Origin of the sequence: Vibrio sp. 10N.222.49.C9, from assembly GCF_041474985.1 — a bacterium.
GTDB classification, from domain to species: Bacteria; Pseudomonadota; Gammaproteobacteria; order Enterobacterales; family Vibrionaceae; genus Vibrio; species Vibrio crassostreae_C.
Genome location: NZ_JBFRVD010000022.1, coordinates 1 through 230,686, shown reverse-complemented (window position 1 = coordinate 230,686; position 230,686 = coordinate 1). Strand labels below are relative to the sequence as shown.

The 230,686-nt window shown below is 45.4% G+C and carries 193 protein-coding genes and 6 pseudogenes (1 of these 199 cut by a window edge); 117 read left to right on the top strand and 82 right to left on the bottom strand.

Translation table 11 applies throughout. From position 1 onward, the window contains the following. Positions 1-148 carry the end of a M28 family metallopeptidase gene (locus tag AB4585_RS10325; protein ID WP_372155123.1) on the top strand. The gene continues 1,409 nt to the left of window position 1, outside the view, so 148 of the gene's 1,557 nt are visible here — the last part of the coding sequence; its start codon lies beyond the left edge, outside the window; it ends in the stop codon at positions 146-148. A gap of 143 nt (positions 149-291) precedes the next feature. Here AB4585_RS10325 and lhgO read toward each other — a convergent pair whose 3' ends face one another. The 4 genes from lhgO to AB4585_RS10305 all read right to left on the bottom strand — a co-directional run bounded on the left by lhgO (position 292) and on the right by AB4585_RS10305 (position 6,566). Next, positions 292-1,506, bottom strand: coding sequence for an L-2-hydroxyglutarate oxidase (lhgO, locus tag AB4585_RS10320; RefSeq protein ID WP_065584461.1), 1,215 nt, complete (start codon positions 1,504-1,506; stop codon positions 292-294). Between the two features lie 26 nt (positions 1,507-1,532). Then, positions 1,533-3,710 carry a TRAP transporter permease gene (locus tag AB4585_RS10315; RefSeq protein ID WP_017061065.1) on the bottom strand — a complete coding sequence of 726 codons (2,178 nt, stop codon included), beginning with the start codon at positions 3,708-3,710 and terminating at the stop codon, positions 1,533-1,535. 184 nt (positions 3,711-3,894) lie between these two features. Beyond that, a complete protein-coding gene (locus AB4585_RS10310; RefSeq protein WP_017061064.1) occupies positions 3,895-4,908 on the bottom strand; it encodes a TAXI family TRAP transporter solute-binding subunit in 1,014 nt (337 codons plus the stop codon). A gap of 317 nt (positions 4,909-5,225) precedes the next feature. Next, on the bottom strand, positions 5,226-6,566 hold the full coding sequence (locus tag AB4585_RS10305; RefSeq protein ID WP_372155121.1) for a sigma-54-dependent transcriptional regulator: 1,341 nt from the start codon (positions 6,564-6,566) through the stop codon (positions 5,226-5,228). Positions 6,567-6,796: 230 nt separating this feature from the next. Between AB4585_RS10305 and AB4585_RS10300 the strand changes: the two genes are divergently transcribed. Continuing rightward, entirely contained in the window at positions 6,797-8,860 is a 2,064-nt protein-coding gene (locus tag AB4585_RS10300; protein ID WP_372169746.1) for an ATP-binding protein, read from the top strand. Between the two features lie 119 nt (positions 8,861-8,979). Here the strand turns inward: AB4585_RS10300 and AB4585_RS10295 are convergent, their stop codons facing one another. From AB4585_RS10295 to AB4585_RS10270, 6 genes are all read right to left on the bottom strand, one after another. Then, on the bottom strand, positions 8,980-11,430 hold the full coding sequence (locus AB4585_RS10295) for a family 20 glycosylhydrolase (protein ID WP_137001596.1): 2,451 nt from the start codon (positions 11,428-11,430) through the stop codon (positions 8,980-8,982). 127 nt (positions 11,431-11,557) lie between these two features. Beyond that, positions 11,558-12,193 (bottom strand): bifunctional 4-hydroxy-2-oxoglutarate aldolase/2-dehydro-3-deoxy-phosphogluconate aldolase, encoded by a 636-nt coding sequence (locus AB4585_RS10290; RefSeq protein WP_372169744.1) that lies wholly within the window; start codon positions 12,191-12,193, stop codon positions 11,558-11,560. A 14-nt stretch (positions 12,194-12,207) separates the two neighbouring features. Continuing rightward, positions 12,208-13,155, bottom strand: a complete 948-nt coding sequence (locus AB4585_RS10285) for a sugar kinase (protein ID WP_372138443.1) — start codon at positions 13,153-13,155, stop codon at positions 12,208-12,210. A gap of 90 nt (positions 13,156-13,245) precedes the next feature. After that, positions 13,246-14,760 (bottom strand): sodium:solute symporter family protein, encoded by a 1,515-nt coding sequence (locus tag AB4585_RS10280; RefSeq protein WP_372169742.1) that lies wholly within the window; start codon positions 14,758-14,760, stop codon positions 13,246-13,248. A gap of 206 nt (positions 14,761-14,966) precedes the next feature. Then, complete coding sequence (locus AB4585_RS10275; protein ID WP_017065166.1) at positions 14,967-15,359, bottom strand: RidA family protein; 393 nt, start codon at positions 15,357-15,359, stop codon at positions 14,967-14,969. Between the two features lie 103 nt (positions 15,360-15,462). Next, on the bottom strand, positions 15,463-16,896 hold the full coding sequence (locus AB4585_RS10270) for an amidohydrolase family protein (RefSeq protein ID WP_108122896.1): 1,434 nt from the start codon (positions 16,894-16,896) through the stop codon (positions 15,463-15,465). Between the two features lie 176 nt (positions 16,897-17,072). Between AB4585_RS10270 and AB4585_RS10265 the strand changes: the two genes are divergently transcribed. Next, a complete protein-coding gene (locus AB4585_RS10265) occupies positions 17,073-18,347 on the top strand; it encodes an amino acid deaminase (RefSeq protein WP_372154620.1) in 1,275 nt (424 codons plus the stop codon). Between the two features lie 192 nt (positions 18,348-18,539). Beyond that, on the top strand, positions 18,540-19,403 hold the full coding sequence (locus tag AB4585_RS10260) for a MurR/RpiR family transcriptional regulator (RefSeq protein ID WP_017070153.1): 864 nt from the start codon (positions 18,540-18,542) through the stop codon (positions 19,401-19,403). Here the strand turns inward: AB4585_RS10260 and AB4585_RS10255 are convergent. Next, positions 19,400-19,937 (bottom strand): annotated as a pseudogene (locus AB4585_RS10255) (hydrolase). The gene AB4585_RS10260 and the pseudogene AB4585_RS10255 sit on opposite strands and share 4 nt — an antisense overlap. A gap of 191 nt (positions 19,938-20,128) precedes the next feature. Between AB4585_RS10255 and AB4585_RS10250 the strand changes: the two are divergent. From AB4585_RS10250 to AB4585_RS10230, 5 genes are all read left to right on the top strand, one after another. Further along, positions 20,129-20,698 carry a porin family protein gene (locus tag AB4585_RS10250; RefSeq protein WP_372154619.1) on the top strand — a complete coding sequence of 190 codons (570 nt, stop codon included), beginning with the start codon at positions 20,129-20,131 and terminating at the stop codon, positions 20,696-20,698. Positions 20,699-20,931: 233 nt separating this feature from the next. Beyond that, positions 20,932-22,554 (top strand): phosphoethanolamine transferase, encoded by a 1,623-nt coding sequence (locus AB4585_RS10245; RefSeq protein WP_372154618.1) that lies wholly within the window; start codon positions 20,932-20,934, stop codon positions 22,552-22,554. A gap of 231 nt (positions 22,555-22,785) precedes the next feature. Continuing rightward, complete coding sequence (locus AB4585_RS10240; protein WP_372154617.1) at positions 22,786-23,631, top strand: GNAT family N-acetyltransferase; 846 nt, start codon at positions 22,786-22,788, stop codon at positions 23,629-23,631. A 121-nt stretch (positions 23,632-23,752) separates the two neighbouring features. Continuing rightward, positions 23,753-24,592, top strand: coding sequence for a helix-turn-helix domain-containing protein (locus AB4585_RS10235; protein ID WP_372154616.1), 840 nt, complete (start codon positions 23,753-23,755; stop codon positions 24,590-24,592). A gap of 134 nt (positions 24,593-24,726) precedes the next feature. Further along, positions 24,727-25,359, top strand: coding sequence for a triacylglycerol lipase (locus tag AB4585_RS10230; protein ID WP_017061192.1), 633 nt, complete (start codon positions 24,727-24,729; stop codon positions 25,357-25,359). Between the two features lie 133 nt (positions 25,360-25,492). On the opposite strand, the gene AB4585_RS10225 is transcribed toward AB4585_RS10230, so the two are convergent. Beyond that, complete coding sequence (locus AB4585_RS10225; protein WP_004732521.1) at positions 25,493-26,467, bottom strand: arginine deiminase-related protein; 975 nt, start codon at positions 26,465-26,467, stop codon at positions 25,493-25,495. Positions 26,468-27,112: 645 nt separating this feature from the next. On the opposite strand from AB4585_RS10225, the gene AB4585_RS10220 reads away from it, so the two are divergent. Further along, on the top strand, positions 27,113-28,963 hold the full coding sequence (locus tag AB4585_RS10220) for an ABC transporter ATP-binding protein (protein WP_372154615.1): 1,851 nt from the start codon (positions 27,113-27,115) through the stop codon (positions 28,961-28,963). Between the two features lie 286 nt (positions 28,964-29,249). Then, positions 29,250-29,954: a hypothetical protein gene (locus AB4585_RS10215; protein ID WP_017065155.1), complete on the top strand. Its 705-nt coding sequence runs from the start codon at positions 29,250-29,252 to the stop codon at positions 29,952-29,954. Between the two features lie 108 nt (positions 29,955-30,062). Here AB4585_RS10215 and AB4585_RS10210 read toward each other — a convergent pair whose 3' ends face one another. Then, on the bottom strand, positions 30,063-30,551 hold the full coding sequence (locus AB4585_RS10210) for an Lrp/AsnC family transcriptional regulator (RefSeq protein WP_004732526.1): 489 nt from the start codon (positions 30,549-30,551) through the stop codon (positions 30,063-30,065). A 278-nt stretch (positions 30,552-30,829) separates the two neighbouring features. Here AB4585_RS10210 and AB4585_RS10205 point away from each other — a divergent pair, with 278 nt between their 5' ends. Continuing rightward, positions 30,830-31,000 (top strand): hypothetical protein, encoded by a 171-nt coding sequence (locus AB4585_RS10205; RefSeq protein ID WP_017071239.1) that lies wholly within the window; start codon positions 30,830-30,832, stop codon positions 30,998-31,000. Between the two features lie 709 nt (positions 31,001-31,709). After that, positions 31,710-32,231: a MerR family transcriptional regulator gene (locus AB4585_RS10200; RefSeq protein ID WP_372169739.1), complete on the top strand. Its 522-nt coding sequence runs from the start codon at positions 31,710-31,712 to the stop codon at positions 32,229-32,231. A gap of 88 nt (positions 32,232-32,319) precedes the next feature. Here AB4585_RS10200 and putP read toward each other — a convergent pair whose 3' ends face one another. The 4 genes from putP to AB4585_RS10180 all read right to left on the bottom strand — a co-directional run bounded on the left by putP (position 32,320) and on the right by AB4585_RS10180 (position 38,856). Further along, positions 32,320-33,846, bottom strand: coding sequence for a sodium/proline symporter PutP (gene putP / locus AB4585_RS10195; RefSeq protein WP_170930181.1), 1,527 nt, complete (start codon positions 33,844-33,846; stop codon positions 32,320-32,322). 150 nt (positions 33,847-33,996) lie between these two features. Then, positions 33,997-34,701 carry a 1-pyrroline-5-carboxylate dehydrogenase gene (locus AB4585_RS10190; protein ID WP_372169737.1) on the bottom strand — a complete coding sequence of 235 codons (705 nt, stop codon included), beginning with the start codon at positions 34,699-34,701 and terminating at the stop codon, positions 33,997-33,999. Between the two features lie 11 nt (positions 34,702-34,712). Further along, the gene (gene putA, locus AB4585_RS10185; RefSeq protein WP_372169736.1) at positions 34,713-37,850 is read right to left on the bottom strand and encodes a bifunctional proline dehydrogenase/L-glutamate gamma-semialdehyde dehydrogenase PutA; all 3,138 of its coding nucleotides are present in this window, start codon (positions 37,848-37,850) and stop codon (positions 34,713-34,715) included. 181 nt (positions 37,851-38,031) lie between these two features. Then, the gene (locus AB4585_RS10180; RefSeq protein ID WP_372169734.1) at positions 38,032-38,856 is read right to left on the bottom strand and encodes an AraC family transcriptional regulator; all 825 of its coding nucleotides are present in this window, start codon (positions 38,854-38,856) and stop codon (positions 38,032-38,034) included. 483 nt (positions 38,857-39,339) lie between these two features. On the opposite strand from AB4585_RS10180, the gene AB4585_RS10175 reads away from it, so the two are divergent. From AB4585_RS10175 to AB4585_RS10165, 3 genes are all read left to right on the top strand, one after another. Next, positions 39,340-40,443, top strand: a complete 1,104-nt coding sequence (locus AB4585_RS10175) for a PEGA domain-containing protein (protein ID WP_017065149.1) — start codon at positions 39,340-39,342, stop codon at positions 40,441-40,443. Between the two features lie 244 nt (positions 40,444-40,687). Beyond that, the gene (locus tag AB4585_RS10170; RefSeq protein WP_372169732.1) at positions 40,688-42,517 is read left to right on the top strand and encodes an SUMF1/EgtB/PvdO family nonheme iron enzyme; all 1,830 of its coding nucleotides are present in this window, start codon (positions 40,688-40,690) and stop codon (positions 42,515-42,517) included. Positions 42,518-42,882: 365 nt separating this feature from the next. After that, on the top strand, positions 42,883-43,665 hold the full coding sequence (locus tag AB4585_RS10165) for a helix-turn-helix transcriptional regulator (RefSeq protein WP_032546410.1): 783 nt from the start codon (positions 42,883-42,885) through the stop codon (positions 43,663-43,665). Positions 43,666-43,767: 102 nt separating this feature from the next. Here AB4585_RS10165 and pdxH read toward each other — a convergent pair whose 3' ends face one another. Further along, positions 43,768-44,403 (bottom strand): pyridoxamine 5'-phosphate oxidase, encoded by a 636-nt coding sequence (pdxH, locus tag AB4585_RS10160; RefSeq protein ID WP_017061203.1) that lies wholly within the window; start codon positions 44,401-44,403, stop codon positions 43,768-43,770. Between the two features lie 167 nt (positions 44,404-44,570). Here pdxH and AB4585_RS10155 point away from each other — a divergent pair, with 167 nt between their 5' ends. The 6 genes from AB4585_RS10155 (at position 44,571) to AB4585_RS10130 (ending at position 54,145) form a co-directional block, all read left to right on the top strand. Continuing rightward, entirely contained in the window at positions 44,571-46,493 is a 1,923-nt protein-coding gene (locus AB4585_RS10155; RefSeq protein WP_136974554.1) for an ATP-binding protein, read from the top strand. An 84-nt stretch (positions 46,494-46,577) separates the two neighbouring features. Beyond that, positions 46,578-47,864, top strand: coding sequence for a sigma-54-dependent transcriptional regulator (locus AB4585_RS10150; RefSeq protein WP_372154624.1), 1,287 nt, complete (start codon positions 46,578-46,580; stop codon positions 47,862-47,864). A 112-nt stretch (positions 47,865-47,976) separates the two neighbouring features. Continuing rightward, positions 47,977-49,368, top strand: coding sequence for an HlyD family type I secretion periplasmic adaptor subunit (locus tag AB4585_RS10145; protein ID WP_017061206.1), 1,392 nt, complete (start codon positions 47,977-47,979; stop codon positions 49,366-49,368). A gap of 59 nt (positions 49,369-49,427) precedes the next feature. Further along, the gene (locus AB4585_RS10140; protein WP_019823329.1) at positions 49,428-50,096 is read left to right on the top strand and encodes a transglutaminase-like cysteine peptidase; all 669 of its coding nucleotides are present in this window, start codon (positions 49,428-49,430) and stop codon (positions 50,094-50,096) included. A 5-nt stretch (positions 50,097-50,101) separates the two neighbouring features. Further along, positions 50,102-52,012, top strand: a complete 1,911-nt coding sequence (locus tag AB4585_RS10135) for a LapD/MoxY N-terminal periplasmic domain-containing protein (RefSeq protein ID WP_372154611.1) — start codon at positions 50,102-50,104, stop codon at positions 52,010-52,012. An 18-nt stretch (positions 52,013-52,030) separates the two neighbouring features. After that, positions 52,031-54,145, top strand: a complete 2,115-nt coding sequence (locus AB4585_RS10130; protein WP_017065144.1) for a type I secretion system permease/ATPase — start codon at positions 52,031-52,033, stop codon at positions 54,143-54,145. Positions 54,146-54,269: 124 nt separating this feature from the next. Here the strand turns inward: AB4585_RS10130 and AB4585_RS10125 are convergent, their stop codons facing one another. The 4 genes from AB4585_RS10125 to AB4585_RS10110 form a co-directional block, all read right to left on the bottom strand. Beyond that, on the bottom strand, positions 54,270-55,940 hold the full coding sequence (locus AB4585_RS10125) for a FapA family protein (RefSeq protein WP_372055654.1): 1,671 nt from the start codon (positions 55,938-55,940) through the stop codon (positions 54,270-54,272). A 418-nt stretch (positions 55,941-56,358) separates the two neighbouring features. Beyond that, positions 56,359-58,452: a GNAT family N-acetyltransferase gene (locus tag AB4585_RS10120; protein ID WP_372154610.1), complete on the bottom strand. Its 2,094-nt coding sequence runs from the start codon at positions 58,450-58,452 to the stop codon at positions 56,359-56,361. A 93-nt stretch (positions 58,453-58,545) separates the two neighbouring features. Beyond that, positions 58,546-59,520 carry a ParB/RepB/Spo0J family partition protein gene (locus AB4585_RS10115; RefSeq protein WP_017065141.1) on the bottom strand — a complete coding sequence of 325 codons (975 nt, stop codon included), beginning with the start codon at positions 59,518-59,520 and terminating at the stop codon, positions 58,546-58,548. Between the two features lie 5 nt (positions 59,521-59,525). Next, a complete protein-coding gene (locus tag AB4585_RS10110; RefSeq protein WP_017061213.1) occupies positions 59,526-60,743 on the bottom strand; it encodes a ParA family protein in 1,218 nt (405 codons plus the stop codon). Positions 60,744-62,004: 1,261 nt separating this feature from the next. Between AB4585_RS10110 and AB4585_RS10105 the strand changes: the two genes are divergently transcribed. After that, positions 62,005-63,984, top strand: a complete 1,980-nt coding sequence (locus AB4585_RS10105; RefSeq protein WP_017071247.1) for a replication initiator protein RctB domain-containing protein — start codon at positions 62,005-62,007, stop codon at positions 63,982-63,984. Between the two features lie 380 nt (positions 63,985-64,364). On the opposite strand, the gene AB4585_RS10100 is transcribed toward AB4585_RS10105, so the two are convergent. Together AB4585_RS10100 and AB4585_RS10095 are read right to left on the bottom strand one after the other, a co-directional pair. Continuing rightward, entirely contained in the window at positions 64,365-64,883 is a 519-nt protein-coding gene (locus tag AB4585_RS10100) for a transcriptional regulator (protein ID WP_372154609.1), read from the bottom strand. Further along, positions 64,880-65,734: pseudogene (locus AB4585_RS10095) on the bottom strand (ABC transporter ATP-binding protein); the annotation flags it as partial. The pseudogene AB4585_RS10095 and the gene AB4585_RS10100, both read right to left, overlap by 4 nt. Before the next feature lie 218 nt (positions 65,735-65,952). Between AB4585_RS10095 and AB4585_RS10090 the strand changes: the two are divergent. Continuing rightward, the gene (locus AB4585_RS10090; RefSeq protein ID WP_017061218.1) at positions 65,953-66,147 is read left to right on the top strand and encodes a hypothetical protein; all 195 of its coding nucleotides are present in this window, start codon (positions 65,953-65,955) and stop codon (positions 66,145-66,147) included. Between the two features lie 189 nt (positions 66,148-66,336). Beyond that, positions 66,337-66,897: an NADAR family protein gene (locus tag AB4585_RS10085; RefSeq protein ID WP_372154608.1), complete on the top strand. Its 561-nt coding sequence runs from the start codon at positions 66,337-66,339 to the stop codon at positions 66,895-66,897. A gap of 174 nt (positions 66,898-67,071) precedes the next feature. Here AB4585_RS10085 and AB4585_RS10080 read toward each other — a convergent pair whose 3' ends face one another. After that, positions 67,072-67,830 (bottom strand): ABC transporter substrate-binding protein, encoded by a 759-nt coding sequence (locus AB4585_RS10080; RefSeq protein ID WP_136974558.1) that lies wholly within the window; start codon positions 67,828-67,830, stop codon positions 67,072-67,074. An 88-nt stretch (positions 67,831-67,918) separates the two neighbouring features. Here AB4585_RS10080 and AB4585_RS10075 point away from each other — a divergent pair, with 88 nt between their 5' ends. Continuing rightward, positions 67,919-70,351: a response regulator gene (locus tag AB4585_RS10075; protein ID WP_372055648.1), complete on the top strand. Its 2,433-nt coding sequence runs from the start codon at positions 67,919-67,921 to the stop codon at positions 70,349-70,351. Between the two features lie 151 nt (positions 70,352-70,502). Here the strand turns inward: AB4585_RS10075 and AB4585_RS10070 are convergent, their stop codons facing one another. After that, entirely contained in the window at positions 70,503-71,255 is a 753-nt protein-coding gene (locus AB4585_RS10070; protein WP_017061222.1) for an SDR family NAD(P)-dependent oxidoreductase, read from the bottom strand. A gap of 12 nt (positions 71,256-71,267) precedes the next feature. Continuing rightward, entirely contained in the window at positions 71,268-71,963 is a 696-nt protein-coding gene (locus tag AB4585_RS10065; protein WP_372154623.1) for a sulfite exporter TauE/SafE family protein, read from the bottom strand. A gap of 362 nt (positions 71,964-72,325) precedes the next feature. Between AB4585_RS10065 and AB4585_RS10060 the strand changes: the two genes are divergently transcribed. Continuing rightward, on the top strand, positions 72,326-73,642 hold the full coding sequence (locus tag AB4585_RS10060) for an aspartate aminotransferase family protein (RefSeq protein WP_017066353.1): 1,317 nt from the start codon (positions 72,326-72,328) through the stop codon (positions 73,640-73,642). Positions 73,643-73,809: 167 nt separating this feature from the next. Here the strand turns inward: AB4585_RS10060 and AB4585_RS10055 are convergent, their stop codons facing one another. Beyond that, complete coding sequence (locus tag AB4585_RS10055) at positions 73,810-75,324, bottom strand: PLP-dependent aminotransferase family protein (RefSeq protein WP_017066354.1); 1,515 nt, start codon at positions 75,322-75,324, stop codon at positions 73,810-73,812. Positions 75,325-75,563: 239 nt separating this feature from the next. On the opposite strand from AB4585_RS10055, the gene AB4585_RS10050 reads away from it, so the two are divergent. From AB4585_RS10050 to AB4585_RS10035, 4 genes are all read left to right on the top strand, one after another. Next, the gene (locus AB4585_RS10050) at positions 75,564-76,430 is read left to right on the top strand and encodes a transporter substrate-binding domain-containing protein (protein ID WP_017061226.1); all 867 of its coding nucleotides are present in this window, start codon (positions 75,564-75,566) and stop codon (positions 76,428-76,430) included. Between the two features lie 131 nt (positions 76,431-76,561). Further along, positions 76,562-77,200, top strand: coding sequence for an amino acid ABC transporter permease (locus AB4585_RS10045; RefSeq protein WP_017061227.1), 639 nt, complete (start codon positions 76,562-76,564; stop codon positions 77,198-77,200). Positions 77,201-77,337: 137 nt separating this feature from the next. After that, the gene (locus AB4585_RS10040) at positions 77,338-78,003 is read left to right on the top strand and encodes an amino acid ABC transporter permease (protein ID WP_017061228.1); all 666 of its coding nucleotides are present in this window, start codon (positions 77,338-77,340) and stop codon (positions 78,001-78,003) included. After that, positions 77,996-78,850, top strand: coding sequence for an amino acid ABC transporter ATP-binding protein (locus AB4585_RS10035; protein ID WP_017065130.1), 855 nt, complete (start codon positions 77,996-77,998; stop codon positions 78,848-78,850). The genes AB4585_RS10040 and AB4585_RS10035 overlap by 8 nt, the downstream gene beginning before the upstream one ends. Positions 78,851-78,953: 103 nt before the next feature. Here AB4585_RS10035 and AB4585_RS10030 read toward each other — a convergent pair whose 3' ends face one another. Continuing rightward, positions 78,954-79,682, bottom strand: a complete 729-nt coding sequence (locus AB4585_RS10030) for a UTRA domain-containing protein (protein ID WP_102428102.1) — start codon at positions 79,680-79,682, stop codon at positions 78,954-78,956. Positions 79,683-79,893: 211 nt separating this feature from the next. Between AB4585_RS10030 and AB4585_RS10025 the strand changes: the two genes are divergently transcribed. The 6 genes from AB4585_RS10025 (at position 79,894) to AB4585_RS10000 (ending at position 85,334) form a co-directional block, all read left to right on the top strand. Continuing rightward, entirely contained in the window at positions 79,894-81,018 is a 1,125-nt protein-coding gene (locus tag AB4585_RS10025; RefSeq protein ID WP_136974561.1) for an ABC transporter substrate-binding protein, read from the top strand. Positions 81,019-81,079: 61 nt separating this feature from the next. Beyond that, entirely contained in the window at positions 81,080-81,979 is a 900-nt protein-coding gene (locus AB4585_RS10020; RefSeq protein WP_372169724.1) for an alkaline phosphatase family protein, read from the top strand. Then, the gene (locus AB4585_RS10015; protein WP_017067196.1) at positions 81,976-82,869 is read left to right on the top strand and encodes an ABC transporter permease subunit; all 894 of its coding nucleotides are present in this window, start codon (positions 81,976-81,978) and stop codon (positions 82,867-82,869) included. The genes AB4585_RS10020 and AB4585_RS10015 overlap by 4 nt, the downstream gene beginning before the upstream one ends. Next, positions 82,869-83,654: an ABC transporter permease gene (locus AB4585_RS10010; protein WP_372169722.1), complete on the top strand. Its 786-nt coding sequence runs from the start codon at positions 82,869-82,871 to the stop codon at positions 83,652-83,654. Before AB4585_RS10015 ends, AB4585_RS10010 begins: the two co-directional genes overlap by 1 nt. After that, the gene (locus AB4585_RS10005) at positions 83,654-84,673 is read left to right on the top strand and encodes an ABC transporter ATP-binding protein (RefSeq protein ID WP_372169720.1); all 1,020 of its coding nucleotides are present in this window, start codon (positions 83,654-83,656) and stop codon (positions 84,671-84,673) included. The genes AB4585_RS10010 and AB4585_RS10005 overlap by 1 nt, the downstream gene beginning before the upstream one ends. Position 84,674: 1 nt before the next feature. Beyond that, entirely contained in the window at positions 84,675-85,334 is a 660-nt protein-coding gene (locus AB4585_RS10000) for an HAD family phosphatase (protein ID WP_102248759.1), read from the top strand. 75 nt (positions 85,335-85,409) lie between these two features. Here AB4585_RS10000 and AB4585_RS09995 read toward each other — a convergent pair whose 3' ends face one another. The 3 genes from AB4585_RS09995 to AB4585_RS09985 form a co-directional block, all read right to left on the bottom strand. Continuing rightward, positions 85,410-86,075 carry a response regulator gene (locus AB4585_RS09995; RefSeq protein ID WP_017094156.1) on the bottom strand — a complete coding sequence of 222 codons (666 nt, stop codon included), beginning with the start codon at positions 86,073-86,075 and terminating at the stop codon, positions 85,410-85,412. Then, positions 86,072-87,442, bottom strand: coding sequence for an ATP-binding protein (locus AB4585_RS09990; RefSeq protein ID WP_017061238.1), 1,371 nt, complete (start codon positions 87,440-87,442; stop codon positions 86,072-86,074). Before AB4585_RS09990 ends, AB4585_RS09995 begins: the two co-directional genes overlap by 4 nt. A gap of 288 nt (positions 87,443-87,730) precedes the next feature. After that, positions 87,731-87,976: a hypothetical protein gene (locus AB4585_RS09985; RefSeq protein ID WP_017072318.1), complete on the bottom strand. Its 246-nt coding sequence runs from the start codon at positions 87,974-87,976 to the stop codon at positions 87,731-87,733. Positions 87,977-88,277: 301 nt separating this feature from the next. Here AB4585_RS09985 and AB4585_RS09980 point away from each other — a divergent pair, with 301 nt between their 5' ends. The 5 genes from AB4585_RS09980 to maiA all read left to right on the top strand — a co-directional run bounded on the left by AB4585_RS09980 (position 88,278) and on the right by maiA (position 94,779). Then, the gene (locus AB4585_RS09980) at positions 88,278-90,326 is read left to right on the top strand and encodes a DUF3466 family protein (protein WP_065584491.1); all 2,049 of its coding nucleotides are present in this window, start codon (positions 88,278-88,280) and stop codon (positions 90,324-90,326) included. A gap of 436 nt (positions 90,327-90,762) precedes the next feature. After that, entirely contained in the window at positions 90,763-91,836 is a 1,074-nt protein-coding gene (gene hppD / locus AB4585_RS09975) for a 4-hydroxyphenylpyruvate dioxygenase (protein ID WP_372169716.1), read from the top strand. Further along, the gene (locus AB4585_RS09970; RefSeq protein ID WP_372145892.1) at positions 91,829-93,004 is read left to right on the top strand and encodes a homogentisate 1,2-dioxygenase; all 1,176 of its coding nucleotides are present in this window, start codon (positions 91,829-91,831) and stop codon (positions 93,002-93,004) included. Before hppD ends, AB4585_RS09970 begins: the two co-directional genes overlap by 8 nt. Before the next feature lie 9 nt (positions 93,005-93,013). Beyond that, on the top strand, positions 93,014-94,051 hold the full coding sequence (locus tag AB4585_RS09965) for a fumarylacetoacetate hydrolase family protein (RefSeq protein WP_372136205.1): 1,038 nt from the start codon (positions 93,014-93,016) through the stop codon (positions 94,049-94,051). A gap of 38 nt (positions 94,052-94,089) precedes the next feature. Then, positions 94,090-94,779 (top strand): maleylacetoacetate isomerase, encoded by a 690-nt coding sequence (maiA, locus tag AB4585_RS09960; protein WP_372169712.1) that lies wholly within the window; start codon positions 94,090-94,092, stop codon positions 94,777-94,779. Between the two features lie 315 nt (positions 94,780-95,094). Here the strand turns inward: maiA and AB4585_RS09955 are convergent, their stop codons facing one another. Together AB4585_RS09955 and AB4585_RS09950 are read right to left on the bottom strand one after the other, a co-directional pair. Continuing rightward, on the bottom strand, positions 95,095-96,024 hold the full coding sequence (locus AB4585_RS09955; RefSeq protein WP_050620231.1) for a carbamate kinase: 930 nt from the start codon (positions 96,022-96,024) through the stop codon (positions 95,095-95,097). Between the two features lie 528 nt (positions 96,025-96,552). Then, the gene (locus tag AB4585_RS09950) at positions 96,553-98,592 is read right to left on the bottom strand and encodes an acetoacetate--CoA ligase (RefSeq protein WP_372169711.1); all 2,040 of its coding nucleotides are present in this window, start codon (positions 98,590-98,592) and stop codon (positions 96,553-96,555) included. Positions 98,593-98,791: 199 nt separating this feature from the next. Between AB4585_RS09950 and phhA the strand changes: the two genes are divergently transcribed. The 20 genes and pseudogenes from phhA to rlmJ all read left to right on the top strand — a co-directional run bounded on the left by phhA (position 98,792) and on the right by rlmJ (position 119,304). Next, on the top strand, positions 98,792-99,586 hold the full coding sequence (gene phhA, locus AB4585_RS09945; protein WP_017065113.1) for a phenylalanine 4-monooxygenase: 795 nt from the start codon (positions 98,792-98,794) through the stop codon (positions 99,584-99,586). Further along, positions 99,576-99,914: a 4a-hydroxytetrahydrobiopterin dehydratase gene (locus AB4585_RS09940; protein WP_017065112.1), complete on the top strand. Its 339-nt coding sequence runs from the start codon at positions 99,576-99,578 to the stop codon at positions 99,912-99,914. Before phhA ends, AB4585_RS09940 begins: the two co-directional genes overlap by 11 nt. 141 nt (positions 99,915-100,055) lie before the next feature. Then, positions 100,056-101,156 (top strand): Fic family protein, encoded by a 1,101-nt coding sequence (locus AB4585_RS09935; protein ID WP_372169709.1) that lies wholly within the window; start codon positions 100,056-100,058, stop codon positions 101,154-101,156. A gap of 179 nt (positions 101,157-101,335) precedes the next feature. Further along, entirely contained in the window at positions 101,336-101,686 is a 351-nt protein-coding gene (locus AB4585_RS09930; protein ID WP_229647570.1) for a hypothetical protein, read from the top strand. Between the two features lie 252 nt (positions 101,687-101,938). Then, a complete protein-coding gene (locus AB4585_RS09925; RefSeq protein WP_004732615.1) occupies positions 101,939-102,148 on the top strand; it encodes a DUF3283 family protein in 210 nt (69 codons plus the stop codon). 96 nt (positions 102,149-102,244) lie between these two features. Continuing rightward, positions 102,245-102,961, top strand: coding sequence for a YebC/PmpR family DNA-binding transcriptional regulator (locus tag AB4585_RS09920; RefSeq protein WP_010432326.1), 717 nt, complete (start codon positions 102,245-102,247; stop codon positions 102,959-102,961). A gap of 161 nt (positions 102,962-103,122) precedes the next feature. After that, positions 103,123-103,287: pseudogene (locus AB4585_RS09915) on the top strand (LysR family transcriptional regulator); the annotation flags it as partial. A 12-nt stretch (positions 103,288-103,299) separates the two neighbouring features. After that, positions 103,300-104,175 carry an NAD(P)-dependent oxidoreductase gene (locus AB4585_RS09910; RefSeq protein WP_372169706.1) on the top strand — a complete coding sequence of 292 codons (876 nt, stop codon included), beginning with the start codon at positions 103,300-103,302 and terminating at the stop codon, positions 104,173-104,175. Between the two features lie 460 nt (positions 104,176-104,635). Beyond that, a complete protein-coding gene (locus AB4585_RS09905) occupies positions 104,636-105,316 on the top strand; it encodes a hypothetical protein (protein ID WP_017065104.1) in 681 nt (226 codons plus the stop codon). 46 nt (positions 105,317-105,362) lie between these two features. Beyond that, on the top strand, positions 105,363-106,061 hold the full coding sequence (locus tag AB4585_RS09900; protein ID WP_017067011.1) for an ABC transporter ATP-binding protein: 699 nt from the start codon (positions 105,363-105,365) through the stop codon (positions 106,059-106,061). Next, positions 106,049-107,347 carry an ABC transporter permease gene (locus tag AB4585_RS09895; protein ID WP_136974002.1) on the top strand — a complete coding sequence of 433 codons (1,299 nt, stop codon included), beginning with the start codon at positions 106,049-106,051 and terminating at the stop codon, positions 107,345-107,347. The genes AB4585_RS09900 and AB4585_RS09895 overlap by 13 nt, the downstream gene beginning before the upstream one ends. Next, positions 107,340-108,116, top strand: a complete 777-nt coding sequence (locus tag AB4585_RS09890) for an outer membrane lipoprotein-sorting protein (protein ID WP_136974003.1) — start codon at positions 107,340-107,342, stop codon at positions 108,114-108,116. The genes AB4585_RS09895 and AB4585_RS09890 overlap by 8 nt, the downstream gene beginning before the upstream one ends. Positions 108,117-108,125: 9 nt before the next feature. Continuing rightward, positions 108,126-109,418, top strand: a complete 1,293-nt coding sequence (locus tag AB4585_RS09885; RefSeq protein WP_136974004.1) for a hypothetical protein — start codon at positions 108,126-108,128, stop codon at positions 109,416-109,418. Next, a complete protein-coding gene (locus AB4585_RS09880) occupies positions 109,418-110,452 on the top strand; it encodes a sensor histidine kinase (protein ID WP_017061259.1) in 1,035 nt (344 codons plus the stop codon). The genes AB4585_RS09885 and AB4585_RS09880 overlap by 1 nt, the downstream gene beginning before the upstream one ends. A gap of 72 nt (positions 110,453-110,524) precedes the next feature. After that, positions 110,525-111,373, top strand: a complete 849-nt coding sequence (locus tag AB4585_RS09875; protein ID WP_017066907.1) for a LytTR family DNA-binding domain-containing protein — start codon at positions 110,525-110,527, stop codon at positions 111,371-111,373. 239 nt (positions 111,374-111,612) lie between these two features. Next, positions 111,613-114,387 (top strand): M16 family metallopeptidase, encoded by a 2,775-nt coding sequence (locus tag AB4585_RS09870; RefSeq protein WP_372169702.1) that lies wholly within the window; start codon positions 111,613-111,615, stop codon positions 114,385-114,387. Between the two features lie 299 nt (positions 114,388-114,686). Next, on the top strand, positions 114,687-115,151 hold the full coding sequence (locus tag AB4585_RS09865; protein ID WP_017072340.1) for a hypothetical protein: 465 nt from the start codon (positions 114,687-114,689) through the stop codon (positions 115,149-115,151). 329 nt (positions 115,152-115,480) lie between these two features. After that, positions 115,481-117,280, top strand: a complete 1,800-nt coding sequence (secD, locus tag AB4585_RS09860) for a protein translocase subunit SecD (protein WP_372169699.1) — start codon at positions 115,481-115,483, stop codon at positions 117,278-117,280. 2 nt (positions 117,281-117,282) lie between these two features. Further along, a complete protein-coding gene (secF, locus tag AB4585_RS09855) occupies positions 117,283-118,236 on the top strand; it encodes a protein translocase subunit SecF (RefSeq protein WP_017061264.1) in 954 nt (317 codons plus the stop codon). A gap of 201 nt (positions 118,237-118,437) precedes the next feature. Continuing rightward, positions 118,438-119,304, top strand: a complete 867-nt coding sequence (gene rlmJ / locus AB4585_RS09850; protein WP_372154593.1) for a 23S rRNA (adenine(2030)-N(6))-methyltransferase RlmJ — start codon at positions 118,438-118,440, stop codon at positions 119,302-119,304. A gap of 297 nt (positions 119,305-119,601) precedes the next feature. On the opposite strand, the gene AB4585_RS09845 is transcribed toward rlmJ, so the two are convergent. From AB4585_RS09845 to AB4585_RS09835, 3 genes are all read right to left on the bottom strand, one after another. Next, entirely contained in the window at positions 119,602-120,690 is a 1,089-nt protein-coding gene (locus tag AB4585_RS09845) for an alkene reductase (protein WP_372154592.1), read from the bottom strand. A 59-nt stretch (positions 120,691-120,749) separates the two neighbouring features. Then, the gene (locus tag AB4585_RS09840) at positions 120,750-121,958 is read right to left on the bottom strand and encodes an MFS transporter (RefSeq protein ID WP_102428123.1); all 1,209 of its coding nucleotides are present in this window, start codon (positions 121,956-121,958) and stop codon (positions 120,750-120,752) included. 98 nt (positions 121,959-122,056) lie between these two features. Next, entirely contained in the window at positions 122,057-122,740 is a 684-nt protein-coding gene (locus tag AB4585_RS09835; protein ID WP_102332307.1) for an SDR family oxidoreductase, read from the bottom strand. 173 nt (positions 122,741-122,913) lie between these two features. On the opposite strand from AB4585_RS09835, the gene AB4585_RS09830 reads away from it, so the two are divergent. From AB4585_RS09830 to AB4585_RS09815, 4 genes are all read left to right on the top strand, one after another. Next, positions 122,914-123,843 carry a LysR family transcriptional regulator gene (locus AB4585_RS09830; RefSeq protein WP_372154591.1) on the top strand — a complete coding sequence of 310 codons (930 nt, stop codon included), beginning with the start codon at positions 122,914-122,916 and terminating at the stop codon, positions 123,841-123,843. A gap of 113 nt (positions 123,844-123,956) precedes the next feature. Next, positions 123,957-124,349 carry a GFA family protein gene (locus AB4585_RS09825; RefSeq protein WP_017057647.1) on the top strand — a complete coding sequence of 131 codons (393 nt, stop codon included), beginning with the start codon at positions 123,957-123,959 and terminating at the stop codon, positions 124,347-124,349. Between the two features lie 29 nt (positions 124,350-124,378). Then, complete coding sequence (locus tag AB4585_RS09820; RefSeq protein WP_065583947.1) at positions 124,379-124,846, top strand: OsmC family protein; 468 nt, start codon at positions 124,379-124,381, stop codon at positions 124,844-124,846. A 169-nt stretch (positions 124,847-125,015) separates the two neighbouring features. Continuing rightward, positions 125,016-125,360: a ribosome recycling factor family protein gene (locus AB4585_RS09815; RefSeq protein WP_017061272.1), complete on the top strand. Its 345-nt coding sequence runs from the start codon at positions 125,016-125,018 to the stop codon at positions 125,358-125,360. Positions 125,361-125,504: 144 nt separating this feature from the next. Here the strand turns inward: AB4585_RS09815 and AB4585_RS09810 are convergent, their stop codons facing one another. The 16 genes from AB4585_RS09810 to AB4585_RS09735 all read right to left on the bottom strand — a co-directional run bounded on the left by AB4585_RS09810 (position 125,505) and on the right by AB4585_RS09735 (position 138,149). Next, positions 125,505-125,744 carry an RNA-binding protein gene (locus AB4585_RS09810; RefSeq protein WP_017061273.1) on the bottom strand — a complete coding sequence of 80 codons (240 nt, stop codon included), beginning with the start codon at positions 125,742-125,744 and terminating at the stop codon, positions 125,505-125,507. 131 nt (positions 125,745-125,875) lie between these two features. Continuing rightward, the gene (locus AB4585_RS09805) at positions 125,876-126,544 is read right to left on the bottom strand and encodes an SDR family NAD(P)-dependent oxidoreductase (RefSeq protein ID WP_372154590.1); all 669 of its coding nucleotides are present in this window, start codon (positions 126,542-126,544) and stop codon (positions 125,876-125,878) included. 252 nt (positions 126,545-126,796) lie between these two features. Next, positions 126,797-127,060: a hypothetical protein gene (locus tag AB4585_RS09800; protein WP_017061275.1), complete on the bottom strand. Its 264-nt coding sequence runs from the start codon at positions 127,058-127,060 to the stop codon at positions 126,797-126,799. 246 nt (positions 127,061-127,306) lie between these two features. Next, positions 127,307-127,849 carry a DUF3833 domain-containing protein gene (locus tag AB4585_RS09795; protein WP_017061276.1) on the bottom strand — a complete coding sequence of 181 codons (543 nt, stop codon included), beginning with the start codon at positions 127,847-127,849 and terminating at the stop codon, positions 127,307-127,309. Beyond that, entirely contained in the window at positions 127,846-128,421 is a 576-nt protein-coding gene (locus AB4585_RS09790; RefSeq protein ID WP_017061277.1) for a chalcone isomerase family protein, read from the bottom strand. Before AB4585_RS09790 ends, AB4585_RS09795 begins: the two co-directional genes overlap by 4 nt. Before the next feature lie 3 nt (positions 128,422-128,424). Beyond that, positions 128,425-128,946, bottom strand: coding sequence for a DUF2878 domain-containing protein (locus AB4585_RS09785; RefSeq protein WP_372154588.1), 522 nt, complete (start codon positions 128,944-128,946; stop codon positions 128,425-128,427). After that, a complete protein-coding gene (locus AB4585_RS09780; protein WP_017061279.1) occupies positions 128,924-130,204 on the bottom strand; it encodes a cyclopropane-fatty-acyl-phospholipid synthase family protein in 1,281 nt (426 codons plus the stop codon). Before AB4585_RS09780 ends, AB4585_RS09785 begins: the two co-directional genes overlap by 23 nt. A 105-nt stretch (positions 130,205-130,309) precedes the next feature. Next, entirely contained in the window at positions 130,310-131,116 is an 807-nt protein-coding gene (locus AB4585_RS09775) for a DUF1365 domain-containing protein (protein WP_017061280.1), read from the bottom strand. Continuing rightward, positions 131,113-132,384 carry an NAD(P)/FAD-dependent oxidoreductase gene (locus tag AB4585_RS09770; RefSeq protein ID WP_136977929.1) on the bottom strand — a complete coding sequence of 424 codons (1,272 nt, stop codon included), beginning with the start codon at positions 132,382-132,384 and terminating at the stop codon, positions 131,113-131,115. Before AB4585_RS09770 ends, AB4585_RS09775 begins: the two co-directional genes overlap by 4 nt. A gap of 2 nt (positions 132,385-132,386) precedes the next feature. Next, positions 132,387-133,118: an SDR family NAD(P)-dependent oxidoreductase gene (locus AB4585_RS09765; protein ID WP_017061282.1), complete on the bottom strand. Its 732-nt coding sequence runs from the start codon at positions 133,116-133,118 to the stop codon at positions 132,387-132,389. Continuing rightward, positions 133,118-133,549, bottom strand: a complete 432-nt coding sequence (locus AB4585_RS09760; RefSeq protein WP_017061283.1) for a nuclear transport factor 2 family protein — start codon at positions 133,547-133,549, stop codon at positions 133,118-133,120. The genes AB4585_RS09765 and AB4585_RS09760 overlap by 1 nt, the downstream gene beginning before the upstream one ends. A 14-nt stretch (positions 133,550-133,563) precedes the next feature. Continuing rightward, on the bottom strand, positions 133,564-134,979 hold the full coding sequence (gene phrB, locus AB4585_RS09755) for a deoxyribodipyrimidine photo-lyase (protein ID WP_372154587.1): 1,416 nt from the start codon (positions 134,977-134,979) through the stop codon (positions 133,564-133,566). After that, the gene (locus AB4585_RS09750) at positions 134,976-135,923 is read right to left on the bottom strand and encodes a DUF523 and DUF1722 domain-containing protein (protein WP_017060965.1); all 948 of its coding nucleotides are present in this window, start codon (positions 135,921-135,923) and stop codon (positions 134,976-134,978) included. Before AB4585_RS09750 ends, phrB begins: the two co-directional genes overlap by 4 nt. Positions 135,924-136,097: 174 nt before the next feature. Continuing rightward, the gene (locus AB4585_RS09745; RefSeq protein ID WP_372169694.1) at positions 136,098-136,778 is read right to left on the bottom strand and encodes a ChrR family anti-sigma-E factor; all 681 of its coding nucleotides are present in this window, start codon (positions 136,776-136,778) and stop codon (positions 136,098-136,100) included. Further along, a complete protein-coding gene (locus AB4585_RS09740) occupies positions 136,771-137,418 on the bottom strand; it encodes a sigma-70 family RNA polymerase sigma factor (protein ID WP_017060967.1) in 648 nt (215 codons plus the stop codon). The genes AB4585_RS09745 and AB4585_RS09740 overlap by 8 nt, the downstream gene beginning before the upstream one ends. Positions 137,419-137,528: 110 nt before the next feature. Continuing rightward, positions 137,529-138,149 carry an LON peptidase substrate-binding domain-containing protein gene (locus AB4585_RS09735; protein WP_017065084.1) on the bottom strand — a complete coding sequence of 207 codons (621 nt, stop codon included), beginning with the start codon at positions 138,147-138,149 and terminating at the stop codon, positions 137,529-137,531. Positions 138,150-138,401: 252 nt separating this feature from the next. On the opposite strand from AB4585_RS09735, the gene AB4585_RS09730 reads away from it, so the two are divergent. Then, positions 138,402-138,788, top strand: a complete 387-nt coding sequence (locus tag AB4585_RS09730) for a tautomerase family protein (RefSeq protein WP_017072356.1) — start codon at positions 138,402-138,404, stop codon at positions 138,786-138,788. 155 nt (positions 138,789-138,943) lie between these two features. Here the strand turns inward: AB4585_RS09730 and AB4585_RS09725 are convergent, their stop codons facing one another. Next, on the bottom strand, positions 138,944-139,741 hold the full coding sequence (locus AB4585_RS09725; RefSeq protein WP_017060970.1) for a DUF4344 domain-containing metallopeptidase: 798 nt from the start codon (positions 139,739-139,741) through the stop codon (positions 138,944-138,946). 326 nt (positions 139,742-140,067) lie between these two features. Between AB4585_RS09725 and AB4585_RS09720 the strand changes: the two genes are divergently transcribed. Both AB4585_RS09720 and gltS read left to right on the top strand, forming a co-directional pair. Continuing rightward, complete coding sequence (locus AB4585_RS09720) at positions 140,068-140,424, top strand: YibL family ribosome-associated protein (protein ID WP_017060971.1); 357 nt, start codon at positions 140,068-140,070, stop codon at positions 140,422-140,424. Between the two features lie 315 nt (positions 140,425-140,739). Further along, entirely contained in the window at positions 140,740-141,966 is a 1,227-nt protein-coding gene (gene gltS, locus AB4585_RS09715; RefSeq protein ID WP_017060972.1) for a sodium/glutamate symporter, read from the top strand. Positions 141,967-142,389: 423 nt separating this feature from the next. On the opposite strand, the gene AB4585_RS09710 is transcribed toward gltS, so the two are convergent. Together AB4585_RS09710 and AB4585_RS09705 are read right to left on the bottom strand one after the other, a co-directional pair. Further along, positions 142,390-143,046 carry an NAD(P)H-dependent oxidoreductase gene (locus AB4585_RS09710; protein WP_102428129.1) on the bottom strand — a complete coding sequence of 219 codons (657 nt, stop codon included), beginning with the start codon at positions 143,044-143,046 and terminating at the stop codon, positions 142,390-142,392. 291 nt (positions 143,047-143,337) lie between these two features. Next, on the bottom strand, positions 143,338-144,204 hold the full coding sequence (locus AB4585_RS09705) for a hypothetical protein (RefSeq protein WP_017070219.1): 867 nt from the start codon (positions 144,202-144,204) through the stop codon (positions 143,338-143,340). 571 nt (positions 144,205-144,775) lie between these two features. Here AB4585_RS09705 and AB4585_RS09700 point away from each other — a divergent pair. The 3 genes from AB4585_RS09700 to AB4585_RS09690 all read left to right on the top strand — a co-directional run bounded on the left by AB4585_RS09700 (position 144,776) and on the right by AB4585_RS09690 (position 148,587). Continuing rightward, a complete protein-coding gene (locus AB4585_RS09700) occupies positions 144,776-146,668 on the top strand; it encodes a PTS mannitol transporter subunit IICBA (protein ID WP_136974018.1) in 1,893 nt (630 codons plus the stop codon). Positions 146,669-146,851: 183 nt separating this feature from the next. Next, complete coding sequence (locus tag AB4585_RS09695; protein ID WP_009846102.1) at positions 146,852-148,000, top strand: mannitol-1-phosphate 5-dehydrogenase; 1,149 nt, start codon at positions 146,852-146,854, stop codon at positions 147,998-148,000. Positions 148,001-148,050: 50 nt separating this feature from the next. Next, positions 148,051-148,587 (top strand): MltR family transcriptional regulator, encoded by a 537-nt coding sequence (locus tag AB4585_RS09690; RefSeq protein ID WP_198592367.1) that lies wholly within the window; start codon positions 148,051-148,053, stop codon positions 148,585-148,587. A gap of 227 nt (positions 148,588-148,814) precedes the next feature. On the opposite strand, the gene nagB is transcribed toward AB4585_RS09690, so the two are convergent. Beyond that, positions 148,815-149,615, bottom strand: coding sequence for a glucosamine-6-phosphate deaminase (gene nagB / locus AB4585_RS09685; protein ID WP_017057618.1), 801 nt, complete (start codon positions 149,613-149,615; stop codon positions 148,815-148,817). Positions 149,616-150,221: 606 nt separating this feature from the next. Then, on the bottom strand, positions 150,222-150,575 hold the full coding sequence (locus tag AB4585_RS09680; RefSeq protein ID WP_017061517.1) for a DUF413 domain-containing protein: 354 nt from the start codon (positions 150,573-150,575) through the stop codon (positions 150,222-150,224). A gap of 154 nt (positions 150,576-150,729) precedes the next feature. Here AB4585_RS09680 and AB4585_RS09675 point away from each other — a divergent pair, with 154 nt between their 5' ends. Further along, entirely contained in the window at positions 150,730-151,620 is an 891-nt protein-coding gene (locus AB4585_RS09675; RefSeq protein ID WP_017061518.1) for a LysR family transcriptional regulator, read from the top strand. Between the two features lie 183 nt (positions 151,621-151,803). On the opposite strand, the gene AB4585_RS09670 is transcribed toward AB4585_RS09675, so the two are convergent. Continuing rightward, positions 151,804-152,007 (bottom strand): hypothetical protein, encoded by a 204-nt coding sequence (locus tag AB4585_RS09670; RefSeq protein WP_017061519.1) that lies wholly within the window; start codon positions 152,005-152,007, stop codon positions 151,804-151,806. Between the two features lie 236 nt (positions 152,008-152,243). On the opposite strand from AB4585_RS09670, the gene AB4585_RS09665 reads away from it, so the two are divergent. From AB4585_RS09665 to AB4585_RS09655, 3 genes are all read left to right on the top strand, one after another. Next, positions 152,244-153,620 carry an AlkA N-terminal domain-containing protein gene (locus tag AB4585_RS09665; protein WP_017061520.1) on the top strand — a complete coding sequence of 459 codons (1,377 nt, stop codon included), beginning with the start codon at positions 152,244-152,246 and terminating at the stop codon, positions 153,618-153,620. 25 nt (positions 153,621-153,645) lie between these two features. Next, a complete protein-coding gene (locus AB4585_RS09660) occupies positions 153,646-154,128 on the top strand; it encodes a methylated-DNA--[protein]-cysteine S-methyltransferase (RefSeq protein WP_017061521.1) in 483 nt (160 codons plus the stop codon). Between the two features lie 171 nt (positions 154,129-154,299). Beyond that, on the top strand, positions 154,300-154,686 hold the full coding sequence (locus AB4585_RS09655) for a hypothetical protein (protein ID WP_372169691.1): 387 nt from the start codon (positions 154,300-154,302) through the stop codon (positions 154,684-154,686). A 14-nt stretch (positions 154,687-154,700) separates the two neighbouring features. Here the strand turns inward: AB4585_RS09655 and nhaD are convergent, their stop codons facing one another. Then, positions 154,701-156,140, bottom strand: a complete 1,440-nt coding sequence (nhaD, locus tag AB4585_RS09650) for a sodium:proton antiporter NhaD (RefSeq protein ID WP_372169689.1) — start codon at positions 156,138-156,140, stop codon at positions 154,701-154,703. Positions 156,141-156,394: 254 nt separating this feature from the next. Beyond that, positions 156,395-156,571, bottom strand: a complete 177-nt coding sequence (locus AB4585_RS09645) for a hypothetical protein (protein WP_017061524.1) — start codon at positions 156,569-156,571, stop codon at positions 156,395-156,397. Positions 156,572-157,096: 525 nt separating this feature from the next. On the opposite strand from AB4585_RS09645, the gene AB4585_RS09640 reads away from it, so the two are divergent. The 4 genes from AB4585_RS09640 (at position 157,097) to AB4585_RS09625 (ending at position 159,847) form a co-directional block, all read left to right on the top strand. Further along, on the top strand, positions 157,097-157,834 hold the full coding sequence (locus AB4585_RS09640; protein ID WP_017061525.1) for a nucleoside recognition domain-containing protein: 738 nt from the start codon (positions 157,097-157,099) through the stop codon (positions 157,832-157,834). After that, positions 157,834-158,301, top strand: a complete 468-nt coding sequence (locus AB4585_RS09635; protein ID WP_004737023.1) for a YjiG family protein — start codon at positions 157,834-157,836, stop codon at positions 158,299-158,301. The genes AB4585_RS09640 and AB4585_RS09635 overlap by 1 nt, the downstream gene beginning before the upstream one ends. 626 nt (positions 158,302-158,927) lie before the next feature. Continuing rightward, positions 158,928-159,314: an MAPEG family protein gene (locus tag AB4585_RS09630; protein ID WP_017061526.1), complete on the top strand. Its 387-nt coding sequence runs from the start codon at positions 158,928-158,930 to the stop codon at positions 159,312-159,314. Positions 159,315-159,322: 8 nt separating this feature from the next. Beyond that, positions 159,323-159,847, top strand: a complete 525-nt coding sequence (locus AB4585_RS09625; protein WP_017061527.1) for a hypothetical protein — start codon at positions 159,323-159,325, stop codon at positions 159,845-159,847. Between the two features lie 42 nt (positions 159,848-159,889). Here AB4585_RS09625 and AB4585_RS09620 read toward each other — a convergent pair whose 3' ends face one another. Further along, positions 159,890-160,525 (bottom strand): START domain-containing protein, encoded by a 636-nt coding sequence (locus AB4585_RS09620; RefSeq protein ID WP_017061528.1) that lies wholly within the window; start codon positions 160,523-160,525, stop codon positions 159,890-159,892. A gap of 49 nt (positions 160,526-160,574) precedes the next feature. On the opposite strand from AB4585_RS09620, the gene AB4585_RS09615 reads away from it, so the two are divergent. Continuing rightward, positions 160,575-160,697: a hypothetical protein gene (locus AB4585_RS09615; RefSeq protein ID WP_017061529.1), complete on the top strand. Its 123-nt coding sequence runs from the start codon at positions 160,575-160,577 to the stop codon at positions 160,695-160,697. Here AB4585_RS09615 and AB4585_RS09610 read toward each other — a convergent pair. Beyond that, positions 160,694-161,170: a YHS domain-containing (seleno)protein gene (locus AB4585_RS09610; RefSeq protein ID WP_017061530.1), complete on the bottom strand. Its 477-nt coding sequence runs from the start codon at positions 161,168-161,170 to the stop codon at positions 160,694-160,696. The genes AB4585_RS09615 and AB4585_RS09610 overlap by 4 nt on opposite strands. A gap of 110 nt (positions 161,171-161,280) precedes the next feature. Between AB4585_RS09610 and AB4585_RS09605 the strand changes: the two are divergent. Beyond that, positions 161,281-161,735 (top strand): annotated as a pseudogene (locus AB4585_RS09605) (helix-turn-helix domain-containing protein). A 232-nt stretch (positions 161,736-161,967) separates the two neighbouring features. After that, a complete protein-coding gene (locus AB4585_RS09600; RefSeq protein ID WP_108110853.1) occupies positions 161,968-162,846 on the top strand; it encodes a 6-carboxytetrahydropterin synthase in 879 nt (292 codons plus the stop codon). Between the two features lie 125 nt (positions 162,847-162,971). Here AB4585_RS09600 and AB4585_RS09595 read toward each other — a convergent pair whose 3' ends face one another. Continuing rightward, positions 162,972-164,012: an acyltransferase gene (locus tag AB4585_RS09595; protein WP_372169686.1), complete on the bottom strand. Its 1,041-nt coding sequence runs from the start codon at positions 164,010-164,012 to the stop codon at positions 162,972-162,974. 123 nt (positions 164,013-164,135) lie between these two features. Further along, positions 164,136-165,092 (bottom strand): AEC family transporter, encoded by a 957-nt coding sequence (locus AB4585_RS09590; RefSeq protein ID WP_048610304.1) that lies wholly within the window; start codon positions 165,090-165,092, stop codon positions 164,136-164,138. 176 nt (positions 165,093-165,268) lie between these two features. Between AB4585_RS09590 and AB4585_RS09585 the strand changes: the two genes are divergently transcribed. Both AB4585_RS09585 and AB4585_RS09580 read left to right on the top strand, forming a co-directional pair. Further along, positions 165,269-165,862 carry a TetR/AcrR family transcriptional regulator gene (locus tag AB4585_RS09585; RefSeq protein ID WP_017072389.1) on the top strand — a complete coding sequence of 198 codons (594 nt, stop codon included), beginning with the start codon at positions 165,269-165,271 and terminating at the stop codon, positions 165,860-165,862. A 176-nt stretch (positions 165,863-166,038) separates the two neighbouring features. Further along, complete coding sequence (locus tag AB4585_RS09580; protein ID WP_017065066.1) at positions 166,039-166,887, top strand: alpha/beta hydrolase; 849 nt, start codon at positions 166,039-166,041, stop codon at positions 166,885-166,887. Positions 166,888-167,194: 307 nt separating this feature from the next. Here AB4585_RS09580 and AB4585_RS09575 read toward each other — a convergent pair whose 3' ends face one another. Both AB4585_RS09575 and AB4585_RS09570 read right to left on the bottom strand, forming a co-directional pair. Continuing rightward, on the bottom strand, positions 167,195-169,735 hold the full coding sequence (locus tag AB4585_RS09575) for a glycosyl hydrolase family 18 protein (protein ID WP_372169684.1): 2,541 nt from the start codon (positions 169,733-169,735) through the stop codon (positions 167,195-167,197). 393 nt (positions 169,736-170,128) lie between these two features. After that, the gene (locus AB4585_RS09570) at positions 170,129-170,593 is read right to left on the bottom strand and encodes a DUF2850 domain-containing protein (protein WP_372169682.1); all 465 of its coding nucleotides are present in this window, start codon (positions 170,591-170,593) and stop codon (positions 170,129-170,131) included. Positions 170,594-170,900: 307 nt separating this feature from the next. On the opposite strand from AB4585_RS09570, the gene AB4585_RS09565 reads away from it, so the two are divergent. After that, entirely contained in the window at positions 170,901-171,182 is a 282-nt protein-coding gene (locus tag AB4585_RS09565) for a pyrimidine/purine nucleoside phosphorylase (RefSeq protein ID WP_017069675.1), read from the top strand. A 197-nt stretch (positions 171,183-171,379) separates the two neighbouring features. Here AB4585_RS09565 and AB4585_RS09560 read toward each other — a convergent pair whose 3' ends face one another. After that, positions 171,380-172,252 carry a pirin family protein gene (locus tag AB4585_RS09560; protein WP_372169680.1) on the bottom strand — a complete coding sequence of 291 codons (873 nt, stop codon included), beginning with the start codon at positions 172,250-172,252 and terminating at the stop codon, positions 171,380-171,382. Between the two features lie 157 nt (positions 172,253-172,409). Here AB4585_RS09560 and AB4585_RS09555 point away from each other — a divergent pair, with 157 nt between their 5' ends. Then, positions 172,410-172,694, top strand: a complete 285-nt coding sequence (locus AB4585_RS09555) for a hypothetical protein (RefSeq protein ID WP_017061541.1) — start codon at positions 172,410-172,412, stop codon at positions 172,692-172,694. Between the two features lie 25 nt (positions 172,695-172,719). Here AB4585_RS09555 and AB4585_RS09550 read toward each other — a convergent pair whose 3' ends face one another. Continuing rightward, the gene (locus tag AB4585_RS09550) at positions 172,720-173,910 is read right to left on the bottom strand and encodes a GGDEF domain-containing protein (RefSeq protein ID WP_372169761.1); all 1,191 of its coding nucleotides are present in this window, start codon (positions 173,908-173,910) and stop codon (positions 172,720-172,722) included. Positions 173,911-174,225: 315 nt separating this feature from the next. Here AB4585_RS09550 and AB4585_RS09545 point away from each other — a divergent pair, with 315 nt between their 5' ends. The 6 genes from AB4585_RS09545 (at position 174,226) to manA (ending at position 181,463) form a co-directional block, all read left to right on the top strand. Beyond that, entirely contained in the window at positions 174,226-174,564 is a 339-nt protein-coding gene (locus AB4585_RS09545) for a DUF1840 domain-containing protein (RefSeq protein ID WP_017061543.1), read from the top strand. 406 nt (positions 174,565-174,970) lie between these two features. Continuing rightward, complete coding sequence (uhpT, locus tag AB4585_RS09540) at positions 174,971-176,365, top strand: hexose-6-phosphate:phosphate antiporter (protein ID WP_017061544.1); 1,395 nt, start codon at positions 174,971-174,973, stop codon at positions 176,363-176,365. A gap of 147 nt (positions 176,366-176,512) precedes the next feature. Then, positions 176,513-177,121 (top strand): transcriptional regulator UhpA, encoded by a 609-nt coding sequence (gene uhpA / locus AB4585_RS09535; RefSeq protein ID WP_017061545.1) that lies wholly within the window; start codon positions 176,513-176,515, stop codon positions 177,119-177,121. Then, positions 177,121-178,617 carry a signal transduction histidine-protein kinase/phosphatase UhpB gene (gene uhpB, locus AB4585_RS09530; RefSeq protein WP_372129844.1) on the top strand — a complete coding sequence of 499 codons (1,497 nt, stop codon included), beginning with the start codon at positions 177,121-177,123 and terminating at the stop codon, positions 178,615-178,617. The genes uhpA and uhpB overlap by 1 nt, the downstream gene beginning before the upstream one ends. Positions 178,618-178,625: 8 nt before the next feature. Beyond that, a complete protein-coding gene (locus tag AB4585_RS09525) occupies positions 178,626-179,966 on the top strand; it encodes an MFS transporter (protein WP_065583566.1) in 1,341 nt (446 codons plus the stop codon). A 291-nt stretch (positions 179,967-180,257) separates the two neighbouring features. Beyond that, the gene (gene manA, locus AB4585_RS09520; RefSeq protein WP_372169677.1) at positions 180,258-181,463 is read left to right on the top strand and encodes a mannose-6-phosphate isomerase, class I; all 1,206 of its coding nucleotides are present in this window, start codon (positions 180,258-180,260) and stop codon (positions 181,461-181,463) included. Here manA and AB4585_RS09515 read toward each other — a convergent pair. The 4 genes from AB4585_RS09515 to AB4585_RS09500 form a co-directional block, all read right to left on the bottom strand. Beyond that, on the bottom strand, positions 181,460-181,984 hold the full coding sequence (locus AB4585_RS09515) for an N-acetyltransferase (RefSeq protein WP_065583568.1): 525 nt from the start codon (positions 181,982-181,984) through the stop codon (positions 181,460-181,462). The genes manA and AB4585_RS09515 overlap by 4 nt on opposite strands. Positions 181,985-182,080: 96 nt before the next feature. Then, complete coding sequence (locus AB4585_RS09510; protein ID WP_009846137.1) at positions 182,081-182,338, bottom strand: YdcH family protein; 258 nt, start codon at positions 182,336-182,338, stop codon at positions 182,081-182,083. A gap of 201 nt (positions 182,339-182,539) precedes the next feature. Beyond that, on the bottom strand, positions 182,540-183,529 hold the full coding sequence (locus AB4585_RS09505) for a rhodanese-related sulfurtransferase (RefSeq protein WP_017065056.1): 990 nt from the start codon (positions 183,527-183,529) through the stop codon (positions 182,540-182,542). 314 nt (positions 183,530-183,843) lie between these two features. Next, complete coding sequence (locus AB4585_RS09500) at positions 183,844-184,992, bottom strand: PLP-dependent aminotransferase family protein (protein WP_017065696.1); 1,149 nt, start codon at positions 184,990-184,992, stop codon at positions 183,844-183,846. A 115-nt stretch (positions 184,993-185,107) separates the two neighbouring features. Here AB4585_RS09500 and AB4585_RS09495 point away from each other — a divergent pair, with 115 nt between their 5' ends. The 7 genes from AB4585_RS09495 (at position 185,108) to AB4585_RS09465 (ending at position 193,061) form a co-directional block, all read left to right on the top strand. Further along, a complete protein-coding gene (locus AB4585_RS09495; RefSeq protein ID WP_017061552.1) occupies positions 185,108-185,977 on the top strand; it encodes a GyrI-like domain-containing protein in 870 nt (289 codons plus the stop codon). Positions 185,978-186,186: 209 nt separating this feature from the next. Beyond that, positions 186,187-187,524 (top strand): MATE family efflux transporter, encoded by a 1,338-nt coding sequence (locus tag AB4585_RS09490; protein WP_372169675.1) that lies wholly within the window; start codon positions 186,187-186,189, stop codon positions 187,522-187,524. 234 nt (positions 187,525-187,758) lie between these two features. Continuing rightward, the gene (locus tag AB4585_RS09485; protein ID WP_372169672.1) at positions 187,759-188,517 is read left to right on the top strand and encodes an ATP-binding cassette domain-containing protein; all 759 of its coding nucleotides are present in this window, start codon (positions 187,759-187,761) and stop codon (positions 188,515-188,517) included. Beyond that, on the top strand, positions 188,514-189,365 hold the full coding sequence (locus AB4585_RS09480) for an ABC transporter ATP-binding protein (protein WP_017065049.1): 852 nt from the start codon (positions 188,514-188,516) through the stop codon (positions 189,363-189,365). The genes AB4585_RS09485 and AB4585_RS09480 overlap by 4 nt, the downstream gene beginning before the upstream one ends. A gap of 48 nt (positions 189,366-189,413) precedes the next feature. After that, positions 189,414-190,925 carry an ABC transporter substrate-binding protein gene (locus AB4585_RS09475; protein ID WP_372169671.1) on the top strand — a complete coding sequence of 504 codons (1,512 nt, stop codon included), beginning with the start codon at positions 189,414-189,416 and terminating at the stop codon, positions 190,923-190,925. Positions 190,926-190,929: 4 nt separating this feature from the next. Further along, on the top strand, positions 190,930-192,666 hold the full coding sequence (locus tag AB4585_RS09470; protein ID WP_372169669.1) for an ABC transporter permease subunit: 1,737 nt from the start codon (positions 190,930-190,932) through the stop codon (positions 192,664-192,666). 152 nt (positions 192,667-192,818) lie between these two features. After that, positions 192,819-193,061 (top strand): hypothetical protein, encoded by a 243-nt coding sequence (locus tag AB4585_RS09465; protein WP_017061558.1) that lies wholly within the window; start codon positions 192,819-192,821, stop codon positions 193,059-193,061. Positions 193,062-193,182: 121 nt separating this feature from the next. Here AB4585_RS09465 and AB4585_RS09460 read toward each other — a convergent pair whose 3' ends face one another. The 3 genes from AB4585_RS09460 to AB4585_RS09450 all read right to left on the bottom strand — a co-directional run bounded on the left by AB4585_RS09460 (position 193,183) and on the right by AB4585_RS09450 (position 199,233). Next, complete coding sequence (locus tag AB4585_RS09460; protein WP_372169666.1) at positions 193,183-196,038, bottom strand: FAD-binding and (Fe-S)-binding domain-containing protein; 2,856 nt, start codon at positions 196,036-196,038, stop codon at positions 193,183-193,185. Positions 196,039-196,197: 159 nt separating this feature from the next. Then, positions 196,198-197,337 (bottom strand): FMN-dependent L-lactate dehydrogenase LldD, encoded by a 1,140-nt coding sequence (lldD, locus tag AB4585_RS09455; protein ID WP_017065044.1) that lies wholly within the window; start codon positions 197,335-197,337, stop codon positions 196,198-196,200. Between the two features lie 201 nt (positions 197,338-197,538). Next, a complete protein-coding gene (locus AB4585_RS09450; protein WP_372169664.1) occupies positions 197,539-199,233 on the bottom strand; it encodes an L-lactate permease in 1,695 nt (564 codons plus the stop codon). 235 nt (positions 199,234-199,468) lie between these two features. Between AB4585_RS09450 and AB4585_RS09445 the strand changes: the two genes are divergently transcribed. The 11 genes from AB4585_RS09445 (at position 199,469) to AB4585_RS09395 (ending at position 216,089) form a co-directional block, all read left to right on the top strand. Further along, the gene (locus AB4585_RS09445; RefSeq protein WP_017068571.1) at positions 199,469-200,386 is read left to right on the top strand and encodes a LysR family transcriptional regulator; all 918 of its coding nucleotides are present in this window, start codon (positions 199,469-199,471) and stop codon (positions 200,384-200,386) included. An 11-nt stretch (positions 200,387-200,397) separates the two neighbouring features. After that, positions 200,398-202,458 carry a prolyl oligopeptidase family protein gene (locus AB4585_RS09440; protein ID WP_372169662.1) on the top strand — a complete coding sequence of 687 codons (2,061 nt, stop codon included), beginning with the start codon at positions 200,398-200,400 and terminating at the stop codon, positions 202,456-202,458. Between the two features lie 373 nt (positions 202,459-202,831). Next, complete coding sequence (locus tag AB4585_RS09435) at positions 202,832-204,172, top strand: carbohydrate porin (RefSeq protein ID WP_102398451.1); 1,341 nt, start codon at positions 202,832-202,834, stop codon at positions 204,170-204,172. Positions 204,173-204,371: 199 nt separating this feature from the next. After that, positions 204,372-206,390, top strand: a complete 2,019-nt coding sequence (locus AB4585_RS09430) for a methyl-accepting chemotaxis protein (protein ID WP_372169659.1) — start codon at positions 204,372-204,374, stop codon at positions 206,388-206,390. Positions 206,391-206,836: 446 nt separating this feature from the next. After that, positions 206,837-207,844: a LacI family DNA-binding transcriptional regulator gene (locus AB4585_RS09425; RefSeq protein ID WP_009846150.1), complete on the top strand. Its 1,008-nt coding sequence runs from the start codon at positions 206,837-206,839 to the stop codon at positions 207,842-207,844. A gap of 18 nt (positions 207,845-207,862) precedes the next feature. Continuing rightward, complete coding sequence (locus AB4585_RS09420) at positions 207,863-209,110, top strand: ABC transporter substrate-binding protein (RefSeq protein ID WP_017061566.1); 1,248 nt, start codon at positions 207,863-207,865, stop codon at positions 209,108-209,110. Between the two features lie 67 nt (positions 209,111-209,177). Then, entirely contained in the window at positions 209,178-210,164 is a 987-nt protein-coding gene (locus AB4585_RS09415) for a carbohydrate ABC transporter permease (RefSeq protein ID WP_017070431.1), read from the top strand. Positions 210,165-210,210: 46 nt separating this feature from the next. Beyond that, a complete protein-coding gene (locus AB4585_RS09410) occupies positions 210,211-211,059 on the top strand; it encodes a carbohydrate ABC transporter permease (RefSeq protein ID WP_017061568.1) in 849 nt (282 codons plus the stop codon). A gap of 17 nt (positions 211,060-211,076) precedes the next feature. Then, positions 211,077-212,426 (top strand): GH1 family beta-glucosidase, encoded by a 1,350-nt coding sequence (locus tag AB4585_RS09405; protein WP_372169656.1) that lies wholly within the window; start codon positions 211,077-211,079, stop codon positions 212,424-212,426. Continuing rightward, positions 212,426-213,517 carry an ABC transporter ATP-binding protein gene (locus AB4585_RS09400; RefSeq protein ID WP_372052400.1) on the top strand — a complete coding sequence of 364 codons (1,092 nt, stop codon included), beginning with the start codon at positions 212,426-212,428 and terminating at the stop codon, positions 213,515-213,517. Before AB4585_RS09405 ends, AB4585_RS09400 begins: the two co-directional genes overlap by 1 nt. A 157-nt stretch (positions 213,518-213,674) precedes the next feature. Continuing rightward, positions 213,675-216,089 carry a GH36-type glycosyl hydrolase domain-containing protein gene (locus tag AB4585_RS09395; protein ID WP_372154567.1) on the top strand — a complete coding sequence of 805 codons (2,415 nt, stop codon included), beginning with the start codon at positions 213,675-213,677 and terminating at the stop codon, positions 216,087-216,089. Between the two features lie 128 nt (positions 216,090-216,217). On the opposite strand, the gene AB4585_RS09390 is transcribed toward AB4585_RS09395, so the two are convergent. After that, on the bottom strand, positions 216,218-217,165 hold the full coding sequence (locus AB4585_RS09390) for an aldose 1-epimerase (RefSeq protein WP_372154566.1): 948 nt from the start codon (positions 217,163-217,165) through the stop codon (positions 216,218-216,220). A gap of 64 nt (positions 217,166-217,229) precedes the next feature. On the opposite strand from AB4585_RS09390, the gene AB4585_RS09385 reads away from it, so the two are divergent. Further along, a complete protein-coding gene (locus AB4585_RS09385; RefSeq protein ID WP_372154565.1) occupies positions 217,230-220,328 on the top strand; it encodes a GH116 family glycosyl hydrolase in 3,099 nt (1,032 codons plus the stop codon). Between the two features lie 96 nt (positions 220,329-220,424). Then, entirely contained in the window at positions 220,425-221,438 is a 1,014-nt protein-coding gene (locus tag AB4585_RS09380) for a LacI family DNA-binding transcriptional regulator (protein ID WP_372126514.1), read from the top strand. A 196-nt stretch (positions 221,439-221,634) separates the two neighbouring features. Here AB4585_RS09380 and AB4585_RS09375 read toward each other — a convergent pair whose 3' ends face one another. Both AB4585_RS09375 and AB4585_RS09370 read right to left on the bottom strand, forming a co-directional pair. Further along, the gene (locus AB4585_RS09375) at positions 221,635-223,263 is read right to left on the bottom strand and encodes an ABC transporter ATP-binding protein (RefSeq protein WP_372169653.1); all 1,629 of its coding nucleotides are present in this window, start codon (positions 223,261-223,263) and stop codon (positions 221,635-221,637) included. A gap of 12 nt (positions 223,264-223,275) precedes the next feature. Beyond that, a complete protein-coding gene (locus AB4585_RS09370) occupies positions 223,276-223,770 on the bottom strand; it encodes a hypothetical protein (RefSeq protein WP_029235272.1) in 495 nt (164 codons plus the stop codon). A 240-nt stretch (positions 223,771-224,010) separates the two neighbouring features. Between AB4585_RS09370 and AB4585_RS09365 the strand changes: the two genes are divergently transcribed. Next, positions 224,011-226,371 carry a Lon protease family protein gene (locus tag AB4585_RS09365; protein WP_017061577.1) on the top strand — a complete coding sequence of 787 codons (2,361 nt, stop codon included), beginning with the start codon at positions 224,011-224,013 and terminating at the stop codon, positions 226,369-226,371. A gap of 167 nt (positions 226,372-226,538) precedes the next feature. Here AB4585_RS09365 and AB4585_RS09360 read toward each other — a convergent pair whose 3' ends face one another. After that, entirely contained in the window at positions 226,539-227,285 is a 747-nt protein-coding gene (locus tag AB4585_RS09360; protein ID WP_017065025.1) for a flagellar brake protein, read from the bottom strand. 274 nt (positions 227,286-227,559) lie between these two features. Between AB4585_RS09360 and AB4585_RS09355 the strand changes: the two genes are divergently transcribed. The 3 genes and pseudogenes from AB4585_RS09355 to AB4585_RS09345 form a co-directional block, all read left to right on the top strand. Beyond that, on the top strand, positions 227,560-227,844 hold the full coding sequence (locus AB4585_RS09355) for a GNAT family N-acetyltransferase (protein WP_004732803.1): 285 nt from the start codon (positions 227,560-227,562) through the stop codon (positions 227,842-227,844). A gap of 11 nt (positions 227,845-227,855) precedes the next feature. Beyond that, the gene (locus tag AB4585_RS09350) at positions 227,856-229,019 is read left to right on the top strand and encodes a phosphotransferase (RefSeq protein ID WP_372169651.1); all 1,164 of its coding nucleotides are present in this window, start codon (positions 227,856-227,858) and stop codon (positions 229,017-229,019) included. Further along, a pseudogene (locus tag AB4585_RS09345) lies at positions 229,009-229,689 on the top strand (MFS transporter); the annotation flags it as partial. The gene AB4585_RS09350 and the pseudogene AB4585_RS09345, both read left to right, overlap by 11 nt. Positions 229,690-230,077: 388 nt before the next feature. Here the strand turns inward: AB4585_RS09345 and AB4585_RS09340 are convergent. Beyond that, positions 230,078-230,431, bottom strand: coding sequence for a hypothetical protein (locus AB4585_RS09340; protein WP_372154562.1), 354 nt, complete (start codon positions 230,429-230,431; stop codon positions 230,078-230,080). Between the two features lie 10 nt (positions 230,432-230,441). Next, a pseudogene (locus AB4585_RS09335) lies at positions 230,442-230,686 on the bottom strand (radical SAM protein); the annotation flags it as partial.

Genomic DNA, 230,686 nt, shown 5'->3' with positions numbered 1-230,686 from the left:
AAGCTACGACTGTCGCCCATACCAGAACAGCAGCAACGAACAGTGTGTGTTAGATATGCCTGCGGGTGAGTTCAACATCATGGTGCGTGGCTATCGCAACTTCAGCGACGTATCTATCGTTGCTAATTTCGTTCCTGATTGGCTGTAGGGTTAGTTAATTGACTAACAGTTAAACCGAGTAGACACGGCTAAAACTAAAAATCCGCAAGCCCACGATCATAAATAGATTGGAGCTTGCGGATTTTTTATTGTCTTCGGAGAGCATCTCAACTTAATAACCTTTAGTTATCATCAAGCCGTCTTTTTCATTACCTTGCCACAGATGTACTCACCAATCGGCATTGCAGAGGTCGCAGCCGGTGATGGCGCGTTACATACATGTAAGCTTCTTGGGCTTTCGGCAAACAGGAAATCATGAACCAAGGTGCCATCTTTCAGCACCGCTTGAGCACGAATCCCAGCAGGATAAGGCTTAAAATCATCAACCGTAATACTCGGGCAGTATTTGTTCACTAGCTTTAGATATCCCGGTTTCCACCACGAGTTCTTAAACTCGACCAAACCCGTTTTCAAGTGATTCGCAGTCACTTTCCAAAAACCCACAAAGCTCAGCATCTGCCAAGTGTCCTTGAAGCTAAAGTTAAGCTTGCCATAACCTTCTCGCTTCCAGCCTTGAACTGCATTTGGCCCTACTGTTACGGAGCCATCAATCATGCGTGTTAAATGCACGCCCAAGAAAGGCAGTTCTGGGTCAGGGATCGGATAGATAAGATGATTCACCACTTGGTTGTGCTTAGCGTCTAACTGATAATACTCACCGCGATAAGGCACGATTTGGAAGTCGGTTTCGATGTCTAACATCTTGGTCATTCTATCGGCCATCAAGCCAGAACACGTGATCAAGAATCGACTGTTCAGTTGAAGAGTCTGACCATCTACTTTGCACGTTAACTGCACTTCATCTTCTTGCTCATCGGCCATGATCACTTCCGTACCAAGGCTAAGCTTACCACCCGCCTCAACAAACTCTTGAGCCATCACTTCGGTGACTTTTTTGTAGTCGACGATACTGGTGGTTTTGACATAAATCGCACCCAAACCCGTGATATTTGGCTCGGCAAGTTTGAGCTGAGCTTGATCCAACAAATCAACATCAATATCGTTATCGTGGCAACGCTGATAGAGCGCATTCATGCGCTCCACTTCTTGCTCATTGGTCGCGACCAACAACTTACCGCAGTTTTCGACGGGGATATCGTGTTGGCTACAAAAGGCGATGGTGCGCTCTACGCCGCGTTTACAAAAATCCGCCTTTAAACTGCCCGGAGCGTAGTAAACACCAGCATGAATCACCCCGCTATTATGGCCAGTTTGGTGCTGCGCGAAACCACGTTCCTTCTCGACTAAAAGGATACTTTTATCAGGGTGAGCTTGCTGTAATTGCCAAGCCGTCGACACGCCAACAATGCCGCCACCAACGATAATATAGTCGTATATTGAGTTCATAATATTCCTACATTCAATCCTTTTAATTATAGGGAAGACGCGACAGTGTTAGACCCGGTTTGAGGTAACTTTTTTTCCTCACTTTCTGATTCCATTTTCACTTGATTAGCATCGTATTTACGACCGCTGTAGATAAAGATGCCAACAAAAATGGCAACACATACCAAACGGATCACGACTGAAACATCAGGCCATACTAGAGCTATACCTACCGCAACCAACGCTACTCGAGTAATAATATTAACTTCGCTCTCTAGATAACCTTCAATCGCCGCGATAAACGCGTAAGTACCAATAACAGCAAAGCCACCCGTGACTAACACGGAGATCACATCCCAACTTACCAAGTTAGTGTAGGCAATCAACAATGGTACTAAATACAAGCCTTTGGCTATCTTCCATGCCATTAATCCCGTTCTCATCGGGGGTGTTTTAGCAATGGTTGCAGCCGCAAATGCAGTTAAACAAACAGGCGGAGTCACGTTGCTGTCTTGCGATAGCCAGAAAATGATCAAGTGGGCAGAAAGCAGTGCAAGGCTGATCGCTTCTAAGCCAAGGCTCTGTTCAAGCAGAGTTTCCACAAAATCAGCAGGGACTAACGCAATCATCTCTTTGGCTGTTTCAAGTGCCATTGGCGCGTTCAGCAAATCAAGCTTATCTGGCGCAGCCAACATGAAGATAGCTTTCGCCTGTTCCGGTAACTGTCCCGAAACCAACAGGTCGAGCAACTGACTTTCAGCAATCAGTTTATACAAAGCTGGTGCAGACAGAGTACCCAACACGATATAAGCCGCGGTTACTGGTAACCCCATGCCCAGAATCAAAGACGCCAGTGCAATTAAGGCGATCATCACCAACAAATCGCCGTTCGCCCAGCTATTGATCATCAACGAGAAGGTGTTACCAATACCAGTCGTGCTGATCACGTTGATCACCAGACCAATGCCCACTAGCAACACAGCCGTGGTCGCCATGTTTTTTGCGCCTTGAGAAAGCGCTTCGATGATCGCCTTTGGACCCATTTTGTGATTTTTAGAGAACCATGAAGCCACCACGACAGACAGAATCGAGATGCCCGCAGCGTAAGTCGGCGTAAAGCCCTTCACCAACAGAGTCACTAACACCGCTAATGGGATCAGGTTGTGCCAACCCGACAGCAATACTTTCAATAGAGGCTCACAGCCAGAAGTCACCTTTTGCACACCACTGCGTTTTGCTTCGATGCGCACGAAGAATGCCACAGACAAAAAGTAGATAAGCGCAGGAACGAAGGAAACCGCAATAATATCGACATAAGGAATTTGCGTGTAAGAGGCCATGATGAACGCGCCCGCACCCATCACAGGTGGCATCAGCTGCCCGCCAGTAGATGCAGCCGCTTCAACACCTGCCGCGAAGCGCGAAGGGAAACCTGCCTTTTGCATCAAGGGAATACTGATCACGCCCGTCGATACTGTGTTTGCTACGCTCGACCCGGAGACTGAGCCCATCAAGCCGGAGCCAATAACGGCAATGAAACCAGGGCCACCAATCACTTTGCCCGCCGCGGCACGGGATACATCAATAATGTAGTCGCCGACACCAGATCGAACTAAAAATGCGCCAAATAAGATGAACATGAACACGAAGGTCCAACTGATTCTTGAGATCGAACCAAACATCCCTTCTGATGAATAAAAGCTTCGATAAAGTAACGTCTCAAGGCTTAAACCCGGAAAATGAAAAATACCGCTGGTCCATTGTCCCCAAAGCACTACATAACTTAAACACACTAAGATAAGCACTGGAATGAACCAGCCCATAGTGCGTCTAATCAGCTCAATGACGATGGCAATCGCCAAGATAGAGAAAAACCAATCACTGGCGATAAATTTTACGCCTCGGTCATACAACGCATCTTCTGCAAAGGGGATGTAGATAAGACAAGCCAGAGCCGCCAAGGCAATTCCGATGTCGACAGCCAGCGCTATCTTGCTATTTTTCAGCGAGATATGAGCGGGATACCAGAGTGCACAAATGATCGCAAAGCCAGCGAAGTGGGTCGCCGAGATCCAAAGTTCAGGCAAGGTAGATAAGGTGTTAAACCAAATGTGTAACAACGAGAGGAGCACTCCCATTGTCGTTATTGCTTTACCCACCCACGGGAAATCCGTTCGGGTCGGCAGTTCAAATTTTTTCAGTTCCTGCTGCAGCGAATCGCTCATAGAAAACTCCTGCTCTCCGCAGCAAACACGAAGAGAAAATCCATAAAGTGAGGAGGTGCACGAACACATTCTTGAGCGAACGTGCACCAAGCAATTAAGTCACGAAGGGGTTAGTTGATGACAAACAGCTTGTTCGCGACAAATCATTAGCTCACGAACCAATAGTTACCTGACAAAAGATAAGCTAGTTAACGATCAACTCAGAAGGGATCTCGATGCCCATCTCTCGATAATAACGTGCAGCGCCTGGGTGAAGAGGAACAGGCAGACCTGCGATCCCTTTCTCAAGTGCCATTGCTTTGGTTGCTTTATGGATACCTTGTAGGAAAGGTAGGTTTTCATAGATAGCTTTGGTCAGTTGATACACATCGTCTTCAGAAATGTCTTCGCGAACTGCTAGGAAGTTAGGTTGGGCAATCGTAGTAATTGGTTTGTCGACACCTGGATAAGTGTTTGCTGGAATCTCGTACTTGGTCCAGATATTGTAATCGCCATTCGCTTGTTTGATCTGCGCATCGGTAAACGACAGGATTTGAATATCTTCACCCAAGGCAGCAAAGGCTTGTGTTACCGCACCAACAGGCACACCAGCAGGCGTATTCATGCCATCAATCGTGCCGTTTTGTAGTGCACTAGCACTGCCACCGTAACCCATAAAGGCGAGTTTAAATTGTTCTGGGTTAACCGATAGGCCCTGCATGATCTGGCGTCCTGAATTCTCAGTGCCTGAGTTCTTCTTACCGATAGAGAATTTCTTACCGTTTAGGTTCTCTAGATCGCTTACCGTACCTGTTTTTGCTAGATCTGAACGCACAATAAAGTGTTCTACATTTTGCCATAACATGGAAACTGAACGCAGTTGAGTTTGTCTGCCAGATTTCTCATATGGCCCCAAACCCTGCCAAGCCCAAGCACCATACAAACCTTGTAGAATTGCGAACTGAGCTTCGTTCTCGTTCAACAACTTTACGTTCTCACCCGAGCCCGCAGAGCTGATAGCCGCTAAAGAAAAATGCTGCTTAGGCGCAAGCTTAACTTTACTCAATGTCGCTAAGGCCACACCCACTGGATAATAGGTACCACCCGTTGAAGCCGTCGCTAAAATATAGCTGCGATCTTCTTCAGCTGACGCATTACTGATAAGGCCAAGAGAAGCCATTGCTAGCGCTAAAGTTTTAACCAGCTTGTTGTATTTCATTGTTACTCTCCATGTAGGGTTATTCACGTTATATTTTTGTTAACAACAATAGATAGCAAGCGTAATGCCAGTTTTTAACTATTTGTTTTAATTTACTTTTATTTTAAAACCTATTCAAAATAAGCCGTTTTTTGCTTATTCCCCTGTTATTAAGTAAGCCATTTTTGGCTTATCGGCTACCGGAATTAACACCTGTAGATCGGGAAGCAAGTCACACCATGTTGCAGTTGTGTGATCAATGTATGTAAATTGATAAATATGCAATAAGCCATTTATTGCTCATTAAAAATCAACAAGCACTGCGATGAAGCCGCTCTCTAAGGGTTAACATAGTCACTTCGATTTAACCCATAACGCACCATCTTTTGGTTCAATGTTCGACGAGGTAAATCCAAATCTTGCATCACGTCATTGATACGCCCTTTATAACGAACTAAGGCATCATGAATCACTTTCCTTTCAAAGCTCTGTACTTGAACCGCCAAAGGGATGCCCGCCGTTGTGGACTCTGTGACAGAATTGGGACGACACGCCAAAATATCCCCAACGGTCAAGCTTTCATCCAATGCAAAACGAATCGCAACATTACGCAGTTCACGCACATTGCCCGGCCACGCATACGAGAGCAGTGCATAGCGATCAGCCTCACTGGCTATACGTGTTTCGGAATTGGCTTCTTGGGTGAAGTGTTCAAACAAAAGTAAGGCATCTTCTTCACGCTCACTGAGTGGAGGCAAATGCAGCTGGGCAACATTCAAACGATAGAATAGATCTTGGCGAAAGTCGGGGTGATTCAGTAGATCGCTTTTCGAGGCAGAGACCACTCGTAGATCAACATGTTGTTGCTGATTCCCCCCCACGCGTTCGACGACATTATCTTGCAAGGTGCGCAGCACTTTTACCTGCATCGACAGCGGCATACTCTCTATTTCATCAAGGAACACTGTGCCTTTGTCGGCAAATTCCAGCTTACCAATGCGTCGTTTGGCCGCACCAGTAAACGCTCCGGCTTCGTGTCCAAACAGCTCGCTTTCAAAGAGATTTTCTGGGATTGCGCCACAGTTGAGCGGAACAAACGGATGGGTTTTACGTTGGCTGAATTCATGTAAGCAAGAGGCGACCAGCTCTTTACCACAACCCGTTTCACCATAGATGATCACGTTGGTGTCTATGGAAGCGACTTTCTGGATTTGCTCGCGCAGTTCACACATCACTTTACTGCGACCGATCAGCACCTGTTCAATGCCCTTAAGGTTATCCAGATAGTTCTGACGACTGTTTCTGTCTTGGCCACTTTGATGTTTATCTACCGCTTCCGATACCGTTTGAGACAGACGCTCTGGGTCGAATGGCTTCTCAATGAAGTCATAGGCACCTTGCTGTAAGGCTTTCACCGCCATATCGACATCACCATGCCCAGTAATCAAAATAACAGGCACATCTGGCACAAGACCTTTGAAACGCCCTAGCAGATCAACACCATCAATATCAGGTAAACGAACATCGGTGATAATGGTTTGAAAATCACCCTGCTCTACGGCGTTTAACGCATCTTGTCCTACTTCAAATGCGGTGACATCGAAGCCCGCCAGCTGCAACCATTGGCTGGTTGCTTGACGCACAATCGCGTCATCTTCAATTAAAGCAATACGCTGCATAGTTTGGTTCCGCCACTCTACATCTGATTAATATCGTCCACGGTATGTAAAAAAACCTCAGACGAAAAGGAGCTAGCTCCCACTTTGAATAACACTCCTTTAACAGTTTAATAATGTTTGTTAGCTTCGATTTGTCTCACTCTCCATTCGCTTAAAAAGCAAACATAAAACCTTGTCAAACCACTAGCTCAAAGAGGCAAGCCACTAATTTTAAAGGGATTTGATCAGAAATGATGAATAACAATCGATATTGGTTATTCCTGTGTACCTGTTTATTGATTGGTTTGGTGCAGGTCACCACCAAGAATGGCATCAGCCAGTGGAAGCTTGAACAAGCCCAACGCTATGCCGAACAGCGCTTCCTTGGCTACATTGCCGAAGCAAGGCGAACCCTTAAGCGTTTCTATTATCTGCCCTACCTAGTAACCAATGATGAAACCAGTGTGCGCTTCATTGATGGTGAAGCCCGCCTAGAAAAACGCATTAAGAAGCAGCTGATTCAATTGGATAAAGCCGCCAACACCAAGGGCTGGTATCTGCTTTCTGGCGAAGGGGACTTGTTGGTATCGAGTGTTGAAAGAAGCAAACTGAGCAATAAGAACGCCAGTACAATTGTTTCGAAGATCCACCAACAAGGTGGTGCGATTTCAGTGGTGACAAAAAACAAAGGCGTGACACCCGATTACTTCATAGCGGCACCCGTATATCGAGCCTCTGATGTGGTTGGCATTGTCGCGGTGCAAATCGATTTGTCATTGTTAACCGATCAATGGTTTGCCGATGGTGAGGCGATACTGTTTCAGAACCCTCGCGATCAGTTCTTTCTCTCCAGTGACAACAGGTTGAGTGCCGATTGGTTCAATGACACCTTCAATTCTCAGCCCACAGCGACAAAACGTGAGCTGTATGACCAAACCCATATTCGCGTGTGGCGATTGCAAGATAAAGATTACCTAATTCAGTCCATCAAGTTAGACGATCTGAATTGGCGTTTAACCTACCTAACGCCATTAACCAGCCTCAACCAGACCACGAACTGGATCAGCTGGAGTGTGGCGGTTGGCTGTCTTTTCATTCTGTTACTGTTGGTTATTCTTTACCAAAGACGCCAGAAAAAGCTCAGCAATCTGAGAATCCAAAAGCTTATCGAAGAGTCTGAGAAACGACTGTCTGGGATGATCAATAAAACCCATGTTGGGTTAATACTGATCGATAAACACGGACGCATTCACGATATCAACCTGATGGCGAAGAACTACTTTTCACTATCTGATTCAATGATCAATAACATCAAGGCGTGGCAGTTATTTGAGGCAGGTAATCCGAATTCAACCACCTTGCAACTGCTCAAAAACTTAGAGCAGCATCAAGAGCTGGCCGAGATAACTAGCGTCGAAACCATGGCAAGACGCAGCGATGGCAGCTACTTCCCTGTTTTATTCTCTATTAGCGCCTTTCCTTGGCATGCGACGACTTACTACCTGTGTACCGTAATCGATATCAGCAAACGTAAGAAAGCCGAAATTGCGGTGCAAAACGCCAATAAAACGCTACAACTGCGGGTCGAAGAGCGAACTCAAGATCTAAAAGATGCGCAGCAAGAACTTGTCGAATCTAGCAAACTGGCTGCACTAGGGCGGATGTCGAGTGCGATTACTCATGAACTCAATCAGCCGCTTACTGGCCTAAAAACGCTACTTTCAAGTAACCAGCTATTGATGGAAAGAGGCAAGACCAAGATGTTGAAAGCGAACATGGACTTAGTCATGAGCCTGATCGACAGAATGGCTAACATGACCAGCCAACTGAAGTCGTTCGCCTTCCAAAGACTTGAAAAGCCTTACCCAGTTTCACTGACAGACGCACTGCAAGAAACCCTGCGAATTCATCAAGCCGAACTGGAAAACGTCGATATTCGCGTGCGTGTCGCTTCCAATATTTCGATGGTAATGGGAGAAGAGGCGCGACTTCGTCAAGTGCTTGGTAACCTGCTTAGAAACGCTGTCGATGCCACGCAGAATCAGAAACCAGCAACCATTGTGATCAGCGCTCATACCGAGCAACAACGCGTGATCATCAAGGTTCAAGATAACGGTTGTGGTGTGTCTGAAGATCAACTCGAAACCATTTTCGAACCATTTCATACCAACAAAAAGATGGGCGAAGGCTTGGGGCTCGGGTTGGCTATTACAGCCAACAATGTACGGGATATGCAAGGCACCTTGATAGCAAAGAACAACCCAGACCAAGGCATGACATTCACATTAACGCTGAAGAATATAGATAGTGAGTAGTTACTAACAAAAAGCATTAAATCGCACCACATAAAGAAGACAGAACTAAAAAACCGCCCACAGAGGGCGGTTTTGATTCACTTATTAGCGTATGACTTATCAGTTAATCAGTTCGCGACTTACTCAGCTAGCTGCTTTAACAGTAACTCAGTCGGGCGAACAATCGCGATGATTGATTCATCATAGATTTTCGCCGAATCAGACAGTATCGCTTGGTAGGCATTCACGTCTGCTTCTCTTACTTTCTCGCCTGCTTGTGCTTTAGCAATCAAGGTTAACGCCAAGTCTGCCACTTCAACGGTTTTCTCTGCAACCACCACAGTCTCTACCGAAGATACGTTGCCAACGAAGACAGTTTTAGCCGCTAGTGCAGCCGATTTTGCTTGCTGATAATGCTCAGCAAGTTGCTCAAGCACTTGTTGATTGCCTGTCGCCATGTCATTGACCAAGTCTTGCATCTCATACACGGCGTAGCTTTCCACAGGCAGCGCATCAACGAAGCGGTTTAAGCGCTCGTATTGGCTGTATAAAGTGCCCTTAGGTTCCGTAGAATTCCACTTCTCCCAGTTGCGAGCGTAGTATTGAGCTGGCTCGGTGTATTTAGCTAGCACGCGCAGGTCGTGAATATCTTGGCCTTTTGCAATGCGCTTCAACAACATGTCAGCATCGGCGTGGTGACGTAACCCAACCGACACTTCCGACCATGTATCCATCGCTTTCATGCGCTTATACATGCTTCGTTCGTCGGTCAGTTCTGCATCCGACCAGAAACGCTCTGCAATTGCATAGCTACGTGGCCATAGGTAGTTTTCAACCGTGAGGCTGTCTTTGTTTTCTAGCCACATGGTGATCTCGCCGCCTAAAATCAGCTCTTTTTCTTTGTCGGTTAACTCTGCAGGGTAGCCACCATTTGGCTCAGGGATCACGCTGCCTTCAACATCACTGCTCGCAATCACTTCACCTGTGGTTGGCCAGCGCACGTTACCAATTAACTGATAGCTGCCTTCCGCAAACCCATTTGGATTTAGGTTCAGGTTGAACTCGGTGTACGACATGAAGTTATCGAAGTGGCCGACAAAGGTTTTGCCCGGCACGTAATCAAGGATGTAGATCTCTTCACGAGACTTGCCGTTGTAATCACTGAATGCGCGGAACGTGCCGTCTTTTGCTTCAATCATGGTCAGTGTTCCCTTACGTGGGCTGCCTTTAGAACGAGGTTTCTGCCATTGGTAAGTCACGAATTTTTCGCCACTGTGCAGCTTATCGTCAACCGTGATGCCGCTTGGCATTGGATCGTTGCGATAATGGTAACTAGTTGGCTGAGGTTGATCTAGGTAGTAACCCGTAGAAAGAATACCTGGGTAGCCCTCTTTCGCTGCACGACCGATACTATCGTGCCCTTGCCAGCTTTGAATCACGATAGAAGTTGGCAGATCTTTATGCCAGATCTCATCCCAACCCGTCATCTTCTTACCGCGCTCTTCGAGCATCTTCTCAACTTTTACATTGAGGTAAGACTGCAGGCCACGCTCACCATCGATATTATTCTCTTCAATGAACTGTTGGTGCTTTTCGCTGTTTTTCCACTGCGCATAGTTCGGCTCATCGCCACCGATGTGGAAATACTCGTCTGGGAACAGCTCGGTCACTTCATCAAATACGTCGCCCAGCATTTCATAGAGCTCTGGATTCAATGGGTCCATTAATGGTTCAAACACGCCCCAACCACGCTCTTGCTCATAGCTTTGACCTTCACCACCCGACATCAGGCGCGGGTAAGCATAAGCAACCGCAGAAGAGTGACCCGGAAGAGACACCTCTGGAATCACACGAATACCAAGATTACGCGCGTATTCCACTAAGTAACGGACTTGGTCTTTGGTGTAGTAGTTACCATCAGCGGTTTCAGACCACAAACGTGGCCATGATTCGGTTTGAATGCGAATACCTTGGTCGTCCCAGAAGTGCCAATGGAAAACGTTCATCTTCGCCGATGCCATCGCATCTAACTGACGAATCAGCACATCGAATTCGATAAAGTGACGAGAGGTATCGTAAGAGACTCCACGCCAACGAAAGCGGGGCTCATCGACAATCGTGACAGCAGGAATGTGGTAGCCAGTCGCTGTGGTTTCAACGAGCTGTAAAAGGGTTTCGATGCCGTGAATTGTGCCGTATGGGCTTGGAGAGCTCAGCGTGATTTGTTCGCCCTGAGTCGTAATTTTGTAGGACTCCACAGAATCAATGTTTTGTACTTCAGATTTTGGCGCCGCGTCGATATCAATGATCAGGTTCGCTTGGTCGGCGCTATCAACCTGCCAGTTTAGAATAGGTACACCAGTCTGGCGCTCAAGGCGGTCAATAAAGCGTTTCGCCGTGTATTCAACACGGTCAGAGTTAAAGCCTTTGATGTAAACCTTGAAGTTGCCATCAACCTTAACCTGCCCAGCTTTCAGCTCGACTGTTTGCGGGTACGGCATTAAATTTAGATCGGTACTTGGAGCCATTGCTAACGCCATTGGGGACACTACTGAACCTGAAATCAATAGGGATAATATAGTTTTTTTCATTATTAGTTTTCCTATATAACGGGCGTTCTGTTTTGTTTATCGGAGGCAATTCACAAAACAGAACCATCAACCACTGCTGTTGTTTATCTTTATTTAAAACACTTATCTTTATTCCAAACGCTTCTCGTTAGTTCACAAGAGCGACCGCTTCTCTAACTAACTCCGCGATCTCGTCCCACTGTTCATTCTCGATCATCTTCGGAGATACCATCCAAGTACCGCCACAGCACACCACGCGATCCACGGCTAGGTAGTCATTCACGTTGTGCTTGCCGATACCTCCCGTTGGCATTAAAGACACATCAACGTATGGCGCTAACAGAGATTTCACCATATTGATCCCACCAGACGCTTCTGCTGGGAAGAACTTCAAAAAGTTAAGACCTAGCTCCAACGCTTGCTCTACTTGGCTTGGGTTGTTTACGCCAGGAACGATTGGCATACCGATCTCTTGGCAACGTTTTACTGTGTTGGGATTCAAGCCCGGTGCTACGATGAATTCGCTGCCCGCCTCTTTCGCAAGGTCGATCTGCGCAGGTGTGAGTACTGTACCTGCACCGATACACATCTCTGGGTAGGCATCACGCATCGCACGAATCGAATCCGCTGCCGCTGCCGCTTCGGTACGGAACGTCACTTCTGCTACTGGCAGGCCGTTTTCTACCAACACTTTTGCTAGTGGAATCGCATGTTCCACCTTGTTGATTTGGATAACAGGGATAACTTTGAACTGCTTAAGTGTGTTGATCATTTCTTGAGACATAATAGTTCCGCTTTTTATTTTTTAATCAGTTGGCTCATAGCGCTCATAGGGATTATTGCGCCAGAGTATTGAATAACGATGGAAGCCAGTTGGTGGCCAAATTCGGCTGCGTCGGTGGCGCTCTCGCCAGTAAGACGCGCAGCTAAATAACCCGCAGCGAATGAATCGCCCGCAGCGCAGGTGTCGACCACGTTAGAAACACGAGTCGCGGATACATAACTCTCAACAACATCGCCTTGTTCAACTTGAACAATCTTGCATGGCTCACAGCCACGTTTGATGACGATCTCTTGGCAGCCTAAGCGAAGGCAGCGTTGTTGAACGCTCTCGCCATTGCCCCAAACCAGCAGGTCGTCGTCTTCGGTAATCAGTGCAATGTCGACCAATGGTAGTAACTTGGCGTACCAATGCTGAGCTTGTTCAGTCGTCCAAAGTTGCGGGCGATAGTTGTTATCAAAAATCAGCTTGCCGCCTTGATTTGAGAACACGCTAATAGCTTTGAATAAGCGCTCACGATAGGCGTCATCTAAAATCGCGATACTGATACCGCTGATGTAAACCGCATCGACTTGTTTCTCGGTCAGGGCGATTTCAAGCTTATTCAGATCACTAGCTTGAAAGTAAGATTTGACTGCCGCGTCGTTGCGCCAGTAATGAAAGTGTCGCTCGCCTGTCTCGTCGGTTTCAACCATGTAGAGTCCAGGAAGCTTGTTCGCAATGCGTTCGACGAAATTTGTTTGAATGCCTTCTAGTTGCCAGCTATCAATCATATTTTGAGACAGCTCATCACTGCCAAGCCCTGTCGCATAGTGCACAGAGAGGTTTTGATGTTGAGTTAAGCGAGAAAGGTAAAGTGCGGTATTAAGTGTGTCACCGCCAAACTTTTTGGTTAATGGAGAGCCGCTGATTTCGACCATACATTCGCCAAAGAAAGCAATATTGAACAGAGAAGATGCCGACATAGCCGATCCTAAAATAGAGAGATATATGTGGGAGAAGGCCCTGCCACTAAGCAGGGCCTGAATTAAGCAAACCAGTTGTGGAGACTAGGTTTAGCTTGTTTGATTTGCAGGACGTTGAGGTGCCGCTTCTTCTTCAAGTACGCCAGTCTCAGACATTTCCATCTCCATCTGAGCACGCTCGTCATCAAGAATCGCTTTTGCCATTTCAGGTGTTACTTGGTTAGCCGGAGTCACTAGGCTCACAACCACACCTGCCGTTAGAGCAAACAGACATGATGGGATAACTGGGTTGCCCCAGAAGGCTGTGTAGTCAGCGTTTAACATTACTACGAATGAAGCTACAGAAGCACCCGCTAGTGTTGCAAGCGCACCTTGCCAGTTGTAGCGTTTCCAGAATTTACCCAACATACCGCACACAAACATGCCCGACATAACCGTTGAAATCATCTTAGTGATGTAGCCAATGATGTCGTTTGACGTCAGTGCGAACAGTAGTGCGAAGCCAATCACCACAACCAAAGCTAGACGAGAGTAGTTCAACATTGATTCTTTGTTTGGTACGCGGCCTGTGAACATCACGTACACGTCACGCAGTAGGATAGATACACCGGCAATCGCATCTGAGCTTGCACTCGACATGGTTGCTGATAGACCTGCGATAAGAACAATCATGCCTACGCCAACAGGTAGTACCGTCGCTGCAATGTAAGGGAACGAGAAGTTCGGGTTATCCAGCGTTGGGTCAATAGCGTGTGCCGCCATACCTATGATTGCTGGAATAATAGAGAAGAAAAGGTACAACACACCAGAAGCCACGAAAGAGCGACGGATAGTTGAAACATCTTTACCAGAGTAGATACGCTGGCGGAATGAAGGTGTTGCAAGTACGCCCACACCGATAACCACAGCCAGAGAAACAGCAGGCAGAATGCCCAGTTTATCGATTGCTAAAAAGCTTGTAGCAGCAGGGTCCATCGCAGCGTAAAGGTTATCCATGCCACCAATGTGATCAACAGACATTACCGCCATTAGGATGAAGCCAGCAAAAAGGATGATTGCTTGAATCGTATCGGTCCATACAACTGCTGTGTAACCACCGATAACAACGTAGATAGTGAAAGCTGCAGCAATAATAATTTTCGCAAGGTTAAGGTCGATGTCTGCAATCCACGCTAGGTACATGCCGCCACCTAGAATGTGCGCACCTAACCAACCGATTGACGCGATAAAGATAAGTAGGCCAACCACGTTTTTTACGATTCGGTTAGCGCCAACGTAATAAGCCAGCTCTTCACTCATGGTCATGAAGTTCAGTTTACGAACCGGAGCAAACCAAAGTGCAAGCAATAGGATGCCCACAGCACCGCCTATTCCGTACAGAGCACCCGCCCAACCATTTGCGTAGCCAAAGCCAACCGCGCCCATACTTGAACCCGTGCCGACCATAGTCGCAACTGTTGTACCAAGTACTAAGAATAATGGCAGGCCACGGCCACCTAATAAGAAATCTTCGCCAGATTTTTGATTACGCGAGACAAACCAGCCTAACCAAATTAAAAAACATACGTACACGCCGAAGCCTGTAAGAAAAAGTGTGCTGTTCATTTGACACCTCTCAGTGAAATATTGAGTTCATTCTTGAACTTTATTTATGATTCATTCATTTTTATATTTCATATAATTACTTTATTGATTTTATCTATTTTAATTAAAGTAATTTTTATAAATGTAGGGTGAGAGTATTAAAGGATAATAACAGGGATGACTAACCCCTAATACTCTCTAAGTAGGTAATTGTGATTAGGTTATTACTAAACGCGATCCGCGCGGTAGCAAGTCACATCTACTTCAACCTTCACGTCTACAACTAGGTCGCAAACCATGCAGATACGAGCCGGTGGGTTAGCACCGAAGAACTCTTTGAATACCTTATTAAAAGATTGGAAGTAACGAGAATCCGTTAGCACAACCTTTACGTGCATTACGTCTTCTAGGCCGTAGCCCGCTTCAGTCATGATATCGACACAGTTTTGGATCGCTAGGCGAGACTGGTCAACAATGCCACCCTCTACCACTTCACCATCTGTCATCGGTGTCTGGCCAGAAACGTATAGGAAACCACCCGCTTCAGTTGCGCGTGCAAATGGTAAATGTTGTCCGCCTGTACCTGTACCGCCTTCAACACCGTAACGTTTAATAGTCATTTTTTAACTCCACTTCTTTATAGATAATATTGGTTCTGTTCCAATATATTTAAATTAATTCGTCGTTTTCTTATTACTGTATATTTAATAAAATAATTAAATTCTAATTACGGTAAATAAAAACGCCTGAACGATTATTTTTTACTTTTCCTTTTTGGTAAGTTAACTCACCATTTACAAATACACTTTCGATTCCCTCAGCAACTGAAATAGGGTTTTCAAATGTTGCTGTGTCTTTAATATTCTTTGGATCAAATAAAACTAAATCGGCAAATGCGTCTTGGCGAATCTCACCTCTTCCCGCGAGGTTGTAGCGCTTCGCAGACATTCCGGTCATTTTGTGAATCGCTTCTGGCAGCGCAAACAGTTTTTCATCTCGGCAGTAGTGGCCTAAGACTTTCGGGAAAGTGCCCCACAATCTTGGATGTGGATGCGGGTCATTGGGTAAACCATCAGAACCAACCATGGTCAGCTTGTATTTCAATACGCGCTTTACGTCGTTCTCATCCATGCAGTGGTAAACCGCACCGGCTGGTTGAAGCGCTTTTGCTGCGTCCATCAGTGGTAGGTTCATCTCATCAGCAATCTGCTTAAGCGTTTTGCCTGCATGTTCAGGCTTTGCTTTAGACCAAGTGATGAAGATGTCGAAATCGTCTGTCACCTGTTTCAGATCTAATGTCGAAGAGCTCGCTGAGTATGGATAGCAGTCGCAAGACACATCTTGGTGCTCTGAAACCTTGTCCATCAAATCAAGCACTTCAACAGTTCTGCCCCAGTTGCCTGCACCTGCACATTTAAGGTGAGAGATAACAACGGGTACTTTCGCGTATTGCCCGGTCTCAAACGCTTCTTCCATCGCGCTTAAGATCTCTTCGAATTCAGTACGCATATGCGTGGTATAGATACCGCCATGACTAGACAGCACTTTCGCTAACTGCATCACTTCATTGGCGTTGGCTTGTTTCGCGCTTGCGTAAGCCAAACCTGAACTCAAACCCAGTGCACCCTGCTCCATCGCTAAATCAAGGTTGGTTTGCATTACCGCGATTTCTTCTTCGCTTGCGGTGCGTTGCAGGTCGTCCATCACTTGGTTACGCAGTGTAGTGTGGCCAACTAATGCTGCTACGTTCACCGCTGGTTGCGCTTGCTCTACCGCTTGTGCATACGCCGCAAAAGTTGGGTATTTAAAATCAGCCTGCGCACCTAAAAGATTCATTGGGTCAGGTGGATCGCCAGCCAAAACCGTTGGCGATGCGCTGATGCCACAGTTGCCAACAATCACGGTTGTCACACCTTGGCTGATCTTAGGTAGGCAATCTGGGTAACGAATTACGTTGGTATCGTCATGTGTATGTACATCGATAAATCCAGGAGCCAATGCTAAGCCTGCTCCCTCAACCAACTGGCTACAATCTTCATGATCGACTTTGCCAATTTCGGCGATTTTTCCATCTCGGATTGCTACATCGGCACAAAACGATTGTTCGCCGGTGCCGTCAAACACCTCTACATTTTTAATTATCGTATCGAACAACATTTTTCACTCTCTCAATCCACTGTGTTGATGGAGCTATATTAGAAATCCAGCCGATTATTTTCAGTGACAAAACACACATAACATTCTAATTTGTGTGATAGTTTCTATCACAAAACACATTACAGATATATTTAAACATTAAATAACAACCACTTAAATCATGTTAGGAATCAGCAATGAAACATAACCCTGCACAAAAAGATGTTATAAAGTATCAAAAAGATAGTTTCATCTTGACTGAAAAAGGCCAAAAAGGGAGAGCAGTATCACAATCTGAGAACGGTGTTTATCGACTGGTTGATGAAGACATTTCGCTTCCGGTAGCAATTATCAAACAATCAGCGTTGACCAATAACCTGAATTGGATGCAATCATTCGCCGATCATCATCAGGTTAAATTGTCGCCACATGGCAAAACATCGATGACGCCTGATTTCTTCCGTCAACAGCTAGAAAATGGCGCTTGGGGTATTACAGTAGCAACGCCTGCACAGGCAGAAGTTGCCGCTATGGCGGGTGCAAAACGAATCATCATGGCCAACCAATTGGTGGGTAAAACCAACATGGCGATCGTTGAACAGTTGATCAGTGAGTTTGATATCGACTTTTACTGTTGTGTGGATTCTTCGGTAAACGTGCAGCAACTCAACCAATACTTCGCCAACAAAAAGCAGACGCTAAAAGTACTGATCGAATTTGGTGTGCCGGGCGGTCGTTGTGGTTGTCGTTCACCACAAGAAGTTCTAGAACTGGCTCAAACCATCCAAGACACACCTGCCCTTTCGCTCGCGGGTATTGAGGTGTATGAGGGTGTGATTCACGGTGACAACGCAGAACAAGACATTCGCACCTTCTTGAAACAGGCGCTGACTTCGGTCGAAAGCCTCGCATCAGATGGCCTAATTGCAGGGCAACCTATCATCACGGGTGCCGGCTCTGCTTGGTATGACGTGGTTGCAGAATGTTTAGCGAACCTAACCGATTACTTGGCGATCATCCGCCCGGGTTGTTATGCCATTCACGACACAGGCATCTACCTAGACGCTCAAAGCAAAGTGTTGCAGCGTGCCCAAGTAAACCAAGGTTACGCGTGTGAATTGGGTGGAGATCTGGAATCGGCACTTGAAGTGTGGGCATATGTTATCTCTCGCCCAGAGCCGACCAAGTTAGTGATTGGATTAGGTAAGCGTGATGTTGCCTTCGATGCCGGTTTACCAATTGCAGAGCGCGGCTATCGTAACGGCGAAGCTATCTCAGTAAAAGGGCTCACTGCTACCGCGGTAATGGATCAGCATACCTTTGTTGAAACAGACGGTTCTTCTGAGATTGAAGTCGGTGACATGATTGCTTTCTCAACCTCACACCCGTGCTTGACGTTCGATAAGTGGCGTTACATTGCTATCAGCGATGACGACTATCAGGTAACAAACTGGGTAGAGACCTGCTTCTAGCTCGATTTTTCAATAAGCTAGAATCAGCGAAACATTCAGATATACTTACGGGGCTAAGGCTGAGTTTTATATAGGTTAGTGCTAAATGGCTTAATGCCAAATAGCCTAGTTCTAAATAGCTTGGTTCTTACGAGCTAGGTTCTTAAAAACTAAGCCATAACGGTTAGCCCCATCAACAAAGGATCAAGATTCTTGAGTTTAGAAGTAGATATCATTTCACAGATAACGGAGCGTTTTCCCGCTCTTCGTGATGCAGAGAAAAAAGTCGCTAAGCTGATCATGGACGACATTGATTTTGCTGCCAATGCCAGCATCACAGAGCTTGCTGAAAGCGCTCAAGTGAGTGAAGCCACCATTACACGTTTTGCTAAAGCGATCGGTTGCAGCAACGTACGTGATATGAAGATTAAGTTGGCTCAGACGCTAACCGTTGGCCAGCGCTTTATCCTCGAACCGGTTGACCAAACGGGTTATCAAGGTATCTACGAATCGATCAAGCAAAGCCTAGACATCAACCGCACCTTGTTCAAAGAGCAAGACGTTGAAACCGCAGTCAGCTGGCTGCATAACGCCAGACAAATCATTGCTATCGGCATGGGTGGTGGTTCGACTATCGCCTCTCAAGAACTGCAACACCGACTGTTCCGATTGGGCTATCCCGTGGTGTCGTACAATGATGGCTTAATGTCACGCATGGTTGCTGCGACAGCAGATGTCAATGATGTCATGGTGATGATCTCCGCGACCGGTTTCACGCCTGTGATTACTGAAACCGCAGAGCTGGCTAAGCAGTACGGGCTTAAGATCATCGCAATTACCCCACAAGATACACCGCTGGCAAAGATTGCCGATATCTTGTTGCCCATCAAACATATGGAAACTGACTTCATCTACAAACCGTCGGCGTCTCGCTACGCCATGTTGGCGCTAGTGGATGTGCTTTCTATGGGGATCGCAGTCAATCATAAAAACCGTTCGCGCGACAAACTGCGTCGTTTGAAGGTTGCGCTAGATTCCTACCGAGGTGGGGGCGACAGACAGCCTCTCGGTGATTAACGAATCAAGGATAGAATGAGCTTAAATTCTGGTGCGCGGCAATCTTTCACTAGCTCGTATAAGCTCATTTCTAATCCCGTAATTTGGACACCAGCGTCCTGTAATCGGCTGATAGCCAACTTCTTATTCAATGCTGTCCGTGAACCAATACAGTCGCCAACTACCTGAACCCTGTACCCAAGCTCCAACAAACCCAATGCGGTTTGATAAACACAAATATGAGCCTCAATCCCACACCAACCAAGTCTCTACATCCTTGGTTTGAACCGCCTCAACAAACTTGGGCTCATCACACGCGTTAAACGTGAATTTAGGTATTGGTTTAGCATCACTCAAAAGGTCATTGAGTTCATCAACCGTCGCACCTAGCTTCTCTGGATTCTGCTCCAAACGAATAATTGGCAGACCCAAAACCTGTGCGCCCTTAATCAACTTTCCAAAGTTAGAAATAAGTGTCTCATTCTCATCAACAAGGCGTGCAAGCTTACCTTGCACGTCCACAACCACCAAACATGTATTTTGTTTCATTAGCATGTGTATTCCTTGTTTTTGGCAGCCTAACTCACTACGCAACCGGATGAGCATTTTTTCTACTATGTAACGATTCAACTTACAAAGCCATACAGTAATAGGTACAAGACTACGGAATAATACTCACCAACGGTCGAAAGGTCGCAAAACAAAAATAATTGATACTGCATGACATTAAAGAGTGAGTAAGAACAATGAACAAATTCGCGAAATCAGCATTAGCACTGGGTTTAATCGGCGCGGTTTCTCTTCCTGCATTAGCAGCAGGCACTGACGGTGGTGCGTACATCGGTGGCGGTCTTGGTGTGTACCAAGATTCTGATACAGACGGTCAAGGCAACCTAGACTCAGACGGCATGGGTTACAACCTATACGGCGGCTACCAGTTCAACCGTATCGTAGGTGTTGAGCTTGGCTACAACGACTACGCAGACTACAAAAAAGGTACAGAAAAAATGTCTCCAACTTCTATTTCGTTATCAGCAAACCTAGGTTATACGTTCGACAACACGATTCGTCCATTCGTGCTTGCAGGTTTAAGCTCTGTTGACCTAAACGCAAATAACGCAGCTCTATATGATGACGATAGCGGTACCGGTTTCCACTTTGGTGTTGGTGTTGAATACACGCCAATCGAACATCTAACACTACGCCTAATCTCACAAGCAGACGCAGTGAGTGTTGAGAACGACTACGGCTTTAAGAAAGAAGACAAAACACTTGCCTTCAACAGCATTAGCTTCGGTGGTTCTTACAACTTCTAATGTGATTGAACCACATAGAATAAGCTGAACATACTAATTCACTTTGCTGTTCCACCTTGTCATGAAGGTCACTCAGTAAAGTGAATTTTTTGTTTCTACACGCACTATCGCGTCATTTCACTTTAGCCGGTTTATCGCTCACCATTACTTACTGAGCTTTATGCGTTGATATTAGAGCTTTCTTGGTAGCGAGACTAAAATAAAGGGATAAGAGACGCAGGAAAACAAGACCTATGAATCTACCAAGCTTTAACATGTCGATAAACAAGCTGCCTTTTGTGTTGGCCGTGTATTATCTGCTTGTCGTCAATCTACCTCTCTCCCAAGAACTGTTTAGTATTGTTCAGGCATCGAAGTCTGAAAGCGTTGCGTTTCTTATCTCCATTCCTATCTTCTTCCTTGCTGCCTTTAATTTCATCTTCCAAGTCTTCAACTGGCCTATTTTCTCTAAGCCGTTTTTCATCTTATTGCTGATCACCTCAACCTTAGTCAGCTACAGCATGTTCAATTACGGCATATTCGTCGACTACGGCATGATAGAGAATGTGTTTGAGACCAATAGCGGTGAAGCAGCCAGCTATATCAGTGGTCACTCGATCTTATGGCTACTGGCTATGGGTGGTATTCCATCTCTCATCCTGTTGTTTACCAAACTTGAAAAAGAGTCTTGGAAGGATTTCTTTGTCTGGAAATCGATTGGCTTGCTCTCTTCCTTGATCGTCATTGCGATTATTGCCGGGCTTTTCTACAAAGATTACGTATCGATTGGTCGCAATAACTCGCACATCAAAAAGATGATCATTCCGACCGAGTATGTAGCATCAACAGTCAAATACATCAATAACACCTACATCAAACAGCCCATCCCCTATCAAGAATTGGGATTAGATGCTCAACTCAAGCCACAAGCAAAAGCGGCAACCAAACCGACCTTATTGGTGTTTGTGCTTGGCGAAACCGCTCGCGTGTATAACTACCAATATTATGGCTATGAGAGAGAAACCAACGCTCATACCAAGCCTTATAACCCGATATTTTTCTCTGATGTTCAGTCGTGCGGTACAGCCACCGCAGTTTCAGTACCCTGCATGTTCTCTAACATGAATCGCAGCAACTATGATCGCGACAAAGCCTACAACCAAGATAACGTGGTCGACATTATGAACCGCGCGGGCATTCACTCTATTTGGAGAGAACATGATGGTGGGGATAAGGCGGTCGCACATCGAATCAAAGAGATGACTCTCATCGCCAAAGACAGCGACCCATTGTGTAATAACGACGTATGCTACGACACAGCGATGCTAGAGAACTTCGAACAAGATACGCAAGATCTCAAGCAAGATAGCATCATTTTCTATCACATTGCCGGATCTCACGGCCCAACGTACTTTGAGCGTTATCCAGAAGAACATAAGAAATTTACGCCTGACTGCGCTCGTGCAGATATCGAAAACTGTACCAAAGAGGAAGTGGTTAACACCTACGACAACACCATCTTGTACACAGATTTCTTTCTATCACAGGCTATTCAGAAGCTAGAGAAACTCACCGATAAGTACAATGTCGCGCTGATGTACATTTCCGATCACGGAGAATCATTGGGAGAAAATGGCATCTACTTACACGGCATGCCTTATTCATTGGCACCGAAAGAGCAAACCCATGTGCCTATGATCCTATGGATGTCTGATGGTTTCGCCGAGCAGAAAGGGATAAACCAGACCTGCTTAAGAAAGGCAGGCAAAGAACAGAGCTTCTCCCAAGATAACCTGTTCGACTCTTTACTCGGCCTAATGGATGTACAAACCAAAGAATATCGAGAGAACCAAGATATTTTTGCTGCGTGTCGGTAACTTCAAAGGCCGACTCGCAAATATTCCAACCAAAGGGGCTCATTTATGAGTCCCTTTTTTGTACAAGTCAAAACTGTCGTTTTTATTCAATACCTACCTCAAGCAGTCGCCTACAATTGCTGTCATTGAAACGTGGCTCAGCTAATCAATTATCTCATCGTCAATTGACGTACCTGAGAACAAGATGACGACCACGCACTCTACCGAATCGAAGCAATAGGAATTCAAACGATGTTAGACATCAAAAAAATCTCCGCACTTAGCGACTTAACCGAACTTAAAACCGCTTACTTTACCGAAGCAACAGCACCACTCGATGGCATGTGGCATTTTGGCTTTGTACCTATGTCTGACCATTACGGCTTTTACGAAGACGACACACTTGTCGGTTATTGCGTATTGAATAGCGAAGGCTACTTACTTCAGTTTTTCCTAGCACCAACAGCCAGCACTCATATTGAAGACTTGTTCACCTTAATCGTAGAGAACAACAGCTCTGTGATTGGTAAGGTGAAAGGCGCATTCGTGAGCACCGCTGAACCACAATATTTATCACTGTGTGTCGACAACACAGAGTCATTTAAAGTGAATGCGATGATGTACCGCCAAAACTCTCAAGCCAGATCCGATTGTGATTCAGACCGCATTGAAGAGATAGAGATGAGCCTCGCGACAGAAGAACAACTGGAGCAGTTCGTTGAGTTTGCTTCATCAGCGATTGGCGCGCCAAAAGAGTGGCTCACCGGTTACTACGGTAATTTGATTGCCCGCCAAGAGCTATGGGGCTGCTGGGAAAGCGACAGTATTCTTGCTACAGGAGAGTGTCGTAAATTCGATGAACACCAAACGCAGTTTGCTGACTTGGGTATGATTGTCGCACAAGAAGAACGCGGTAAAGGCTTAGCAACGCGTGTTATTCACTTTCTAAAGCAACACGCTAATAGCCAAGGGTTAGAAGCTATGTGCTCTACGGAAAGCAGTAATATTGGCGCACAAAAGGCCATCACACGCGCTGGGTTATCATCAAAGCATCGTATCTTGCAGTTTGATTTTAGCGAATTAAAGGAAACTGATTAGCCTTGATTCGGATTAACAAACATCAAGACTAAGTTCTAACAATTGATACTGATAAAAACTGTCACCTCCAACGATATCTACATATAGTTGGAGGTGACAATCATCTGAAATAGAAGGTCTAATGATCAATTGGTTACAGTCTCCAAAATCCCCTGTAGTTGCTCAGTTCATTGATTGCTACTGGCTGATTGAAAAGACGCCCGACGCTCAAACTCATCAATTTCCGATACTCAATCCCGATCCATCGGCACACCTGATCTTATCGCCAAGCAAGCAAGCGTATCACTACACGATTGAGCAACAAATCGATCAAGGCGTTGGTTGCCATCTACTGCTGCCACACCATAAAGCCATCGAATTGGATCACTCGAAGCCCTTTGTTCACTTGGGCATTAAATTCCATGTCGGTGCCTTGTATTCACTGGTTATCCCAGATTGCCCTCACCCTAGCTTGGACAGGGTTAGCCCAGTCAAGCTCGCAGGTTTGCTAAACAACCCAAACGCCGATGCAACGTCACTGATCAAGCTCGCCCAAACCGATGTTGAGGCCTGCTGTCAGCAGTTAGATGATTTGCTGCTTCCTTGGTTATCGACAGGTAAAACGGATAGGCACAGCGAACTGACACGTAAGGTGTTGGGTGTGCTTGGTTCGACACCGATTGCAGAGCTTGGCGACAAGCTGTTTTGCTCACAAAGAACATTGGAAAGAAGCTTCAACAAGGTAACAGGGCTGACATTAAAACAGTGCCAATCGATGAACAAACTCGAAGCAATGCTGGAATACTTGTATAAACGAAATTTGGATGACATCGATTGGATGGACGTCGCCTTTCAATTTGGATTTAGCGACCAACCGCACCTGATTCGTTACCTAAAGAAAACCATCGGTCTAACACCCAATACTTACGCTAAACAAGGCGGTTTAACCATAGATGTGTATGGTGGAGTGAGATCTGACTAACCCACCTTTTCTCTATGACGAACGCACTGTTTATAACGTACACCTCTGTCTTTTGTGCCCCATTCGTAGCAAGTTTTATTGAGTTTAGATTTGCGACTAAATATACTGGGGACATCATCAGACGGAGGACAAAAATGAATAATAAAAACAAACATATAGTTTTAATTCATGGTTTATATATGCCTGCGTTGATCATGCTATATCTGGATAGAAACTTCAAAAAACGCGGCTTTACAACGCACAAGTTTGCCTACAACTCGCTGCGTTTCCCTTCTGCAGCCAAACGCCTCAATCGCTTCGTAAATGCTCGCTTTAATGAGTACGATGAGGTCTATTTCTTTGGTCACTCACTCGGTGGCTTGCTGATTCGCCACTACTTTAAGTTCTACCAACCCGACTTTGCAGACACCTGCATTATTACCGCAGGTACACCGCACAATGGGGCAACCATAGCCAAAACGCTTTCGAATCATGGTCTTGGATTTATATTTGGTTCGAGCAAAATGATCTTAAGTGATGGCTTGGGTGACTACGATATTGATGTGCCGATTGGCGTGATTACAGGCACCTACGACGCCGGAGTTGGACGTATTGTACTGGGGAAAAACCCGGGCGATGGCACAGTCACACTCGAAGACGCCAACCTGAGAGGAGCAACGGATACTTACGCCCTCAAACTCAACCACACGGCGCTTGTCTACTCCAAAGAAGTCGTAACACTGTCGGCTCAGTTCATCGAACACAGAGCTTTTAAGGACGCTTCATAGCTTATTTCCATTAGCTTTTGCGCGTTGACTCCTGTATCGAGCTCTGTTCTCTTATATGTGAAAGACAAAAACAAAAATACCACTCTGCGATAAGAGTGGTATTCAAAGATTCATTACTGAAAGTGAGTGCTTGTTACAGACGATTTACTCGCGTTGGTAAAAACACCTCACCCAACATGCATCGCACCGAACCACCACCAATGTCTTCAATCGTTTTCACGTTAAATGGCAGCAACTTTCCGTGTGTCGAGAGCTGAGCTAATTGAGCTGGAGAAAATGCATCGTAAGCCGACTGAGACATCGCGATCACCTTATCGCCATTCACGGTTTCCAATTGCAGAATGTTGCCGCAGAATCGGTTCATCTGATCGATCGAGATCGAGATAACTTGCTTGTCTTTGGCAAGAGATTTCACCACAAAGCGGCGTTCAAACTCAGGAATCACTTCATCACAGATCACGCAGAAGTTATCACCAATCGCCATCATCACATTGGTGTGATAAATCGGCTGACCCGACGGTAATGCCGTTTGGAACGAAACCACGCGAGAATAACCAATACGCTTCGCATAATCTTCTAATACTTCACGGTCGCAACGCTGAGAAAGCGCCGCATAGATCGTCTTATTGATGTGATCGATAACCATCACACCGGTGCTCTCTAGATAAGAACCTTGAGCAACATACGACTCCATAGACTCACTGTGGTTAACAATGCGACCAGACGCTTCCAACACTTCAATAAGAGCAGTAGGCTTAACTTCATGCTGACGGTTTTCACAGGCCATAGGGAAAGTGAATAAACTTCCATCACTACAAGTACTGAACCAGTTGTTTGGGAACACTGCGTCAGGGGTTTCGACACCCAATTCTGGGTAATCAAACTCTACAACTTGCACACCTTCTTTACGCAACGAAGCCACCATAGCCTTAAATTCGGCCATCGTTTCTAGCTTCACCTCAGCTTCAGTCAGATTGACTCTGTGCTGAAACTCGTTATCACGTGCTGTTTCTTCGTTAAATCGAAACTCTTTTGGCGGAACCATAACAACGCAATTGGCGTTTTGAACATTAGTAATATGAAGTGATTTTTTGTGTAGGTTTAACATTTCAACCGTCCCTATCTTTTATTTACCTCAGAATTGTAAACAACTTGTTACGACAAGATTCACTGAAAATAATAATGATTTGAATATTTATCCCAAACAATCACTGCAGATCTTAGATTAATCGGTAATTTTTACTGCGAGATAACAGCACATCAGAAAGAACCAACTGTATGCATATTCATTAAGTCGCTTTATGGATAAATATTCCGATTTCATTTTCTCGCTCACCACGAGTTTTGGTTACAATTCAATCCATTTAACGCTAGGATTATCATCGTTGCATAACCATCAATTACGTTTGAAATAAGCTTAACTTTTCCTGTCTAATTCAATCTAAAATAAGCGTCATGAAAGACACTCTTTGGATCTTTCCTTCGCCACTTAAACAAAGTAATGAACTTTAAAACTAAGCATTAACGTTAAAACCAAGTGATTAAAGCTAAGTAATTAAAGCTAAGCGCTTAAACCAAGTACTTAGATAAGAGCTAGAACAACACCCATCGAATGACTCAATGCTTATAAGAACCCATGGGCGCTTATATAATTTCAAACTAAGACGGTAAAATTTCAAATCAAGACTATAAAAACAAAGCTGCACCAACGATGCAGTCGCTTATAGATGCACTAGTTTATAAAGGGAAATCTATGTACAAGAAATTTGAAGGCTTTACTGAAGCCTTTCCAAAGGGAGAGCCGATACAACCTCCTACTGGAATACTGGCATTTTGCCGCCATTACACTCGAGGTTTTGAAAAGCCGTTGATCTTGCTCGGATTGATGAGCATGACCATCGCGATCATCGAAGTTGCGCTGTTCGGTTACATGGGTCAACTGGTTGACTGGCTATCAACCAGCAACCCGGACACTTTCTTAGCAGACAACGAGTCGACACTGATGGGGCTCGGCGTTCTGCTGTTGGTCGTGATGCCAATCTTGATCAGTGTTTACTCGCTATTGCTTCACCAAACTTTGCTGGGCAACTACCCAATGTCGATTCGTTGGTTAGCACACCGCTACCTTTTGAAGCAAAGCCTGTCCTTCTATCAAGATGACTTCGCCGGACGTGTCGCGACCAAAGTGATGCAAACCTCGCTTGCAGTGCGCGAAACTGTGACCAAGATGGTCGATGTGTTTGTCTACGTGACGGTTTACTTCACGGCGATGCTGTTCATGCTTGCTGAATCAGATTGGCGCTTGATGGCTCCGATGCTGATTTGGCTATTCGTTTACATCGGTATTCAACTACACTTCGTGCCAAAGCTAAAAGACGTGTCTTCAGAGCAAGCGGATGCGCGATCGTTAATGACAGGTCGTATTGTCGATAGTTACACCAACATCGCGACGGTGAAATTGTTCTCACACAGTAAAAGAGAAACCGAATACGCCGAAGAAGGCATGGAAGGCTTCCTAGATACTGTGCACCGCCAAATGCGCTTGGTAACCGGCTTCAACATCTGCGTGGAATTCGCTAACTATCTATTGGTGTTCAGCATTGCGGGTATCTCTATCTACCTATGGCTAGATAGCGCAATCACCGTGGGTGCAATCGCGATTGCGGTCAGCTTGGCTCTGCGTATTAACGGCATGTCGAAATGGATCATGTGGGAAATTGGTGGTCTGTTTGAGAACCTTGGTACCGTGATTGACGGCATTAAAACTCTGTCTAAGCCTATTGCTATTGAAGACAAGAAAGACGCGAAGCCTCTGGAGGTTCCACAAGGCGGTATCAACTTCGACAATGTAAGCTTTAACTACGGTGAGAATAAGGGGGTGATCAACAACCTAAACCTCAACATCAAACCGGGTGAAAAAGTGGGCTTGGTTGGCCGTTCAGGTGCAGGTAAATCGACCCTAGTTAACTTACTTTTGCGTTTCCACGATGTAGAAAGTGGCCGCATCCTGATTGATGACCAAGAGATCTCGAGCGTTACTCAAGATTCTCTGCGTAGCAACATTGGTATGGTGACCCAAGATACTTCACTGCTGCACCGTTCGATCAAAGACAACATTCTTTACGGTCGACCAGAAGCATCAGACGAAGAGGTATACGCGGCGACTAAACAGGCACACGCGCATGAGTTTATCGAAACGCTAACCGACCCGTTTGGCAACGTTGGTTACGATGCTCAAGTGGGTGAACGTGGCGTTAAGCTTTCTGGTGGTCAGCGTCAACGTGTGGCTATCTCACGTGTTCTTCTAAAGAATGCTCCATTACTTGTTCTCGATGAAGCAACTTCTGCACTCGATTCTGAGGTAGAGGCAGCGATTCAAGAGAGCTTGATTGAGCTAATGGAAGGCAAAACGGTTATTGCGATTGCACACCGCCTGTCGACCATCGCAGCGATGGATCGCCTGATCGTGCTTGATGCCGGCAATATCGTAGAAGAAGGCACGCACCAAGAGCTGATTAACCAGAATGGTATTTATGCGCAGCTATGGAATCACCAAACCGGTGGCTTCATTGCCGATGACCTTGAGCAAGCTACAAACGCTTAATTTTTGTGCTATTTTAAAAGTGCGATGTGATTCACAGCAATTTGTTTATTAGCGGTAAATTACACATGGCAGAATGTTATGTCGTAATTATATAATGACATTAACACCAAAGACGCCTCGCTTGCGCGTTCTGGAATAAGGCTAGACTTCGGGGGGAGGCTAGCCTTTTTTATGCCTGCTATTTGGCACTCTTTGCTACCTGTCCAATAAACTTCATCGATCCTTTTGTTTTTTTCTTGGCGTTTTTTTCTTAAAATGCGCGCAATATTCTTTCTAGAGATCAACCATGAACAAAAGTGTCTTAACTAACGTTATCGCGTTAGCGCTGCTTGCTGGCGGCTATGCGACAGCAAACCAATACTTGCTTTATGCAGGCCTATTCGCCTTTTCTGGTGCCATCACCAACTGGCTTGCGATTCACATGTTGTTCGAGAAAGTACCCGGCCTATACGGTTCTGGAGTGATTCCAGCGCGCTTTGAAGAGTTCAAGGCAGCCATCAAGCAACTGATGATGGAGCAATTCTTTACAGAAAGTAACATCGACCGCTTCCTAAGCAGCGAGATGACAGGAAAGTCGCTCAATCTAGAGCCTGTGATTCAGAAGATCGACTTTAACCCTGCATTCGACTCACTGGTGCATGTTATCGAGAACTCTCAGTTTGGCGGTATGTTGGCAATGTTTGGTGGCACAGAAGCACTAGAGCCAATGAAAGCGCCGTTTGTTGAGAAGATGCAAGAATCTGTGATTGAAATCAGCAAGAGTGATTCTGTAAAAAATGCCATCAAAGACGAGCTAGAATCGCCTGCGATGATGGATGAAATCAAAGAAAACATTGAGGCGATCATCGATCAGCGCTTGAATGAACTAACACCTAAGCTGGTTAAAGAGATGGTTCAGACCATGATCAAGAAACACCTTGGTTGGTTGGTCGTTTGGGGCGGTGTATTCGGTGGTGTGATTGGCTTAATCTCTGCGGCCATTACGCTTTAAGGCGAACAAGTTTATCGGGTTGCTCTTTATCTGACGCTCAACAAAAAATGGAAGCTTATTGCTTCCATTTTTTATATCTAAATCACGTTGGTAAGCGAAATTAGGCCACTATTTTAGAGTTGCCAACAACTCAGGGTTCACGCCGAAGCCCTTTTTATGCTCTTCAATCACCACTTCACTACGTGTCTGAATCACACCAGGCAAGGTGCCCAGCTTGGTGGCCATAAACGCTTGGTACGCCTTCATGTCTTTCACTCGAACCTTGATCATGGTGTCAAAGTCACCCGACAGTGAGTAGCACTCTTCCACCTCAGGCATCATTTCCACGGCTTGGGCAAATTTGTCGAAGATCGAAAAGCTAGTCTGATCGAGACGGATATGGATAAAGACTTGAACATCGAGTCCCAGCTTTTCTGAACAAAGCTCAGCATGATAGCCCGTGATGTAGCCCTCTTTCTCCAATCGCTTGAGTCTATCAGAGCAAGGTGACGTCGTAAGGTTGACCTGTTTTGCCAGTTCAACAACAGGTAAACGCCCTTTCATATGCAGAATTCTTAGTATCTCTTTATCGATACGATCGAGCTGATGCTGAGACATAACATTCCTTAAACATTCTAAATTCCGCTCAGTATATTCCATACCAAGTGCAATCGAAGAAAACCTCGCTCACACATTTAAAAACTAAATGCACGGATGATATTCACGCCAGATATAAACACATACAAATAGATAAGAACCCTTATAAATCAAACTCTGGTTATTAACAAATTATTATAGAAATGACCCGATTAACAAATAAGTTGAGCCGGAAACGAAAGAAAGGATATAGGCCAAAGTGAATAATATAATTATCAAAGAGAAAGGATGACTCTATTATGAAAACGCAAGAACTCGCATATAAACCTTACGGTATTGGTTCATGGACACACGTAACGGTATCAAAAGATGTTGCTCAGGCACTAGCAAGTGAATACTCAAACTATGGATGGGAAGTGAAGATTGATGGCAATGCCATTGAAGCTGAGCTTGCACTCAAGGCTGCTTAGAAACACAAAAACCTCCTAGCACGGAGGTTTTTTGAATCAAGTTAGTAAGCACTTACTATGAGTTAGGCTAGGCCAACTTGGGGAACAGCACTTCCAGTTTCGCAACGACAATTGCACGTGCGGCAGAAGTGCTGAGTTTCCATATCGTAGTACAGGTTTCCACTAAATAGTTTTGACGTCCATTGCATCATACGGCCAGAAGCTGTCTCGGGCTCTGATTCACAACGTTTCATTATAGACTTATGTAGTGTTGTTTTTTTACATCCTTTGCAATAGAGATCAGGCATACCTTTGTCCTATAGGTCTTTAGTGGTTACTGACAATTGACACATCATGTCCAATTCGGTTCCACAATTCACCGAGCTAATGACAAAAGTGAGCGCCAAGTTCAAAAAATAGCCATTTTTCTGTTTTATTTTTTGACATCACACGCCATTGAGTAAGTTGATCTTTCCCTTCTCACGCAAGATCCTACCGCTTCGATTTACATTGTAAAAACCCAATAACCGCTCGTTCACGTCTGATTTCACTCCGATCTTAAGTACGACAAACGTCGTACCTCAGTAACAAAATACCGATATCGTAGGCTGCTCAAATTGCCGAATCAAAACCCATCACCTATACACCTTTATACGAGACGATTAGAATACTCGGCTATCAATTAAACATGCCTATTTAGTTCAAGCTCTCTCCACCAATAAGGTTGAACATGCTCACTGTCACTCAAATTGCCAAGGCCTACAACATCTCTCGTACCACCATTCTCTACTACGAGCGTGCCGGGCTGCTTTTACCTCACAGCCGCTCCGATAATGGATATCGTTGGTATGGAAAAAAAGAGCAAGCTCGGTTAGAGAGCATTATCTCTTACCGATCGTTTGGTTTGTCTATCCAGGAAATAAGCGCTCTGCTTGATCGCAAAGACGATGTGAAACAAGAGCAGACACTAGTGAATCAGTTCAACGCCTTGGAAAAGGAAATTCAGAACCTACGTCAACAGCAGAAAGCGATTGTGATGTTACTTGAACAACCTGAGTTGCTAGAGCAGAAGATGCTGACAAAAGAGCGCTGGGTACGGGTGATGAAGAATGCTGGGTTTGACGAAAAGGATATGAAGAACTGGCACAAGCAGTTTGAAAAGATGGAGCCTACCTCTCACCAAGAGTTTTTGGAATCTTTGAATATCGATGAGCAAGAAGTCGCGAGCATCAGAGAGTGGTCAAAAAAATAGAGCCACCGAAGTGACTCTATTGCTTTTATTTTTCAATTTCTTTTTAGCTAACGTTCTTTGCTAATTCACATCTGTTTTACAATGTAAATTAGTCTAGCTCAACGAGGTTCTTCTCGAACTCAGCGTGCTGCTTCTTAACTTCGTCTTCAGGCTCGCCCGTAATTAGACTCACGATAACGATAGAAAGAGTCGATAGGATGATTCCCGGTACAATTTCGTACACATCGAACCAACCGCCCGTGAACTGTTTCCAAAGTACAATCGTAACACCACCAACCACGATACCCGCTAGAGCGCCGTTACGGTTCATACGAGACCAGTACAGGCTCAATACGATAGCTGGGCCGAATGCAGCACCAAAACCAGCCCATGCGTAAGACACAAGGCCAAGTACTGAACTGTCTGGCGTCATCGCTAGTACAAGTGCAATCAAAGAGATTAGGATAACCGCGAAACGGCCTACACGAACAATTTCTTCTGACGTAGCGTCTTTCTTCAGAACTTGCTTATACAGATCTTCTGCCATTGCAGATGAAGATACAAGAAGTTGTGAATCCGCAGTACTCATGATTGCCGCTAGGATTGCCGCCAGTAGGATACCTGCGATTACTGGGTGGAACATCGCGTTCACAAGAAGCATGAAGATCTTCTCGCCATCGTCTAGCTTAGGTGCACCAGAGTTCGTTACGTAGATTAGACCAACAAGACCAACCAGCATTGCACCAATCATAGACAGTGCAGTCCATACCACCGCGATACGACGCGCGGTTGTTAAGTCTTTATTGCTACGCGTTGCTTTGAAACGAGCAAGGATGTGTGGCTGACCGAAGTAACCTAGACCCCATGCCGCTAGCGAGATGATCGCGATAGCAGAAAGAGGCTCACCTTTCGCATCATTCCATAGCGTGAGTAGCTCTGGGTTGATGTTATGAAGGTCAGTAGATAACTGGCCAAGGCCGCCGTTCATTGCTGCGATTGGTACAATCAATAGCGCAGCAGACATTAGTAGGCCTTGAACCAAGTCAGTCCAAGATACCGCTAGGAAACCACCAAACAGGGTGTACGAAACCACACATACGGTACCGATGATTACCGCAGTTGTGTAATCTAGGCCGAATACCGTTTCAAACAATTTACCACCTGCTACCAAGCCTGAGCTTGTGTAGAAAAGGAAGAATAAAAGGATAAAGAAAGCAGAAATTGTTTGGATCAGCTTAGAGTTATCGTTGAAGCGACGAGATAGGAACTCAGGCAGCGTCAGTGATTCAGTTGTAATACTGTAAGTACGTAGGCGTTTAGCACTGATTAACCAGTTTGCCCAAGTACCAACCAGTAGGCCACCAGCAAGCCAGAATGCTTCAAAGCCAGCAGCATAAGCGTAACCAGGCAGGCCAAGTAGCAACCAACCACTCATGTCTGATGCACCAGCAGAAAGTGCAGCAGGCCATGGGCCTAACGAACGACCACCTAGGAAGTAGTCAGTTGAGTTAGATGTACGTTTGTAAGCAATAACACCGATCGCTAGCATCATAATTAGATACGCAATGAACGTCGTCGTTATTGCAAAACTGTTTTCTATCATTTGATAGTCCTCATTTTGTAGAAAGCCTTCCATGCCTAATTCAATGCAAGACACTCACCGTAAAGGCAAGCGAGTGCATTGAGTTAGGTATTCAGGCTCCAAAGCACTAAGGGTTGAATCCAAAAATGGAGAAACCAAAAAATGGAAACAACCAAAGGAGCTTAGAGCCAATTTTACTGAAGGTTAGTGAGCTTCGCTTCCAAGTTCGAGCAAGGTCGCGTTACCGCCCACGGCTGTTATATTTATAGTTCGCGTACGCTCGGTAATGAAGCGCAGCGATAGGTGTGGATCATTAGCAACATTCATTGTCGCCAGATCCGTTTCAGCCACTAAACCGACGATTGCACCGTCACGCTTAGCAAGCTGTAAATTGATAGCTTGTGCCGTTTGTAAATTACCCACGTAACCTGCACTTCGTACATCGCAAGACAGCAGCTGTTGAGCAGCGTCATACGAGGAAACCTGTACTAAGTTAGTTGGTAGATTCGCTTGTTTTGCAGCATCAGCAATTAAGGTGTTGAACTGCACGTCATCACTGCACAATTGAACGCTGTTACCTGCCAATAGTGCTGCAGTAATCATCGCTGTTGCAGTTTGCAGTGCCGGCAGCTTCTCTTCGCAATCATCAACAATCACCAAAGCCACACCGCGGCCTGCGGCATACAGCTCATTGGTTTCGCCCGTTGGACCCGCCATTAGGTGATGCTCAGAAAGCAGCGCAGACGCTTGCTCTAGATGATAAGTCGCCACCGCTGCCAGAGGCGCAGATTGGCTTTCGATCTCTGATTTAAATGAAAGTACCTGAGCACTCTTATGATCAAAGTCGGTAAGATTCCATTGTTCCCACGCTAACAAAGCATCAGAAAAACCTGTCACTTGATGAACCATGATACTGCTCCTTATGCCTTGTCTTGTGATTGAGAAAAATGAACATCAGTAAAGCGGTATAGGTAGTGAGGACCACCCGCTTTAGGGCCTGTACCCGACAAGCCTTGACCACCGAATGGTTGAACCCCAACAACAGCGCCCACTTGGTCACGGTTGATGTAGCAGTTACCCACACGAATGTGTTTCTCGATCCAACGATAAGTTGTTTCGTTACGGCTGTGGATACCCATAGTTAGGCCAAAACCGGTTTGGTTGATTTGGTCTACTACTTGTGTCAACTCACTCGCTTTGAAGCGTACGATATGCAGCACAGGGCCAAACTGTTCTTCTTTCAAGCAGCTGATGTCATCGATTTCAAACGCACTTGGTGGAACAAAGTCACCATGTTCACAATCCGTACCTAGAGAAAGTTGAGCCACCTTCTTCTGGGTATTGGTCATGTTTTCTAAGTGTGCCAACAACTTCTGTTTCGCGTTTTGGTCGATAACAGGGCCCACATCCGTTTTATGAAGATGTGGAATACCAACGCTTAGCTCATCCATCGCACCGTGAATTAGTCCAATCACGCGATCTGCAATGTCTTCTTGAATGTAAAGCACACGTAGCGCAGAACAACGTTGACCTGCAGAAGCGAATGCCGAACGAATAACATCACGGACTACCTGTTCAGGCAGTGCGGTACTGTCGACGATCATCGCATTCTGACCACCGGTTTCCGCGATAAACGGAACAGGCTTAGCGTTACGACTCGCCAATGACACGTTGATACGTTGTGCTGTTGGTGTTGACCCCGTAAAGGCAACGCCCGCAATCGCATCATGACTGGTTAGCGCACTGCCGATCTCAGCGCCACGACCCGGTAGTAACTGAATCGTGCCAGCAGGGAAACCCGCTTCATTCATCAATTCCACTGCGCGAGCTGCAATTAAGCTTGTTTGTTCTGCAGGCTTAGCCACAACCGTGTTACCCGCAACTAAAGCTGCTGTAATTTGGCCAAGGAAAATCGCTAGAGGGAAGTTCCAAGGGCTAATACAAACGAACACGCCACGACCTTGTCGAGAAGCAATTCGTGTTTGGCCATCAAAACCTTTTAGTTCGAAACCTTGTAGGTTATCCGCTTGTTTTGCGTAGTAACGACAGAAGTCGACAGCTTCACGCACTTCGTCAACGCTGTCGTGAATCGTCTTACCCGCTTCTTGATGACAAATCGCCACCAGCTCAGCTAGGTTGTCTTCCATCAGGTCAGCTAACTTATCAAGCGCTGCCGCTTTGGTTTCAACCGATGTTGCGTTCCAATCAGCGAATGCTGCGTCTGCGCCAGTGATCGCTACGGAAACATGATCAAGGTTAGCAAAAGCCACCTGACCCACATTAATACGACGATCATAAGGTGCAGTCACTTGTTCAACGTTCTGATCAGCCTTGATCATGCTTTCGGCAAGAGATTCACCGTTGATCACAGGGCCCGCAGTCCATTGATTGTTTAAGAAGCCTTTTACTTGCTCTTCAAACTGATGCGCTTCGCTTTCGATATCAATGTTCACACCGTATGAATTTTTACGCTCAGGGAATACCGCTGGAGGCAGAGGAATCTTAGTGTTGTTTAATGTATCGAACGCCAGAAGCATATCGACTGGGTGTTGAGTCAGCTCTGCCACAGGGCAACGTGCATCAACTAGACGGTGTACAAACGAGCTGTTTGCGCCGTTTTCTAGCAAGCGACGTACTAGGTATGGCAGTAGATCTTTGTGGCTGCCAACCGGTGCGTAAATACGTACTGACTGTTGGTAAGCTTCCATCGCATGGTTGTAAAGCGAGTCACCCATGCCGTGTAAGCGTTGGAATTCAAAGTCTTTATGATCGGTCATTACTGCAATAGCAGAAACCGTATGAGCATTGTGGCTCGCAAACTGCGGGAAGATATTGCCACGAACGCTTGGGCTCAATAGGTAACGTGCACATGCAAGGTAAGCTACGTCTGTCGCTTCTTTACGTGTGTAAACTGGGTAATCAGTAAAGCCCGCTTGTTGTGACCATTTGATTTCGCTGTCCCAGTACGCGCCTTTCACTAGGCGAAGCGGGATCAAATCACCCTGCTCTTTTGCTAGGCGGTTTAGCCAAACTAGAACCGGTAACGCACGCTTTGAATACGCTTGAATAACCAGACCAAACTTGCCCCAGCCTTTCACTAGCTCGCTGCGATACAGTTTTTCGAATAACTTAAGCGAAAGCTCTAGGCGATCCGCTTCTTCTGCATCAATCGTGATCGCAACATCAAGCTCAATCGCACGGCGCAGTAACTGCTCTAGCGTGTCGCATAGCTCAGTCAGTACGCGGTCTTCGTTCGCCACTTCGTAACGAGGATGAAGTGCAGAAAGCTTGATAGACACAGATGGCGCTGGGCTAGATTTTGAAGAGACATAAGTGTCTCGACCTACGGCTTCAATCGCCATTAGGTAATCTTTAAAGTACTTATTTGCGTCAGCTGTGGTCAGTGCTGCTTCACCTAGCATGTCGTATGAGTAGGTAAAGCCTTTGTCGCGCATCGACTTACCGTTCTTTTGCGCTTCAGCAATGCTGCGGCCAAGAACAAATTGGTGACCCATCACTTTCATCGCTTGGTGCATCGCTTTACGAATTACCGGCTCAGAAAGCTTGTTCACTAAACGGTTAACCGCTTGTCCAGCACTCTGCTCGTTCGATGAAAGTCCAACCACCTTGCCTGTTAGCATTAAGCCCCAAGTTGAAGCGTTAACAAAAACCGAATCAGAATTCTTTAGGTGAGACTTCCAATCCGCAACGCTTAGCTTGTCGCGAATCAGTGCATCAGCCGTTGCTGAATCAGGAATACGCATCAAGGCTTCCGCCAGACACATCAGCAAGATGCCCTCTTGAGTATCTAAGCTGTATTCAAGCAACAAGGCGTCGATCATCTGAATAGATGTTTTATCCGCACGGATAGACTCAATCAACGACGTCGTTTTGTCTGTAATTTGCTGCTTTTCAGACTCAGAAGGGGTAGCTAGCGGCAGAAGTTGCTCTAGCCATTGGGTTTCATCCACCATATATAATGGTGAGATAAGCGTCCAAAGATCAGCAAGCGACTGCTCATTGAATTCTGGCTTTAACACATCAGTAGCTGTAAACATGCGTTTTCCTTAATCTCACACCCGAAAAGAGTTCGGGATCTCTACAATGGCTGCAGTGTATTTAGAGTATATAAGGATTACTTGTCAAAAACTCCGAGTTTTTTGCTAAAAACTCGCTTTATTAACAAAACAAACACAAGGTCACATATGAAACTTTAAAATAATATGCCGTTTTGTTTCACTATTTAACAGAAATTTTCTTTTTGTATTGGGATGGTGACATGCCTTGAAGGCGTGAAAAGGTGTGAGTAAAGGAAGATTGACCGGAGAAACCAGCCAGTTCAGCGACCTGACCAAGGCTTAGATTACCTTGTTCAATTAAACGACGAGAACGGTCGATGCGCTTGCCAAGAACGTACTGGTGAGGGGTAATGCCCATTTGCTCTTTGAATAACATATGGAACTGGCTTTCACCCAAGAACACACTACCCGCAAGCTGCGCGACGGAGATCTTGTTTGCGAGGTGTTGCTCGATATAACGATCCAGCGCTTCAAGATCAAAACGTGAATCCTTGATTGAGGTTTCAAACGCCGAGATGTGTCTTTGCATCAGTGCGATCACCGTATCATTACAGGCACGGCTTAATAGCAGGTCATCAGGGCTCGCCAGCATCTCTTGTACCAGCATATGAATAAGCTTTTGAATTTGCGCATCTAATTGGAAATAGACGTTCGAAGACTCGAGCTGATTAATCTTCTCTAGCATCAGCGGGTCGTCGTCACTCGGCACGGGCATGTTAAGCACCAAAATATCGGACTGACCGACCACACCACCGAAAGCATGATCAGAGCTCGCCGTCACCACACAACCTTGTCCTGGGCCAACAAGATTCCCCTTACCACTCACTTCAAATTCCGCCTGACCTTTTAAACCAATCACCACCTGAGAATAATGATGATCGTGGCAATCCATATGCGATGGCAAAGTGATGATCTCAGCAGGACGAGGGCCAGTAAGGCCTAGCGGAGAAAGGTCTAGGTTAGGAAAGGGTAAAGGTTTAGACATGACAGAAAAATACTCGGGTCAACATAGTAAGAATAATACTCTTAAATGCGCATAAGATGAATTTGTAAATGCTCATGAGAGTTATTTGCTCGCGAGAATGAAAAGATCATTATCGCGATCATCTTGATCATGCCTCCGGAAGGATGATCAAGAGTGTACAAACTACGGGCATTGTAAAACCAATCGTTCCGGCGAGTTTAGGGACTTCACAAGCAATCACACAAGCACGAAAAACCATGTGGTCAATAAATGCTTTTTCACGCCAACATAATGAATAAATTTTCTTATATAGCTCAAATAATTGGCTATAAGCCTGTAAAAAGTGTATCCGAAGTACCGAAACTTGGCTTTTGAGTAGATTGGATAGCAATAAAACGGTATAAAGACGGGTACTGTGTTAATTGCTAATAACTAGTGACTCACAACTAGGAAGTAGACACTTTATTAACGAGCCAATTTTCAATCTACAAGTTGCAGGGACCTATGACTAACTTTCGAATTTCAGCGCTTTTACTTGCGCTATCCCCACTTTGGGTATCTGCATCGGTATCCGCTGAAGAACTGAATCAAGTCGATCCCGTTTCAGCTATCGATGCAAAGCTAACAGAGAAAAACTCAGATATTGAGCGTATTTCAGCAACCAAAGTATCGGCGACTGAAAACCTAAAACAACTTCAAAACAAGAACAGCAAGTTGTTGCGCGAAGGTGAAGAACTTAAGGCAAAACGTAACAGAGCCAAGTCTGTACTCGACAAACAGTACAGTCGCTTGCTTGAAGATCCAGAAACAGATTTAGTCTCTTTCCAGAAAAGTTACCAAGACGCTTGGGCTGCGGTTAAAGAGAATCAATCGTCTCAGCTAGATAACGAACAAGCGATCAACGAGAGCGAAATTCACCTTTCTCAAATCAAGCAAAAGCAAGCTCGCCTGAATAATGAGCTGGCAAACTTGAGAGAGTCAAAAGTTGAAGCTCGCGTAAAACGTATCGCAACAGAACTGCGTGAAAGTGCGGTGCTTGAAACCAGCTATACCACCACATGTTCATCAACAATGACACTTGGTGAGTGTACTGCACAGGGTAAACACCTGACCAATCAAAAAGCCGTGCAAACGTTCAAGAGCCAATTACTTGAGCAGCTCACAGAAAGCACACTTGCGAAGCAAAACTTACAAGGTGTTCAGCTGAATATCCATGTTCAAGACAGCCAAGCGATCAAGAGCGGCTTCTCTGGTAACAACTCTTACTTCATGCAGATGCAAGCTCAACTTCAAGCAAAACCTGAAGCAGTTGCAGCATGTAACCTATTGAATGTTTCGACTCGCTACTGTTTAACAGGCAGTGACGCAGCAGTCGTTAAGAAGAGTGACAAACAGTGGGCTAACGTGACGGTACGTTCTGATCAGTACAACGACTCAGTAACCATCAACGGCATTAAGTATGGCAGCACCCCTCTTGAGGTTGCGCTACCAAGTGGTCGTCACCAAGTAACCATTTCAAAACAAGGTTACGAGTCTTACAACCGCACAGTTACCATCAACGGCAGCGACACGATTTGGGTTAAGCTTCTTCCTAGCAAAGAAAGCTAAACACCCTTTGTATATAGAGCCTGAGCCAATTCAAAACGCTTAGCTCGATATCAGATAGCCGTGCCTATTTCACAAAGCTGAATGAACACTCGCCATTTTGTTGATAGTTATAAACTGTATGATCGTTACAAATTTGTATGGTCGTTATAACCTTGTTTTATCGTTATAAACAGTAGCTGCAGACGAAATGGCGTTCTCGTTTAGAATATTCGATTAACCTAAATTACGATTGAAGTAGCCCATCATGCGCCAAGGTCTTCCTACTCTATTATTTGCACTTGCTCCATGCTTAATGACGCCAGCTGTTTTTGCTGAGGCAACACCACCAGCGATCGCGTCATCTGTCACCGACATTGAAAGCTCACTTTTTGAAAAGCATGCCGACTTAACGGCTGTTGAAAAGAAATTAGCCGACAAACAAAACGAAGTCGACAATCAGGCGCAGCAAACGGCACGTCTAGCTGAGTTATCAGCTCAAGCAGAGCAAACACTCGCAAAGGCAAAAGCCAGCCTAGAGCAAGATTACACGCGCATGATTGATGATCCCGATTTCGATATCTCGCTTGCTCAAAAACGCTTCCAAGACGCTTGGAAAACCGTAAAAGAAGGCAAACTTGCGATTTCAGACTCAGAGCAAAAGCAGCAAGGCTTGGTGATGGAGCTTGAGGCTATCCAAGCCGAGAAAGCCGCGGCAGAAGCTTCAATCGCAAACCTAAACCAAGACAAGCTAAGAGCAAGAGCAGAGCGACTAAGATACGAGATCACTCAGACGGAAGAGCAAACTGTTAGCTTTACCAACCGTTGCAGCAGCGATATGACACTGGCGCAGTGTTCAGACCAAACGGTGACTTTGGCACTTCAAAAAGCGGTAAAACAATTCCAACACAGCCTAATCGATAACGCGACTGAATCGAAAACAGTGAAAGAGCACCTTGCGTCTGCTTCGCTGAACATTCACGTTCTGCAACACAAAGTGAAATCCTCTGGCTTCTCTGAAGATAACCGTTACCGAGCGGTGATTGCGGCGAACCTAGAAACTCGTCCAGATAAGAACACACCTTGTCGCCTGCTTGGTATTCAGTCATCAAACTGTTTCACACAAAGCGAGCAACAAGCCAACGACCAGCAAAAAGAAGTTGCTTGGGTTAACTTGGTGGTGCGTTCAAATCAATACAACGACAATGTTTCTATCAACGGCGTGAACTATGGCAGTACACCGGTTGAAGTGATGTTACCGACGGGCCAACACATGGTCACGATCGAAAAAGAAGGCTACCTTTCTTTCCATCAAGAGCTGAAGATAGCCCGCGATCACAACCTACGAGCCGTATTGCAAGCGAAACAGAATTCATTAAATATCGGCACCAAGTTTGCCGATCCGATGGGTAACGACATTCAGAGCCCTGAAATGATTGTTGTCGGCTCGGGTCGCTACCTACTGGGTGAAAATAACGCACAACAAGTGACGATCAAACAGCCGTTTGCATTAGCCGCGACCCCGACACGTGTGCAAGATTTTAGAGCGTTCGTTAAGAGTACTGGCTATCAGACAGATGCTGAGCTAATGAACACCTGCGACACCTTCACCAATGCCGAGATTACTTCAGTCTCCGACAATGACTGGCAAAAACCGGGCTTCAAACAAGCTGACAACTCTCCGGTGGTTTGTGTAAGCCAAAACGATGCTCAAGCCTACACTCGCTGGTTATCTGAGAGCACTGGCTTCACGTATCGCCTTCCTACACCACAAGAGTGGGAGGCCGCAGCAAGAGCAGGCCAAGACACCAACTTCTGGTGGGGTAACGAATTCCGCACAGGTAAAGCGAATACAGGCTGGGCTGGTACACCTTGGTCAAACGTCAGTACGTCTCCTGTTAAATCATTCATGCCAACACCAACGGGCTTCTACGACATGGTCGGCAATGTATGGGAGTGGACAACCGTTCAAAAGGGCCTAGCCAAAGGTGGCGCGTGGAGCTTCTCTCCTGAAGAGGCCAAAGTATTTAACGAGCTATACGTTGCGCCTTCAACAGCAGCCAACTACCTCGGCTTTAGAGTGTTACGAGAGCTGTAAGCTCTCGATAGCTCGCCCATTACTTTAAAATATTTACTCTAGGTTCTCAATTATCACATTGAGCAGCATTTATAGGGGAATTCCCCCCTTATGCATAAGCACTCCTAGGAGTAGATTCGTCGATAGAGTAGTAAGTCACTCTGGGTATCAAATTGATGCCTCAGTTTAATTTACCTGACCCTCGTAAATTAGACTGAAAATCTTCTACATGTCGACAAGGCATATCTTGTCTTTAGCCAGCCCCTCTTCAGGCTGGCTTTTTTTTGCCTGATTATCACCCTTTATGCCCATCGATTCTCCGTGATTGACACAGTTAGTCAGCAGTCCGTTTAACTGTCAGTCCCCCCTTATTTTTCGTACTCTAATTGCCATTGCAGCGCTATAAGAAACTGATATTATTGCAACATCGCAACACACGAGATAAAACCTTGCCAGATCCACTCAACTCCATACATCGTTCTTTATTCGAACAACTTCCAGGCTGCTGGGGCTGCAAAGATACTGACTCGGTCTTCGTGTACGCCAACCTTGCTTACAACCAATTGATTGGCTTAAAACCCAATGAGACTTGTACTGGCTTGACCGACTTCGACATGCCCAGTCAAACCACTGAGTGCGCACAAGATTTCAGGGCTCAAGACAAACATGTAATGGATACACGCAGTACCCTTAAGATTCTCGATATTCACCCCTATCCAGACGGACGCTGGCACGCCCATATCTTTACCAAAACCCCTTGGCTTGATGATGACGACAACGTCCAAGGCACCATCTTCTATGGCCAAGAGCTTACCGATACCGCGATCTTAGAGGTCGGTCATTGGGTTTGTCAGGCCACAGGAACAAAAGGCGATCAGGCATCGCTTGCGGGGTCAGAGCCGCGCGTGTCTAAGCTGCAAAAGCGGCTGACTTCGAGAGAATCAGAGGTACTGTTCTTACTGCTTTTCGGCAAGAAACCACAGTACATCGCGTCGACGTTAAACATTTCAATCAAAACGGTCGAAGGTCATGTCGCTAGATTGAAACAGAAGTTTGATGCACGCAGTAAAAGCCAATTGATTGAGTATGCGTTGGATTCAGGATTGGGCTCAGTGATCCCAGAAACTCTGCTCAAAAAACAGATCTCCGTTGTTCTGCACAGTGACTGATTGACTGTTCAGCTGAAAATCCAGACAAAAAAATGCCGTTGATTTGATCAGTCTAATCAACGGCACTTTTGGATCTGTTAAGCAGCTAAGCGATCAAGCAGCCTAAGGCGCTAGACGATCAATATCCCAACTGTTGTCTTGGCGAGAGAACAAGAAACGGTCGTGCAAGCGGTGTTCACCACCCTGCCAGAACTCAATGCTATCAACACGAACTCGGAAGCCACCCCAGAAAGAAGGCACGGGAATCTCGCCTTTGGCAAACTTCTGTTTAAGCTCTAGATACTTACCTTCTAAAATCCCACGCGCTGAGATGCGGCTACTCTGCTTACTTGCAATCGCGGCCAATTGGCTCTCTTTTGGACGTGACGAGAAGTACTTCATATTTTCCATAGCGGTCAGCTTTTCAGCCGTGCCCGTAATATGAACTTGTCGTTCGAGTGGATGCCAAGGGAAGTGCAAACTGATTTTGCTGTTGTGCTCAAGCTGGTGCGCTTTGCGGCTACCTAAGTTGGTGTAAAAAACGAACCCGTCTTTATCAACATTCTTCAGCAGAACAATTCGTTGGAATGGCTGACCATTTTCATCAACCGTAGCAACTGTCATGGCAGTAGGGTCCGTCAACTTCGCTTCAATGGCTTGCTCTAGCCATAGATTGAATTGCTCAATCGGGTCTGCGGCCAAGTCTTTGCGTCTCAATCCACCCTTAGCGTATTCGCGACGAATATCTGTCAGTTCCATTTGGTTGCTCCTTTTAATTTTTTTGTGATTTTGCGCCGTAATCCTTTGAAACACAAGTCTAAGCCATGGTTTTGTCTCACAGAAGGTGCTCTGTGTTAACAAGATCTCGGTACTCTCTCCATCATATTGATAATCTTTATACAAACCGATGACAAGCTGAGATCCGAGTGACCAAAATACTGCCTAACCTAATGACGCCCTTTGTTTTATTCTCATTGTTATTGGGAGCTGCAGGGCTGACCGCAACCCACTTTATGGCAGTACAATTCCAAGAAAAAATCGTCACTCAGCAACTCGATGAAGCGGCGAATAAAGCCAATCTACAAATCGATTCTGAACTGGATAAATTCAAACAGATCCCGGATTTGCTCAGCCATGACCCGCGCTTGCTCTCTTATTTTGACTCATCACAACGAGCAAACAAGATTTCCGCTGCGCAGCTCAATCAATTGCTGTTTGAATGGTCGAATCAAAGCCAAGCCGACACCATCTATATTCATGACCCGAGCGGTACTGTGGTCGCTTCCAGTAATTACCAAAAGCCTCGCACTTTTGTGGGTGAGAACTTCTCGTTTCGTCCCTACTTTGCTTCTGCCATTCAAGGTAACAACACACAATATGTCGCGCTAGGCGCTCGTTCGAACGTACGCGGTTATTTTCTGTCTTCACCGCTGTATGTTGAGAATCACATTGTGGGGGTTATCACCGTAAAAGTGAGTTTAGAAAACCTCGAAAACATCCTGACCAGCGACGACTTTGAGATCGTAGTACTCGACTCGAACCAAGTGGTCTTTCTATCAAGCCAAGCTCCATGGCTTTATCATTCACTGTTGCCATTAACGCAGCAACAACAAACGGATATCGCACTTCAACGCCAATACGGTCAAAGCGAAATTTCGATCATCGAAGCCTTTCGTTCTTCAAGATCTCAGTCAGAAGCTAGCAACGCCAATCAATCTAGCAACCTTCAATCCAATGAAATCCGAAAAGAGCTCACCGCCAACCAGTTATTCAAGCTTGGTGCTTTTAATCTTTACCCCGCTACCATCAGCAACAACCAGTACCAAGTCGTCGCCCTAAAAGAGACCAGAGCTGAACTTATTAAAATCTTTCAAATCGATGTCATCTTCGTAGTGATTTACAGCTTGGTGATGCTCATCGCTTGGTCGTGGCGCCAGACTTATCTCGCGAAAGTGGCGTTGACCCGACTCAACCAAAACCTAGAACAAACCGTAGATAAACGTACCCACTACTTGAAGCAATCCAATCAACAGCTGCAACAAACCCTTTTTCAATACCAAGAGTCGCAATCCAAGTTGAAACAGACAGAGCAAGAGCTGACACAAACCGCGAAATTAGCGGTACTCGGTGAGCTGTCAGCCAGCATTAACCACGAAATCAACCAACCGCTTGCAGCACTGCGAACCTACAGTGAAAACAGCTTAAAGCTACTGGAAATGGAACGAACCGATTTAGTGAAAAGCAATCTTGAGAAAATGATTGGCCTCAACAACACCATTACCGACATCATCGCGCGACTCAAAGTCTTTACTCGCAAGGTCACCAAACAAGAACATCATGTGGCGAACCTGCATCAAGCGGTCAATAACGCCACTAGCATTCTCAGTGCGCTGATGATCAAGCAAGGCATTACGCTAAGGCTAAGCACGGTGCCAGATGACATCAATATTGCGATTCATCCAACCGAACTCGAACAAGTACTAGTGAACCTGATTCACAACGCGATTCAAGCGCTGCAACAACAAGTTCTTGAACAGAAAATCTTGCAGGAGCAACAAAACCTGGAAAGCGTTGACCAACAGGCTAGCCCACAGATAGGCATCGAATGGCAACTTCATCACAACTCTTGTCAGCTGATCATTTGGGATAACGGAATTGGCATGCCAGATGACAAACTAGAACAGCTGTTCGACCCGTTTTTCACCACAAAACCGGAAGGTTTAGGGCTAGGGCTTTCAATATCGAAACGGATTATTGAAGCGTATCACGGCACGATCAGCGCGAACCGGTTAGAGCCTTCAGGCATGGTATTCTCGCTAAACATCCCGTTATATAACGATAAGGGCTAACACGCCGTTGTTATCGCTGATTAGAAAACGAATCTCACATACTGCTAATCTCACCTACTGCTAAGGAATCGGCTTTTGCACTCTATGCCTAAACTCTATTTTGTCGACGATGAACCCGCCATTCGAGACTCGGTAGAACAAGCCATGCTCATTGAAGGTATCGATATCGTCGGCTTTCCCAATGCTATTGAGGCATTAAAGAAAATAGATACCACGCAAGCCGGAATTGTCATCACCGATATTCACATGCCGGTAATGGATGGCATTCAATTAACGCAAAAGTTGCTGAGCCAAAATCCTCATTTTCAGGTCATCGTACTTACCGGACATGGTGACGTGCAAACCGCGGTATCAGCGATGAAAGCCGGTGCTTACGATTTTCTGGAAAAGCCATTTGTGGTCGATGCCCTACTCACTGCCGTTAAAAAAGCCGCAGATAAGCTCGCACTGGTTGAAGAGAACAACCTATTGCGTAAAGAGTTGGCAATGCAAAATCAGGTTGGCCCGAAACTGATTGGTCAATCACCATCAATGCAGGCATTACGCCGAGAATTGATCACCCTAGATACCAAAACTAACCCACTTCTATTATTTGTTGGTGATTTAGGGACGGGGAAAAGAGTCACAGCACAATACACCCATGATTTACACAGTCATCAAACCGCGGAGCTTTGCCCTGTCGCTGCGTTTAATTTGCCACGCAGTGACGAAGCGACATTCCATCAGTTTATTTTGCAACTGTTCTTGAAGCATCAAGGTGGAACACTCTATATCCATGAGACAGAAGCACTAACTCAGGATCAATGGCTGTGGTTAGCGAACCTAAAACCCACTCTACTTCGTGAAAACTCATGCAAGACCAATGCAACTTGTATCATTATCGCAACTACAGTAGTTCCTACTACAATTACAGGTGAACTGCGCCGATTTAATTTACTACCCTTGGCGCAAAGAACGGAAGATATTGGCTCTTTGTTCAAACACTTTGCTCGTGGTGCAGCCAGTCGCTATCAACTGCCGCCACCCGTGATTACAGAAAAAGAGATCCAGAGACTCATTGCAACGCATTGGACGGAGAACATTCGTCAGCTTCGCCAACATGCTGAACTCAGAGTGCTGACTCAAATTAAGCAGCCGTCGCTCGACAACGATACTAATGAGCAAAATGAACTCGATATGAGCATTGAAGAGCAACAACAGTCGTTAAACCAACGCACCGATAGCTTTGAACAAATTATCTTGATTGAGGCACTACATCGCCATCAAGGTCGTTTAAAAGAAGTACAACAAGAGCTGCAGGTATCGCGAAAAACACTGTATGACAAACTAAGAAAGCACCAACTCGATAAAACAGATTTCAAGAACCGATAAGTCTTAAAAAATATATAAATTCAAAGATTTAAATGAGCAAAATCTTAACATTTATCAAAAGTAAGAATACACTCAATAGGCTTGCACTTTTATTTAGCGAACAAGGACTGTTATGAGTCAGAAAAATTTCAGCAAATTGAACGAGACCGAGCTTGAGTATGTCGATGATAAAACAGCGGCACTACTCCTCAATACGCCCACCAGTGCGCGAATTATGTTGTGGGTGATCGTTCTGTTTTTTATTGCTGCTATTGGGTGGTCTGCATGGGCAGAGATCGACAAAGTTACCGTTGGCCAAGGCAAAGTGATCCCCTCCTCTCAGATCCAAGTGGTACAAAACCTTGAAGGTGGCTTGGTTAAAGAAATCTTAGTTAAAGAAGGCCAACGCGTTCAAAAAGGTCAACAACTGCTGTTAATCGATGACACACGATTCCGTTCTGACTTCCGCGAACGTGAACAACAAGTCGCGAACTTGACCGCCAACGTGTTAATGCTTTCCGCTTCCCTGACCAGTGTTGTCATCAATGAAGAATTCTCTGAAAAAGAATGGAAGAAAAGTGTCACTCTCGATTATGGCAAGCTTGCGTTCCCACCTAAATTCTATGAACTTCAACCTCAACTGGTTAATCGTCAAAAAGCAGAATACCGTCAAGATCTCAATAATCTGAGAAACCAGCTTTCCGTTTTTGATCAACAAGTTGAACAGAAACAGCAAGACCTAGTTGAGATTAAAGCGCGTGTTCGAAACCTAAAACAGAGCTACCAGTTTGCTCGCCAAGAACTGGATATCACCAAACCTCTCGCCGATGAAGGGGTGGTACCACGAATTGAATTACTTAAACTGCAAAGACAAGTGAACGACACTCGCCGAGAAATGACTTCGAGCGAGCTAAAAATTCCTCTTTTACGCTCAGCAATCAAAGAATCCATGCTCAGCCGTATTGACGCCGCACTGAACTTCCGCTCCGAACAACAAGAAAAACTCAATCAAGCCCAAGACAAGCTCTCTGCAATGACCGAATCTGCCGTTGGCCTAGAAGACAGAGTAAACCGTACCGTGGTGGTTTCTCCTGTAACAGGCACAGTTAAAACATTGGGTATTAATACTGTCGGCGGGGTTATCCAACCGGGTATGGACATCGTTGAGATTGTACCAACAGAAGACTCTCTATTGGTTGAAGCGAAAATCGCCCCGCAAGATATCGCGTTCCTACGCCCAGAATTGACTGCCATCGTTAAATTCAGTGCTTATGACTTCACTAAGTACGGTGGTCTAGAAGGCGTGTTAGAGCACATCAGTGCCGATACCACTCAAGATGAAGAAGGCAATAGCTTCTATATCGTGCGCGTGCGCACCGAAAAACACAATTTTGGACAGAACGAAGAGTTGCCAATCATTCCGGGCATGACCGCCTCAGTCGATATCATCACAGGCAAAAGAACCGTGCTTGAGTACATGTTGAAGCCACTATTAAGTGCTCAAAACAATGCACTAAAAGAGTAAGGACGTTGGATGTTTGATAACGCCTTTCAGTACGCAGTAAATAGACAAGAGCAGAGGCTATGAAGTCTCGGATTTCGCTATTGCTGCTAGTTCTTACCTCTTTTACCTCTGTGGCGCTCAACAAGAGCGACCAAAGGTGGATAGATGCGGTGACCAAAACCTACGGCGATAGAGCCGGAAAGCGAGTGGCAACGTGGCGTTCAAACATGACGTCATACGACGGATTAAGTGAAAAAGAGAAGCTCAGGTCAGTGAACCAATTCTTCAACCAGATGTACTTTGTCGATGACAACATACTGTGGGGAAAAAACGACTATTGGGCAACACCACTGGAGTTTTTAGGCAGCAATGCTGGTGACTGTGAAGATTTCACTATCGCAAAATATTTCTCTTTGCTTGAACTGGGCGTCCCAGATAAGAAATTGCGATTAGTGTACGTAAAAGCACTGGAGTTAAACCAATTCCATATGGTGTTGGCGTACTACTCAACACCGAGTGCAGAGCCATTAATTTTGGACAACTTAAACCCTGAAATTAAACGCGGTTCCAAACGCCCAGATCTAAGACCAATTTACAGTTTTAACGGTAAAAACCTTTGGTTGATCAAGTCGGCAGCAGGCAGCGGCAAGTTGGCAGGGAAATCTTCAAGATTGAGCTTATGGAACGACTTACGTTCACGTGAGCGCTCTCTAAAATTAAACAAACCCATTATCAATTACGATGAGTAGGTACAATGACTTTATATAAACAGCTTGTGGTCGGGATGGTTGCAGTGTTCATACTGCTGATGACGTCAGTTTTTATGATCGAATTCAATACCACCCGTGGATACTTAGAGGAGCAGCAACGCTCTGAGGTAAGTAATACCATTAATACTGTTGGACTGGCTCTCGCCCCTTACCTAGAAGAAAAGGACAAGGTGGCAGTGGAGTCTGTTATCAACGCCCTGTTTGATGGCAGTTCTTACTCAGTCGTTCGATTGATCTTTCTCGATAGCGGTGAAGACATTCTCCGCTCATACCCTGTAAAGCCAACTGGCGTACCAGAGTGGTTTACCAACCTAAACCTGTTCGAGCCTGTTCATGACCGCCGCGTGATCACCAGTGGCTGGATGCAATTGGCCGAGGTCGAGATAGTAAGTCACCCAGGCCCTGCCTACGATCAACTTTGGCAAGCATTCATCCGCTTACTGAGCATATTTGGCACGATCTTCTTGCTCGGTTTGGTGTCTATCTCTTGGATCCTTAAGCGCGCTTTACGCCCGCTCTCGTTGATCATTACCAAGATGGATCAGATCGCCAAGAATCAGTTTGGCGAACCTCTGGCTCGTCCAAAGACAAAAGATCTCACCTTGGTTGTCGATGGTATCAACCACATGTCGACTCAAGTTGAACTGGCATTTAAAAACCAAGCGAAAGAAGCTCAGAAGTTACGTGAAAGAGCATATATCGACCCTGTATCTCAGCTAGGTAACCGTGCTTACTACATGTCTCAGTTAACTCAATGGTTAGAGGAGTCGAGCTTAGGTGGTTTAGCGGTACTTAAAGCGGAGTTTATCAGTGAAGAGTACGATGAAAAGGGCTATCAAGAAAGTGATGCCTTGGTTCATCAACTGGCTGAACAGCTGCAAGCTTCAATTTCATCTCCAGATATCACCATCGCTCGTATTTCTAGTGACGAGTTCGGTTTCATCATGCCAAACATTGATGAGAGCGAACTGAAACTTGTCGCGAGCAGCATCGTAAACTGTATCCAGAGCCTAGGTTCAGACCCAACAGGCACTGCGAATCCACATATTGCTCTTGGTGTGACCTACAGCAACAAGCGTAAAACCAGTACTGAAATCATGTCGCTGGTGGATAACGCACTCTCAAGTGCCAAGGCGAATCGAGAACTTGCTTACGGCTACGTAACCGCAGACGATCACGGCGCAGTGATGGGCAAACAACAATGGCGTATGTTGGTTGAAGAAGCGATCATCAACGACCTCATTACCTTCCGTTTGCAGGCTGCAAACAATGCCTTTGGTAAAACGTATCACCAAGAGGTGTTCTCTGCGATTGAAAAAGATGGCGTGCGTTACGGTGCTAACCAGTATCTATACGCGCTAGAACAGCTTGAAATGAGCCACATTCTCGACCAATACGTTATTGAGAAGATGGTTGAAAAGCTCAATGCAAAAGAAGTAACCAGCCCAGTCGCTATTAATCTCTCGCCAAGCAGTATATCTCAACCAAGCTTCATCCGTTGGATCGGTAAGACGCTTGAACACAATGCCTCAATCGCTCACCTGTTGCACTTTGAGATTCCAGAAAACTGCTTCATCAACGTTCCGCACTACACGGCACTTTTGTGTAACACCATTCGCAACGCTGAAGCGGTGTTTGGTGTCGATAACTACGGACGTAACTTCCAATCACTGGATTACATCAACGAATACCGTCCAAGCTATGTGAAGCTAGATTACCTGTTCACACATAACCTTGATGACGAAAAACAGAAGTTTACCTTAACGTCGATCTCTAGAACCGCTCACAACCTAGGCGTCACCACCATCGCGTCTCGAATAGAAACTCAGACTCAGCTAGATATTCTGTCTGATAACTACGTAGAAGTGTTCCAAGGCTTCATTGTTGATAAATAGTTGTAAGGGTTATATCACATGCAAGATCCACTATTGAACTCACTGATCTACGTTAGCCGGTATTACGGGTTAGCTAACTCGCCCGAAGCGTTGATCAATGGGCTACCACTATCAGACGGAAAGCTAACCCCTTTCCTATTCCCACGTTCTGCTGAGCGAGCAGGATTGGTGGCGAAAGAAAACCGTTCCGACTTAGAAAAGATTCCTCACCTGATTCTGCCTGCCGTTTTACTGCTTAAACAAGGTGAGGCGTGCGTTCTCAACAGTATCGATTTAGAGAAGCAAGAAGCGGAAATCATTACAGCGGAAAGCGGAATGGTGCCAATCATCATTCCTGTCGAAGAGCTGAAAGAACAATTCATCGGCCGCTACTTCTTGGTAAAGAAGCAGTTTCGCTATGATGAACGTTCACCAGAGGTTCTAAAAACACGTAAAGGGCATTGGTTTTGGAGCACGATTTGGGAATCTAAAAACATCTACCGAGATGTGTTGATCGCCTCCATTCTGATCAACATCTTCGCAATTGCCGCGCCGATGTTCACTCGCTTGGTGTACGACAAAGTAGTCCCTAACCTCGCCTTTGAAACCTTGTGGGTGCTAGCGAGTGGTATCTTCGTCGTATTCCTATTCGATTTGCTGCTCAAATTGATGCGCAGCTACTTCATTGACGTTGCCGGTAAGAAATCCGATATTCTCATTTCCTCCAAGCTGTTCAGTAAAGTACTGGGGATTCGTATGGAAGCGAAGCCTGCTTCCGTCGGTGCTTTCGCTAAAAACTTGCAAGAGTTCGAATCCATTCGTGAATTCTTTACCTCTGCAACCATTGGCTCGTTAATCGACTTACCGTTCGCACTGATGTTCTTAGCGCTAATTTGGCTAATGGCTGGAAACCTTGTATTCGTTCCCGTTGCTGGCGTGGTCATTTTGATCGTCTATGCATTGCTAATCCAAGGCCCACTGCGCCGCACCATTGAAGAAGGCTCTCGTCTTGCTTCGCAGAAGTACGCAAACTTGATTGAGAGTTTGGCAGGGTTAGAGACGGTTAAGCTGTTCAGCGCGCAAAGTCAATTCCAATTCCGTTGGGAAGAAGCTGTTGCTCACATGGCGAATTGGAATATCAAAAGCCGACGCATCACTGACAGCATCCAAAACACCGCCGGCTTTGTTCAGCAAAGTACTAACGTTGGTATGATCATCTTTGGCGTGTATCTAATTGCAGAAGGTGAACTTACGATGGGTGGCTTGATCGCAGCAACCATGTTGAGCGGCCGAGCGATTGGCCCGCTTGTTCAGCTGTCTTTGCTTTCGACTCGTTACAACCAAGCAAAGTCATCAATGACTCTGATTGAGCAAGTGATGTCGATGCCTGATGAACAAGAAGAAGGTAAACGCTACATTCACCGTCCGATTATTCAGGGCCATATCGCGCTAGATAAAGTGACGTTCCACTACCCAGATTCACCAGTGGCTTCAATTAGAGACTTAACCCTCAATATTAGTCCTGGTGAGAAAGTAGCAATCATTGGTCGTATTGGTTCAGGTAAAACCACACTAGAACGTCTGATTATGGGCCTGTACAAGCCCACAGAAGGCCATGTACGTATTGATGAAACGGATATGGAGCAACTGCATCATGTCGACGTACGACGCAATATAGGTTGTGTTCCGCAAGACAGTAACCTGTTCTACGGTTCAGTAAGAGACAACATTACTTTAGGTCGTCCTTTGGTGGATGACCGTGACGTGATGGATGCAGCAAACCGTGCAGGGGTAACCGCGTTTACTCAACAAGATCCTGCAGGTTTGGAACGCCAAGTGGGTGAAGGTGGTGCCTTGCTGTCTGGTGGTCAACGTCAGTCAATTGCCATTGCTAGAGCCTTCCTTGGCCGTCCGCCAGTGTTGTTGATGGATGAGCCGACCAGTGCTATGGATAACCGTTCAGAGATGCACATCAAACACCAACTTAACCAATTGCTACCAAGCGAGACGTTAATTCTGATTACACACAAAACGTCGATGTTGGACATTGTCGATCGAGTGATCGTAATGGAGAAAGGCTGCATCATTGCAGATGGTCCTAAAGCACAGGTTCTTTCAGACCTTAAACAAGGCCGAGTGAGAGCGGTTAGCTAAAACGCGCAATCCACCTAAATAAATCATTATCAGTAGAAAGCAAAAGGGGAGCATCAACTCCCCTTTTTCTATTTGTCAGTATCGACACCTAGACAATACGTCACTTTGTGTTCAGCACAAAAGTCTACAAAGCAATATCCTCTTGCTCCATCTTAAACGAACATTGGATCTCGTATTGGTTGAATGAGAAAACACTTCCGCCGTGGGTCCGCTTGGTTGTGACTGTCTCATCACCAAATTGAATCGTCACTCGGGTATACACTTTTTCGTGTACCTCTACCGTGCATTCAGCAAGATTGGTTTCAAACTCTGCTTCGAGTGTATCTAACTGCGACTTTGTGTTTTCAATTGCGAGGTTGTTCTTCTCACGTTGCTGCTCTATTTCTAGGGCTTGCTCTTCGCTTCTCTCTGCTTTCGGGCGCTTCTTAAATTCTAACTCTTGGCGAATCACACCCATGGTTTGCTCTTGAGTGTATTTATAAGTTTCCTTCAGCTCAGCTATCTTTTGGCGGTAACCATCGTAGCGCGCAAAACCATGTACCTTAGTTGCGGTGTCTCCCTCAACACCTAAGAAGACACATTCTACTTTTCCGCCAACTTTGGCTTCACCACCGCTTAGCGTGCCGTGTTTTTTCAAGCTGTCCATCACGATAAGGTTGTTACCACAGCGAATGTCGTTACTCATACTGTGCACACCAAGTCGAAGGTCATTGGCCGTTTGTAGCTCGGCATTCTGTGCGTAGCTTGCTGTGATAGAGCCTTTACTGAATACCTTACAACTTTTTGGCTCACCCTCTTTGGTCGTGTGGCCGATAATGCCTTTCGCGACTTTGATATCCCCCTGAGCTTGCACTTCGGCCGATTCGATAAAGCCACCAACCGTAACACTTCCGGTCGCCTTGACGATCATCCCCGGCTCGATGTTGCCAGAGACAAAGACATTACCTTTAAATTTAACGTGCCCAGTTGAGACATCGACGTTGCTGACACATAAGGCGTCATCCACTTCGATGGTTCGGTCTTTAATGATGGGCAATCCAGGGTGTGAGGCGAGTAGTAAATTGGGATCTTCAGGGGAGATGTAAGTGCCCTTTCCAGGCTTGATTAAACTGTCTTGTCCAGGAAGCGGTGGGATAATTCGGCCTTGAACGGTAAAGCCAGCGATGCCTTTGGTAGCGGGGGTTCGTTTCATTAAGTGATCATTTTGACCAACGGTAATGGTTTGTCCCAAGTCTCGCATATCAATCTTGCCTTCGTCTTTACTGCGAGGCTTCAATACTTGACGAGTAATATCTTCAACCAAAGCGGCAAACTTAGCGTCTTTACCTTTTACTGGTTGTGTCCCTTTAGCGGCTGGCTGAGTAAACTTTTCGCCGGGCTTAAGTTTGCTACTCATCATCAGAACTTTTCTGAGCGCTAACTTATTTATTCCTTTTGTTATTTGAGCTTGAGATAAACAATGAATGATGTCGCTGCCACGCAGTGGGTGTCCATTGTAGGGACCAGTGACCACGAGGCTCGCCAACATCTCATCATCAGACAGTTCGACCGCAACAGTGGCATTTCGAACTTCGGCAATCAAGATTCCTTCATAAGCTTCACCCTTACCTTCTTTAGCAAGAGTAACGAAACGCAACACCTCTTCTTCGAAAAGAAAATAGTTTGATGCATTCAAAGCTTCCAAGGTTGGTGGCAGCGTCTTGTTATCAAAGCTTGCGTCAACCACAGTCCCGGTTGGCAGACATGCCATTACTTGTTGCTTGTCTTCCGACAATGTAACGATGTTATCCCACATTCGAATTGAGTATCCCTAATGACTCAGTTGTTATTCAGTCTATATAATTCATTCTGCGCTGAGTATCACATTATTAGAATAATCAGCGTCACATCACTTACTTTCGATTCTGCAAACATGACTCATAAATAAGACTTACACATTTTATGATCTGCTTCGCCTTTACAAATACATAGGAAAATTTTTCAGAATATTTCGTGCGATTGAATGTTGATTCGATGTAGGGCTAGATAGTAAAGGCGAATAGCTTTAGAAGATTAAAGGCTGTACTGGAGAGATAAAACAGAAATGATGTAACAGATAATCAGGGTAAAAACGGGTTTCAATATGGAGCTTCAGTTTACAGTGTAAATCCAATATTCTAATTTACACTGTAAATCTAATTTGTTGCGGTCAGTATATTTAAATGATGGCTAGCCTATTTACACTGTAAATTTGCTAACAGAGCATCGACATCTTTACGAAACTGAATCTCTGCTTGTTTACGACCAACAAGATTAAACTGTTCAACAAAAGTCCCCCACTCTTTCTGCTGAACAACCTTTGCGATGAGTAAGTCAGAAATACCTATGTTTCGATCGTTACTGAGTAGAATCAAGTTCAGTACGCTGAAGCTGATCGCATCATAACTGTTGCCACCGTTCACGTAATTTCTAACTAACTGAGTTTCAAACTCACTAACGGTGTGAACACTCTTTGGCAGCAGTGCTCGCACCATATCGGTTTCAAGTGAAACCAAAGAACCTGAAACAAGAAAACAGTAGCTACGCTCGAAGTGATTTTGAACTTGGTTTATCCAGCCTTGAGAGTTTGAGTTAAGCGCCTTAACCATCAGAACCGAGTGACAGCCACTGGCCTGATCTCGCTGGTGGCCGATGTGCACAGCTTCAAATTCACTACCACGCCAAAAAGAAATCAATTCGCTGGTCGCGCCAAAGCTTGTCGCCAGATAATCTGCTTGGCTGGTTTGCTGTGATAACTGAGCCAACATCCAACGGCCAATACCCAAACCTTGATGACGTGCTGAAACAGCAATGCGCATAACTCGAAGGCACCGACTGGTCGCCGCCTGAGTACAGCCAAATTGGTTTGCCAGTAATACAGGGGCAAGGTGACCTTGAGGCCTGCGTTTTCCAAGTTGAATTTGAGTAATCAACTCGCTGTCCAAACCACCCTCTTCCGTCACCAACATACAACCTAAACATTCACCTTGCTGCCAAGCGGCGTATAAACGGATTGCTGGATTGTTGAGAAACTGCATTAAGTCATTAGGCGAGGTCTGATAGTGCGCATCCACAAGAAGAGAAAAACATTGTTGTAGCTGCTCAGGATTAGCCAAGCATTCTGCTTTTGATAACTCGACTAAGTTTAATTTTTTGATTGCGTCAGCAGAAAAGCCATCGAGTTCATCAACCGCCGATTCAGTGACTGATGCGTCATTACCAAGTAGAAAGCAATCAAACAACCAATCCTCTAGCGGATCTTTGTTATTCCAACGAATCGGTTGTTCGAGCTTAAAGCCTTTCCACCCCGGACGATGCTCAGAAAGCCAAGACTCAAACTTAATACCGAACCCTCGTCCACTGCCTTCGTAACCGTGTACCGTGGTCGAAAAAACCATACGGTGATAGATGTCGACCATGGATTTAAGCATCGGAATTGGAATTGTAGCCGCTTCGTCAACAAATAGAAGGTCACAATCGGGCTTGGATTTAAGTAATTCATCTGGCGCGACGAATCTCAAACTTCCCCCTTGATGGCGAATGTGAGTAGCGTTGACCACTTCGCAAGATTCTAACCCTTGGCCAGCATGAGAAAATACCGGCTCTACCGCTTTCACTGAAGGTGCAGTAACAATAATATTAAAACCGTGACGCTCAACTAACAGCTGCGCTGCGGCAATACCCAATGTCGAGCTTTTACCACGCCCTCTATCCGCAGTGAGAATCAAAGGACGTTTACGATGTCCAGACACCACTTTTTTGACTAATTCAACAGCCGTGTTTTGCTGTTCAAATTTATCCAATCCGTTTTGGGCGCTTTGCATCTGAGGAAGAGCGTGAGTTGCTTGAACTACATCGCCGGCTTCATTGTGTTGTGAAACAGAAATCAGTTTATCGAAATGACGTTTTAACCAACGTTGGCCAAAGCTTTCACTATCTTCAGAGGCATTAACTTTTGGCGGCAACACCAACAACAACCCACCACCAACTAACGAACCCAACGCGGCACTAAAACCATTCGCATCGAACTGCTCTCTAAAATCACAAACAAGAACTTGGCACTCACGACCAAGCAGTTGTTGGCCTTTTTTTACTGGAGCATGAATCACACCTTCAAATGGCGTACCGCCAATCTGGAAGATGCTCGGACTGTGTGAGTCTTGAAGGAAAGTAAAAACAGCTGAGTTTTGCCAATCAAATTCGCCATCAAAGACCACGCCGTAACGGTGATCGTTATGTTGAGCAATATTAGAAAGTGTATGCAGAAAAGTGTTGGTTGGGTTTGTCATAGTTAGCGTCCAGATTCATCTAAACACAGTTTATCACAGCCAAATAAAAAGCCGCATTAAGCGGCTTTAGAGGAGTAATGAAAAGTCGTCGACTTAGTCGAGCTTCGATTGAACGAAGGCGAGGATTTCTTCCATTGTTGCATCATCAACTTTCTTAAGGTTCAACGCCAAGTTTGAACCCTTGCGGCTGTATGATGCGCGGCCCTTAATAAGCTCAACTTTTGGAGAAGCTTTCTTCGCTGGCGCTGGCGCCAATTCAAGAATCCAACCTTCCAAAGTTTCTGTCACGTCTTTGGTTAGACGAGTTACGCCTTGAGCTTCGCTACGCTGCCATACAAAACCTTCAGAAGCATCACACTTAGTCAGCAGTGTTTGCTGCTGTTCACTCGTCAATCCACCAAACTGCTTGTGTAGTTTAACAATGGTTGGACGACCAAGGTCGCTCACATTTGGGTAAGCTTGTAGCAATTCAAGTGGTAAAGCGGCTGCTTTCAATGCACCACTCACCAAAGCTTCACTGCACTGGAACATTTTCGCCAGTGCTTTCTGGTCTTCAGCTTCGCCTTTATCTAGCTTCGCTTGCATCTCTTTGCCCTTCTCATAAAGAGAAAGCGGTTTATGAGCGTTAGCTACGTCTGATAGGAATTTAGCGTGTTCGCCGTTAATGTTTTCAGCAACATAGATTAGGAACTCTTTGTCAGCCAAAATACATGACATACGACGACGGCTACCATCAAGAACTTCAATCTTACCGTCTTTGTTCTTACGACCAACTGCTGGGTATTGCTGACCACGTTCTTTCAATGTTGTAAGAACATCAGAAAGCGCATGCTCGTTTAAGAAAGATTGCTCACGAGCGTTCTCTTCAAAAACAACCGTTCGAGTAGCCACTTCAGCCGCAGGAATTCGAACCAATTCAAATGAAACCAAATCTTCGCCAGCAACAGAAAGCTCAATCACTTGAGCCTGCTCTTTTGCCGCTGTTTGCGCTTCTTGTGGTGTTGCTACGCGACGTTTGTTTGCTTTACCAAATAGCTTTGCATTTAAGTCAGATGTTTTAATTGCCATTGTTGTTATCCCTGATTAAGTGAAGGCCAGTTGCTATGTAATACGCGCTCTAATTCTAGAGCACTTTTTTGTACTGCGTCTTGAGCAACAGCTAGAGTTTTCTTACCGCCCTCAAAGTCGCTCACCGTTAGATCGAAAACCGTGCTGTAAGTGTCGGCACAGGTTTCAAAAGCACGGCTTCTTGGAATGGTTGCCATCATTACTTGGTCATTCAACAGGTAGTTCATTTCAGTCAGAACTGACACCTGTTTCTTGTTGTCGTCTTCAAACATGGTTGGCATTAGACGAACAAATTCGAGCCCTTTCCAGTCATCCGGGAACATTTCGTAAACCGTTGGTAAGTGCTGGAAGAAGTTAACCGTTGAAGCCCAATCCAAACGCTTAGCTGCACATGGAATCAGAAGTGCGTTCGACGCGTACATTGCATTCCATACTAGAGGGTCAACGTGCGGGCCGGTATCAATCATAATCACATCGAAGTCATCGGCGATTTTGTCGATAAGCTTCTCTTTTAACAGACGAACAATATCAAGTGACTGATCTTGTGAAAGGCTTTGCCACGCTTCAGCGTTAAACATCGCATCTTCTGGGAAAGCAGAAATTGTCTTCAGGTTTGGATACTGAGTTGGCAATAGTACGTTCTTACGAAGAAACTCTAGATCGACATCTTGGCCTTCAGGCACGTTGTCCAACATGATATCGACGGCAGAATAGATGCTGTCGTGCTCTGCCCCACTAATTTGTGGATTTAGGAACAGACGCAAAGAGCCCTGTGGGTCCAAGTCAATCAGACAGATACGGTAGCGCTTATCCAAATTCAGAGACAAACAAGCGGCTAAGTGAACTGCTGTCATTGATTTACCCGTACCACCCTTCTGGTTTTGTACGTTGATAATCCATGGCTTATTGTCAGCGTGCTGCTTACGTTCATGGAACTTCGGCACTTCTGCCGCGTCCATCAACATGTGAGCTTCTGTCAATGAAATCGAGTAATGATTAGCGTTGTTCTTTGTGAACTGATGGCCATCAGCTTCAAGTTTAGTGATCGCTTCATCGAGCTTACGACGCGTTAAACCAGAACGAGTCTCCATCATAGCTTTAGACATTGGAGGGAAATGTTCATCACTTCGCTCTTCCAAAATAATCTCAATTCGGTCAGCCTGAACTTGTTGAGTTTGTTCGGCTAGCTGATAAAGCTTATCAATCGTTTGTTCTCTTTTCATTGCCAGTTTCCGTAATGATTAACTAAGTACAAAATTGTACAGCGATTAACAACAAACACAACAAAAACATGAACATACATTTATGAGTAAAATCACATAAAATAGACCGCGTTTTTACAATTTGATGAAACATCGCCTTAGACAAACACAAAAATGACTGTTTCTATCATGTATAACCATGCTATTTCTAGTCTACATTTTAAATGTTACAGCATCACTTATTTACAATGTAAATGGAATTTCAACGAAAAACCTTCGGAACGATTGAAATACAACCGTAGATTACGGTTGGTGTGATTTGCATTCGAATTTATAGATTTTCAATCCAATAAAAATTAAAAAACACTCAATGACCAAAAAATTCAAAACAGAAGAGAAGATGGGGTGTCAAAAAACAACAGAGGATTGGAACCTAACCGGAAGAATGATCATGGAGCACATCCAGTGTAAGATAATTGATAACGCCAAATTATGAAGCATGATCAAGGCGTAAACTGAGCAATATTGATCCGAACAACTGCACATTGAAAATGATCAACCTCCGGAAAAATGATCAAGTAAACATAGTTCCGGAAGCATGTAATTTATGAACTAAGTTACGGACAAATGCTTTTGGAATGGGGATTCAACGCCTATAAGGGCTCAATGATTGAAAATTCAATCGACACAGACCAAGAATACACAAACATGACAATTTCATGATCATGCTTCCTAGTTAAGACCCACCCGCTCTAAATACATCAAAGCAATCCATTTCCGCCGGATACAGACTAAATTTTGCACTCAATAGGGTAGGAACGATAAAAAAGTATGCTCTCTTGATCATTGTTCCGATAGATTGGCCACCACAAGTGTCCACTTAGACAAGTCAAAAGCGACTTAGAAACCGATGTTGAATTCCGATCTGTGGATAAGCTGTATAAGTATAATGATCATGCTTTCGAACCGATAATGATCATGCTTACAATGACTTAATGATCATCGTTCTGATGTTCTGTGATCATGCTTTCTTAAGTTTAATGATCATAGTTTCGGAACCTTTATGATCATGCTTTCCAAGGCGATTTATTTTAATGCTTTAAATTCAGCCACTTATAAGCAAAGTTACGTCCAGATCATTAGATCACTTAATCATTTAAGATCATATTAATCAAAAAGATCAGTTATTTAAAAGCCAATAAATTCTCTTTATTTATGATCATTCTTTCTTTATCATTCAGGAACTATAGTGAAATTACGGTTAGTGTGATACGGATCAAAAATGAAACCAGAAGAGAAATTGTTAATTAAGGCACGAAGCCACAAAGATGGTCATTTATTTGAGGTATCTGAAACAGCCGTTGAATGGATAGAACAATATCAACACTTCAAAGGTGTCACCAAAAGCATAGTTGAGCTTCTTAACCTAATTTCACTTCGTGGGTTTAGCAGTAAAGACGGGTACGTTTCCACCACTGAGATTATTGAATCAACCGATGGTCAAGTCACTCGCGCAGCCTTACAGCAAAGGCTGAGAGCTGCAGTTAATATCGGATTGTTCAAACAAATCCCCGTTCGCTTTGAAGAAGGCCTTGCTGGTAAAACCATGTTGCATCGCTTTGTGAACCCAAACCAATTGATATCGGTGCTGGGTGCCACCAGCTTAGTGACAGAAAGCGTGAAGCAAAATGAAAAGCAAAAGCGCTCTAAAGCCCTAGCTCAAACCAAAGTAAACAAGCGCTTACTGAATGAACATGGGTTGAATACCCCACCAACGATGAAAGATGAAGCGGATCAATTCATTGTTTCGCCAACCAATTGGGCGGGGATTATTGATCAAGCGTTAGCGCCACCTAGAACTCGTAAGAGCTACCAGAAATCCATGGTTTCGATCTCTGGCACTCGAGCTGTGATCGAGACACGATCTTCTAAAAATATCATGACCGTTGACGATCTGATGACGTTATTCGCGTTATTCACTCTCACCGTTCAATATCATGATCATCACCAAGATGATTACCATCTAGACGCGAAACACACGCCAAACAAAACACCACTCTACATCACTGATATTTTGTCTTTACGTGGCAAGAAAGACAGCGGCCCTGCACGTGATTCTATCCGCGACAGTATTGATCGTATCGAATTCACGGATTTCCAACTGCACGAGCTTACAGGCCGTTGGCTTAGTGAGAACATGCCAGAAGGCTTTAAGAGTGATCGTTTCCGATTCTTAGCTAGAACCATTACCGCATCGGAAGAAGCGCCTACAGAAGGCTCTGACGGCGAAATTCGCATTAAACCGAACCTATACATCCTGGTTTGGGAGCCTTCGTTCTACGAAGAGCTGCTGACGCGTGACTATTTCTTCCTATTTCCGCCAGAAATCCTGAAGCAACATACCTTGGTCTTCCAAATGTATTCGTACTTTAGAAGCCGCATGGCACGTCGCCATTCAGATAGCATGTTGCTCAGTGAGCTCAACCAGAAATTGGCGCGTAACATCGATTGGCGTCGTTTCTCGATGGATCTGATCCGCGAGCTCAGAAAATTGGGTGAAGTCGGGGATCAAGAAGATACCTTCCTGGTTAATCTATGGGGTTATCACTTGACGATCACCGCGTTGATCGAAAAAGGGAAAACGACCGATTATCAGGTAGATATCAAATGTAATGTGGAAGAAGTATTACGTTACTCAAGAGCGCGTACCACTAACGCAGGTAAGCGTAATATGGCACCAACGCTGCCGAACCCACTTCGTAACGAAATGGTGTCTAAGCAGAAACTGGAAGAGCTGTCTGAGATTATCGATGGTGAGTTTGAACCCATTCAGCGTAAAGCACCGTCGCCAAGAGGCAAATTGGGACGTCGAGTTAAGCAGCGTAAACACTCTGTTGAGATCAACGCTGACGAGATCATGATTACTCTCTCTAAATATACCTCTGCAGAGGCTCTAGAACGCAGCATAACGGCTTTATCTGCTATGACAGGGCACTCACATGCCTCAATCAAAGAAGAGTGCTCAGAGCTCATTGAGAAGCTTGATTGGTTGAGAGTAGGGGAGGACGTTATCCCATACGAAACACTGAGTCGCTTGATTGAGCTATATAACGACCGAGATAGCACCAGCAATCGACATCTGTCCATTGAACGTTTGATCTCTGGTTTAGCGGTGCGTCGTAAAGTGTGTAAACAAGTTCATGAAGGTCATTTAGACGAAAATGTGTTCCTTGCGCTCGATGAAATGGCGATTGGCCACTAGTCATTATCCTATCGCGATAAGCCTGTTTTACCGCCGCTGAATGGATAGTTTTGAACACATTAGGTGCTGATTAAAATCGCACCTAACGCTGACAAAGTGATGACAAAGTAGCGCATCTAGTTGATTATTATTTATCCCGAATAGACAACCTTTGTCCTTTCTTATGATTAATAGATTGGCTCATATTTTGTTACATCATACTGAATAGATTTTTGCGAGTTCCCAAGGGACTCGCTTTTTTTTGCCTAAAATTCAGTCAATCATTAAAATTCAATAGCTTACAGAGTTAAACGCCGAAGCATGATCAAGGCTCGATCATGCTTTCTACGGATCTAGCTCTGGTGAGATTCTGATTTGATGCTTGATCGAGAAGGGCTTGATCAGTGGAGATGGCGTTGAATAATTCCTTGATCATCGTTTCGGGGATGGGTTGCCATAAAGCGTACATGCGACTCGATCAATTTTTCAGACTCTGCTTTCCAACGTGGTTCTTGCTGTTGGTTCGTAAACTCCAAAGCCAATACACACAAGTGTTGTAGCCGCTGTGTACACCACTCTTGCAATCCTGCTTCTGATTTTGGGTCACATGACACCGCTTGCATCTTACTGTAGGCAAACATTAGGTATTGGTAGGCTTTATCTTGATGGCTTGAGCTGTTGGCCTCCTGCGAAGCCAAGTCCGGATTCGATGAATCCGCGAGGTGGCGATAGAAAGTAAAGATTCTCAGGCATCCGTCTAGCCAACATGCGATGCCTTTGCTCTGCTCATCCGTGATCAATGGCCCCCAGAGCGCATCTGGAGGCGTTAAGATCAAAGGTTCTAACCGGTCCACTTGATCATGCTTTCGGTCTTTGTACCAATCTCCGATCCGCTCTAACCAAGTGTCTAGTTCATTCATGCAACGTTATCCCACTGTTTTACAAAGTGATTATCAGAAACTTGTTTGATTTCATGCTGTATTTCACTGCTCTGCTCTCGAATACGATCAGCGTCTATTGAATAGTTTGGCTCATTTTTGACGAGTTCGCCAAATGGCAGATCGGGATCTGGTACCGCAGAGATCAACAACTTAGTGTACGGGTGTTGTGGATTGGTCAAGATCGACTGGGTTGATCCCCACTCGACGATCTGCCCTTTGTACATCACCGCCGTCTCTTCAGCGATGTAATGTGCCGTGGCAAGGTCGTGGGTTATGTACAAAAAGCCTATGCCTAACTCTTTCTTCATTTTTTGCATCAAGTTCAACACGCCAAGTCGAATCGAAACGTCCAACATCGAGGTGGGTTCGTCAGCAAGAATAACCTCAGCGCCAACGGCCAGTGCTCTGGCTAGGTTAACCCTCTGTCTTTGGCCCCCACTGAGCTCGTGCGGGTATTTGGCTAGCGTTTCGATGGGTAACTCCACCAGCGCTAATAACTCTTTGAGGCGCTCTGTGAGAGCCTGTTTAGTGGCTACCTGTTTATGGATCTTAAGTGGGCGCGTTAAATGGTGATCAATAGTGTGAGTGGGATTGAGTGAACCAAAGGGGTCTTGAAAAACCATTTGCACACGGCTGCGATAATCCAAGATATCTTTACGGCTTTTCAGAGTAGAGATGTCTCTGCCTTTGAACAGTATCTCTCCCTCTGTCGCAGGGTAAACCTTGGTCATCAATCGTGCGCAGGTGCTTTTCCCGCAGCCAGATTCTCCGGCTAAGCCGAAAATCTCGCCTTAGCCTATGTGAAAGCTAACGGATTTGATTGCATTGAAAGAGGGGAAAATGAGAGTTGGATCAAACCACATTTCTTATGGGGAATCTTTTAAATATAATTGCAGAAAATGGCTTTGGCAAAGTTTAAATGAGGCATTTATTAATTAGCTTTGTGAAGCGTCGGAATCATCACACTTCAGTACAGAATTTCTTAACAAGCGAAAAAGCATTTGCTACAGATTACCTGTCCATTACATGGTGCTTTTCGGAGGAAAACATGTCCATTAATTCTATCAACCATGATGAAATGACAAATATTGCAAACAAGTGGGATGCTGAAGAAGAAGTATCTTTCAAACCAGAAAAGAAAATGAAGTCTGCTGAAGCTCGTCGTCGTATCGAGACTCTAAGAGAAATTAGAGAAAGCGGTTTGAGTCTGGAAGAAGCGAGGGAGCTAGGTCTTATTCACTAATAATCCCCATTGCATTTAGAAGGGTGGCACAACGCCACCCTTTGATTTATAAGTGTTTTTTCATGTTTCCTATCCAGATTTAATCAACTCCTTGATTCTTTGGCTCACTGTTCCGTTTATCCTATCCCTTGTGATATTACGCTTTTCAGATGAAAAACACGCACATGGCATACTCTTGAACTAAGTTGTTTGACAGTCATATTCAACGCCACTAATTTTAAAGTTAAAGCAAAAATATGCGATGTCGTTGGTAAGGAGAAGGGTATGTCTAATTCTGTGGCTCAAGCTAAAGAAGTGCTGTTTTACGAACCCGAAGATCCGAACGGATACCTGTCAAATTTTGCCGCTTGTCCTATCAAGGTAGGTGATCAAGTTTGGGCAACCAGCGAACATTATTATCAAGCGATGAAGTTTGCCTCCGAAGCGCTACGTAATACCATTTTGGAAGCCAGTACACCTGCTGAAGCGTTCTCTTTAAGTCGTGACTACGAAGACCAAGTTCGCGAAGATTGGTATGACATTCGTGTTGAAGTGATGCAGTTCATCGTCACCGAGAAGTTCAGACAGAATCCACAGTTTGCGCTGTTTCTTACCAATACCGGAGATTCGGTGATCAAAGAACATTCGCACAAAGACCACTTCTGGGGCGATGGCGGCGATGGAACCGGCGAGAACCATTTGGGTAAGATTCTGATGGCAGTGCGTCACCAGCTTCGCACTCAGCAACTGCATTTAATTGCTTCGCACTGATTCGTCGATTCAGATAGCGGCATGCTTATCATTACTCCTTAGACGCATTTAAAAGGCCGCCCTGCTATCTAGTATGAAGCAGGGCGGCCTTTTCGGTTTTAGAGAGTCAGGCATCAACGAGAGTTAACGTACGTGACTAAGCTATGCGTTGATAAGTTCTACGTTACGCTGGTGCTATAAGTAACTCTGTACGATGTCGTCAAGCTGTCCATCGTCTTTCATTTGGTCTAGGCGTTGGTTGATGAAGCTTTGCAGCTTAGGATCCATCTCAGGGTCAAACGCCAAATGGATAGGGTAGTTATTGATGACAGAACCAAACTCATGCATCTGGTAATCATCAATACTCAGTTTTTGCTCGTTTAGGTTGTATTTGATTCGTGATTCCATTTCCACAAACACGGTGTCGCCAGGTGCTCGGTTCAGGACACGAAACGCAGCAGTGTAATCTTTTACTCGAATCTCGTTGAGCTTGCCCTGTTGGATATAAGGTTCCAAGTTCGGATACTCAAATCCTTTCAGCAATACCACGGCTTTCCCATCGAGATCATCGATTGTATTGAACTCAAATGGCTTTTTACCGCTGCTGAGTAATACGTGTTTTACATTGTAAATCGGGTCTTCAGATAGGTTCGCAGATTGAATATTCCCCCAACTAGGGCTGCCATAGGTAACCCAGTTTGGATTCTCTCTCGCATCGAGCTTGTCGATCATTCGATTAAAAGGGTAGGTGTGGTAGTTGATCTCATATTGGCTGTCATCAAACACGGCTTCCACAATATCTGAAACAATTCCTCTGTGAGATGACCCGTCAGTTTCGATTTGAAAAGGTTGCGCTTGGCTCGCAATAATGTAGTAGTGAAGAGGTTCGCTTGCAGAAGCATAACTGCTTGAAAACAAACTGACTATGGATGCAACGATAAGATGTTTTTTCATAACCTTCCCTAGTTATTTGATGAATGACTACTATTATACTAGTTGAGTAATTGTAGTTTGCTAGGATAACAATAATGGTAATTTGTGTATGGTGACAAAAGGAAAACGCTACGTTGGACTCTCCCGACAGTTGATCGGGATGATAATAGCGATCAGTACCTTATTCACAGTTATAGTGACAGGTCTCGGGTTGTATGTAGAGTACCAAAGTCGAGTTTCTTTTATCAGCTCTCAGATCGAGCAGGTCAAGGCTGGCTACCTTTCTGGTTTAACGGCAAGTTTGTGGGTTGAAGATCGAGAGCAATTGTTTGTGCAAGCCGAAGGCATCTCTCGCCTCCCTTCGGTCAGTTACCTTCTTATCGAAAGTCCCGATGAAAAAATTCTAGAGTTAGGTCAAAAGACCGAAGGCCAATCTTATTCTCAGTCTTGGGAAATGGTGCACCAGATGGGCGGCACAGACTTCCCGTTGGCGACGCTCACGGTGCAATCAGACTTGAGCATGATCCTAGATGACTTTGAAGAACGAGTGTTATTGTTGCTCGCCTTCGAAGCCGTTAAAATCTTCTTGTTGTCTCTCGTATGTTTAACCATCGTCTATCGTCTTGTCGTAAAACGTTTGATGACTATGTCTTCCCAAATCAACCAACAACAGGTCGAAGACAACAAACCGCGCTTTATAACGCCAACTCACTCTACTTACAAAGATGAGATATCGACTCTAGAGAGTAGCTATAACCGATCGGTAGAACGTATTCGTCAACAATATCAAGAGCTGGAAAAAGCTAAAGATGTTGCTGAGGTGGCCAACCGTAATAAAAGTGAATTCCTTGCCAATATGAGTCACGAAATCCGTACACCAATGAATGGGATTATCGGGTTGTCGTCTTTGCTCTCTGAAATGGATATGCCGAAAGAGCAAAAAGAGTACATCAACATGCTCAACACCTCTTCGCTTACGTTGCTCGACTTAATCAACGACATTCTCGATTACTCGAAGATCGAAGCGGGGCGACTAGAGCTTCAGCAAGAGCCGATGAAAATGATGGGCATTGCGGCCGACGTTGAATCAACCTTTCGAGTGAAAGCCGAACAGAAAGGGCTTCGATTCCAATTAGCGATCGACCCTAAGATCCCAACCATGGTGATTGGCGACGGTACTCAACTAAGACAAGTCCTAAATAACTTAGTAGGCAACGCGATTAAATTTACCGAGCATGGCCACGTCACGCTCTCGCTTCGTTTGGAAGAGGTGGTTGAGCCTGAGCAAAAACTCAGAGTGAGGTTCGAGGTTGTCGACAGCGGTATCGGTATTGCAGAAGACAAACAGAAATCGGTGTTCGATAAGTTTCAACAAGCCGACGGCAGTACCACACGTATTTATGGAGGCACAGGGCTTGGTCTAACAATATGCGAGAAGATAGTGACATTGATGGGCAGCAAGCTTGAACTCACCAGTGTTGAAGGTAAAGGCAGTACCTTCTATTTTACGGCTGACTTTGACCCGTGTTTAGAAGCCGATGAAAGCAATATCGATTTCAATAAGGTTTCGGTTCTGCTTGTGGATGATAGCCAGCTGAACATGCGTATAACGTCTACACAGCTTCAATCCTTTGGCGTTAAGTCTGAGTGCTGTGAAACGGCAAACCAAGCGTTAGAGTTGGTTTCAGAGTCTGTGGCTAAGTCATCACCTTATGATCTCGTTCTGATAGACAAAGTAATGCCGTCCGTTGATGGCTTTCAACTGGCGAGAAGCTTAGTTGAACGCTTTGGTAGCGAGTGTCCCAAGTTAGTGATGATCTCTGCTGACCCTAGAAAGCAAGATGAAGCTCGTGCTAAACAAGTCGGTTTTGTTGCCTACATTGCGCGTCCTTACCAAGATAATCAGCTTAAATGGACCATCAGTGAGGTACTCGCGAGAGCGGCTGATACTTCAGTCTTTACCTATCCGAACAGAGGAGAGGTTGCGTTTAAAGACAATGAACCTGTGCCGTTAAGTAAACCTGCAGCGGTTGTTAAAGATGCTCCCATTGTCTCTGTAAACGCCACACCAGCCGATAAACAAGCTCCAATTCAAGCAGAGTCAAAACCTGTCGCAGTTGCCGGAGAATTTAGTGGTACAGTTTTAGTTGTTGAAGACTCGCGAGTAAACCAACAAGTCGCCAAGATGATGCTCAAGAAGCTTGGCTTTGAGGTTGATATTGCCGACAACGGTGAAATTGGTGTCGAGAAATTCAAAGCCAACGAATACGAGATGATTTTTATGGATTGTCAGATGCCGGTTCTCGATGGCTTCGAAGCGACCAAGCAGATCCGAGCGCTCGAAGAAGGGGCTGCAAAGCATATTCCAATCATTGCGCTGACGGCCAACGTCGTGCAGCGAGACAAGCATTTGTGCTTCGATGTAGGCATGGATGAGTTTTTACCTAAACCGGTTAACCAAGGCAAACTGAGAGAGATCGTAGCGAGTTTCTTGTCGAAAGAGACGGAATCAAACAAAGAACATGAGCAGCAAATTGTTTAGTTGAGTATCTCTAATCTTACTTTCATTAAAAGAGTAATGAGGCGAATTAGACATAGTCTTTTATGCCGTTGGTTATATTTGAAGTATCGTGTGAAAGAAATGATAAAGGTGGCCTGAAAAGACCACCTTTTTTGTATGTGTCGGTTTGAACTTAATCTCTATCGATTGCGAACGCAGACCATGCTTGACGTGTCGGCATCACTTCGACTCGGTTAATGTTGATGTGATCTGGCAAGGTTGCGATATAAAACATCTGCTCGGCAATATCCTCTGCTGACAACGGTGTAGTGCCTTGGTAAAGGTTGTCTGAAGCCGTCTGGTTACCTTTAGTTCTTACAAGAGTAAATTCCGTTTCTGCAATACCAGGGGAGAGGTCAGTCACTCGTACCCCTGTGCCTTGTAAGTCACAACGTAGGTTGTAACTGAACTGCTTTACGAACGCTTTGCTGGCACCATACACATGGCTTCCTGGGTAAGGCCACTGTCCGGCGATTGACCCAACATTGATGATTGAGCTTCCTGCGCCTTTTTTAATTAACGTAGGCAACAGCGCATGAGTAACATTAACCAAGCCTGTGACATTGGTATCGATCATAGTGTGCCAGTCTTTCAAGTCCACATCAGGCGCGCCTTCTGGTGCCAAAGCTAACCCAGCATTATTGACCAATGCGGTAATCGATGAAAATTCAGCGGGTAATGAATCAATGGCTTGTTTTACGGCGTCTGCGTCTCGAACGTCGAGTTGAATTACATGCACAGGCACCGTTAATTCTTCCTTTAGGTCGAGTAGCCTTTCGATTCGACGACCAGACAGCACTAACGACCAGTTATCTTCTGCGAAACGTTTTGCTGCCGCTTTGCCGAAACCAGAGGTTGCCCCTGTAATGAACGCTATCTTATCCATAAATACATCCTTCTAATTTGAAATTAACATAAGTAGTGCCATGCCGATCAAAATCGGCGCGGTCGTTGTTTTTGCAGACAAGTTCGGTGCTGATAGATACAGTTTTTGCCCCAGTACATTGCCAATCAAAGCTGCCGGTAATAGCCATAAACCTGTGATGAACGATTCTTGGTTAAATGCGCCAATCCATATGAAGCCGATCAGTGAAATCGCTGAACTCAGCAGAAAAAACACAATCGCGGTGGCTCTCTGTTCACTGGTTTTAATGGTCAGGTTCATCAAATACGTCACTAATGGCGGACCTCCTGAAGAAGCGGTGGTCATGCTAAACCCCGAAATGGCTCCCGCCCAAAACGCGTGTCGTTGGTGCAACCAAGTGAGGCGTAAGTCCAAAATAATCAGCGTGCTAGCGACCAAAGACATCATCGCGATAAAGGCCTTCAAGCCTGATTCCGATATCGTGCTAATGAAATACAGCGAGAAAGGCACCGCAACCAACATGCCAATACACAGCGGCGCAATAAGCCGGATATTGATGGTGGTTTTACTTCGCTTGAGCAGAGGAAAGGCACTTAAAAAGTCCAACAAGATAGCGATGGTTACCGCTTGCAATGGTGGAACAATAAAGCTGAGGGAAAGCGCTACGATAATCGCAAACCCAAATCCTGAATAGCCTCGAACTACTCCTGCAAACAGAATCAATGTCATCGCTAATCCTAATTCCACTCTTGCTCACCTCTTTGCTTTTGATATTGCTGCTGCGTTAATTAGCGTTCGATGAGACCTGTCTCGTCTGCCTTTCAATCTATTCACACCTAAGAGTTTTGAATAGAGCCAGATCGACGATTGGATTGGGTCAGGCTGTTTGTTGGATCGGGGATGAGACTTGGGCTGATGTACTGGCCCAATGTTTTGTTGAAACTGACACTATGACCTCCGCCCTGTTTGGGATGAAGATTATTCCATCCGATAGCGCAGCCTTTTCAATGTCGTGTTTTGTGTCTTTCATTCTCGAAGACGAGCCAAGCACGAGCGGCTGTGAATCTAGTGTTGTTAATGGAGACGATGAAATGGAAGTATCAACAGAACAGCTTGTGAACCAAGATATTATCGACCTCGACAAGAGCGTATTTCATTCTTGGTCGATTCAAGAAGCAGCGGAGCCTATCGCCATTGCGGGTGGGCAAGGATGCAAAATGTGGGACTACGAAGGTAAAGAATACCTTGATTTTAGTAGCCAACTGGTTAACACCAACATTGGTCATCAGCATCCACAAGTTATCAAAGCGATTAAAGATCAGGCTGATTCATTAGTGACCGTTGCCCCTGCGACCGCCAACCTCACTCGTGGTTTGGCGGCTAAGCGTATCTTGTCGAAAGCGCCAAGCTCGTTTAAGAAGGTGTTCTTTACCAATGCAGGGGCAGATGCCAACGAAAATGCGATTCGCATGGCGCGACAATTCACAGGGCGCGACAAGGTGCTATCTGCTTACCGTTCTTACCATGGCAATACAGGTACTGCTATTGCTGCGACGGGGGATTTTCGTCGAATTCCAAACGAGTATAGCCGTGGGCACGTTCACTTCTTCAATCCATTTCTCTATCGAAGCGAATTCAACGCGGCGACTGAGGCAGAAGAGAGTGAGCGTGCCCTGCAGCATTTAGAGCGAGTGATTGAATGCGAAGGACCAACGGCGATTGCGGCGATTATCCTAGAGACGATTCCGGGAACGGCTGGTTTTCTCATTCCGCCCAAAGATTACCTTATCGGCGTGCGTGAGCTGGCAACCAAACATGGCATTCAGTTGATATTCGATGAAGTCATGGTCGGCTTTGGTCGCACGGGTAAGTGGTTTGCGTTTGAGCACTTTAATGTCGTGCCAGATCTGATTACTTTCGCGAAAGGGGTGAACTCGGGTTATGTGCCGGCTGGTGGCGTGGTGGTCAGCGAACCGATCGTTGAGCACTTTAAGTCAAACTTCTTTATGGGCGGCTTAACGTACTCTGGTCACCCTTTGGCGATGGCTTCTATCGTTGCAACGCTCGATGTGATGGAGCAAGAGGGCATTGTCACACATGCTGATAACGTCGGTAACAGCGTTCTAGGGCCGCTCCTACTGAGCCTTCAAGAGTTGCACCCTATGATTGGTGATGTGCGCGGTAAAGGGATGTTCTGGGCGGTTGAGCTGGTGGAAGATCGTGAAAGTAAAACACCTTTAAGCAATGAAAAAATGGGGCAATTGAAAGCGCAATTGACCAAGCGAGGCCTGTTGACCTTCATTGTGAATAACCGCATTCACGTTGCGCCACCTTTGGTTATTCAGCCAAGCGATATAAAGAAAGGCGTTAAGATCATTGATGAAGTGTTGTTTGAACTCGCTTCTTAAGTCTCCAATAAGATAGCCAGCACAGCAACCAAGGCACTTTGACAAAGAATTCCCCGTTCTTTTCAACGTGCCAAACCTAACCTTCAGAAACGACAAAAGAGCATCGATTGATGCTCTTTTGTCGTTCTTTCACTAAATCAGTCTGGTCAAACTGCTCTTAAGTGATGCTAGATCTTCATCACCTCTGACAGCTCTTTGATACCGGGTGCGATCAGATCTTTGTCGATGGCGTGAAAGCCCAATCGAAAATAGGAATTGGGGTCATATTCTGACAATGCTTCACAGCCCGATTCCGTTTCGGTATTCGTCATAAAGTGTGAATAGCCTGTCTCAATCAATATGCCCTTTTGGGCGGCTCGTGAAGCTAAACGCTGGCTATTGATGTGGCTGGGCGTTTGTAGCCACAGAGAGTTGGCCTGCTCGCTTTGAGCCAGTCGCTTGCAGTCAGGTAAGTACTTCAAGACAGCATCGTTGATCAGCTTCCAGCGCTGGCGAGTGTTTTCTCTAAAGCGCCTCACAAAGCTGTCGTAGTAGCCTTGTTCAATAAAGTGCGCTACTTCCATCTGAACACGGCTTGGCGCATGTCGGTACATCAAGCGACGCAGTATTCTAAGGTCGTAGATTAACTCTTCAGGTGCCACGATGTAGCCTAACCTCAAGCCGGGTGCCAGTAGCTTAGAGAAGCTGCTGACGTAGATGACTCTCCCTTCCTTGTCATTGGCTTTTAGCGCGGGTTTAGGATTCCACTCCACGTTGCACTCGGCGTCATAGTCATCTTCGATAATTACCGCGTCATTGGCTTTGGCCATTTCAAGTAACTGAGTTCGACGCTCATCACTCATGGTGACGCCGGTTGGAGCTTGATGGCTAGGCGTGACATAGAAGTGATCACACAGTGAAGAGTGCTCATTGAATCTCAATCCTTGTTCATCCACTTGATGCGGGTGTAACTGCGCGCCAGAGAGATTGAAGATGTGATTCGCTTCTTTGTAGCCGGGGTTCTCGACTCCGACTCGACTCTGATGGTTCATGAGCAAAGTCGAAATCAAATACAGCGCATTCTGCGAACCTAAGGTTATGAGGATCTCATCACTTTGGGCATGAATACCGCGCTGTGGGAGCACCCTTGTGCGTATCTGTTCGACCAGCATGTCGACGTCTTTATCGACCTTGTCGCAAAGCCAGCGGTGATCATGTGGGTCTGAGGTGACCTTTCTTGTCGCTTCTCGCCATTGAGCTAATGGGAAGTCATTGATAGAGGGTTGGCCAAAAATAAATGGGTATTGGTAACAACTCCAATGCGAGGGTTTGACGATGCGTGGGTATTGGCCCAATTGCAGCTTAACGCGTTTGCTCCAATCCGGTGCATTGTCGCTGTCGGCTGATTCAAAATGATCCAAACTCGCGTCGATAGTATCACTCGGGTTTTCATACTTTTCTGAAAGGTAATAACCACTGCGAGGCTTACTGATGAGGTAGCCATCGTCGAGCAAACTGTCGTACACCAAGGAGACAGTATTGCGTGAAACACCCAATTGGCTAGACAGCTTACGACAAGACGGAAGCGCTTGTTCAGCCGGAAAAATACCATTCAATATCGCCGTCACCAAATAGCTACGTACTTGTTCTTGCAGGCTTCTTTTGGAATCAAACTCGATGAAACAATTGTGATTTATCGCCATGAGATACAGTCCTTATTCTCAGTGAACCTCAGTCCAATTTGTATAAAAGAGCAAGAAATGCGCCAGAGTTCATATTGATGTTTTAAGAGTGTGTTTTGCTCTCTCTCAACCCCGAAAATTACGTTGTCCCAAACTAGAAAATCGTTCTGTCCCAACCTGAAAATTAAATTGGCTCTACGTCTCCGATGCATTCCGTTCATAAAGTAAAGGCAGGCAAATAATCTCGATAAGGAAAGCGTATGAAACAGGGAATGACGATGAAGGCATGGGTTTCAACAGCGGCAGCGACAGTTGTACTGGGTTGTTTTGGAGTCGCACAAGCATCGGAGCTTGCAGCCATCGAAAAGCAAGGCTTCATGAAAGTGGCGACAGAAGACAACTACTCTCCATTCAACTATATCGACCGCGGTAAGCCTGCGGGGATTAACAAAGATTTGCTTGATGAGTTACGTGAATATTCGAAGTTCGATATCGAACAAGAGATCTTACCTTGGACAGGACTACTCGCTTCGGTATCTGCGGGTCAATATGATGTGGCGTTAACTGGCGCGATCATTACCGATGCTCGCTTGAAGGCCTTTGATTTCACTCCACCTATCGCTTCAGCGCAGCATTACTTCTTAACCAGAGCTGACGCGGAAGATATTAATACGGTAGCCGATTTAGATGGAAAAACAGTGGGCTTACAAGCGGGCAGTGCTTTGCTAGAAAGGCTTCCAGAGCTCGAAGTGATGCTCGAAGCACAAGGCAAATCTTTGGGTAAAGTGGTGCAGTATCAATCCTACCCAGAAGCGTATTCCGACTTGGCAATCGGCCGAATAGACTATGTGATCAACAGTGTGGTTTCAGTTAACGAGGTAGTGAAATCCAAGTCAAAGGTATTCAAAAAAGGCGAGGCGGTGTCTGGTCCTGGTTTCGTGAGCTGGCCTGTTCCTAAAGAGAACCCTGAGCTTTTGGCATACCTAACGGAGTTTTTCCTGCACCTAGAGCAAACAGGAAAAATGGCGGAGTTGCAGAAGAAGTGGTTCGGTGAGTCGTTCGACCAACTCCCTTCAGAAGCCATCACTTCGGTTGAGCAGTATCACAAGCTAACAGCCGTTCAATAGATGAATAAGCATGCGCCGACACAAACAGTTAGCGGCTGTTTGTGTCCATGCCAATGGGTTCAAAGCGGTTTAACCCATGAGTCTTTGGCGCACAATCTATCGAAAGAAGTCGCTGATCAAAGAGGTCGTTTATGGATTATTACGCTTGGGAACAGTTACTACAGGGCGCGTGGGCAACGGCATGGATATCGGCAGTATCGATTGTATTAGGTGTCGTCATCGGCTTAATGATTGCCTTGGTTAGAATGATGAAAATCCCGTTTGTGGATCAAATGTTGGGCATTTATGTTAGTTGGGCACGAGCAACGCCTTTGGTTACGTTGGCTCTGTTTATTTTCCTTTCTTTTCCGTCATTTGGCATCAATTTAGATAAACACGTTTCTGCCATTTTAGCTCTCACACTCAATACATCGGCATTCAATGCAGAGATTTGGCGCAACGCCTTTCTTAACTTTTCAAAAGGGCAAATGGAAGCGGCTGAAGCCATTGGTATGAGACGCATCACTTACTTTCGCCGCATCATGTTCCCGCAAATGGTGATCATGAGCCTACCAGCGCTAGTCAATGAGATGTCGTTCTTAATCAAAGGCAGCCCAGCGATTGCGGTGATCGGCATCGTCGACCTAACTCGTGTCACCAATCGAATCTCTGCGGTTACCTATGAACCACTTGGGCCGATTCTATGTGCCGGTGCCATTTACATGTTGATTATTGGCGTGTTGGTGAAGTTGCAAGCGGTGGCTGAAAACCGAGCTACTTATCTGCAGTAGTAAGTGTGGCTATCAGTAATCTACCTCAGTCACAGCTAACAACAACAACCACAGTTTAGCCGTCATGGCTACTTGGTCAGAAACACCATTTACCTGCTTGTGATGCGTTATTGAGCGGGTAAGTTTAAGGAGTAAATATGGAAGAATGGAATATTATCTGGCAACAAAAAGAGCTGTTTGCTTCAGGGTTTGTGACCACATTTTATCTTTTTGTTTCGTCTTCAATCTTGAGTTTCATCATTGGCATCGGTTTGTTGTATTGCCTCGAAAACTCAAAACTTGGTGTGAAGTACACCATCAATAGTTTGATAGGCATGATGCGCACCTTGCCGTTTCTTATCTTAGCGTACCTGCTCTATTACGGGTTGCCGCAGGTTGGTATTCGACTCGATGCGATTACAGCGGGAATCATCGCGCTAAGTCTCTATCACGGTACCTATTTTTGTGAGATTTTCCGAGGTGTTCGTAAAGGATTAGAGCCAGGTTACATCGAAGCGGCGCACGCTTATGGCTTCTCTAAATTCAAAACATTTACCCGAGTTATTACCCCAAATGTGTTGTTTAAGTCGGTTCCACTGATCACGAACCAACTCATCATCTGCTTAAAAGACACTGCGTTTCTTAGCATCATCACCGTCGCAGAAATTACCGCGGCCGCCAACAGCATTCAATCAACGTACTTCATCCCATTGAATGCGTTCATCATTGCTATCGCGCTCTACTGGGCCGTGAGTATTGCACTTGAAACCATCACCAAACGAATCCAAACCAAAGTTGAACTTAGAGGGCTTAGCCATGCTTAAACAATCAGAGATTATTGAAACGGAAGCACCGATTAACCCTTCTTTGGGCGTGAATTTGGAAGTGATTGAGTGCGAACCACTATTGGAAGAACGAGAGACGATCATCAAGGTTGAAAACCTGTCGAAACAGTTTGATGGCATCGAAGTACTGCGAGACATCAACCTCAACATCAACAAAGGCGATGTGGTGAGTATTCTCGGCTCGTCAGGTTCGGGGAAATCGACGCTACTGCGTTGCATGAACTGGTTAGAGCAGCCAGAGCGCGGCACGATTTTTATGGGTGATGAGCGTATTGGTATCAACTCTGAAACGGGTAAGCCACTCAAATACAAAGAGTTGGCGAAACTTCGAGAGCGTCTTGGAATGGTTTTCCAAAGCTTCAACTTATGGCCGCATCTCACCGTGTTGCAAAACGTCATGGAAGCGCTGGTTCATGTTAAGAAGATAGCGAAATCAGACGCCGAGGAGATGGCTCGTAAGCAACTCGACAAGGTTGGGATGTCACACAAACTAGAGAGTTACCCAAGCATGTTATCGGGTGGGCAAAAGCAACGTGTCGCGATTGCCAGAGCTCTCGCGATGGAACCGGATGTATTGCTGTTTGATGAGCCAACCTCCGCGCTCGACCCTGAATTGGTCGAAGAGGTGTTACTGGTAATGAAGAAGCTATCGCAAGAGGGTTACACCATGGTGGTGGTGACTCATGAGATGGAATTCGCGCGTCAGGTGTCGGATCAGGTGGTATTCCTTGAGAAGGGCATCTTGATTGAGAAATCCAACCCTGAGAAGTTCTTCACTAACCCAGATTCAACAAGGGTAAGGAAGTTCCTCAAGCTTGATTCATGAGCTAGATGATTCGCGCACCTTAATGTTTGATTGTTAAAAAACTCCGACTGAATCAGTCGGAGTTTTTGTATTTGTGTTGCTACCGCATTAAGAGGATGTGGTACTAGCCAATGCTATCAATGTGGATCACTACTGAGTCTGGTCGCCAGTATTCCAGTTCGCAGTCCATCAACTCGCCATCTTGCTTGTAGTTCACACGGCAGATCTTCAGCACCGGTTGACCCTCAGCCAAATTTAGCGCCTTAGCGACATAGGCTGGGGCTGAAGTGGGAATTACATCAAAACGCGAGCGTTGGGTCTCGTAGCCGTATTTTTCTCGGTAGATGCCTGTTAGTGACATGGTGAGGTTTTCCGACAAGACACCATCAAATAAGGGCGCTTTCAGTACATTTTCAACAAACAGCACTGCTCTACCATCAATAAAACGCAAGCGCTCAATCACGTGTATTGGCGTTATCTGCTCTATCTCTAATGCTTTGGCGTAATCGCCTGTCGCCATCTCTGTACGGGTGCTGAGCAGTCTGGTTTCTGCTATGCGGTGTTGTTCACGAATCATTTGATGAAAGTGAGAACGTGATAATGGGTTATAGCGAACACGTTCGGGTGACACATACCAGCCTCGGCGCTCTTCTCGGTATATCAAACCTTCGGTTTCCAGAGACACCAACGCATCTTTGAGCGTGATTCGTGTGGTGGAAAACAGTTCGCTAAGGTTTCTTTCTGATGGCAGTTTTTGCCCTTCAATGAAGATACCTGATTGAAGCTGCTCTCGAATACTCGCCTTAATTCTTCCTAACTGTGTCCCTGATTGCCCGGTGCCCAATGTTCTCATTACTGATCTAGTCCATAAGTTCGTGTGCTTAATAAGGTAAACCATGGAGTTAACAGGAATGTGACAGTAAACAATGGCTTATTGTCATATGAGTGAAATATAACTGCCACGTAAATGCACTCGAACTGTCAAATAACTTACGGCAAACCGTCACATTCCGGCTATAGCATACAAAACGAACTTACTGACCTAGTCCAGAAGGATAGAGACAATGAAAACTTTGCTTAGCCGTTCAACTGTATCGCCAGCTAAATTAATCGGTTCACCTGCAAAATTGATAGGCACAACCGCTAAATTGATTGGTGTAACAGGACTTACGGCAACACTTTCAATGCCAGCGATGGCGAAGGATGCTGATCTTGAGTCACTGATTGAAGCCGCTCAAAAAGAGGGTGCAGTTTACAGTGTGGGTATGCCAGACAGTTGGGCAAACTGGAAAGGCACATGGACTGATCTGAAAGCAAACTACGGTTTGAAGCATCAGGATACCGATATGAGCTCGGCTCAAGAGATCTCGAAATTTGAAGCAGAGAAAAGAAACGCAACTGCAGATATCGGTGATGTTGGTTTCGCCTTTGCACGTGTCGCTGTGCAGAAAGACGTAACGCAGCCATACAAGCCAACGACTTGGGATGACATTCCAGATTGGGCGAAAGACAAAGATGGTCACTGGGCTCTGGCTTACACAGGTACTATCTCGTTCATTTCAAACAATAATCTTGTTGAAGATGCCCCAAAATCTTGGAGTGACCTACTAGAAGGCGACTACAAAGTCACTGTTGGTGACGTAGGCGTAGCAGCACAAGCAAACAACGCGATTCTAGCGGCTGCATTTGCTAACGGTGGTGATGAGTCGAACCTAAAACCAGCGATTAAATTCTTTGGTGAACTAGCGAAGCAAGGCCGTCTATCTTACACAGATCCAAGCATTGCGAACCTTGAAAAAGGCGAAGTGGAAGTCGCGATCATGTGGGACTTCAACGCATTGAACTACCGCGACAAGATCGACCGTGAGCGCTTTACGGTAAGCATTCCACAAGATGGCTCAGTGATTTCTGGTTACACCACCATCATTAACAAATACGCACAAAACCCGAACGCGGCGAAGTTGGCTCGTGAATACATCTTCAGCGACCAAGGCCAAATCAACCTAGCAGAAGGTTACGCACGCCCAATCCGCAGCAACATTACGCTACCTCAATCAGTACAAGACAAGCTGATCTCAAACGATGAATACAGCAATGTTCACCCAGTGACTGACTTCTCAGCATGGGAAAAATCAGCACGTCGCCTGCCACGTCAATGGCAAGAAAGCGTATTGATTCACCAGCAATAACCCCGCTTAACACACCACCTGTAACGGGTGGCTTATAGAAACAAGCAATAGAGATTAGACCATGAGCAATAAGGTTATCCTTGTTGTTCTAGATGGACTGAACTATCAGGTAGCCCGTGATTGCATGGGCTACCTGAACGGTCTTCTAGAACTAAGTGATATGCAGATAAAACAGGGCGATTCGCACAATGAACAGAGCGATTCGTACAATAAACAGAGCACTTCGCAGAGCACGCAAAAAAATAAGCTGCGCGCCACGCTTTACCCTGTGCAGTGCGAACTGCCATCTATGTCACGCCCACTGTATGAGTGCATTCTGACCGGTGTTCGCCCTGTCGAGAGTGGTATCGTCAACAATCAAATCGTGCGTTTATCGAATCACGAGTCGGTATTTAGCTTGGCGAAGTCGCAGAACAAAGTGACGGCAGCTGCGGCTTACCATTGGGTGAGCGAGTTATATAACCGAGCGCCATTTGATGCAGTACGCGACCGTTTCACCAACGATGAGACCATGAACATCCAACATGGTTGTTTCTACCACTGGGATCACTACCCAGACGAAGCCTTGTTCTTGGATGCAGAGCATCTGCGCGTCACTCATCAACCTGATTTCTTATTGATTCACCCAATGAACATTGACGACATGGGACACAAGCATGGGCTGGATTCTCGCCAGTACCGTAATAGTGCTCGTGGCGCGGATATCTACCTATCGAACTACCTTGAGAAATGGGTAGATGATGGTTATCAAGTGATCATCACCAGTGACCATGGCATGAACAATGACCTGTCTCATGGTGGCATTCTGCCTGAAGAGCGTGAAGTGCCTTTCTTTGTGATTGGCGATAAGTTTACACACCAAGCTTGTGCATTGAAACAGACCGACATCTGCGGCAGCGTGTGTCAGCTACTCAACTTAGATCACGATAAATCGTACACTCAGGAATTGTTGGCCCTATGAGCAGTTCTGTAATCACGCAGAGCGATGGCTCTGCGCTTAAACCCAAAACCAAATCTTTGTTTCAACGCTTCAAGCCCGCTTTGTGGCTTGCGCCTTTCGCATTGTTTTTCTATCTGTTCCAACTGGCACCTATGGTTTGGGTGCTGATCAACAGCTTCTTCTATGACGACGAACTCTCTCTCGAAAACTACGCTGAAGTGTTCGATTCTGCCTTTATGATGCAGGCTTTTGGCAACAGTTTATGGTTGTCGATTTGGTCGAGCATTGTTGGCTTAGCGATTGCGACTCTGCTCGTTTCTTCACTGCGCCGCGTTGATTCTAAAATCCGCGATGCGGTGATTGCTTTCACCAACATGAGCAGTAATTTTTCTGGCGTTCCGTTGTCTTTCGCTTTCATCATCATCCTTGGGACCAACGGTGCGATTACCTTGTTGCTCAAGCAGTATGGATTGCTGGGTGATTTCGACCTTTACGGCAAGTGGGGCTTGCTGGCGATTTACATCTACTTCCAGATCCCATTGGCGGTGTTGTTGCTCTATCCAGCGTTTGATGCTCTGAGTGACGACTGGCAAGCCGCTTCTGCATTGCTTGGCGCGAAAACTTGGCAATACTGGACCAAAATAGCGCTGCCTGTGTTATCTCCGGCTTTGTTCGGCACCTTCATCATCTTGATTGCCAATGCGATTGGCGCCTATGCGAGCGTGTATGCCTTGACCTCGGGCAACTACAACGTGATTACGATTCGAATCGCGAGCTTGGTATCGGGCGACTTGTTCTTAGAACCAAACCTAGCCGCCGCAATTTCTGTGATTCTGATGGCGATGCTGGCCTTCATCACCGTGATTAACCAATGGCTGATCAGCAAAAGCTACGCAGGGAAGAGAAAGTAATGAATACCGTAAATACTCGCTTTCATAAAACGGTTGTCTATTCGATTGTCGGCATCATGGTGATCCCGATCTTAGCGACCTTTATCTACTCGATCTCTTCTCGATGGGGCGCGACGATCCTGCCGGATGGCTTCACGTTAGATTGGTATATCAACCTGCTGACCGATCTTCGCTTCTTACAAGCCTTTGGTCGTTCGCTATTTATCTGTGTGGCGGCGCTGTCATTGAGTGTGGTGTTGGTTCTGCCTGCGATTTTCGTGGTGTTTTACTATTTTCCGAAGCTCGACAAGGTGATGAATATCCTGATCTTATTGCCATTTGCTGTGCCACCTGTGGTGTCGTCGGTTGGCTTGCTTCAGTTGTATGCCGATAGCGAAATATCACTGATTGGCACACCGTGGATCTTGATTGGTACTTATTTCACCATCGCGCTGCCATTCATGTACCGCGCGATTGCCAACAGCTTTGAAGCGATCAACCTGCAAGACTTGATGGACGCGGCACACCTGCTCGGCGCGAGTACTACTAAAGCATTCTTGTTGATTATTCTGCCAAACCTTAAGAAAGGCTTAATGGCGTCACTGTTCTTGTCGTTCTCGTTCCTATTGGGCGAGTTCGTGTTTGCCAATATCTTGGTGGGTACACGTTACGAGACACTGCAAATCTACCTATACAACATGCGTCAAACCAGCGGCCACTTCACGTCAGCCCTTGTGATGACGTACTTCCTGTTTATTTTCTTACTGACTTGGTTGGCAAGTCGTTTCAGCCAGGGAACAAAATAATGAGCTATGTAAATGCAAAAAACCTCACCAAGAGCTTTGGTGACAACACGGTGTTTGAAGATATTGAATTTTCCATCGAGAAGGGCGAATTCATTACTCTGCTTGGCCCAAGTGGCTGTGGTAAATCGACTCTACTGCGCAGCTTGGCTGGCCTGAATCCTGTTGATGGTGGCGAGATCTGGGTCAACGGTGAAGAGATTACTCACCAAGTGCCGCAACAACGTGGCATCGGCATGGTGTTTCAATCTTATGCGCTGTTCCCGAACATGACGGTTGAAGGCAACATTGCGTTTGGACTCAAGATGAAAAAGCTTGCTGCTGACGAGATTAAACGTGAAGTCGCGAAAGTGATTGGGCTGGTGGACTTAACGGGCAAAGAAAAGTTCTATCCGTATCAGTTATCGGGCGGTCAGCGTCAGCGTGTGGCTTTGGCAAGAGCCTTGGTGGTGAAGCCACGTATTTTGCTGTTGGATGAGCCGCTTTCAGCGCTGGATGCGAAGATCCGTAAACATCTGCGCCAACAGATCCGAGACATCCAAAAAGAGATGAACCTGACCACGATCTTCGTGACCCACGATCAGGAAGAAGCGATGATCATGTCTGACCGTATCTTCCTGATGAACAAAGGCGAGATCGTCCAAGCCGGTACGCCTGAAGAGATCTACACTCAACCTGCCAATGAGTTCGTGGCAGGGTTCATGGGGCACTACAATCTGGTGCAAGCAAACAAGGCTAAGCAGTTGTTCAATATTGAAACCGAATGGAAAGTGGCGATTCGACCTGAATCTATCTATGTTAAGGAGCAAGGTCGACAGTATGGCGAGCATATCTCCGCGCCGAAAACGGGCACCATTCGTAACCACCAGCTCTTGGGTAACGTGATTCGCTACCAAGTGGACGTTGATGAGTGCGAATTAACGGTCGACCTACTTAACCGTTCCTCTGAACGACTGTTGGCAAATGGCAGCCAACTTGAACTCCTGTTTAACCTTAACGAAATTCAACCTGTGAGAGCCTAAGATGTTCAAACCTTTGTATGTATTTGATATGGATGAAACGCTGATCAATGCCGATGCAGCGATGCTCTGGAATGAGTTCTTGGTTGAAAAGGGCATTGCCACAGCGCCCAACTTTATTGAAGAAGATAAGCGCTTAATGGGCTTGTATTCGGAAGGCAAACTGAACATGGAAGATTACCTCACGTTTTCCATGCAGCCTTTGGCCGATATGCCAACAGAGCAAGTCACCGCATTGGTGGAAGAGTGTGTTGAACAGCATATTTTGCCTAGACAGTTCAAACAGTCGAAACCTTTGATTGAGCAGCTTGAGAATGATGATATCGACATGTTGATCATCTCAGCCAGCGTCACTTTCCTAGTAGAAGCGGTCGGCCGCAAGATTGGTATCGAGAACGCCCTCGGTATTGATTTGATTGAAAACCAAGGTCGTTTCACGTCTCAAATATCAGGCGTTCCAAGTTACCGAGAAGGTAAAGTGACGCGTTTGAAAGAGTGGTTAGACAATCAAGAAACTAACTACTCAGACATTCACTTTTATACGGATTCAATCAACGACTTACCTTTGTGTGAACACGCTGATTTTGCTTACCTAGTAAACCCATGCCCGCGTTTGAAAGCACTGGCTGATCAACCGAATTGGTCGATTCTCAACTGGGATTAACGCGAACCTTATATTCGATTTAGGTTCGTTCTAGAACTCATCAAGCCGCTGACTACAGCGGCTTTTTGATTCGTATTATTCTATTTCTAGTTTGTAACCTATCCCGTAAATGGATTTAATGTAGTCACATTTTTCATTTATCGAGACCATTTTTTTGCGTAAGTTTTTAATATGGCTATCGATAGTGCGATCACTGACCACTCTTCTATCGTCGTAGATTTTATCAATCAATTGATCGCGACTATAAATGCGGCCAACATTTTGATAGAGAAGGTGCAAAAGCCGAAACTCAGCTGGCGTTAAACTTAGCTTAATACCACATAGGACGGCGGTCATACTCAATTCATCAATATCAATGGCGTTCGTTGTTGACGTGGCTTGGGGCTTGTTGGAACGGCGCAAAATATTTTTCACCCTCACAACCACTTCTCTCGGGCTGTACGGCTTACATATATAATCATCTGCACCCAGTTCAAGCCCAACGAGTCGATCAATCTCTTCGACCTTGGCTGTCGCCATAACCACTGGGATGTCACTGAACGTTCTCAGCTCTCGATAAATATCCAACCCGTCTCGATTGGGTAGCATGAGGTCGAGAATAATGAGTTTAGGCGATGCTTGCTTTACCCAGTCAATGACAAGGTTACCATCGATAATATGATGACTTTCAAGGCCAGAGTGCTCTAAGTACTCACACAGTACACTTGCTAATGCAGGCTCATCTTCGACGACTAAAATCACGATTTTATTTCCTTTGGTAACGCTATGATGATTCGTAGTCCACCCAATTCTGAGTGGTCGGCAGTAATGTGTCCTTGGTGCGCTTCAACGATATTTTTACAGATAGATAAGCCAAGTCCAGAACCGCCACTTGAGCGACTGCGCGATTTATCAACGCGGTAAAGCCTCTCAAATAAACGTGGAAGTGATGCATCAGGTACACCTGGATCACTGTCTTCAACGTTGATAATAATACTATCACTAATGTCGGTAACATCTATCGATACATGCCCATTATCGCTAGTGTATCGTGCGCTATTTTCCAACAGATTCACAAACAGTTGTGTCAGTAATCTCTCATCACACGAGGTAAACAGTGGCGCCGAATGGTCATAGTGCTTTGTTAATGTGATGTTTTTTTGTTCTAAACGGATCGAGTTTTGAACGATCACAGAATCAATCAGTTTATGTATATCAACGTTGTTTTTAACATTGAGGTTAAATCCGATGTCATACAGGGAGAGTTGGTGAAGATCCTCAACGAGTTGACCCAGTGTGATGATTTGTTGATGTAACGAGTCGATGTATTTTGGTTCAGGTGATCGAATACCGTCTTGTAGCGCCTCTAGTTCACTTCTAAGCACGGTGATAGGCGTTCTAAGTTCATGTGAAATATCTGATAACCACTGTTCTCTAAGTGTTTTCTGTTTTCTTAGTGTCTCGACAACACCGTTGAATATTCCGATGAGATCGGACAATTCATCATTGCCGCTTTTTTTAATGTAGAAATCGAGATCGCCATTTTCGATAGATTTGGCACCTTTCGACAAAGCACGCAATGGTTTCAAAAATCGCCTAACAAGAAACAAAGAGATAAGGAATGAAAGCAACACGGTAATCGATGCGATAGTGCTTACATGCGTCGTTTGTTGTTTGAAAAAGCTTTCTGCTAAAGGCCCTGATATTTCATCCATCTGGACGATGGAGATATACCCAATAACTTGATCATCCAGTGTTATTTCGACTAGCGCTTGATGCTGACCATCTTCAAGGTGATGTAGGTTTTCAGGCGGTCCAATTATGGCTCGCCCGTCTTGATCTAAAATGTTGAGTCGTTGCCAAATAGGTTGAAGGCCTGGCGCTTCCGGCTCTCTTAATGGTGGTGGCGATGGGTGTCTGTCACGAGGATGTGGTCGTGAGGGGCCGCCAATGCTACTGGCGATTAAATGTGGTTCACGCTCTAGCCGCCTCCATTTTTCGGAAGGTGAGTAATATTGCTTTAAGTTATTGGCGAGTTCTTGAGCTAGGGCAATCTCATTATTATTTGTGAAATCTTGGAGCCCTCTTTGAAAACTGGAGTTAATAAAATAGGTCAGTACAAAGAGCATGGTCACGCACACCATTAGTATTGAAACAAACAGTTTGGTGAAAATTGATATGCGCACGTTCTCTCCAGAAATTAAAGTGAATTAAGACGATAGAGTGAGTTAAGACAATAAAATGAGATAAACCAATATTAGCTCTCGATCGTGTGGGAAATATGGACATTGATTTCTTTATTCATCTTAGGCCATGTATAAGCACTCTTTTGTTAGAAATGAATAGCGAGCTGACAGGGTGCTATACCCCATCAGCTCGCATTGAATTATCACTATTTTAGGATAACCCTCTAACCATTATTGACGTCTTGGTGGTGGTGGCGGAACTTCCTCTTCCGATAGACCACCGCTTCCATCTGCGTCTAGTTTATCAAAGTCATCGGCGAGTGGACCTCTGAGCTCTTCTAATTGTAATTCGCCATCACCGTTTGCATCCATTTCTTCAAAGCTTGGCATTTCTCTTGGGCCTTCACGGCTTTCAGCACACGCTTGAAGCGCGAATGTCGATGTCAGTAAAAGTAATGCTGTCGTGATTTTGTTCATAATTTAATTCCTATTCGTAACCAAATATAAGTGTATTTCTTTGACGCAAATAGGTTAGCGATCAAATTAGCAGAGAAAATGGATAAATCTAGGAGATGAAAGTTAGCGTTTAACTTTAATAGGGCATCAGATCATCAGCCCATCAAGTCAGGTTGTTTAAACCTCCATTGTTTCTACATAGTTTCCACATTTTCTATTTTTATCCTAGTCCACTATTGAACTCATGAATTTAATGCCTTTAGCAATAAAGGCAGAAAGCTATCGTTGGTATTGAAATGGATTATTTTTTAGGAGCCGTAGAATGAAGGCAATGGTAAAAAAATCAGTCGTTGTCTCTTCTACGTTGTTGGTTGCTTCTTATAGTAACGCTGCGCTTTATAGGGTGGTTTTGGAGGAATCACCAGTAGAAACTGAATCGGTGTATGGGGTCGCAGTTGAACCAGAGCTTGGTACAACGGATTGCTTTAGTACCAGTTGTGGTGACACCGACTACGCATTCGCAGGGGAAGCTCAAAATGCAGAACCAGGTTTTTCCTTTAAAGAGGAGGTCCCCTTTGGTATCGATAACACGTTCTACTATTTGGATTATGACGATATCTATAGCTACTGCACGAGCGAACTTGGCTACGCGACTTGTGAAGCTTGGAGTTCTTTATTGTGGTATGGCGATGATGATGCGGGCATTGGAGGCTTGAAAAATGAGCGTGATGCGTATTACGGGCTGAGCTATCAGACCAATTCCACGGCTTTTTATGATTCTTCTTCGCTAAGCGAGATCCCAGATGTTGGCAGCAACCCACCTGATGTGAGCAGTTATAGTTATTCCTTTGTTGATGGAACAGAGGAGAAGGTCATCACTAAAGTTGACGAGAATGGTTTTGTTCTTGGTAACACCAGCAGTGGTTACTACAGTTATAACAACCAATATATTCAGTTGTATAGGCAGCGTGGTTACTACGATACAGGCACTGAATTTACGGTTCTCCAACCTGAAGCCGATACCAGCATTACGATCAGCGATGCTGACGGCGAAGCGAATATAATATCCCAAATGGGAAGAACGATGGCTTTTGACTCTTTCAGTTATGGAGGGGAAAGCTATGTGGTCGGAAGCGCGTCCGTTGCGACTTTTTATTACAGTGATGGATACAAAGATTATGACTCTCCGTACACATCCGACAGTGATGCTGAGGATCTAGATAATTGTATCGATGAAGATATTGAGCCTGCTTTATATCCAGAGTGTCAGAACTTTGCTTTTGCTAATCGAGCTTTTGTCTGGAATATAACCGATGCGAATGGTCCCAATGATGATGGAAACCGTTTTGCAGTATCCGATTGGGAAACCAGTTCGACCTATTACTCTTACAACGATGATGAAGCTTCAGCACAAGCGAGTGTGAGGGCTGCAACGATTTCGTCTAGAGGGACATATAGCTCTTATCCTGTTTTAGTTGGTTACAATACGGAACTAGATGATTCAGATAACTTTCTTATGCAGGCTGCTGTGTTTAGGCCAAGCAGTACGTCAAATTTCAGCGTTTCGGAAAATGCTTGGACGACGACATTTATCGCTAATGCGACGGTAGAAGTTAGTGATTCATACATTCACAGTAATTCTGTCGCAACAGACATTAATGAAAACATGATGGTTATTGGTTATGCAAAACGAGATGGTGATTATCCGTCGGATCGTGTGTCTGATAATCGTATGTTCGTCGCTGATGCGAATGACACAACGCCAACAGCCACATTCTTCGCAAGTTTAGGTGAAGACATTTTCTTTGACAGTGCAGAGGGAAAAGCAAGTGAGATCAACAGCTACAATGAAATCGTTGGCTATGTTGACGCCGAAACTCACGCTGAAGTAGACGGACATGAAAGAAGGCATCGCGGCTTCATTTTCCCTTATAACGACACTGGTACCGATGCTGATAGACGTGCAAGATATAATGATCAAGCTTGGTGGTTAGACGACCTAACTAACGGTGGTGACGACAGTGATGCCAACAACCACTTTAGAATATTGGACGCAACCGACATTAATGACGCGGGTGTTATCTCAGGGACGGCAATACAATGTTTTGCGAGTGAAAGTAGCTCCTCTTCTATGGCTTATGATTCAACCGCACACTTTGCTTATTGTAATGATGGAGTAGGTGACGAGAGGGTAGTGGCTGTAAAACTTATCCCGATATCTGGAGCAACAAGTGAAGACATTGCTGAAAGAAGTGATGATAGCGCTGAAGATGTTGAACGTAGTGGTGCCGGTACCGGGCTATTGGTGCTTATCAGTTTAATGTCCGTGCTTTCAGTTCGCTTGAAAAAGTCTCGTTCTGTGATTGCCTAAATTGATGATGGGCTCACGAGAGAAACAACCTCTATTTGACCGTCAACCATTAAAGTAATGGGTTAGGTTTGATACTTCGTCCCATAAGAATACCGCTGGGATATGAAGCTTTTTAAAAGAGCATCACCTGTTTTGTGATGCTCTTTTTACGTTCAACATACACTTATCTCTTTCTGCTTTAGCCAAAAAAACAATTGTAACAATTAAGTAACATCTCTTGCTTTGCTGTAAATCAAACCACCACTCTTCAATCCCTTGGTAGCACTCACTTTGTTGTTGTGAGGGTTTGTGTGTAACAAATATTTTACAATTTGACGTGTTTTTAGCGTTATTGCCCATTTCCTTCGATGCATTCCAATCTTTCCGCTTGTGGGCCAAATTTAATTAAGGACAAAAAACACGTAATACAAAACCAATAGGTACAAGGAGAAAGTTCATGGTGGATACATACAACCCGCTTGGCACGGATGGATTCGAGTTTGTTGAATACACGGCCATTGACCACAAGGGAATTGAGCAACTTAAAGCACTGTTTGTGTCACTTGGTTTTGCTGAGGTCGCCAAGCATCGCTCAAAAGAGGCTTGGCTGTATCGACAAGGTGACATCAACTTCATCGTTAATGAACAACCGCACAGCCAAGCGGAAGCGTTCGCTAAAGTGCATGGGCCATCGGTCTGTGGCATGGCTTTTCGTGTCAACGAAGCGACAGCTGCAATGGAACAAGCGTTTAAGGGCGGCGGTGAAGAGTACAAAACAGAAATAGGGCCGATGGAGCTGAGTATTCCTGCCATTTACGGCATCGGTGAAAGCCTGCTCTATTTTGTGGATCGTTATGGCAAGCAGAGCATCTATGACGTCGATTTCCGATTCTATGACGATGCGGAACAGCGCATGGCCGAAGCCAATGTTGGCTTGTATGAAATCGACCATCTCACGCACAACGTGAAACAAGGCAATATGGATGTTTGGTCTGGGTTTTATGAGCGCATCGGTAACTTCCGCGAGATTCGCTACTTCGACATTGAAGGCAAGCTGACAGGCCTTGTGAGCAGAGCCATGACCTCGCCATGTGGCAAAATCCGCATCCCTATCAATGAGTCTTCAGACGACAAATCACAAATCGAAGAGTTCATTCGTGAATACAACGGCGAAGGTATCCAACACATCGCACTTGCTACGGATGATATCTACAAAACGGTGAAAACCTTGCGTGATCGCGGCATGGACTTTATGCCAACCCCAGACACCTATTATGAGAAAGTTGACGATCGTGTGAAGGGCCACGGTGAAGACACCGATCTGCTACGTGACCTACGTGTGCTGATTGATGGTGCGCCGACTAAAGACGGCATCTTGCTGCAAATTTTCACGCAGACAGTAATCGGGCCTGTGTTCTTTGAAATCATTCAGCGTAAAGGCAACGAAGGTTTTGGCGAAGGCAACTTCAAGGCGCTGTTTGAATCGATTGAAGAGGACCAGATTCGTCGAGGAGTATTAGACGATGCATAAATGGATCTCGTTTCCTCATCGGGAGGGGGTGTGTTCTAAACAAGCGCATGCCGACTTCCCTGAAGAGGCAATCTATGAGCGAGAGGCGGGTCGAAGTGGTTTCTTCGGCCCTGCCGCTCACTTCCATCACCAACATGCCCCAACAGGTTGGTCGGAGTGGGAAGGTGATTTACGCCCTCGCGCTTTTGATTTTACGCTGGTGGAAAAAGCCAGCCAGATAACCCCTTGGGCGGTGCCTCATCTTTTGCACAACGCTGACTGCAAAATCCGAGTGTGGCGCATGGACGAGAAGATGGATTTCTTGGTGCGTAATTCCGATGGTGATGAGCTGTTGTTTATTCACCAAGGCAGTGCAAATCTCTATTGCGACTATGGTCATTTAGAAGTGAGTGAAGGGGATTACGTGATGATCCCGCGCTCAACCAACTGGCGCTTGGAGCCAAGCGAGCCGATGTTTATCTTGATGATTGAGAACACAGACGCCGCTTACTCATTGCCAGAGAAAGGCATGGTCGGCAATCACGCGGTGTTTGATCCTGCTGTGCTCGACATCCCTTCTATCAATGATCAATTTCGCGCTCAGTATTCAGAAAACCAGACTCAGGTTCAGGTAAAACGTCACGACAAAGTCAGCGTGATCACCTATCCGTTCAATCCATTGGATGCGATTGGCTGGCATGGCGACTTAGCGGTGGTGAAAGTGAATTGGCGCGATATCAGACCGCTGATGTCACATCGCTACCACTTGCCCCCTTCTGCGCACACCACCTTTGTGGGTGCAGGCTTTGTGGTGTGTACCTTTGTGCCGCGTCCGATTGAGAGCGACCCCGGTGCATTGAAAGTGCCGTTCTATCACAACAATGACGACTACGATGAAGTGCTGTTCTATCACGCTGGTGACTTTTTTAGCCGCGACAACATTGAAGCGGGCATGGTGACCTTTCACCCGGCGGGGTTTACGCACGGGCCTCATCCAAAGGCTTTTAAAACGGGTCAGGCGCATAAGAAGAAATTCACCGACGAAGTGGCGGTGATGATTGATACTCGCCACGCGCTGCAGTTCTCTGACGAACTCGATAACGTTGAGAACAAAGAATATGTCTACAGTTGGCAAGACACGGGTTTGCAAGAGACAGGTTCTCAAACCATGGCTGACGATAAGAAGTAAGGGGCAAGGATGAAATTAGCAACCAAGAAAAATGGCACTCGCGACGGTCTATTGATGGTCGTAAGTAAAGATCTTAAACAATGTGTAGCTGCCACCGAAATTTTCCATGCGATGCATCTAGCGCCAACCATGCAGGTAGCATTGGATAACTGGGACAGCGTGGCTTCTCAGTTAGAAGAGTTATACACCTCGTTAAACAACGGGCATGTGACTGGCAGTGAAGTGTTTGCATCTCAGTATTGTGAATCACCTCTGCCACGCGCATATCAATGGGCTGATGGCAGTGCTTATGTAAACCATGTTGAACTGGTGCGTAAGGCGCGTGGTGCTGAAATGCCAGAAAGCTTCTGGGTTGATCCATTAATGTATCAAGGAGGCTCAGATGCGTTTATCGGCCCTCGTGACAATATCGAATTTGCCAGCGACGAGTGGGGCATCGATTTCGAGGGTGAAGTCGCGGTTGTCACCGGAGATGTGCCAATGGGTGCTAGTGCTAAGCAAGCGCACGATTCGATTCGTCTGCTGATGTTGGTGAACGATGTGTCGCTGCGTGGCTTGATTCCAGCAGAGCTCGCCAAGGGCTTTGGTTTCTTCCAGTCTAAGCCCTCTTCAGCGTTTTCCCCGGTTGCCGTTACGCCTGATGAGCTAGGTGAACAGTGGAAAGGCAGTAAGGTGCATTTACCGCTGATATCGACCTACAACGACCAGCCTTTTGGTTGCCCGAATGCGGGCGTCGATATGACTTTCAACTTTGCTGAACTAGTAGTCCATGCTGCGAAGACTCGTCCACTGTCGGCGGGGGCTATTATCGGTTCAGGCACGGTATCGAATAAGCAAGGCACTGACCACGGCACCTCAATTGCCGAGGGCGGCGTGGGCTATTCATGCATTGCCGAGGTGCGCATGATTGAGACGATTCGCGATGGCAAACCTTCGACTCAATTCATGTCGTTTGGCGACTCGATTCGCCTAGAGATGTTTGATACGGCGGGTGATTCCATTTTTGGTGCGATTGACCAAAAAGTTAGCCAATATCGAGCGTTATAACCCATATTATAAAGATTCAGCTCGAGCGAGATCATTGTATGAATCAGAACATGACACTTTACGGTTATTGGCGCTCTTCGGCCGCCTATCGGGTGCGTATTGGATTGAACCTAAAGCAACTCGACTATGAGTCTAAATCGGTGCATTTGGTGCGTAATGGCGGCGAGCAGCATGATCCACAATATCGTGAGCTCAACGCCAGTGAGTTAGTGCCTGTGCTGGTGGATGGTGAAGTTAAACTCAATCAGTCGCTGACTATTTTGCAATACTTGGATGAAAGATATTTATGTGAGAGCAGCCCAGACTCCTTGTTGATTCCCGAGCAAACACCATTGCGCTATCAAGCGTTGGCAATGGCGCAGGATATTGCGATAGAAACTCACCCTCTCAATAACCTTCGTGTGTTGCAGTATTTGGAGCGAGAGTTGTCGTGTGAGCAAGAGGCGAAAATAGACTGGCTTCACTATTGGATGAGCCAAGGTTTTTCGGCATTAGAAGAGAAGCTTTCTAAGCATCGTCAAACATACGCTGATTCAGTTTATAGCCTCACCGATTCACCATGCATTGTCGATATTTGCTTGGTGCCACAGGTGTATAATGCGCTGCGCTTTGGCGTTGATATGTCGCCTTATCCGCTGATTAACTCGATAGCTGAAGCGTGTAACAAATTGCCCGCGTTTATTGGTGCGATGCCAGAGAATCAAGGAGATGCAAATGAGCCCATGTAGAATAACTGATGTAAACGAAAATACTCGTCCCTTACACTACCAAAACCGTTTCTTGAAAGAAGCGGTTTCCAAAATTAAATATTAGCTATTATTGAATAAATACAGGTATGGAAAGTTATTCTTTTAGTACTCAAAACTGCCAAATGTGGAGCACAAAACTCGTTTTTATAATGTTAATTAAATATATGAAATTCAGTAAGTGTATGAATATTTATCCCGTTTAGCACTAATATGTTTATAAGAAAAAGCCTCGTTATTAAATAAGAGGCTTTAATCAAAGGTTTTTATATTGGTGGTGATTATCATTCGAGAATATTAGTAATAAACAATACCTTCACCTTTCGTAATCAGAGTACCAGCTTCATTGGTAATTATTTTATCTAAATCAAATAATGAACCAATCGCCGCATTACCCAATCCAGCTTCAACGAATTTACAAACGGCATCAATTTTTGGCCCCATAGAACCTGCAGGGAATGAAAATTCAGCTAAACCAGCAGGCGTTGCTTGCTTCATTTCTGCTTGGTCTTCTTTACCATAGTTACGGAAAATCGAGCCATCGGTTAAGATAATAAATAAGTCGGCATGGATTTTTTCAGCCAGTAATTCAGCTGTAAGATCTTTGTCAATTACGCACTCTACACCAGTACTCTTACCCTGTTCAATACTCACGGGAACACCGCCGCCGCCACAAGCGATAACAAGGTTTTCTGTATCTAGAAGAGTTTCAATCTGCTGAATTTCAACAATGTTTTTTGGCATAGGAGAAGGCACAACGCGACGGTAGTACTCGCCATCAGCTTTAAACTGCATTGTGCTTTGAGCCATCAACTCTTTAGCTCGTTGCTCCGTATATACAGGGCCAACAAATTTAGTCGGGTTAGCAAACGCAGGGTCTTTTTTGCATACTTCAGTTTGCGTGACTAGAGTAGCTACGTCTAATTCAGGGTCAATGTTTCTTAGCTCTTGTTGTAACATGTAGCCCACCATGCCACAGGTTTGAGAGCCTAGTACATCCATTGGGTACGGGGTCGTCTCTGGCGAATATTCGTTATAAGCCGCGTTTTGTTCCATCAATAAACCTACTTGTGGGCCATTACCATGAACGATAACAATCTCATGCTCGCGTGCGATCGCGGCAATACTCGCTGCTGATTTGATTATATTTTCACGTTGATTCTCAGCCGTTAATGCTTGGCCTCTTGCTAAAAGAGCGTTACCGCCTAAAGCTAATACTATTCGCATGATAATGTCTCCGATCATTTAATAATGATTTTATTTATTTTAAGTAGAGATTAACTGCTTGTTTCTAATTAAATTCAAGCTTATTAATAACAATGATTAGATTTTTTAATTACTCTTAAGTAATTAACATGCCGAGATAGTATGTGAAAATAACAGTTCTAAATGTGATAGCTATCAAATTATCATTTTACTAGAGATGGAGCTGTGGAAGTGGGAATTATTACAATTCGATTAAATATCCATAAGCTTGGATACAATCCAGCGGTGGACTCTTTTTTTGTATAAATGATTCGCCTTTAGTGAATATTATCTCAAGCTATAAAATGATTAATTGTCTATTTTTGTTTCAAATATGATGAGCAGATCGCATTAAGAGTTTTAGATAAGGTACGGGGCCATACTGAAGCGAGGATTCACGAGCTTAAATAGTAGTTTAGATTCGGTTTTCAATCGGCTGCCTTTACTCCAGATGTTATCTGACAGCCAAGTGAAAATTGGAGATAGTTAGCCACTTTCTAAGGCTCTACGTTAAAGCGAAACAGCGCGTTTTATCTCTTCCAAAACCTCGGCGTTAGCGATAGCCCCGAGGTTTTCTACATTTTTGCCATTGATCACCTGTTTCACAGCCAACTCCACCAGTTTGCCAGAGCGTGTTTTTGGCACGTCGCTGATCGCAAATATCTGGCTTGGCACGTGTCTTGGCGAACAAGAGGATTTGAGTTTGCTTTTGATGGCTGTCAGTAACTTTTCATCTAAACTCACACCTTGCTGCAGCTGAACAAACAGCCATACCTGTTCATTGCGGTCGATGTTTTTACCGACTGCTATCGAATCGATGATGCCGTCAATGGTGTTCACTTGCTGATAGATTTCGGCCGTACCAATTCGCACGCCACCGGGGTTGAGTGTGGTGTCGCCTCGCCCGTAGAACAGGTAGCCGCCATGTTCGCTCTGTGCGACTTCATCACCGTGATGCCACACATTGTCGAACCTATCCCAATAGGTGCTGTGATAGCGCTCTCCGGTGTCATTCCAAAAGCCAGCGGGGAAGTTGGGTAGGGAGTTGGTGCATACTAATTCGCCACGTTCGTGATCGACCTTTTGACCAGACGAATTGAACACCTTGATGTCGACGCCGAGCCCGGCCTGTTGGCACTCACCGCGATACACAGGCGAGATTGGGTTACCCAAAACAAAGCAGCCACAAATATCCGTGCCGCCAGAAATCGACGCTAAATGCAGGTCTTGCTTGATGTGCTTGTAAACGTAATCGAACTGCTCTGGGTAAAGCACAGAACCCGTCGAGCACAGTGTTCTTAATTGAGGCAGAGAGTGGCTGTCGATTGGTGAGAGTTCGGCTTTCTCAATCGCTTCTATGTACTTGGCTGAGGTGCCAAATGTCGATACGTCAGCACGCTGCGCTAAATCCCATAGAACGTTAGGTTGCGGGTAAACCGGGCTACCATCAAAGATAACCAAACAAGCACCGCTGGCGAGCGCAGATACGTGCCAGTTCCACATCATCCAACCACAAGTGGTGTAGTAGAACACGCGATCTCTTGGTTTAATATCGCAATGAAGCTGATGCTCTTTTAGGTGGTTGATGGTAGTGCCACCGACAGAATGCACTATACATTTGGGTTTGCCTGTGGTGCCGGAAGAGTAGAGTACAAACAACGGTTCATTGAAGCCGACACGAGTAAATCGAAGAGGTTTTGTCTGATAGTGATTAATGATGCTGTGCCAGCTTAGAATCGACACATCATGTTCAACTTTTTTCTTCTCTAAATCGCTCTTCTCTAAGTCATTACTCGGTTTCAAATAACCGATCTCACACACCTGTTTTAATTCGTTTAAGTGTTCGATGGTTTCACGGTTCTTGCCCGCCATATCGAACGTTTTGCCATTGAAGGTGTAACCGTCACAGGTGAACAGCACCTTAGGTTTCACCTGTCCGAATCGCTCAATCACACTCTCTACTCCAAAATCAGGCGAGGTCGATGTCCAAATCGCGCCTAAGCTGGTGGCGGCTAGCATGGCTATCACGGTTTGTGGCAGATAGGGAGTATACGCAGCAACTATATCACCTTGTTTCACTCCGCTATCGACAAGCCATTGCTGAACACTAGAGACAGCTTCACACAGGGTTTCCCATGTATAACTCTGTTGTTCGCCACGTTCATTCTCAAACCAAATCGCAAGCTCATCAGGCATGGTGTGTGCCAAACGCAGCAAGTTCTCGGCGTAGTTTACTTGTGCATTGGGAAACCAAACCGCATCACGGTTCGATTTAGGCTGCTGCCAGCGGCTCCCACCTTGAGCTTTGATGGTCTCGCTTTCTGCCTTGTTAATAGAGTCTTGTGAGCCGACTACTCCACAAAACTGCCACACGTTTTGCCAAAACGATTCCGGCTGAACTACAGACCATTGGTGGAGTTCGGCATAGTTTTTTACGTCCCTATCTAGGTTTAACCAAGACTGTTCAAGGCTATCGATGAATCGGGTTAAGTTGGCATTGGCGATACGCTGCTCGCTTGGCTGCCAAATGGGCTTATTGCTTTCGTGCATTCCTTTACCTTTAACAAAAAGTTAACGTTTTCAGTCTGGTATTTAGGTTTTACAAAGTCAAAAGTTCAGCAAAATAAGCGCTTGGTGGAATTGTGTAAATAAAATGTTACACGATCGCTTGTTTCGAAAAATCGCGCAAATTGGCGCTTATAAGGAGTGGAGATAGGCTTAAAGTGAGACATTCGAAAGGAGGAGTGTAATGACTCAATATCATTCTAAGCCCGTGAGCCAAGAGGGATGGGTTGAGTGGAGCCTCGAAGAAGACGCTATTTGGCACGACTTAGTGAAAAGGCAACTGGACGTGATTAATGACCGCGCATGCGATGCTTATTTGCACGGTTTGACCTTGCTGGATCTACCATTAGACAGAGTTCCCCAGCTGCCAGAGATAAATAAAGTGCTAATGGAAACAACCGGTTGGCAAGTTCAGCCTGTGCCTGCATTGATCGATTTCGACCGATTCTTTGATTTGCTCGCCAATAAGAAATTCCCAGTTGCGACATTTCTGAGAACGCGAGACGAGTTCGATTACTTACAAGAACCTGATTTCTTTCATGAAATTTTCGGCCATTGTGCCATGCTCACTAATGCCGATTTCGCGGCTTTCACTGAGCATTATGGAAAACTAGGCCAAGCCGCCACATCTAAACAGCGCGCTTATCTTGCCCGTTTGTATTGGTTTACGGTTGAGTTCGGTTTAGTAAAAGAAGGCCAACAACTGAAAATCTATGGCGGTGGCATTCTTTCGTCTCCAGCGGAAACTATGTATGCGTTGGGAGGGGATTTGGCCGTTCGCGAGCGGTTCGATCTGCAAACGGTTTTAAGAACGCCTTATCGTATCGACATCATGCAGCCGAAATATTACGTGATCGACGAGCTATCTGAGCTCTTTAAAATCAGTCAGGAAAACCTATTACAGCAAGCTGATCTCGCCATCGATGCGGGGTTACTACCACCACTTTTTGAACCCAAGGAACCAACACATGTTGAATGAACAAAAATGCGAAGCCTGCAGTATCGACGCGATTGCCCTAAGTGAAGATGAACAACAATCTTTACTGTTGGAGTTGTCAGACTGGCAGATCATCGAAAGAGACGGCATCCCGCAGCTTGAGAAGGTGTTCAAGTTTAAGAACTACAAGCAAGCATGGGCATTCAGCAACATAGTGTCAGAACTGGCAGAAGAAGAGTTCCACCATCCTTCGATCTTATTGGAGTGGGGCAAAGTCACCGTCACTTGGTGGAGCCACTCAATCAAAGGCCTGCACAAAAATGACTTCATCTGCGCCTCACGCTGCGATGTGTTCGCGGTGAGTGAATAGTTTTGTAGGTTAGGAGTTACTCTTGCAACCTCTGTGATGCGATTAACTCATTATTCGGCTCATAATGTGAGTTGAATAATTGCCTTAAACAGCTCATAGTATGAGTTGAATAAGTGATACTTTCGCATCATGGGGTGTAATATGTGGATTTGGCAGCAAGATAATTGGCCAAACTTTGTTTGGGATAATCAGAAAATAGGCGTGAGGTTAAGAGAAGTACGGCTTAATCAGGGCATTCTATTGGGCAAGATTACCTCACAGTCGGCAGATCAATCCCAAACCATGCTCGACACCTTATTAGCGAACATAGTCCATTCCAGTGCGATTGAGGGAGAAAAGCTTAATGCTTTCTCGGTCCGGTCTTCTTTAGCCAATAAACTCGGTGTCAGTGAAGATCGACCTTTTCCAACGACAGAACAAACCGATGGCTTAGCTGAAATTATGTTGGATGCGGTGCAGAACCTAACAGAGCCACTAGCGCTTGATAGGATCTTACATTGGCACGATAGACTGTTTCTTCAAGGCTACACCATGTTTAATCCTGTAGTCGGAGGTCAGCTACGAGGTGAAGCTCCGATGCAAGTGGTATCAGGAAGAATTGATCGTCCAACCGTGCACTTTGAAGCACCTAGCCGATACATTCTTGATGCTGAGCTAGATACATTTATCACATGGTTTAATGATTCACTTACCGACGCTACACTCGATCCCTTACTTAGAGCTGCGATAACTCACCTTTGGTTTATCACCTTACACCCGTTAGATGATGGTAATGGTCGTATTACTCGATTGTTGACCGACTTGGCATTAGCACAGGCCGAGCAGCAGTCGGTACGTTTCTATGCGATGTCGGTGGGAATTCTCGCTAACCGCAAGCATTACTACGAGATATTGGAGCGAACCCAGAAAGGGGGACTCGATATTAGCGAATGGTTGATGTGGTTCTTAGATACGTTAGACGAGACGTTTACAGGCGTTTTCGCTGAGGTCGATCAAACCGTTTATAAGACCAACTATTGGCGAAGCATCGACCAAACGAAGCTTACAACAGAGCAAGTAAAAGTGCTGAATAGGATGCTCGATGGTGATTTTTCAGAAGGTATCAATGCCAGCCAATATCAGAAAGTAGCAAAGGTGAGTAGTGCCACAGCAACACGTCATTTGAACGCTTTGATTGAGCATGGCTGCTTAGTTAAATCTGGTTCTGGTGGCAGAAGCACGCGCTATCTGTTGCCGGAGTAGGGTTTATGCCTTTGATGTATCTCAGGGTAAGTTTGACCTAGCTATTAGCGACCACATACCCCTGCTCTGCTTTCAATTTAGCGTATCAAAAACTCATAAATCTCAAAAGAATAATATTATGCAACTGCAGTTCTATATTGGTATTATGATACTTTGATAAGCGTGATGAATCGAGTTAAATGATGCAGTTAGATGAGTATATTAAAGAGACGTTAGTACAGATAGTAAAAGGCGTGAATGATGCTGCTCAAGAGGTTTCTTCGTTAGGTGGCACTGTTAATCCTCATGCAACGTTTATTGATGTTGGTTTTGATGTACACCCTGAAAAGCCACCAAAGCAAACTATTAAATTTGATATAGCAATCCAAGTAAAAGAAAGCACTGATGTTGATGCTAGCGCAAAAGCCAAATTATCAGTTTTCTCTATCGGAGGCGGTATTAAAAACTTAGATGAATCAAACATTGCTCATAGAGTCACTTTTGAAGTTCCTTTAGACCTCCCTTGCCAAGCTTTTACTAATATAGAGTAAGCGTGTTAGTTATGCTGCTGCTTTTCTCGAAATGCAGCAGCATTGGCCATACAAAGATAACATTTACCCCCCCCTACTTTTTATCTTGTAACGGCTCTTTAGCCAAACGCACTTTTCCAAACTAGCTTGACCTGCATCAGCGACTTGCTGCTTTCTCGTCCTACAACCCCCACTATTGCTCATAGTATTGGTTTTATGAGGCTGCTCTATGATATATTTCTCGGCCAAGTGTATTACAGACGAAGGCTAGCAATGTCTATCAACCTTTCACTCCTTCCACCCAGCGAGAAAAATAAAATCGAACTGGATAAGCAAGCATCGTTTCTTGTATGGAAACTGAAGCAAGCGAAATGTGGCCCTGAAGCCATTGTTGAAGAAGCAATGAAGCTAGGTGACCCAGAAGAAAAGGCTTGGTTTGATCAGTCTGTAGAAAAATACAAACGGGTAATGGGTGTCGCATAAACGCAGACAAACCTTGCCCAGCAGTGCTGTAGAATTGAAATGACACAGTAATTTGCTAGAATTTGCACCGTTAATTGAATCAGAGAGAAGATCCCGATGGGAAGAAGTTTTGAAGTGCGCAAGGCCTCAATGGCGAAAACTGCAGGCGCAAAAATTAAAGTTTATTCTAAATACGGTAAAGAGATTTACGTACTGGCTAAGAACGGCAGCTCTGACCCAGACATGAACCTACCTCTTAAGCACCTGATTGCTAAAGCGAAGAAAGACCAAGTACCAGCACACGTTATCGAAAAAGCGATCGATAAAGCGAACGGCGGCGGCGGTGAAGACTTCCAACCAGCTCGCTACGAAGGTTTTGGCCCAGGTGGCACAAGCGTAATCGTTGACTGTCTAACTGACAACGGCAACCGTACTTTCCAAGACGTTCGCCAATGTTTCGTTAAGACTGGCGCGAAAATCGGTGTTGAAGGTACTGTTTCTCACATGTTCGCTCACCAAGCTGTATTCCAGTTCAAAGGCGAAGATGACGAGATCATCCTAGAAACGCTTATGATGGAAGACGTAGACGTGACTGACGTTGAGCTAGAAGACGGTGTAATCACTGTATTCGCTCCAACGACTGAGTTCTTCAAAACGAAGACTGCACTAAACACTGCGTTCCCAGAGCTAACGCTAGACGTTGAGGAAATCACTTTCGTTCCTCAAACAACTACGCCAGTAGCTGAAGAAGATTCTGAGAAATTCCAGAAGTTCTTAGACATGCTTGACGACTGTGATGACGTTCAGCAGGTTTACCACAACGCTGAGCTGTAATCTTTACAGTAACAAAAGTTATTAAAAAACCGAGCCTAGTGCTCGGTTTTTTTATGAACGTTATACCTGATTTTCCTTGATCATCGTTCCATAATGTACGGCTGACAAAGCGTTCTCTGGTCGCGATTTATCGCTGAACTTCATTATATTGTTCGTCTTATCCCGACATGAATCTGATTTAAGTACTCCCTGAGTATCATCGGGGTGATCGCCAAGCGTATTTAGTGTACAAAGAAAGAAAATATCAGCCAAAGGCTTTGACCCTGCTTATTGATGCACTGATTGAGAGTGTTCGATCTTTTCATAGCGATGGTTTGGTCAAATAAAAGGAGAAAGAAATGAAAGTAAGTTTTATCGGGCTAGGCGTTATGGGTTTCCCAATGGCAGGCCATCTAGTCAAAGCCGGTTTTGAAGTAACGGTATTTAACCGCACTCACAGTAAAGCGCTAGACTGGGCTGATAAACACCAAGGTAAAGCGGCAGAATCTGTGGCTGAATGTGTAGCGGAAGCTAACGTGGTATTGGTTTGTGTGGGCAACGATGACGACGTACGCAGCATGACAACCAGCGAAACAGGCGCATTGGCAGCGATGAAGCCAAACGCGATTCTTGTCGATCACACTACAACGTCTGCAGTTCTGTCTGAAGAGCTTGAAGTGGCAGCGAAGCAAGCCGGTATTCGCTTTATGGATGCACCTGTATCTGGTGGCCAAGCGGGCGCAGAAAATGGCGTGCTAACCATCATGTGTGGTGGCGAACAAGCGCTTTTCAACGACCTTCAACCTGTGTTCGAAGCTTACGGTAAGTCGTCAGTTCTTATGGGTAAAGTCGGCCAAGGCCAACGCGCGAAAATGGTTAACCAGATCTGCATTGCAGGAGTGTTGAATGGCTTATCTGAAGGCTTAGTGCTTGCTGAAAAATCAGGTTTGGATATCCCAACTCTGGTTGATTGCCTTAAAAACGGCGCTGCTGGCTCATGGCAGATGGAGAACCGCGCTACCACAATGGCACAAGACAAGTTCGATTTTGGCTTTGCAATTGATTGGATGATCAAAGACTTAGGTTTCTGTCTAGATGAAGCTGAGCGCCAAGGCATCCAGCTTCCACTGACTGAAAAGACCAACAACGCCTACAAGGCACTGTCTGCCGAAGGACAAGGCCGCATGGATACATCAGTATTGATGAAAGCCGTGGTTGAAGAGACAAAGAAGTAGAAAGATCGAAGTAATAGGAACTTCGTTTAGATAACTAAAAATAGCCGCGGATTAGCGGCTATTTTTTTGGTTTGAGCTCTGCCGAGTGCGTTAATCCAAAATAAATCCCCTCCTAGCCTCCCCTTGATTCATATGTAGATCCCTTGCTGATCGTGGAGAGGGGAGGAATAGAACATCGATCGTTAAAAGTGTCGATATATGTTCAGTGCTAAAGAAAGTTCTCCCCCTCTGCTAAAGATCTAGAGATATTGATGAACCCAGATTGAGGGGGAGTTAGAGGGGGAGGTAACTATGGCTAATTATGCGAATAGTGTTCGTCTAGTTCCTATAAGGTTGAGACCCCACTCACACCGCCTCTCAACCATTCACTCCTTATAATTACCATTCGTCGCATTGGTAAAACTGCACGACAAATTCTAGTTAACCTTTCAACGTCAACATTTGAAAGGGATTAGAAATCATGACTACTTCACACTCATTTAATTCAGGCTCTACAACTTCTGTGCTTAAGCGTTCATTGCTGATTGCTCTTGTTTCGTTTGCACCGTCGTTAGCTTTAGCGAACCCGAGTTCAGACGTGCTCGATATCTACAACCAAGCGGCGCAAGGCAATGAAGACTTGGTTGAGGTGGCTTATGAACGCCTTAATGACACGCTGCAACAAGACGGCGCTACGCCACTGACTTTAGTTTATTTAGGAAGCACAGAAACCCTGATGGGGCGTGATGCGTTCTTACCTTGGAACAAGATGAAGTATGTGGAGAGAGGCTTATCAACCATTGATAAATCACTGGTGCTGCTGAAAGACGAAGACCAACCAATTCATGAACAACCCCGTGTTCAAGGGCTGCCAGATTCTTACCTAACTCGCGCAATGGCCGCCGTTACTTACACCTCTCTGCCAGACATGTTTAATCATTTCGATCGTGGTTATGACCTGTTCCTCTCGCTATTGGCTGAAGATGCTTTCCAGCAACAGCATTTCGCTGTGACATCGTGGATTTACCGTTATGCGATTGAGGCATCGATTCGTGCTGAAGACCTAACGCAAGCACAAGCGTGGCTAGAGCAAATGGAAACGGCCGATGCCGACAACATCGAAACGATGACTGCGAAGGCCCTAATAGCGAAAGCGAAATAAAGGGCATGGAAGCTAAACAGTTGGTTAGTAATCAGAGGAAAACGGGATGATTGAATTTAAAGATATCGGCAAAGCATATGTCACAGGCGGTCAACGTGTTGATGCATTAAACGGGGTCGATGGCCATATCCAGCGCGGTGAAATGGTGGCGTTGTGTGGCCCGTCGGGTTCTGGAAAAAGCACACTTTTGAATATTCTTGGTTTGTTGGATATGAGCTATCGAGGACAGATCAATATTGATGGCCAACCGTATCCGACAGAGCAAATCGCCGCTGCACGCTTTCGACGTCAGTCGTTGGGTTTTGTATTTCAGCGCTTCAATCTGGTTCCAGTGATGACGGCACTTGAGAACGTGGCCTACCCATTGATGTTGAACCAATGTTCGAAACAAGAACAGCAGACCAGAGCACAAGAGATGTTGGAGCGTGTTGGGCTAGGCGAATATGTACATCATCGCCCAGACAATCTTTCAGGCGGCCAGCAGCAACGTGTCGCGATAGCCAGAGCGCTAATCCACAACCCAAGCTTAGTCATTGCCGATGAGCCGACCGCTAGCTTAGACAGTCACACCGCCAACCTTGTGATCGACATTATGAAAGAGCTCGGCCATGAAATGGGCACCACCTTTATTGTCGCAACGCATGACCCAAGAATGGCGCAGCGTTGTGACCGAGTCATTGAACTTATCGATGGTCAACTGGCACTACAAGCCACAGCAATGGAGGCAATCTCATGGGCAAGTTAACACAAAGAATGAGCACTTTTTTGCTTCCTACCTCGGTGCGTTTGGCGTGGCTTAATTTATTGAGAAACGGTCGCCGTAGTCTGCTTTCGGTATTGATCATCGCAATTGCCGTATTTGCGCTGACCTCGGCTGGAGGTTATGGGCTTTATACCTATGAATCTCTGCGTGAATCGACCGCGCGCGATACTGGTCATCTTACTTTGAGTACGCCGGGATATTTTGAGCAAGATGAAGACATGCCGCTGAGCAATGGTCTAGACAATGTTCAAGCCCTAACCAAGAGCATTATTGGCGACAGCGACGTGCGTGGTGTGCAGCCTAGGGTCTATTTTAGCGGCTTGGTTTCTAACGGCAGCAAGTCGACCATCTTTATGGGAACGGGTGTTAATGAGCGTGAGTTAGACATGAAAGGTCCATTCCTTGATGTGCGCAGTGGTCAAACTCTCTCAGATGTGAAATCTCCCAGATACGACAGCCAAGAGCCACAAGTGATGCTGGGAACTGACCTTGCTCGCAACCTCAAAGTTGCGGTTGGTGATTGGGTGACACTGCTCGCGACTACCAGTGACGGCGCATTGAACGCTTTTGATTTTAAGGTGCAGGGTATTTACTCGACAGGAGTGCCTGAGCTGGATAAGCGTCAGCTTTACGTTCATATCACCACCGCTCAAGAGCTTTTGGCTTCAGACAAAGTCAGTACCTTGTCGGTGTTCTTATTTGAGACAAGCAAGACCTCGACCGTTCAACAGCGTATCCAAACAGCTTTAGATCGAAATAGTGCGAGCCAAAGCGATCAAGGCACAGAGATCGAGATCACCCCGTGGCAAGATCGCGCGTTTTTCTACACCAAGGTTAAAGATCTTTACGACCGGATCTTCGGCATCATGGGCGCAGTGATGGCGTTGGTGGTGTTTGTGTCGCTGTTTAATACTATGACCATGTCGGTGACGGAACGCACTCGTGAAATTGGAACCTTGTCGGCACTAGGCAGTTACCCGTCTGAAATCGTCGCAGGTTTCTTAAAAGAGGCGGGATTGTTGGCTGTGATTGGCAGCGCGATCGGCGCGTTAGTGAGTGGCTTCGTGTCGGTGTTATTGCTGGTGATTGATGTGCAAATGCCACCACCTCCGGGAAGAACCGAAGGTTACCCACTCAATATTTACTTCTCATTGGAATTGGTTGGTTACGCCACCTTGGGTGTACTGACGATCTGTTTGCTAGCCGCTTATTTCTCTGCTCGCAAAGGCGTAAATAAGCCAATCACGGAGGCGCTGGTTTATGTATAAATTTACTCGTTCACTCACTATTTTAGGTTCTGCGTTGGCTCTAGCATCGGCACCAAGCTGGGCTATCGATTCACAGCAAGTTACCGAGATGATCGCCAAGGCGGATAGCTATCGCTTGAACAGCGAACAGGCGTCTAAAGTGGTTTCTCTGGTGGCGCTATATCAAGACGAGCAACTGGACAAAACCCGTGAATACAACGTCTACACAAGACCAAATCGAGAGTCATTAGTGGTCTTTAAATCAGCCGTTGAGGCAGGTCAAAAGATGCTGATGATTGAAGATAACTATTGGCTGTTGATGCCGAAATCTCGTCGACCAATTCGTATTACACCGATGCAAAAGCTATTGGGTGAAGCCTCGGTAGGCGATATTTCAACGCTGACGTGGAGTGAAGATTACCAAGGTGAGTGGGTTGCCGAGCAACAAGTTGAGATGCCGACTGGCGAGACACTCGATACCCATCACTTAAAGCTCGCGGCGAAAACCAAGGGGGCGAGTTACCAGTCGATTGATCTGTGGTTAACAGCAGACCGTGCATTCCCAGTTAAAGCGGATCTGTATCTGCGTTCTGGAAAACTGGCGAAACAAGCTTGGTTTACTGAAGGCGTGCGTGATGGATTACCAACAGTGGTGTCGATGACCTTGCTCGATAAGATTCAACCAAGTAAGAAAACCGTGATTGAGTACCGCGAAGTGATTGAACAAGCCTTGGCTGACAAATACTACAACCCTGCTTACTTATCGCGTAACAGCGTGTCTGGGCTGTAGGTGAGCGTCATGAAAGCTTCCAATTGCCGATTCCACATAAAGCCTTCAATCGCTACTTTGCTTGCTTTGTCTTGTGTGAGTAACACGATTCAAGCGGACGACCTGAGCTTGGCGTGGGATTGGCAACTCAGTGCAGAAGTGATTGAATCGAGAGAGTCACCATTTAGCCCTTTAGCGTCTGATAATCGTCAGTCTTTAAATGGCTTGCTGGATCTAGAGGTTGGATATAACAATTGGCTTGGTCTGTTCGCAGTTAAAGCCAACGATATTTTGAGCAACGATCCACAGGGGAATGAGGCGAGCTTTGAATCGGAATTCATTGTGCGCGAGCTGTTTTGGCAAGGTGGTGTTGAACTGTCTAATTCAGCGTTCGGTGACCACTATCTTGATGTCACGCTTGGCAAGGTTCGTTTGGATTGGGGCGTGGGCTATGGCTATCGACCGTTAGACATCATCAAACCTTATCGACAAAACCCAGTGGGCATTGTCGCAGAAGAGGGCGCAGGTGTTGCCTCGGCGTCACTGTTCGATATGACGGGCGAATGGACACTGCTTTACAGCGATTCGTCATGGACTTCCCAAGACGTAAATGAATTCGAAAAGCAGAATCAGCAACAAGGCTTTGGGATACGTCGTTACAATCTGGTTGGCGACCACGAATATCAGTGGGTCGCTTATTACGACGATGTACGCCATGGCTTACTTGGGGCGAGTTTAGTGTCGGTATTAAATCTCGCGTGGGAGTTTCACGGTTCGATGGTTTATCAGCGACAAAGTTTGGGTTACAGCCAGCCTAACTCACTGCATAAACCGGTTTATCTAGAAGAGCAGGGCGAGGCTTACCAAGCCTTACTCGGACTGATATGGGTCAACGAGACGGGCCACAATGTGGTACTGGAATACTGGTTTGATAGCCGCGCTTGGAGTGACTCTGAGTGGCAAAGCGCTTTAGAGAATGCGGAATCTTTGTCTCTTAATCCCATGACAATATCGTTGGCGGGCTCTTACGCTCAAGGCTATCAACACGCCAATTTGGTTCAACACAACCTCATGTTTCACTGGTCTTTGGACTCGACACATGGCTGGCTTGAAGATATCACGCCAACATTTGATGTCATGCTGTCTCCACAAGACGGTGGCTTTATTGCTACGCAGTGGCTCAATTATCAGGCTTTCGATAATGGCGATTCATCGTTGGAATTGGAACTTGCTGCACGCTTTCTAGGCGGTAAAAGTGATTCTGCTTACGCCAACTTACCGGATAGTCATATGATTCTTTTAAATATCAAAGGACGATTTTAATGGACACTTCTTCAAACAGTCGCTTTTCATGGATTAAAAGCTTCGCGTTCACCACGCTATTTTGTGTTCTTATTGCGATTACAACCCATACGATTTGGGGCGGCGGATTAACGGTTAACCTGGCAATCAGTTTTGGCTTTGGCTACAGCGCCGTGGGTTCTTCTTTCATCTTGGTGAAGTTGTTTAAGAGGACATCTCGAACGCTTGAGGTGGGTATCTCAATGGTGATCGCGATGACCTTTGGTACCTTGAACGCACACTATTGGTTGAACGGGTATTTCGGGGCTAATATCTCGGACCTTAAATCTGTAGTCTTGCTCGGTGTGATCTTCTGTTCGGTTTGCTATTACTATTTCTATACTCGGGAGCAGCAGTTACGTGCCGATAACGAATTGGAAGTGGCCAAGCGTCGTCAGGCCGACCAAGAAAAGGTGGTGGTGCTAAGCCAGCTTAAACAACTGCAAAGCCAAATTGAACCGCACTTCTTGTTCAACACGCTTGCGACCATCAATGTATTGATTGAGAGTGACAGCGCGAAAGCCAAGTTGATGCTCGAAAAACTGACTGACTTATTACGTGTAACTCTGAAAAACAGCCGCACCGAGCAATCGACCATCGCACAAGAGGTCGACTTGTTAGACGCTTATCTTAATATCCAAAAGATACGCTTGGGTGAGCGCTTAACGTTCTCGATTGAAATACACGAGATTAGCGATTTGCAGGTGATTCCACCGTTCTTGATTCAACCTTTGGTCGAGAACGCACTCACGCACGGCATCGAGCCCAAAGCCGCTGGTGGCCAAGTGAATATTCGTATTACTCAACAAGCACAGCAGCTAAAAATTGAAGTGGCTGATAATGGCGCTGGGTTGAAAACGCCTTCTGCGAATACGGGTCACGGTGTTGGGTTAAGCAATATTCGTCAAAGAATCGAAACCCTGTATGGTGATAAGGCGAGCCTAACGATTACTGAACACGCTGAAGGCGGGGTAGTCTCGACGATCTTGTTACCGTTGACTGAGGCAGCCGCCTAGAATTACAGATCAGAAAACACCGAACAGTGACGCAAAATAGACGATTTACAGTGTGAATTTAAAGGACTAACCATGAACAACCCAACAGTACAGCCGAGCGTAACGGCGATAATCGCAGACGATGAAGCACTGTTAAGGCACCACTTAGACAAGAGCCTTGCTGAGGTTTGGCCGGAGTTAGAAATCGTCAGTAAAGCACAAAACGGTTTGGAGGCGATGGAGAGTATTCAGCAGCTTAAGCCCGACGTGGCTTTTCTCGATATTCGTATGCCGGAACTGGATGGTATCTCTCTGGCGAAACAACTCAACAAGTTAGATTCACCGCCATTGATTGTGTTTATCACGGCTTATGACGAATACGCGGTCAAAGCTTTTGATCACAATGCGATGGACTACCTGCTTAAGCCAATCAATGAAGAGCGTTTACTGGCCACATGTCAGAAAGTGCAAGCGCGTCTGTCGAGCAATCAAACACAAACAGGTACCACGCCAGAACAGCCCGATATCACGGCGTTAATGGCTCAGCTTCAACAACTATCCCAGTCGACGTCACAGCAAACGCAGCCTCCTTATCTATCGGAGAAAAAGTATCTCACATGGCTCAAAGCCAGTGTAGGGGAAGACATTCACCTAATCGCCGTCGATGATGTCGCTTACTTCAAAGCAGAAGACAAGTACGTGTCTATATTTAAGAAGGGTCAAGGGGGATCGCTAGAGGAGTATATTCTTCGCGTGTCACTAAAAGAGTTGATAGCGCAACTCAATCCTGATGAGTTTTGGCAAATCCACCGTTCAGTGGTAGTGAAAGTTTCCGCCATTGATAAGGTGAAGAAAGGGCTCTCAGGTCAGATGTCGGCGTATGTGTCAGGGGAAAAGCTACCGATCAGCCGTGCCTCGCAAGCGTTGTTTAAGGGTATGTAGAGAACTGGCTGAAATTTATGTAGCTTATTGATTTTAAATAGATGTAGTTAGCGAGTCTAAAATCGATTTAATAGGCTCTTATCTAAATGCCTATTTAAATGAGCACAGCGATCTTACATAACGATTGGTGATTTATAAAATAAAGATCCAGATCACAAAGATACTCATCAGGTTCAATATTAAATAATAATCGTTAGCTCAATCTGTATATTGTCGATGAATGACATTAAGAGGTTGTTATGAAAACATATTATTTAGCGACGGCTCTATGCCTCACCTTAGTTGGCTGTAGCTCAACATCAAAAACTACCGAAACGCCAATCCAGCCGGATCCGGCATGGACTTCAGGCCAACTAGAAAATGGCCTTACTTATCATGTTTATCCAGATCATGAAGAATCCGTATCTGTTCGTTTAGTCGTGCACGCCGGTTCGATTCAAGAGACTTCTCAACAAGAAGGCTACGCGCACTTCTTGGAACACATGGCATTCAATGGCAGTAAAAACTTCTCTCAGAACGATGTGATTCGTCTATTCGAAGACGCAGGCGCTAGCTTTGGTGCTGATATTAATGCCTACACTTCTTATGAAGAGACGGTCTACCAGTTAGATTTGCCAGATAACATCCAATTGCAGTCTGCTTTGACGTGGATGCGTGACATTGGTGATGGCCTGGATCTATCAAGTTCAGAAGTCGAAAAAGAAAAAGGCGTGGTTCTTGGTGAGTTCCGTATGGCTCGCCTCGATGATAAGTCATTCGGAGAGAAATTCTTTGACCACTTCATTGAAGGCGGCCCGTACCAATCGCAAGATGCATTAGGGACTAAATCGTCGATCGTGAATGCTACTCCTCAAGGCATCAGCAACTTTTATCAGACTTGGTATCAACCTCAAATAGTTGAGCTGGTCGTTTCTGGTGATGTGGACATCAAAACTGTGATTCCACTTATTGAAGAAAAGTTTTCTAGCTGGGAGCGTGGCGATACGCCGAGACCAGAGAAACAGAAAATGACCTCATTCAATGAAGATGATTATGTTGAGTACGCAGGAAGAGAAGCGCCAAGCATCACTCTGACGTTTAACCGAGGTTTAAATAGAGTTGAAAATCATGCTCAGCAGCATCAACGTTGGTTAGATGAAACCTCTCAACAGTTGATTCGACAACGATTAGAAGCAGTATTTAATGATGCCGCGCTGCCGACTCAATGGATAGCGTCTGATGGCTATCGAATGGGTGCTCTGCACTATTCGGCAATAAGTGTTGGGTTTCCGGCTGGAGACCGTGAAGTAATCCAACAAGATCTGCTTTCTACATTGGCGTCATTGCGTGATTTTGGTGTTTCGGAAACGGATATTGTTGGCGAACAGCACTACTATCAAGACTTACTCGACAACATCGAGCATGACTGGGATAAAATGGATAGCGTTGAACACGCGAACTACAAAGCGAGTGCGTTAGTCAATGATCGAATAGTCCAATCACAGAAAGATTATCAAGCAAGCTTGGAAGCTTTCATCGCTAACTTGAGCCTTGAAGTGATTAACGACAACATCAAGAATCTACTTTCTGATGATTACTTTATTGTTATTGGGATGGATGACTCCGAAGACAGAACAGCGATCATCAACTCTCTCGATAGTTTAAAAGCCACGTATCGCGAGGCGGGAGTTCCGCCGCTTGCGATTGGAACAGCGAGTGCTTTTGCTGTACCTAGCTCGCAAGGCGAGGTTGTACTTGCTGAACAAATGTCTATTGACCCATACATCCAAAAGTGGACGTTAAGCAATGGCATCGACATGTGGTACCTGCGTGATTATGAGGCAGGTGATGATGTTGGGGTGATGTACATGAGCCTCGGCGGAAAAGCCGCTTTGGATCCGAGCTTGTACCCAGCTGTTGAGGTTGCGTTACCTACCTTCGCTCGAAGTGGTGTCGGTGAGTTTACGGGCTCTGAGCTTTTAGCGTACTTTGATCGTGAAAATATTAGCGCCGATTCTTTCATTGGCAACACTCGCCATGGTGTTGAATTTAGTATTAACAAAGATGGGCTCAAAGATACGTTTGCTGCGCTTTATACCTTCATAACTGCGCCTAAAATTGTTCCCGAGCAGTTAGAGGCAGTGAAACAGGAGTTTGTACAAGGTCAAGAATCTTTCTTGAGCAGCCCTGTCGGTCAGTTTGAGCGCGCAAGAAACCAGAATATCTATCGTCAAGACAGTGGCCACCTCTTTGTTGATAAAGAACGTGTTGAAGCGGTTTCTGTGGAAGACGTCGCTAATCTTCATCAGCAATTGTTTGGTCAAATGAGGCATAACCAATTGGTGATCGTGGGTGACATCGACCCAAGTGAATTAAAGCCTTTGGTTGAGCAATACTTGGCTTCGATTCCATTAGAAAAAGCTGAGGTTCCTGAATTTAAGGTGGCTTACAAGCAGCCATCTGAATCACGCATTGATTTAGCGATCAACAATGTGAATAGTGCAGAGTACATCTTACGAGTCATCTCTGAACCTGAAGCCGAAACCGACCAAGGCGTAACGGCAAAAGATATCTTCACGGAAAACTTGCTAGAACGACTGCTGGCGGCTCGTTTAGATGCTTATATTCGTGAAGAGTTGAGCTTAGATTACTCGCCATATACGTATTCATCATCCGCAGATAGTGAGCTGAGTGGTGAGCGGGTTATCGGGGCGATGGTAGCGCCGGAGAACGTTGACCAAGTTGAAGTGGCGATCGATAAAGTGATTGCAGACCTTTTACAAGGCGTCTCTGAAAAGGAAATGCACGCAGTCGTGAAACAGTTTGAAGCGGACTTCACGCCTCTCGAGACGAGCTCTATTGACCAAGCATGGTATCTGTCTCGTTATTTACTTCATGGTTACGATATCGAAGCTTTGTCTCAAGTTGAGCGAGTGGCGAGGTCGATTACTGCGGAAGACATGAATCAACTTGTCCAACGCATCTTTGGTGAAGATAGCCGTAAGGTTAAGAACATCATGCGTCCTAAAGCCTAAAGCCTAAAGCCTAAAGCCTAAAGCTTGAAACCAACAGAAAGAGACAACTCAAAGCCAAGCGAGCACCGCTTGGCTTTCTTGTTTTCCCACCATTCATAACGTCTATGCCTCACCTGTTGTTAAGCCGTTTTAGATCTATGTAAATCTAAATTTTGAGATCGCTTAATCGGTTGCATCGTATCATTTTCTAAAAAAATGTTTTAAATCAAGACAGCGTTTCATTTGTATTGTAGATTGACGATCTACGAGAATGTTGTTTGGATATTAGATTGCTTAAACTGGGTACCCGATTAGTCTTAATGTTGTTTTTACTGAGCTTTGGCTTAGTGAATTCTAACGGCTATTCGTTTCCTTCTAAGCCATTTCAAATATACTCGGCTCAAGAGCAATCTTCACAGAATGATCTTTGTAAACAAGCTGATACGGATAATCCGTCGAGCTACTTAGAGTGCGATAAGGCTCAGTTTGGCACCGTGCCTTCTGGTGACAGTTCTAACTATCACGACACCGAATCAAGCCTTCAAGCAGCAAACTTCAGACGTATGCTCAGTAACGAGCAAGAAAGCGTGGCCGATCTTGAGCCTGCTTATCATCTACTGATTGACTTCTCTCCCCCCTCAATACTGGCTTCCCTGCTCTTCAACACGCCGTTGTTGGATTCCAAGCTGCACTGGACCAGTATTGTGAGTTCTCCGTCCTCCCGGCTTTCTGGGTGGAAAGAGGGCAACATCCAATACTCGCATTTCCGAGAACTTCTTAGCTAATCGTTTGACCCTAAATTGGTCGTATCGATGGTCAATTGTGCCGTTGAACTCACCAGTTAATCAAATATAGCGACACATAATTTTAGCCTCACTATCGTTCAATCAGCTTGTTCTGGTTGTGATTAGCCATCGCTCGTGTTCGCAAAACATTAGACATACCAATCGTAGTAAATAACTGAACACCCTAGCTGGTTAAAATGCTCGATAACTGCGTTAGAATTTTTGATTGTAGAATAGCTACTTATCGAAAAATCCTGCCTTGTTCTCAAGCCTTTTTCCTTCGCTAGTGTCGATCATTTATTCACCGTGATTGGTAAAAAGAAGAGATCTTGACTGTGAAAAAACGCATTCCAAGAAAACAAATTAACCACTACTCAAAGTGGAAATACGTGGTGCTTATCGCCACTATCATCATCATGGTTCTGAGTGCTTTACCTTCTTGGTATGGCGAGAATGCGTCGGTTCAAATTAACAACCGTTCTGAACAGACCATCGATGCTAGCCAAATTACCCAATACCTTGCGAGCGAAGGCATCCAAGCTAAATCGGCATTTCAAAAAGACCAACGTTTAGTCGTGATCTTGGAAGACGCAGAACAACAAGCGAAGGCTAAAGAGGTGCTGAATGAGCGCCTATTGGATAACGCGACGGTTGCGCTAGCGATGGAGCCAGCAGCACCGAAATGGTTGACTGACATGGGCTTCGCACCGATTCAGCTAGGCCTTGATTTACGTGGTGGCGTGCAGTTCCTGTTAGAAGTGGACATGGAACCGGTTTACCACGCACAAGCGCAATCTGTAGTCGATGAAATCACCAGCCAAGTGCGTTATGCACGCGGTAAAGTGGTGAACAACCAAGTTGAGTTTAACTTCCGTACTGATGCCGATTTCGAGAAAGCACAGAAACTGATTCGCGAAGAGTTCCCACAATGGCAACGTGACCGTTCAGATAAATCGCTAACGTTAACTCAGTCTGAAGAAGAGCAAAGAACGCTACGTAATCTAACGGTTCAACAAAACCTGCAGATCATGCGCAGCCGTATTGAAGAGCTAGGCATCACTGAGGCATCGATTCAACGCCAAGGTGAAAGCCGTATCCGTATCGAATTACCGGGTGTACAAGACCCTGCAGCTGCGAAAGACGTGATTGGTGCTACGGCTTCATTAGCGTTCTACTCTGTGTACGACAACGCAACGCGCAATACTCAAACTCTGAAAGATTCAGATGGTAATCGCGTAGTGGTTGCTCGCAAAGCAGTGCTGAGCGGTGAACACATTATCGATGCACGCAGTGGCATTGGTGAAATGGGCAGTGCAGAAGTAAACATCACGCTTGATTCTTCTGGTGGTAAGAAAATGTCTGAGTTTTCTCGCCATAACATCGGCAAGCCAATGGCGACCGTTTACAGCGAATACAGCCGTGACAGAGCCGGTAACAGCGAAAAAACCAGTGAAGTGATCAGTGTGGCGAACATCCAATCTCAACTGGGTAGCCGTTTCAGAATCACAGGTGCAGGCAGCATGGCAGAAGCACAAGAGCTTGCTCTACTGCTACGTGCAGGTTCATTAACTGCGCCTGTTACCATCATTGAAGAGCGTACCATTGGCCCATCTCTGGGTGCTGAAAACGTAACGAATGGCTTTGCTGCTTTGGCTCTTGGCCTTGGTCTTACTCTAACGTTTATGGCGCTATGGTACCGCCGTCTTGGCTGGGTCGCGAACTGTGCATTGGTGGTTAACATGACCACGTTGTTTGGTTTGATTGCCTTGCTACCGGGTGCGGTGTTAACTCTGCCGGGTATTGCGGGCTTGGTACTGACCGTCGGTATGGCGGTAGACACTAACGTGCTTATCTTCGAGCGTATTCGAGACAAGATGAAAGAAGGGCGCAGCTTTGCTAGCTCTATCGATCGTGGTTTCGATAGCGCATTCTCGTCAATTTTCGATGCTAACGTCACCACCATGATCGTTGCTGTGGCTCTATACACCATTGGTAATGGACCGATTCAGGGCTTCGCTCTGACTCTAGGCTTAGGTCTTCTAACCAGTATGTTCACGGGCATTTTTGCTTCACGAGCGATCATCAATTTGGTTTGGGGGCGTGACCAACGCCACGATGTAAGGATTTAAGCATGAGTACTTCAAAAATGACTATTTCAGACCGCTATTTTTCAAATAGCTATATTTCGGATAAGAATATGACTCGCCTTCGTAAGGTGATGTCTGCGATATCTATTGTGCTGTTCATGAGCTCTGTGATGCTGGTGGCGGTGAAAGGTTTTAACTGGGGCTTGGACTTCACAGGTGGTGTGGTTGCCGAGGTTCAGCTCTCTGATCAAGTCACCAAAGATGCGTTAAAAACAAAACTTGATACAGCTTTCCAACAAGACGTGCAAGTGGTTGGTATGGCAGAACAGGATCGCTGGACAATCCGTTATAGCCAACTGACAGACGCTCCACAGCCAAACTTAGTGGATGCTTTGTCTTCTGTCAGCGACCAAGTAAAAGTGCTTAACAGCAGCGTGGTTGGCCCTCAAGTTGGTCAAGACATGGTTGACCAAGGTGGCTTAGCGGTATTGGTGTGTTTCCTAATGATCATGCTGTACCTGAGTGTACGTTTTGAATGGCGTTTAGCACTCGGCGCCCTTGCCGCGATCATCTATGACGTGACGCTTATCTTGGGTCTGTTCGCTTTTACTCAGTTCGAGTTCAACCTGACTGTGTTAGCGGCTGTGTTGGCGATTTTGGGTTATTCATTGAATGACTCGATCATCATTGCCGACCGTGTCCGTGAGATGCTGCGTGGTAATCCAAATGGTGACACTGACAACCTGCTTAACGAATCGGTTAAAGCGACCTTCTCACGCACCATGGTGACCTCAGGTACAACGCTAATCACCGTATCTGCACTTTGGCTACTTGGTGGCGCTGCGCTGCAAGGTTTCGCGATTGCACTGGTTGTAGGTATTGTCAGCGGTACGTGGTCTTCAGTTTCAGTAGGTATCACACTGCCTAAGTTACTTGGTCTACAGCCTTGTCACTACCAAGTGAAAGCGCCGGTAGAAGTTGAGGGTGAGTACCCTTAGGCTCTCTATTGGTTAACAGTACGACTTAGTCAGTAACGTCAACAAAGCCCTTCGTTTATAACAAAACGAGGGGCTTTATTTTTTATAAGAGTCAGACAGTTACAGAAAAGAGAGCCTATTTCAAAAAACGATGGATTGAGCAGGCAAGCCCTCATGATATGAAGTATGTTTAGATGACGTTCGTAGAAATGAGGCAAGGGAATGGAATATCGACATCAATGTCATGTAGGCGACCATGGTGATGCGCTAAAGCATCCAGTATTGAGTGCACTTGTTCAGTCATTAATGCAGCAACATTCACGCCTCAATGTTATCGACACCCACTCTGGTACAGGGTGTTATGACCTCAACACTGCACCAAGTAATCATGCTGGTGAGTTTGCTGAAGGGGTTGGGTACTTGTGGCGAAACAAGGCTTATCTTCCTCCGGCATTCGCTTCTTTTATGTCGGTGCTGGAATACTACAATCCGAACCAACTTATCTCTCTCTATCCGGGTTCTGCAGCCATCACCTACCAACAAGGCCGCAGCCAAGATAGCTTCTATTTTTCAGACATTCAGCAAGATGAAGCCGACTTATTACAAACCAACATTGAGAAGCTGCAACGCGATCTTGATGTTTCAAGTAAGCTCACCATTACCGCTGGCGATGGCTTGAAAGCACTGCCTGACGACATAGCAAAACACGACAACCATCACCTGATTGTTATCGACCCGCCCTATGAAACCGATTCTGAATATCTCGCGGTGATCGATGCCTTGGTTAAGGCGTATCAGCAGTCTGAGGAGGTATCAGCATTAATTTGGTATCCGCTTTACACGGATGATAAGAGCTCACTGATTCTGAATCACTGCGTGACAGCGGTAAAAGATGGCTTGCTACCAAGTCCGATCAAGTCGGAGCTTCGCCTTCGTGATCCTAAGGGGGATGATCGCCTGATCGGTAGTGGTTTACTGTTGTTCAATCCTCCCCAAGGCATTGCGGGAACGGTCGCGGATACGCTTGATTATTTACACAGCCAACTCGCAACAAATGGTGAAGGGTATTGGCAAATGAGAATTCTATAAATCTGATTTCTATGGATTTTATGATGATTTTCTAGACGTCGTTCACTAAATCACTGTTATTTATGTGGTTTAAATTGACCAAACGCTAACTTTTATCGATTGATTAATTGCAGTGAATCATTTAAAAATAGTACATCAATGCGCACAGGTGCATACTGGCTCATAAGTTAAATAATTACCCCTAATTAATATCAGATTGTGGTTTACCCCCTAAACTGCATAAGGCTCGCACTAGTCATGCGAGCCTTTCTTTTGCCTGTCGGAAAATCTAAGGCAGTTCTATCAATTTAAGATTCACTACAACACTGGATAATCGATGTAGCCTTTTTCGTTGCCGCCGAACAGAGTGGCGCCATCAAGTTCTGATAGTTCGCTGCCGTTTTGTAGGCGTGATACGAGATCTGGGTTAGCAACGAATGGGCGACCAAATGCGACGAGATCGGCGTAGCCTTTGCTTAGTACTTCTTCGGCGCGTTGTGGTGTGTAACTGCCAGCGACGATGATGGTGTTAGAGAACAAGGCTCTTAGCTCTATACGGAAGCTTTCAGGTATCACAGGCGCGTCATCCCAATCGGCTTCTGATAGGTGCAGATAAGCGATATTACGAGCTTGCAGTTCCTTTGACGCTTCTAAAATCGTTGGCACGATGTCTGGGCAGTTCATGTCTTTGAAGGTGATGAACGGGGCTAAACGTACACCCACTTTATCGGCACCAATCGCATCAATGACTGCATCCACTACTTCGATTAGAAAACGAAGTCGGTTCTCGCGGCTGCCGCCATAGTTGTCGGTGCGCTTGTTTGAGTTGGTTCTTAGGAACTGGTCAATCAGGTAACCATTGCCACCGTGGATTTCCACGCCATTGAACCCTGCCTCGACCGCTTTCTTCGCTGACTTAGCAAAATCTTGAACCACACGATCAATATCGGCTTGGGTCATTTCTCTTGGTTGAATGCAATCCACCATGTTGCCATTACCATTCTCATCAGAAATCCAAACCTGAGTTTCTACCGGAGCCAGTGCCGAAGGTGCGATTGGTAGTTCACCTTTTTGGAAGGTTGGATGAGACACGCGACCCACATGCCATAGTTGGCAGAATATCGCAGCACCTTGTTCTTTAGCAGCAGAGGTGACACCTTGCCAGCCTGTTACTTGTTCACTTGTGTAAACGCCGGGTGTGAATGAGTACCCTTGAGAGTCGTCTGAGATTTGTGTCGCTTCAGTGATGATTAGCCCAGCACTGGCACGTTGTTGGTAGTAAGTTGCCATCATTTCATTTGGCACGTTTCCAGGTTGGCTTGTACGAGCGCGTGTCATGGGGGCCATAACCACACGGTTTTGTAGTTCTAGGCCTTTCAGTTCTGCTGTTTCGAATAATTTGCTCATGGTATTTACCTTGTTTTAATGCTGTGATCTTTCGTTTTTTATTGGGGCGATAAGTCGCGTTATTTGCTTTCTGCTGGGCTGAAAATAGAGTTGCTCTGTGGCTTTTCAGATCGGTTGGCTTTTGCAATAAGCAACAAACCAATCACTGGGACAACAACGGCTGCGAACGGAATCATTCCTGCGCCTAGTTGGCTGTCGAGTACCATGCCGCCAAGGAATCCACCAAAGGCATTGGCTAAGTTAAACGCTGAGATATTCGCAGTTGCTGCTAGCTCTTGCCCTTCGCCACCGTGGTTCATTACTCGAAGTTGCATGGCAGGGACGTTCGCAAATGATGCAATACCAAAGATAAATGCAGCTGCAACGAATAGGATTTTGTTGTCTACCACAAGGCCAACCACCACCAATGACACGATCATTGCGACAGCCCAAAACATTGAAGCTTTGCCTAGGTTTTTATCTGAAGAGCGTCCGCCCAAGGTGTTACCGATGATTAAGCCAACACCTACAATCACTAAGATCCAAGTCACTGATTCTTGACTGTAACCCGTGATGTGCATGGCGATTGGCGCAAGGTAACCGTAAAGCGTCATGAAGCCAGACCAAGCAAAAGCGGTGATTGCTAAGCTGATCAGTAACATTGGATTTTTGAACGCTAGAAGCTGAGTTTTGATGTCTTTCGCTTCACTGTGACCTGTCGATTTAATCGATATCAAAATGGCAAGCATCGCGATAGTGCCAAGTGCTGCCACGGTAAAGAAAGTAGTGTGCCAGCCGAATTGCAAGCTGACCCATGTACCAGCTGGAACGCCAAGAACGTTAGCGAGTGTTAAGCCTGCGAACATTTGGCCAACGGCACGACCTGCCATTTTTTCAGACACTAAGTTGGTTGCAACAACCGCACCGATACCATAAAAAGGGCCTTGCACTAAGCCTGCGATAACACGGCTGGCAAGTAGAAGTGGGTAGCTAGGAGCAAGGGCTGATAAGACATTACCGATGATGAACAGTGCCATTAAGCCAATCAGTACCATCTTCTTGTTAAAACGTGCGAGGTAGATGGTTAAGATCGGGCCACCAATAACGATAGCCAATGCGTAAGCACTGATTAGGTATCCGGCTTGACCTTCGGTGATCGAAAGGGATGTGGCAATTTGTGGAAGGATGCCTGCAATAACAAACTCAGCGGTGCCGATGGCAAAAGCTGCGAGTGTCAGTATCCAAACTTGGAATGGGATCTTTTCTTTATGGATCGCTTCTGATTTCATAGTGAAGTACCTGTGTTAATTCTTGTTTGTTAGGACGTGAGATACACGCCCTAACGATTGTTCTTTATGTCTTTGCTTCTTTGCTTCTTTGCGGAGTGTTAGCCGAGTAGAGCGCCGCCATCGATATCGATGATTGACCCTGTGACGTATGGGTTATTAATTACGAACAGGTAACCCATGGCTATCTCTGAAGGCTCGCCAACCTTGCCTGCGGGTAGGTTGTTTTTGGCGTTGTCGTACATGCTTGTACGAGCGGAATCGTCCATGTTTTTGTAGGCTTCCGTCATGGTTAAACCCGGGCTAACGGCATTGACTCGAATAGGTGATAGCTCTTTCGCCAGTATTTTGGTTACGCTTTCTAGTGCGGCGTTGATGGCGGTTTTTACGTAAGTACCAGCAACAACTTTGCGTGACAACATGCCAGTTGTGAACGTGATAGACCCGTTTGGTGTCATGTAACGAGCGGCATGTTTGGCTACGTTTAAGCTGCCCCAAAACTTAGTGTCAAAAGCTGTCTTGGCGTCTGCGGTTGCTACGTCTGTTACTTTTCCTGCGGGAGCGGATGAGCCAGCCGTTACGATTAAGTGGTCAAACACGCCAATCGATTCAAAGTATTCACAAATTGATTTTTCATTGCTGATATCAAGTCCTGTATGTCGGCTAGCGATGTGCACTGTGTTGTTTTCGTTTCTCAATTTCATCGCGAGTGCCTTGCCGATACCTGATGTGCCACCAATGATGACGAAAGTGTGTTTCTCTTGTTTAGTCGATTCGTTAGTCATGCTCTGAATTCCTGCGTTGTTCTGTTGATGTTTGCCATTATATTTATTCGACTAAATTTGATAATTGGTTAAAATATAAATTCATTATTCGGTTAACCTGAATAGTGTGACTGAGTATTCAAATCGAGCATTAAGATCGAGAAGTAAGACAAAGAGGTGGAAGCGAGAATCGTATGGATAAGTTTTCAGATATGGCGATGTTCGTCAGTATTGTTAAGCATCACGGGTTAGCGGCGGCGGGGCGAGAGTTAGGGCTTTCTCCTGCGACCATGACAGCAAGGCTGCAGGCGCTTGAAGAACGATATGGTGTGAAGTTGTTGAATCGAAGCACGCGTCATGTGTCTTTGACCGACTCAGGGGAGCTGTATCACAAGGCATGTTTGGAGATTTTAGACAACGTCAGTGAGGCCGAAAACCTGATTCAAAATGGCGTAAAAGAAGTCAAAGGCTCGCTAAAAATCGCCGCGCCTAAAGACATCGGAAAGCAGTACATTCTTCCGATTCTCTCTGAGTTCTGTCAGCAATATCCCGACGTGATCCCTTACCTCTACTTGAACGATAACCTCTCGAACATTGCTGAATCTGGCATGGATATCGTGGTCCGTTATGGTGAACTGGTCGACAGCAGTTTGATATCCAGACGCTTGTCACCAAGCCGACGTGTGCTGTGTGCTTCTCCTGAATATCTTGCCAAGCATGGAACACCGTTAACACCACAAGATTTGATTGATCACGATTGTTTAGCCATGCTGCGCAGCAATGAAGAGCTCAAGATATGGCACTTCCAAGATCATGATATGAAGAAGTCGATTACGGTTGTTCCAAAGCGATTTTCAGACGATGGCGAAGTTATTCGCTACTGGGCATTAAAAGGCGAGGGCATTGCTCTTAAATCGGTACTGGATGTGCAAGGCGACATCAATAACCAGCGCCTTGTGACGCTGCTTAATGGCTACATGAAGAACTTCAACACCGCGATGTCGGTGTCGAGTGCCGATTTGAATGTGGTGTACATCAGCAAGAAATATCAGCCCAAGCGTATCCGGTTGTTTCTTGATTTCTTGTTTGAGCGGTTTGGCGATTTGGTTGAAAAGTCTAGTTAGATTAGCCGAGAAGCAGCGCATGACAGATCTCTCGAACTCAACACCCGGGTACGGACAGAGAACATTGAACTGGTTATGATACGACCAACATAAGGATGTGATTGGAGAGAAAAATGAAAGTCGTCGGAGATACGGTTATCCAACCTTTTCACAAGGCAACCTGCCATTGCGGTGCGGTTGAACTAGAGCTCAGTTTACCTAACGGGATAGAAAAACCACGCCGCTGTGATTGCTCGATCTGTCGTCGCAGGGGAGCGATTGTGGGCTCTGTTGCGCTGGATGGCATCAAGATCCTTAAAGGTGCAGAGCATCTCAAGCTTTACCAATTCAATACCAATACCGCGAAGCATTACTTCTGCTCAAACTGCGGTATCTATACCCATCATCAGCGCCGTTCTAGCCCAAACGAATACGGTTTTAACATCGGCTGTTTGGAAGGGGTGAATCCTTTTGATATTGGTGATGTGGTGACCAACGATGGTGTCAATCATCCAGCTGATCGTTAATTTATTGAGCTTTAAAAAGGGAAGAAATTATGTCTGAATATGGAGCGGTCATTCGCTGGAAAAAAGCAGAAGATGAAGTCTTTAGCGACAATCAATACAGTCGAGGTCATACGTGGGAGTTCGATGGTGGTGTCACTGTGCCTGCTTCGTCCTCTCCACATGTTGTGCCACTGCCGTTTTCGGTGGAAGCGAATGTTGATCCAGAAGAAGCGTTTATCGCGGCACTTTCTAGCTGCCATATGCTGACGTTTTTGGGCATTGCCGCAAAGCAGAAGTACGTGATCGACTCCTATGTCGATGATGCGATTGGTGTGCTGGAAGAAGATGAATCTGGCCGCTCATCGGTCACTAAGGTGACTCTGCGCCCTAAAATTGTGTTTTTAGGTACCAAAAAGCCCACCGCCAAGCAGCTCGACAAACTGCACCACTTGGCGCACAAAAACTGCTTTATCGCGAACTCGGTAAAAACGGACATTGTGGTAGAAACTAAAGCGTAAACCACACACGTTAACATCCAAAAACCGCGAGGTTGCTTAGTGCATCACTGGCGGTTTTTTTGTGTCTGTGTAATCCTACGTACGGTTTTAATTGAGTGACAGTTAGAAAGTTTTGAGAGATAGGTAGAGAGCTCTTGAATGGTAGGAATAGATTGATTAGCAGAGAGTTATGTTTAGCGTCCCATTGAATAGTTTTGTACATCGTGTGAGTGATAAAAGCCAAGTGATGGTGAATGCTGCGGAATGTGGATGTCAGTTGAAACGAGTTCGTCGTTCGCGTAATTGGCTGTTGGTCGCTCAAGAGTATCAACTCGTTGAATTTAAAACGATGTTAACCCATGAAAAAGACGGTTGGATAGCAATTGCAATCGACAAAGTGCTGCCTAAACCCGTGGTGTGTTTGGCATCTCTGTTGGCCGCTACACCTTCAATGACTGTGGCTCAGCTGGTGATGGAATCTGGATGTTCAATGGCCGAAGCAAGACGTGCTATTGATGAACATGAAGGTCTGTAGGCGTATTCAAATCGTGTGAAAAGAGAATTGCGAGCAGCAAAAAGCCCGTAACGATATTGCGCTGGAAAACGTCATATCGTTACGGGCTTTATCATCTGTGCTGCTGTTAAGCTAAGCCATGCGGCTTATGAAGCATTGAATCGATTAAGAGTTCGCTACTTTTACACGAATCGTGTTTTTGCCAAGCTTTGACAAGTTCAGCTTGTTTAGTGCCGCTTTAGCTTCTTCTTGCTCTGGCATTTCAACAAAAGCGAAGCCTTTTGAGTCGCCAGTTTCTTGGTCTAAAACTAGGCTGCACTCTTTTACTGAGCCAAACTCAGAAAATAGCACACGGATGTCTTGCTCAGAGGTAGAGCGCGATAGGTTACGAACTAGAAGTTTCATAATAAACCTTGAATATGAATTTACGCCGAGCATTGTCGCACACTTTCATGCTCACCCTCACAAATAATTACTCTAATCATTTCTTTGGTAATGTGTCGCTCTATTTACCGATTAAGCGAGCTGTTTACCTGCTAGCCGCGGTTTATCGTGATATCTGACACGAATCCATGCTCTGTGCTGGTCAACGCCTGTTGTAGCATCTGAGCGGCTTCTTGCGCGGTCATAAAGCTCGAGGTATCCATGCCTTTACCGCTTGTATTCCAAAACTCGGTCGCCATTCCTCCAGGGTAAACCGCCACGATTTTCATCGGGTGACCTTTTAGCTCCAACCTCACCGATTCGATAAAGCCTTTCACGGCCCATTTTGCCGCGCAGTAGGTGGACTCTTCCGCTTTAGCACCTTGGGCCGCCGTCGACATCACCACTGCAATGGTGACCGATTGATCTTTGTAGCGCTGCACAAGCTCGCGAATCAAAAAGATCGAAGACTCGATATTGTTCTTCAGCATGTCGCTGATGGTGGTTGGATCTTGCTGTTCTATTTTACCGAAGTAGCCACTGCCAGCACTGTGGATCACCAGTTTAGGCATTTCAGGTAACGCATCCAATAACTCACTCACTGAGTGCGGGTCACAGAGATCACACGCTTGGCTAATGGTATTCGCAGGTAGGCCTTGCGCCACTTCTGCTAAACGTTGTGCATTGCGACCTGTAATGGCTACGCGCTGAGCGTCGGCGTTAGCATATTGTTTCGCGAGAGCTGCGCCTAAACCGCTGCTTGATCCGGTAATTAAAATCATACTGTCTTAAGTTTGTAGAGTTGATTCGAGATAGTAAGGGGCTAGGCTAAGATTTTCTGAGATCTATGGCTAAAGTTGATCGATAGCCTGGTTGATAGCTTGGGTGATCGGTTGAGCCGTAGGGGAATAAGAGTGTGGGGAAAGTCGTTAAGAATCGACTGGTTTGGTCAGAAATAACACAGCCAAAAAGTAGCAGAACTAACAAGTAAAAGCGCCGGCATAGAGCCAGCGCTTTTGAGTAATCATAAGTGATTATTCGTCGTCGAACTGTTTGATCGTGAACGCGTCTTCGATTCGGTTAAGCTCTTCTTGTTCTTTCACTCGCTTCTCTTCTTGCAGAGTCGCTCTCGTTTCGTTGAAACGTTTTTTCTCTGACTTAGTCAGGAATTTTACAGCTTTTTTGTTGGTCAGTGCGTAAGCAACTACGTCTTCACCTTTTTCTCTGCGGTCGTTTACGCGTTGTGAGAAACGTTCATTGTCGCGAGCTTTACGCTCCGCTGAGGTCAACTTGCTCATGCTTTAAAGCCTTTTCAATTATTCATGGTAGGGAATCTACGCTTAGCGAAACAAATGGGGACTGCTTAGTGTCAGTCTAGTCCATTTGTATGCTGGTGGCGCATCTTAGCACAATGGCTTGAGCATGCAGGTATGCTATTCGAGGGATCAAACAAAACAGCCCACAATTTTCGTTGTGGGCTGTTTTGTTACGTACTGTAGATGTAGTCATCGTTTTAAAACTAAGAATCAGAAACGGCAGTTACATCAAATCTTCTCGATGTATAAGATGACCTCTCCGACTTTAAAGCCAAACTTAGACATCTCAGTCTTGTTGAACAAGCGTTTATCGTCCATTAAGAACATCCAATCATCGAGCACCACTTCATAGGTGCTGCCGTCTACTTCAATTTCTAGATCATATTTCCAATACAGCGCAGAACCTTGGGTTTCACCATAAGCGGTTCCAACGACATCGTTGGCAGTCCCAGAATAGGTGTTTTCGCCCGTTTTGATCAGATTCCAAACGCGAGTTGAGCGCTCGCCATCAGCAAAAGAGAACCACTCTTTTATTTCTCCGTTGTCACCGTCCCAAGTCGCGATCAGTTTGGCATCAAAGCGGCGCAGTAAGTTACCAGAGCGGTCTAGCACCATGCCGTAGGCCATTAGCTCGCCATTAAAAAAGGTTTCAAGCTTGAGCTCTGGCGTTGTGTCGACATGGTCTTCTAAACTTGCAGAGCCACAGCCCACTAGCCAAGTGAGTGAAAAAAATGCCAGAGCAAATTTTATTATTGTTGTTTTTGGATTCATTTGTTCAAACCTAAAAGTTGTTTACGAAGACCGGGTTCAGAGGTGTTTTCAGACAACCAAATCGCTAGAAAGGCTTCACCAAATTGCTTGTCTTGGATGGTGCCGATCGGTTGTTCATCGAAATAAAAACGACTTACGTTATCTTCAGCGACACGAATCGTGAGTGTGCTTCCTTCTTCCACGTTCGGCCACATCGCGTACAAGGGTTTCAACCAACGTTGAATGTTGCTGTCAGAGTAGCCAAGCTTGTTCCACTGATCTTCGGTAGCGTCTACGAGGTCTTTGCTATCGATAGAGCGGTAATACTCAAGCTTCAAAGCTCGTTCGGAGTTGGTTGGAGTCGCGTAGAATTCTGCCGAGTAGAGAGTCCAAAACAGGTAACTCATTTCACCCTCACCACGTTTGTTCAGATCATCGACAGCAGAGGCTCTAGCGTGTCCGGCAAATAACAGCGCAGCAAAGATTAACGGGAGAGTAATAAAGCTTAGAAGTGTGTTTTTTGCTTGCTGATGAGCGCGAACAATACCTCGCTCAGGTTTGAACGTTTGTGTCGGGTTGCGTGGATAAGCCATAAGTCACCTCGTTATTGCCATTTTAGGTTGTATTAAGTTGGAGTAGGCGGCCACCAGTAAGGGCAACAAAATCCCCCAACTTATTGCAAGGGCAGCAACTACCGATGCATCTGGCCAAGTAGTAAGAAGAGCACCTGCTTTGATGCCTCCCCAATAACTACTAGTACCTGCTACGAACCCTATGACAAACAAGATCACTTTCGAGCATTTTAAAAGCCAATTTAGGCTGTGGTTAAAACTGATTAAGAACATGATCCACAGGCAGATAAGCCACACCGGGAACCACGATTGATTCGCAATTTCAGAGTCGACGGCAAACACGCCGAAGTGGAGTAAGAGGCTATCAAGCAATAGCCCCAATGGTAATAAAATGAGTATCTTCAAATCGCTACTGCGAGTCGGTGATAGAAGGAAGTGAACCACTACAATCAGTGGTGTGACGAACGGGGCTTGCGCGGTAAAGAAAGCACTGCAAACCCAGGTCGCTTGAAACAGTACGAGATTAATAATCCAAAACCGCTTCATCTTTTTCTCCAAAGTAACGAGGTTTTCTTGCGACTACATGGTGAGTGCTGATCACGCGCTCTTTGAATGCGCCTTCACAGTAGCAGAAGTAGAAGGTCCATAAGCGTTTAAACTCTTCTGAATAGCCGAGAGACTCTAGCTCTTCCCAACTATTTTCAAAGGCGATGTTCCAATCATTCAGCGTTCGAGCGTAGTGTAGGCCAATGTCATCAATTTCTTGAACCACAAGGTCGGTGCTGGTCGCAAGGTGTTGGGTCATCACTGAAACAGAAGGTAGGCAACCGCCGGGGAAGATGTACTTCTGAATAAAGTCGACACCTTTGCGGTATTTGTCGTAACGGCTGTCAGCAATAGTAATTGCTTGAATCAGCATCTTGCCTGAGGGCTTAAGTAGCGAGGAACATTTTTCAAAGAAGGTTTGTAGATACTCATGTCCGACCGCCTCTATCATCTCGATCGAAACCAACTTGTCATACTCACCAGTGAGATTGCGATAATCCTCTTTGAGCAGGGTGATTTTGTCGGTTAAACCAAGCGCTTTTACTCTCTGTTCAGCAAGTGCATGTTGGGCATCTGAGATCGTGGTAGTGGTGACGTGGCAACCGTAGTGTTGCGCCATGAAGATGGCTAAGCCGCCCCACCCTGTGCCTATCTCGACCACGCTATCTTTCTCAGACAGTTCTAGTCGCTCACAGATGGTTTTCATTTTGTTTTGTTGAGCCTTCGACAAGGTTTCTGCGTCTTCGCTGTAGATTGCGGAAGAGTACTGCATCGAGCTATCTAAGAAGCGCTCATACAGCTCGTTGCCAATATCGTAGTGGGCGAGAATATTTCGCTTAGAGCCTTGCTCGGTGTTGGCATTCTTACGACGCAGCAATAGGTTTTTGATGCGAGAAATCCATTGTGTCTTGTCATCAAGTTCATCCAATTGGGCTTGGTTACGAGCCATGATTTGAATCACACGCGTTAGATTTGGGCTGGTCCATTTACCATCGATGTATGCTTCAGATGCGCCGATACTGCCGTTGATGACCACATCTCTAAAAAAGGTCGCATCATGAATCACGATTCGACCTTTCAAGTCTGCTTCTCGATCACCGAACACCGAATGCTGGTCGCGCTCAATGATCTCGAGCGTCGCGAATTGCAGGCTTTCTAACACCTTGAAGATTAAAGCTCGATATTTACAGTTGCTTGAAACAGCAACGGCTTTAGCTTGTTGTTCAATATTGTTGTTTTGTTTGGCAAGCTGTTCCATGTAAACCTCGCTGATAACTCATTCTAATATTTTGTGCCAACTAAGCTGAGTTCTGCTCCTTGATTGGAGCGAACCCAAGCTTCAATTGAGTTCTTTCATGTGCGCTTAAGACGTTGAGTCTGGATGCGCCACAAACGGTACTTTTTTCAGGAATAATTTGAGAGCCTGATAATAAATTCCCATCACGACTTTTATCGTCATCGCCGGAATCTTGAATACCGTTCGTCTAATGTTTGTCTTGGTTACTGACTGCTTCGTCAGAGCCAGTGTCGCATCGAAAAGCTTGTCGTCTCGGCGGCTTTCGATGTGAACTAACGTGCGTTTCGCTGGTGGCTTAATCTTCCAAAAATAAGTCATGTTCAAATCCATGAACGGCGAAACGTGAAACTCTTTTTTTACCTTCAATTCTTGGTGCATGTCGATGAGATAGTAGTGTCTTTCTCGCCAAGGCGTGTTACTCACCTCAGCCAACATGTACTTACAATCTCCAGTCTCGTCATAACAGAAGAAACAGTTGATTGGGCTGAAGTAGATGCCTAAACAGCGGCACTGAGCCAGCATCGTCACACGGTTTGAATCAGACCAAACCCCACCAAGTTGTTGCACTTTGGAAGCTATACGTTGCTTAAGTGATTTTGGTTCATCCGTGGTGACATTTTCTTTTTTTTCAGCGAGATAATCCGATTCGACAAAGCGAATCGGGTTGTACCAACGAGTTCCGAACAGCGCACTGCGCGCTGTGGTTTGGGGCAGCTCATCAAGATCTAACCCCATCATATACAGCTGATAGCTGAACTCATGAGTGATGTCGCCAAAGCGGCGATGTCTGACGTTACCCCAATAGATACCGCTGAGCTCTTCACTCTTTTCGGATGCGATCCCCATCTCGGGTGTCAGGGTTTGACTGTTCATAGCGCGGAACTCGTACTCAAATCTAAACCGAAGCGTTTGGTCACATCGAGTGCACTGTGGACACCGTCTTCATGGAAGCCGTTATACCAATAAGCGCCAGCAAAGTGCGTCTGGTTTTTGCCACAGATTTGCTCACGCTTGTGCTGAGCTTCGACCGTGTTCGAATTAAGTACCGGGTGATGATAAACAAAGCTGCGAATAATTTTTTCTGGGTCGATGGCTTCGCTTTGATTCAAGGTGACACAGAAGGTGTCTTGGCTTTCGATGCCTTGCAGAATGTTCATGTTGTACGTGACACAAGCAGGTCGTTTACTGTCGCCATCCAACATGTAGTTCCAACTTGCCCAAGCCAGTTTTCTATCTGGGAGTAAGCGAGTATCGGTGTGCAGAACCACTTCATTGCGGCTGTATGGGATCTCGCTCAGTACCTGTTGCTCTTGTTCTGTTGCATCACCAAGCAAGCGTAAGGCTTGGTCTGAGTGGCAGGCAAATATTACTTCGTCGAAACCTTGTGCGCTGCCATCTTCAAATTCAATCGTGACGCCTGTTTCTTGGCGAGTCACTTGTTTAATCGATGTATTCAGTGCAACAGTCTTACTTAGGCGTGAAAGGATGATTTCAACATAAGAACGCGATCCCTTTGGTATCACATACCACTGAGGACGGTTCGCGATATCGAGCAATCCATGGTTGTAGAAAAACTGAATGAAGAACTTGAGCTCAAACTCTTCCATTTCTTCCAAGCTTGTCGACCAAATCGCCGCGCCCATCGGTAAGATGTAGTGCTGGCTGAAAAAGTCGGAAAATTGATTATCTCGTAGGAAACTGCCAAGGGTAACGTCTGGTGTGAATTCATTGCTTTCAAACTGAGCCTTACACAGCTTGTTGAACTTGAGAATGTCAGACACTAAAGACCAGAACTGAGGTTTGAAGATGTTGCTCCTCTGCGCGAATAACGAATTAATGCTGTGGCCGTTGTATTCAAACTTGGTCGTCGTGTTGTGGACGCTGAAGCTCATCTCAGTCGGTTGCCTTTCGACATCGAGTTGTTCTAGAAGCTGATTGAAATTCGGGTAGGTTCGATCGTTGAATACGATGAAACCTGTATCTATCGAAAACGCCGAGCCTTGATGTTCAATATCAACGGTCGCGGTGTGCCCCCCAACGTAATCATTCTTTTCGAATACTGTTACGTCGTGGTGCTTATCTAATATATGCGCGCAAGTGAGTCCAGAGATACCTGAACCAATAATGGCGATTTTCTTCATTGTTATACCATCCTTGAAGCGAGTTTTTGCCAAACTGGAGTTGGAAGCATTCTTAGTAGCTTCATCAACATGATGAATCGTCTTGGGAAATCAATTTCACTCTTTCCTTGAGCGATACCATTTACGATTCGCTGAGTTGCGGCCTCACTACTAATAATCATAGGCATAGAGAACGTATTTCGCTCGGTTAATGGCGTTTCAACAAAGCCAGGGTGCACAATTGAGACATGAATGTTGTGCGTTGCCAGATCAACCGAAAGTGTTCTGCCTAAGTAGGTGAGAGCTGCCTTTGAAGCGCCATAAGCCTCGGCTCTTGGCAAAGGTAAAAAGCTGGCGCTGGAGCTGACTAAAACCAAACGGCCGCCGGGCTTGATGTTTTTTAACCAAGCTTTAAGGGCGTAGCCAATTGAAATTAGGTTTATGTTGATGACGCGCTCGAATAGCTCGGCATCAAAGTTCACTGGGTCGTCGATGTACTCACAATCACCTGCATTTAAAATCAGCAGGTCGAGCGGCTTGTCTTGGTCGAGTTCTGGGAAGTTGTGGTAATCAGTCAAGTCGAAACAGAGCGGTGAAATTGATGAATGCGCGACGTCTGTCTCGTGCGAGTCAACTAAGGCTTGCAGCTTGTCTGAGTTGCGGCCACAAGCAATCACCTGATGCCCTTGCTGAGCGTAATCTTTAGCTAGGGATTGGCCGATACCAGAGGTCGCGCCTGTAATCATAATACGCATTATCGGCTCGCCCTCTTTTTGATGGATTTGATCGCGCAGCCCAGTACTGGAATGTGTTCGTACAACATAGAGCCGACGTCGAGGTAGTCTCTGTGGTAGACCACTTGACCGTCGAGCATCTTAAGGTGGCTGTGCCCTTGTACTTCGATTGGCTTTTGCCCATTTAATTGCTTGTGAGCAAACTGCATCGTCCAGTAAACGGAAGCTTCGTCGTTCGCTTCGAAAGTGTGTTCGATATGAAAGTAACAGCTGGTTACTTGGGTGTAGAGGTTCTCGAAGTAGTGCGTAAGCGCCGAAATACCGCTGACATGATGCAGCGGATCTTGGAATTCAATATCAGGGTGATAAACCGTCTTAAGCACGTCGAAATTGTCGGTTCCGAGTTCTCGATACATGTTGAGAAAGTTATCAAGCCATAGAGAGTTATCCATAATATTCACTCTAATTATTTGAAGAAGGCTAAGGCTCTCAATCGTGCTTCTTTATGCTCAACGATGGGTTGCCAGTATTCGCTGTCTATTCCGTTTTTAGCGATAAAGTCATGTGGGAAATGTACATGCTTATCTGGGATATTTTGCAGCTCTGGTATGTACTTACGAATAAAAATTCCTTTTGGATCAAACTTTTCACTCTGAGTGATTGGATTGAAAATTCGGAAGTAAGGTTGAGCATCACAGCCAGTACTTGAAGCCCACTGCCAGCCACCATTGTTGGCACTAAAGTCTCCGTCGATAAGGTGCGACATAAAGAAACGCTCGCCCCAACGCCAGTCAATAAGCAGGTGCTTGGTTAGGAAGCTTGCCACCACCATTCTTAGTCTGTTGTGCATCCAGCCCGTTTCAACCAGTTGACGCATTGCGGCATCAACCAATGGATATCCTGTTTTTCCTTCGCACCAAGCTTTGAAGCTAGGATGATCGTGATACCAATCTAAACCATTGTATTTTTGCTGAAAGTTAGCACCTTTGACCAGTTTAGGGTGGTGGAACATCAAATGCTTATAAAAATCTCGCCAAATCAATTCATTGAGCCAACAAAAGGCCGGTAATTGCGTATCAAATAACAGATCGGGTTGCTGCTGAATCAATTGAATCGCTAACCAACGTGGGCTCACGGCGCCAATCGCTAAATAAGGTGATAGCCCCGATGTTCCTTTAACTGAGGGAATATCTCTCAGACGTGCGTAGTCGTTGACTTTATTGCCTAAGAAATTGGGGATCACATTGCCCAATACATCTTGGCTTAATGGCCAGCGACTCGAATCAACACGCGGAAAATCGAAATCATAGTCAGCAGAGATGGTTAAGGCTTGTAAGTCGTCAGGAAGCTGTGTTTGTGAACGTTCAGCTGACTCGACAGGAGCTGGACTGCAGATGATGCCTTTCACCTGAACTTCTTTTAACCAAGCGTTCTTAAAGGGCGTAAAGACTTTGAACATCTCGCCTTGTTTGTTGAGAACGCTACCGAGTGGCAGCATAACGTCACAATCGCTGATCTTCAGGTTTAGGCCGCTTGAAATCAGCTTTTTATCGCGAGCTTGTTCATCGACCTCTGGTTCAGAGTTAGCGTAGACGCACTTGGCATCAAGCTGCTGGCACAAATCGATGAGCTGTTTGGATTGGTCGTCAAAGTCGCTAGCTTTCAGGTGAAGCAACGTTATCCCGAATTCAGCGAGCTGGGAATCGAGTTGTTTTAGATGACGATAGATGAAATCAGCTTTGATCGGCGCAATGTGGTGTTGCCGCCACGTTTGAGGCGTTGAAATGAAAACGGCGGTCGTTACGCCGTTTTCAACTGCCGCGACGAGCGCTGGGTTATCGTGAATCCGCAGGTCTCGTCGTATCCATAGTATGTCGCTCAATATCCGTATCTCAGTTTAAGTTCTTGAGGGTGCGGGTTTAGGTAAACCTGTGATTCTAGGTATTCGTTCGGGTATTCCATCAGGTAGTGATTGATCAGTGTCAGTGGCACTAGCAGTGGAACAACGCCCTCTCTGAATGATGCGATCTGGTTGGTCAGCTCTTGCTTGTGAGCGCTACTCAGTTGTTTTTTAAAGTAACCCTGCAAATGATGCAGCGTATTGGCGTGACTGCCTCGATTCGCGTGATGAGACAACGCCGTCATCAAGCCTTCGATGTATTGAGCCGCTAGTTCGTCGATATCTAAATCATTACCCGCTAGCAGTTTGCCTAAGCTTTTGTAACCCTCAACGTGGTGACACATGACTAGATATTTGTGGGCGCTGTGGAACTGAATCAGTTTGTGCTTGGTCACACCTTCATCCACAAGATCGAGCCATTTTTGGTAAGTGAACACTCGAGTCATGAAGTTTTCACGCAAAATGGGATCGTTAAGGCGGCCGTTTTCTTCAACGGGAAGTAACGGGTTGCCGTCCATAATTTGTTGGGTGAACATGCCTATGCCTGTCGATTCAGAGCCGCGACCATGGTGGTGGTACACCTTCACGCGCTCCATGCCGCAGGTTGGGCTTTTTTGACACACAATAAAGCCAGCAATGTGTTGGTTTTTCTTTGAGTAGTTTTGACCGAACTCGATCAGTTCGTTGGTCACATCACCTGAGCCATCAGGGCGAGAAACATGGATGATGTCATCTAGCATTCTTGTTTGACGAATGGTTGGACGAGGGGTTGGAAGACCAACAGCCATCTCTGGGCAAACAGGTTCCAATTCCACGTAGTCTGCTAGGTCGTCTGTACAAAAACGAGAGCGTTTATGACCTGTGTCGAAACGTACTTTGTGTCCAGCAACACATGCACTGATACCGATTTTGATTTTCTTTTCCATTGGCCAACTCCTTTGCTCTTGCTCTGAGCTTTTTCTTATAGTTCAACATTGCTAATCGTATTTACAGAGCTGGGTGTGTTTTTACTTTGACACCGTAGTTGTTTTTATTCAGATGTATTGACGATATACAGGATAGCTTTATGCCATCCTGTATATTTATAGCCTGCAACTGGGTTAATAGATATATTTTCCAAGTGGATTGAATAGTTGGCTCACACCTTTTGTGAAGTAAAGCGCATCACTTGAAACGGTTAAACAGACACAACCTTCTTTTGTTGCCGGTTGATGAGTGTGATTGCCATCCAACCAGATGAAGTCACCTTTGTTGTAAACGCCCATTTCGTCTTCGAAACTGCCCTCTAGAAGAAGCGTGATCTCGAAGCCTTTGTGGGTGTGGCAAGGCACTTGTCCATCTTTGCCGATGTGCAACAAGCTGGTGTGGTGTGCTTCGTCAGCAAAATCGAGTCTTGCTCGTGAAATTTTGCCTAGGTTCATCCAGTCCTTTCTCGCTACTGAGTTTAGAGCGCGAGGGATTGTGAATGTCGTGTCAGCAACAGTTACTTTCTGAACCTCTGGAGTCACTTCAACAGACTGAGAAGTATCAGCTGTGATTTGCTCTATCGCGTCAAAATCAAAGTCCATGTCGTCCATTGAGAAGCTGTCTAGATCTTCATTTGAGAATACTGGCTCTGCGTCAAAAGCATTATTCGCTGCTACAGCTGTAAGCTGCTTGACTTGTTGTTGGCAGTGTTCACACAGCTCTACATGGCTAGAAACAATCAAAGAAACTGAATCAGCCAACGTGCCATCGACGAAGTCTTTCAAGATTGCCGCGTTTGGGTGATGTTTAATCATGGTCTTGTTCCCCCATGTGAACTTTTAATTTGGCTAAAGCGAGTCTCAGACGTGATTTCACTGTTCCAAGTGGGACGCCAAGTTGCTGAGCGAGTTGCTCTTGAGAGAGCTCTTGAAAGTAAACGCCTTTGACGATGGTTTTCTGAGCGAGAGGCAACTTTTCTATTTGAGTCATTACGTGTCGGCTCATCAAATGGTCACCGAATGGCAAATCTTCGCTTTGAGACTCGGCTACCATCGCATCGATTGGCCAGATATCGTCGGCTATCGTTTGTTCGGCTTTCGCTTTCACTTTGCGCAACATGTCGAATGCTGCATTACGCATTACCGTGTAGACCCAAGTGGTCGCAGCGCCTTTATCTACATTGTAGAGATGTGCTTTCTTCCAAACATTAGTCATCGTGTCTTGAACTAGCTCGTTTGCAGCAGCTTCGCCACCCAACTTACTGATACCAAAACGCTTGATCTTAGGAGCGAAGAACTTGAACAAACAGGTGAACGCCTGCTTGTCTCGGTCTGTACCAACCAACACCAGCCAGCTCGAGAGCTCTGTCGGTACTTTGTTGTCTGTAGGTACTTTGTTATCGGGAATAATGACATGCTCCTTGCCGTTCCCTGAACTTCTGCTTTCCACTTGCATAGTAACTAACCATCATGCGAATTTGATGGGCACTACGTGAAAGGAGAAAGTCGGGATCACTTTAATTTAAATTAATTTCTACTATACAAAATTATAGTGAAGAAAAGTGCTTATTGCCCCGTAATGATTTGATTCAAAAAAGGAACTAGAGACGGAAAACTGGCTGGCTCAGTAAATTCTGTTTTCTTTTCCAGTGGGATAGGCATCATTTCGAGCAATCGCGCACAGATCCATTGTGGGCTCTCAAAATCAGGAGTGGGATAGAGTGTTCTTATCGAATCGTGGTCGCGAAACAACTGAACCAAAAAAGCGGTAAACACGTTAGGCACTTTATATTCATCGGTAGGCCAGTGAGGCAACAAGCTGAACTTACTTTTAATCAGGTCATCATCGTCTCGAAACGACCCATGCAATTGCACCAACTTTTCGCCTTCGACATCAATTTCTAATATCTGGTCGTCCGACATATTGAAGTCGACGATGGTCACCTTTGTTCCCCAAGAGCTGAGATGATCAGAGTTAGATTTGTCTTGAGTGGCGATAATGAAACCATCGCCCTGCGCTGCGTGAGCGACCATCGCGAGATACTTTGGCTCAAAAATGCGCAGTCTTTGTCTGCCTCCCGGTAAAAGGAAGATGGGGAGGGGAAACACAGCGAGCTCCAGAGAAGACTCTACGGGTGTTTCTGGTTCGGCGTCTGTCCGCGTGGTCTTCCTAGGTGAATTCGGCACATAGTACTCCTTAGTTCAAATGTGATTTGAGAAGATATACGCGGGGAGGGTGGTGTTCGATCAATTCGCTTCGGCTTATGTTCGCAAAGGGATAGATATTTTGTTGCACCTGTTCATAAATTCACTGTTTTTACCTTTTTTCATACGCGTCATTATGTAATATATGTACAAATAGTAAGCGAATGGGTAGTTGCCAGACGATGCTTCTATCTGACGTTCTTCTATACCTAACATCGCATCAAAGGAATGGTCATGATTGTTATTTATGGTATCAAAGAGTGCTTAAATCCAATTAAGTTGCAGCTCTCTAATGTGTTGCAGCAGTGCTTGAACAGTGAAATGGGTTTACCCGATGACAAGCGAGCACATCGGTTTGTGCCATTGGAACGAGATGACTTCTTTTACCCGGAAGGAAGAACAGAAGCCTATACCGTCATTGAGATAAATATGATGGAAGGTCGAGCGGTAAACACCAAAAAGCGCTTAATTAAGAAGATATTTTCTGAGATAGAGAAGCAGTTAGCTATCTCTCCAATTGATATTGAAATTTCCATTAAGGAACAGCCATCGCATTGCTGGGGATTTCGAGGGATGACCGGCGATGAAGCTCAAGATCTGAAGTACAAAGTGAACGTCTAGGGTTTAAGCTCTTAACTCTTAACTCTTAACTCTTAACTCTTAACTCTTAACTCTTAACTCTTAACACGTAAGACTTAAGCCAATCTATCGAGTGACGGCTTTGGAATTTGATGCCAAAGCCGTTTTCCTAGTTCTCGACACTAACCTTTAAGCATCTAAGCATCGTCACTCTTTTTTAAATACTGATGCCAATTTTCATTGATCACGTCAAAGTGCTCAACGCAGAACTCTTTTCTGTCTTTCAAATAGTCGTTTTCCACTTCATCGAGCAAGTTCTTATAGGCATCGGGATCGCTGCCATACACCAAGCATAACGTGGAGAAGTAACGCTGCAGGTCGAAACTGTGCTCGTCGATGTATTCCCCCAAGTCGTAATACTCTGGGCGGTCTTCTGACTCGAAAGCGAACATGTCTGCAGCGCTGATAGCAGCGTCGGCCCCATGCTCTACGTAGTTAAGCAGTAGCACGGTTGCTAGGTTATCAACCGCATCTTCTTCTTTACCCAATATGGCAATGTTCTGATCTTCGATATACGCATGCCCAGTCTCGTGTAGCAGGGTGTGCAGCAAGGTATCAATAGCGCCGGTTTGCGCAGATTTCCCATACTCTTTTTCGTATTGGTTCTTCTCAAAGTAATTGAGTGACTCAGCGTAAAAACTGTAAGGGATCAGTACTTGATGGGTTTGTGGATCGTAGAGTGGTCCTTCTTCCCCGCCATATTGAATGGTTAATGGCTTCTCAAACATGAAGAGTTGGTTTGATAGGTCGACCACGGTGTCATTAACGCCACTGCTTTGAATCTCTCGTTTGAGCTGCTCTTCTTCGGTATTTTGCGGTGTAGAGTACTCGACGATTAGGTTACTTTGGGTGGCTTGTTCACTAGATGCATAAGTTGTGGCAAACATTGCACTCAGGGCTAGGCTGCAGGTCAATGTTCGTTTCAATAATGTCATCGGCTATCCTTGTGATTACGTTGCGATTCAGAGTCGTGCTGGGGGTAACAACTCCAAGCTGTGTACCCTGATTTAGTTATTGCGTTAGAGTATAAGTTTAGACGGAATTTTGATGCATCGAGGACTGCAATTTTTGAAGTAGGCGCTATCCTATCAATGAATAATCCGCTTAGAGATTCGCCACAAAGAATAAGTAAGCTGAATGAGCGGTGTCGATGTGATTCGTTTCTATTGGTAATTAACAGATAAATTTCGGTTCAACACAACCCTTGTGCTATACTCCGCGCCCCAATCCGAATTGGCTTGTTTAATCTTAGGAAATTATTATGAGTGTTAAAAACGAACTTCAACAAATTAACAACCGTCTAGACAAGTGTCGCCACAAGTTAGATGCTGCTAAAACTCGTAATGATCGTCCTGTTGTTCGTCAGTTCGAGGAAGAGATTAAGAAGCTAACTAAGAAAATTGCCCAGCTTAAACACAAAGAAAGCTATGATGTGAACCAAGAGCGTAAGTCTCTGGTTGATATGCCATTTAGCCGTGAGATCACTAAGGCTGAGCAAGCGGATATGGGTAAACTTAAAAAGTCTGTTAAAGGACTCGTAATTGTTCACCCAATGACGAAGATCGGTAAAGAACTTCGCATTGAGGTTATGACTGGTTACGCACCGAAAAAATTCTAATTACCAGCGATGGTGATGAAAGAGGAGCTAGAAATAGCTCCTTTTGCTTTTTTAGGTATTAAGAAAGCAGAGTCAGCGGCATAGATACTCACGCCGTTTTCAACTTTTAGGAGGTGATTGTTGTCACAAATCCTTTTATCTCCTATAAAAGTTAACGTGCTACTAACATGGTACTAAGCGATCGCAGTAATGTGTTCGCTTTTCGAATCCACACTTTCTCTCCAGTTTGTATAAATATAGGTAGAGCAGCACAAATAATTACAGATAAAACTAGACTCATTAGGGAAGATGAGAACGTAAAAAAATAGAGGTTATATGAATCAATTAATTTCAATTGGACCACTAGAATCCTTCCTAATCGCGATTAGTGTTTTGTTTCTAGGTCATTTCGTCAATGCAAAGCTTCCGATTCTCAAAAAGTACAACATTCCAGAGCCCATTGTCGGCGGCTTGATTGTCGCTTTTGCTATTACAGCCCTGCACTTTAACGGCCTTGATCTTGAGTTTTCCTTGCCCCTGCAGAACACGTTTATGTTGATGTTCTTTGCAACGGTCGGTCTTGCGGCGAACTACACGCAGCTGATAAAAGGTGGTGCTAAGGTATTCCTATTCTTAGGGGTAGCGTCGGTTTACATCATTATCCAAAACGGTGTAGGCGTAACCTTAGCTACGGCACTAGGCCTTGAACCCTTGATGGGTTTGATTGCTGGCTCTATCACCCTTTCGGGCGGTCACGGCACAGGCGCGGCTTGGTCTCAAACTTTTGCAGACACGTTTGGCATTGCAAATACGCTAGAAATCGCGATGGCTTCAGCGACCTTTGGTTTGATCATCGGTGGTATTATCGGTAGCCCAGTGGCGCAAAAGCTGATTGATAAAAACCAGCTTGAATCTGAGTACGGCACTGGCACGCAAACACATGAACGCTTCCCTGAACTTGTTACTTACAACGAGTATGAAGAAGACAAAGTGACGGCGAAGAAGGTGATTGAAGTGTTGTTCATCCTTCTTATCTGTATCACGGGTGCGAAGTACCTAGAGCAGTGGGTGGCGACTTTTGAAATTTCTTGGTTGATGATTCCTGACTTCGTTTACGCGTTGTTTATCGGTGTGTTCATCACTAACGTGTTTGAAGTGACTAAGCTGCATAAGACTGACAGCGAAACGGTCGATATTCTTGGTACGGTGTCATTGTCACTGTTCCTAGCAATGGCGCTAATGAGCCTTAAGCTTTGGAACATATTTGACCTTGCGATTCCGTTCTTGGTTATCCTGGCGGTTCAGGCGGTTGTGTTAGGTATCTTCTCTTACTTTGTGACGTTCAAAGTAATGGGTTCTAACTACGACGCAGCGGTTATGGCAGGTGGTCACTGTGGTTTCGGCCTAGGTGCAACACCAACAGCGGTAATGAACATGGGCTCTTTGGTGAACCGTTTTGGTCCTTCACCACAGGCGTTCATGGTGGTGCCAATTGTTGGTGCCTTCTTTATCGATATCGTTAACCTGATTATCCTTCAGGGTTACATCTCGTTTATCGGTTAATGTTCGCCTTTACTTAAACGCAATGTGCTTATCGCACTAAGATGAATACAAGAAAGCCAGTCTGTTGACTGGCTTTTTTTGTTCTTGTTTGCCTGATACCCCTGCGGTTAGGGCTCTGTCACATCAATAACTAGGGCGTGTTGATCTTTCGAGCTGATTTTTGCAGTGAGTTGCTGGGTATTTATACAAGGCAGAGGCATCGATGTGTAGCTAGCCTACATGAGAAGCCGATAACGCAGTAGAAATGACCAGCAAACGCTGCCCGAAGGGTTCGAGCTGGGCGCCCCCGCAAAAAGCGTTTTACTCTTTGTTGAGGGAGGTTTGCTTAGAATGACTAGGCTACTTCTCCCTCACCGCGATTAAAACGCTTTTGACTAGGCGTCCCCATCCGAACAAAATTTAACCACGAAAGGTCAACACGCCCTAAAGTGTTGTAACGACTTCATCAAGAGTTAGGCGCGCTTTTGGTTTGCCGTAGTTGTAGTCTTCGCCGTCTTTGTGGTAGCCGATAGCTAGAGCTACATCAACAACGTGACCTTCTAGTTCGTCAGCAAACTCTTCGCTGATCATAGCTGCATCTACACCTTCCATAGGTGTTGAAGCGATACCTAGACGAGCTAGTGTGTGCAGTGTGTTACCTAGTGCGATGTAAACTTGAGACTTAGTCCAGTTACCGTTGAAACCTGTTTCGTCTGTGTTCATTTCTGCGAATGCGTAAGCACCTAAGAATTGCTCGTACATTTCAGCTGGTAAGTGACCAGAGCTTACTTCTGTATCAGCACGCTTCGCGAATTTCTCTTTAGTGTACTTAGGATCGTGAGCAAACAGGATCGTGTGTGACGCTTCTTTCGCATGTGGTTGGTTAAACTGGAACATGTTTTCGAAAGTATTGTGGAAGCGTTGTTTTGCTGCGTCACTCTCAATGATGATGAATTTCCAAGGCTGAGAGTTGATAGAAGAAGCTGACAAGCGAAGTGCTTCTTTGATTACTTCCATGTCTTCCGCAGAGATGCGTTTTTCTGCATCGTATTTTTTAGCTGTGTAACGAGTGTTTAGATCAGTAATGATTGGATGAGTCATGTTGAATCCTAATATCTATCAATAATAAATGTTGTAGGGTTTTATGTTCAGTTACGTCAACAATAAACGGATAACCAATTTAAACGAATCTCAATAGATTGAACGTCTAAATAGTTATCGAACATGCCCCAATAAATCGAGTATCTGCGGTAGCTCAAGTCGATGGGTGTAAGATAATAGAAGAATGACTCGGGAAAAATAGCGAACATATCAAATCACTATGGTTAATAATGTCCATAATGATTCAATAAGTGTGATCTTAATGGAGGTGGAATCTCTAGATTCAGTAGCTTAGTACGCTTTGATACCATATTGGCGCAATAATGGCGGAAGTACGCTGTCTAGGTTGGGGATATCTTCTGGCGTGATTTCGATTAAACCAAAACCATGCTCTTCATAGATTTTTCTCGTAGCTTCACGTTTATTTTCGGCGATTGGCGCAGAATCAGTTCCCCAGAACTGGATGTATACTTTGCCACTTGGTAGATAAAAATCGCTGATCACTTCTTTTGATATCGGAAGCGGACGCTCGTACGCATGGACCACTCCTGCCATATAAAGCCAGTTATCAATGATCAGCTCTCCCTTTGATCGAACATAATGCCCGTCTAAGCTTCGGTGCTTCGCCTCAAATTTCTGACGAAAACTGGAGAATGACACATCGGTCGAGTGGCTTTCAGCATCATGCCCTAGGAATTCAACAACAGACTGCTTTAAACGTTTATTGCGAACCAATGAGTCGTGCCATACCACGAATAAGTTTTGAGTCGCTTTGTCTTCTCTTTGTTCACCTCCGGCTTTTAAGCCTGTAGAGGTGACATGCCAACCGTCTTCTTCTTTTGTTATCCAACCAAGCTCGTTGAGCAGTAAGTTGATTTTCTTTGCGCTGAGTTGAAAGGCACTGCCAAGCTGGGTGGCGGTGAGTGTTTTTCCTGAGAATGAGTCCAAATCGATAAGCAGTTTCTCTGGCCAGACAATAAAGACACCAAACTTCTTGTGTTCGACATATTCCCCACCAAAGCTTTCTCCCCGTTCTGTGAGAATCCAACGCTCTTGTGAACGCACTATATAGCCCGCTGTTTTTAGATCGCTAAATAAAGCTTTAGCTTCTATGCCTTTTTGTTTAGCGAGTGCGGATGTGGAAATTTTGTCTGACATAGTCTTTTCTCAAATAGCGGAGTGATCAGCTGATGGGTGTTGGAGATATATATGATGCGATAGCGTTGGTAAATACCATATCACATCTATCAATGCTAACTGCAGTTCAGTGGTCTATGTTTTTAGTAGAGCGTTAGGTCTCGTTTTGTATGTTTAGCAAAATGTAGCTCAACCTGTAATTAAATTACAGGTATCGCGATTTTGCTCATCTGGGTGCATATTTTATATACGTGACACGATGTTCTTTTATACGGGTTATATAGATCTTAGATGCTATATTTTATTAAATGTGACTTTAATCACTATTTATTTTTAAGTATTACAAAATAAAATGTGATCTAGATCGTGTGTTGATGATATCCATTCTCATTAATTTGGCTTTGTAATTTAAATTCATGGTGTTTTTGTGATCTAAGGTGTGCTTGTTAACCCGAAAGTGTTTTTCGTGTGTGATGGCTATCACGAAAGTTGGGCTAAGGTGCATTTTGGAAATGTTGTGATACATTTTAATCGACTTTTGAGTACACACTTTCGGTCATTTGACCAACCAATACATTACGGGGTTCTACCTATGTTATCACCAGAAGCAAAGATTAAGGTTCAAAACTTTGGTCGTTTCTTATCCAATATGGTAATGCCAAACATCGGCGCATTTATTGCGTGGGGTTTCATTACTGCACTATTCATCCCAACCGGTTGGTGGCCTAACGAAACGTTAGCATCAATGGTTGGCCCTATGATTACATACCTATTGCCACTATTGATTGGTTACACCGGTGGTAAAATGGTTGGTGGTGACCGCGGTGCGGTAGTAGGTGCCATCACGACAATGGGTGTTATCGTTGGTACTGATATCCCAATGTTCATGGGTGCAATGATTGTGGGTCCACTAGGTGGTATCGCAATTAAAAAATTCGATGAAGCTGTTCACGGTAAAGTGAAGAGTGGTTTCGAAATGCTAGTGAATAACTTCTCTGCGGGTATCATCGGCATGATCTGTGCGATCATCGCGTTCATCGTGATTGGTCCTGCGGTTAAGATTCTATCTGGCGGACTTGCTGCTGGCGTAAACGCAATGGTAGAAGCAGGTGCATTACCTCTAGCATCTATTTTTGTTGAACCTGCGAAAATTCTATTCCTAAATAACGCAATCAACCACGGTATCTTCTCTCCACTAGGTATCCAGCAATCTGAAGAGATTGGTCGTTCAATCTTCTTCTTAATCGAAGCAAACCCAGGTCCTGGTTTTGGTCTTCTACTTGCTTACATGGTGTTTGGTAAAGGTAGCGCGAAGCAATCTGCTGCTGGTGCATCTATCATCCACTTCCTAGGTGGTATCCACGAAATTTACTTCCCTTACGTTCTAATGAACCCACGTCTAATTCTTGCGGTAATCGCAGGTGGTATGGCGGGTGTATTCACTAACGTAATGTTCGATTCTGGCCTTATCTCTCCAGCATCTCCAGGTTCTATCTTCGCAGTCTTACTGATGACGCCAAAAGGCTCTTACATCGGCGTGATTCTATCTGTTATCGCAGCAACGGCAGTATCGTTTGTTGTAGCGTCAATCCTTCTTAAAACATCAGCGCAAGATGATGAGGAAGATTCACTAGAGAAAGCTTCTGCACAAATGAAAGACATGAAAGCGTCTTCTAAAGGTGCAGCAGCAGAAGCAAACGTAAACCTAGCGGATGTAAAAGCAGTTTATGTAGCGTGTGATGCGGGTATGGGTTCAAGTGCAATGGGTGCAGGTCTACTACGTAAGAAAGTAGCAACAGCTGGCCTAGACATTGAAGTAACCAACTACGCAATCAACAACCTACCGGCTGATTCGCAAATCGTTATTACGCATAAAGACCTAACAGACCGTGCTCGTAGCACTGTGCCAGGTGCGATGCATATGTCTCTAAGCAACTTCCTAGACGGCGGCGTATACGACCAACTAGTTGCCGAGCTTGTCGATGCTCAAAGTGGTGAAGCGAAAGTAGAAGCTCCGGCGCCTGCTGCAGCTCCAGCGCAAGAAGGCAACAAGCTTGCACTCACTGACGACAGCATCTTCCTTGGCCTTAAAGCGACTCAAAAAGAAGACGCAATCAAGTTTGCTGGCGAACAATTAGTAAAACTTGGCAACGTATCACCAGAATACGTAGATGGCATGTTTGCTCGTGAAGAGCTTGTGTCTACTTACCTAGGTGAGTCTATCGCAGTACCACACGGCACAATCGAAGCGAAACAGTACGTACAAAAAACCGGCATCGTTTTCTGTCAGTACCCTGAAGGTATTCAGTGGGGCGAAGATGAAGATGATATCGCGAAGATGGTTATCGGTATTGCCGCACAAGGCGATGAGCACAACATGGTGCTGATGGCTATTACCAATTCACTCGATGATGAAGAAGCTGTGGAATGCCTACAGAACACAACAAACCCTGCTGATGTTCTACGTATTCTCAACGGAAACTAAAAAGCTCTAGTCAAGCTCCTGAGTGAAGGAGGCCGGTATCCCCCTACTGGCCTCATTTTCGGTCTTAATCTTTCTAACAAGATTCAGTCTGAATAGCTTACTGCTTAATGCCTAGGGCACATCGTCAAGGCATGTTGTTGAGCAGTTAGCTATCTAGATTCAAATATTTATAAGGTCAAAATTATGAAAGCGTTACATTTTGGTGCAGGTAATATCGGTCGTGGTTTCATTGGTAAGCTTCTTTCTGATGCTGGTATGAAGGTTACGTTTGCTGACGTAAATGAAACGGTTGTAAATGCGTTAATTGAACGCCAAGAATACCCAGTTAAGATTGTTGGCGAAGAGTGTGTTGTCGAAGTTGTTAAGAACGTGACAGCAGTAAACTCAGCGACAAGCGCAGTAGTAGATTGCATTGCTGAGTCTGATCTTGTGACGACTGCAGTGGGCCCTACGGTTCTTAAAATCATCTCTAAGTCTATCGCTCAAGGCATTGAAAAGCGTGCAGCAGCAAACAACACTGCACCAATGAACATCATCGCGGCAGAGAACATGGTTCGCGGTACTAGCCAATTAAAAGCAGCCGTGTTAGAGCACCTTTCTGATGAAATGAAAGCGTTCACTGAAGAGCACATTGGCTTTGTTGATTCTGCGGTTGACCGTATTGTTCCACCGGCAGAAGCGGGCGAAACAGATCCTCTAGCGGTAACGGTTGAAACGTTCAGCGAGTGGATCGTAGATCAAACACAATTCAAAGGTGAGATTCCAAACATCCCAGGAATGGAATGCACTGATAACCTAATGGCTTTCGTTGAGCGTAAACTGTTCACGCTAAACACAGGTCACTTGGTAACGGCATACCTTGGTGTGCTTGCAGGTCATGAGACTATTAAAGACTCTATCGAAGATGACGTAATCCGCGCTGAAGTAACAGCGACGATGGAAGAGAGTGGTGCGGTTCTGATTAAGCGTTACGGCTTTGATCCAGAAGCACACGCTGCCTACATCCAAAAGATTCTAGGTCGTTTTGCTAACCCGTTCCTACGTGATGAAGTAGACCGCGTTGGTCGTCAGCCAATTCGTAAACTGAGCCCGCAAGACCGCCTAGTTAAGCCTCTAAACGGTACATTAGAGTACGGCCTACCGAATGCTCACCTAGTAAAAGCAATCGCTGCTGCGTTCCATTACAAGAACGAAGACGACCCACAAGCGGTTGAACTTCAAGCAATGTTCGCAGAAAAAGGCTTTGCTGAGACATTAGCGCATTATTCTGAGCTGAATAGTGACTCAGAAGTTGTTAAACTAGCGGAAGAAGCTTATCTAGCATTGAAATGATAAACCATCAAAGTGCCACACCAGTGGCACTTTCTTATTGTCGAGCCGTTATGCCAATACAAACAAGCCATGAAACTGAATTACTCGAAGCCCTTTCGGAAGCTGAGAGTGCTAGCGCCTGCCTAATGGCTGCTTATGATGCATTGGACGACACGGTAGATGCCGTATTAAAAAACATCTTTAAGAAAGACGACACTGCAATTAAGTTCGTTGTCGAGCCACTTCTCAACAGTGGTGGGCCGTTAGGCGAGATCATGATTCGTGCTAAGTTGCTACTCGGACTTGGCGTGATCAGTAAAGAACTCTACGACGATCTAGAGGTTTTCGTTACCTTGAAAGAGTGGGCGAAAATACAGGGTGAAGACACCAGCTTTACAGAAGTTGATGTGATATTTGAGCTCAACAAGGTGCACGCGATTCAGCGTATTATGCCTATCGAATATGACGCGGAGATGGTGGAAACGATGTCTGGCCCAATGCTTGAAATGTTCTTGGGGCGACATAATCAAAAGGTGAAGTCGACGATCGTATTAGCTATCACTGACATTATCACTACCTTGTGCCGAGATAACGCGCTGAGCTCTTAGCTCTAGTTTGCAGCCCTGCTTATCTTGTTTCACACCCTACATATCTTGTAGTTGTTGGTTCGTTTCAATACAAAGATTAAAATGATGGCGGTTTCTCTCGTTGGAGAAATCGCTTTGTTGTTTTTGTGCTTCTAAAAAATATCCGAAATATCTTCCCATTAAATACAAAAGCAGCAGGCACAAAAAAAGCCACATTCAGTGGCTTTTTCTATTCAAGACTATAGGAATTATAGGTCTTGGATGTTCTCAGCTTCTAGCTCTTGGAAGTAGCGTAGAGTCTTAACTTTTAGCTCTTGTTGAGCTGGCTCATCAGCAACGATGATAGCTTTACGGTGCATCTGTAGAGCTGTAACAGTCCACATGTGGTTTACAGAACCTTCGATAGCCATTTGAAGCGCTTGAGCTTTGTTGTGGCCTAGAGAAAGGATCATCACTTCTTCTGCATCTAGAAGAGTCGCAACACCGATAGTTAGTGCGTATTTAGGAACTTGGTTGATGTCGCCATCGAAGAAACGAGAGTTCGCGATACGAGTGTCTTCAGTCAACGTTTTGATACGAGTGCGTGAAGATAGAGAAGAACCTGGTTCGTTGAATGCGATGTGACCGTCGATGCCTACGCCGCCCATGAACAGGTTGATTTTGCCGTATGAACGGATTTTCTCTTCGTATGCTGCACAGTGAGCATCGATATCTTCAGCTTTGCCGTCTAGCAGGTTGATGTTTTCTGCTTGGATATCAACGTGGTTGAAGAAGTTCTCGTGCATGAATGTGCGGTAAGACTCTGGGTGGTTAGGGTCGATGCCAACGTACTCATCCATGTTGAATGTTACAACGTGCTTGAAGCTAACTTCGCCAGCTTTGTAAAGTTCAATTAGCTCAGCGTAAGTAGTTAGAGGTGTGCTACCAGTAGGAAGACCTAGTACAAATGGACGCTCAGCCGTTGGAGCGAACTTGTTGATTGAATCTGCGATATGACGAGCAGCCCATTTACCTACTTTAGCTTTGTTGCTTAATGGAATAAGTCTCATTGATTTTGCCCCTAGAAATAAAATTTTATAGTGTTCTGAAACATTAATTCGCATTATAAAATAAGTTATCCAGTTCCGCTATTGTTTTAGGTCAAGTTTTTGCTTTTTTCGTCGTAACTGTGACTGGAACTCTCAAAATTGCACAATTATTGTATGGATATTTGGTGGCGTTAAACAAGATTAATACGTTTGTCATATACAGCAATGTTGATCTAATTCAGCACCTGAAAGGGTTGGTGTGTTTCTATGCCTTGATACGATTATTGCAATAATGGCATCGCTCGAACCATTGACGAATTTTGGTGCATTAACGTGTTTCGAGTATAAACAAGCGTTGAGCGTATAGTTGAAACTAGAAAAATAATGATGGCAATGGAGCGCTATCGTGATAAAAGACAGGGGCAGGATGAAGAACGATGAATCTCAGTGGGATGAATACCCATAAGATTGAACGAGAGCTGTGTTTTAGTCACGCTATCGCTATGAATTGTATATAAATATTGGTAAAAATGGATAGGTTGGCTAAACTTACCAATTACAAAGAAGATGTGTGTTTGAAGGCAAAAAAAAGCCCAAAGTGATGAGGTATCACTTTGAGCGATTTTACTAATCTTCTAACACTAACTCACTTTCGTATTCTTCCCTAGATACGTCGCCGCGTTTGCAGCCGTTTAGGGTGTGAAAGCGACGGCGTCCACGAGCCAGTTGAATGTACTTCAACCAAACACGCTCTAACTTGGACTTTGCCTTATGAGGGTGAGACAACACTTTAATGAAGTGTTTTTCTTCTGCATTGATTGGTGCTAGTTCACCAGTTTCAAGTGCAAGCATAGTGTCACCAAACAAGGTTAGGATTTCCTCTTCTGAAAGAGTAAAATCACCCGACTTAGCGAACCCTCTCGGGAATTTAATGGTGTCATAAAAACGTTTTTTTCCGTGTCGGAATTCGGTCTCAGACATATCAGCCTCAGTAATGTGGTTAGATAGAAATTAGTGTTTATTGCTCACGCGAAAATATTGTTAAAAGGCTAAAATAGGAAACAAAATGTTTTTGCCTTTACGATAAACAATCCTAGATCGGCTAGTTAGCAGATTTATTACAGAGATGTATTTGATGGATGTGAAAGTATTTAGAACCTTTCTTGAGGTTGCAAGGGTGCGCCATTTTGGGCGTGCAGCTGAAAACTTGTATTTAACACAAGCGGCGGTGAGTGCGCGGATCAAACAGCTTGAAGGCTATTTTGATACTCAGCTCTTCATTCGTGACCGCAATAACATCAAACTCACATCTTCCGGTGAACGTTTGATTGGTTATGCCGAAGTGATGGTGTCCACCCTACAACAAGCCAAATTTGAGCTGTCGTTAGAGAGTGGTAAAGCCTTGCAGTTAACGCTGGGCGGCACGCCGAATATTTGGGATGCGTATCTGCAAAACTGTTTAAGTGTGGTAACCGACTCTTTTGGTGGTTACGGCTTTATGGCAGAGGTGATGGGGCGCGAGCAACTGAACCGTAATTTGTTAGAACGAACCTTAGATATGGCTTTCGCGTTCGATCAGATCAAAGCAGAAGAGCTGAACTGTAAAAAAGTCGCTGACTTGGTTTTGGTGTTGGTATCAACGCAGCAAGATGATCTGGAATCTGTATTTCAACATAAGTATGTTTATGTGGATTGGGGAACGCGCTTTGGTTCTGAACACGCAGAACGTCACCCTAAAGTGCCAGCACCGTACCTACGTACCTCTACAGCCCGTATCGCCCTCGATTTCATTTTAGAGAAAGGCGGCAGTGCGTATCTTCCGGTGTCTCTAGTCGAACCTTTTATCGATTCGGGTCAGCTGCACAAGGTGAAAGGGGTTGAAGACTGGTATCTCCCAATTTATCTGAGCTACCGTAAAAGCAGTACCTCGGTTGATGCGATCATGCAGGTTGAGAAGTTGGTTAATGAGATTGACCCATCGACGGCTTACACATTGCAGCAAGCCGCTGAACAAGCACCTGAGTAACGGCATTCGCGGTAAGCAGTGGCTTTGCTGATTAGATTCAATAAAAAATGGCTCCCAACTAATTGTATAGTTGGGAGCCATTTTTGTTTTAAACCAGAAATGTACTTCTTTTCGGAACTAGAGATCGTTTCTAATTCCATAAATATCGTTTAAGCCTGGTATGTGTAGCCTTTATTAAAAGCCCTATAGGTTCATTAGATTCTCAATAGACTCTTCAAGAGAGTGTGACATGTACGAATGGATTTGATTGCCATCCGTTGCGTCAATCTCGATCATAGAAATCCCGTTGTCCGCTTTGTCTTCAAGAAAGCTTAGAGACTGCTCGACTGATTGACTGGTGAGAACCTGTTGATTTGATAAAACAATACGACATGTGTGTAGAACCATAGCCTTTTCCTTTTTATATTCGATAGGTCTCTGCATCTTGGCGTGCTAAGTACCGATCGTTGACGTTGTGAGAAGAATGTCCTCTCTAGGTTAAATTTAGTCGAATTGAATAAAATTAAAACCCTTTTTTGTGATTTATCTGACCTTCGCTTCCGAAAGTGGCTAGCGACAATGGTGGTTCACGGTAAACTTTTAGGTATCGGATCAAACGCTATGGTAAGTGGGAAGAGTACGGCATGTCGAAAAAGATCAATCACAACAGCAGCTTAACCAGTGAGCAGTGCCATTTGGCTCGATATGCACGAGATGCTCGCTTTGATGGGATGTTTTTTACAGCGGTGAAAACGACAGGAATTTTTTGTCGCCCGATTTGCCCAGCCACACCACCCAAAGAAGAAAACGTCGAATATTTTTCCCATCAAGCTCAAGCATTGAAAGCGGGATATCGTCCTTGTTTACGTTGTCGACCAGACAGCGCACCTTTTTCGCCGGCTTGGAAGGGCGTCGAAACCACTTTCTTACGTGCGATGCAGTTGATTGATAATGGCGCTCTGAATTCAGGATCTATCGTCGACCTTGCAACGCGGTTAGGTATTTCAGATCGTTATTTACGAACCTTATTCGACAATTACATCGGCGTGTCACCCAAGCAATATAGTCTGTACAGTCAATTGATGTTTGCCAAGCAGTTGCTGCACACCAGTAGCATGAGCATTACTGATGTCGGCTTTGCTAGTGGCTTCAATAGTACGCGCCGTTTTAATGATGCCTTTCAAAAAGAGCTGCAGCTTTCGCCAAGCCAAATTAGGCGAGCGAAGCCAAGTGACACTCAGAGTAATCATATTCAGCTTGGTTTTCATGGACCCTTAGATTGGAACCACTTGTTGAGGTTTTATCGACGAAGAATGATTGAGGGCTTAGAAGGCGTTGGCGAAGATTATTATAAGCGCACGGTAAATGTGAACGGGTCAAAGGGTTGGTTCAAGGCGACTTTAGCCAAAGATAACCGCTTGGATATTGAATTCGAGTTGGATGATATAAGCCAATTAAGAAGCTTGATTGCGAATATCCGCCGTATGTTTGATCTTGATGTCGATATTGCCAAGGTTGAGACGTTCTTTACGACTATCGATCCTAACTTGGTGGCTAAGAGTGGTATCCGTATTCCTGGCGTGTGGAGTGCTTGGGAGGCAGGCGTGAGAGCGATTCTAGGACAGCAAGTTTCGGTAACCGCGGCGATTGGTCAGCTTAACTTATTGGTCAAAGAGCTTTCTGATGAACATGAGAAAGCCAGCTTCCCAACACCAAAACAGATAGCGGACGCTGATGTTAGCTTCTTGAGAATGCCGGGAAGCCGCAAAGAGACCCTAAAGCGTTTTGCCGAATACATGGTCGACAATGAAGCTGAGCATCCTTCCAAATGGATTGAGCTAAAAGGGATTGGGCCTTGGACTATTCAATATGCACTGCTTCGCGGGTTAAGCGAACCTAATCATCTGTTGGTTGGTGACTTGGTGGTGAAGAAGTTTATTGAGCATCGCCCCGCCATCAACACGGAGAGTGTTTCGCCTTGGGGTAGTTACGCCACGTTCCACTGTTGGAATCAGTCTTAATCGGAATACTAAGCTAGGAGATATCATGGACAACCGTTTTACTTACTATGAGAGCCCATTGGGAACCGTGACGTTACAGGCGAACGATGAAGGCTTGCTCGGCCTTTGGTTCGAGACACATACCACCAAGCCGGAACCGTTGGGTGTTCAAGATGATAGCTTTCCGATCTTTGCATTGGCTATCGAGCAGCTTAATCGCTATTTCTCGGGCGAAGCTATTCAGTTTTCTGTGCCGATTGCAGCCAAGGGCACGCCATTTCAGCAGTCGGTTTGGCAGGCGCTGACGACCATTCCTTATGGAGAGACTTGGAGCTATGCACAACTGGCCGATGCGATAGGCAATCCGAAAGCCGTTCGTGCTGTGGGTTTGGCGAATGGCAAAAATCCGGTTTCAGTGATTGTGCCGTGTCACCGTGTGATTGGTAAAAACGGCAAACTGACGGGTTATGCAGGTGGCGTAGAACGTAAACAGCACTTATTGGTGATAGAGGGAAGAGAGCAAGACTAGCAAGCGATTTAGCCATGAGCCTGTCGAGATGCTGGCTGAATATCTCGTACTACTTAATGGTGAAGGCGAGTGGTTCTTAAAATATGACTTTGCATTAAAATCAACGCTTTCTGGGAAATATCGATTTGGTTGCATATTCTTTGACTATGTTCTCTAGGCAAGGATGCCCAAATGAATAGATTCCCCTTACTAATATTTGGCTGCAGCTCTGCATTATTGCTGACAGGTTGTTTAACTGATACCAGCCGACCTTTCGAGGTTCCACAGCTTGCTCTGTTCAAAGGTATGTATGAGAACGCAGATAATGACAGTTATCTACTTTTTGAATCCGGGCAAGTGACTTATCAAACAACGGATAATTCCGTGACTCGAACCTATCGTGTTGATGATGACTTGATCACCATTGAATTCAATTCTGGAAGCAGCCGAACTGACTCTAGACTAGTGATGCGCATTCAACAGAAGGGCGAGATGCTAACTTGCAACCAATGTCCAGCGATACAATTGAGTAACGTCTGGACACTTGTAGATAAGCCTGTGAAAGACAGTTCGAACTAGAAAAGATCTCCGAATTAGAAAAGAACGCCATTAAGCCATAGGTGTGCAGCGATACTGACGGCATAGCCAATCATGATCACTGGCATCCATTTCAAGTGGCCAAAGAAGGTGTATTTGCCATGCGCCGCGCCCATTAACGCCACACCTGCCGCACTACCAATAGATAACAAGCTGCCGCCAACGCCTGCGGTTAAGGTGATCAGTAGCCAGTTACCCATCGACATTTGAGGTTCCATCGATAACACGGCAAACATCACCGGAATGTTATCGACAATCGCAGATAAGATCCCCACCATGATGTTGGCCCAAATTGGATCCCATTGGCTATACATCACGCCAGAGGCAAGCTCCAAGTATCCCAGTAGACTCAAGCCACCTACACACATTACCACGCCGTAGAAGAACAGCAGAGTGTCCCATTCGGCATGGGACACTCTTCGAAATACATCAAAGGGCACGACTGAACCGAGTCGCTTCAATGCCCCCCCATCATTGTTGGCAATCGCCACCGCTTTTTTCTTCGCCAGTGAATTTGGTAAGGTCTTACGCAAGAAATAACCAAAGAACTGTAGATACGCCAGCCCCATCATCATGCCCATTACTGGAGGGAAGTGGAGTACGGCATGGAAAGCAACCGCAGTGCCGATGGTCATGATGAACAACAACACGATGCGTCTTGCACCGCGTTTTAATTCAACGTGCTGATGCACCGTGTCGGGTTGGGTTGTGGGAACAAAGTAAGACATGATCATTGCAGGGACGAGGTAATTCATCACTGAAGGAATAAATAAGGGAATGAATTCACTGAAGCTCACATAACCAGCCTGCCACACCATCAACGTTGTGATGTCACCGAATGGGCTGAACGCGCCGCCAGCGTTAGCGGCTATCACGATATTCACACAGGCTAGGTTAACGAATTTAGGGTTAGATCCTGCGACTTTCAGAACCACGGCGCACATCAATAGAGCTGTGGTGAGGTTGTCGGCGATCGGTGAGATAAAGAAGGCCAGAATACCGGTTAGCCAGAACAGAGAGCGGAAATTAAAGCCTTTGCCCACCATCCACGCTTGCAGCGCATCAAACAGTCTTCTCTCTTCCATGGCGCTGATGTAGGTCATGGCGACGAGTAGGAAAAGTAACAGCTCAGCGTATTCCAGTAAGTTGTGTTCGAGTGCTTGCTTAGCGACTTCAACAAGGTTGTGTTCTTGGTAGATAAAACCAATGATTATCCAGATCAGTCCTGCTGCAAGTAACACTGGCTTAGATTTTCGGAGCTTTAGGTACTCTTCCATCATCACCACGATGTAGGCGACAACGAAAATGGTCAGGGATAGGTAGCCAGCGAATGAGTTGGTGAGCTTGAGTGGTTCTCCCAACTGAGAAGTGGCAGCACCTGCTACCGAAGAAAAGAGTAACAAAGAGAGAACAGCAGAAAGCTGGATACCTAACATGGATTACGCTCCGAAGTTAATAAGTTATTAACACGGGTAAAAGAGTAGACCTAAATAACCATGTGCAGTGTGATAGATATCTTAATAATTCAATAGATTATAATGAAAGGAATAGACTGTGATGTGAACGAAATACGGTCTTACATACTCAAAATTACTGTCTTCCACACTTAAGTTAAAGACTAAAGACTAAAGACCAAAGAAAAAGCCCTACCGGACTCAGTGCCGATAGAGCTTATTCGAAATTGCCAACATTATGCAGCATTGAGATCAAACGTCAGTGTTTGTTCTGCTGCACATACTTCAACAGGCCAGCCATAGGATTGGTATTCAAGCGCAAGTTTGTCCGCTACTACGCGAGATACTGTTGCAGTGATCCACATGCCTTTGCCCATTACTTGATATTTAAGCGTTCTCATTTCCATAGTCATCACCGTTCTCCTTCTATATTGGCTGCGCGAAGTCTATAGCACCTCTGAGGGCTGAAATTTCGAATTAAGCTCAAATTCTTTATAAAATGGCTCACTGTTTGCGCTTGGCTCAAAACTCAATCAACTAAGGGAAAACGGTTGCGTTCTGGAAGCAAAATCACTTTTTAAGTCTCTGTATTATAATCGAATTAAAATTGACCAGAAAAACAATATAAGAGATCTCTTACAGCATTATCAGAGATCGCACTAGGTAAAAACTTCTCACTAGAAGCCAGACTTGTGTGGCGATTGTGTGCGTTTTTGGTTGCGCTGTTGAAGCAAGATTTTTTAGTTTTGTATGTGAAATATTCTAATTTATTTAGCGTATGGTCCTGCTTTTAAATCCAAATCACAGTTTTATATGTTGCTGTGCTTCTTTTATTTAAACCGATACGCTATTTGATTTTGGTCATTAACCTTTCGCTCATTAGTTTGCACTATCTATACGTGTTCTGTTCCACATAAACGAGATGTATAGAGGTCCTTATGACTAATCCAACCAAAACCGATCGTAAAGTCACGATCGGCAGCTATATCGCACTCGCGTTCGCGATGGTGTTCTTTTCAGGCTTAATGCAGTCCAATGAATGGTATGGAGTGTTCGATTTTACAACGCTCAACGGTTCATTCGGTAAGGTCGCTTACGATGTGAGTGAAACGGCCGATGGTATTCAAGCGGCAACGACGTCACTGCGTGGTAAAGGCGGTAGTGGTGCTCGCGACGGTTTCATTTTTGCTTTGACACTTATTCCGACCGTGATGTTTGCACTGGGTATGATCAACGTACTTGAGCACTACGGTGCACTGGATGCGGCTCGTAAACTACTGACACCTCTGCTTCGCCCTCTGATGGGTATTCCGGGTAACTCAGGCTTGGCACTGATCGCTTCTTTGCAAAGTACCGATGCTGGCGCAGCGATGACACGTCAGCTGAAAGACGAAGGACATCTGACTAAGCGTGAAACCGATGTCTTCACCATGTTCCAGTTTACGGCGGGTGCGGCGATCGTTAACTTTTTCTCTTCAGGTGCGGTGCTGTTCACTCTAACCGCGATGGACGGCTCTTTAGCGGTGACATCGTCAATTGGTTTGGCTGTCGCTGTGATGTTTATCTTTAAGTTTGTCGGCGCGAATCTGTTCCGTATTTACCTCAACATTACTGAAGGCAAAGAAGACAAACCAAAATCAGACAAAGAACAAAAACTGGAAGAGGAAGTAGCATAATGAGCGAAGTTAAAGCAAAGAAACCAATGGTTACTGATATTTTCGTTGAAGGTGCTAAGAAAGGCTGGGTTATTGCGACTACCTCTACGGTACCGAATGTTCTGATGGCGTTTGTGATCATCAAGGCATTGCAGATAACGGGTGCGCTGGATTTGATGGGCAGTGTATTTGCTCCAATTATGGCGGTATTTGGTTTACCTGGCGAAGCGGCAGCGGTATTGATCGGTGCGTGGATGTCGATGGGTGGCGCGGTGGGCGTGGTTATCACGCTGTTTGACCAAGGTATTCTGAACGGCAACCATATAGCTATCTTGGCGCCAGCTATCTACTTGATGGGCTCTCAGGTGCAATACATGGGCCGTATTATGGGACCAATTGGTACTGAAGGTCGCTACATCCCGGTGATGATCGCGATTTCGGTATTGAATGCGTTTGGTGCAATGTTCTTGATGAACATTATTTTGTAACGTGACTTTGAACGGTTAGCTGCGAACAGCTTTCAGACGTTACAAAAAAGGAAACCCCGTTTGGCTTTCACCAAACGGGGTCTATTCTTTTCGTAGCCATCCTGCTACTGCGCGTTACTTATCTTTCAATAGGTAACTGGTGCTCCCTGCATCGTTCCTTGACGTGGCTAAATCCTTTAACCTATCCAATTCATCGCCGTCCTAGCGGTGTCCTTGCAAACTCATCATCCTGATAAGCGACTCTATCCTAGAGCATAACTTCCTTGCTGATAACTCATCCTAAGCCATCAAATCTTCATCCTGAAGATACCTAATCCGTTAGGCTTTTTCCTGTTCCTGCCAACTCCCTGTCGACATGTGTATTAAACACTGCAGAGGCTTTGCTCACAATCCACCCTAATAAATAAATGTACCCACTGATCGAAAGAAATATGCGTGGATTCATACAAAACAAGGGCTTGGTTTTGTATTTTAGGAATTTTCTGCGAAGCTTGATTGTGATCTCTTACGTTCGGTGTGAGAGATCTCTTACAAGTACTCGGGTGCGATTTTCATTTTATCTCGGCGGGTGTTGTCGAACAGATAACAAAGAACACTGAGTAAACACAAAATAATAGGGAAATATGATGGTTACAGCACTTTACGCAGCCTTGCTGACGATCGTAATGATTTGGTTAGCAATAGAGGTGATCAAGCAAAGGCGAATCAATCTTGTTGCTCATGCTGATGGCGGTGTCGAGTCGTTACAGATAGCACGTTCGGCACAAAGTAATGCTATGGATTACATCCCAATCACCGTTATTTTGATGGGATTGTTAGAGATGAATGGCGCCGGTGTGTGGCTGATTCATGTCATTGGTGTGGCGTTTATTCTGGGGCGTGTGATTCATGCGAAAGGGATCTTAGCGAAGAACTTCAAAGGTCGAAAAGTGGGTATGGTGTTAACGCTTATCTGCATGATCTCTTTGATTGTCCTAAACTTAGCTTACCTACCTTTTGATAAAATGTTCTAGGGAGCATTATGGCGTTGCGTCTTCCTCCTGCTTGGGCGATTGTCCTCGCAGGCTTGATACTCAACATCATGGCGATTGTCATGTCGAGCTTGGTGCTCGATAAAATTGAAGCTGAGAAAGCGGAGTACAACGATCGCAAATACGGCAATGTGTACTCAATACAGCTTGCTTGGAATACGATTGAAACCCTAGAGCGCAAGCGTGAAGCGATTTTGATTCACCTTGATAAACCAGAAACGGTGCAGCCGACCACGGTTCTCGACGAAGCACTGCGTGGGCAACTTAGGCGTTGGGTGAGTAGCGAAGTGCCAAGTATCTCTTTGGCTCACTTACCGAAACTGATGATGCTGATAAACAGTGCACAAGAAGCGCAACGAACTCGAATCGATGATTACTATTTGGATAACCTGACCTTGGTTGAGTTAATCCAAAGGCTTGATGAGAAAATGGCTTTCTATAAGAACATCGCCCTGTTTCTTCAAGTATTTGGCTTGGCGCTTATCTTAGCTCGCGACCTCGCTAGAAGACCTTAATCTTTAACCTTAATGCCTCCATTTACTTATCGACTTGTATCGTTAGCGAGACTCATTTGGCAGGTTAGGGTGCTGTTGGCCTTGGTACTTTGGTAACTGTTCTTTTAGCCCCTTAAACGTGCTCAGTGCACTGCCTATCGATAACTTGTTCATCAACCAATTTGGCAAGATGCCCCCTGCGTTCGCATACGCGGTGTAGGTGATGTAGGTATTGCCATTAGTCAGCGGTTGCAGTGTCCAAAGTGCGTCCACATCGTAGATTCGAATGTACCCCGACTCTTTCGCCAAATAGTTCGACGCATCCTTTATCGACAAAACAAACTGCCCACCCTCGATGCTGTATTTTGAGTAGGTCACCATGTCTCGATCTCTGGCAGGCCACGGTGCTTTGAATTGGGTATAGACGATGTTTTCATCTTCAGATATCTGCATCAACACACGGCTTTGCGATACATTATCTATCCAGTTTGGCACGTTCTCACTGTCTTCCAATAACAGTAAAAAACCGGAGTAAGTGGTGGGCGTTTGCATCTGTGCTCGTATTTCGACCAAGCCTTCGCTGTGTGGCCTTTTATCAATCATGATGCCATCTTCACTTTTGACGAACTGCCATGGGTTGGCATAAGTCAGTGTCGATAGGGCGCAGAGGCCGAGTACCAAAATCTTAGGTAATGTCATTATTCTTCCATAAAAAGAAAAGCTTATCTGCTAGGAGTATAGAATAGAAATGGACTTAGTAGGTGTTGCCAATCGCTTTGGGTTGGCCTCTTTGGGGAAAATCCCAATGAAAACGGAAGCGTTCGGTCGCTTCCGTTTTATTCTTGGGCAATGGATAAGCGCTGTAGGCTAGAGCTTATAGGCTTCTACGGTTTTGATGGTTGTCCAGTTGCTGTTGGCGTCTTGGATGAACTCTTGTGTATTCTCCAGCCAGCGTTTCTGAACCGATTTGTCTAAGTTCAGATACAACTTTCCATCTTCCACCTTCCAAGCGAGAGGATCGGTTTCAAACTTCTTACCCATGGCTACTCCAAACGCGCAGTAACCGCCATATTGAGGGGCATAGGCTTCTGGATTGGCTCGAAATTCATCTCTGTTTTCACTGCTCGCAAAGTTATAGATCGCGTTCTTATAGGTCGCTGTGAACTCAGATGTGCCTTTTACTGGACCTTCATTGGCAAAGTAAGCGACAGGATCATAGCCTTTAATTGCGAGGTTATTGCTGTCGACACTCATATCAAGGTCTGCTGCCATTAACGAAAAGCTGGTGCCTAGTAACTCGGCCATTAGAGTGATTTTTTGACTGGTCGATTTCATGTGTGACATATCAAGTTCCTTGTCAGTGTTGGTTATCTTGTTTGAAATAATTTAGCCCACTCGTCCGGTCTATAGAGGGACAAAAGAACTAAAAACTAAGCGAATCGTTCGGAGGATGCATGGATCTGCTTTCACAACTAATGGAACACTTCTCGATACGCACTGGCGTTTTCTATTCTGGAAACCTGTGTGGAGTATCGTCATTTAACGCGCAACAAGGTAAAGAGGGCCACCTTCATGTATTGAGCGCGGAGGAGTTGAGCTTGTCTAGCGCTCACACGGAACACAGGCATTTGTCGCAGCCTTGCATTGTTTATTTGCCGAAATGGCGTCACTGGTCGCGATGTCTCGTACTCAGTTTATTGAAGCGTTCAAACGGGAAGTGGGTGAAACGCCGGGAGATTATGTGCAAAAGTGGCGAGTCTCTGTTGCTCAATCTCTGTTATTGCAAAATAAGCCGATCAATTGGGTCGCTGATGAAGTGGGTTACAATAGCTATTCAGGATTCTCACGTGCTTTTCAACATGTTGCCGGAGTGTCGCCGCGCCTTTGGCTAAAGCAAAATGCGTCGTGAAACGGCAGGCAATCCCCACCCGATTTATGGCTATTCGTATCTGGCTGGTCTATGTTTTAGCGGAAATTGTATGTAGTTTGTTCTTTTATCGGAAGAGGGTGTAAAAAGGTGGACTTTATAAGCTCGTTGTAACATCCTGCCCGTCCTATTTTATCTAGACACCAATGAGACGAAGTGCCTGCTGAACATTATTCAGCCTCCCGTATCTCATTAAAGTATTAAGGAGTTCAACTTGAACCTATTTGTAAGAGACCTTACCGTTATCGATTCTTCATACATCTGTGAACACAGAGGGGTCGTAGGAGATAGTTGGATTTTAGATGTCACCATGTCTGGTGAACTTAATGAAATGAGCATGGTGCTGGATTTTAGTAAGGTCAAAAAGCAGATCAAACAGTTGGTTGATCAACATGTTGACCACCGCTTACTGCTGCCAATGAAAAACTCTGCAATCGTGCATCAAGCAAGCAAAGCCGGTTACTCTAAGGTAGATGTGTTGCGCGGTGACAAGAGCCTGCACCTGCACTGCCCAGATGAAGCTTACTGTCTGATTGACGCTGAAGCGATCACCATCGAGAGTGTGACCGCTCATGTTTATGATATTCTTCGCGACAACCTTCCAAGTAACGTCACAGGGTTAGAGATTACCCTTCGCCATGAAAACATTAATGGTGCGTTCTACCACTATACTCACGGTTTGAAAAAGCATGATGGTAACTGCCAGCGCATCGCGCATGGTCACCGTTCTCCAGTAGAAATCGTGGTCGATGGTCAGCGTGACGGGCAACGTGAACAAGCATTTGCTCAGCGTTGGGAAGACATTTATTTAGGTTCTAAAGAAGACCAAGTTTCAGTTTCATCACTTAACCTGAGTGAAAACGCGAACAGTGTTAATGATGAAAGTCACTATGGCTTCCGCTACACCGCGCCACAAGGCGAATTTGAGCTAGCGATTGCTAAGAGTGAGACGGAAATTTTACCGACAGATACCACGGTGGAATTACTTGCTGGCTATATCGCGGATCAAGTTGAACCTAGCCTAGCAGAGAACCAATCACTACAAATCGTCGCTTATGAAGGTGTTGGCAAGGGCGCAATGGCGTTCCGATAACACTCCAGCGAGTGACACAGTCTCATTACTGACATGATGAAATAAAGGCAAGATAATCCGTTATCTTGCCTTTACTTTTTGTGACTCTTTAAAACTGATTTAGCTGATGATGTTAGGCACAAACACTAACGAAGCAGCACGCGTCGCAGTGGTGTTTTTTCGATTCCAACAACCAACCCGAAGCTCAACAATACGGTGCCAAAAAATACCGTAACGTCTTTTGTCAATTCCGTAATGCCTAAGACTCCACAGACATTGAACAGCACGATAATGATCAGCAAATGGCAAACGTAGATGCCTAACATACGATTCGAGATCGCGCGAACCCACGCATAGTCGCCGATGTTTGGATTAGCCAAAAGCCACATAAATACGCCCATTCCCCATAGTGCCGTACCAAACAAGAAATCATTCATGTTGAATCCGACGTCGAACGTGGTGAGCCATGATGCCTCAGCAAAATGAATCAACATGCTTAACGCTAATAACGCCAGCGCTTTAGCGGATGACACCTTCCATTGATTCTGACGAATGAGGAAACCTAAGGTCACCATTAACGTGCTAAAGAACGGGCCGTTACGAGTAAAGAAAGGTGCGCAGAGTTCGGTCAAGTTCGCGTAGCTGCCCGCTAAAACACCATAAACGTAAAGTACAATGGCCGCTGGTAATAGCAGTTTGTCGAGTTTCATTTCGACTATCAAAGCAATGATCAAAACTGCACAAACCAGAGCGGGAATAAACCATAAATGAACCAATCCACCCTCTAAGAAAGAGTTAAGTGGGGTGTTCATTAAAAAGCCCCAATAGTCTTGGCGTTCGCCTAAGTAACCGAACTCTTCCACCTTCGCGAGGTTGAATGGCATGACTAGGCAAATGATGCTCCAAACCACCCAAACCTTGAGGAGTGGTTTCGAGTAATTAATGACGGTTTGCCACGGGGAGGCAGTCAGCTTGGGCTGAATAAGATAACCGGAAATTAGGAAAAACAGAGGTACCGCAAAACGAGCGGTTTGGTTGAGTACATAACCGATCCAAGGCACTTCATCTATTTGCCAATAAGTGAGTGCCATTTGACCGTGTAAACCAATGATCGCCAAGATAGCAATCACTCGGCCTAACTCGATACTGGCGATGTGTTGTGAAGGCGTATGTTGAACGGAAGACATATCAGATCTCTTAGTAAAATTTTTACGAAATCTAGCAGTCTTTATGCCCAACCAGTTAGTCCTAAATCAAGGCTTATGACCTTTGTTTCAAGGCTAGTGTCGGTTTTTTGAAGCCTGTCGCAGCTATATTAAATCCATTGCAGTAAGTACAAAAATACCGAGAGTACAAGTGATAAGAGAAACAACAGTAGTAAGCGCGATGATGTTAGCCGCCAGTGTTGAGTTTCCTCCCATCGCACGAGCCATAACGTAGCTTGCCGCTGCCGTTGGTGCCGCGCTCATCAAGAAGATAAGCCCGAGATCGAGCCCTTCAAATCCTAAGTACCCAGCCGCCAATGTAATCAGTAACGGTGAGGCAATTAACTTGTAGCTAGAGGCAAACCACGTCGATAACTTTTCTTGTTTGAGCGAGCTGATATCGAGCGACCCACCGGTACACAGCAGTGCTAAAGGCAACGTCATGTTGGCAAAATATTGACCAGCATCAGTGACCATTTTTGGGATAGGAATCGAAAGTGCATAGAAGACGACCGCTAAGAAAATAGCGATGATCAATGGGTTTTTGGTAATCGACTTAGCGATCACTTTAATCGCTTTCGCGCCTGTGTCTTCGCCTTTGGGTGTCAGTGCAATTACGGCTTGAATGTTATACAGCACGGTTAGGGATGCGACATAGATAGCCGCCAATGCCACGCCTTGGTTACCATAAATATTAGCTACATAGGCGAGGCCGATGATCGCGGTATTGGCGCGGAATCCACCTTGGACAATCACACCTTGATCTTTCGAACCTTTAAATACTAATTTGGTTGAGAAAATCGTGAACAAGAAAAAGACAAAGTTAGCGATGACGCCAAACGCAACTAACGCGCTACTGGCTGAAAAGTTGTGATTCGATTGAACAATACTCAGAAATAGCATCGCGGGCAGGGTGACTTGAAATACCACCTTAGATGCGACATCAATGAAATTGTCATTGATTAAGCCGATTCGCTTGAGCATCACACCAAGAAACAGCATTAAACAGATAGGGCCTGTTACCGACGCCGAAAACGCAAACTGTTCCCAAAGTGTGTTCATTCTCTTTCCCTAGTTATTAAACTCAATAATCGGTTAACTCAAATTCCTTTGAATACTGTCGCATTTTTCCACAGTTCTTTGATAAGACAAAATGAATACCTAGGGTTAAGTAAAAAATCTTGAAAAAAAGAACGAACGTGCTAAAAATAATGTATCAGATTTATTATTGGTGAATAATGAGTAAGGGAAAGATAACCAAAGAGTATATTTTGAGCCATGCATTCGCGCTTGCAAGTGAGAATGGGCTTGAGAGTTTGACGATTGGCGAGTTAGCCAAGCAGTGTGGCATGTCTAAGAGTGGCTTGTTTGCACACTTCAACTCTAAAGAAAACCTGCAACTCTCTGTACTCGAGTATTCCAACGCCATATTCACCGAAAGAGTCATCATTCCCGCAAGAGAGCTGGGAGATGGTGATATTGAAGCGAAATTGAAACAGCTGCTCGACAATTGGTTGGGCTGGAACCATTCATTCCAAGGCAGTTGCATGTTTATTGATGCATGGAAAGATGCGGGCAGTGAAACGTCTGTGATTCAGAAAGCACTGCAGAAAACCATTTCAGTGTGGATTGATTACTTGACGATTCAGGTAGCAAAAGCGGTTGAGAGCAAACAGTTCAGAGCCGATTTAGATCCTAAACAGGCAACCTTTGAGTTATACGGCCTCTACTTGAGTGCCAACTTGTTCTACTCGTTACGAGGCCAACAAGCGAGCCACACCCACTTTTGGAGTGGTGTACAGCGCTTAATCGCTAGCTGGAAAGAGGTTTAGCTCGCAAAGCATCTGAGTTTTGTTTAACTAAGGCTTATAAGAAATTTTAAGAGAAGTGGCGGCAAGCAGCCATAAAAAGCGCTATCGCCATTTTTTACACTAACAAATAGCACGGTCGTTCGATTTTCAGGGCCGAGCTCGATCCGCCAATGATGATGGCGATACAAGGACCGGTCATGAGTGACAAAATCTACTTTAATACATCGAACAAATTCAGCTTCAAGCGCAGCTTAATTGGCGCAACAACCAATCTTCATTACATCCTAGCGCCGAGTCATGCGAAGAAAACAGCACGTAAGTTGCTGCTCACTCCAATGCGTACTGAGCAGAAAAATGCTGATCCCCAAGGGCTTATCAAGAGTGAAATCAAAGGTCGTGATGGCGTTTTAAAAACCTATTCTTTGGGTACGGGGCCTGTTTGGGTGCTGACTCATGGTTGGTCTGGCACTGCGAGTCAGTTTTTCCCTCTGATGGAACATATCGCCGCTAAAGGTTTTACGGCTCTGGCTTATGATCACCCTGCTCATGGTGGCAGTGATGGTGTACATGGTCATATTCCTGCGTTTGTGAACGGCCTTGAAGCGATTCTCGATTCGGTGGGTGAGGTAGCAGGTTTGGTCGGTCACAGTATGGGCACGGCTTCTGCGTTGGAATGTAAGCACGTTAAATTGGAAAACAAGCCATTATTGCTGATTGCACCTGTACTGGATTATCTAGAAAACCTATTTGGCAGCGTCGCGCGTTCTGGTTACTCAATGAAACTGTTCGAGGCGGTAGTTGGAGAAGTCGAAGAGCAGTTTAACTACCCGATTCAGTCTGTTGATCCCTATGGAAAGCTAGCGCTTCGTGAGTCTCAGACGATCATCGTTCATGATGAGCAAGACAAGTTTACTAAGTTTGATGTGTCTCAGCGTGCGGCTAATGAAATGGGTCGCGTTACTTTAATTGCGACTCAAGGACAGGGCCACGGGCGAGTAATGAAGTGCCCACAAGTGTTCGAGAGCTTTGATAACTTAATTGGCTAAGTCTAATACCAATCGTAGTAAATAACTGTTCACCCTAGCTTGTTAAAAATCTCGATAACGTCGTTAGATTTTTTGATTGTAGAATAACTACTCATCGAAAAAATCTGCCTTGTTCTCAAGCTTTTTTCCTGCGCTATTTTTGAACACTTGCTTACTGTGATTGGTATAACGAGCGCAAGTCAGTAGAACGCCAGTAAAAAGATCGTAAGCTCAAAGCTAAGAAAACAAACATTAAAAAGGCCAACCAGACATTATCTGGTTGGCCTTGCTTTTAGGTGCTTAGTTGGTGTTTAGCTCAATCCTATTTTTAGTTAGCACAGCTTGCTGGGCCGATCTCTTTCCACACGCCCCATTGGCCTGTCGTTGTTGGATCTTCACCGGTTGTCCACCATTTCGCTTCCCAAACCTTACCGCCTTGAGTCACTTGGTCGCCACCAGTGTAAACCGCGCCTGAATCCCAAGCGTTAGTACACGTACCGCCGCCTGTGGTTTTCTTTAGAACTTTCACTGAAGTAGCCGCAACCGATGTATCAGTGCCATCGCTGACCGTTACAGAGAAGTTCAGCGTTGTATCTTGCGTGTATTCCGCCGCGACAAAGCTCACTGAAGCACCTTGAACCGTTGCATCGATACCAGCAGGTACATCCCACGTGAAGGTCAATGTGTCTTGGTCTGGATCGCTTGAAGCCGAAGCATCAACCACGACTACATCACCTGCATTCACTTCAGCCGGAGCCGTAACCACAGCAACTGGTGCTGTATTGACTGGGCCTGTGTCTTTAGGAGTTACCGTTACAACAACGGTGTCAGTTGCAGTAGCGCCTTCGTTATCAGTTACCGTTAGGCTGAACGTGAGTGCTTCTTGTTGCGCGACTTCAACCACATCGAAGCTTACAACAGCCGCATTCGCGTTCGCCAGCGTTACTGCCGTGCCGCTTACTTGTGACCAAGCATAGCTCGCGATTGTACCGTCGCTGTCTTTTGAAGCGCTGCCATCTAGAGAAACAGAGGCTGGGCCTTCAACTGATTGGTCTGCGCCTGCAGCTGCCGTTGGTTTACGGTTTACAGGATCTGTTGTACCGCCAGCAAGGCCTTCATGCATTGCGTTGAGGATGTCGCCGTTGTCTGCATCAATTTCCCAAGAGAATAGACCCGCAAGGCCAAGGCTACGAACGTACGCGCCTTTTGCTTTTACTGAGCGGTCATCATCAAATGTGATGAGCTGACCTGAAGTACGGTTCCAAACGTAAGGCGCTTCTGCCATTTCGTCGTAGCCATATTCGAAGCCGTTGATGCCTTGGTTATTCGCGCCAAGCATGTTTGCTTTAATGCCTTTGTAATCAATAACGCCATCTTCCCATACGCCTTGCGCAGAGCTGCCTTTCAGTTTGCCGTTACCAACGCCTGTCATAGGGTCGCTCGGATCGGTGAGTGATGATGGTAATACGCCTTCCCAACCACGACCGTACATCGCTGTACCAACCACAAGCTTGTTCGCTGGAACACCTTGCTCAAGCAACAGTTGGATGCCGTTGTCTGTGGTGTAAGCTGGGCCTGTGTATTGTTCGCCATTTTCATCAAGGCCTGTGCCATCACATTGACCAGGACGCATGAAGTTACCGCAGTTTAGTGCTGTTTGGTGACCTAACACGTTGTTCCAACCGCCGTAGAAGTCGTAAGTCATTGCGAAGATGTAATCCATGTATTGGATAGCATCGCCGTAGTTCACGTCTTCAATCTTATCGTGACCAACACCGATCGCAGAAGTGAGCTCGTAAGTACGACCGTTTTCCGCCTCTAGCTCATCTAGCATCACGCGAAGTTCTGCCATCAGTGCAATGTAAGCTGGGCCGTCATTTACAGGATCACCAAGGTCTGGAGCAGCACCGCCACCACCAGGGAATTCCCAATCGATATCCACACCGTCGTAGAATTTCCATGTGTTAAGGAATTTCTTAACAGACGCTACAAAGGTGTCACGGTTGGCTTTAGTTGTGAAATCAAAGAACGGGTCAGACAGCGTCCAGCCACCAATCGATGGGATGATCTTCAAATCAGGATTACGCTGTTTGAGCGCCATCATCATTGCGTAGTTACCCTTGATCGGTGAGCTGTATTCGTGTCCCGCTTGAGGGAAGCTTTTCTGGAAAGCCGCCCAAGGGTCATGAATCACCACTTCGTAATCGTTAACACCCTGACAAGCTGTCATGAGGGCGTTGTAGCTGTTTCCACCTACCGATTTTACTGATTCGTTAGGACCACAAATTGGGATGAAGCCGTAAAGGATGTGGGTCAAGTTATCAGCAGGTAGGTTATCTACCGTGTAGTCACGACCATAAATACCCCACTCAACAAAGTAAGTACCGACTACCGTGTTTGGATCTGTGTTGTATGACTTGTTGTTTGGATCCACATTCATCGCAAGTGGCGCTAAGTGTGCGCCATCTGTATCGGCAATCGTGATTTTAGCGGGTGCGCTTTTGCTACAACCTGTTTCGTCACACGCTTCTATTTCCATTTCGAATAAGCCGCCTTGGCCATATTCGAATGAAGCCGTGGTTTGGCTGCCAGTGATTGGGCCAGTGGCTACTTTAACGCCATCAAAGTAGATGTTGTACGTGTTTCCTGACGTTCCGCTCCATTGGTTGAACTTAACGTCGACTTTTGCTTTGTCGTGATATTTCACCATCTGGTTGTAGCCAGAGGTGGTTTCCATCGCGAGTTCAATTTTAGAAAATTGCAGGTTGTTGGAACCGTACATGTCGATGCTAGGTGCTGTTGGAGCAGCTAATGCTGTACCAGATAGCGCTAGAGCAATGCTTGCAGCACAGGTATTTATACGAATCATACTATTTCTCTCATTCCTTGAAGATTACGAGAACCCAATGGCCCCATAAACGGCTCCAATCAGTTTTGAAGGAGCTTCCCAGTCAGTATTCGAGAGAGTTTTAATTTCATAACTGAAAATAAATCCGTTTTCGATGGACAACTAAAAAATTGTATCTTGTTACAATTATGTTGCTTAATGAGTGAGATGCTGAGTCCATGTTTTATAAAATAAAACATCCTTCAGTAGGAAAATCTCACAAGTGAAAATTCACAACATGAAGTTATGAAAAGGTGCGACAAACTATAAGAAAATACTGTGAATTGAAGCAGAATCACAAAGTGAAGTGTGTTGAGCGAGCGAGGCCAATCGACGAGTAGGCTAATGCTTCTGGAAGCAAGGAGAAGAGGAGGTTTATCTTTTGAATTGCTCAGCTAGGGAAGCACGTCGTTGTTGCATGACACTATGGGTATCACCAATTGCAGTATCTTCGTAGCCTTCTTTAACAAATTGCTGAGACGGTACGCTTGGCTCTAGTCGCTTCAAGCGAGGTGAATCATAGGTGCCGCTGATGGTGTAAACGGTGGTTCCAGATCCTGTGTTGATCGTGACAATCTTACCGTCAAAATCGAATGAGGTAGTGATAAGACGATGATTCATCATCACACCTTTGTCTGAAAGTGTCAGGATATCGGTGTTGTAAGGTGGCGCCGCAATCTCTATCCATGTGCCATAGACGTTGCTTGGGCTAACAGATTGTTGGTGGGCTTGGTAAGCAAAATAGCCCGCGGTGAGGGCAATCATAAAGCCAGCTAATAGGAAGCTGTAGAGTAACGAGTTGGCAAATAAATCTCTGCTTTTGACCGACTTTTTTGCCATTATTTCTTCATTTTCCCACTGATATTATTTTAGATTCTATTAACTAAAACCTTAGTTTGCAAAAATTGTTATAAGAGTTAGAAGCAGGATCGAATGTTCCAATAAATTTGGTTGCGTTGGCGATTTTTTGCCTGATTCCTTGGTATTTACGTTATCAATGAAAGCGAATTCAAGAAATGCTTAAGCTATGCGTATTTATTTCTTGTAGGAAAGTCTCGAATTGGTTAAAACAATTATCACCTAAATTTACGCATAGGCTTACTCGGTGAGCTCAATAATTGCAATTTGAAGATAACAAGGAAGTACAATGATTAAAGAAAACACATACTTTGAAGGTGGCGTTAAGTCGTTAGCGTTTAACCAGTCTGGTGCTGATGTGAGTGTTGGTGTAATGGCGGTTGGTGAGTATACGTTCGGTACTGCGGCTCCAGAAAAGATGACCGTTGTTAAAGGTGCTTTGATTGTAAAGCGTGTTGGCGATGATGACTGGACGACATACCAAGCTGGTGAGTCTTTTGACGTTGCGGGTGACTCTTCATTCGACCTACAGGTAAAAGAAGCGACGGCTTACCTGTGTGAGTACTTGTAATCAGATCTAAATTTGTTCAATCAGGGCATCGTTTGTCTCTGATTGAATAGAAGAAAACCACGCTCTAGGAGCGTGGTTAAATAAGTGATAGTAACCGGCAGTGGATAGTGTCACTTGTTTTTGTAGCCATCAAATGGATGACCAAATCGTTGTTCGTTGCAAAATCTCTTCAACCTTCAAAGCTCAAAGCCAAGACATCAGTAAGTCTCAAACACACCGTTGTTGTAGTCTTGAATTGTCTGTTCAATCTCTTCCATCGAGTTCATGACAAACGGACCATAGTGCACGACAGGTTCATTAATCGGCTGACCAGAAAAAATCAGTACACCTGAATCTTCTAGGCTTTCTAAAGACAACAATTCAGCTTTGGTGAGCAGGGCAAGTTGACTTTGGTTGATGACTTTGTCGCCGATCTTAATACTGCCTCGGTACACATAAGTCATGGCATTGTGATTAACATTAGTCCCTAACGTGACTTTTTGCCCAGAATGAGAGCGCCAATCCGCAACGCTTAATGGCACACCTGTTTTCTGTAATGGACCCTGCGCTCGTAAAGCCTCTGAATCCTTGTCAGTTTGGTTGTGCAGTTCAAACCCTCCGGCAATCACTCTTAACAAATCACTTTGTTCACTTTGATGCTCCGCGATGCTTTCACTTTGGAAATCGTGATACTGAGCTGGCTGCATTTTGTGTGTCGCAGGTTGGTTTATCCAAATCTGAAAACCATGCAGCGCACCTTCTTCCATCATTGGCATTTCGCTGTGAATGACACCACGGCCTGCGGCCATCCATTGAGCGCCACCGCTGCGTAGCTCTCCAACATTCCCCATATGGTCTTTGTGTTGGAAGTGACCTTGGAGCATGTAAGTGAGCGTTTCTATCCCACGGTGAGGATGTGGAGGAAAGCCGCCAACATAGTCTTTGCTTTCATCCGACTTCAGTTCATCAATCATTAAAAATGGAGAGAAACGTGCGTTATTAAAACCTGCGAGTCGTTGGATTTTGACGCCATCACCATCTGAGGTGGCATGTGCTGTAATCAAATGATCTACTGCTCTTACATTCGTCATTTTGAAACCCTCATAAACTTGAATAGCTGTAGTTTATGTAATTTGATTTAAAAAGAAGATGGCACAGCGTTGAGTGACTTATTCGAAAATCTTGAACAGGTAACAATATGAAATTATGTCTATACTCAATAGAGAGTATATCGCCAAGGAGGCCGCTATGGCAGTTCAGCAAAAACATGGCGAAAGGCATGGTCGGATAGGTTTTGATAACGACTTTACAACGGAGCAAAGCCAGCGCTTTACAGAGGTTGCAAACAGCGCAGTTAAACGCCGCGTGAAAAAACGTGAGATAGAAGCGCCGTTTATTCAGTCAGCTAAGCAAGCCGCTTTTAAAACCGTGGTGAGGCGACCTAAAGGGAATAACCCAAACCGAACACGTCAAGTCATATGGATTATTATGATCGGGTTAGTGAGTCTTTGGCTTATGTACCTTGCAGGTTAGCAGCGCCGCTCCGTTATAGGAATGGCTAGCGTTGGCGCGTTTTTAATAGCGTAACATTGTTCCCTTCGATCTTCGCTTCAAAGCAATCTTCAAGTTCAGATGAATCCGGTGCTGAGCTAACAAGGCTCGTTGGTAGTTCTTCTATCAGGGTCGATACTGGGTTGTCGTGATAATAAGCATATCGGTTTTTTCCTGAATGCTTGGCAACATACATCGCTTTATCAGCACATCTCGTCAGCTCATGTAATTCTTGGGCATCTTGCGGATACAAAGCAACCCCAACACTTAACGTCAATTCCTTGATTCTCTCGTTTGTTTGGCAGCCGCTTTCGAACAGCCCGCAGATCCTATCTAGAATGCCGTCTAGATCTTTACGAGTTGGCACATCGTAGAGCATCAGAACAAACTCGTCTCCAGCAAAGCGCGCGATGGAATAATCGTATTCATGGCTTTTTCTGTCTCTGGTTCGAATGTTGTTGCTCAAGCGATTGGCAAAATGCTGTAAGACACTGTCTCCCACATCGTGCCCGTAGCTGTCGTTAATGCCTTTAAAGTCATCTATATCCAAAAAGACCAATGCCGTAAGTGATCGCTCACTATCCACGGTGGCTAGTTTTTCTGTCGCCCAGCGTTCAAAGCTCCAACGGTTTGCCAAGCCGGTTAACTGATCTCTGTAAGCGAGATCTTCAATGCCTTCTTTATACAGGCGTTGAATATAACTGACGGCTTTTGTGTAGTAATAGGCGGATGTGTGGCACACCAAGCTCATGGTAAATAAGCTAAGGAAAAATCTGTGTGTGCTGTTAAATGGTAAAGAAAAATTGTTGGGCATTGCTGTAATCAAGGTGCTGATGAACAGGCAAAACGAGGTGCTGAAGATTATGCCAATTCTGAAATCATTAATGAAAATGACCGCGGCCAGAATTGGGTAGAGCCAGAGGATGCGATCTGGGATGGCGTGACTGTACAAGAATAGGATGACGCCCTGAACTAGAAGAACACCACTCAGAATCAATTCGGAATACTCAGGATTGATGACTTTTCTTACATATAAAGCGTTAGAAATGGCAATGATGGCGAAGCACAATTCGAATATTGACAGCGTGTAATGCTCGCCTTCGAAGTAAGCCCGAGTATAGAAAATGAATAACGCAGCGGCAGTCAGTGAAAAGGAGTGGACAATTTTTTGCTTGCGGGTGGATCGTATGTCCGCCATTTCTTCTAGGTGCCTGCCGACGAGCCTTTTCATGTGATCTGTGCCAAAGTTTTTGATAATGGTGTTAATAGTAGATTAAATAACAAGCTATGCAGAGGCTTAGATGTCTATTTAGTGTGACTACTATCAAGGTTTCATATGAAAGGCTGTTCAATCAATTCCAAATAGTGATGTATATCACCGATGGTGCTGGTCATCTCTAGAAGATTAGATTTAAGCATCAAACTTGTAACCGTTGTTTGATGTTTATCTACTTGCTTTCCAGAGAGTTACTCCACATAGTTTGTAAACGACCAAAATTAAGAAAGGCTCATTATGTTAATTACCTTTAGTTGTAAAGCTCATGCTAGTGTCACGATGTTTGGTGAAGTCGGCCTCCAGTTCATCAAGATGCTTGGGCATAGCGGCTCCATCCCAGGTGCTATGGATGCTTCAGAGGTTCCTCAAGCTCTGGATAATCTACGTGCTGCTATTGCAGCAGAGCAGAGCAAGTCCGTAGAGCATGAAAATACTGATGACGACAATGAAGAAGAGGTGGTTGAAGCGCCTGTTAATATCGGTAGTCGAGCGTTCCCACTGGTTGAATTATTAAAAGCTGCCATCAAAGATGAATGTGAAGTAATGTGGGAAGACGGTAGCGGCAAGCGACTGTAGTACGATTCACGCGAAACGTAACAAGCCTATTGAATCTATTTTAATCAGAATGAATGCTGAACCAGTATCGGACACACCATGACCATGGAGTTTTATGGTGATGAACCGATACTGGTGTTTTTTTAGTGAAGTAATCCACTCGTTTCTGTTTATTTACAAGGTTCGTCAGCCCTGAAATGAGTGACTTTTGTTATCGTAATATCAATCCATAACAGACCGTAAACAAAGTGATGCTGTTCACGCTTTCTTGACTCCCAATTCTGAACTAAGAATTTTTCCTAGTTATTCTAAGACCCTCTCTCATGCGGTCGATTTTTAGACTCCTTATTATTTCACGGTCAACTAACAAACAATGTATGGCCGCAATTATGCCGTGCAGACCTCACAAAAAATAAGAGAGTTCACAATGTTAAAGTTCCTAGATCAGGTTCGAAAACCGACGCTGGATCTTCCGGTCGAAACTAGAAGAAAAATGTGGTTTAAACCATTCCTACAATCTTACCTCGTCGTGTTCATTGGTTATCTAACCATGTATTTGATCCGTAAGAACTTCAATGTCGCGCAAAACGACATGATTTCTACTTATGGATTATCGATGACGGATCTAGGTCTTATCGGTCTGGGTTTCTCTATCACTTACGGTATCGGTAAAACCGTCGTTTCCTATTATGCCGATGGTAAAAACACCAAGCAGTTCCTGCCATTCATGCTTGTCCTTTCTGGTATCGCTATGTTGGGCTTCAGCTTCAGTATGGGCGGTGGCAGTGCTAGCTTATTCTTGATGGTTGCCTTCTATGCGTTGAGTGGTTTCTTCCAAAGTACCGGCGGTCCTTCAAGCTACTCGACCATCACTAAATGGACGCCTCGTAACAAGCGTGGTTCTTATTTAGGCCTTTGGAATATGTCGCACAACGTGGGTGGCGCAGGTGCCGCTGGTGTTGCTCTGTTTGGAGCTAACTACCTATTTGATGGCAACGTGATCGGTATGTTCGTGTTCCCATCAATCATTGCGATTGTGGTTGGCTTTATTGGTATGCGCTTTGGTAATGACTCTCCAGAAGCCTATGGTCTAGGTACGGTTGAAGAGTTGTTTGATGAAGAAGTCAGCGAAGAAGATACGGCTGCTGAAGAAAATCAAATGACTAAGAAAGAGATCTTTGTTGAATACATCCTGAAAAACAAAGTGATCTGGTTGCTCTGCTTCGCGAATATCTTCTTATACATTGTTCGTATCGGTATCGATCAATGGTCTACCGTTTATGCGTATCAAGAGCTAGGTCTATCAAAAGAAACCGCGATTTCAGGCTTCACTCTGTTTGAGGTTGGTGCACTGGTCGGTACGTTAATGTGGGGTTATCTGTCAGACCTTGCGAACGGACGCCGTGCTTTGGTTGCTTGTGTATCGCTTGGCCTGATTATCGTTTCGCTAGAGTTCTACCAGCATGCAACCAGTGAGTTCATGTACCTAGCATCACTGTTTGTGCTTGGTTTCCTAGTATTTGGTCCTCAGTTGCTGATTGGTGTTGCTGCAGTAGGTTTCGTGCCTAAGAAAGCAATCAGCGTTGCGGATGGCGTGAAAGGTACATTTGCTTACTTAATTGGTGACAGCTTTGCCAAACTTGGCCTAGGTATGATTGCAGACGGCACACCTATTTTTGGCTTAACGGGTTGGAAAGGCACGTTCGCAGCGCTTGATACGTCAGCTGCCATTTGTATCGTGTTACTGCTATTCGTTGCGGTTGCGGAAGAGAAGAAGATTCGCCACGCTAAGAAAATACACTTAGCGTCTCAAAACGCGTAGCGAGTCTCACGTGCTTTATTGGTTTAAAGCACGTGAGATCATACCAATCGTTAGTTCGATTCAGTATCATCTCTATTAATAAACTTAATTTTAGATAGCTCCTGTTGGGGCTATTTTTCTTTCTTACTCTTAATTTTGGTTAATATCATGATTAATGTTGCGCTTGTTGATGACCACGTCATTGTTCGATCTGGCTTTGCTCAATTACTCAGTCTTGAAGCTGATATTACGGTCGTGGGGGAATTCAACTCTGCGGCAGAAGCGCGCCTAGGATTGCCAAGTTGTCACCCTGATGTCGTGATCTTAGATATCTCAATGCAAGACGAAAGTGGCCTGAGCTTATTGGAAGAGATTCCATCTGGCATTGCCAGCATCATGTTGAGCGTTCATGACTCGCCGGCGATGGTTGAGAAGTCATTAGAGTTAGGAGCCAAAGGTTATCTCAGCAAGCGCTGTAGCCCTGATGAGTTAATCCAAGCCGTACACACGAGCGCAAATGGTGGCTGTTATCTCACGCCCGATATCGCCATAAAGCTTGCGACGCCCATGAAGAATAAAGCCTCTTTAAATCAGCTCACCCGCAGAGAAAGCGAAGTGTGTCAGTTATTGGCGACAGGGCTCGATGTAAAATCTATTGCCGTAGAGCTAGGGGTTAGCCATAAAACGGTGCATGTACACCGTGCCAATGCTATGGACAAACTCAATGTTAAGAACAACGTCGAGTTAGCTAAATTGTTTACACAAGACCAGTATTAATGCGTTCTTACCTAGCCACCTCCCTGTGTGGGGTTTTTATGGCTGGTTGTGCATGGTTCTGTTTGTGGGTTATTGCCTTCTATTTTATTAATGACCCTGAGTTAGCCATTCTGCTTTTCCCGTTTTCACTTCGATTGGGAATGACGCTGCACACTCGCACTCACTATTGGCCTGCTATCTATATTGCCGAGTGGGGGCTTGCGATCGCTTTAGCTCTGCTGCTTGATGAACCTCAATGGCTGACGATACTCATCGCCAGTGGATTGAGTATTCCTGCCACGCTAATTGCCAAGCGTTATTATTCTGGTGACCAGAATCGTCACTTGTTAGTGATGGCGAGCTTAATCATGGTCACAGCATTCATTAATGTTGCCGTTGTGGGTTCTCATGTTCCGGCTGTTTACATGGTGTGGTTGGTGAGTATTACTGGCGGACTGATGCTGGTGCCGATGTGTTATCTAGTCTGGAACTATCTATTCCAAAACAAGTGGTCACCACTGGGCTCTTACTTAATCCATAATGTTGTAGAGTTCAAAATCCGTCACATCGCTTTATATAGCGTCTTGTTGGTCGCCAGTATTTTGATACAAACCAGTTTGCCTGATGAGCTAAGGCGCTTTGCCCCATTCTGTATGGCGATCCCTATTATCTTGCTGGCCGTTCGTTACGGATGGCAAGGCGCTCTGCTTGCAACAATGCTAAATAGTGTCGCGCTGATTGCTGCTCATAGTGGAACGTCCAAACTCGAAATTACCGATTTGCTCTTGTCTCTATCTGCTCAAACCATCACTGGTATATTGCTTGGTTTAGCGGTTCAAAAGCAGAAAGATCTCAACTCGAAATTACGCAGTGAGCTTTCCAGAAATCAAAACCTTTCACGTCAGTTAGTTACCGCTGAAGAGTCAGTTCGTCGTGATATTGCGCGTGAGTTGCATGATGAAATCGGCCAAAACATCACGGCAATTCGTACTCAGGCAAGCATTATTAAACGTGTCGACGCGGCTGAGATGAGCGTTCGCTGTGCGGGTACCATTGAATCATTATCTTTGAATGTTTATGACACCACCAAACGTCTACTTACAAAATTAAGACCTAAGATGCTGGACGATCTGGACCTAAAAGATTCCGTGGAACAGCTTATTCGAGAGATGGAGTTTTCGGATCACGGCGTTGATATTCAGTTAAATTGGCAAGGTGATTACTCGTGTTTGAGTGACACGCTTAAGGTCACTATCTTCAGGCTGTGCCAAGAATCTCTAAACAATGCCTCTAAATACGCCAACGCGAGCGAAATCAGAATTGAACTGCTTTTAGGTGACCAGGCTTATCTTCAGATATCAGATAATGGCATTGGTTTTACAGCGCAAGATCTTCTCAAAGGAATGGGTGTTCGCGGTATGCAAGAGCGTGTTCAGGCGCTCGGCGGCAAGATGACAATCAACGCTAATGGCTCATCTTCGGGTACCAATATCAGCGTTACATTACCTAAAGTGTGAGAACGAATATGTTTGGATTTCTGCGCTCAACAACGTCAGAGAGTGATGCTCTAACTGATGATGAGGTCAATCAGAGTTATCGCTATTGGCGCCTTCACATCATGATAGGAATGTATGTCGGCTATGCGGGTTTTTACTTCACTCGTAAAACCTTTAATTACGCCGCGCCTGCAATGATCACCGATCTAGGTTTGGACAAAGGCGATATCGGCTTAATTGGCACGCTCTTTTATCTTTCTTATGGCTTATCGAAATTTATCTCAGGCACGATATCGGATCGGTCGAACCCTCGTTACTTCATGGGGCTTGGCCTAATCGCGACTGGTCTGATAAACATCGCGTTTGGCTTTTCGAGTTCGTTAGCGGCTTTTATCTCGCTATGGGTACTGAATGCATGGTTCCAAGGTTGGGGCTGGCCATCGTGTTCCAAGTTATTGACGACTTGGTATTCTCGCTCCGAAAGAGGCTTTCGCTGGGCAATCTGGAATACAGCGCACAACGTTGGTGGAGCGCTTATCCCTATTCTTGTGGGTTATCTAACGCTGCAGTTCAGTTGGCGAGCTGGGTTTATCTGGCCGGGTGTGATTGGTGTTTTTATCGGTCTTATTGTCTGCTGGCGCTTACGTGACAAGCCCACCACCATGGGACTTCCGACGGTAGGGAAGTGGCGCAGTGATCACCTGGAATTAGCGCAAGAGAGCCATGGGCAAGGGTTAAGCTATCGAGAGATCCTGAAAACCTATGTGTTCAGCAATAAGTACATTTGGTTGCTCGCCTTTAGTTATGTGTTGGTTTACATCGTAAGAACGGCAGTTAACGACTGGGGCAATTTATACCTCACCGAAGAACACGATTACAGTTTGATCAACGCCAACGCTGCCTTGTCTCTGTTCGAGATAGGAGGTTTTGTTGGTTCACTTGTTGCTGGGTGGGGATCGGATAGGTTGTTTGGTGGCAACCGCGGTCCAATGAACATCTTGTTTGCGATTGGCATCTTCCTTTCGGTTTCGGCTTTATGGCTTATGCCTTTAACCAACTTTGTGTTTCAAGCGGCTGGGCTATTCTGCGTTGGCTTTTTTGTTTTTGGCCCTCAAATGCTTATTGGCATGGCGGCGGCGGAATGTTCACATAAAGACTCTGCCGGGGCGGCGACAGGTTTTGTTGGCTTGTTTGCTTATATGGGAGCAGCACTTTCTGGTTACCCATTAGCGCTCGTTCTAGAAGCTTACGGCTGGAGTGGGTTCTTCATTACCATCTCTACTTGTGCGGCCGTTATTGGCTTGCTGTTACTGCCTTTCCTACAAGCTCAATCACCTCAGAAAAGTGCAGAAGCTCGCTCTGGTTTTTAAGGAACGATAACAAGATAGTCACTAGTGTTTGTATTCAGATGCTTGTATCGCTGCTGTAATCAGTGCGATACAAGCCGCTATCTTATTCTCAGCGCTTTCTACTCGTGATATTCAAATGTGACTATTTTCACGCTTTTCATCGGTCTCACCTGTTTCTAAGAATTTTTCCTATTGCGTCTAAGACCTCATCTCATGTGGGTTCTAGCCGAGCTCTGTAGTCTTTCTAATTATTTACGTTATTAGAAATCAGCTCTCTGAATTGTGTTCAAAGGGCTCACTACGGAAAACGCCATGCCACTCAGCCACCTCTCAGAACACTCATTTTTCCCAATGGAAAACACCATCCAAAATTATGCATGGGGGAGCATTTCTTCGATACGTGAACTGTTTGGCTTTCAGAATGAGTCACAAGAGCCGCAAGCGGAAGTTTGGATGGGAGCGCATCCAAAAGGTTGCTCAATGGTTAAGCTTGACCAGCACTTGGTGCCTCTCTCTGAGCTGATTAACAAGAATAAACCGGCCTATCTATCAAGCGATATTGCGCAGGAGTTTGGTGAACTGCCGTTCTTGTTTAAGATCTTGGCAGCAGAAAAAGCGTTGTCTGTTCAGGTTCACCCAAACAAGCGCCAAGCAGAGGTTGGCTTTGCAAGAGAGGAGCAAGCAGGAATCCCTCTGACTGCAGGACATCGTAATTACAAAGACTCTAACCACAAACCTGAATTGGTTTACGCGATCACTGAATATCAAGCAATGAATGGCTTTCGAGAATTCGATGAAATATTAGGGTTGTTCAGAAAGTTGAATTCGAGCGAGCTGGCTGGTTTAGTTGAAGAGTTTGGCAACCACCTTGATTCTCTAGGTTTAGAGGCGTTTTTCCGTGATTTATTAACTCTGGACGACCAACGTAAACACCGAGCATTAGAGCAACTTCTGGCTTACGCAGCCGCTCACCAAGGTCAATCTGAGTTTGCTTTGGTTACTGAGCTTAGCCACCAGTACCCGAATGATATCGGTTTGTTTTGCGTTCTGCTGCTTAACTTGATCACACTACGGCCGGGTGAAGCGATGTATTTGAATGCAAACACTCCGCACGCATACATCAAGGGGACTGGGCTCGAGATTATGGCCAATTCAGACAATGTGCTGCGAGCTGGCTTAACGCCAAAACACATTGATGTCGCTGAGTTGGTTGCCTGCACAGAGTTTACACCAATCCCGTTCGAACGCTTGTTGTTAGCACCTTCAAAGTTAGGTCAATGTGATCGCTATGATATCCCAGTTAGTGACTTTGATTTCAATATTTTTCATCGCCCAAAGCAAGAAGAAGTCATCACAAGCGGTGCTGAAATTTTAATGGCGATAGATGATGATTTAACGTTAATGAGTCAGAAAGGTGAACACCTAACACTCACCAAAGGGCAATCGGTATTTATCCCAGCTTATATTGGTCATTATGTACTGAGCAGTAATGGGCGAGTGGCTAGGGCGTTTAATTAGAGATGGTGTTTGTGGTATAGATTGAGCTCCATCCCCACAAAATCATCATCTCCTTCATCAACAACGTGATAGCCAAGCGATTGATAAAAGTTAATAGCACGAGCATTACTTTTAAAACTCGATAGAGTGACTTGACTAAGTTGCTCTGCCATAGCTTTTTTATGTATGAGAGTCATGACTTGCTTGCCAAGCGAACGACCTTGGTACTGGGGGAAAATGATCAGCAAATGAATATGGTATGCGTTGTCATAAGGTTTAAAGCAGGCGAGCCCCACTCTTTTATTTTCGCGATATACCCAATGAAACCAAGATGGATGGTATTCGTTTAAAAGTCGTTGACGTTGAAAGTCGTCATCCCAGCCGAAAACGCTATCTACGTGTATGAAGATACCTTGTTTAACACACGCAAACAGTTCATCGAATTCAGAATTTGAAGCGAGTTGGAGTTGTATGTTCTCTTCTTTCATTGCCACTTTTACCGCTTCCTTATCAAACGCCTTTGAATAAGCAAACAGTAACATAATTGAAGAAGCCGAATTAGCTTAGATTTGCGAAGTGATGAAACCAAAAAGCCATGCGTGATGCATGGCTAAGAATAAAGTCTTGGATTGATTTTTCTATACGATCTTAAGCGCGTGATGGCGTGTGAGCTGTTTGTGTAGCGAGTCTTTTAGCTCCATGCGTTCTACTTTGAGGTTGTGCATGCTGTCGTCATCGATAGGGCTGCCAGAGATTTCTAGCTGACGGATGTCGTAGTCGAGTTGGTGGTATTTCTGCATGTCTGCTTTGAATTTTTCGTCGTCGTGGTTGAGCTGAACAATGTCTAATTTAAGATCTGGGAAATCTAAGATAAAGGCATGGTTTTCATTGAGCATTGGCACTTCCTCTCTAGTCGAATTATTAACAGTATAGAAGCAATTTTTCGAAAGAAATGTGGTTCAAAACACAAAGCCGTAAAGCGATCAAAAAAGGGCGTAAACTCGTAGGATTATCCTCGAACTTGCGCCCTTTTGTATGTATATAGCTAACTATTTATAGTTATATGTTTAGAACTATAAGAGTTTAAAGCAGAAAGTTTACTTTGCTTTCTTACCAGAGCGTTGCTGCTCTTTGTGTGCAAGCTTCTCTTTTTTGCGTTGCTCGATAAGGTGAGCAGCTTCGCCGCCTACGTGGGTTTCGCCACGAGCATTCGACAGTTGAACTTGCTTTTCACGTTCACGGAAACGGGCTTTCTGCTCGTCGCTGTGCTTATCAATACACTTAGGGCAGCTTACGCCTTTCTCGAAGTGTTTAGAGGCTTTGTCTTCGTCAGTGATTGGCAGGCGACACGCGTTACACACATCGTAACCGCTCTTTTCTAGCTGGTGGTTTACTGCAACTCGACCATCAAATACGTAGCAGTCGCCTTCCCACATGCTCTCTTCTTCAGGTACCTCTTCTAGGTACTTAAGAATGCCGCCTTCAAGGTGATAAACCTCATCAAAGCCTTGCTCTTTCATGTAGGCTGTTGATTTTTCGCAACGAATACCGCCAGTACAGAACATCGCAACTTTCTTGTGCTTCTTAGGATCAAGGTTGTCTTCAACGTATTGAGGGAATTCACGGAAGGTTTCTGTGTTTGGGTTTACAGCATTTTTGAAGGTGCCGATGTCCACTTCGTAGTCGTTACGAGTATCAACCAGAATCACATCAGGATCAGAGATCAATGCGTTCCACTCGTTTGGTTTCACGTAAGTGCCAACAACATGGCGTGGGTCGATGCCCTCAACGCCCATGGTTACGATCTCTTTCTTAAGCTTAACCTTGGTGCGATTGAATGGTTGTTCTTCGTTGAACGACTCTTTGTAAACAACATCAGCCAAGCGAGAATCTTGTTTGAACCATTGAAGAAGGGCGTCGATCGATTCGCGCTTACCTGCAACGGTACCGTTGATACCTTCACTCGCAAGTAACAAAGTACCGCGGATTTGGTTGGCTTCTAACACGTCAGTGAGTGGCTGGCGAATTTCTTGGTAATCATCAAGTGCTACGAATTTATACAGAGCACATACAACATATTGAGACATGGTTTTTCCTTTCTGCGAGCTGGAACGTAAATCCAGAGCGGTTGCCTTTTATGATACATACTGAGTTTGATTTACTCAGGTTTGCCCATATTGGCTTATTAAAATCCGCCGCAGTATAACCAAGCCAAGGAAGGACAAAAACCAACCAAAAGTAGGGCTATTTAGCATTGTTATTAGTGTGGCTTTTGGACTAAGAAATGCAATGAAACCGTTTTATCTGGTTCGAATTACAACACGTATTCCCAAACCAAAAAGGCCCTGCTGTAAAAATACATCAGGGCCTTGGTATTGAATCTGTCTGACTTAATCAGCGATTACGCTTGGTTAAGTACTTCCGCTAAGCGTTTCACCGCTTCTGTTAATTCTTCTGGGTTGGCGTTAGTGAAGTTTAAGCGCAGTGCGGCTTTTGCTTCATCGGCCTTTGGATAAAATACTGGGCTTGGTACAACCGCCACGCCATTCGATAGCAAGGTTTTCGCCAGTTCGAAGGTGTCGCACTCTGGGATCTCAACCCAAATGAACATCCCGCCATCTACGGCTTTTAACACGCAATCTGCAGGCAGTTGTTTCTCTAGCTCTGAGAACAGCACTTCATAACGAGACTTGTACAGAGTGCGAATGTTTTCCATGTGTACGCCAAAATCTTCATGTTTTAGAAGACCAACAAGCAGCGCTTGCATAGGTACACTTGAGTGTAAATCCGCGCCTTGCTTCACTTTGATCAGTGGCTCAAGGTAGCTGCGTTTGCCTGTTACCGCGCCAATACGTAGACCTGGCGATGCAATCTTAGAGAATGAACGAAGAACGATAGAGTTATCAGGGCAGAACGAAGAAACCAACGGCAGCTCTGTGCCTGTGAAACGTAGCTCACGGTATGGCGCATCTTCAATGAATGCCACGTTGTATTTGATACACAGCTCAGCCACTTTTTGACGAGTTTCTGTTGCCCAGCACACACCGGTTGGGTTGTGAAAATCAGGCACCGCGTAGAACATTTTTGGCGCTTGCTGTGCAAAGCATGTTTCCAATTCATCTAGATTCGGCCCAAATTCGGTTTGAGACACGGTCGCAATGTTTGCTTGAACTAGGCCAAACACCTGCATCGCACCTAAGTAGCTTGGCGCTTCCATCACAACCACATCACCTGGATCGACATACGCACGCGCAATCAAATCCAAACCTTGCTGAGAGCCAGTACAAATCATTACCGTGTGTGACTCTGGCAATTGGTAGCTTTGTGTTAGGTGGTCAAGCAACGGGCCGTAACCGGCAGTAGAGCCGTATTGGAAAACTTCAGGCATGTTCGCTAGGTTTTCTAGCGTTGGCTTCATTAAATCGATTGGGAATGTTTTCTCGTCCGGTAAACCGCCGGCCAATGAGATGACATTTGGATCACTTGCGGCTGCGAGGATCTCTCGAATGTATGAAGATTGAATCTGTTGTAATGACTGTGCGATTTCCATGTGTTGTGTCTCGTCGTTTATCGTTTTTATTCTATCGCTTGATATTACACGGCAATTGTAAAAACTAGCGTGTCCGTTTATGCTCTTAAACATGTCCATTTATGCTATTTAAACGATGTCACGTCAACACATATCGCGAATCAATGATGTCCTGTTCCATATTCACCAAGACATCAGTCAGCCTTTGTCTGCCAAAGAGTTATCTGAGATAGCGGCCTATTCAGAACAGCACTTTCATCGCACCTTTAAAAGCGTGGTCGGGGAGTCGTTGCATCAATATATCCGACGCACTCGAATGGAGTATGCAGCCAACCAATTGATGTTTGATACCAGCTCGTCAGTGGTCGAGATCGCCCATAAATGTGGCTTTAGCTCGGTGTCTTCGTTTAGTCGAGCATTTAAAGCGACCTTTAATATGTCTCCGGGCGAGTGGCGTAAACACGATTTACAAGTAGCAGAAAAACCCTATTTGAAAGATCCCGAAGTGGCGGCGGGCTATTTGAATGTGGCGCAGCGAGTATTGCCCGAACCCAAGATCGTTGAAGTGCCTGAACGCATGGCGGCCTATGTTCGACATACGGGTTATAACCGCTCTATTCGCAATGCGTGGTTGATATTGAAAGCGTGGGCGAATTCCGAACAGCGTGATTTTTCGAGCCAATTTGGTTTGCATCACTCAAACCCTGCTTGGGTTGAAATGGATCAGTGTCGTTATGTCGCGTGTATCGCGATTGATGAGCCGATTAAGTATCGTAGCGTAGTTAATCAGATGGTGATTCCGGGCGGCTTACACGCTGTGTTTCGACTAAATGGCCGCTATGGAGAACTGCTACCACAGATCAGTATGGTGTTAGAAAAGTGGCTACCCACATCTGGTTTCAAACAGCGCTCGACTCCCGCGTATGTGCATTATCATCAGAATCATTTTCTCAACACCGATGAAGTGTTCGAACTCGATTTCTACCTTCCCGTGAGCTTTTACTAATCGATGGTTGTGCTGTTTTGTTGAACCAGACTTTGATCTTTTGTTGAGACAAATTAGCACAACCAATAGCAGCTAACGATTTTATGCAGTTGGCCTAAGATAAAGATGCTTTGTTGATAATCTACTCTAAGTAAATGATGACAACGTACGGATTAAACGATAGCATTTCGTTCTAATTGCAAATAGTTCTTAATATCACTCGATAGAATATGACCATTACCCACAAAGATTATCTGAAAATCGCTTTCCCTTTCATCATCTCAACGGTGACACAACCTCTGTTAGGTGCTGTGGATACCGCTGTTATTGGCCAACTTGGTATTGCTGAATTGATTGGTGGCGTAGCGATCGGCACCATCATTATGAACACCATGTATTGGTTGTTTGGTTTTTTCCGTGTCAGTACCACGGGCCAAAGTGCGATGGCACTGGGTAAGGGAAACCGCACTGATTTGGCGGGTAGCTTGATGCGTCCGTTTGTGCTGTCTGGTTTAGTGGGTTTGATCTTTATCTTGATACAACCACTCATCTGGCAAGGCGCAATGTGGGTGATAGAGCCTGAAGCCAATGTAGCCGAGCACGCGCATATCTACTTCAGTATTTTGATTTATGGCGCGCCTTTCGTGTTGCTTAACTACACCATTATTGGTTGGTTAATGGGACAGGCGAAAGCCAAAGACGTTCTTTATACACAAGTGTTTGGTAATGTGTTGAACATTGTCTTGGATGCGGTGTTTGTACTTTATTTCGATTTGGGTGTCGCAGGTGTGGCTTACGCAAGTTTGATTGCACAAGTTACCACCTTTGCGATTGGTGTGACCTTGGTGATGAAGACCAGCAATATTTCGATCTCTGAGTTCTTGCAAGGCTCGAAGATGACCAAGAAAGACCTATCGACAATCATCTCTTCGAATACCGATCTATTGCTTCGCACCATTTGTATCTTGGTGTTCTTCAACATGATGGCGCGTACTGGCTCTAAACTGGGTACCGATGTTCTAGCGGCTAACGCGATCTTGATGCAGGTGACCTTCATTGTCAGCTATATGTTTGATGGTATTGCCAACGCATCGAGTGTGTTTGCAGGTAAGGCGGTAGGACAGAAGAACCCTTCAATGCTTGATCGTGTTTTAAGGCTTAACTTCCAATGGACGGCAGGTTTCATTGCCGCGCTGACGCTTTTAACTTTGATTTTTAAAGATATGATTGTTTTCTTGTTTACCGATATTCTAGCGCTGGTCACGCTGTACCAAGAGATGGCTCCGTGGTTAATTGTGTTCCCGCTAGTGGCTGGCTTTGGCTTAACGGTTTACGGCATCTTTACCGGAACGGGAACCACGCGTCCGGTTAGAGACTCAAGCATCGTGACTTTGTTGGTATTCTTAGCGGTACAGGCATTCACCGTCGATATTTGGGGCAATCATGGTTTGTGGCTTGCGTTTACTCTGTTCTATCTTGGGCGTATTGCGTTCCTGTATCCGTTCATCGCACAAGTTAAGCAGAAGTGTTACCCAGTCGAAGATACCGCTCATGGTGCCATTAACTAAGTAACCTAATCACCACCTGTAATATTTTATGAAAGCGCTTTACTATTTTTACACGATAAATTTAGTGAGTGCTTTTTTGTATCGGTAAAAATCACCTCGAAGGGTCAACACGCCCTAATGAAAATTGGTCAATCAAACAGCAAATAAAGTGCGATGCAGTTCAATGTTCTCTTTTCATCATGTCGGCTAAATGATAGAGTTGTTATGTTATAACATCTATCTGTGAGTATCTGCGTGAACGCCCCACTTTTGTCTGTTGACCACCTAACGATCAAAACCTCTTCGAGAACCCTTTTCCAAGATATCCACTTCGATGTTTATCGCGGTGAGCTGTTGGCGATCATGGGACCGTCAGGCATTGGTAAGTCGATGCTTTCACGTGCGATTGCGGGTTTTCTGCCAGAAACGGTCGAGGTTGAAGGTCATATTTCTCTGTCTGGTGAAGCGGTATGTGGTTTGCCTATGTTGCAAAGAACTGCCACACAGCGCCCCGCAGTTATCTTCCAAGATGCGCTTCAAGCTTTGAACCCTCTGGTTTCAATAGAAGGTCAACTCTGCCTTGCCTTGACGGGAACTCGCACTAAGCTTAAATCAAAAGAAAAAATTCAAATTACCGAGTTGCTGAATCAACTTGGTTTTCCTAATCCAGAAACCATCTTGCCGTTGTACCCGAGCCAAATTTCGGGTGGGCAACGCCAACGTGTGTGTATTGCGATTGGCTTGCTGAGTAACGCCGATATTATCATCGCCGATGAACCAACCAGTGCGTTAGATCCGGTGACAGAGCAAGAGATACTTAAGCTGATTCGACACAATGTTAAACAGCGTCAAATTGGTGGTTTACTCATCACCCATGACCTGCATAGCGCGTTGGCATGTGACAAGCTGTTAGTCATCGATGATGGTGGTGTGGTGGCTTACGGTGCACCGAAACATGCACTTGAGTCGAGCTCTCACGCTTTCTGCTGTTCATTGAGAGACTTAATCGAATGAGCTCGACCTTATCACTAAACTCAGAAGCCTCGCCATTAATGCCAGTGACTGATTCAGAAACACAAACACCGATAGAGATTAAGTTCGACAATGTGAGTGTTCACTACTACTCCGTACCAAGTTGGTTGGGTGGTAAAGCGTTCAAAGCGCTACAGAACATAGACCTTAATGTTGAAGACAAAAGCCTAGCAATTGTTGGGCGTTCTGGTGCCGGTAAATCAACGTTAATTGAACTGCTATTTGGCCTTAAAGCGCCAACCGTTGGTCAAATAAACTTGTTCGGTTATTCGCTCCCAATTCGCGATAGCAAAGCGCAAGCAACGGTGTGTCGCTTGATTCAATTGGTGCCTCAAGAGCCCCACACTAGCCTCAACCCTTACTATACCGTTCGACAGATCTTAGCCGAACCTCTAAGTAACTTAGATGTTTCGGGTAATCATGAAGCCATCATTGAAGAGGCGCTTTCAGACGTTGGATTGCCTGCCAGTTTGCTCTTACTGAAACCTAATCAGCTTTCTACAGGTCAAGCTCAACGTGTGGCTATTGCTCGGGCTCTTGTCGTTAGACCCGCAGTGCTGGTGGCCGATGAACCTACTGCCAGCCTTGACCCAGTGAATCGCCAAAGGTTGTTGGACTTGGTTAATTCATTAAAAAAGAAGCGCGATATGCGCCTTATTTTGGTTACTCACGATTTAGGTGCCGCAAAAGCCCTTTGTGAAGAAATACTGGTACTCGACCATGGTGAAATGGTGGAGCACGGACCGACCGATCAAGTGATGAGTAAACCTGCTCATCCTGCGACTCAGATGCTGATCGAGTCTCAGCCTCTTTCGAAATCTACTTGTTAAACACAACCTTATTTATAAAAAAAATACAGCTACAGAGAAAAAATAATTATGCGTTTTAATTCAATCAAACTGGCTTGCACGCTTGCGTTGGCTCTGCCTTTGACGGGCTGTTTTGACTCTCAACCAGGGTCTAGCGATGCCGTAGTAAAATCTGAAATTCGAGTTGCGATGATGCAACCACCAAGAACGGGTTTATCGCCACTTTCTGATGACGCTTTTAAGTTATCTCGTTGGAGCACAGCAGAAACTCTGGTTAACCTGAGCCCAACCTCAGAAGCAGAACCTATGCTAGCAACGGATTGGAAACACGTTGATCCACTGACTTGGCAATTCACGGTTCGCCAAGGTGTTAAATTCCACGATGGCTCTACATTAACGGCAGAGTCTGTTGTGAACTCACTACAGAAAGCGTTGGAAGCGGCACCTAAGCCACGCATCCTAGATGGCGTAGAGCTAGAAGTGAAAGCAATGGACAACTACCGCGTAGAGATCAAAACCAGCTTTGATGACCCTCTTCTACCAAGTCGTTTATCAAGCCCTCAATTAGCGATTCTTGCAGCAAGCGCGTACCAAGAAGATGGTCGAGTTAGTCCAATGGGTGCAGGTACGGGCCCGTTTGAGTTGACTGAAATCAACGGCACAACCAGCGCGAAACTGAAACGTTTTGACGGCTACTGGGGCGAAAAAGCGCAAGTAGAATCTGTGATTGCAGAATACGTTCCTAACGGTTTTGCTCGTGCTGCAGCTCTAAGAACAGGCACGGCAGACATCGTTGAAGCAGTGCCCGTTTCACAAATCGCGACCATTGATCCGAACCTACTTTATGAAGTGGCGATGCCTCGTACCAATACGCTTTACCTAAACAACAAGTCAGGCGTATTCAGCGATATTAACTTGCGTAAGGTTGCGGCGGCTGCGGTGGACCGTGAGCAGATCGTGAATACTGTTTATGAAAACCACGCGGATATCGCGCAAGGCCTATTAGGTCCTGCACTTGCTTGGGCTGAGCCGATCCGACCTGAAGGCCAAGCAATCGACAAAACGCTAAAAGCAAACGGTGAAAGCATTGTTATCGGTACCTTTACCGACCGAGCTGAGCTTCCAGAAGTGGCAGCGCTGCTTAAACAGCAACTTGAAGCGGCTGGTTTCAAAGTTGAGCTGGATATTCGTGAATACGCTCAGATTGAAAACGATGCACTGTCAGGCAAGTTCGATGCGTTCATCCTTTCTCGTGCAACCGTTCTAGATTCTGGTGACCCAGTGGCTTACATGATGAGTGACTTTGGCTGTAAGGGTTCATTCAACCTTGGTCAATTCTGTTCTCAAGAAGTAGACCAAGCACTGACTCACGCTGATCTGCAACCACTAGGTGCACTGCGTCAGCAAGCGATCATCGAAGCTGAGCAAAAAATCCTGAACGACTTCGCTGCTATTCCACTGCTTCACGAACGTGTGATTCAAGGTGAGAGCGAGCGTGTAAGCAATGTAGTTCGTGACCCAAGTGAACGTCGCTTGGTTGATCAAACGACACAAGTTAACGCGGCAACACAGGTTAACTAAATAAATGCTATCTGCTGAAACTCTGCGTCGAACCTTATTTATCTTGACGCCTTGGCTATCAAGAATCGCCTCACTGATTGTGGTGGTGATTCTTGTTGGTTTGATGCCTGACATTGCAGGCATCGATCCAAGCCAATCTATTCTGCGGGCTAGGGCGGGGCAACAACACCTGCTTACGCCTGAAGCTTTAGCGGCGGTACGGGCTGATCTTCAGCTTGACCGTTCGGCGAGCGAACGTCTGATCGACTGGATAGGAAGTGCTTTTTCAGGTGATCTAGGTGAATCATGGATTGATGGTTCCTCGGTTGCATTAGGCATTCAAAAAACAGCGTCTACATCTCTGTTTTTAATGTCTAGTGCATTGGTGATGACTTTCGTACTGTGCGGTGCAGGTTTACTGGCTACCTTGCGAAGTTGGAAGAAGGGCAAACTAGGGCAGAGTTACAGCAGTTTAAGCACCGTATTAATATCGTTACCAGAGTATGTGGTGGCCTCGGTATTAATATTGGTGTTCTCTATCTGGTTAGGTTGGCTACCACCGTATGGTTGGCAAGGTTGGCAAGACATATGGCTACCGAGCTTAGCGCTTGCACTGCCTGCCAGTGGCTTGTTTAGTCGCCTACTCAGAGACAGTTTACAACGCGTTCTCAATGAACCTTGGGTGATCACTTGGCTCAGTGCCAACGTTCATTCCAATCAAATTATTCGCTTTGCGCTGAAAAGAGCGCTGAGCAGTCTGATCCCGCAAATCGCGATGATCGTGATTGGCTTAACTGGTGGCGCAGTCGCGGTTGAGCTTATCTTCTCGATCCCTGGTATCGGGCGCATGATTCTTGGTGCAGCCAAGGCGCAAGACTTACCAACGCTGCAAGGCGGCTTATTGGTGTTGCTGCTATTTTCAATTGCCGTGAGCAGCATGAGCTTGTTTGTTCAGCAATTGATTCTTGGCCACAGCCTGAAAAGCGGCAAGCTCATCAGTAGCCACTCTTCGTTTCGTTTTACCCAGAACCGCGCAAAGCGTGTCACTGCTTTTGCGATCTTCTCTTTCCTAATTGCTATCGTTGTATGGGCTGCATTCCGAGACCCATACACTAGCCAATTCGCACGCTTGGCATCACCGAGTTGGCAAGCACCTTTGGGCGCAGATGGCATTGGTCGAGACCTACTGGCGAGAATTGGTTCTGGTATGATTGCGACCTTCCAAGCCGGCATATTGGCAACGTTCTTGAGCTTGGTGACGGGCATCATCATGGGTTTCAACACCCGCTTTAGCCAAGGCCTTATCGAGATCACTAAGGGTATCCCATACATCATTGCAGGCTTGCTTGTTGCAGGCTTAACGGGGATGAATCCGAACAGCGCATTAATCGCGATTGTATTGGTGTCGTGGGCGCCGCTAGCTGCACACTGCTCAAGCTTGATCGTAGAAGCCAAGGCTCAACCTTATACACACCTCGCGCCACTATGGGGCACCAGTAAGCTTAGAATCTTCCGTTTCTACTTGCTTCCGTATGTGTTGCCACCGTTGTTAAGACACGCGATGTTGAGGCTACCGGTTATCACTCTAAGTCTGACCTCGCTGAGCTTCATCGGATTAGGGGCAAAGCCACCAACACCTGAATGGGGTTTGATGATCGCAGAGAACCTTCCATACATTGAGCGCGCGCCATTAGCAGTCATGGGGCCAATTGTTGGGCTGATCTTGTTGGGTGCAGCCATTAACTTGATGTTTGATGACTAACGTAAAGATCCGGTCGCTGAGGTTTCTAAATTGACGATCCGATTGGGTATTCGATTTAGCATTTATGTTGTAACCTTAGCCCTGCTTTTTAGAGACGCTTTTTGATCGGCTCGAAAGTTAAACAGGCCCTAGTTAAGTGTAAAGGATTCAACATGTATCTCGTTTTGTATTGCCACAATATTGGTATGACCGACTTTTCTTTCTTTGAGACGGAAGATTTCGATAAGGAAGATGGCTATATCGTGCGAGGCAAATGGCCGAACGAGAAAGCGTTCCGTGATTACTTAACCAAAGAGTTTGGTGACATGAACGAGTTCCAAGTGATCGACTTAATCGCCAAAGGCGCAGAAGCAGAACACTACTCGCCAGAAGAGTTGGTGCGCTTAGCTCAGTAGCCGCTAGCTCAGCAATATCTAGCTCGGTAATACGTTTTAAATCGAATAAACAAATGGCAGCCTGATTGGGCTGCCATTTTTCGTTTTAAGCTAGAGCACGTTGCTCGCAGTATGAGTGGATCTACTGCGCCACTTCGTCCACCAAGTACAAGATTGATTGATACGGAATGCCACTGTGGTGTGATAAACCGATCTCACAGGTTCGGCTGTTACTAAAGCCACGAGTGCAGTTGCTCGGCACTTGTTCCTTGAGTGGGTGTACCGCCGCCTCATTCAGCTCTGGTGTAGTGAAGCCTTTGTCACCTGCCCAACCACAACATTGAATATGCTCTGGAACAATCACCTCTTCGGTACACGCTTTAGCAAGGTTTAACATCGCGCCTTCTAAGCCCATTCGACGAGAGCTACACGTGACATGCAGCATCACGGTTTCTTGTAGCGGCTCAAGCGTCAGATGTTCAAGCAAATATTGATTCACAAACCCTGTTGGCTCTAACACCTCTAATGGCTTGGTGAACTGTTCAATACTGCGTTTAGCACATGGGCTGGTATCCATCAATATTGGGTATTCACCCTGACGACTGGCTTGCCATAGCACTTCTTCCAACTGCTGAGCCTTCGACTGTGCTAAGTCGGTCATTCCTTTGCTGTCGTAAGGCATACCACAGCATTGGTCATCTAGCTTCTTCGGTAGAATTACCTCGAATCCTGCCTTGTTGAGCAAAGACATGGTCACTTCAGTAAGAGGACGTTGGTCGCCCGCATCACTTTGTTGCCCCATGGTTCGACTGGCACACGAAGGGAGGTAAACCACTTTCTTCGCGTTGTTCGATGTTTCGGCTGTCATTGGTGAAGCCGTGAGGGAGTGATTGTTGGATTGCGGCATCTCTGGCATCCAAATCGGTGTCGCGCCTTTGGTCACTGAGCGTAGGCCATTGGTAAGATTGCCGACAGTATTTGCGCCTAATACTTTGCTCGCTACTTGGTTGGTTTTGAGGCCAGCCTTGGTGAGTTTTGTAGTGGTCGAGAAATGATCCGCTGTCCACTTAGCGATTGGCGTAAATTTCTCGTACTTGGCAATACGAAGCTTTTTAATCAAATCACCGGTGTTGATTCCCACTGGACAACGTTCGGCACACAGGCCGGTTGCGGCGCAGGTATCAATGCCTTGGTATTCAAAGGTTTTCTCTAGTTCGCTTGCTTCTATCTCTTCACCCGCAGCTCGGCGGCGTTGTAACTCGCGGTACAGCACGATACGTTGGCGTGGCGATAGAGTTAAGGTACGAGACGGACAAACAGGCTCACAGAAGCCACACTCAATACAGCGGTCAACAAGGTCGTCGGCAGCAGGCATTGGCTTTAAGTCTGTGATGTGGGAGTTTGGATTGTCGTTGATAATAACGCCGGGGTTGAGCAGTCTTTCTGGATCGAACAGCGCTTTGATTTGTTGCATCAAAGCGTAACCATCTTTGCCCCATTCCAACTCTACGTAAGGTGCCATGTTACGGCCCGTGCCGTGTTCCGCTTTCAGTGAACCTTGATACTTCACTGCAACTAGCTCGGCAACGTCATCCATGAAACCGCCGTAACGGTCGATCTCTTCTTGGCTGTCGAAGCCTTGGGTAAACACAAAATGAAGGTTGCCTTCGAGTGCATGGCCGAAAATGATCGCTTCGCTGTAGTCGTATTTATCGAACAACTCTTGCAGCTCTCGAATACCGTTAGCCAGGTTTTCAACAGGGAAAGCCACGTCTTCGATGATAACGGTTGTGCCAACTTCACGAACGGCCCCAACCGCAGGGAACATGCCTTTTCGAATGCCCCACAGGGTTGCAACAGTCTTTGGATCGGACGTAAAAGGGACCGATTCAACAATCGTGTAATCAGCCAATGCATCCAAAATTGATTTACATTGTAAATCTAAGTCCTGCTGGGAGCTGGCGTGTGATTCCACCAAAATAGCCGCCGCTTCTAAATCTAGGTTTGGCATAAACGAAGGCATACCCGGTTTATCCGCGACAGAACGTAGCGCCCTGCCATCCATTAACTCAACAGCAGCAACCGGAGTTTTAGATAGCGTAGTCACAGCTTTACTGGCTTGTTCGATGTCAGCAAACACCAACAGAGTCGAGGCTTTGTTTGGGTGTTCGATAACCGTGTTGTAGGTGATCTCTGCGATGAAGCCTAGCGTGCCTTCTGAGCCAATCATCAGGTGTTTGATGATCTCAATTGGGTCGTGGTAATCGACCAATGCATTAAGCGCGTAGCCAGTGGTATTTTTGAGGCGGTACTTGTGGCGGATTCTGTCTGCCAGTTCTTGATTCGAGCTAGTCTGTCTGTGTAAATCAACAATGCCTTCAAATAGCGCTTTGTGTGATTGCTTGAACGCCTCGACGCTGGCGTTATCTGCTGTATCAAGTAGGGAACCATCACTCAATACGATTTTCATGCTCTCGACGGTGCGATAGGAGTTTTGCGCAGTACCACAACACATACCGCTGGCGTTGTTCGCGGCAATACCGCCAATTTTACAGGTGTTGATAGAGGCTGGGTCTGGGCCGATTTTACGTTGGAAAGGGGCGAGGTATTTGTTAGCATCAGCACCAATCACACCCGGTTGAAGGATAATCTGATTGCCGTTGTCGACGATTTCATGGCCACGCCAGTCGTCGGTCAGAGTAATAAGTACCGAGTCTGAAACGGCTTGGCCTGAAAGGCTGGTACCCGCAGCGCGAAAGGTAAAATGAATGCCCAGTTCGCGACAGCTTTGAATAGTGAATATCACTTCATCTAAGTTTTTCAGCCTTAGAACCATTTTCGGTACCAAGCGATAGAAACTCGCATCGGTGCCGTAAGCCAAGCGCTTTGCCTCTTGTGTGACAATGCGTTCTGTTTCTATTCTTTGAGCCAGTATCGCTTCAAGCTGTTTATAAGCTTGTGGATCTACTACTCGCTCATGGGATGTGTTTGTCTCCATCTTTGCTTCCTTGTGCTTCTTATTTGGCACTGATTTGCTTTTTTGTTTTTTTGTTTTATTTTCCAGTGCTTAAACGGTGTCACAACGGCAGTGGAATTGCTGTGACACCGATTGAACTTCAGTCTAAGTAGACCAAAGCATTACTGTGAATTAACGGACTTAATCTAAACCCACCAAAGATTCACGAGTTAAGTCTTTGATTGTCTTTGCGCCAGTTAATGTCATCGCAACGCGCATCTCTTTGTCGTAAAGGTCGAGTAGGTTTTCAACGCCGGCTTGTCCTTGCGCTGCTAATGCGTATACGAAAGAACGGCCAAGTAAGGTGCAGTCTGCGCCAAGTGCCATCATGCGAACTACATCTAAGCCCGTGCGAATGCCTGAATCGACCAGAATCTTGGTATCGCCTTTCACTGCATCAGCAATCGAAGGCAGCGCTTTGGCACTTGATAGAACGCCGTCAAGCTGACGACCACCGTGGTTTGAAACCACGATACCGTCTGCACCAAATCTCACCGCATCTTTTGCATCTTCTTCGTCGAGAATACCTTTGATGACCATTGGGCCGTCCCAGAAATCACGAATCCACTCTAGATCTTTCCATGAAATCGACGGGTCGAAGTTATCACCTAACCAACCGATGTAGTCTTCCAGCTTGGTAGGAGAACCACGATAAGTAGATATGTTGCCTAGGTCGTGTGGTTTACCCAGTAAGCCGACATCAACTGCCCAGCTAGGATGACGCATAGATTGGAATACGCGGCGTACTGCTGCATTTGGACCACTCATTCCTGAGTGCATGTCACGGTAGCGAGCGCCGGGTACGGGCATATCCACGGTGAAGACCAGTGTTGTGACGCCAGCGGCTTTAGCGCGTTCAAGAACGTTCTTCATGAAGCCACGGTCTTTTAACACGTAAAGTTGGAACCACATTGGGCGTTCAATCTTAGGTGCAACTTCTTCAATCGGACATACCGACACGGTCGACATGGTAAAAGGGATGCCTTTGTTGTCGGCGGCTTTTGCTGCTTGTACTTCACCGCGTCTTGCGTACATACCCGTTAAACCAACAGGCGCCAGTGCGATTGGCATCGCTAGCTTCTCGCCAAATAGTTCGGTTTCCAAATTTAGGTCCGACATGTCGTTGAGTACGCGTTGTTTTAGCGCAATCTCAGCTAGGTCAGCCGTGTTGCGACGTAGGGTATGTTCTCCGTAAGAGCCACCATCAATGTAGTGGAAAAGAAACGGTGGTAATTTCGCTTTTGCTGCGGCGCGGTAATCAGTCGATGCGGATATGATCATAATTTCAGTCCTAAATTCTTGGGATGTTGCTCTTCTTTGAGAGCTTGGTTTGGGCTGCTTTAATTCGGGAAAATGGCGTTAATACCCATGGGTGTTGATGTGCTCTAGTATCCATCCCGGAACTCATCAACTGTCTTATTAGACGGTGTCGCTGTCGGGGAATTGAGTATTAACGCCAAGTGCTTTTGAACGACTTATGGTTTACATAAGTGCGTCGGTCATTTTGAATCCGTAGATAACCACTAGGCCGATGATGCCTGTCATCACCAAGTAGTAGAACGTTGGAATGATTGTCTTACGTAGGGTTGCACCTTCGCGTCCTAGCAAGCCAACAGTTGCTGATGCCGCTACCACGTTGTGAATCGCAATCATGTTACCTGCTGCTGCACCAACGGCTTGTAGAGCAACAACCACCGCACTAGAGATAGTCAGAGTCTGCGCTACTTCGAATTGGAACTGGCTGAACATCATGTTTGAAACTGTGTTCGAACCTGCAATGAAGGCACCTAACGCACCAACCGTTGCACTCAATGCTGGGAATGCGCTACCAACGAGGTCAGCTGCGAAGTTTGCCGTGGTTACGGGCATACTTGCTAAATCTGCGCCGTTCACACCAGAGTTAATGAAGATACGAACCATTGGGATGGTGAACACCAACACAAAGCCTGCGCCAATCAGAGTCTTGCTCGATTCACCGAAGGCTTTAGCCAGTGGCGTTGCGCTGCGAGATTGCATGAGAACAGCAACCAGCGCGACGAAGACCAAGATACCGCCCGGTAGATACAGAGGCTGAATCGCAGTGCTCACACCGGTTTCACCAAGGATGTTGCTGAACGATAGGCTAACGCTCTTCAGTAGGCCTTTGAATTCAGGGCTCACGCGGCTCGCAACCAAGGTCACCGCTAGCAGCACGTATGGTGCCCATGCCATCGCCATGCTCATCTTCTTATGGTCTTGATTGTTGTCGTCAAGGTCGATTTTCAGAGAACCTAGCCATTCTGCAGGCCACTTGTCTTCGCTCTCAAAATCCCATTTTGATTTAGGTACTAGGAAGCCGCGTTTTGCTGCTGTTACAACAATCGCAAGGCCAACCAAACCACCAATCAGTGATGGGAACTCAGCACCTAGGAAAACACCCGTTAGTGCGTAAGGAATGGTGAAAGCGGCACCTGCGAACAGTGCGAATGGCAGGATATCAAGACCTTCAGTCCAGCTTTTGTTCTTACCGAAGAAGCGAGTCAGCATCATCGCCATCAATACAGGAATCATCACACCAACGCAGGCGTGGATGATCGCAACACTTGATGTGATCTGTTGTAGGTAAGCATCCCATGTTGAACCATTGGCAATCAGGCTTTCACCGATGTTGTGCGTATCCAAACCTTTGTTTACGCCAACAATGATAGGTGTACCAACCGCGCCAAACGATACCGGCGTAGATTGAATCATCATGCCCATCAGTACCGCAGCTAATGCTGGGAAGCCGATTGCAACGAGTAAGGGAGCGGCGATTGCAGCGGGTGTGCCGAAGCCAGATGCGCCCTCAATGAATGAACCAAAACACCAAGCAATGATGATCGCTTGTACACGACGGTCTGCTGATATGTCAGTAAATCCGTTGCGGATGGTGGTGATAGCTCCGGTGTGTTTCAAAGTGTTTAATAAGAAGATGGCGCCAAACACAATCCAGAGAACCGACACGGTAATGCCGAAGCCTTGGAATACTGAAGCCAGCACGCGAGTGCTAGACATATCCCATGCGAATAGGGCGATAGCAACGGTTAATGCAAATGCCACGGGCATCGCTTTTTTTGCAGGCCAGTTAAGGCCGACCAGCAGAATCGCTGCAACAACTATTGGCGAAAAGGCCAATAATGCTAGTAGAGTTTCACTCATGGGTACTTCCTCGTACTTGTTTTCAAACGTTCATGTTTGAAGTAAAGATCACGTTATGGTTTGTCGTCATTTGAATCGCTTTGGCCTCTAAACGGGAACCTTCTTTAGGCGAATCTTGTAATTGGAATGACTGTTTTTGTAATTGTTTTGTTAATTTGACGTGAATTTACCCCTTTATTTTTTATTGATATAGGGAAATAATGAAAATAATTAATTCCAAAATTGGCATAATCAGATGCGAGCAGACGATTTGATCCTGTTTTCACAGGTGGTAGAACTAGGCAGCTTCAGTAAGGTGGCAGAGCAAAATAACCTTACAAATTCGGTAGTTAGTAAAAGAATTGCGCGTTTAGAGGAAGAGATTGGCGTGCAATTATTATATCGAACCACGCGTAAATTGACCTTGACTGAGGCGGGCAAGGCAATGTTACACGGGGCCAAAAATGTGAAGCAGGCAGCTCAAGAGGCTATGGACGCAGTTTCAGGCTTTGGTGAAAATGTCAGTGGTCATATCAAAATGTCAGTGCCTACTATCTCCGGAGATTTGATTCTCGCAGACGCTGTGGCCGAGTTTTGTAATATGCACCCAGGTTTAACGGTCGATATGTCTCTGAATAATCGCTTTGTCGACTTGGTTGAGGATGGTCTCGATTTGGTGATTCGAACCGGCTACTTGGAAGATTCAAGCCTCATTGCTCGTCATATATTGGATTCACAATGGGTGGTGTGCGCTTCGCCGTCTTATATTGCTAAGAACGGTAAGCCGATGCTGCCTAAAGATTTAGTGCAGCACAATTGCTTGCAATACGCCTATCAAACAACGGGTGCTAGCGAATGGCAGTTTCTGCATAGTAAAGATGGCTGTACCGACAATGACAAATATATCGTGCGTGTTGCGGGCTCTTTTTCGACTGACAATGCGACCGCGTTAAGAAAAGCGGCGCTGGGTGGGCATGGCGTGGCGTACGTACCACGTTGTCTGGTTTATCACGACATTCGCAATGGTCAGCTGGTGGATATCTTCCCTGATTTGGTAGGCAAAAAGTTGGGAATTTATGCGGTGTACCCTTTTACTCGCCAGCCACCAAACAAGATTAAGTTATTGATTGAACATATCAGAACGCGCTACTTGACGATTTCTCACTATTTTTAATAAGGATCACGATGAGCTATTTAAAAGAGTATCCATATCCAATCACCAATAAACAGATCGTCAGCGATGACTACTTTGGTCAGATAATCGAAGACCCATATCGTTGGCTAGAAGACGACAGAAGTGACGAGACCGCGCAGTGGGTGGCGAGTCAAAACGCAATCACGTTTGATTACCTCGCTCAAATCCCGTATCGCGCGGAACTGAGAGAGCGACTGGCAAAAGCACAAGACTACAAAAAGAGCTCGCAGCCGTTTGTGCGAGGTGATTATACCTATTTCTATAAGAATGATGGTCTGCAGAACCACAGTATTCTCTATCGTCAGAAAGAGGGGCAACAGGTTGAAGTCTTCCTAGATCCGAATACCTTCTCGGAAGACGGCACCACATCATTGGGCTCAGTTTCGTTCTCGAAAGATTACAGCTTAGTGGCGTACAGCATTTCTGAAGGTGGTAGCGACTGGCGTAAGATCTTCGTGATTGATACCGAGACTAAACAGCAGCTTGAAGCCGAAATCACTGACGCCAAATTTACTGGTATTTCTTGGTTGGGTAATCGCGGCTTTTATTACTCTAGTTACGACAAGCCAGACGGCAGTGAACTCTCTGCTCGTACTGAGCAACACAAGCTGTACTTCCATGAGTTGGGTACAGAGCAAGCTAGCGACAAGGTAATCTTTGGTGAGAACAACGCTGAGCAGCACCGCTATGTATCAGGCTATACCACCGAAGACGACCGTTACTTGATCATTCTAGGGCGAGAGTCGACATCGGGTAATAGACTGTTCTATATCGATTTAAACTCACCAGAACAACAGCTGAACGCGCTGATTGATCATGTGGATAGCGACATTTATCTCATCGATAACCAAGATGAGACCTTCATTCTATATACGAATCTTGATGCGCCTAATGGCAAGGTGGTGAGCTTTGGTACTCGCGATGGGAAATGGCTCGAAATCATCCCTGAAAAGCCACAGCCATTGGATATCAGCACGGGTGGTGGCCACTTGTTTGCTCACTACATGGTGGATGTGGTGTCTAAGATTGAGCAGTTGGATTACCAAGGTAACCTAGTTCGTGAAATTCATTTGCCTGGGCTGGGAACGGCCAGTGGCTTAGGTGGAAAAAACGAGCAAACTCAGCTTTATTACACCTTTACCAACTATGTAACGCCGCCAACGATTTTCTCTTTCGATGTTGAATCTGGAAGCTCTGAAATCTACCAACGCTCTGAGTCTCCGTTTGAGTCGGATCAATTTGAGTCTAAACAAGTCTTCTATACCTCGAAGGATGGCACCAAGGTTCCGATGCTTATCTCTTATAAGAAGGGATTAGTGTTAGATGGCAATAATCCAACCATGTTGTACGCCTATGGTGGCTTTAACGTTAGCCTAACGCCTTCTTTCTCGGGCACGGTTGGCAGTTGGCTAGAACTGGGTGGCGTATATGCGGTGCCGAACCTGCGTGGCGGTGGTGAGTATGGTAAGGCGTGGCACAAAGCGGGAACTCAGCAGAAAAAGCAGAATGTCTTTGACGACTTCATTGCTGCTGCGGAGTTCTTAATTGAAGAAAACTACACCAGTAGCGATAAGTTGGCGATTCGCGGCGGTTCTAACGGAGGCTTGCTGGTAGGAGCTTGTATGACACAAAAGCCTGAGCTGTTCCAAGTGGCTCTGCCTGCTGTTGGGGTGTTGGACATGTTGCGTTACCACACATTCACGTCTGGCGAAGGGTGGGCGTACGACTATGGCACATCCGCGCAGAACAGAGAGATGTTCGAATATCTGCTTGGCTATTCTCCGGTTCATAATGTGGTGCGTGGCACGGATTATCCAGCAACATTGGTGACGACCGCTGATCACGATGACCGCGTAGTGCCTGCTCACTCTTATAAGTTCATCTCAGAGCTGCAAGATAAGCATGAAGGTAGTGCGCCCGTGATGATTCGTATTGATGTTAATGCGGGCCATGGCGCCGGAATGCCGCTCAGCAAAGCGATCGATCTCACCGCCGATATCTACGCATTTACTCTGTTCAATATGGGGGTTGCGTCTCTAGATTCACTTTAACGAATGCTTGATTCTAGATAACTGGGTATTTTACTCAGACCAAGAAGCCTCAAAATCTACCTTAGATTTTGAGGCTTTTCATATATATGAAAACCAATCAAAACTGCGTCATATTTCCTTCACTTTCACACACTGTTTTCCGTGATAGCCGCCACCAATACTGATGAAATGAAAGCGATTTCAAGCTGATATCTCACGCAATATCAACCGTAACCTGTTGATCTTAAATCAGTAGTTTTCGTCATGGATATTCTAAAAGTTTCATGGCATTTAGGCTGATTTATCAGTGTGAACAGCAACCAACTTTTCAACGCTTTCATTGCTTAATATTTCCCTGTTCGATGAAAACTCAAAAAAATAATAGGGAATTACAATGCAAAAATTTAAGCTTTTGCCAATAACAGTCGCAGTGGCGGCCTCGCTTGCTTCACTCTCTTCTTTTGCTGCTGATACTGATATCGAAGCATTAGAAAAACGAATTCAAGAGTTAGAATCTAGGGTTGTGGATATTGATTATGTTAATGATCAACAACCCGCAGTTTTAACAGCAGAAACTAAGGTGCCAGATGGCATCGTCTTCTCTGGTTATGCTCGTTACGGCGCTCACTACAAGAGCGGTGATGAGCGTTACGTAGACATCGGTACAACAGGTCGTTCTGTCGGTCGTTTGGGTAACGAAGCTAATGGTGGTGAGGTTCAGCTAGCTAAGCTTTTCCAAGCTGACAATGGTGCGATTTGGGACATCGTATTCATGGCTGACCACTGGGAAGCAGACGCTTGGGCTGACGACGGCGGCCTGAGTATGAAAAAAATGTACGCAGGTGTAACTAACGTATTTGAAAGCCAACCAGAACTTTATATGTGGGCTGGTCGCGACTTCCATCAACGTCCGCAACAAGGTTTGAACGATTACTTCTGGATGACACACGATGGTCAAGGCGCTGGCTTTAACAACCTAGATTTCGGCGGCGCTAAGCTAGATATGGGCTTTGTTGGCCAAGTGAAAGGCGGCCTCGTAAATGACAATGGCCGATACGCCGTGACAGCGAAGCTACACAGTATTGACGCAGGTATTGGTAATCTGGATTTTTACGCGAACTACGGTTTTGCATCGAGCGAAGCGGATACGTCTACGACGACTGAGTACGTATACGATCCAGTGACAGATTCAATGCAGCCTGTCGTGACTCAAGGACAAAAAGTCAGTGATGAAACGGCCTACCTAGTAGGTGCAACATTAGGCTTGGGTGAGTCTAACAAGTTGGTTGTTAAGTACGGTGACGGTGCCGATTCATCGGTATATGACCTTAAAGGTGATTACCAGACTTTTTATGCAAGTGTTGAGGGTAGCTACGCTGCATCTGAACAGTTCATCATTGATTACTTAGTGTCTTACAAAGACAACTCTGGCTCAGACTTAGATCGTGAGAATACTGAATACGCGGGTATCGTTCGTCCACAGTACCAATGGGATGATGTTCACTCTACATGGTTAGAAGCTGGCTACGGCATGGTTGATTACGATGATGACGGTGAAGAGAACGCGTGGAAAGTCACTTTGTCTCAAAACGTATCTTTAGGTGGCTTACCTTGGAGTCGTCCAATGCTTCGCTTCTACACAACCGTGGGTGATGTAGAAACGAAAGGCAACACAGTGAAGACAACCAATGTTGATACATTGTCGTTCGGCGCAATGTTTGAAGCTTGGTGGTAATCACAGGTATAGAAAGCGCTGCTCTTTGAATTCGGCATATTTTCAAGGAGCCATGCTTTCAAATATCTATGCTTGTTAAGAGCACGTAATACTGTCCATTTTAGCCCTAAAGGCAGATTGATTAGGGCACGTTTCAATTAACTCCATTCTTGGGCACATTTTTGTGCCCTTTTTTTCGCCACTAGATCAAGGAATAACGATGAGACTTTCTTCCATCGTGTCTCGAGTTTATTTAGGTTTCTTCACGCTGATCGTGATCATGCTTGGTAGCGCATGGTTGAGTATTAGCAGCAACAAGAACATAACCTCACACATCGAAACCATCACTCAACAAGCCACTCCTTTAATGCTCCAATCCTCCACGCTCACCATCCGTTTTTTGGATATTAATCGCAGCACTACTCCCTATTTATCCGCCAACTACATTGATGAGCTCGAACCGCTGAAACAAACCGTTTTGAGTAATATCGAGCGATATCAGCAGCAGTTAAATTGGTTTGATGGCAAGGCTGAATCGGGCTCACCACTTGAACCCATGCTCCAAAATATTGAAGAAGCGGGCGTTGCCACCATCAATAAGATAGAACAGTCCTTAAACTTATACGTCTCTTATTTGGATAGTAAAGATCTCGGTTCGATGGATCAGGAACAATTTCAATCTGTGGTAGGACAACTCAATAACACCTTGGTTAATCAATTGGCGAGTACGAGTTCGGGCAACACGCAAAAAGCGGTAGAAGCCTTGTTGGTTCAGTTGAGTTTGATTGCAGCAGAAGCGAATGAAGCTTTCTCTCTGCAAACTTCATCGGAGGTTCGTGGTGTTGAGCGTCGCCTACAAAGTCGCAAAGAGCGATTCGAACAAGCGGTCGCAGGTTTAGATAATCTGGATTCATCTTTGCTGCGCCGCAGTAAACAGTCTTTATCGTTGCTCGCTTCACACGCGTTTTCAGCCAGTGGCTCAGTCGCTACCCATAAAGAAACCGTCAAACTCGATGAGTCTATCTCCCTTCAAAAGCAGGAAATTGAACAGCTAATCGATCAACAGTTAAGTCACTTTGATGAGCTTTCTATGTACGCGGAAGACACCGCGACACGCCTGTATCACGAATCGATGGACTCTTCACAGCAAGCCCTTGTGATGCAGGGTTTTATTGCACTTGCTTCCGTGCTTATTGCTCTGTTGATCGGGTTGAATATTGCCAAAGGTATCCGTAAACCAAGCAAGCTGCTACAAAGTGCACTCGACCAAGTTGCCAATAAAGACTTGAGCGCGATGGTGCAGTATCAAGCCAATAATGAGTTCGGCTCAGTGAGCGACAAGGTCAACTTAGTGATCAGTCATCTGACTCAAATGATTGAGAACATGCGTTATTCGTCGACGTGCTTAAAAGAGGCGTCCATAGAGAATCAAAGCACGAGCCGTTCATTGAGCGAGGCGATGCAAGACCAAACCAATCAGACCGTGATGGTGGCAACAGCTATGGAGCAGATCGAGTGCTCGGTGACCGAAATAACTCAAGCCGCTAATCAAACGCTAACGCTTGTAACCGAAGCGGTGTCGAGTTCCTGTGCTGGTCAGAAGACCATGGATAAAAGCGTCGAGTTAATGGGCAGTTTAGAGCGTAAGTTAGCAGAATCAACAGCGACCATTGGCCAGCTCGAAAGCGAAAGTGCCAGCATTGGCTCCATTTTGGATGTGATATCTGGGATCTCTGAGCAAACTAATCTACTGGCGTTGAATGCGGCAATAGAAGCGGCGCGAGCTGGAGAGCAAGGGCGTGGTTTCTCTGTGGTTGCGGATGAGGTTCGAGTGTTAGCAGCGAAAACCAATGCCTCGACGCAAGAGATACACAACAAGATCGAGCAGTTGCAAACTAGCTCTAAACTGGCGGTTGAACAAATCAATCAATGTGTGGTGGGGATGGTTCAATGTGTTGAGCAAACGGGCGAAGTGAATCACTCGATATCGACGGTGTCTGATCTTCTCAACGAAGTAGAGCAAAGAAGTCATCAAATTGCGACCGCGACGACAGAGCATCAAGTGGTTGCCTCTCAAGTCACTCAAAATATCAGCCAGATACACATCTTGGCTGAAGATAACTCACAACGATCTCAGGTTTTGTTTTCTCATGGTCAACAGCTTGAAACCATGTCGCAGCAGCAGTTCTCACTAACTCAAGAGTTTAAGCTCGCGGAGCAATCAGAAAACGAGGTTTAAAGGCGACTCTAAGTTTTTCAATGTTTCACGCCCAGCCTTTGCTGGGCGTTGTTGTTTCAAGTTTCGGGTTCTGGAAAGAGAATTAGAAGTGCCTATGAAATGTTCCCATACAATTTCGCATAGCCACTGAAATAATAGGGTCAATTTTGCTCTGTATATTACCGCCTGTTGCAGGTTCATCACCGAATCGTGCTTTTTGAAAACGGAGTTTATGCATGCTTGTTAGCACTTTGGGAGCAAGTAACCGAGTGCTGTTTTGATAAGGTGAGCAAGAATCTCATGAAACAGTTTCATGGTGTGAAGTGAATCTGTAAGCGCTTTCAAGATTTCCAAATCCAGCCTTTTTACCTCCAAGTTTAGTGTGATGACACTCACTTCAACTAAAACGTAATTTCTTAATAATCGTTTTGTAAGCGGTTACAAGCTAATGAAGTATCGAGGTTCGAGTGGCAACAATTAAACACGTATCAGAGCATGCAGGTGTGTCTCAAGCGACAGTGTCTAGAGTGATTAACGGCACCAGTAGAGTGAGCCACGACAAGAAGTTAAAGGTTGAAAAGGCGATCAAAGAGCTGGGTTATCGCCCGAACTCTATCGCTCAGGCTTTGGCTTCAAGTCGTACCGGAAGTGTGGGTGTTGTTGTTCCAGAACTGGGCGGATCTTTCTATTCAGGCATCTTGCATTGCATAGAGGAAAACCTACGCCGCTTCGGTTACCACGCAGTGGTTACAGCGGGTTCGAACACCGAACAAGGGCAGCGCGAGTCGGTGGAGTTTCTGTTGGGGCGTCGTGTCGATGCTTTGATTCTTCATACTCAACTGCTCAGTGATGACTATTTAATTGAATTGGAAGAACAGGGGACCCCTGTGGTTTTAATTAACCGCTTCATCCCAGAAATGGCGATGAGTTGCATTGATATTGATAACGAAGTCGGGGGGCTACTCGCTACTCAATATCTTTTGCAAAAGGGACATACAGATATCGCGTGTATTACCGGGCCTTTAGATAAAGCAGATGCTAGGGGGCGTTTGCAGGGGTATCGAAAGGCCTTGGAAGAAGCGGGTGTGCCATACGATGAAGCATTAGTCTCGGAAGCGGGCTTTACTGAAGAGACGGGCATCAGTGCTATGAAGAAGCTGATTAATCGTAAGTGTCATTTCACAGCAGTATTTGCTTCGAATGACCACATGGCATTTGGCGCCTTCGAGGTGCTGCATCAAGAGGGGCTGTCTGTTCCTAAAGATGTATCACTGGTGGGCTTCGATAACACCATCTTCGCGCGCTATCTGACCCCTAGTTTGACCACCATTAATTTCCCTATTGAAGAGATGAGCGTTGAAGCAGTACAGCTCACTCTACAGAAGCTAAAAAAAATAAAACATGACGTGAACTTTAAATTGCTGCCGACGTTGGTCACTAGAAACTCGGTATCGGATTTACCAGTTACCCTATAAAAATATTAAGGATAGAACATGAAATTTAAGACCTTAGCGCTTTCATGCGCGGTTGCTTTAGGATTAGGTACAACAGCTGCAAATGCAGCAGACAAAGAAATTCGTTTCGACGGTTTCCCTGATTTCGATAGCAGCCTGAAGGTATTACTGCCTGATTTCGAAAAGGAAACGGGGATTAAAGTTGATTACCTTATGAACAACCACGGTGACCACCACACGAAACTCACAACGAACCTTGCAACGGGCTCTGGTGCCGGTGATGTGATTGTTGTCGACGTTGAGAAAATTGGTCCATTTGTTGGATCTGGCGGCCTAGTTAACCTGTCTGAAAACTACGGTGCAGATAAATACGAAGAACGATTCGCACCATACGCATGGGCACAAGGTAAAGGCGCTGACGGCGACATGTACGGCATTCCTGTCGACCTAGGTCCCGGTGTTATGTACTACCGTACCGACGTATTCGAAAAAGCGGGCATTGATGTAGAAGAAGCAATCAAAGATTGGGATTCATACATCGCTGCTGGTGAAAAACTGAAAGAGCAAAACGTACAACTTATCGCTTCAGCAGCCGACGTGGCACAAGCAATCATCTTCACAACGGTTCCTGAAGGCGAAGGTCTTTACTTCGATAAAGATGGCAACCCAGTTGTGACATCTGAGCGTTTTGTTCACGCTTTTGAAGTAGCAAAAGAGATTCGCGACAAAGGCTTAGACGGCCGCATTTTGGCTTGGTCTAACGAATGGTACGAGGGCTTCCGCAACGGCACATTTGCAACTCAACTTTCTGGCGCTTGGCTACTTGGTCACCTAAACAACTGGATCGCTCCTGAAACCAAAGGTAAGTGGGCAGTAGAAAACCTACCTGATGGCATTTACGGCAGCTGGGGTGGTTCGTTCCTATCGATTCCAACTCAATCTGACAACCCAGATGAAGCATGGGCACTTATTGAATACATGACGACGGATCGTGATGTTCAACTTAAGCACTTCGAAACGATTGCGGCTTTCCCTGCGAACGTAACGACATATGACGATGAGCTTTTTCAAGAAGAGATGGAATTCCTAGGTGGACAGAAAGCACGTCTACTATTTGCTGAAGTGGCACAGAACATCAAGCCAGTATCTCCAGCTCAAGGCGACCACGTAGCACGCTCTATAATTTTAGAGAACGCATTGATGGAAGTGCTTGATGAAGGTAAGGACATCGAGACTGCATTGAAAGAGGCAGAGCGTCTAATCAAGCGTCGTACGCGTAATCTTTAATTTGTTATTACTTTGAGTAAGTGAGGAAGCGTGGATAACGCGCTTCCTTTTTTAAGAGGTCGTTACTATGAATCATACAGCGAGCACAACGATAGAACCTGCGGACAAAAGCCTTTTTTCTCGTCTAAATCTGAAAGCGCTTACACCGTATGGATTCCTTCTGCCGTTTCTGATCATTTTTTCTGTATTTGGGATCTTCCCGCTGTTGTTCTCTGTTTATCTGTCGTTCCACGAATGGAATCCAGTACAGGGCATGGATGCAATGGAGTTCGTTGGTTTTGAGAACTATCACATTGCCTTGACTGACCCATGGCTATGGCGTTCATTAAAGAACACATTGTGGCTAGCAATCACATCGGGTGTTGCTCAGCACTTAGTCGCTATTCCAGTGGCTTACATGTTGGTTTCAATGGGTGACCGTATGCGTCACTGGCTAACATCGGCGTACTTCCTACCGTTCATCACATCAACGGTCGCAGCATCACTGATTTTCTTCAACATGTACTCTCCTAACTCAGGAATTATCAACCAAACGTTAATGGCATTGGCCGATAGCACGCTGTTTGGTTGGGCATTTGCTTGGGTTAACGATTTTCAACCAATCCGCTGGTTAGACGATGCCACTATGGTGAAGCCGTCTATTGCGATCATGGTTTTCTGGAAATACACCGGTTTTAATATCGTCCTTTACACCACTGGTTTAATGACGATTCCTAAAGACATTTTAGAAGCTGCACGTATGGATGGTGCGAATGCCTTCCGCCGCTTCTGGAACATCTCACTACCAATGATTCGTCCATTCATCTTCTTTGCAATCACCATGACCATCATCGGTAACCTGCAAATGTTTGAAGAACCGTTCGTTCTAACGCGTGGTACAGGTGGTACGGGTCAATCTGGTTTAACTATCTCTATGTACCTCTACAAAGTGGGTTGGGAATGGTTAGAAATGGGCACAGCGTCAGCAATTTCATGGCTTCTGTTTGCACTGATCGCGTCTTGTACTTTGGTTCAATTTTTATTCTTCGGTAAGAAAGGCTTAGGGGAACATTAAGATGTCGACATCAATTAAGACAAATACCTCACCATTAAGTGGCCTAATGCCAAGCGAACGCACCATGTACATCATGACTAAGATCTTGATGGTCATGCTCGGCATATTACTGATTGTTTCCGCAATCATTACGGTGTTCCCGTTTGTGTGGTCAGCACTGCTTTCAACACGTGACCGCTCGGAGATCTTCGGCTCGGGCATCAGCTTTGCGATTGGCGACAGCCTAATGGTGAACTACGCAAAACTGCTAGAAATCATGCCGTTTTGGAAAGCGATGTTTAACTCGATTTACGTGGCTTTCTTGGGCACAACCATCTCGCTGCTGTTTTGTAGCATGGGTGGTTACGCGTTTGCTGTGTTTAAGTTTCGCGGTAAGAACGTGTTGTTTGGCATGTTGGTTGGCTCAATGGCGATTCCGCCAGTGCTTAGCCTGATCCCTTACTTCATGATCGTGAAATTCTTAGGCTTGTTGGATAACCACATGGCGGTATGGCTACCGTTCACAACCACGCCGTTTGGTATCTTCTTGATGCGTCAGCACGTGATTGCATCGATTCCAAAAGAGCTACTTGAAGCAGCGAAATTGGATGGTGCAGGTGAGTTCAGAACGTACTGGAGTGTGGTATTGCCACTGATGAAGCCTGCCTTAGCAACACTGGCTATCGTTCAGTTCGTTTTCTTCTGGAACATGTTTATGCAGCCTCTCGTGGTGCTAAATAACCCAGATAACTATGTTATTACGCAAGCACTTCGAAGTGTTCAAGGTATTCCGAATACGCCATGGGGCGCGGTAATGCTAGGTACAACAATTTCTATTTTACCGCTCGTGATTACTTACCTGTTCGCATCGAAACAGATGATCAGTGGTTTAACGTCCGGCGCAGTCAAAGGTTAGGTTTAAGGGTTATAACAATGAATAAATATCAACTTCCAAGTGATTCAAAGTTACGCAGTAAGGAATTTGTATTCGGTGTCGCGACATCTTCATACCAAATTGAAGGCGGCGTTGAAGAGGGCGGTCGTACACCGTCTATCTGGGACACTTTCTGTAAGACGCCGGGTAAGGTCGATAACGGCGACAATGGTGATGTGGCGTGTGATCACTACCATCTGTGGCAACAAGATATCGAGATGATTCAAGGCTTAGGTGTTGATGCTTACCGCCTGTCCATTGCTTGGCCACGTATCCTGCCGCAAGACGGTGTGGTGAATCAGCAAGGCCTAGAGTTTTATGAGCAGATCATCGATGAGTGTCATGCTCGTGGCATGAAGGTTTACGTAACTCTGTATCACTGGGATCTGCCGCAATACCTCGAAGACAAAGGTGGTTGGCTGAATCGTAAAACGTCTTACAAGTTCGCAGAATACGCAGAAGTGGTGAGTAACTACTTCGGTGACAAGATTGATGTTTACACAACGCTGAACGAACCGTTTGTGTCTGCATTCCTAGGCTACCGTTGGGGCGAACACGCACCAGGCATCAAGGGTGAGAAAGAGGGTTACTTAGCGTCTCACCACCTAATGTTGGCACACGGTTTGGCGATGCCGATTCTGCGTAAGAATGCGCCTCATGCTAAGCATGGAGTGGTATTTAACGCGACTCCGGCTTACCCATTAACATCACAAGATCAAGGTGCCGCAGATTACTGTGAAGCGGAGAACTACCACTGGTTCATCGACCCAGTATTGAAAGGTGAATACCCACAGCTAGTTGTCGAGCGCCAAGCGATGAACATGCCGATGATTCTAGAAGGCGACCTAGACATCATAAGCGCACCTGTTGATTATATCGGTATCAATTACTACACACGCAATGTCGCTCGCTTCAACGAGAATGGTGATATTGAATCAGTAAAACAGACTGATGCTGAACACACTTACATCGGCTGGGAGATCAACCCACAAGGCTTAACCGATTTATTGGTAAGGCTGGATGCTCGCTACGAAAATATGCCGCCTATCTGCATCACAGAGAATGGTGCAGCAGGTAACGATGAGCGTGTTAACGGACAAGTGATGGATGAACAACGTGTTCGTTACTTCCAAGGCCACATCGAAGCAGTTCACAACGCAGTTGAAGCGGGTGTGAAAGTCGATGGTTACTTCGCTTGGAGTCTGATGGATAACTTTGAGTGGGCATTCGGCTACTGCCAACGTTTTGGCATTGTCCATGTTGATTACACCACTCAAGAAAGAACACTGAAACAGAGCGCAATTGCGTACCGAAACATGCTTCAAGAGCGCGCTGAGGAGAACAGATAATGGCTAAAGTAGAATTTAAGAACATCAAAAAATCATTCGGCGATGTTGAAGTTGTAAAAGAGTTTGATTTTACGGTTGAAGACGGCGAGTTCGTGGTTTTCCTTGGCCCATCTGGCTGTGGTAAGTCGACAACACTACGCATGCTTGCAGGCCTAGAGAGCATCAGCTCTGGTGACATCGTCGTTGGTGGCAAAGTGATGAACAAGGTCGATGCTAAAGATCGTGACTTAGCGATGGTATTCCAAAGCTACGCGCTGTACCCGCACATGACAGTGTACGAGAACATCGCATTTGCTCTGAAGCTGAAGGGCATGCCAAAAGCAGAAATCGACGTAGAAGTGCTAAAAGCGGCGAAAATGCTAGAGCTTGATCCACTACTGAACCGTAAGCCGAAAGAGCTTTCTGGTGGTCAGCGTCAGCGTGTGGCAATGGGCCGTGCGATGGTTCGTACGCCTAAGGTTTTCTTGTTTGATGAGCCGCTGTCTAACCTAGATGCAAAACTTCGTGGCGTGATGCGTGAAGAGATCAAACATCTACACCGTGAACTAAAAACCACCACGATCTACGTAACCCACGATCAGATCGAGGCGATGACATTGGCGGATCGCATCGTGATCCTGAAAGACGGATATGTTGCTCAAGTTGGTACACCAACCGAGGTGTTCCAGCGTCCGGCAAACAAGTTTGTCGCGCAATTCATTGGTAACCCATCAATGAACATGTTGGAAGCAAAACTGATTGAAAAAGAAGGCGAGTACTTCGTTGAAATCGGCGATGTTCATATCCCACTGCCTGAGCGCTTTAAGTCTCTGGCATCTAAGAACCTAGCTCTGCATTTTGGTGTTCGTCCAACAGATATTCACCTACGTGCCGAGCAAGTTGACCACGACCGCGTGCTGCCATTCCCTGTGAAAATCAAAGACAAGGAACTACTAGGCGCGAGCATTCTTCTGAAAACAGAAATTGGCGGTCAACCGCTGATGGTTGAAACCCAAGCCGCTGAAGTGGATGTAAAAGATCTGACGCTTTACTTGGATTTGGATGCTTTCCACTTGTTTGATGCATTGAGTGAGAACTCGCTAGCGAGCTGATTTGCAAGAGCTAGTTATTTTGCAACAGCCAGTTGATCTGCAAGGGCGAGTGAGAGAAGCCTGACTCAAACGGCTAAGTCAGTCATTGAGCTGACACCAACCAACTTACGACAAATTGTTTTGGCTCCTCCTGATTTGGGAGGGGCTAGGGATAGTGATGATGAAATTCGGATATTTTGACGATAAAAACAAAGAATACGTAGCAACCACGCCGTGCACACCAATCAAATGGTGTAACTATGTTGGCACATTAGATTTCGGTGGCATTGTTGATAGCAACGGTGGCGTGTTGTTGTGTAAGGGCGATCCGGCACTGAACCGTATCACCAAGTACATTGCACAACTGCCAAACTCAGACTTCAAAGGCTCGACCCTATACCTCAAGGTGCGTGACGAAGCGGGTAACGTAGAGGTGTTCTCACCTTTCTATACACCGACTCTGAAGCCGCTTGATAAGTTTGAAAACCACACTGGCTTGTCTTACACCACCATCATTGCAGAAGCGTTTGGTGTGCGTTGTGAAGCGACATTCTTCGTGCCAAAAGCTGACCAAGTGCTGTTACAAGACATCAAAGTCACCAACATTTCAGATAAAGCCCTGCACGTTGATGTGGTTCCTGTGTATGAGTTCACACACTTTGATGCGCTTAAGCAGCTACTTAATGCTGATTGGGTTCCACAAACCATGACGCTGAAAGCGCACCAGCAAGAGTCGGGTCATACTGTGCTTGAGCAGTATGCCTTCATGAAGCGCGACTACGCGGTAAATCTGATGACAGCGGATCGCCCTGCGACGTCGTTTGATGGTGATCGCCAATCATTCCTTGGTCAATTTGGTTACGGCACATGGGCTGCCCCGCAAGCGTTAGAAAACGATGAGCTTGGCAATACTGAGTGTTTGCGTGGTGACAACATTGGCGCGCTTAACCTGCGTTTGGGTTGGTTATCTCCAGAGCAGACAGAACGTACGGTCGTACAAATCGCGCAAGAACAGAGCCTAGAAGCTGCACTTCCTCTGCTGGCTAAATATCGTGACCATCAAGTGGTTGATTCAGCTTTCGCTGAACTGGCTGAACATTGGGATGGTTACCTACAAGCGGTTCAGGTTGAAACGCCAGACCCTGCTATGAACTCGATGCTTAACGTACATAACCCACGTCAGTGTCACACCACTAAAAACTGGTCTCGTTACCTGTCTCTGTACCAGCTTGGCTATGGCGCACGTGGCATCGGTTTCCGTGATTCTTCGCAAGATACGTTGGGCGTGATTACTCATATGCCAGAAGAGGCGCGTGAGTTCATTGAGCGCTTACTATCAGTGCAAAACATCAATGGTTCTGCGATGCACCAGTTCTTCCCATCAACCATGGAAGCGAACGCGGGTGACTCACGTGAAGAGGAAGATCGTCCGGATTACTACGGCGACGATCATCTGTGGATCATCTACGCAGTCACTCAATATGTGAAAGAGACAGGCAATGCTGATTTCTTGAACAAAGTGATTCCGTTCTATCAAAAAGACAAAGCGGGCAACCCTGTGGAAACAGGCACCGTTTGGGATCACTTGTGTCGCGCGATCGAGTTTACCTACACCAATACGGGTGAGCACGGCCTACCGTTATTAGGTTTTGCAGACTGGAATGACACGGTGAACCTGCCAACGGGTGCTGAGTCGATGATGGTCGCTAACATGTACGGTAAAGCCCTGCTTGATATGCTCGACCTCTGTGAGTTACGCGGTGAGGAACAGCTGACCGCTCAGTTCAAAGAGCAATACCAACAAATGCAGAGCACAGTGAATGAGTGCGGTTGGGATGGCGAATGGTTTGTGCGTTACTTTGATGAGCAAGGCCTGCCAATTGGTTCTCACAAGAATGAACAAGGGCAGATCTACACTAACGGTCAAAGCTGGCCTGTGATTTCTGGTTTCGCGACACAAGAACGTGCCACACAAGCGCTAGATTCGGTTTACAACAAGCTGAACACGACCAATGGTATCAAGCTTTCAACTCCAGGCTACAACGGCTTTGATCCACAACTTGGTGGCGTTTCGACATATCCACCGGGTGCGAAAGAGAACGGCGGTATCTTCCTGCATTCAAACCCATGGGTGATGATCGCGGAAGCGAAAATGGGCAACGGCGAGCGTGCTTATGAGTACTACCGTCAAATTAATCCGGCTTCTAAGAACGACGATATTGATACCTTCGAATCTGAGCCATACTGCTACCCACAAAACATTCTGGGTGACGAGCACAAACAGTTCGGTTTAGGACGTAATGCATGGCTTTCAGGTACTTCATCTTGGACTTACGTGGCGGGTACGCAGTGGATTCTGGGTGTTCGACCTGAAGTGGATGGTTTGCTGGTGGATCCTTGTATTCCTGCTGAGTGGCCTGAATTCAAAGTGCGTCGTCAGTTCCGTGGCGCGACCTACAATATCCATGTTACCAACCCAAATAACGTGTGTAAGGGAGTGGCAGAGATGAAGGTCAACGGTGACCTAATTTCAGGTAATAAAGCGCCAGTGTTTACCTCTGGTGAGCACACCATCGAGGTGATTTTAGGTTAACAAAGAGAAGGGCGCTTTATGCGCCCTTTATTGCTTCTTTAGTTTGGTTCTTTCGTTGCGTTGTTTCGTTAGCAATGCGTTCTCTGGGGGCTGATTTCGCATTCAGCGGCTGTCTTACTTTGCTTGCCTTAGTTGGGTTGATAGTTGGCTTGGCATTGCCAAGTAAAGGTCTGAGATTGGTTCGGGCTAAGTGTCAATAAGCCGATCTGGTTATTGAACGCATCAGCTGGGCAAGTCATTGGTTCTATTGCAATACTTTGCTCGCTAGTTGGCGTGTAAAGCTGAACGAATGGGTAGCTTTCATCTTGTTGGTAGCGAATTGCGGCAGACGAATCTGAGCGCGTAAACGCAAGTTGGTTGGTTGTCTTGGAATCAAATTCAAAGCAGTGATTTAAGCTTTGATTGGTCAGTGAATCGTCCAAAGACAAACGGTCAAAAGCGTGTTTTTCACCATTGGGTAAGTCGTTTTCGTGTATGACCTCAGAGCAAGGCGACATAGCGAGTCCACATTGTGCTAGCTCAGTGCCGAGTGAAAAGTAAGGGTGCCAAGCATCACCGAATGGGAAGGCTGAATCACCCAGATTAGAGACGGTCGTTGAGGAAGAGAGTCTACCCGTTGTGTCGATAGTGAAGGTGACTTCAAGGTTAAAAGCGAACGGGAAAGCAGGGTGTAAAGATGATGTCTGATATTGCAGCGTCACACTGGCTGATTTTTCATTGGCTGCGCTGTTTTTGATTGAAAAAGGTTGGTTGTAGAGCAAGCCATGTACGGCGTGATCAGACCAAGGGAAGTTAGCTGGGAGTTGATGGTTTTGGTTGTCGAAACTGTAGCGACCTAAGTTTAAACGATTTGGAAAAGGGAATAATTTAGCACTGCGGGAAAAGAACGGATGTTGGTTGATCAGTTCATCATAATTCTGATAGCCACAAATAAAAGAGAATGGACTGTTATTTACAATGTATTTATTTATAACAGCACCAAACCCATTGATTATTTGAAGTTCTATACCATGCTGCTGATTTATTAATGTGACAGAGTCAATATTTCCAAATTTTTCATTTATAATTTTAAACATGTTGATGTCTCCATTTTTAAAAGATATTAACAAGAAGAAAAAAATATTCAATGGCGGTTTTAAAATGAATAATAAAATTCCATATACGAGCTACTCAGGAAATTCAGAACACTTGTGTAAAAAAGGTGATGCAGTTGAATTTATTCAACCTTGGTACACGCCAATTTCGACTACACCAGAAAATACCGGTATGGCAGTCGGCGGAATTGGTAACACATTTACACTCACACCAAACGGCAACACGCCGAACTTCAGCTTTATTCCGGGAATATTTGTCGATTGTTCAGAGCAAGCTATTAATTTTAATGATTTTTATGCGTCAGTGATGAATGTGCCAACCATCGACACGCTGAAAGTTCTTAATGAACAAGAGTTAAGCGTTCACCTGAACTTTTATCCGGCTTTGTTCGATGGCAAAAAGATTGAAAGTCGAGAAATGTCGAATGCGATTAGTCTCATTCAAGCAGCATTAAAAAATGGTCGCTTCTACCAAGAAAATAAAGATAACTTTACAAAATGGAACGTTGAATTTTCAAATAAGACTCAATTATTGATTGAAGAAGATTCATCTTCGATTATTTGTCAATTATATGTAGCCTTAGATTTCTTTAATGGTTTATTAATAAATGATACAACGAGATTATTATCACTCACTGCGGGTGATAATAATGATATGGATAATATCAATGGCCGTGATATAGATAGTGTTAATGGCAAGGATATAGAATATCAAGCTTTGTATCCATTAGCTGAATATAAATACAGTAGCTTCGAAGATATTAATATAAAGCGTAAGGTCGTCTCTCCGATCGTTAAAGAGAACAAACGCCTTTGCTCTTTACCGATGCACTGGAATCACTTCGAATTAACCAATAATTCATCGCAAACACGCGTGATTACGTTTGCTCAGCCTCTACAAAACTTGATTGGTTCAACCTACCAAAAAGGCCGTGATGGTATTCAGGATTCGGCATGTACCTTGTCTCAAAATCCGATTGCTCAGCAGCATGAAGTGGTTAACTTAAAGGGTGAAAGACACAGCTTTACGGGTGTTCAATTGTCTAGCCAATCGCCTTATCAAAGCGATATTGAAGGCGAAGTGGTGTTTGGTGTTCAAGCGGATAACCATTTGACTGAATCTGGTAAGGTTTCGATTTCTGTCAAACCAACGCTTTATACCTCTAAGACAGCTCAGCAAACAGAGTTCGCACTGAAAACAGGCCGTACCAACGCGGAATTCCAAACAGGAATTTACACGGGGCGTGAAGCATTGAGCGCATTGGTCGTGGTTCAGGTTGAGTTGGAGCCGGGCGAATCCGTTGACCTGCGTTTCGCACAGGTGATGGCACACAGTAAAGTTATGCTCAATGGCTGGCACTCAGACAAGGCTTACACGCAATTCTACCCACAAGCAAAGCCTGCCTTACCGATGTTACAAGATGTTTTGCCAAAGCTTGAGGTGATTGAGCAGAAGATTATTGAGCAACAGATCGCTTTCCTAGAGCAAGCTCAAAGCAAAATATCACAGCCTGAATCAGCGCTGCGCTATGCGACGATGGCGATGAACTCACTATCGTTTTTAGCCGAATCTACGGTATGGGATAAAGAAGATAAGTTCCTAGTGAAAGAGTGTGTTGATTACCCATTCTTTAACTCTCTGGATGTGTATTTTTACGGCTCATTTTCACTGCTTTACTTGCTGCCGGAGCTTGATGGCTGCGTAATGAAAGAGTTCTCAAAAGCGATTTTGGCTGAAGACTTCACTCAGCGCCGTTACTGGGAATATGAAGCGACCCCGAATGCTGAATTGATTGATGAAAAGTACCAAGGTGTGCGTGCGATTCGAGGTGCAGTAATCCACGATTTGGGTAGCCCGTTCGACATTCAGCCTGACGCGTATAGCTGGCATAATGTTAAGGAATGGAAGGACTTAGCGCCGAAATACATTCTGATGGTGTACCGCCATTATCAAAACACCCAAGATCTCTCTGTGGTTAATGAGTGCTGGCAAGCGGTAACTGAAAGCATCGATTTCTTATCGAATTTGATCGCTGAGGGTGACGATTTACCACTAACCCGAGGCACAGACGATACCTTTGATAACCTAGCTTCTCACGGCATCTCTATTTATTGTGCGAGCCTGTGGGTTGCTGGCCTGCAAGCCGCGAGCGAACTTGCACAATTGATGGGTGAAAGCGAGCGAGCTAGCGGTTACTTAACGCGTTCTAAAAAGGCGTTAGCCACGGTTGAGCAAAGCTTGTGGGATGACAAAGAGGGTTACTACCACTTCTTCGTGACGCCAGTTCAAGCCAAGCATCTAACGGGTGAAGGCTACCAAGCTCTGGAAACCTTAGGCCTAACTTTGACGGGCGATGCGATTGCCGATAAGAACACGCTTAATACCTATCTCAATGAAACAGATACTTCAATCAGCATCAGCAAGGTGTCTCAAAGAGTATCTAAGAAGCGCTTATTGAGCGAGACCGCGCCTCAAGCCTTTACACAAGACTACTTAGATTTAGTACCTGATTCAGACAACAGCTTTGGCGATGCTTTATTGGCTGACAGCTACCTAAAGCTCATCGGTTTAGAAGGTATTTTCCCGCAAGAGAACATCCAACGCGCACTAGACTATGTTTATAAGCATAACTTCGAAATTAACAGCCCTAAGCTTGGGGTTGCGAATATGACGTTGGCCGATGGTTCGCCGCATGAGGCATTTCAGGCTCAAGATGTGTGGATTGGTGTGCAGTTTAGTGTCGCAACGGCGTTGAGTCTGGCAGGTAAAAACCAGCAAGCAGAAACATTGATGGATACCGTGTATACCGCACTCTATGACTATTCAAAAATTCCATTTGCAGCGCCAGAAGGGTTCAATTGCTCTGTGTCTGTCAATGAGAAATATCTTATAGAAGCCTTTAAATTGACGCAAAATGATGCGAAAAACTGGCTAAGTGTACTTAAATATCAAAACTGTGTGCTGTCTGACGGTCGGATCAATCCAACATTGACGAAAGATACTGATAATTTTGTTAAAATGGTGAGCGGTGAAATTCCGTTAGAAAAGCTGGCAGGCTTACACAAATGGTTACTGAGTACTGGCTTGAAATATACGGCTGGTCGTTACTTTAGACCGGGGATGATCTTCGCCTACTTGTATTAACTTAATGACACGATTTTCAGCTAAAGCAGTGGTATGCAGGTTGAAACTGATGGGGAGCTTAAAGCTCCCCGAATGTCACTTGATTAGGGGTTCGAGATGCGCACTAAAACAAAAAAAACAACAGTATACGATGTAGCAAAACTGGCTGGTGTTTCTCCCAGCACAGTTTCTCGTTTTCTTAATCGAACCACTTATGTGTCGGATGATAAAAGCCAGAACATCGAGCAAGCGATTAAAGACACTGGCTACAAACCTAATTTTCAAATGCAAGAAAACACCAACCGACGTTCACTCACCATTGGTGTGTTGGTGCAACACCCTGACAGCCCTTATACCAGCCGTATTCTCAATGACATGGAGAAAACACTGATCGCTCAAGGTTATTCGTTAGTAATCGCGACAGGGCATTGGCAGAAAAAGTTAGAAATGCACGCGTTGGAGTATCTCGCAAAAAGTAACGTGGATGGCATGATCATCGTGACAGGAAGCATTACTCAAGAAGAGATTACCAAGTATGCACAAGACATTCCTATCGTGATGGTTGGCTACGATTTTGTTGAGAATAACGTCCGCTCCATCAACATTGATAACGTGTTGGGCGGCTACATGGCAACCTTACATTTACTGCAACAAGGGCATGTGAATATTGCTCATATTAAGGGACTTTCAAGTCAACCTGATTCGGGAAATCGCTTTGAAGGCTATAAGAAAGCACTTCAAGAGGCGGGCATAAAAGTGATGCCAAAACTCGTTAAACAGGGTGATTTCAGTAGTGAGTCTGGCTACGAGAAAACGGTAGAGTTGATTGAATCTAAGGTTCACTTCTCCGCCTTGTTTGCTGCAAATGACCAAACGGCTTACGGGGCGATTAAGGCGCTGTCTGACCACGGTTATAAAGTGCCAGAAGATGTGTCAGTGATTGGGTTTGATGACTTGCCAACGTCTAAGTATTTCACACCTGCGTTAACAACATTAAGGCAGCCAATTGAAGAGATTGGAGAGGTGTGTGCTCAGTCGATTTTGAACTTACTTTCAGGTGAGAGGCATGAAGCACGACTACCACCGATAGATTTAATCGTCAGAGAGTCGACCAAGTCTCTGTATCGTTAGTTGTGAAATGATTGAATCATAGGGAGTTACAGTCAAAGACACATTATTTCCCTTCAGAAACGAAAAATGTCGCATCCATGCGACATTTTTCTTTTGGCGGCCAAACCAGTTTTGCTATATCCATTCTAGATTTCAATCCATTAGGAGATTATTCAGAATGTACTCATAAGACGCTGTTAATGTTGATTAGTTCCCTCTACGCCGCATTTTTTTTCGATTTATTTTCTAAGTCGAATGACGCTGCGATCAGTTTCTTGGTGTAGTCGTTTTTCGGCGCATTGAAAATCTCTTCGGCAGACCCTTCTTCCATCACTTCACCCTTCTGCATCACCAGTACACGATCCGACAGTGCTTTTACTACCGAGAGATCGTGGCTGATGAACAGAAAGCCGATATTGTGCTTGGCTTGAATGTCTTTTAGCAGGTCAATCACGGTCAGTTGTACTGAGCGATCGAGTGCTGAAGTTGGTTCATCCAGCAAAATGAAAGAGGGCTCTAGAATCAGTGCGCGAGCAATCGCGATACGTTGTCTTTGCCCGCCAGAGAACTCATGTGGATAACGGTTTATTGAATTCGGCTCTAAGCGAACTTCAATCAATGCTTTGCGCGCTCTTTCTAAACGTTCTTGCTTGGATAGATGAGGTTGATGCACCGTTAAGCCTTCGGTGATGATTTCCCCAACGGTCATGCGTGGTGATAAAGAACCATAAGGATCTTGGAACACCATTTGGACATCTTTCTTGAGCTTGTGACGCTCTTTATCATTTAATAAGCTAACGTCTTGGCCTTTGTAAACAATACGTCCGGTACTTGGCAGCAAGCCGATTAATGCACGTCCAAGGGTCGATTTACCTGACCCTGATTCACCCACAATGCCTAGCGTTTCGCCTTGTTTAAGATTCAACGAAATGCCTTTTACGGCTTCGAAGTACTGACTTTTACTCTTGATGAAATGTGATTTAACCAAGAACTGAACTCGGATGTCGTCAGCAGACAATAGCTCTGGGGCTGACGCCTCAACAGGAACCTTAGCGCCTTTCGGAATCGAGTTAATGAGCATTCTTGTGTAATCATGTTTAGGACTATCGAACAAAGATTGAGTCATCCCTTCTTCTACGAGCTCACCTTTACACATCACTAGCACGCGGTCTGCAAAGTGTCTCACCACACCTAAGTCATGGGTGATGAACAAAATTGCCATTCCCATCTTGCCTTGGATCTCTTTGATAAGAGCAAGCACTTCAGCTTGAACCGTTACATCTAATGCAGTTGTAGGCTCGTCAGCAATCAGGATATCCGGTTCATTAATCAGCGCCATTGCGATCATGATGCGTTGCAGCTGACCACCCGAAAATTCGTGAGGGTACTTGGTGTACGACTTTTCTGGCATTGGCAAGTGCGCAAGATTAAACAGCTCAATCACTCGCTGTTTGGCTTTAGACTTTGACACTTTACGATGACACATAATAGCTTCTGCCACTTGAATGCCAACACGAAGGTAAGGATTGAGAGAGGTCATCGGTTCCTGAAAGATCATGCCGATTCTATCGCCACGAATCGACTGCATTTCTCGCTCAGTTTTCCCAAGAATCGATTGTCCCTCAAACTCGATGTCTGATTGTTTATCAATAATCGCGTTATCAGGAAGCAAACGCATAAGCGCGTTGGAAGAGACGGATTTCCCTGAACCTGATTCACCAACAATGGCCAAGGTTTCGCTTGAGTTAAGGGTAAAGTTAACCTTTTTGACCGCATCAATGATTCCATCATTGGTTGTGAAACTAACGGAGAGGTTATTGACTTTAAGTATGGCCCGGTCCGACATGATATATCCTTATCAATTTAAGACATTAGGTGAAGATTGAACTTCTGACGTTGTTTTAAGTTGCCCAAAATGGTGATGAGCACGTTGAATTTGTTCTAGTTCGAGCATCCAATGCGAACTGCGCTGAGCGCTGCAAAAAGCGATCAGGTGATTGAGTAAATCTTCGCTCTGCTTTTCCAATAACCCAAAGGTACGTTGAATCAGCTCAGTGTTCTCAAGAGAGATAAATTGCATCAGAGCGTAAGATTGATTCAAGGTATCGAAGGCTTGTTGATGCTGACCTAATCGGTTGAGTATCTCTGATTGAGCGACACTTGCGTCTCTTAACCCGGCAAGCAGGCAGGCAAATTGGCAAGGCTTAATATCGCTTTGGTATGCTGCATCTTGGATGTGATGAGGAAGTGAGGTTAGAACATCACCATACAGGCGCTGTGCTTCAGGCCAGTGACCTTGTTCCATTAACTGTTCAGCTTTTAGGTAGTGCATCCAGCATCGTTCAATTTCCATATCCACATCCTCAATTTATAATATCTGAAAATGTTAATGATATTTATTATCAATTGCAAATTAAAATCATTCACATGTTAAGTTGGTGAATTAAATAACGAGCTATTCCTAAAAATGGCTTAAATTGTGTGTTATTTGTTCAGTTGAACAGCTGTGTAGCGTAAGTCACTAAATTTGTAGGAAATTACATCTACACTGATTTTATCTACACCCAAGTAATGAAGGACTAAGGAGGCGGCGATGGCGATGCAAAGACTCAATACAGAACAGCTGTATCAGGTGGCGGATTTAGACAAGCTACCATGTAAGTCGACCAAAGAACTGGCTCCAATTGACGAAATCGTCGGGCAGGAACGGGCACAAAAAGCCGTTGAGTTCGCGATGTCAATCAAGGAAAAGGGTTACAACATTTATGCGATAGGGCGAAATGGTCTGGGTAAACGCACCATGATCTTGCGCTATCTGAACCGTCACCCTCAAGAAGTGCAGGAGCTTTTTGATTGGTGTTATATCGCGAACTTTGAAGATATTCGTACACCTAAGGTACTGAAATTGCCGCGTGGCGTTGGCAGCAGTTTAAAGCAAGATATTGAAAAATTGATGCGTAAACTGCTGAAAGGTATGCCTCTAGCGTTTGATAACGAGATGTACTTTAGCCGTGCTGACAGGCTTAAAAATCAACTGGCAGCTAAGCAACAAGCCGCGTTAGAAAGCATTAGTCAAGAAGCGAAAGACAAAGGCATTAACCTGACGATTACCACTCAGGGTGATTACCAATTTGTGGCAATGAATGGTGATGATCTTCATACCGAAGAGAGCTTCGATCTGCTTTCGCCGGAAGAACAAGATCAATTTGATAAAACCATTGATGGATTGGAAGTCGGCCTACGAACCATTTCTCGCGAACTGACGGAACTTGAAGAGACGTACACTGAGAAAATTCAAAAGCTGAATGATGATACGGCGCGAGACGTGATCACTCACTTCATCAAGCAATTGAAGAAGGATTACAGCCAATATCCAGACATCAAAAAGTACCTAACGGCACTGCGTAAAGACATTGTCGACAACGCTGACATCTTCTTAGAAGAGAGCACGGAGCAAGCAGAAGTTGCAACGGCCTCTTTGGATAAGAAAATGCCGCGTCGCTACAAGGTTAACGTGATTGTGAGCCAAAAGGAGGAGACTCTGCCGATCGTGGTGGAAGAGAATCCAAATTATCACTCTCTGTTTGGCTATGTAGAAACGGCGACGTTCAAGGGTACTGTCTTTACTGACTTCTCATTGATTCGCGCAGGTAGCTTACACAGAGCTAACGGTGGCGTATTGCTGATGGATGCGGTGAAGGTACTTGAGCAGCCGTACGTTTGGGAAGGCTTGAAACGAGCGCTGCGTTCACGTCAATTGAGCTTCACTTCATTAGAGAAAGAGGTGACCTTAACGGGCGCGGTATCGCTTGATCCAGAGCCGATTCCATTGGACGTCAAGATCATCCTGTTTGGCGACTACCGAACTTACCAACTGCTGCAACACTACGATGCAGAGTTTGGTGAATTGTTCCGTGTGACGGCCGATTTTGAAGATGAGATGAAGCGTACTCCCGATTCTGAAATGCACTACGCGCGCTTTATTTCGAGTATCGTGCACGACAACAACATGCTGCATTGTGACCGTAAAGCGATCGCTCGCATCATTGAGCACAGCTCTCGTCAGGCGGGTGACCAAGGTAAATTGTCTCTGCACTCGGCACACATTGCTAATCTGCTTCGTGAGTCAAACTACGTGGCGAGAGGTTCAAAGTCGAACCTGATTCGAGCAACACACGTCGACCAAGCGTTATCTAACCAACAGATGCGTGTCGGACGACTGCAAGACAGTGTGATGGAGACGTTTACCAACGGCACAACACTGATCCATGTTGATGGTCAGGCGGTTGGGCAAGTGAATGCTCTGTCTGTATTAAGCACCACCGATCACATGTTCGGTGCGCCAAACCGAATTACTGCCACCACGGCTTACGGCGATGGTGAAGTGATTGATATCGAAAGAAACGTAGACTTAGGTGGCAGCATTCACTCAAAAGGCGTGATGATCTTGTCGGCTTACCTTTCTTCCGTATTTGGCAAGACAGCCAAAGTCCCGCTCACCACTAACATCACCTTCGAACAATCGTATGGTGGCGTCGATGGTGACAGTGCGAGTATGGCTGAGTTCTGTGCGGTGGTGTCAGCGTTTTCTAAGCAGCCAAACCGTCAAGACATCGCGATTACAGGCTCGATGAACCAGTTTGGTGAGTCTCAGCCAATTGGTGGTGTGAACGAGAAAATTGAAGGTTTCTTTGATGTGTGTGAAATCAAAGGGCGTTCAAACGAACAAGGGGTGATCATCCCACGTTCAAATGTTCACAACCTGATGCTGCGTAGCGATATTGTGAAAGCGGTTGAAAAGGGCGAGTTTAATATCTGGGCGATTGACCATGTAACAGAGGCGATTGAACTGTTCACAGGCAAAGCCGCTGGTGAGGCGAGTGATGAGGGTAGCTATCCAATTGATACTATCTTTGGTATCGCCCAAGCTAAACTGAACGCACTGCGCAAATAGTTTGAATATCTAGATAGCTAAACAAATAAACAAACAAACAGCCAAAACGCAAAAGCCATCGATTCTAGAATCGATGGCTTTTTTGTTGGTTGAGGTTTAGTTTGCCAGTGAGCTATTTGTATTTGGTCAGCTTACGGTATTCGGTAAAAGTTGCGTGTTAAATGGTGTTAACCGTTTCGCAAGCAGAGCTTGGTGCCATCGAACTTCAGTTTTGCCAATAAGTGTTTGGCGTTAGCTCTGCCAATATCATCAAATTCGACACCGTATCGAGCGTAGTGCGTCGATTTCTGTAAATTACAGACGATGCCTCGCAATGGCGGAATCAGTGGGCCATTGTAGTTCTCAGGGGTTATCTCAATAGACACGCGATCGGCAATCTGAATCGCACGAGAGGTTGGTGAGGTAACGAAACGACAACCACTTTTCGATAAATCTCGTATCTCACAGTTTGCTCGCTGGTCGTTGAAGATGATTCTTGAAGCCAGATTCACTTCATAGCGTGTTTCTTTACGTAGCTGAGTCACTTGCATCGTGCTTGGTGTAGACAGCACTAGAATAGGGAAGGGTTCACCAATCTTATGGTGAATTTGGCTTCTAAAGTGGATAAGCGCGCCTTCACCTCGTAGAGAATACGCACGAGCGGTCATCCAAAAACCTTCTTGAAAGAAAAAGTTCAGATCTTCATTGGATACCTCGGGAACCTCAACCACAATACAGTTATCACTGTGCGTTCCGATAAACTTGGTGGTGGCGAGAAACTTCGTGCCAACGGGAGTCGAGACATTTAATGTCAGCTCACTGCCGTGCTCAATCATGGCCAGTGCATCAGTGCTATTGATGGTGGAAACGGTGCGATTACGAGGGTCTTGAAGTGCCTGATTATGCTCCAAAGGCTTCTTCAGGGGTGCGTTCATTATATGTTCTCCATGCGCCAACATGCGTCTGTTAGTTATACTGGTAACTTGCTAACAAGGGGTTATTACGTGCTAGATTTAGTAGGTGTACTAACGCAATTTATAGAGTGCTTTTAATTGGTTTGAATTTTATTTATAACCACACGCTATAATAATATTTTCTTTGATTGTAAGTACTTAGTTTTATTTATATGCACTTGCGCTAGTCTATTACAAGGAACTCATACTTCAAACTTTTATTGTTTGTCGTATCAATTATTTGCAGGAGTTGAGAATGCAGGCAGTAAAATGGGATCAAGAAGTGAACCAGATCACGGTAGAGTTAGAACCCAACCAGTTCGCGGTCGTTAAGTATCAAAAGGACGGAGATGTACTACATATCACGTCGACACGCATTCCTGATGAACTGCAAGGCAAGGGCTTTGGGAAGGTGATGATGGAGTCGGTATTGCCTGAAATTGAACAAGCGGGCTTCAAAATTGTGCCGGTTTGTAGCTATGTGGTTCACTACATGAATAGGCAGCCACAGTGGTCACACCTTCTATCCGATAAAGCATAACAACGAGTAATATGTCTCAATCAATATCGTCGAATAATCGAGCTCAACCTGAAGCGGGTTCAAGTCAAAATCAGCCAGAGCTTTATCAACAAGAGCTTTATCAAAATGAGCTTTATCAAAATGAGCTTTATCAAAAAATAGCGACCTCGCTGGGTTGTCATGAAGGGTTTGATGTCCAAGTGATTCAACGCCTATGGGGTGGATATGGCGAGTTAGTTCGCTTAGTCTTTTCTCAAGAAAGCAGTGCGGAACTCAAGAGTGTGATTGTTAAACATGTCGCGTTGCCAGATAAAGCTGAACACCCAAAGGGTTGGAATACCAAACTCTCTCACCAACGAAAGGTACACTCTTACCAAGTGGAAACAGCTTGGTATCAGTCATTCACCCAACAATGGGACGAGCGCTGCCCTGTACCTGTTGGGCTGCAATGTGAACTAGAAGAGAATGAGTGGCTGATAGTGATGCAAGACTTAGCGGATATTGGCTTCCCGTTGATCTCTCAGTTTGATGTGCTTGCTGCTTCTGACTATCAGGCACCTAGTTACACACGAGAAGAGCAAAAACAACGCGATGCTTGCCTTAAATGGCTCGCTAACTTTCACGCAAAGCATATCAATATCAATCAAGAGCAGTTGTCATCATTGTGGCAAGTCGGTACTTATTGGCATCTAGATACACGTCCTGATGAGCTCAATGCCTTGGCTGATTTACCATTGAAGAATCAAGCCAAGCACATCGACCGTTTACTCAAAGAGTGTCCATATCAAACCTTAGTCCATGGCGATGCCAAGCTCGCCAATTTTTGTTTTGATTCTGAAAGCGAGCGAGCAGCTGCGGTCGATTTCCAATATGTGGGTTACGGCTGTGCGATGAAAGACGTCGCCTTGTTCATGAGCAGCGCGATTAGGCCACAAGATTGCGCAGAGCTTGAATCAGAAGTACTAGATGCTTACTTCCACTACTTGAAAGAGGCATTGGCGTACTATCAGCCACACCTTTCATTTGATGAGGTAGAAGCAGCATGGCGACCAATGTTTTACGTGGCGTGGGCCGATTTCCAACGTTTCGTAAAAGGCTGGAGCCCAGAGCATTGGAAGATTAACCCTTATACTGAGCAGTTGACCTTACGAGTGCTCACTCAATTAGACGAACAGGAGTCCGTCAATGTTCGATAGAACCGCGAGCTGGAAAACGCCGCAAAACTTTTTATTACTGATTTCGATTGTTGTACCGATCGCGTTTTCGAGCTGGATGGCTTTACTTAATAACTTCGTGATTGAGAAGGCGAACTTTGATGGTGCGGATATTGGCTTGCTGCAAAGTGTGCGTGAGATCCCGGGTTTCTTAGCGTTTACCGTAGTGTTTGTGTTGGCATTCATTCGTGAGCAACGCTTCATGTTGATATCGCTGGCGATGCTCACTGTAGGCACCGCGATTACGGGTCTGTTCCCCTCACTCACTGGATTGTTGCTGACTACCATTTTAATGTCGACGGGCTTTCACTATTTTGAAACGCTGAAGCAGTCTTTGTCACTGCAATGGTTGAGTAAAGAAGAAGCGCCAGAGATGCTAGGTAAGATGATCTCAGTCGGCGCACTGGCATCCTTAATCACTTACGGATCTATCTGGGTGATGCTAGAACAGCTGAAGCTCGACTTTGCTTGGGTGTACGGTATTACTGGCGGTATTGGTTTTATTCTGGTTTTGGTGATGACCTTTGGTTTCCCTGAATTTCAAACCAAGACGCCACAGAATAAGAAGTTGGTGCTGCGAAAGCGTTACTGGCTCTGCTACGCGCTAACGTTTATGAGCGGTGCGAGAAGACAAATCTTCACCGTATTTGCATTATACAGAGTAACTAGACTTGCTTGATATTTGGTAAAGCTCTCTACGTACCGCGCTGTATGGTGCGTGTGTTTTTTTTCTTGCCACATTCTTTACATAATTACTGCTTTATGTAATATATTTTGATTTTTGAGCTCATTCTTTACACTTTCTGTAAGCTCATCATCAGTAATCAATCATTTACCCATGCATTTTTACCTAAAGGCCTCTCAGATTGAGATCGTAACACGCCTTTATCTCATTATGTGTTATCAACCAACAGAATCTGACTTTGGCATGTGAACATTTTACATACTTATCTTCATATATGCTTATCCAGTCCTCAGGTATTTTTGGGGCGGATATGGTGCTAACACTGCATAAATTGCAATGTTAGCAACTACAATATCTATTTTTCATCCTTTGTTAGATGCCATCCTGAGCTATATTTGCATTTATAGGTCCGTAAGCTAATGCCGTGTTCTTCGTAGATGATATCTGCTCTAAGCCGAGCTTCCCGTTTGGAGTGATAAGAGTCCTTGTAAACGCCGTCTCGACCAGTACAACGGCTACATTTTTTACTTGAGGTTTGCCTACTCCGTGGTGATAGATGCCAAAGTCCACACTTAGTGCAATTGTAAGGAGTTAAATCATTGCCATAATGCTCTTTAGAATACTCTGCTGCATTTTGAGCATCATCTTCGGTGTAATATTCAGTTAAGGGTTGGCCGGACATTTTTCCCAAACATGTTTCGCTTTTCATACCGGTATCCTTAAAGCTCTACAACGTTAATATCGGCTTTGCGATATCTTGAAGCAAAGGTTCTTGGATTAAACTGAATTTGAGCAAGGGCACTCTCTACACCACATAGATTAATATTCTCACTGTACTTATATCCGGATTTATTGGCGGAATTCTGGTAAAAGCGCCCCTGAGGATCAATCATCAAGTATGATTCTGTCATCGTAGAGTTAGACTCTGCAAAGACAGGTAACCCCCAGGGCGGGAGCATACTTT

Bases quoted from the DNA above. Each gene is read 5' to 3' on its own strand.
- lhgO (WP_065584461.1), bottom strand. From the start codon at position 1,506: ATGAACTCAATATACGACTATATTATCGTTGGTGGCGGCATTGTTGGC.
- AB4585_RS10315 (WP_017061065.1), bottom strand. From the start codon at position 3,710: ATGAGCGATTCGCTGCAGCAGGAACTGAAAAAATTTGAACTGCCGACC.
- AB4585_RS10310 (WP_017061064.1), bottom strand. From the start codon at position 4,908: ATGAAATACAACAAGCTGGTTAAAACTTTAGCGCTAGCAATGGCTTCT.
- AB4585_RS10305 (WP_372155121.1), bottom strand. From the start codon at position 6,566: ATGCAGCGTATTGCTTTAATTGAAGATGACGCGATTGTGCGTCAAGCA.
- AB4585_RS10300 (WP_372169746.1), top strand. From the start codon at position 6,797: ATGATGAATAACAATCGATATTGGTTATTCCTGTGTACCTGTTTATTG.
- AB4585_RS10295 (WP_137001596.1), bottom strand. From the start codon at position 11,430: ATGAAAAAAACTATATTATCCCTATTGATTTCAGGTTCAGTAGTGTCC.
- AB4585_RS10290 (WP_372169744.1), bottom strand. From the start codon at position 12,193: ATGTCTCAAGAAATGATCAACACACTTAAGCAGTTCAAAGTTATCCCT.
- AB4585_RS10285 (WP_372138443.1), bottom strand. From the start codon at position 13,155: ATGTCGGCATCTTCTCTGTTCAATATTGCTTTCTTTGGCGAATGTATG.
- AB4585_RS10280 (WP_372169742.1), bottom strand. From the start codon at position 14,760: ATGAACAGCACACTTTTTCTTACAGGCTTCGGCGTGTACGTATGTTTT.
- AB4585_RS10275 (WP_017065166.1), bottom strand. From the start codon at position 15,359: ATGACTATTAAACGTTACGGTGTTGAAGGCGGTACAGGTACAGGCGGA.
- AB4585_RS10270 (WP_108122896.1), bottom strand. From the start codon at position 16,896: ATGTTGTTCGATACGATAATTAAAAATGTAGAGGTGTTTGACGGCACC.
- AB4585_RS10265 (WP_372154620.1), top strand. From the start codon at position 17,073: ATGAAACATAACCCTGCACAAAAAGATGTTATAAAGTATCAAAAAGAT.
- AB4585_RS10250 (WP_372154619.1), top strand. From the start codon at position 20,129: ATGAACAAATTCGCGAAATCAGCATTAGCACTGGGTTTAATCGGCGCG.
- AB4585_RS10245 (WP_372154618.1), top strand. From the start codon at position 20,932: ATGAATCTACCAAGCTTTAACATGTCGATAAACAAGCTGCCTTTTGTG.
- AB4585_RS10240 (WP_372154617.1), top strand. From the start codon at position 22,786: ATGTTAGACATCAAAAAAATCTCCGCACTTAGCGACTTAACCGAACTT.
- AB4585_RS10235 (WP_372154616.1), top strand. From the start codon at position 23,753: ATGATCAATTGGTTACAGTCTCCAAAATCCCCTGTAGTTGCTCAGTTC.
- AB4585_RS10230 (WP_017061192.1), top strand. From the start codon at position 24,727: ATGAATAATAAAAACAAACATATAGTTTTAATTCATGGTTTATATATG.
- AB4585_RS10225 (WP_004732521.1), bottom strand. From the start codon at position 26,467: ATGTTAAACCTACACAAAAAATCACTTCATATTACTAATGTTCAAAAC.
- AB4585_RS10220 (WP_372154615.1), top strand. From the start codon at position 27,113: ATGTACAAGAAATTTGAAGGCTTTACTGAAGCCTTTCCAAAGGGAGAG.
- AB4585_RS10215 (WP_017065155.1), top strand. From the start codon at position 29,250: ATGAACAAAAGTGTCTTAACTAACGTTATCGCGTTAGCGCTGCTTGCT.
- AB4585_RS10210 (WP_004732526.1), bottom strand. From the start codon at position 30,551: ATGTCTCAGCATCAGCTCGATCGTATCGATAAAGAGATACTAAGAATT.
- AB4585_RS10205 (WP_017071239.1), top strand. From the start codon at position 30,830: ATGAAAACGCAAGAACTCGCATATAAACCTTACGGTATTGGTTCATGG.
- AB4585_RS10200 (WP_372169739.1), top strand. From the start codon at position 31,710: ATGCTCACTGTCACTCAAATTGCCAAGGCCTACAACATCTCTCGTACC.
- putP (WP_170930181.1), bottom strand. From the start codon at position 33,846: ATGGAAGGCTTTCTACAAAATGAGGACTATCAAATGATAGAAAACAGT.
- AB4585_RS10190 (WP_372169737.1), bottom strand. From the start codon at position 34,701: ATGGTTCATCAAGTGACAGGTTTTTCTGATGCTTTGTTAGCGTGGGAA.
- putA (WP_372169736.1), bottom strand. From the start codon at position 37,850: ATGTTTACAGCTACTGATGTGTTAAAGCCAGAATTCAATGAGCAGTCG.
- AB4585_RS10180 (WP_372169734.1), bottom strand. From the start codon at position 38,856: ATGTCTAAACCTTTACCCTTTCCTAACCTAGACCTTTCTCCGCTAGGC.
- AB4585_RS10175 (WP_017065149.1), top strand. From the start codon at position 39,340: ATGACTAACTTTCGAATTTCAGCGCTTTTACTTGCGCTATCCCCACTT.
- AB4585_RS10170 (WP_372169732.1), top strand. From the start codon at position 40,688: ATGCGCCAAGGTCTTCCTACTCTATTATTTGCACTTGCTCCATGCTTA.
- pdxH (WP_017061203.1), bottom strand. From the start codon at position 44,403: ATGGAACTGACAGATATTCGTCGCGAATACGCTAAGGGTGGATTGAGA.
- AB4585_RS10150 (WP_372154624.1), top strand. From the start codon at position 46,578: ATGCCTAAACTCTATTTTGTCGACGATGAACCCGCCATTCGAGACTCG.
- AB4585_RS10145 (WP_017061206.1), top strand. From the start codon at position 47,977: ATGAGTCAGAAAAATTTCAGCAAATTGAACGAGACCGAGCTTGAGTAT.
- AB4585_RS10140 (WP_019823329.1), top strand. From the start codon at position 49,428: ATGAAGTCTCGGATTTCGCTATTGCTGCTAGTTCTTACCTCTTTTACC.
- AB4585_RS10135 (WP_372154611.1), top strand. From the start codon at position 50,102: ATGACTTTATATAAACAGCTTGTGGTCGGGATGGTTGCAGTGTTCATA.
- AB4585_RS10130 (WP_017065144.1), top strand. From the start codon at position 52,031: ATGCAAGATCCACTATTGAACTCACTGATCTACGTTAGCCGGTATTAC.
- AB4585_RS10125 (WP_372055654.1), bottom strand. From the start codon at position 55,940: ATGTGGGATAACATCGTTACATTGTCGGAAGACAAGCAACAAGTAATG.
- AB4585_RS10120 (WP_372154610.1), bottom strand. From the start codon at position 58,452: ATGACAAACCCAACCAACACTTTTCTGCATACACTTTCTAATATTGCT.
- AB4585_RS10115 (WP_017065141.1), bottom strand. From the start codon at position 59,520: ATGGCAATTAAAACATCTGACTTAAATGCAAAGCTATTTGGTAAAGCA.
- AB4585_RS10110 (WP_017061213.1), bottom strand. From the start codon at position 60,743: ATGAAAAGAGAACAAACGATTGATAAGCTTTATCAGCTAGCCGAACAA.
- AB4585_RS10105 (WP_017071247.1), top strand. From the start codon at position 62,005: ATGAAACCAGAAGAGAAATTGTTAATTAAGGCACGAAGCCACAAAGAT.
- AB4585_RS10100 (WP_372154609.1), bottom strand. From the start codon at position 64,883: ATGAATGAACTAGACACTTGGTTAGAGCGGATCGGAGATTGGTACAAA.
- AB4585_RS10090 (WP_017061218.1), top strand. From the start codon at position 65,953: ATGTCCATTAATTCTATCAACCATGATGAAATGACAAATATTGCAAAC.
- AB4585_RS10080 (WP_136974558.1), bottom strand. From the start codon at position 67,830: ATGAAAAAACATCTTATCGTTGCATCCATAGTCAGTTTGTTTTCAAGC.
- AB4585_RS10075 (WP_372055648.1), top strand. From the start codon at position 67,919: ATGGTGACAAAAGGAAAACGCTACGTTGGACTCTCCCGACAGTTGATC.
- AB4585_RS10070 (WP_017061222.1), bottom strand. From the start codon at position 71,255: ATGGATAAGATAGCGTTCATTACAGGGGCAACCTCTGGTTTCGGCAAA.
- AB4585_RS10065 (WP_372154623.1), bottom strand. From the start codon at position 71,963: ATGACATTGATTCTGTTTGCAGGAGTAGTTCGAGGCTATTCAGGATTT.
- AB4585_RS10060 (WP_017066353.1), top strand. From the start codon at position 72,326: ATGGAAGTATCAACAGAACAGCTTGTGAACCAAGATATTATCGACCTC.
- AB4585_RS10055 (WP_017066354.1), bottom strand. From the start codon at position 75,324: ATGGCGATAAATCACAATTGTTTCATCGAGTTTGATTCCAAAAGAAGC.
- AB4585_RS10050 (WP_017061226.1), top strand. From the start codon at position 75,564: ATGAAACAGGGAATGACGATGAAGGCATGGGTTTCAACAGCGGCAGCG.
- AB4585_RS10045 (WP_017061227.1), top strand. From the start codon at position 76,562: ATGGATTATTACGCTTGGGAACAGTTACTACAGGGCGCGTGGGCAACG.
- AB4585_RS10040 (WP_017061228.1), top strand. From the start codon at position 77,338: ATGGAAGAATGGAATATTATCTGGCAACAAAAAGAGCTGTTTGCTTCA.
- AB4585_RS10035 (WP_017065130.1), top strand. From the start codon at position 77,996: ATGCTTAAACAATCAGAGATTATTGAAACGGAAGCACCGATTAACCCT.
- AB4585_RS10030 (WP_102428102.1), bottom strand. From the start codon at position 79,682: ATGAGAACATTGGGCACCGGGCAATCAGGGACACAGTTAGGAAGAATT.
- AB4585_RS10025 (WP_136974561.1), top strand. From the start codon at position 79,894: ATGAAAACTTTGCTTAGCCGTTCAACTGTATCGCCAGCTAAATTAATC.
- AB4585_RS10020 (WP_372169724.1), top strand. From the start codon at position 81,080: ATGAGCAATAAGGTTATCCTTGTTGTTCTAGATGGACTGAACTATCAG.
- AB4585_RS10015 (WP_017067196.1), top strand. From the start codon at position 81,976: ATGAGCAGTTCTGTAATCACGCAGAGCGATGGCTCTGCGCTTAAACCC.
- AB4585_RS10010 (WP_372169722.1), top strand. From the start codon at position 82,869: ATGAATACCGTAAATACTCGCTTTCATAAAACGGTTGTCTATTCGATT.
- AB4585_RS10005 (WP_372169720.1), top strand. From the start codon at position 83,654: ATGAGCTATGTAAATGCAAAAAACCTCACCAAGAGCTTTGGTGACAAC.
- AB4585_RS10000 (WP_102248759.1), top strand. From the start codon at position 84,675: ATGTTCAAACCTTTGTATGTATTTGATATGGATGAAACGCTGATCAAT.
- AB4585_RS09990 (WP_017061238.1), bottom strand. From the start codon at position 87,442: ATGCTCTTTGTACTGACCTATTTTATTAACTCCAGTTTTCAAAGAGGG.
- AB4585_RS09985 (WP_017072318.1), bottom strand. From the start codon at position 87,976: ATGAACAAAATCACGACAGCATTACTTTTACTGACATCGACATTCGCG.
- AB4585_RS09980 (WP_065584491.1), top strand. From the start codon at position 88,278: ATGAAGGCAATGGTAAAAAAATCAGTCGTTGTCTCTTCTACGTTGTTG.
- hppD (WP_372169716.1), top strand. From the start codon at position 90,763: ATGGTGGATACATACAACCCGCTTGGCACGGATGGATTCGAGTTTGTT.
- AB4585_RS09970 (WP_372145892.1), top strand. From the start codon at position 91,829: ATGCATAAATGGATCTCGTTTCCTCATCGGGAGGGGGTGTGTTCTAAA.
- AB4585_RS09965 (WP_372136205.1), top strand. From the start codon at position 93,014: ATGAAATTAGCAACCAAGAAAAATGGCACTCGCGACGGTCTATTGATG.
- maiA (WP_372169712.1), top strand. From the start codon at position 94,090: ATGAATCAGAACATGACACTTTACGGTTATTGGCGCTCTTCGGCCGCC.
- AB4585_RS09955 (WP_050620231.1), bottom strand. From the start codon at position 96,024: ATGCGAATAGTATTAGCTTTAGGCGGTAACGCTCTTTTAGCAAGAGGC.
- AB4585_RS09950 (WP_372169711.1), bottom strand. From the start codon at position 98,592: ATGCACGAAAGCAATAAGCCCATTTGGCAGCCAAGCGAGCAGCGTATC.
- phhA (WP_017065113.1), top strand. From the start codon at position 98,792: ATGACTCAATATCATTCTAAGCCCGTGAGCCAAGAGGGATGGGTTGAG.
- AB4585_RS09940 (WP_017065112.1), top strand. From the start codon at position 99,576: ATGTTGAATGAACAAAAATGCGAAGCCTGCAGTATCGACGCGATTGCC.
- AB4585_RS09935 (WP_372169709.1), top strand. From the start codon at position 100,056: ATGTGGATTTGGCAGCAAGATAATTGGCCAAACTTTGTTTGGGATAAT.
- AB4585_RS09930 (WP_229647570.1), top strand. From the start codon at position 101,336: ATGATGCAGTTAGATGAGTATATTAAAGAGACGTTAGTACAGATAGTA.
- AB4585_RS09925 (WP_004732615.1), top strand. From the start codon at position 101,939: ATGTCTATCAACCTTTCACTCCTTCCACCCAGCGAGAAAAATAAAATC.
- AB4585_RS09920 (WP_010432326.1), top strand. From the start codon at position 102,245: ATGGGAAGAAGTTTTGAAGTGCGCAAGGCCTCAATGGCGAAAACTGCA.
- AB4585_RS09910 (WP_372169706.1), top strand. From the start codon at position 103,300: ATGAAAGTAAGTTTTATCGGGCTAGGCGTTATGGGTTTCCCAATGGCA.
- AB4585_RS09905 (WP_017065104.1), top strand. From the start codon at position 104,636: ATGACTACTTCACACTCATTTAATTCAGGCTCTACAACTTCTGTGCTT.
- AB4585_RS09900 (WP_017067011.1), top strand. From the start codon at position 105,363: ATGATTGAATTTAAAGATATCGGCAAAGCATATGTCACAGGCGGTCAA.
- AB4585_RS09895 (WP_136974002.1), top strand. From the start codon at position 106,049: ATGGGCAAGTTAACACAAAGAATGAGCACTTTTTTGCTTCCTACCTCG.
- AB4585_RS09890 (WP_136974003.1), top strand. From the start codon at position 107,340: ATGTATAAATTTACTCGTTCACTCACTATTTTAGGTTCTGCGTTGGCT.
- AB4585_RS09885 (WP_136974004.1), top strand. From the start codon at position 108,126: ATGAAAGCTTCCAATTGCCGATTCCACATAAAGCCTTCAATCGCTACT.
- AB4585_RS09880 (WP_017061259.1), top strand. From the start codon at position 109,418: ATGGACACTTCTTCAAACAGTCGCTTTTCATGGATTAAAAGCTTCGCG.
- AB4585_RS09875 (WP_017066907.1), top strand. From the start codon at position 110,525: ATGAACAACCCAACAGTACAGCCGAGCGTAACGGCGATAATCGCAGAC.
- AB4585_RS09870 (WP_372169702.1), top strand. From the start codon at position 111,613: ATGAAAACATATTATTTAGCGACGGCTCTATGCCTCACCTTAGTTGGC.
- AB4585_RS09865 (WP_017072340.1), top strand. From the start codon at position 114,687: ATGTTGTTTTTACTGAGCTTTGGCTTAGTGAATTCTAACGGCTATTCG.
- secF (WP_017061264.1), top strand. From the start codon at position 117,283: ATGAGTACTTCAAAAATGACTATTTCAGACCGCTATTTTTCAAATAGC.
- rlmJ (WP_372154593.1), top strand. From the start codon at position 118,438: ATGGAATATCGACATCAATGTCATGTAGGCGACCATGGTGATGCGCTA.
- AB4585_RS09845 (WP_372154592.1), bottom strand. From the start codon at position 120,690: ATGAGCAAATTATTCGAAACAGCAGAACTGAAAGGCCTAGAACTACAA.
- AB4585_RS09840 (WP_102428123.1), bottom strand. From the start codon at position 121,958: ATGAAATCAGAAGCGATCCATAAAGAAAAGATCCCATTCCAAGTTTGG.
- AB4585_RS09835 (WP_102332307.1), bottom strand. From the start codon at position 122,740: ATGACTAACGAATCGACTAAACAAGAGAAACACACTTTCGTCATCATT.
- AB4585_RS09830 (WP_372154591.1), top strand. From the start codon at position 122,914: ATGGATAAGTTTTCAGATATGGCGATGTTCGTCAGTATTGTTAAGCAT.
- AB4585_RS09825 (WP_017057647.1), top strand. From the start codon at position 123,957: ATGAAAGTCGTCGGAGATACGGTTATCCAACCTTTTCACAAGGCAACC.
- AB4585_RS09820 (WP_065583947.1), top strand. From the start codon at position 124,379: ATGTCTGAATATGGAGCGGTCATTCGCTGGAAAAAAGCAGAAGATGAA.
- AB4585_RS09815 (WP_017061272.1), top strand. From the start codon at position 125,016: ATGTTTAGCGTCCCATTGAATAGTTTTGTACATCGTGTGAGTGATAAA.
- AB4585_RS09810 (WP_017061273.1), bottom strand. From the start codon at position 125,744: ATGAAACTTCTAGTTCGTAACCTATCGCGCTCTACCTCTGAGCAAGAC.
- AB4585_RS09805 (WP_372154590.1), bottom strand. From the start codon at position 126,544: ATGATTTTAATTACCGGATCAAGCAGCGGTTTAGGCGCAGCTCTCGCG.
- AB4585_RS09800 (WP_017061275.1), bottom strand. From the start codon at position 127,060: ATGAGCAAGTTGACCTCAGCGGAGCGTAAAGCTCGCGACAATGAACGT.
- AB4585_RS09795 (WP_017061276.1), bottom strand. From the start codon at position 127,849: ATGAATCCAAAAACAACAATAATAAAATTTGCTCTGGCATTTTTTTCA.
- AB4585_RS09790 (WP_017061277.1), bottom strand. From the start codon at position 128,421: ATGGCTTATCCACGCAACCCGACACAAACGTTCAAACCTGAGCGAGGT.
- AB4585_RS09785 (WP_372154588.1), bottom strand. From the start codon at position 128,946: ATGAAGCGGTTTTGGATTATTAATCTCGTACTGTTTCAAGCGACCTGG.
- AB4585_RS09780 (WP_017061279.1), bottom strand. From the start codon at position 130,204: ATGGAACAGCTTGCCAAACAAAACAACAATATTGAACAACAAGCTAAA.
- AB4585_RS09775 (WP_017061280.1), bottom strand. From the start codon at position 131,116: ATGAACAGTCAAACCCTGACACCCGAGATGGGGATCGCATCCGAAAAG.
- AB4585_RS09770 (WP_136977929.1), bottom strand. From the start codon at position 132,384: ATGAAGAAAATCGCCATTATTGGTTCAGGTATCTCTGGACTCACTTGC.
- AB4585_RS09765 (WP_017061282.1), bottom strand. From the start codon at position 133,118: ATGCGTATTATGATTACAGGCGCGACCTCTGGTATCGGCCAATCCCTA.
- AB4585_RS09760 (WP_017061283.1), bottom strand. From the start codon at position 133,549: ATGGATAACTCTCTATGGCTTGATAACTTTCTCAACATGTATCGAGAA.
- AB4585_RS09750 (WP_017060965.1), bottom strand. From the start codon at position 135,923: ATGGAAAAGAAAATCAAAATCGGTATCAGTGCATGTGTTGCTGGACAC.
- AB4585_RS09745 (WP_372169694.1), bottom strand. From the start codon at position 136,778: ATGATTAAACATCACCCAAACGCGGCAATCTTGAAAGACTTCGTCGAT.
- AB4585_RS09740 (WP_017060967.1), bottom strand. From the start codon at position 137,418: ATGCAAGTGGAAAGCAGAAGTTCAGGGAACGGCAAGGAGCATGTCATT.
- AB4585_RS09730 (WP_017072356.1), top strand. From the start codon at position 138,402: ATGATTGTTATTTATGGTATCAAAGAGTGCTTAAATCCAATTAAGTTG.
- AB4585_RS09725 (WP_017060970.1), bottom strand. From the start codon at position 139,741: ATGACATTATTGAAACGAACATTGACCTGCAGCCTAGCCCTGAGTGCA.
- AB4585_RS09720 (WP_017060971.1), top strand. From the start codon at position 140,068: ATGAGTGTTAAAAACGAACTTCAACAAATTAACAACCGTCTAGACAAG.
- gltS (WP_017060972.1), top strand. From the start codon at position 140,740: ATGAATCAATTAATTTCAATTGGACCACTAGAATCCTTCCTAATCGCG.
- AB4585_RS09710 (WP_102428129.1), bottom strand. From the start codon at position 143,046: ATGACTCATCCAATCATTACTGATCTAAACACTCGTTACACAGCTAAA.
- AB4585_RS09705 (WP_017070219.1), bottom strand. From the start codon at position 144,204: ATGTCAGACAAAATTTCCACATCCGCACTCGCTAAACAAAAAGGCATA.
- AB4585_RS09700 (WP_136974018.1), top strand. From the start codon at position 144,776: ATGTTATCACCAGAAGCAAAGATTAAGGTTCAAAACTTTGGTCGTTTC.
- AB4585_RS09695 (WP_009846102.1), top strand. From the start codon at position 146,852: ATGAAAGCGTTACATTTTGGTGCAGGTAATATCGGTCGTGGTTTCATT.
- AB4585_RS09690 (WP_198592367.1), top strand. From the start codon at position 148,051: ATGCCAATACAAACAAGCCATGAAACTGAATTACTCGAAGCCCTTTCG.
- nagB (WP_017057618.1), bottom strand. From the start codon at position 149,615: ATGAGACTTATTCCATTAAGCAACAAAGCTAAAGTAGGTAAATGGGCT.
- AB4585_RS09680 (WP_017061517.1), bottom strand. From the start codon at position 150,575: ATGTCTGAGACCGAATTCCGACACGGAAAAAAACGTTTTTATGACACC.
- AB4585_RS09675 (WP_017061518.1), top strand. From the start codon at position 150,730: ATGGATGTGAAAGTATTTAGAACCTTTCTTGAGGTTGCAAGGGTGCGC.
- AB4585_RS09670 (WP_017061519.1), bottom strand. From the start codon at position 152,007: ATGGTTCTACACACATGTCGTATTGTTTTATCAAATCAACAGGTTCTC.
- AB4585_RS09665 (WP_017061520.1), top strand. From the start codon at position 152,244: ATGTCGAAAAAGATCAATCACAACAGCAGCTTAACCAGTGAGCAGTGC.
- AB4585_RS09660 (WP_017061521.1), top strand. From the start codon at position 153,646: ATGGACAACCGTTTTACTTACTATGAGAGCCCATTGGGAACCGTGACG.
- AB4585_RS09655 (WP_372169691.1), top strand. From the start codon at position 154,300: ATGAATAGATTCCCCTTACTAATATTTGGCTGCAGCTCTGCATTATTG.
- nhaD (WP_372169689.1), bottom strand. From the start codon at position 156,140: ATGTTAGGTATCCAGCTTTCTGCTGTTCTCTCTTTGTTACTCTTTTCT.
- AB4585_RS09645 (WP_017061524.1), bottom strand. From the start codon at position 156,571: ATGACTATGGAAATGAGAACGCTTAAATATCAAGTAATGGGCAAAGGC.
- AB4585_RS09640 (WP_017061525.1), top strand. From the start codon at position 157,097: ATGACTAATCCAACCAAAACCGATCGTAAAGTCACGATCGGCAGCTAT.
- AB4585_RS09635 (WP_004737023.1), top strand. From the start codon at position 157,834: ATGAGCGAAGTTAAAGCAAAGAAACCAATGGTTACTGATATTTTCGTT.
- AB4585_RS09630 (WP_017061526.1), top strand. From the start codon at position 158,928: ATGGTTACAGCACTTTACGCAGCCTTGCTGACGATCGTAATGATTTGG.
- AB4585_RS09625 (WP_017061527.1), top strand. From the start codon at position 159,323: ATGGCGTTGCGTCTTCCTCCTGCTTGGGCGATTGTCCTCGCAGGCTTG.
- AB4585_RS09620 (WP_017061528.1), bottom strand. From the start codon at position 160,525: ATGACATTACCTAAGATTTTGGTACTCGGCCTCTGCGCCCTATCGACA.
- AB4585_RS09615 (WP_017061529.1), top strand. From the start codon at position 160,575: ATGGACTTAGTAGGTGTTGCCAATCGCTTTGGGTTGGCCTCTTTGGGG.
- AB4585_RS09610 (WP_017061530.1), bottom strand. From the start codon at position 161,170: ATGTCACACATGAAATCGACCAGTCAAAAAATCACTCTAATGGCCGAG.
- AB4585_RS09595 (WP_372169686.1), bottom strand. From the start codon at position 164,012: ATGTCTTCCGTTCAACATACGCCTTCACAACACATCGCCAGTATCGAG.
- AB4585_RS09590 (WP_048610304.1), bottom strand. From the start codon at position 165,092: ATGAACACACTTTGGGAACAGTTTGCGTTTTCGGCGTCGGTAACAGGC.
- AB4585_RS09585 (WP_017072389.1), top strand. From the start codon at position 165,269: ATGAGTAAGGGAAAGATAACCAAAGAGTATATTTTGAGCCATGCATTC.
- AB4585_RS09580 (WP_017065066.1), top strand. From the start codon at position 166,039: ATGAGTGACAAAATCTACTTTAATACATCGAACAAATTCAGCTTCAAG.
- AB4585_RS09575 (WP_372169684.1), bottom strand. From the start codon at position 169,735: ATGATTCGTATAAATACCTGTGCTGCAAGCATTGCTCTAGCGCTATCT.
- AB4585_RS09570 (WP_372169682.1), bottom strand. From the start codon at position 170,593: ATGGCAAAAAAGTCGGTCAAAAGCAGAGATTTATTTGCCAACTCGTTA.
- AB4585_RS09565 (WP_017069675.1), top strand. From the start codon at position 170,901: ATGATTAAAGAAAACACATACTTTGAAGGTGGCGTTAAGTCGTTAGCG.
- AB4585_RS09560 (WP_372169680.1), bottom strand. From the start codon at position 172,252: ATGACGAATGTAAGAGCAGTAGATCATTTGATTACAGCACATGCCACC.
- AB4585_RS09555 (WP_017061541.1), top strand. From the start codon at position 172,410: ATGGCAGTTCAGCAAAAACATGGCGAAAGGCATGGTCGGATAGGTTTT.
- AB4585_RS09550 (WP_372169761.1), bottom strand. From the start codon at position 173,910: ATGGCGGACATACGATCCACCCGCAAGCAAAAAATTGTCCACTCCTTT.
- AB4585_RS09545 (WP_017061543.1), top strand. From the start codon at position 174,226: ATGTTAATTACCTTTAGTTGTAAAGCTCATGCTAGTGTCACGATGTTT.
- uhpT (WP_017061544.1), top strand. From the start codon at position 174,971: ATGTTAAAGTTCCTAGATCAGGTTCGAAAACCGACGCTGGATCTTCCG.
- uhpA (WP_017061545.1), top strand. From the start codon at position 176,513: ATGATTAATGTTGCGCTTGTTGATGACCACGTCATTGTTCGATCTGGC.
- uhpB (WP_372129844.1), top strand. From the start codon at position 177,121: ATGCGTTCTTACCTAGCCACCTCCCTGTGTGGGGTTTTTATGGCTGGT.
- AB4585_RS09525 (WP_065583566.1), top strand. From the start codon at position 178,626: ATGTTTGGATTTCTGCGCTCAACAACGTCAGAGAGTGATGCTCTAACT.
- manA (WP_372169677.1), top strand. From the start codon at position 180,258: ATGCCACTCAGCCACCTCTCAGAACACTCATTTTTCCCAATGGAAAAC.
- AB4585_RS09515 (WP_065583568.1), bottom strand. From the start codon at position 181,984: ATGTTACTGTTTGCTTATTCAAAGGCGTTTGATAAGGAAGCGGTAAAA.
- AB4585_RS09510 (WP_009846137.1), bottom strand. From the start codon at position 182,338: ATGCTCAATGAAAACCATGCCTTTATCTTAGATTTCCCAGATCTTAAA.
- AB4585_RS09505 (WP_017065056.1), bottom strand. From the start codon at position 183,529: ATGTCTCAATATGTTGTATGTGCTCTGTATAAATTCGTAGCACTTGAT.
- AB4585_RS09500 (WP_017065696.1), bottom strand. From the start codon at position 184,992: ATGGAAATCGCACAGTCATTACAACAGATTCAATCTTCATACATTCGA.
- AB4585_RS09495 (WP_017061552.1), top strand. From the start codon at position 185,108: ATGTCACGTCAACACATATCGCGAATCAATGATGTCCTGTTCCATATT.
- AB4585_RS09490 (WP_372169675.1), top strand. From the start codon at position 186,187: ATGACCATTACCCACAAAGATTATCTGAAAATCGCTTTCCCTTTCATC.
- AB4585_RS09480 (WP_017065049.1), top strand. From the start codon at position 188,514: ATGAGCTCGACCTTATCACTAAACTCAGAAGCCTCGCCATTAATGCCA.
- AB4585_RS09475 (WP_372169671.1), top strand. From the start codon at position 189,414: ATGCGTTTTAATTCAATCAAACTGGCTTGCACGCTTGCGTTGGCTCTG.
- AB4585_RS09470 (WP_372169669.1), top strand. From the start codon at position 190,930: ATGCTATCTGCTGAAACTCTGCGTCGAACCTTATTTATCTTGACGCCT.
- AB4585_RS09465 (WP_017061558.1), top strand. From the start codon at position 192,819: ATGTATCTCGTTTTGTATTGCCACAATATTGGTATGACCGACTTTTCT.
- AB4585_RS09460 (WP_372169666.1), bottom strand. From the start codon at position 196,038: ATGGAGACAAACACATCCCATGAGCGAGTAGTAGATCCACAAGCTTAT.
- lldD (WP_017065044.1), bottom strand. From the start codon at position 197,337: ATGATCATATCCGCATCGACTGATTACCGCGCCGCAGCAAAAGCGAAA.
- AB4585_RS09450 (WP_372169664.1), bottom strand. From the start codon at position 199,233: ATGAGTGAAACTCTACTAGCATTATTGGCCTTTTCGCCAATAGTTGTT.
- AB4585_RS09445 (WP_017068571.1), top strand. From the start codon at position 199,469: ATGCGAGCAGACGATTTGATCCTGTTTTCACAGGTGGTAGAACTAGGC.
- AB4585_RS09440 (WP_372169662.1), top strand. From the start codon at position 200,398: ATGAGCTATTTAAAAGAGTATCCATATCCAATCACCAATAAACAGATC.
- AB4585_RS09435 (WP_102398451.1), top strand. From the start codon at position 202,832: ATGCAAAAATTTAAGCTTTTGCCAATAACAGTCGCAGTGGCGGCCTCG.
- AB4585_RS09430 (WP_372169659.1), top strand. From the start codon at position 204,372: ATGAGACTTTCTTCCATCGTGTCTCGAGTTTATTTAGGTTTCTTCACG.
- AB4585_RS09420 (WP_017061566.1), top strand. From the start codon at position 207,863: ATGAAATTTAAGACCTTAGCGCTTTCATGCGCGGTTGCTTTAGGATTA.
- AB4585_RS09415 (WP_017070431.1), top strand. From the start codon at position 209,178: ATGAATCATACAGCGAGCACAACGATAGAACCTGCGGACAAAAGCCTT.
- AB4585_RS09410 (WP_017061568.1), top strand. From the start codon at position 210,211: ATGCCAAGCGAACGCACCATGTACATCATGACTAAGATCTTGATGGTC.
- AB4585_RS09405 (WP_372169656.1), top strand. From the start codon at position 211,077: ATGAATAAATATCAACTTCCAAGTGATTCAAAGTTACGCAGTAAGGAA.
- AB4585_RS09400 (WP_372052400.1), top strand. From the start codon at position 212,426: ATGGCTAAAGTAGAATTTAAGAACATCAAAAAATCATTCGGCGATGTT.
- AB4585_RS09395 (WP_372154567.1), top strand. From the start codon at position 213,675: ATGATGAAATTCGGATATTTTGACGATAAAAACAAAGAATACGTAGCA.
- AB4585_RS09390 (WP_372154566.1), bottom strand. From the start codon at position 217,165: ATGTTTAAAATTATAAATGAAAAATTTGGAAATATTGACTCTGTCACA.
- AB4585_RS09385 (WP_372154565.1), top strand. From the start codon at position 217,230: ATGAATAATAAAATTCCATATACGAGCTACTCAGGAAATTCAGAACAC.
- AB4585_RS09380 (WP_372126514.1), top strand. From the start codon at position 220,425: ATGCGCACTAAAACAAAAAAAACAACAGTATACGATGTAGCAAAACTG.
- AB4585_RS09375 (WP_372169653.1), bottom strand. From the start codon at position 223,263: ATGTCGGACCGGGCCATACTTAAAGTCAATAACCTCTCCGTTAGTTTC.
- AB4585_RS09370 (WP_029235272.1), bottom strand. From the start codon at position 223,770: ATGGAAATTGAACGATGCTGGATGCACTACCTAAAAGCTGAACAGTTA.
- AB4585_RS09365 (WP_017061577.1), top strand. From the start codon at position 224,011: ATGGCGATGCAAAGACTCAATACAGAACAGCTGTATCAGGTGGCGGAT.
- AB4585_RS09360 (WP_017065025.1), bottom strand. From the start codon at position 227,285: ATGAACGCACCCCTGAAGAAGCCTTTGGAGCATAATCAGGCACTTCAA.
- AB4585_RS09355 (WP_004732803.1), top strand. From the start codon at position 227,560: ATGCAGGCAGTAAAATGGGATCAAGAAGTGAACCAGATCACGGTAGAG.
- AB4585_RS09350 (WP_372169651.1), top strand. From the start codon at position 227,856: ATGTCTCAATCAATATCGTCGAATAATCGAGCTCAACCTGAAGCGGGT.
- AB4585_RS09340 (WP_372154562.1), bottom strand. From the start codon at position 230,431: ATGAAAAGCGAAACATGTTTGGGAAAAATGTCCGGCCAACCCTTAACT.